This is a genomic window from Plantibacter flavus (assembly GCF_002024505.1).
GTDB classification, from domain to species: Bacteria; Actinomycetota; Actinomycetes; order Actinomycetales; family Microbacteriaceae; genus Plantibacter; species Plantibacter flavus_A.
On the sequence record NZ_CP019402.1, the window covers coordinates 56,500 to 282,628 of the forward strand.

Annotated in this window: 204 protein-coding genes and 12 pseudogenes (2 of these 216 running past the window's edge); 90 read left to right on the plus strand and 126 right to left on the minus strand. The window is 70.0% G+C overall.

Annotated elements, in window-relative coordinates; genetic code table 11:
- The 4 genes in view from BWO91_RS00275 to BWO91_RS00290 are tightly spaced (at most 53 nt apart) and all read left to right on the plus strand, a layout consistent with a single transcriptional unit that may run on beyond the window.
- Window positions 1-638, plus strand: partial view of an FAD-dependent oxidoreductase gene (locus BWO91_RS00275; RefSeq protein WP_079000424.1) — the 3' portion only. Its footprint begins 1,711 nt before the window's first position; only the last 638 of its 2,349 coding nucleotides appear in the window; the start codon falls outside the window, past its left edge; the stop codon is at window positions 636-638.
- Window positions 639-691: 53 nt separating this feature from the next.
- Entirely contained in the window at window positions 692-1,474 is a 783-nt protein-coding gene (locus tag BWO91_RS00280) for an IclR family transcriptional regulator (RefSeq protein WP_064293987.1), read from the plus strand.
- Between the two features lie 41 nt (window positions 1,475-1,515).
- Entirely contained in the window at window positions 1,516-2,484 is a 969-nt protein-coding gene (locus tag BWO91_RS00285) for an acetylxylan esterase (protein ID WP_071261950.1), read from the plus strand.
- Between the two features lie 48 nt (window positions 2,485-2,532).
- Window positions 2,533-3,261, plus strand: a complete 729-nt coding sequence (locus BWO91_RS00290) for a YoaK family protein (RefSeq protein ID WP_167620406.1) — start codon at window positions 2,533-2,535, stop codon at window positions 3,259-3,261.
- 39 nt (window positions 3,262-3,300) lie between these two features.
- On the opposite strand, the gene BWO91_RS00295 is transcribed toward BWO91_RS00290, so the two are convergent.
- Window positions 3,301-4,113 (minus strand): endonuclease/exonuclease/phosphatase family protein, encoded by an 813-nt coding sequence (locus tag BWO91_RS00295; protein WP_079000428.1) that lies wholly within the window; start codon window positions 4,111-4,113, stop codon window positions 3,301-3,303.
- Between the two features lie 77 nt (window positions 4,114-4,190).
- Here BWO91_RS00295 and BWO91_RS00300 point away from each other — a divergent pair, with 77 nt between their 5' ends.
- The 3 genes from BWO91_RS00300 to BWO91_RS00310 all read left to right on the plus strand — a co-directional run bounded on the left by BWO91_RS00300 (window position 4,191) and on the right by BWO91_RS00310 (window position 8,763).
- A complete protein-coding gene (locus BWO91_RS00300; RefSeq protein WP_079000430.1) occupies window positions 4,191-4,670 on the plus strand; it encodes a hypothetical protein in 480 nt (159 codons plus the stop codon).
- Between the two features lie 131 nt (window positions 4,671-4,801).
- Window positions 4,802-6,205 carry a 3' terminal RNA ribose 2'-O-methyltransferase Hen1 gene (locus BWO91_RS00305; protein ID WP_079000432.1) on the plus strand — a complete coding sequence of 468 codons (1,404 nt, stop codon included), beginning with the start codon at window positions 4,802-4,804 and terminating at the stop codon, window positions 6,203-6,205.
- Window positions 6,202-8,763: a polynucleotide kinase-phosphatase gene (locus BWO91_RS00310; RefSeq protein ID WP_079000434.1), complete on the plus strand. Its 2,562-nt coding sequence runs from the start codon at window positions 6,202-6,204 to the stop codon at window positions 8,761-8,763. Before BWO91_RS00305 ends, BWO91_RS00310 begins: the two co-directional genes overlap by 4 nt.
- 19 nt (window positions 8,764-8,782) lie before the next feature.
- Here BWO91_RS00310 and BWO91_RS00315 read toward each other — a convergent pair whose 3' ends face one another.
- Window positions 8,783-9,214, minus strand: a complete 432-nt coding sequence (locus BWO91_RS00315; RefSeq protein WP_064293981.1) for an Lrp/AsnC family transcriptional regulator — start codon at window positions 9,212-9,214, stop codon at window positions 8,783-8,785.
- 162 nt (window positions 9,215-9,376) lie between these two features.
- On the opposite strand from BWO91_RS00315, the gene BWO91_RS00320 reads away from it, so the two are divergent.
- The 3 genes from BWO91_RS00320 (at window position 9,377) to BWO91_RS00330 (ending at window position 13,227) form a co-directional block, all read left to right on the plus strand.
- Entirely contained in the window at window positions 9,377-10,405 is a 1,029-nt protein-coding gene (locus BWO91_RS00320) for an ornithine cyclodeaminase (protein ID WP_064293980.1), read from the plus strand.
- 7 nt (window positions 10,406-10,412) lie between these two features.
- Window positions 10,413-11,390 (plus strand): citrulline utilization hydrolase CtlX, encoded by a 978-nt coding sequence (gene ctlX / locus BWO91_RS00325; protein WP_079000436.1) that lies wholly within the window; start codon window positions 10,413-10,415, stop codon window positions 11,388-11,390.
- A gap of 178 nt (window positions 11,391-11,568) precedes the next feature.
- Window positions 11,569-13,227: a sensor histidine kinase gene (locus BWO91_RS00330; RefSeq protein ID WP_167620407.1), complete on the plus strand. Its 1,659-nt coding sequence runs from the start codon at window positions 11,569-11,571 to the stop codon at window positions 13,225-13,227.
- A 19-nt stretch (window positions 13,228-13,246) separates the two neighbouring features.
- Here BWO91_RS00330 and BWO91_RS00335 read toward each other — a convergent pair whose 3' ends face one another.
- Window positions 13,247-13,909: a GNAT family N-acetyltransferase gene (locus BWO91_RS00335; RefSeq protein WP_079000440.1), complete on the minus strand. Its 663-nt coding sequence runs from the start codon at window positions 13,907-13,909 to the stop codon at window positions 13,247-13,249.
- Between the two features lie 135 nt (window positions 13,910-14,044).
- Here BWO91_RS00335 and BWO91_RS00340 point away from each other — a divergent pair, with 135 nt between their 5' ends.
- Window positions 14,045-15,034: an aldo/keto reductase gene (locus BWO91_RS00340; RefSeq protein ID WP_079003771.1), complete on the plus strand. Its 990-nt coding sequence runs from the start codon at window positions 14,045-14,047 to the stop codon at window positions 15,032-15,034.
- Here the strand turns inward: BWO91_RS00340 and BWO91_RS00345 are convergent.
- The gene (locus BWO91_RS00345; RefSeq protein ID WP_079000442.1) at window positions 15,022-15,750 is read right to left on the minus strand and encodes an NAD(P)H-binding protein; all 729 of its coding nucleotides are present in this window, start codon (window positions 15,748-15,750) and stop codon (window positions 15,022-15,024) included. The two genes, BWO91_RS00340 and BWO91_RS00345, sit on opposite strands and share 13 nt — an antisense overlap.
- 63 nt (window positions 15,751-15,813) lie before the next feature.
- On the opposite strand from BWO91_RS00345, the gene BWO91_RS00350 reads away from it, so the two are divergent.
- Entirely contained in the window at window positions 15,814-16,449 is a 636-nt protein-coding gene (locus BWO91_RS00350; RefSeq protein ID WP_079000444.1) for a TetR/AcrR family transcriptional regulator, read from the plus strand.
- A gap of 437 nt (window positions 16,450-16,886) precedes the next feature.
- Here the strand turns inward: BWO91_RS00350 and BWO91_RS20515 are convergent.
- Window positions 16,887-16,982, minus strand: a pseudogene (locus BWO91_RS20515) (putative immunity protein); the annotation flags it as partial.
- Window positions 16,983-17,093: 111 nt separating this feature from the next.
- Here BWO91_RS20515 and BWO91_RS00355 point away from each other — a divergent pair.
- Window positions 17,094-17,453: a VOC family protein gene (locus BWO91_RS00355; RefSeq protein ID WP_079000446.1), complete on the plus strand. Its 360-nt coding sequence runs from the start codon at window positions 17,094-17,096 to the stop codon at window positions 17,451-17,453.
- A 232-nt stretch (window positions 17,454-17,685) separates the two neighbouring features.
- Here the strand turns inward: BWO91_RS00355 and BWO91_RS00360 are convergent, their stop codons facing one another.
- Genes BWO91_RS00360 through BWO91_RS00380 form a run of 5 tightly spaced genes read right to left on the minus strand, consistent with a single transcriptional unit; the run spans window position 17,686 to window position 21,316 of the window.
- Complete coding sequence (locus BWO91_RS00360; RefSeq protein WP_079000448.1) at window positions 17,686-18,222, minus strand: YbhB/YbcL family Raf kinase inhibitor-like protein; 537 nt, start codon at window positions 18,220-18,222, stop codon at window positions 17,686-17,688.
- A 45-nt stretch (window positions 18,223-18,267) separates the two neighbouring features.
- Window positions 18,268-19,965 carry an endo-1,4-beta-xylanase gene (locus tag BWO91_RS00365; RefSeq protein ID WP_079000450.1) on the minus strand — a complete coding sequence of 566 codons (1,698 nt, stop codon included), beginning with the start codon at window positions 19,963-19,965 and terminating at the stop codon, window positions 18,268-18,270.
- A 36-nt stretch (window positions 19,966-20,001) separates the two neighbouring features.
- The gene (locus tag BWO91_RS00370; RefSeq protein ID WP_079000452.1) at window positions 20,002-20,439 is read right to left on the minus strand and encodes a hypothetical protein; all 438 of its coding nucleotides are present in this window, start codon (window positions 20,437-20,439) and stop codon (window positions 20,002-20,004) included.
- Window positions 20,436-20,696 (minus strand): hypothetical protein, encoded by a 261-nt coding sequence (locus tag BWO91_RS00375; RefSeq protein ID WP_153303329.1) that lies wholly within the window; start codon window positions 20,694-20,696, stop codon window positions 20,436-20,438. The genes BWO91_RS00370 and BWO91_RS00375 overlap by 4 nt, the downstream gene beginning before the upstream one ends.
- Window positions 20,697-20,734: 38 nt before the next feature.
- Window positions 20,735-21,316, minus strand: coding sequence for a uracil-DNA glycosylase family protein (locus BWO91_RS00380; protein WP_079000456.1), 582 nt, complete (start codon window positions 21,314-21,316; stop codon window positions 20,735-20,737).
- A 39-nt stretch (window positions 21,317-21,355) separates the two neighbouring features.
- Between BWO91_RS00380 and BWO91_RS00385 the strand changes: the two genes are divergently transcribed.
- From BWO91_RS00385 to BWO91_RS00400, 4 genes are all read left to right on the plus strand, one after another.
- Window positions 21,356-22,912 (plus strand): deoxyguanosinetriphosphate triphosphohydrolase family protein, encoded by a 1,557-nt coding sequence (locus BWO91_RS00385; RefSeq protein ID WP_079000458.1) that lies wholly within the window; start codon window positions 21,356-21,358, stop codon window positions 22,910-22,912.
- Between the two features lie 138 nt (window positions 22,913-23,050).
- Entirely contained in the window at window positions 23,051-23,383 is a 333-nt protein-coding gene (locus BWO91_RS00390) for a hypothetical protein (protein WP_064293971.1), read from the plus strand.
- Window positions 23,384-23,471: 88 nt separating this feature from the next.
- Window positions 23,472-23,843: a hypothetical protein gene (locus tag BWO91_RS00395; RefSeq protein ID WP_064293970.1), complete on the plus strand. Its 372-nt coding sequence runs from the start codon at window positions 23,472-23,474 to the stop codon at window positions 23,841-23,843.
- Window positions 23,844-23,919: 76 nt separating this feature from the next.
- Entirely contained in the window at window positions 23,920-24,873 is a 954-nt protein-coding gene (locus tag BWO91_RS00400; protein WP_079000460.1) for a helix-turn-helix transcriptional regulator, read from the plus strand.
- An 18-nt stretch (window positions 24,874-24,891) separates the two neighbouring features.
- On the opposite strand, the gene BWO91_RS00405 is transcribed toward BWO91_RS00400, so the two are convergent.
- The 6 genes from BWO91_RS00405 to BWO91_RS00430 all read right to left on the minus strand — a co-directional run bounded on the left by BWO91_RS00405 (window position 24,892) and on the right by BWO91_RS00430 (window position 30,263).
- Window positions 24,892-25,167, minus strand: a complete 276-nt coding sequence (locus tag BWO91_RS00405) for a hypothetical protein (RefSeq protein ID WP_139205466.1) — start codon at window positions 25,165-25,167, stop codon at window positions 24,892-24,894.
- A 102-nt stretch (window positions 25,168-25,269) separates the two neighbouring features.
- Entirely contained in the window at window positions 25,270-25,662 is a 393-nt protein-coding gene (locus BWO91_RS00410) for a type II toxin-antitoxin system death-on-curing family toxin (protein WP_064293967.1), read from the minus strand.
- Window positions 25,659-25,856 carry an antitoxin Phd gene (locus BWO91_RS00415; protein WP_071261931.1) on the minus strand — a complete coding sequence of 66 codons (198 nt, stop codon included), beginning with the start codon at window positions 25,854-25,856 and terminating at the stop codon, window positions 25,659-25,661. The genes BWO91_RS00410 and BWO91_RS00415 overlap by 4 nt, the downstream gene beginning before the upstream one ends.
- A 39-nt stretch (window positions 25,857-25,895) precedes the next feature.
- Complete coding sequence (locus tag BWO91_RS00420; protein WP_079000462.1) at window positions 25,896-27,584, minus strand: ABC-F family ATP-binding cassette domain-containing protein; 1,689 nt, start codon at window positions 27,582-27,584, stop codon at window positions 25,896-25,898.
- 251 nt (window positions 27,585-27,835) lie between these two features.
- Window positions 27,836-28,912 carry a phosphotransferase family protein gene (locus BWO91_RS00425; RefSeq protein WP_079000464.1) on the minus strand — a complete coding sequence of 359 codons (1,077 nt, stop codon included), beginning with the start codon at window positions 28,910-28,912 and terminating at the stop codon, window positions 27,836-27,838.
- 133 nt (window positions 28,913-29,045) lie between these two features.
- Window positions 29,046-30,263 carry an MFS transporter gene (locus BWO91_RS00430; protein ID WP_079000466.1) on the minus strand — a complete coding sequence of 406 codons (1,218 nt, stop codon included), beginning with the start codon at window positions 30,261-30,263 and terminating at the stop codon, window positions 29,046-29,048.
- Between the two features lie 173 nt (window positions 30,264-30,436).
- Between BWO91_RS00430 and BWO91_RS00435 the strand changes: the two genes are divergently transcribed.
- The 4 genes from BWO91_RS00435 to BWO91_RS00450 all read left to right on the plus strand — a co-directional run bounded on the left by BWO91_RS00435 (window position 30,437) and on the right by BWO91_RS00450 (window position 34,185).
- A complete protein-coding gene (locus BWO91_RS00435) occupies window positions 30,437-30,895 on the plus strand; it encodes a MarR family winged helix-turn-helix transcriptional regulator (protein ID WP_079000468.1) in 459 nt (152 codons plus the stop codon).
- 140 nt (window positions 30,896-31,035) lie between these two features.
- A complete protein-coding gene (locus tag BWO91_RS00440; RefSeq protein ID WP_079000470.1) occupies window positions 31,036-32,001 on the plus strand; it encodes a DMT family transporter in 966 nt (321 codons plus the stop codon).
- A gap of 58 nt (window positions 32,002-32,059) precedes the next feature.
- Complete coding sequence (locus tag BWO91_RS00445) at window positions 32,060-32,860, plus strand: carbon-nitrogen hydrolase family protein (RefSeq protein WP_079000472.1); 801 nt, start codon at window positions 32,060-32,062, stop codon at window positions 32,858-32,860.
- Window positions 32,857-34,185 (plus strand): M20/M25/M40 family metallo-hydrolase, encoded by a 1,329-nt coding sequence (locus tag BWO91_RS00450; protein ID WP_079000474.1) that lies wholly within the window; start codon window positions 32,857-32,859, stop codon window positions 34,183-34,185. Before BWO91_RS00445 ends, BWO91_RS00450 begins: the two co-directional genes overlap by 4 nt.
- 107 nt (window positions 34,186-34,292) lie before the next feature.
- Here BWO91_RS00450 and BWO91_RS00455 read toward each other — a convergent pair whose 3' ends face one another.
- The gene (locus BWO91_RS00455; RefSeq protein WP_079000476.1) at window positions 34,293-35,009 is read right to left on the minus strand and encodes an NUDIX domain-containing protein; all 717 of its coding nucleotides are present in this window, start codon (window positions 35,007-35,009) and stop codon (window positions 34,293-34,295) included.
- 190 nt (window positions 35,010-35,199) lie between these two features.
- Here BWO91_RS00455 and BWO91_RS00460 point away from each other — a divergent pair, with 190 nt between their 5' ends.
- Together BWO91_RS00460 and BWO91_RS00465 are read left to right on the plus strand one after the other, a co-directional pair.
- The gene (locus BWO91_RS00460; protein ID WP_079000478.1) at window positions 35,200-36,627 is read left to right on the plus strand and encodes a glycoside hydrolase family 30 protein; all 1,428 of its coding nucleotides are present in this window, start codon (window positions 35,200-35,202) and stop codon (window positions 36,625-36,627) included.
- A gap of 83 nt (window positions 36,628-36,710) precedes the next feature.
- On the plus strand, window positions 36,711-37,280 hold the full coding sequence (locus BWO91_RS00465; protein WP_079000480.1) for a dihydrofolate reductase family protein: 570 nt from the start codon (window positions 36,711-36,713) through the stop codon (window positions 37,278-37,280).
- 197 nt (window positions 37,281-37,477) lie between these two features.
- Here BWO91_RS00465 and BWO91_RS00470 read toward each other — a convergent pair whose 3' ends face one another.
- Genes BWO91_RS00470 through BWO91_RS00480 form a run of 3 tightly spaced genes read right to left on the minus strand, consistent with a single transcriptional unit; the run spans window position 37,478 to window position 40,070 of the window.
- Window positions 37,478-38,650 carry an acetyl-CoA C-acyltransferase gene (locus BWO91_RS00470; RefSeq protein ID WP_079000482.1) on the minus strand — a complete coding sequence of 391 codons (1,173 nt, stop codon included), beginning with the start codon at window positions 38,648-38,650 and terminating at the stop codon, window positions 37,478-37,480.
- The gene (locus tag BWO91_RS00475) at window positions 38,647-39,339 is read right to left on the minus strand and encodes a 3-oxoacid CoA-transferase subunit B (RefSeq protein ID WP_175116649.1); all 693 of its coding nucleotides are present in this window, start codon (window positions 39,337-39,339) and stop codon (window positions 38,647-38,649) included. Before BWO91_RS00475 ends, BWO91_RS00470 begins: the two co-directional genes overlap by 4 nt.
- Before the next feature lie 5 nt (window positions 39,340-39,344).
- Window positions 39,345-40,070, minus strand: a complete 726-nt coding sequence (locus tag BWO91_RS00480; RefSeq protein ID WP_064293955.1) for a CoA transferase subunit A — start codon at window positions 40,068-40,070, stop codon at window positions 39,345-39,347.
- Window positions 40,071-40,266: 196 nt separating this feature from the next.
- On the opposite strand from BWO91_RS00480, the gene BWO91_RS00485 reads away from it, so the two are divergent.
- Window positions 40,267-41,016, plus strand: coding sequence for an IclR family transcriptional regulator (locus tag BWO91_RS00485; RefSeq protein WP_079000484.1), 750 nt, complete (start codon window positions 40,267-40,269; stop codon window positions 41,014-41,016).
- A gap of 92 nt (window positions 41,017-41,108) precedes the next feature.
- Here BWO91_RS00485 and BWO91_RS00490 read toward each other — a convergent pair whose 3' ends face one another.
- Both BWO91_RS00490 and BWO91_RS00495 read right to left on the minus strand, forming a co-directional pair.
- Window positions 41,109-41,978, minus strand: a complete 870-nt coding sequence (locus tag BWO91_RS00490) for an aldo/keto reductase (RefSeq protein ID WP_079000486.1) — start codon at window positions 41,976-41,978, stop codon at window positions 41,109-41,111.
- Between the two features lie 153 nt (window positions 41,979-42,131).
- A complete protein-coding gene (locus tag BWO91_RS00495; RefSeq protein ID WP_079003772.1) occupies window positions 42,132-43,022 on the minus strand; it encodes a LysR family transcriptional regulator in 891 nt (296 codons plus the stop codon).
- 89 nt (window positions 43,023-43,111) lie between these two features.
- Here BWO91_RS00495 and BWO91_RS00500 point away from each other — a divergent pair, with 89 nt between their 5' ends.
- Window positions 43,112-46,585, plus strand: a complete 3,474-nt coding sequence (locus tag BWO91_RS00500; RefSeq protein WP_153303330.1) for a bifunctional proline dehydrogenase/L-glutamate gamma-semialdehyde dehydrogenase — start codon at window positions 43,112-43,114, stop codon at window positions 46,583-46,585.
- 203 nt (window positions 46,586-46,788) lie between these two features.
- On the opposite strand, the gene BWO91_RS00505 is transcribed toward BWO91_RS00500, so the two are convergent.
- Window positions 46,789-47,793, minus strand: a complete 1,005-nt coding sequence (locus BWO91_RS00505) for an aldo/keto reductase (protein WP_079003773.1) — start codon at window positions 47,791-47,793, stop codon at window positions 46,789-46,791.
- A gap of 133 nt (window positions 47,794-47,926) precedes the next feature.
- Between BWO91_RS00505 and BWO91_RS00510 the strand changes: the two genes are divergently transcribed.
- Window positions 47,927-48,358 carry an NUDIX hydrolase gene (locus BWO91_RS00510; protein WP_079000490.1) on the plus strand — a complete coding sequence of 144 codons (432 nt, stop codon included), beginning with the start codon at window positions 47,927-47,929 and terminating at the stop codon, window positions 48,356-48,358.
- 10 nt (window positions 48,359-48,368) lie between these two features.
- Window positions 48,369-49,469, plus strand: coding sequence for a hypothetical protein (locus tag BWO91_RS00515; RefSeq protein WP_079000492.1), 1,101 nt, complete (start codon window positions 48,369-48,371; stop codon window positions 49,467-49,469).
- Here BWO91_RS00515 and BWO91_RS00520 read toward each other — a convergent pair.
- Entirely contained in the window at window positions 49,466-50,623 is a 1,158-nt protein-coding gene (locus tag BWO91_RS00520; protein ID WP_167620408.1) for an acyltransferase family protein, read from the minus strand. The genes BWO91_RS00515 and BWO91_RS00520 overlap by 4 nt on opposite strands.
- An 89-nt stretch (window positions 50,624-50,712) precedes the next feature.
- Here BWO91_RS00520 and BWO91_RS00525 point away from each other — a divergent pair, with 89 nt between their 5' ends.
- Entirely contained in the window at window positions 50,713-52,485 is a 1,773-nt protein-coding gene (locus BWO91_RS00525) for a right-handed parallel beta-helix repeat-containing protein (RefSeq protein WP_153303332.1), read from the plus strand.
- 59 nt (window positions 52,486-52,544) lie between these two features.
- Here the strand turns inward: BWO91_RS00525 and BWO91_RS00530 are convergent, their stop codons facing one another.
- The 3 genes from BWO91_RS00530 to BWO91_RS00540 all read right to left on the minus strand — a co-directional run bounded on the left by BWO91_RS00530 (window position 52,545) and on the right by BWO91_RS00540 (window position 58,198).
- Window positions 52,545-54,629 (minus strand): ABC transporter ATP-binding protein, encoded by a 2,085-nt coding sequence (locus BWO91_RS00530; RefSeq protein WP_369808439.1) that lies wholly within the window; start codon window positions 54,627-54,629, stop codon window positions 52,545-52,547.
- Window positions 54,630-54,631: 2 nt separating this feature from the next.
- Window positions 54,632-56,368, minus strand: a complete 1,737-nt coding sequence (locus BWO91_RS00535; protein WP_064293947.1) for an ABC transporter ATP-binding protein — start codon at window positions 56,366-56,368, stop codon at window positions 54,632-54,634.
- Between the two features lie 264 nt (window positions 56,369-56,632).
- Entirely contained in the window at window positions 56,633-58,198 is a 1,566-nt protein-coding gene (locus BWO91_RS00540; RefSeq protein WP_153303333.1) for a molybdopterin-dependent oxidoreductase, read from the minus strand.
- A 90-nt stretch (window positions 58,199-58,288) separates the two neighbouring features.
- On the opposite strand from BWO91_RS00540, the gene moaA reads away from it, so the two are divergent.
- Together moaA and BWO91_RS00550 are read left to right on the plus strand one after the other, a co-directional pair.
- On the plus strand, window positions 58,289-59,356 hold the full coding sequence (gene moaA / locus BWO91_RS00545; RefSeq protein WP_079000497.1) for a GTP 3',8-cyclase MoaA: 1,068 nt from the start codon (window positions 58,289-58,291) through the stop codon (window positions 59,354-59,356).
- Entirely contained in the window at window positions 59,349-59,606 is a 258-nt protein-coding gene (locus BWO91_RS00550; protein WP_064293945.1) for a MoaD/ThiS family protein, read from the plus strand. The genes moaA and BWO91_RS00550 overlap by 8 nt, the downstream gene beginning before the upstream one ends.
- A gap of 52 nt (window positions 59,607-59,658) precedes the next feature.
- Here the strand turns inward: BWO91_RS00550 and BWO91_RS00555 are convergent, their stop codons facing one another.
- Window positions 59,659-61,110, minus strand: coding sequence for an HNH endonuclease signature motif containing protein (locus BWO91_RS00555; protein ID WP_167620409.1), 1,452 nt, complete (start codon window positions 61,108-61,110; stop codon window positions 59,659-59,661).
- 236 nt (window positions 61,111-61,346) lie between these two features.
- On the opposite strand from BWO91_RS00555, the gene BWO91_RS00560 reads away from it, so the two are divergent.
- The 3 genes from BWO91_RS00560 to BWO91_RS00570 all read left to right on the plus strand — a co-directional run bounded on the left by BWO91_RS00560 (window position 61,347) and on the right by BWO91_RS00570 (window position 67,354).
- Window positions 61,347-62,807: an HsdM family class I SAM-dependent methyltransferase gene (locus BWO91_RS00560; RefSeq protein ID WP_079000499.1), complete on the plus strand. Its 1,461-nt coding sequence runs from the start codon at window positions 61,347-61,349 to the stop codon at window positions 62,805-62,807.
- A gap of 68 nt (window positions 62,808-62,875) precedes the next feature.
- Entirely contained in the window at window positions 62,876-63,943 is a 1,068-nt protein-coding gene (locus BWO91_RS00565; protein ID WP_153303334.1) for a restriction endonuclease subunit S, read from the plus strand.
- A 69-nt stretch (window positions 63,944-64,012) separates the two neighbouring features.
- Window positions 64,013-67,354, plus strand: coding sequence for a DEAD/DEAH box helicase family protein (locus tag BWO91_RS00570; RefSeq protein WP_079000500.1), 3,342 nt, complete (start codon window positions 64,013-64,015; stop codon window positions 67,352-67,354).
- 158 nt (window positions 67,355-67,512) lie between these two features.
- Here BWO91_RS00570 and BWO91_RS19860 read toward each other — a convergent pair whose 3' ends face one another.
- The 5 genes from BWO91_RS19860 to BWO91_RS00590 form a co-directional block, all read right to left on the minus strand.
- Window positions 67,513-67,980 carry a BLUF domain-containing protein gene (locus BWO91_RS19860; protein ID WP_167620410.1) on the minus strand — a complete coding sequence of 156 codons (468 nt, stop codon included), beginning with the start codon at window positions 67,978-67,980 and terminating at the stop codon, window positions 67,513-67,515.
- A gap of 122 nt (window positions 67,981-68,102) precedes the next feature.
- Complete coding sequence (locus BWO91_RS19865; protein WP_167620411.1) at window positions 68,103-68,654, minus strand: hypothetical protein; 552 nt, start codon at window positions 68,652-68,654, stop codon at window positions 68,103-68,105.
- Between the two features lie 36 nt (window positions 68,655-68,690).
- Window positions 68,691-71,303, minus strand: a complete 2,613-nt coding sequence (locus BWO91_RS00580; RefSeq protein WP_079000503.1) for an excinuclease ABC subunit UvrA — start codon at window positions 71,301-71,303, stop codon at window positions 68,691-68,693.
- 83 nt (window positions 71,304-71,386) lie between these two features.
- On the minus strand, window positions 71,387-71,890 hold the full coding sequence (locus tag BWO91_RS00585; protein ID WP_079000504.1) for a GNAT family N-acetyltransferase: 504 nt from the start codon (window positions 71,888-71,890) through the stop codon (window positions 71,387-71,389).
- Window positions 71,883-72,158 carry a DUF1778 domain-containing protein gene (locus BWO91_RS00590; RefSeq protein WP_064293940.1) on the minus strand — a complete coding sequence of 92 codons (276 nt, stop codon included), beginning with the start codon at window positions 72,156-72,158 and terminating at the stop codon, window positions 71,883-71,885. The genes BWO91_RS00585 and BWO91_RS00590 overlap by 8 nt, the downstream gene beginning before the upstream one ends.
- Before the next feature lie 65 nt (window positions 72,159-72,223).
- Between BWO91_RS00590 and BWO91_RS00595 the strand changes: the two genes are divergently transcribed.
- Window positions 72,224-72,790, plus strand: a complete 567-nt coding sequence (locus tag BWO91_RS00595) for a dihydrofolate reductase family protein (RefSeq protein ID WP_079003777.1) — start codon at window positions 72,224-72,226, stop codon at window positions 72,788-72,790.
- Between the two features lie 78 nt (window positions 72,791-72,868).
- Here the strand turns inward: BWO91_RS00595 and BWO91_RS00600 are convergent, their stop codons facing one another.
- Genes BWO91_RS00600 through BWO91_RS00655 form a run of 12 tightly spaced genes read right to left on the minus strand, consistent with a single transcriptional unit; the run spans window position 72,869 to window position 82,497 of the window.
- Window positions 72,869-73,297, minus strand: coding sequence for a molybdenum cofactor biosynthesis protein MoaE (locus BWO91_RS00600; protein ID WP_064293939.1), 429 nt, complete (start codon window positions 73,295-73,297; stop codon window positions 72,869-72,871).
- Window positions 73,290-74,273, minus strand: a complete 984-nt coding sequence (gene moaCB / locus BWO91_RS00605; protein WP_079000505.1) for a bifunctional molybdenum cofactor biosynthesis protein MoaC/MoaB — start codon at window positions 74,271-74,273, stop codon at window positions 73,290-73,292. The genes BWO91_RS00600 and moaCB overlap by 8 nt, the downstream gene beginning before the upstream one ends.
- A complete protein-coding gene (locus BWO91_RS00610; protein WP_079000506.1) occupies window positions 74,270-75,505 on the minus strand; it encodes a molybdopterin molybdotransferase MoeA in 1,236 nt (411 codons plus the stop codon). The genes moaCB and BWO91_RS00610 overlap by 4 nt, the downstream gene beginning before the upstream one ends.
- Before the next feature lie 58 nt (window positions 75,506-75,563).
- The gene (locus BWO91_RS00615; RefSeq protein WP_079000507.1) at window positions 75,564-76,703 is read right to left on the minus strand and encodes a ThiF family adenylyltransferase; all 1,140 of its coding nucleotides are present in this window, start codon (window positions 76,701-76,703) and stop codon (window positions 75,564-75,566) included.
- 37 nt (window positions 76,704-76,740) lie between these two features.
- Window positions 76,741-77,118, minus strand: coding sequence for a VOC family protein (locus tag BWO91_RS00620; RefSeq protein WP_079000508.1), 378 nt, complete (start codon window positions 77,116-77,118; stop codon window positions 76,741-76,743).
- Window positions 77,119-77,165: 47 nt separating this feature from the next.
- Window positions 77,166-77,759 (minus strand): TetR/AcrR family transcriptional regulator, encoded by a 594-nt coding sequence (locus BWO91_RS20370; RefSeq protein ID WP_071261896.1) that lies wholly within the window; start codon window positions 77,757-77,759, stop codon window positions 77,166-77,168.
- Complete coding sequence (locus BWO91_RS00630) at window positions 77,752-78,588, minus strand: alpha/beta fold hydrolase (RefSeq protein ID WP_079000510.1); 837 nt, start codon at window positions 78,586-78,588, stop codon at window positions 77,752-77,754. Before BWO91_RS00630 ends, BWO91_RS20370 begins: the two co-directional genes overlap by 8 nt.
- Before the next feature lie 54 nt (window positions 78,589-78,642).
- Entirely contained in the window at window positions 78,643-78,972 is a 330-nt protein-coding gene (locus BWO91_RS00635) for a DUF6510 family protein (protein WP_079000512.1), read from the minus strand.
- Complete coding sequence (locus tag BWO91_RS00640) at window positions 78,972-79,700, minus strand: ferredoxin reductase (RefSeq protein ID WP_205847556.1); 729 nt, start codon at window positions 79,698-79,700, stop codon at window positions 78,972-78,974. Before BWO91_RS00640 ends, BWO91_RS00635 begins: the two co-directional genes overlap by 1 nt.
- Complete coding sequence (locus tag BWO91_RS00645) at window positions 79,697-80,290, minus strand: sulfite oxidase-like oxidoreductase (protein WP_079000515.1); 594 nt, start codon at window positions 80,288-80,290, stop codon at window positions 79,697-79,699. The genes BWO91_RS00640 and BWO91_RS00645 overlap by 4 nt, the downstream gene beginning before the upstream one ends.
- Window positions 80,291-80,317: 27 nt before the next feature.
- Entirely contained in the window at window positions 80,318-81,727 is a 1,410-nt protein-coding gene (locus BWO91_RS00650; protein ID WP_079000517.1) for an FAD-dependent oxidoreductase, read from the minus strand.
- An 11-nt stretch (window positions 81,728-81,738) separates the two neighbouring features.
- The gene (locus BWO91_RS00655) at window positions 81,739-82,497 is read right to left on the minus strand and encodes an aquaporin (protein WP_079000519.1); all 759 of its coding nucleotides are present in this window, start codon (window positions 82,495-82,497) and stop codon (window positions 81,739-81,741) included.
- 48 nt (window positions 82,498-82,545) lie between these two features.
- Here BWO91_RS00655 and BWO91_RS00660 point away from each other — a divergent pair, with 48 nt between their 5' ends.
- Complete coding sequence (locus tag BWO91_RS00660) at window positions 82,546-83,220, plus strand: helix-turn-helix domain-containing protein (RefSeq protein WP_079000521.1); 675 nt, start codon at window positions 82,546-82,548, stop codon at window positions 83,218-83,220.
- A gap of 20 nt (window positions 83,221-83,240) precedes the next feature.
- Window positions 83,241-83,639 carry a low molecular weight phosphatase family protein gene (locus BWO91_RS00665; RefSeq protein ID WP_079000523.1) on the plus strand — a complete coding sequence of 133 codons (399 nt, stop codon included), beginning with the start codon at window positions 83,241-83,243 and terminating at the stop codon, window positions 83,637-83,639.
- A 14-nt stretch (window positions 83,640-83,653) separates the two neighbouring features.
- Here the strand turns inward: BWO91_RS00665 and BWO91_RS00670 are convergent, their stop codons facing one another.
- Window positions 83,654-84,976: an NAD(P)-binding domain-containing protein gene (locus BWO91_RS00670; protein ID WP_079000525.1), complete on the minus strand. Its 1,323-nt coding sequence runs from the start codon at window positions 84,974-84,976 to the stop codon at window positions 83,654-83,656.
- Between the two features lie 84 nt (window positions 84,977-85,060).
- Between BWO91_RS00670 and BWO91_RS00675 the strand changes: the two genes are divergently transcribed.
- The gene (locus BWO91_RS00675) at window positions 85,061-85,408 is read left to right on the plus strand and encodes an ArsR/SmtB family transcription factor (RefSeq protein WP_205847557.1); all 348 of its coding nucleotides are present in this window, start codon (window positions 85,061-85,063) and stop codon (window positions 85,406-85,408) included.
- 24 nt (window positions 85,409-85,432) lie between these two features.
- On the opposite strand, the gene BWO91_RS00680 is transcribed toward BWO91_RS00675, so the two are convergent.
- On the minus strand, window positions 85,433-86,128 hold the full coding sequence (locus BWO91_RS00680) for an HAD hydrolase-like protein (protein WP_231884265.1): 696 nt from the start codon (window positions 86,126-86,128) through the stop codon (window positions 85,433-85,435).
- 100 nt (window positions 86,129-86,228) lie between these two features.
- Between BWO91_RS00680 and BWO91_RS00685 the strand changes: the two genes are divergently transcribed.
- Entirely contained in the window at window positions 86,229-87,110 is an 882-nt protein-coding gene (locus BWO91_RS00685; protein WP_167620412.1) for a sugar phosphate isomerase/epimerase family protein, read from the plus strand.
- Complete coding sequence (locus BWO91_RS00690) at window positions 87,107-88,159, plus strand: Gfo/Idh/MocA family protein (RefSeq protein WP_079000529.1); 1,053 nt, start codon at window positions 87,107-87,109, stop codon at window positions 88,157-88,159. The genes BWO91_RS00685 and BWO91_RS00690 overlap by 4 nt, the downstream gene beginning before the upstream one ends.
- Window positions 88,160-88,188: 29 nt before the next feature.
- Here the strand turns inward: BWO91_RS00690 and BWO91_RS00695 are convergent, their stop codons facing one another.
- The gene (locus BWO91_RS00695) at window positions 88,189-89,337 is read right to left on the minus strand and encodes an ROK family transcriptional regulator (protein WP_240555617.1); all 1,149 of its coding nucleotides are present in this window, start codon (window positions 89,335-89,337) and stop codon (window positions 88,189-88,191) included.
- A 207-nt stretch (window positions 89,338-89,544) separates the two neighbouring features.
- On the opposite strand from BWO91_RS00695, the gene BWO91_RS00700 reads away from it, so the two are divergent.
- The 4 genes from BWO91_RS00700 (at window position 89,545) to BWO91_RS00715 (ending at window position 93,401) form a co-directional block, all read left to right on the plus strand.
- Window positions 89,545-91,044: a glycoside hydrolase family 36 protein gene (locus BWO91_RS00700; RefSeq protein ID WP_079000531.1), complete on the plus strand. Its 1,500-nt coding sequence runs from the start codon at window positions 89,545-89,547 to the stop codon at window positions 91,042-91,044.
- A 95-nt stretch (window positions 91,045-91,139) separates the two neighbouring features.
- The gene (locus BWO91_RS00705) at window positions 91,140-92,102 is read left to right on the plus strand and encodes a helix-turn-helix domain-containing protein (RefSeq protein ID WP_205847558.1); all 963 of its coding nucleotides are present in this window, start codon (window positions 91,140-91,142) and stop codon (window positions 92,100-92,102) included.
- A 150-nt stretch (window positions 92,103-92,252) separates the two neighbouring features.
- Window positions 92,253-93,014: an alpha/beta fold hydrolase gene (locus BWO91_RS00710; RefSeq protein ID WP_064293923.1), complete on the plus strand. Its 762-nt coding sequence runs from the start codon at window positions 92,253-92,255 to the stop codon at window positions 93,012-93,014.
- A 9-nt stretch (window positions 93,015-93,023) separates the two neighbouring features.
- Window positions 93,024-93,401 (plus strand): RidA family protein, encoded by a 378-nt coding sequence (locus BWO91_RS00715; RefSeq protein WP_064293922.1) that lies wholly within the window; start codon window positions 93,024-93,026, stop codon window positions 93,399-93,401.
- A gap of 104 nt (window positions 93,402-93,505) precedes the next feature.
- Here the strand turns inward: BWO91_RS00715 and BWO91_RS00720 are convergent, their stop codons facing one another.
- From BWO91_RS00720 to BWO91_RS00750, 7 genes are all read right to left on the minus strand, one after another.
- On the minus strand, window positions 93,506-94,573 hold the full coding sequence (locus BWO91_RS00720; protein WP_079000536.1) for a LacI family DNA-binding transcriptional regulator: 1,068 nt from the start codon (window positions 94,571-94,573) through the stop codon (window positions 93,506-93,508).
- A gap of 86 nt (window positions 94,574-94,659) precedes the next feature.
- Window positions 94,660-95,544, minus strand: coding sequence for a sugar phosphate isomerase/epimerase family protein (locus tag BWO91_RS00725; protein WP_064293921.1), 885 nt, complete (start codon window positions 95,542-95,544; stop codon window positions 94,660-94,662).
- A complete protein-coding gene (locus BWO91_RS00730; RefSeq protein WP_079000538.1) occupies window positions 95,541-96,638 on the minus strand; it encodes a Gfo/Idh/MocA family protein in 1,098 nt (365 codons plus the stop codon). The genes BWO91_RS00725 and BWO91_RS00730 overlap by 4 nt, the downstream gene beginning before the upstream one ends.
- A 52-nt stretch (window positions 96,639-96,690) precedes the next feature.
- Window positions 96,691-97,524, minus strand: coding sequence for a sugar phosphate isomerase/epimerase family protein (locus BWO91_RS00735; RefSeq protein ID WP_079000540.1), 834 nt, complete (start codon window positions 97,522-97,524; stop codon window positions 96,691-96,693).
- Between the two features lie 2 nt (window positions 97,525-97,526).
- The gene (locus BWO91_RS00740; RefSeq protein WP_079000542.1) at window positions 97,527-98,471 is read right to left on the minus strand and encodes a carbohydrate ABC transporter permease; all 945 of its coding nucleotides are present in this window, start codon (window positions 98,469-98,471) and stop codon (window positions 97,527-97,529) included.
- The gene (locus BWO91_RS00745; RefSeq protein ID WP_079000544.1) at window positions 98,468-99,442 is read right to left on the minus strand and encodes a carbohydrate ABC transporter permease; all 975 of its coding nucleotides are present in this window, start codon (window positions 99,440-99,442) and stop codon (window positions 98,468-98,470) included. The genes BWO91_RS00740 and BWO91_RS00745 overlap by 4 nt, the downstream gene beginning before the upstream one ends.
- Window positions 99,442-100,704, minus strand: a complete 1,263-nt coding sequence (locus tag BWO91_RS00750; protein ID WP_167620414.1) for an ABC transporter substrate-binding protein — start codon at window positions 100,702-100,704, stop codon at window positions 99,442-99,444. The genes BWO91_RS00745 and BWO91_RS00750 overlap by 1 nt, the downstream gene beginning before the upstream one ends.
- A 184-nt stretch (window positions 100,705-100,888) precedes the next feature.
- On the opposite strand from BWO91_RS00750, the gene uxaC reads away from it, so the two are divergent.
- The 3 genes from uxaC (at window position 100,889) to manD (ending at window position 105,092) form a co-directional block, all read left to right on the plus strand.
- Window positions 100,889-102,307 carry a glucuronate isomerase gene (uxaC, locus tag BWO91_RS00755; RefSeq protein ID WP_079000548.1) on the plus strand — a complete coding sequence of 473 codons (1,419 nt, stop codon included), beginning with the start codon at window positions 100,889-100,891 and terminating at the stop codon, window positions 102,305-102,307.
- Window positions 102,308-102,312: 5 nt separating this feature from the next.
- Entirely contained in the window at window positions 102,313-103,773 is a 1,461-nt protein-coding gene (locus BWO91_RS00760) for a mannitol dehydrogenase family protein (protein ID WP_079003781.1), read from the plus strand.
- An 80-nt stretch (window positions 103,774-103,853) separates the two neighbouring features.
- Window positions 103,854-105,092: a D-mannonate dehydratase ManD gene (gene manD / locus BWO91_RS00765; protein WP_079000550.1), complete on the plus strand. Its 1,239-nt coding sequence runs from the start codon at window positions 103,854-103,856 to the stop codon at window positions 105,090-105,092.
- 115 nt (window positions 105,093-105,207) lie between these two features.
- Here the strand turns inward: manD and BWO91_RS00770 are convergent, their stop codons facing one another.
- The 4 genes from BWO91_RS00770 to BWO91_RS00785 all read right to left on the minus strand — a co-directional run bounded on the left by BWO91_RS00770 (window position 105,208) and on the right by BWO91_RS00785 (window position 108,642).
- On the minus strand, window positions 105,208-106,098 hold the full coding sequence (locus BWO91_RS00770) for an EamA family transporter (protein ID WP_079000552.1): 891 nt from the start codon (window positions 106,096-106,098) through the stop codon (window positions 105,208-105,210).
- Window positions 106,099-106,337: 239 nt separating this feature from the next.
- On the minus strand, window positions 106,338-106,742 hold the full coding sequence (locus BWO91_RS00775; protein ID WP_064293914.1) for a RidA family protein: 405 nt from the start codon (window positions 106,740-106,742) through the stop codon (window positions 106,338-106,340).
- A gap of 80 nt (window positions 106,743-106,822) precedes the next feature.
- Window positions 106,823-107,596 carry an IclR family transcriptional regulator gene (locus tag BWO91_RS00780; RefSeq protein WP_071261505.1) on the minus strand — a complete coding sequence of 258 codons (774 nt, stop codon included), beginning with the start codon at window positions 107,594-107,596 and terminating at the stop codon, window positions 106,823-106,825.
- The gene (locus BWO91_RS00785) at window positions 107,593-108,642 is read right to left on the minus strand and encodes a sugar kinase (protein WP_079000554.1); all 1,050 of its coding nucleotides are present in this window, start codon (window positions 108,640-108,642) and stop codon (window positions 107,593-107,595) included. The genes BWO91_RS00780 and BWO91_RS00785 overlap by 4 nt, the downstream gene beginning before the upstream one ends.
- 158 nt (window positions 108,643-108,800) lie before the next feature.
- Between BWO91_RS00785 and BWO91_RS00790 the strand changes: the two genes are divergently transcribed.
- The 4 genes from BWO91_RS00790 to BWO91_RS00805 are packed head-to-tail and all read left to right on the plus strand — an operon-like array spanning window position 108,801 to window position 113,930.
- Window positions 108,801-110,105: an amino acid deaminase gene (locus tag BWO91_RS00790; RefSeq protein WP_079000556.1), complete on the plus strand. Its 1,305-nt coding sequence runs from the start codon at window positions 108,801-108,803 to the stop codon at window positions 110,103-110,105.
- 23 nt (window positions 110,106-110,128) lie between these two features.
- Window positions 110,129-110,788, plus strand: a complete 660-nt coding sequence (locus BWO91_RS00795) for a bifunctional 4-hydroxy-2-oxoglutarate aldolase/2-dehydro-3-deoxy-phosphogluconate aldolase (protein WP_079000558.1) — start codon at window positions 110,129-110,131, stop codon at window positions 110,786-110,788.
- Window positions 110,785-112,422, plus strand: a complete 1,638-nt coding sequence (locus BWO91_RS00800; RefSeq protein WP_205847559.1) for an N-acyl-D-amino-acid deacylase family protein — start codon at window positions 110,785-110,787, stop codon at window positions 112,420-112,422. The genes BWO91_RS00795 and BWO91_RS00800 overlap by 4 nt, the downstream gene beginning before the upstream one ends.
- 38 nt (window positions 112,423-112,460) lie before the next feature.
- Window positions 112,461-113,930 (plus strand): GntP family permease, encoded by a 1,470-nt coding sequence (locus BWO91_RS00805; RefSeq protein ID WP_079000560.1) that lies wholly within the window; start codon window positions 112,461-112,463, stop codon window positions 113,928-113,930.
- 199 nt (window positions 113,931-114,129) lie between these two features.
- Here the strand turns inward: BWO91_RS00805 and nucS are convergent, their stop codons facing one another.
- The gene (nucS, locus tag BWO91_RS00810; protein WP_079003783.1) at window positions 114,130-114,825 is read right to left on the minus strand and encodes an endonuclease NucS; all 696 of its coding nucleotides are present in this window, start codon (window positions 114,823-114,825) and stop codon (window positions 114,130-114,132) included.
- A 94-nt stretch (window positions 114,826-114,919) separates the two neighbouring features.
- Window positions 114,920-116,164, minus strand: coding sequence for an MFS transporter (locus tag BWO91_RS00815; protein WP_079000562.1), 1,245 nt, complete (start codon window positions 116,162-116,164; stop codon window positions 114,920-114,922).
- A gap of 115 nt (window positions 116,165-116,279) precedes the next feature.
- Between BWO91_RS00815 and BWO91_RS00820 the strand changes: the two genes are divergently transcribed.
- The 3 genes from BWO91_RS00820 to BWO91_RS00830 all read left to right on the plus strand — a co-directional run bounded on the left by BWO91_RS00820 (window position 116,280) and on the right by BWO91_RS00830 (window position 119,111).
- Window positions 116,280-117,347, plus strand: coding sequence for a LacI family DNA-binding transcriptional regulator (locus BWO91_RS00820; protein WP_079000564.1), 1,068 nt, complete (start codon window positions 116,280-116,282; stop codon window positions 117,345-117,347).
- A gap of 79 nt (window positions 117,348-117,426) precedes the next feature.
- Window positions 117,427-118,713, plus strand: a complete 1,287-nt coding sequence (locus BWO91_RS00825; protein ID WP_079000566.1) for an amidohydrolase — start codon at window positions 117,427-117,429, stop codon at window positions 118,711-118,713.
- A 5-nt stretch (window positions 118,714-118,718) separates the two neighbouring features.
- The gene (locus BWO91_RS00830) at window positions 118,719-119,111 is read left to right on the plus strand and encodes a YbjQ family protein (protein WP_314138173.1); all 393 of its coding nucleotides are present in this window, start codon (window positions 118,719-118,721) and stop codon (window positions 119,109-119,111) included.
- A gap of 88 nt (window positions 119,112-119,199) precedes the next feature.
- On the opposite strand, the gene BWO91_RS00835 is transcribed toward BWO91_RS00830, so the two are convergent.
- The 6 genes and pseudogenes from BWO91_RS00835 to BWO91_RS00860 form a co-directional block, all read right to left on the minus strand.
- Window positions 119,200-119,829 (minus strand): response regulator, encoded by a 630-nt coding sequence (locus BWO91_RS00835; RefSeq protein WP_079000570.1) that lies wholly within the window; start codon window positions 119,827-119,829, stop codon window positions 119,200-119,202.
- Window positions 119,826-121,100 carry a sensor histidine kinase gene (locus BWO91_RS00840; RefSeq protein WP_079000572.1) on the minus strand — a complete coding sequence of 425 codons (1,275 nt, stop codon included), beginning with the start codon at window positions 121,098-121,100 and terminating at the stop codon, window positions 119,826-119,828. The genes BWO91_RS00835 and BWO91_RS00840 overlap by 4 nt, the downstream gene beginning before the upstream one ends.
- A gap of 86 nt (window positions 121,101-121,186) precedes the next feature.
- Window positions 121,187-122,047 carry an ABC transporter permease gene (locus tag BWO91_RS00845; RefSeq protein WP_079000574.1) on the minus strand — a complete coding sequence of 287 codons (861 nt, stop codon included), beginning with the start codon at window positions 122,045-122,047 and terminating at the stop codon, window positions 121,187-121,189.
- Window positions 122,044-122,967 (minus strand): ABC transporter ATP-binding protein, encoded by a 924-nt coding sequence (locus BWO91_RS00850; RefSeq protein ID WP_079003784.1) that lies wholly within the window; start codon window positions 122,965-122,967, stop codon window positions 122,044-122,046. Before BWO91_RS00850 ends, BWO91_RS00845 begins: the two co-directional genes overlap by 4 nt.
- Window positions 122,968-123,188: 221 nt before the next feature.
- A complete protein-coding gene (locus BWO91_RS00855; RefSeq protein ID WP_079000577.1) occupies window positions 123,189-123,761 on the minus strand; it encodes a hypothetical protein in 573 nt (190 codons plus the stop codon).
- Between the two features lie 92 nt (window positions 123,762-123,853).
- Window positions 123,854-125,017 (minus strand): annotated as a pseudogene (locus BWO91_RS00860) (MATE family efflux transporter); the annotation flags it as partial.
- Between the two features lie 32 nt (window positions 125,018-125,049).
- Between BWO91_RS00860 and BWO91_RS00865 the strand changes: the two are divergent.
- Together BWO91_RS00865 and BWO91_RS00870 are read left to right on the plus strand one after the other, a co-directional pair.
- A complete protein-coding gene (locus BWO91_RS00865; RefSeq protein WP_079000580.1) occupies window positions 125,050-125,232 on the plus strand; it encodes a DeoR/GlpR family DNA-binding transcription regulator in 183 nt (60 codons plus the stop codon).
- Entirely contained in the window at window positions 125,229-125,927 is a 699-nt protein-coding gene (locus BWO91_RS00870; protein WP_079000581.1) for a triose-phosphate isomerase, read from the plus strand. The genes BWO91_RS00865 and BWO91_RS00870 overlap by 4 nt, the downstream gene beginning before the upstream one ends.
- A gap of 41 nt (window positions 125,928-125,968) precedes the next feature.
- Here BWO91_RS00870 and BWO91_RS00875 read toward each other — a convergent pair whose 3' ends face one another.
- Window positions 125,969-128,866: a VTT domain-containing protein gene (locus BWO91_RS00875; protein WP_079000583.1), complete on the minus strand. Its 2,898-nt coding sequence runs from the start codon at window positions 128,864-128,866 to the stop codon at window positions 125,969-125,971.
- A 150-nt stretch (window positions 128,867-129,016) separates the two neighbouring features.
- Between BWO91_RS00875 and BWO91_RS00880 the strand changes: the two genes are divergently transcribed.
- Window positions 129,017-130,996, plus strand: coding sequence for a M13 family metallopeptidase (locus BWO91_RS00880; protein ID WP_079000585.1), 1,980 nt, complete (start codon window positions 129,017-129,019; stop codon window positions 130,994-130,996).
- A gap of 293 nt (window positions 130,997-131,289) precedes the next feature.
- On the plus strand, window positions 131,290-132,729 hold the full coding sequence (argG, locus tag BWO91_RS00885) for an argininosuccinate synthase (RefSeq protein WP_079000587.1): 1,440 nt from the start codon (window positions 131,290-131,292) through the stop codon (window positions 132,727-132,729).
- A gap of 249 nt (window positions 132,730-132,978) precedes the next feature.
- Here argG and BWO91_RS00890 read toward each other — a convergent pair whose 3' ends face one another.
- From BWO91_RS00890 to BWO91_RS00910, 5 genes are all read right to left on the minus strand, one after another.
- Window positions 132,979-134,016: an NAD(P)/FAD-dependent oxidoreductase gene (locus BWO91_RS00890; RefSeq protein WP_240555619.1), complete on the minus strand. Its 1,038-nt coding sequence runs from the start codon at window positions 134,014-134,016 to the stop codon at window positions 132,979-132,981.
- Window positions 134,017-134,110: 94 nt separating this feature from the next.
- Complete coding sequence (locus tag BWO91_RS00895) at window positions 134,111-135,196, minus strand: Gfo/Idh/MocA family protein (RefSeq protein ID WP_079000589.1); 1,086 nt, start codon at window positions 135,194-135,196, stop codon at window positions 134,111-134,113.
- Complete coding sequence (locus BWO91_RS00900) at window positions 135,196-135,966, minus strand: amino acid ABC transporter ATP-binding protein (RefSeq protein WP_064293895.1); 771 nt, start codon at window positions 135,964-135,966, stop codon at window positions 135,196-135,198. The genes BWO91_RS00895 and BWO91_RS00900 overlap by 1 nt, the downstream gene beginning before the upstream one ends.
- On the minus strand, window positions 135,963-136,751 hold the full coding sequence (locus BWO91_RS00905; RefSeq protein ID WP_064293894.1) for an amino acid ABC transporter permease: 789 nt from the start codon (window positions 136,749-136,751) through the stop codon (window positions 135,963-135,965). Before BWO91_RS00905 ends, BWO91_RS00900 begins: the two co-directional genes overlap by 4 nt.
- A gap of 69 nt (window positions 136,752-136,820) precedes the next feature.
- Window positions 136,821-137,693, minus strand: a complete 873-nt coding sequence (locus BWO91_RS00910; RefSeq protein ID WP_071261542.1) for an ABC transporter substrate-binding protein — start codon at window positions 137,691-137,693, stop codon at window positions 136,821-136,823.
- 208 nt (window positions 137,694-137,901) lie between these two features.
- Between BWO91_RS00910 and BWO91_RS00915 the strand changes: the two genes are divergently transcribed.
- Window positions 137,902-138,972: a LacI family DNA-binding transcriptional regulator gene (locus BWO91_RS00915; protein WP_153303335.1), complete on the plus strand. Its 1,071-nt coding sequence runs from the start codon at window positions 137,902-137,904 to the stop codon at window positions 138,970-138,972.
- Window positions 138,973-139,064: 92 nt separating this feature from the next.
- On the opposite strand, the gene BWO91_RS00920 is transcribed toward BWO91_RS00915, so the two are convergent.
- Entirely contained in the window at window positions 139,065-139,709 is a 645-nt protein-coding gene (locus BWO91_RS00920) for an SAM-dependent methyltransferase (protein WP_079000593.1), read from the minus strand.
- Window positions 139,710-139,949: 240 nt separating this feature from the next.
- Window positions 139,950-141,494 (minus strand): leucyl aminopeptidase, encoded by a 1,545-nt coding sequence (locus BWO91_RS00925; RefSeq protein ID WP_079000595.1) that lies wholly within the window; start codon window positions 141,492-141,494, stop codon window positions 139,950-139,952.
- An 87-nt stretch (window positions 141,495-141,581) separates the two neighbouring features.
- Here BWO91_RS00925 and BWO91_RS00930 point away from each other — a divergent pair, with 87 nt between their 5' ends.
- A complete protein-coding gene (locus tag BWO91_RS00930) occupies window positions 141,582-142,358 on the plus strand; it encodes a hypothetical protein (RefSeq protein WP_153303336.1) in 777 nt (258 codons plus the stop codon).
- 51 nt (window positions 142,359-142,409) lie between these two features.
- On the opposite strand, the gene BWO91_RS00935 is transcribed toward BWO91_RS00930, so the two are convergent.
- The 6 genes from BWO91_RS00935 to BWO91_RS00960 all read right to left on the minus strand — a co-directional run bounded on the left by BWO91_RS00935 (window position 142,410) and on the right by BWO91_RS00960 (window position 148,847).
- Window positions 142,410-143,549 (minus strand): Gfo/Idh/MocA family protein, encoded by a 1,140-nt coding sequence (locus BWO91_RS00935; protein WP_079000598.1) that lies wholly within the window; start codon window positions 143,547-143,549, stop codon window positions 142,410-142,412.
- Window positions 143,546-144,325 (minus strand): ThuA domain-containing protein, encoded by a 780-nt coding sequence (locus tag BWO91_RS00940; protein ID WP_064295429.1) that lies wholly within the window; start codon window positions 144,323-144,325, stop codon window positions 143,546-143,548. Before BWO91_RS00940 ends, BWO91_RS00935 begins: the two co-directional genes overlap by 4 nt.
- 59 nt (window positions 144,326-144,384) lie before the next feature.
- Window positions 144,385-145,266, minus strand: a complete 882-nt coding sequence (locus BWO91_RS00945) for a carbohydrate ABC transporter permease (protein ID WP_079000601.1) — start codon at window positions 145,264-145,266, stop codon at window positions 144,385-144,387.
- Between the two features lie 14 nt (window positions 145,267-145,280).
- Window positions 145,281-146,279, minus strand: a complete 999-nt coding sequence (locus BWO91_RS00950) for a carbohydrate ABC transporter permease (RefSeq protein ID WP_079000603.1) — start codon at window positions 146,277-146,279, stop codon at window positions 145,281-145,283.
- Between the two features lie 5 nt (window positions 146,280-146,284).
- Window positions 146,285-147,544 carry a sugar ABC transporter substrate-binding protein gene (locus BWO91_RS00955; RefSeq protein ID WP_079000605.1) on the minus strand — a complete coding sequence of 420 codons (1,260 nt, stop codon included), beginning with the start codon at window positions 147,542-147,544 and terminating at the stop codon, window positions 146,285-146,287.
- 70 nt (window positions 147,545-147,614) lie between these two features.
- A complete protein-coding gene (locus BWO91_RS00960) occupies window positions 147,615-148,847 on the minus strand; it encodes a Gfo/Idh/MocA family protein (protein WP_079000607.1) in 1,233 nt (410 codons plus the stop codon).
- Window positions 148,848-149,030: 183 nt separating this feature from the next.
- On the opposite strand from BWO91_RS00960, the gene BWO91_RS00965 reads away from it, so the two are divergent.
- On the plus strand, window positions 149,031-150,044 hold the full coding sequence (locus BWO91_RS00965) for a LacI family DNA-binding transcriptional regulator (RefSeq protein ID WP_240555621.1): 1,014 nt from the start codon (window positions 149,031-149,033) through the stop codon (window positions 150,042-150,044).
- A gap of 36 nt (window positions 150,045-150,080) precedes the next feature.
- Here BWO91_RS00965 and BWO91_RS00970 read toward each other — a convergent pair whose 3' ends face one another.
- A complete protein-coding gene (locus BWO91_RS00970; protein ID WP_079000611.1) occupies window positions 150,081-150,515 on the minus strand; it encodes a hypothetical protein in 435 nt (144 codons plus the stop codon).
- A gap of 99 nt (window positions 150,516-150,614) precedes the next feature.
- Window positions 150,615-151,919, minus strand: coding sequence for an alpha/beta hydrolase (locus BWO91_RS00975; protein WP_079000613.1), 1,305 nt, complete (start codon window positions 151,917-151,919; stop codon window positions 150,615-150,617).
- Window positions 151,920-152,103: 184 nt separating this feature from the next.
- Between BWO91_RS00975 and BWO91_RS00980 the strand changes: the two genes are divergently transcribed.
- Entirely contained in the window at window positions 152,104-153,495 is a 1,392-nt protein-coding gene (locus BWO91_RS00980; RefSeq protein ID WP_064295424.1) for a glycine--tRNA ligase, read from the plus strand.
- Between the two features lie 95 nt (window positions 153,496-153,590).
- On the opposite strand, the gene BWO91_RS00985 is transcribed toward BWO91_RS00980, so the two are convergent.
- A complete protein-coding gene (locus tag BWO91_RS00985) occupies window positions 153,591-154,334 on the minus strand; it encodes a dienelactone hydrolase family protein (protein WP_079000615.1) in 744 nt (247 codons plus the stop codon).
- A 251-nt stretch (window positions 154,335-154,585) separates the two neighbouring features.
- Here BWO91_RS00985 and BWO91_RS00990 point away from each other — a divergent pair, with 251 nt between their 5' ends.
- From BWO91_RS00990 to BWO91_RS01000, 4 genes are read left to right on the plus strand one after another with little or no spacing between them, the layout of a single operon-like run.
- Window positions 154,586-159,289, plus strand: a complete 4,704-nt coding sequence (locus BWO91_RS00990; protein WP_167620415.1) for a type I polyketide synthase — start codon at window positions 154,586-154,588, stop codon at window positions 159,287-159,289.
- Complete coding sequence (locus BWO91_RS00995; RefSeq protein WP_079000619.1) at window positions 159,286-161,442, plus strand: MMPL family transporter; 2,157 nt, start codon at window positions 159,286-159,288, stop codon at window positions 161,440-161,442. Before BWO91_RS00990 ends, BWO91_RS00995 begins: the two co-directional genes overlap by 4 nt.
- Complete coding sequence (locus BWO91_RS19870; RefSeq protein WP_167620416.1) at window positions 161,443-162,450, plus strand: hypothetical protein; 1,008 nt, start codon at window positions 161,443-161,445, stop codon at window positions 162,448-162,450.
- Window positions 162,443-163,681, plus strand: a complete 1,239-nt coding sequence (locus BWO91_RS01000) for a DUF2087 domain-containing protein (protein ID WP_167620417.1) — start codon at window positions 162,443-162,445, stop codon at window positions 163,679-163,681. The genes BWO91_RS19870 and BWO91_RS01000 overlap by 8 nt, the downstream gene beginning before the upstream one ends.
- Window positions 163,682-163,762: 81 nt before the next feature.
- Here BWO91_RS01000 and BWO91_RS01005 read toward each other — a convergent pair whose 3' ends face one another.
- The 9 genes from BWO91_RS01005 to BWO91_RS01045 all read right to left on the minus strand — a co-directional run bounded on the left by BWO91_RS01005 (window position 163,763) and on the right by BWO91_RS01045 (window position 178,723).
- Entirely contained in the window at window positions 163,763-165,394 is a 1,632-nt protein-coding gene (locus tag BWO91_RS01005) for a beta-N-acetylhexosaminidase (protein ID WP_079000623.1), read from the minus strand.
- 115 nt (window positions 165,395-165,509) lie between these two features.
- On the minus strand, window positions 165,510-165,860 hold the full coding sequence (locus BWO91_RS01010; RefSeq protein WP_071261463.1) for a hypothetical protein: 351 nt from the start codon (window positions 165,858-165,860) through the stop codon (window positions 165,510-165,512).
- A 204-nt stretch (window positions 165,861-166,064) separates the two neighbouring features.
- Entirely contained in the window at window positions 166,065-167,807 is a 1,743-nt protein-coding gene (locus BWO91_RS01015) for a DUF5605 domain-containing protein (protein ID WP_079000625.1), read from the minus strand.
- Between the two features lie 90 nt (window positions 167,808-167,897).
- A complete protein-coding gene (locus tag BWO91_RS01020; protein WP_079000626.1) occupies window positions 167,898-170,723 on the minus strand; it encodes a family 78 glycoside hydrolase catalytic domain in 2,826 nt (941 codons plus the stop codon).
- A complete protein-coding gene (locus BWO91_RS01025; RefSeq protein ID WP_079000628.1) occupies window positions 170,720-173,197 on the minus strand; it encodes a beta-glucosidase family protein in 2,478 nt (825 codons plus the stop codon). Before BWO91_RS01025 ends, BWO91_RS01020 begins: the two co-directional genes overlap by 4 nt.
- 153 nt (window positions 173,198-173,350) lie before the next feature.
- The gene (locus BWO91_RS01030; protein ID WP_079000630.1) at window positions 173,351-174,202 is read right to left on the minus strand and encodes an ATP-binding cassette domain-containing protein; all 852 of its coding nucleotides are present in this window, start codon (window positions 174,200-174,202) and stop codon (window positions 173,351-173,353) included.
- Window positions 174,199-176,058 (minus strand): dipeptide/oligopeptide/nickel ABC transporter permease/ATP-binding protein, encoded by a 1,860-nt coding sequence (locus tag BWO91_RS01035; protein ID WP_064295412.1) that lies wholly within the window; start codon window positions 176,056-176,058, stop codon window positions 174,199-174,201. The genes BWO91_RS01030 and BWO91_RS01035 overlap by 4 nt, the downstream gene beginning before the upstream one ends.
- Complete coding sequence (locus BWO91_RS01040) at window positions 176,055-176,996, minus strand: ABC transporter permease (RefSeq protein ID WP_064295411.1); 942 nt, start codon at window positions 176,994-176,996, stop codon at window positions 176,055-176,057. Before BWO91_RS01040 ends, BWO91_RS01035 begins: the two co-directional genes overlap by 4 nt.
- A 344-nt stretch (window positions 176,997-177,340) precedes the next feature.
- Complete coding sequence (locus BWO91_RS01045; protein ID WP_240555623.1) at window positions 177,341-178,723, minus strand: ABC transporter substrate-binding protein; 1,383 nt, start codon at window positions 178,721-178,723, stop codon at window positions 177,341-177,343.
- Window positions 178,724-178,970: 247 nt separating this feature from the next.
- On the opposite strand from BWO91_RS01045, the gene BWO91_RS01050 reads away from it, so the two are divergent.
- Window positions 178,971-179,531 (plus strand): TetR/AcrR family transcriptional regulator, encoded by a 561-nt coding sequence (locus BWO91_RS01050; RefSeq protein ID WP_231884345.1) that lies wholly within the window; start codon window positions 178,971-178,973, stop codon window positions 179,529-179,531.
- A 96-nt stretch (window positions 179,532-179,627) separates the two neighbouring features.
- On the opposite strand, the gene BWO91_RS01055 is transcribed toward BWO91_RS01050, so the two are convergent.
- Window positions 179,628-180,758 carry a VanZ family protein gene (locus BWO91_RS01055; protein WP_079000632.1) on the minus strand — a complete coding sequence of 377 codons (1,131 nt, stop codon included), beginning with the start codon at window positions 180,756-180,758 and terminating at the stop codon, window positions 179,628-179,630.
- Between the two features lie 98 nt (window positions 180,759-180,856).
- On the opposite strand from BWO91_RS01055, the gene BWO91_RS01060 reads away from it, so the two are divergent.
- Complete coding sequence (locus tag BWO91_RS01060) at window positions 180,857-181,474, plus strand: NAD(P)H-dependent oxidoreductase (protein WP_153303337.1); 618 nt, start codon at window positions 180,857-180,859, stop codon at window positions 181,472-181,474.
- Window positions 181,475-181,733: 259 nt separating this feature from the next.
- Here BWO91_RS01060 and BWO91_RS20520 read toward each other — a convergent pair.
- From BWO91_RS20520 to BWO91_RS20530, 3 genes and pseudogenes are all read right to left on the minus strand, one after another.
- Window positions 181,734-181,832 (minus strand): annotated as a pseudogene (locus BWO91_RS20520) (FCD domain-containing protein); the annotation flags it as partial.
- Complete coding sequence (locus BWO91_RS20525) at window positions 181,817-181,993, minus strand: FCD domain-containing protein (RefSeq protein ID WP_430929526.1); 177 nt, start codon at window positions 181,991-181,993, stop codon at window positions 181,817-181,819. The pseudogene BWO91_RS20520 and the gene BWO91_RS20525, both read right to left, overlap by 16 nt.
- Window positions 181,994-182,169: 176 nt before the next feature.
- Window positions 182,170-182,439: pseudogene (locus BWO91_RS20530) on the minus strand (hypothetical protein); the annotation flags it as partial.
- Window positions 182,440-182,528: 89 nt separating this feature from the next.
- On the opposite strand from BWO91_RS20530, the gene BWO91_RS01070 reads away from it, so the two are divergent.
- Window positions 182,529-183,818 (plus strand): MFS transporter, encoded by a 1,290-nt coding sequence (locus tag BWO91_RS01070; RefSeq protein WP_079003785.1) that lies wholly within the window; start codon window positions 182,529-182,531, stop codon window positions 183,816-183,818.
- A pseudogene (locus BWO91_RS01075) lies at window positions 183,815-184,068 on the plus strand (dihydroxyacetone kinase subunit DhaK); the annotation flags it as partial. The gene BWO91_RS01070 and the pseudogene BWO91_RS01075, both read left to right, overlap by 4 nt.
- On the opposite strand, the gene BWO91_RS19875 reads toward BWO91_RS01075, so the two are convergent.
- The 5 genes and pseudogenes from BWO91_RS19875 to BWO91_RS20100 all read right to left on the minus strand — a co-directional run bounded on the left by BWO91_RS19875 (window position 183,980) and on the right by BWO91_RS20100 (window position 188,584).
- On the minus strand, window positions 183,980-184,420 hold the full coding sequence (locus BWO91_RS19875; RefSeq protein ID WP_167620399.1) for a hypothetical protein: 441 nt from the start codon (window positions 184,418-184,420) through the stop codon (window positions 183,980-183,982). The pseudogene BWO91_RS01075 and the gene BWO91_RS19875 sit on opposite strands and share 89 nt — an antisense overlap.
- Before the next feature lie 88 nt (window positions 184,421-184,508).
- Window positions 184,509-184,577 (minus strand): annotated as a pseudogene (locus BWO91_RS20065) (hypothetical protein); the annotation flags it as partial.
- 32 nt (window positions 184,578-184,609) lie between these two features.
- Window positions 184,610-185,398, minus strand: a complete 789-nt coding sequence (locus BWO91_RS20070) for an alpha-L-rhamnosidase C-terminal domain-containing protein (RefSeq protein WP_240555850.1) — start codon at window positions 185,396-185,398, stop codon at window positions 184,610-184,612.
- A gap of 173 nt (window positions 185,399-185,571) precedes the next feature.
- Window positions 185,572-187,812: pseudogene (locus BWO91_RS20095) on the minus strand (family 78 glycoside hydrolase catalytic domain); the annotation flags it as partial.
- Window positions 187,763-188,584, minus strand: a pseudogene (locus BWO91_RS20100) (glycoside hydrolase family 3 C-terminal domain-containing protein). The pseudogenes BWO91_RS20095 and BWO91_RS20100, both read right to left, overlap by 50 nt.
- A 227-nt stretch (window positions 188,585-188,811) precedes the next feature.
- Between BWO91_RS20100 and BWO91_RS20105 the strand changes: the two are divergent.
- Window positions 188,812-189,165 carry a hypothetical protein gene (locus BWO91_RS20105; RefSeq protein WP_240555861.1) on the plus strand — a complete coding sequence of 118 codons (354 nt, stop codon included), beginning with the start codon at window positions 188,812-188,814 and terminating at the stop codon, window positions 189,163-189,165.
- A gap of 329 nt (window positions 189,166-189,494) precedes the next feature.
- Window positions 189,495-189,644 (plus strand): hypothetical protein, encoded by a 150-nt coding sequence (locus tag BWO91_RS20110; RefSeq protein WP_240555862.1) that lies wholly within the window; start codon window positions 189,495-189,497, stop codon window positions 189,642-189,644.
- Here the strand turns inward: BWO91_RS20110 and BWO91_RS20115 are convergent.
- The 6 genes and pseudogenes from BWO91_RS20115 to BWO91_RS19505 form a co-directional block, all read right to left on the minus strand.
- Window positions 189,584-189,913: pseudogene (locus tag BWO91_RS20115) on the minus strand (glycoside hydrolase family 3 N-terminal domain-containing protein); the annotation flags it as partial. The gene BWO91_RS20110 and the pseudogene BWO91_RS20115 sit on opposite strands and share 61 nt — an antisense overlap.
- Window positions 189,847-190,257: a hypothetical protein gene (locus BWO91_RS20120; protein ID WP_240555625.1), complete on the minus strand. Its 411-nt coding sequence runs from the start codon at window positions 190,255-190,257 to the stop codon at window positions 189,847-189,849. The gene BWO91_RS20120 and the pseudogene BWO91_RS20115, both read right to left, overlap by 67 nt.
- Window positions 190,258-190,778: 521 nt before the next feature.
- Window positions 190,779-190,874: pseudogene (locus tag BWO91_RS20535) on the minus strand (hypothetical protein); the annotation flags it as partial.
- 29 nt (window positions 190,875-190,903) lie between these two features.
- Window positions 190,904-191,098, minus strand: a pseudogene (locus tag BWO91_RS20540) (peptide ABC transporter ATP-binding protein); the annotation flags it as partial.
- Window positions 191,099-191,261: 163 nt separating this feature from the next.
- Window positions 191,262-191,963, minus strand: coding sequence for an ATP-binding cassette domain-containing protein (locus BWO91_RS01100; RefSeq protein WP_079000634.1), 702 nt, complete (start codon window positions 191,961-191,963; stop codon window positions 191,262-191,264).
- 244 nt (window positions 191,964-192,207) lie between these two features.
- Window positions 192,208-192,372, minus strand: coding sequence for a hypothetical protein (locus BWO91_RS19505; RefSeq protein WP_153303338.1), 165 nt, complete (start codon window positions 192,370-192,372; stop codon window positions 192,208-192,210).
- A 244-nt stretch (window positions 192,373-192,616) separates the two neighbouring features.
- Here BWO91_RS19505 and BWO91_RS20380 point away from each other — a divergent pair, with 244 nt between their 5' ends.
- The gene (locus BWO91_RS20380) at window positions 192,617-192,748 is read left to right on the plus strand and encodes a hypothetical protein (protein WP_276207388.1); all 132 of its coding nucleotides are present in this window, start codon (window positions 192,617-192,619) and stop codon (window positions 192,746-192,748) included.
- Window positions 192,749-193,086: 338 nt separating this feature from the next.
- Here the strand turns inward: BWO91_RS20380 and BWO91_RS01105 are convergent, their stop codons facing one another.
- The 4 genes and pseudogenes from BWO91_RS01105 to BWO91_RS01110 all read right to left on the minus strand — a co-directional run bounded on the left by BWO91_RS01105 (window position 193,087) and on the right by BWO91_RS01110 (window position 195,752).
- Window positions 193,087-193,788, minus strand: a complete 702-nt coding sequence (locus tag BWO91_RS01105; RefSeq protein WP_346425815.1) for an ABC transporter permease — start codon at window positions 193,786-193,788, stop codon at window positions 193,087-193,089.
- Window positions 193,789-193,862: 74 nt separating this feature from the next.
- Window positions 193,863-194,027: pseudogene (locus tag BWO91_RS20485) on the minus strand (ABC transporter permease); the annotation flags it as partial.
- A 206-nt stretch (window positions 194,028-194,233) separates the two neighbouring features.
- The gene (locus BWO91_RS20125) at window positions 194,234-194,533 is read right to left on the minus strand and encodes a hypothetical protein (RefSeq protein ID WP_240555626.1); all 300 of its coding nucleotides are present in this window, start codon (window positions 194,531-194,533) and stop codon (window positions 194,234-194,236) included.
- Window positions 194,534-194,684: 151 nt separating this feature from the next.
- Window positions 194,685-195,752: an ABC transporter substrate-binding protein gene (locus BWO91_RS01110; protein WP_240555627.1), complete on the minus strand. Its 1,068-nt coding sequence runs from the start codon at window positions 195,750-195,752 to the stop codon at window positions 194,685-194,687.
- 336 nt (window positions 195,753-196,088) lie between these two features.
- On the opposite strand from BWO91_RS01110, the gene BWO91_RS01115 reads away from it, so the two are divergent.
- Window positions 196,089-196,559, plus strand: a complete 471-nt coding sequence (locus BWO91_RS01115) for a TetR/AcrR family transcriptional regulator (RefSeq protein WP_240555853.1) — start codon at window positions 196,089-196,091, stop codon at window positions 196,557-196,559.
- Between the two features lie 96 nt (window positions 196,560-196,655).
- On the opposite strand, the gene BWO91_RS01120 is transcribed toward BWO91_RS01115, so the two are convergent.
- A complete protein-coding gene (locus BWO91_RS01120) occupies window positions 196,656-197,786 on the minus strand; it encodes a VanZ family protein (RefSeq protein ID WP_079000632.1) in 1,131 nt (376 codons plus the stop codon).
- Window positions 197,787-197,903: 117 nt separating this feature from the next.
- On the opposite strand from BWO91_RS01120, the gene BWO91_RS01125 reads away from it, so the two are divergent.
- Window positions 197,904-198,503: an NAD(P)H-dependent oxidoreductase gene (locus BWO91_RS01125; RefSeq protein WP_079000636.1), complete on the plus strand. Its 600-nt coding sequence runs from the start codon at window positions 197,904-197,906 to the stop codon at window positions 198,501-198,503.
- A 92-nt stretch (window positions 198,504-198,595) separates the two neighbouring features.
- Here the strand turns inward: BWO91_RS01125 and BWO91_RS01130 are convergent, their stop codons facing one another.
- On the minus strand, window positions 198,596-199,333 hold the full coding sequence (locus BWO91_RS01130; protein ID WP_064295407.1) for a FadR/GntR family transcriptional regulator: 738 nt from the start codon (window positions 199,331-199,333) through the stop codon (window positions 198,596-198,598).
- Between the two features lie 140 nt (window positions 199,334-199,473).
- On the opposite strand from BWO91_RS01130, the gene BWO91_RS01135 reads away from it, so the two are divergent.
- The 8 genes from BWO91_RS01135 to BWO91_RS01170 all read left to right on the plus strand — a co-directional run bounded on the left by BWO91_RS01135 (window position 199,474) and on the right by BWO91_RS01170 (window position 208,520).
- Window positions 199,474-200,853, plus strand: a complete 1,380-nt coding sequence (locus BWO91_RS01135; protein WP_240555628.1) for an MFS transporter — start codon at window positions 199,474-199,476, stop codon at window positions 200,851-200,853.
- Window positions 200,850-202,634 carry a dihydroxyacetone kinase family protein gene (locus tag BWO91_RS01140; RefSeq protein ID WP_079000638.1) on the plus strand — a complete coding sequence of 595 codons (1,785 nt, stop codon included), beginning with the start codon at window positions 200,850-200,852 and terminating at the stop codon, window positions 202,632-202,634. Before BWO91_RS01135 ends, BWO91_RS01140 begins: the two co-directional genes overlap by 4 nt.
- Window positions 202,631-203,101: a ribose-5-phosphate isomerase gene (locus tag BWO91_RS01145; RefSeq protein ID WP_064295405.1), complete on the plus strand. Its 471-nt coding sequence runs from the start codon at window positions 202,631-202,633 to the stop codon at window positions 203,099-203,101. The genes BWO91_RS01140 and BWO91_RS01145 overlap by 4 nt, the downstream gene beginning before the upstream one ends.
- Window positions 203,101-203,928 carry a triose-phosphate isomerase family protein gene (locus BWO91_RS01150; protein WP_079000640.1) on the plus strand — a complete coding sequence of 276 codons (828 nt, stop codon included), beginning with the start codon at window positions 203,101-203,103 and terminating at the stop codon, window positions 203,926-203,928. Before BWO91_RS01145 ends, BWO91_RS01150 begins: the two co-directional genes overlap by 1 nt.
- Window positions 203,925-204,722, plus strand: coding sequence for a sugar phosphate isomerase/epimerase family protein (locus BWO91_RS01155; protein ID WP_079000642.1), 798 nt, complete (start codon window positions 203,925-203,927; stop codon window positions 204,720-204,722). Before BWO91_RS01150 ends, BWO91_RS01155 begins: the two co-directional genes overlap by 4 nt.
- Window positions 204,677-205,591 carry a phosphogluconate dehydrogenase C-terminal domain-containing protein gene (locus tag BWO91_RS01160; RefSeq protein ID WP_240555629.1) on the plus strand — a complete coding sequence of 305 codons (915 nt, stop codon included), beginning with the start codon at window positions 204,677-204,679 and terminating at the stop codon, window positions 205,589-205,591. The genes BWO91_RS01155 and BWO91_RS01160 overlap by 46 nt, the downstream gene beginning before the upstream one ends.
- Before the next feature lie 234 nt (window positions 205,592-205,825).
- Window positions 205,826-206,578: an SDR family NAD(P)-dependent oxidoreductase gene (locus BWO91_RS01165; RefSeq protein ID WP_064295403.1), complete on the plus strand. Its 753-nt coding sequence runs from the start codon at window positions 205,826-205,828 to the stop codon at window positions 206,576-206,578.
- 10 nt (window positions 206,579-206,588) lie between these two features.
- Window positions 206,589-208,520: a hypothetical protein gene (locus tag BWO91_RS01170; RefSeq protein ID WP_079000646.1), complete on the plus strand. Its 1,932-nt coding sequence runs from the start codon at window positions 206,589-206,591 to the stop codon at window positions 208,518-208,520.
- Window positions 208,521-208,527: 7 nt separating this feature from the next.
- Here BWO91_RS01170 and BWO91_RS01175 read toward each other — a convergent pair whose 3' ends face one another.
- Window positions 208,528-209,043: a GNAT family N-acetyltransferase gene (locus BWO91_RS01175; protein WP_079000648.1), complete on the minus strand. Its 516-nt coding sequence runs from the start codon at window positions 209,041-209,043 to the stop codon at window positions 208,528-208,530.
- 176 nt (window positions 209,044-209,219) lie between these two features.
- On the opposite strand from BWO91_RS01175, the gene BWO91_RS01180 reads away from it, so the two are divergent.
- Together BWO91_RS01180 and BWO91_RS01185 are read left to right on the plus strand one after the other, a co-directional pair.
- A complete protein-coding gene (locus BWO91_RS01180; protein WP_153303339.1) occupies window positions 209,220-209,498 on the plus strand; it encodes a hypothetical protein in 279 nt (92 codons plus the stop codon).
- A gap of 10 nt (window positions 209,499-209,508) precedes the next feature.
- Window positions 209,509-210,837: an MFS transporter gene (locus BWO91_RS01185; protein ID WP_079000652.1), complete on the plus strand. Its 1,329-nt coding sequence runs from the start codon at window positions 209,509-209,511 to the stop codon at window positions 210,835-210,837.
- Window positions 210,838-210,848: 11 nt separating this feature from the next.
- Here BWO91_RS01185 and BWO91_RS01190 read toward each other — a convergent pair whose 3' ends face one another.
- Window positions 210,849-211,859: a diacylglycerol/lipid kinase family protein gene (locus BWO91_RS01190; protein ID WP_064295398.1), complete on the minus strand. Its 1,011-nt coding sequence runs from the start codon at window positions 211,857-211,859 to the stop codon at window positions 210,849-210,851.
- A gap of 170 nt (window positions 211,860-212,029) precedes the next feature.
- On the opposite strand from BWO91_RS01190, the gene pdxY reads away from it, so the two are divergent.
- Window positions 212,030-212,878, plus strand: coding sequence for a pyridoxal kinase PdxY (pdxY, locus tag BWO91_RS01195; RefSeq protein ID WP_079000654.1), 849 nt, complete (start codon window positions 212,030-212,032; stop codon window positions 212,876-212,878).
- Window positions 212,879-212,951: 73 nt separating this feature from the next.
- On the opposite strand, the gene BWO91_RS01200 is transcribed toward pdxY, so the two are convergent.
- The 8 genes from BWO91_RS01200 to BWO91_RS01235 all read right to left on the minus strand — a co-directional run bounded on the left by BWO91_RS01200 (window position 212,952) and on the right by BWO91_RS01235 (window position 221,972).
- Window positions 212,952-214,460 (minus strand): PucR family transcriptional regulator, encoded by a 1,509-nt coding sequence (locus BWO91_RS01200; protein ID WP_079000656.1) that lies wholly within the window; start codon window positions 214,458-214,460, stop codon window positions 212,952-212,954.
- Complete coding sequence (locus BWO91_RS01205; protein WP_079000658.1) at window positions 214,457-215,512, minus strand: DUF917 domain-containing protein; 1,056 nt, start codon at window positions 215,510-215,512, stop codon at window positions 214,457-214,459. Before BWO91_RS01205 ends, BWO91_RS01200 begins: the two co-directional genes overlap by 4 nt.
- Window positions 215,513-215,521: 9 nt before the next feature.
- On the minus strand, window positions 215,522-216,670 hold the full coding sequence (locus BWO91_RS01210; RefSeq protein WP_079000660.1) for a DUF917 domain-containing protein: 1,149 nt from the start codon (window positions 216,668-216,670) through the stop codon (window positions 215,522-215,524).
- The gene (locus BWO91_RS01215; RefSeq protein WP_079000662.1) at window positions 216,667-217,770 is read right to left on the minus strand and encodes a DUF917 domain-containing protein; all 1,104 of its coding nucleotides are present in this window, start codon (window positions 217,768-217,770) and stop codon (window positions 216,667-216,669) included. Before BWO91_RS01215 ends, BWO91_RS01210 begins: the two co-directional genes overlap by 4 nt.
- The gene (locus BWO91_RS01220; RefSeq protein WP_064295392.1) at window positions 217,767-219,320 is read right to left on the minus strand and encodes a hydantoinase/oxoprolinase N-terminal domain-containing protein; all 1,554 of its coding nucleotides are present in this window, start codon (window positions 219,318-219,320) and stop codon (window positions 217,767-217,769) included. Before BWO91_RS01220 ends, BWO91_RS01215 begins: the two co-directional genes overlap by 4 nt.
- A gap of 81 nt (window positions 219,321-219,401) precedes the next feature.
- The gene (locus BWO91_RS01225) at window positions 219,402-220,754 is read right to left on the minus strand and encodes a purine-cytosine permease family protein (RefSeq protein ID WP_079000664.1); all 1,353 of its coding nucleotides are present in this window, start codon (window positions 220,752-220,754) and stop codon (window positions 219,402-219,404) included.
- 139 nt (window positions 220,755-220,893) lie between these two features.
- Entirely contained in the window at window positions 220,894-221,622 is a 729-nt protein-coding gene (locus BWO91_RS01230) for an alpha/beta hydrolase (RefSeq protein ID WP_079000666.1), read from the minus strand.
- A 62-nt stretch (window positions 221,623-221,684) separates the two neighbouring features.
- The gene (locus BWO91_RS01235) at window positions 221,685-221,972 is read right to left on the minus strand and encodes a hypothetical protein (protein WP_079000668.1); all 288 of its coding nucleotides are present in this window, start codon (window positions 221,970-221,972) and stop codon (window positions 221,685-221,687) included.
- A gap of 53 nt (window positions 221,973-222,025) precedes the next feature.
- Between BWO91_RS01235 and BWO91_RS01240 the strand changes: the two genes are divergently transcribed.
- The 3 genes from BWO91_RS01240 (at window position 222,026) to BWO91_RS01250 (ending at window position 224,190) form a co-directional block, all read left to right on the plus strand.
- Window positions 222,026-222,583 carry a GNAT family N-acetyltransferase gene (locus tag BWO91_RS01240; RefSeq protein ID WP_079000670.1) on the plus strand — a complete coding sequence of 186 codons (558 nt, stop codon included), beginning with the start codon at window positions 222,026-222,028 and terminating at the stop codon, window positions 222,581-222,583.
- Between the two features lie 169 nt (window positions 222,584-222,752).
- Complete coding sequence (locus BWO91_RS01245) at window positions 222,753-222,956, plus strand: hypothetical protein (RefSeq protein WP_124768057.1); 204 nt, start codon at window positions 222,753-222,755, stop codon at window positions 222,954-222,956.
- 46 nt (window positions 222,957-223,002) lie between these two features.
- Window positions 223,003-224,190, plus strand: coding sequence for a cobalamin-independent methionine synthase II family protein (locus BWO91_RS01250; RefSeq protein ID WP_079000672.1), 1,188 nt, complete (start codon window positions 223,003-223,005; stop codon window positions 224,188-224,190).
- Between the two features lie 21 nt (window positions 224,191-224,211).
- Here BWO91_RS01250 and BWO91_RS01255 read toward each other — a convergent pair whose 3' ends face one another.
- Window positions 224,212-225,120: a cation diffusion facilitator family transporter gene (locus BWO91_RS01255; protein WP_079000673.1), complete on the minus strand. Its 909-nt coding sequence runs from the start codon at window positions 225,118-225,120 to the stop codon at window positions 224,212-224,214.
- A gap of 68 nt (window positions 225,121-225,188) precedes the next feature.
- Entirely contained in the window at window positions 225,189-225,401 is a 213-nt protein-coding gene (locus BWO91_RS01260) for a DUF2945 domain-containing protein (RefSeq protein ID WP_064295385.1), read from the minus strand.
- Window positions 225,402-225,547: 146 nt separating this feature from the next.
- Between BWO91_RS01260 and BWO91_RS01265 the strand changes: the two genes are divergently transcribed.
- Together BWO91_RS01265 and BWO91_RS01270 are read left to right on the plus strand one after the other, a co-directional pair.
- Window positions 225,548-225,754 (plus strand): hypothetical protein, encoded by a 207-nt coding sequence (locus BWO91_RS01265; protein ID WP_079000675.1) that lies wholly within the window; start codon window positions 225,548-225,550, stop codon window positions 225,752-225,754.
- Window positions 225,755-225,804: 50 nt separating this feature from the next.
- Window positions 225,805-226,129 carry the 5' portion of a threonine/serine exporter family protein gene (locus BWO91_RS01270; protein WP_079000677.1) on the plus strand. It continues 950 nt past the right edge of the window, so 325 of the gene's 1,275 nt are visible here — the first part of the coding sequence; the start codon lies at window positions 225,805-225,807; the stop codon falls past the right edge of the window.

A 226,129-nucleotide genomic window follows, 5' to 3' on the forward strand; every position in this document is an offset into this window, starting at 1 on the left:
ACGGGCTCCTCGTGCTGACCGCCAAGCATGCTTCGGACGAGGTGTTCGACGACCACATCCCCGAGGAGCAGGACCAGGCGATCCTGGACTGGAACGCGCGAAAGCTGCGCGGCCGGAGCGTCGCGCTGACCGTCGGTGGAGACACCACGGCGTACCGCCCGGAGCGGATCGTCGACGGCTACCAGCGACCGTACGGGGGACCGCACCTGTGGTCCTCGGAGCGACTCGCTGACAACCGCGATCTGGTCGCCGAGCCCGAGGTCCTCACACTGCACTGGGACGAGCCCGTCGATGTCGCGTCCGTGCGGATCGTGTTCAACGACGACGTCGACGTGGACCTCATCAACCTGCACCACCACCGCACCGACTTCGAGGCGGTCCCCGAGCTCGTCGCCGACTACCGACTCGAGGGGAGACGCGCGGGTGCGGCTGAAGGGACGTGGACGGTGTTGGCCGAGGTCGAGGGGAACCGCCACCGCCACCGGATCCACGACGTCGAACCCGTGCGGGTCGACGCCCTCCGTGTCGTCGTCACGGCCACGAACGGCTCGCCCTACGTGAGTGTCGCGAGTGTGAAGGTCTTCCAGCAGCCGAGCGGGCGCACCACCCGGCCGCGCCGAGCCCGACCGCTACGCTGAACACGGCCTCCGAGGCCGGACATCCGAACCGACACCGACACCGTGGAGGACCCGTGGCAGGTGAGATCCAGCAGGGCATCGGCCGTGCGGCATCCGTGCTCGCCGTGCTCGGCGCATCGACCACCGGACCGTTGCGGGCCTCCGACATCGCCCGTGCCACCGGTCTCGGCACCTCGACGACCGCACGCCTCCTCGGCACGCTCGAGGAGCTCGGCTATGTGACGAAGGCGGCCGACAGTCCGTCCTACGCCATCGGGGCGACCATCCTGGCGCTGGCGAGCGAAGGGCTCAACCAGAACCCGGTGCACCGGGAGTCGCGTGCTCCCGCTCAGGAGCTCGCGCAACGGATCGGGCTCAGCGTCAACGTGGGCGTCCTCGACGGCTCGAGCCTCATCTACCTCTGCCACTTCGAGGGAGCCCTCGCTCCGAAGTCGCACTCGATGATCGGGCTGCGCCAGCCACTGCACGCGTCCGCGCTCGGCAAGTGTCTGCTCCTCGACCTCGACGCGGACGGTCTCCATGCGCTGCTCGGTGACGAGCCGCTCCCGCGCTACACGGCCAACACCATCACGGAGCACGCGGCCCTCGCCGCGGAGCTCGCGGCGGCGCGGGAACGCGGCGTCTGCATGGAGGACCAGGAGCTCGCGTTGGGTCGTCTCGGGATCGCGGCGCCGATCCGCGACGCGAACGCCAGAGTCGTGGCGGCGATCTCGATCTCGGGTCGGCTGAGCCTGATGCGCGAACGCGACCTCGACGTCCTCACCGAGGACCTCATTGAAGTGGCCGACCGCATCAGCGTCGGTCTCGGGCTCATCTCCGCGATCCCGTCCTCCTGATTCGTCCTCCCGCATCCGATCTCACGAACCGAAGGTGACCAGTGGCGCAATTCGACCTCCCCCTCGCCCAGCTCCAGCAGTACCGGCCCGACCGCGAGGAGGCGCCGGATTTCGACGCGTTCTGGGCGGACACCCTCGCCGAAGCCCACGCCCTCGCCCAGCCGACGGTGCGCGAACGATCCGACCCTGAGCTGACCGGTCTCGTCGTCGAGGACGTCACGTTCTCCGGATTCGGCGGCGACCCGATCAAAGGCTGGTTCATCCGGCCGGCGGGCGCGACCGAGCCGCTCCCGTGCATCGTGCACTACATCGGGTACAGCGGCGGTCGCGGGCTCGCCCACCAGTGGACGATGCACCCGTCCGCGGGCTACGCCGTGTTCGTCATGGACACCCGCGGCCAGGGGAGCGCGAACCTGCCGGGCGCGACGGCCGACCCGTTCGGAAGCGGTCCGCAGGTCGCCGGCAAGATGAGCGCCGGGCTCGACAGCCCAGAGACCTACTACTACCGTCGGGTCTTCACGGACGCGGCGCTCGCCGTCGACGCGGTGCGCAGCTTCCCGGAGGTCGACCCCGCCCGGGTCGTCGTCGCCGGTGGGAGCCAGGGCGGCGGCATCGCGCTCGCCGCGGCCGGGCTCTGCGAGGGACTCGCGGCGGCGCTCGTCGACGTCCCGTTCCTGTCGCACTTCCGTCGTGCCCTGCAGATCACCGACGCGAGCCCCTTCGCCGAGCTGAAGACGTACCTCATCAGCCGACGTGGTCACGAGGAGGAGGTGTTCCGGACGCTCTCGTACTTCGACGCGACGAACTTCGCCGCCCGCGCGACCGCCCCCGCACTGTTCTCCGTCGCGCTCTGCGATGCGGTGTGTCCGCCCTCGACGGTGTACGCGGCGTTCAACCACTACGCGGGCACGCAGAAGGACATCGCCGTCTACCCGTACAACGGGCACGAGGGTGGCGGGCCGGTGCAGCAGCAGGCGCAGCTGACCTTCCTCGCGGACCTCCTCGCCTGACGCGCCGTTCGCCCGAAGATGGGCGAGCGGGCGTGGGACGATGTGCACGTGACTGAGACCGGCGGTACCGACCCGACACTGACGACCACCCGGCGTCGGACGCGGGCCGGCATGATCGCGGCGATGGCGCTCGTGCTCTCGTTCGCGGCCGGAGCGACCGACGCCTTCGCGTTCCTCCAGCTCGGCGGCGTCTTCACCGCGAACATGACCGGCAACTTCGTGCTGGCCGGACTCACGAGCCGACCGGACTTCGCCGAGGTCCTGCTCGGGGCGACGGTCGCCGTGCTGCTGTTCTCCGTCGGGACGTTCCTGGCCTTCCGCTTCACGAGGCTCGTCGCCACCTCTGGACGGCCTCCGGAGGCGCCACAGCACCGGCTCGTCCTCGTCCTCGGCGGTGCGGTGGTCGCGCAGGCGTGCGTCCTCATCGGATGGATCGTGTCCTCCGACCTGCGCACGACGCCCGGGATCTGCGCCCTCATCGCGCTCTCCACGCTCGCGATGGCGGGGCAGACGGCCGTCGCGCGACGCATCGAGCGGTCGGGCGTGACGACCACCTTCGTGACCGGCACCCTCACGAGTCTCATGCAGAGCCTCGCCGACGGCGTCCACGACCACCACCTCATCCGCATCGGCGCGATCGTGCTGCTCGTGACGGGCGCCCTCTGCGGCTCGCTCCTCACCGGTGTGGACCCGGTGTTCGGTGCCGCGCTGCCCCTCCTCCCGTCGATCGTCGGGCTGGTCCTCCTCCGGCTCGCGCCGACGGCCTCCGACGGCTGATCCACCGCTCTTCGCGCGCGTGCCCGAGACGCGCCGCCGTCAGTGGGTGAGCTGCGCCCGGATGAGGATGGGGAAGTGGTCGCTCGCCTCCGAGGTGGGTTCCTGCTCGTCGACGAGGGCTTCGATCGGTTCCAGTCGGGTGTGCGGCGCGACGCTGCCTGAACGGCCGAGCACCCAGTCGATGCGTGCGTTCCCGGGACGTTGGGGACCGTAGCCCTGGAACGTGCCGATGCCGTCGCTCTCGACCGGCGAGAGGTCGACGAACCCGGCGTCCGCCAGGGCGTCGTGCGCCGCCGATCCACGCTCGGTGTTGAAGTCGCCGGTGAGGAGGACGGGCACGTCCACGCCGGAGAACTGGTCGGCGATCAGTTTCGCACTGCGCGTCCGGACGTCGTCGCCGTGCGGCGTACCTTCGTGGTCGAGGTGGGTGTTGGCGAAGACGAGCTCATCGCCGGTGCGGCGCTCGCGGAGCCTGACCCAGGTGACGAACCGCGCGTGCAGTGACGGCCAGGTGTTCGAGCCAGGCTCATCGGGGGTGTCCGACAGCCAGAACTCGCCGGCGTCGAGCTGCTCGAACCGCGAGCGGCGGAAGCACACCGGTCCGTACTCGCCGGCCGAACCGCCGTCACGGCCCTGCCCGAACCAGTCGTACTCGGCGAGGCCCGGGAGCAGGTCGTGCAGCTGATGCTCGCGGACCTCCTGCAGCCCGAGGAGGTCCGGAGCGTTGCGGGCGATGACCTGCGAGACGAGCGGTGCACGGTCCACCCACTCGTGACCGGGCTGGGCGACAGCGGTGCGGATGTTGTAGCTCATGACGGTCAGGACGTTCTGGGTCAGGATGGATTCGCTCACCCGGCCAGCGTAGGGGAGCCGGGTGACGGGGAGCTGTCCCCATGTCGCCGAGCGGTCCGCCTGCCTAGACTCGCCCCATGACCTTCGACCTCCGCGACGCCCAGGCCCGGATCCTCGCGCTCAACAGCGAAGAACTCCCCTTCATCTACGACCCGACACCCGACGGGATCGTCGCGCACTGGCGCTACGCCGACCAGCGCTGGCTCGGCTTCATCGGCGCCGGGATGTTCAGTGCCGAGTACGAGCTGCGGGTCGAGCTGCACCCCGAGGACGGCGAGTGGGAGTTCCACGAGCAGTCGTCCTCCTCGAAGACGACGCTCGGCGTCGACGGACTCTCGACGAAGCGCACCTGGCAGTCCGGGCCGCAGAAGTCCTTCTCCTTCGGGCGGAGCGTCGCGCCCATCTCGCAGTCCACCGACCGCGATGGCACGACGACCGGACAGTTCATGGGCTACGAGTTCACGACCGACGAGGTCAAGCAGCCCGTGATCGACGCCCTGACCGCCGCAGGCTGGAAGCCGCGCAAGGGGTTCTTCGGCAAGCTGTTCGGGGGTTGATCAGCCGGCCCCGAGTCGCCCGGATCTGCACGGAGATCGCTGAATTCCATGCAGATCCGGGCGACTCACGCACGCACGACGACCGCCGCTAGGCTTTCAGGAACCTCGCCGCCGAACGGACGGATGGACCAGTGCTCGTCACCATCACCTCGACTGCGCCCTCGGCCGCCGACCTGGGACACCTCGTCCGCAAGCATCCGGCACGCGCGCAGAGCTTCGACCTCAGCGTCGGTCGCGCCCACGTCTTCTACCCGGAGGCGACCGACGAGCGGTGCACCGTCGCGCTCCTGCTGGAGGTCGACGCGATCGCGCTCGTCCGACAGAAACGCTTCGGCGGTGGTGACGGTGCGTCGCTCTCGCAGTACGTCAACGACCGGCCGTACGCGTCGTCGTCCATGGTCGCCGTCGCGCTCGGACAGGTGTTCCGCAGTGCGATGACCGGACGCAGCGAGTCGCACCCCGAGCTCGCCGCTGCGGCGCTCCCCCTGACCATCACGGTCGCAGCGGTGCCGTCGCGAGGCCTCGACCGGTTGGCGACGCGACTTTTCACCCCGCTCGGTTGGGAGGTCGTCGAACGGGTGATCCCGCTCGACCCGACGGTCCCCGCGTGGGGCGACTCGCGATACGTCGACCTCGAGCTGACCGGTGATCTCCGCCTCGCGGACGCGCTCCGCCAGCTCTACGTCTTGCTGCCCGTGCTCGACGACGCCAAGCACTACTGGGTCTCCGACGACGAGGTCGGCAAGCTCCTCCGCGCCGGCGAGGGGTGGCTGGCCGATCACCCCGACCGGGACCTGATCACCAAGCGGTATCTCGCGCACCAGTCGCGGATGGTCACCGATGCGCAGTCGCAGCTGGACCCGGAGGCGCGGACCGACGGTGCCGACGGGGACGACGCGGCCACCGCGTCGCGGACGAAGCGCGCCCCGGCGCTCGCCGGCCTGCGCGCCGAGGCGGTCCTGCAGGCGCTCACCGTCGTGCGGGCTCGGTCGGTCGCCGACGTCGGGTGCGGCGAGGGTGCGCTCCTCACGCGACTGCTGGCGGATCCCCTCGTCACCACGGTGATCGGCACCGACGTCTCCGGACGCGCGCTCGCATCCGCGTCGCAGCGGCTCGGGCTCCGCGACGCGAGCGACCGCACCCGTGAGCGTGTCCAGCTGCTGCAGTCCTCGGCGACCTACGCCGACACCCGGCTGCGCGGACTCGATGCGATCGTGCTGATGGAGGTCGTGGAGCACATCGACGCCGAGCGCCTCGATGCACTCGAGGCTTCGATCTTCGGTGCTGTTGCTCCCGAAGCCGTGATCATCACGACGCCGAACCGCGAATACAACGCGCTGTATCCGTCGTTGCCGGCGGGCTCGTTCCGGCACCCGGACCACCGCTTCGAGTGGGACCGTCAGGAGTTCGCGACCTGGTGCACCACTGCGGCCGAGCGGTACGGCTACGGCGTCGAGCACCGCACGGTCGGCGACGTCGACCCGCAGCTCGGCTCGCCGACGCAGCTCGCCATCTTCCGGAAGGCCATCGCATGAGTGACCTCGAGCACACCCCCGCCGCCCTGCCGATCCCCGAACTGTCGCTCGTGGTCCTCATCGGCGTGAGCGGGTCCGGCAAGTCGACCTTCGCCGCCACGCACTTCGGCCGGTTCGAGACCCTGTCGAGCGACTTCTTCCGCGGGCTCGTCTCCAACGACGAGAACAACCAGGCCGCCAGCGCGGACGCCTTCGCCGCACTTCGCGATGTCGCCGCACGCCGCCTCGACGCCGGGCTCCTGACGGTCATCGACGCGACCAACGTCCAGCCGGCCTCGCGCAAGTCGCTCATCGATCTGGCACGCAACCACGACGTCCTCCCTGTCGCCGTGGTGCTCGACGTCCCGGAGCGCGTCTGCATCGAGCGCAACGAGGCCCGCGAGGACCGCTCGTTCGGCGCGGCCGTCATCACCCGGCAGCAGGACCAACTGCGTCGGTCGATGCGGCACCTCAGCAAAGAGGGCTTCCGGAAGGTCCACGTGCTCTCCGGCGTCGAGGCGATCGCGCAGGCGTCGTTCGTGCGTGAGCCGCTGCTCAACGACCGCCGTCAGGAGCGCGGTCCCTTCGACGCGATCGGCGACGTGCACGGGTGCAGGAGTGAGCTCGAGACGCTGCTCACGAAGCTCGGGTACGTGATCGAGCGCGACCTGGCGGGCCGACCGATCGACGCCGCCCACCCCGAGGGCCGCCGCGCGATCTTCCTCGGCGACCTCGTCGACCGCGGGCCGGACACCCCTGGCGTGCTGCGGCTGGCGATGGGGATGGTCGGCGCGGGGCATGCCTTGGCGGTGCCCGGCAACCACGAGTCGAAGCTCGTCCGCGCGCTGCAGGGCAAACGGGTGCAGACCAGCCATGGGCTCGCCGAGTCGCTCGCCCAACTGGCCGAGGAGCCGGAGGAGTTCCGGGCCGAGGTCGAGCGGTTCTGCCGCGAGCTCGTCGCGCACCTCGTCCTCGACGACGGGAAGCTCGTCGTCGCGCACGCCGGCCTGATCGAGCAGTATCACGGACGCGCCTCCGGGCGGGTCCGGTCGTTCGCGCTGTACGGCGACACCACGGGGGAGACCGACGAGTACGGCCTGCCCGTGCGGTTGCCGTGGGCGGAGGACTACCGGGGTAAGGCGACCGTCCTCTACGGCCACGTGCCGACCCTCGACGCCGAGTGGGTCAACAACACGATGTGTCTCGACACCGGCTGCGTCTTCGGCGGCAAGTTGAGTGCCCTGCGGTGGCCGGAGCGCGAGGTCGTCGACGTCCCGGCCGAGCAGGTCTGGTACGAACCCGTCGTGCCGCTCGGCCGCCCGACCGGTCCCGCCGGCGAGCAGCGGGATCCCGGGCTGCTGCGCATCGACGACGTCCTCGGCAAGCAGGTCGTCGAGACGCGCGTCTCGGGCCGGGTCGGCATCCGCGAGGACGCCGCGGCCGGCGCACTCGAGGTCATGAGCAGGTTCGCGATCGACCCTCGGCGCCTGGTCTACCTGCCGCCGACGATGAGCCCGCCGAGCACCTCGCAGCGGAAGGACCTCCTGGAGCACCCCGCTGAGGCGTTCGAGGCGTATCGCCGGGAGGGGCTCGACCGGGTGGTCTGCGAGGAGAAGCACATGGGCTCGCGTGCCGTCGTACTGCTCACCCGTGATCCTGCACCCTTCGGCGCTCCCGCGGGGTGGCGCGGAACCGTCCACACCCGCACCGGTCGGCCGTTCTTCGACGATGCGACGACGCAGACGCTCCTCACCCGGCTCGACGCCGCCGTGGAGCGAGCCGGTCTCTGGAAGGAGCTCGACGCCTCCTGGATGCTCGTCGACAGCGAGCTGCTGCCGTGGTCGGTGAAGGCGGAGAGTTTGATCCGCGACCAGTACGCCTCGGTGGGAGCTGCCGCGACCGCAGCGCTCCCGGCGGCCGTCCGCGTGCTGGAGCAGGCGTCGTCGACCGGTGTCGACGTCTCGGACCTGCTCGAGCGGACGCGCCGTCGGGCCGAGGCCGCTGACGCCTACGTCGCGGCCTACCGTCCGTACACCGCGCCCTCGAACGGTCTGGAGGGCGTGCAGCTCGCGCCGTTCCAGCTCCTCGCCTCGACCGGTACGAGCCACCTGGGCCGCGACCACGCCTGGCACCTCTCGGTGGCGGACCGCCTCGCGGACGCCGACCCGGAGCTCATCCGCCGGACCCGCTCGATCGAGGTCGACCTCACCTCGTCGGCGTCCGAGGACGCCGCGACCGCGTGGTGGGAGGAGCTGACCGGTGCGGGTGGTGAGGGCATGGTGGTGAAGCCCGTGGCCGGCCTCGTCCGTGGTGAGAAGGCGCTCGCGCAGCCCGGTATCAAGGTGCGGGGCCGTGAGTACCTGCGCATCATCTACGGTCCCGACTACACGGAGCCCCACAACCTCGAGCGCCTGCGCGATCGGGACATCGGCCACAAGCGGTCGATGGCGCTGCGTGAGTACGCGCTCGGTGTCGAGGCGGTCGAGCGGTTCGTCGCCGGTGAACCGACCTGGCGGGTGCACCAGGCCGTCTTCGGCGTGCTCGCCATGGAGTCCGAGCCCATCGACCCGCGCCTCTAGGGTCGACCCTGGCGGGTCGTCAGCGGAGGACGGAACTCAGCAGGAGGCTCGTCTCGCTGTTGACGACGCCCTCGATGCGTCGGATCCCGCCGAGCACGCGGTCGAAGTCGGTCAGCGTCTCGGTGCGGAGTTCCGCGACGAGGTCCCACCCGCCGTTGGTGGTGTGGAGCGCGCTGATCTCCGGGAAGCCGCGGAGCTGGCGGATGACGTGATCGGTGGTGCGACCCTCGACCTCGATGAACGCGATCGCGCGGATGGTGCCGGGATCGAGTTCGTCACGCACCCGGACCGAGAACCCGACCACCGTGCCGGAGGAGATGAGCCGCTCCAGACGGCTGTTCACGGTCGCCCGGGCGACGTCGAGCGACCGGGCCAGGCTCGCGACCGACGCACGGCCGTCGGCTCGGAGCGCAGCCAACAGCCTCCGGTCCAGATCGTCCAGCGCAGCCATGCACATAATGTACAACCGAGTTACTCACATTGTGCATAACCTGTGCACAAATCGTGCATGTCTGGAATGGAAAGTGCAGATCGTCGAAACCTAGGCTCGAAGCAACCGCGAGTGGTCCGCTCCGGTCGGCTCCGAGCCCGAACTCGTCTGGAAGGGAACGTCATGACGCGTTTCGTCGATGTCCGCAACATGGTCCGCTGGACGGCAGACCGAGGTCCCGAGCGCATCATCGCCGGCATGATCGGCTACCTCGAGGCCGACTTCCGCCGCTGGCCGTCGTTCGACAAGAGCCCGCGGGTCGCGAGCCACACGCCGTTCGGCGTCATCGAGCTCATGCCGACGAGCGACCACGAGACGTACGCCTTCAAGTACGTGAACGGCCACCCCTCCAACCCCGCCCGGGGCTACCAGACGGTCACGGCGTTCGGCGTCCTCGCCGACGTGCACAACGGCTACCCCACCTTCCTCGCCGAGATGACGCTCCTCACGGCCCTCCGGACCGCCGCGACGTCGGGCATGGTCGCGAAGCACCTCGCCCGTCCCGACTCGAGCGTCCACGCGCTCATCGGCGCCGGCAGCCAGGCCGAGTTCCAGGCCCTCGGCATGCGTGCCGCCCTCGGGATCAACACGGTGCGGATCTGGGACGTCGACCCGCTCGCGATGGACAAGTTCGCGCGCAACCTGGAGCCGCTCGGATTCGAGGTCGTCATAGGGACGAGTGCCGCCGACGCCGTGGCGGGCGCGGACGTCGTCACGACATGCACGGCCGACAAGGCGCTCGCGACCGTGCTCACGAACGACCTGGTCGAGCCCGGCATGCACTTGAACGCCATCGGTGGCGACTGCCCCGGCAAGACGGAGCTCGAGGCGTCGATCCTCGATCGCGCCGAGGTGTTCGTCGAATTCCCGCCGCAGACCCGCATCGAGGGCGAGATCCAGCAGATGGCTCCCGACTTCCCGGTGATCGAGTTCTGGCAGGTCCTCACGGGTGCCGTCCCCGGCCGCACCTCGCGGGAGCAGATCACGCTCTTCGACTCCGTCGGCTTCGCGATCGAGGACTTCACCGCGCTGCGCTTCCTCCGCGACTCCGTCGACGGCAGCGAGTACTTCGAGGAGATCGACCTCGTCGCCGCCCCCGACGACCCGAAGGACCTCTTCGGGCTCGTCGGCGCGCTCTCTCCCGTCGGCTGAGTCCCACATGTCCGTCCAGGCGCCGTCGGCCGTGGTGCTCATCCGGCCGCACCGGTTCACGCCGAACCCGCTGACCGCGGCCGACAACGTCTTCCAGGTGGCGGAGGGCGTCCCGTCGGCGTCCGTGGCCGGGGTGGCTCACGCGGCGTTCGACGAGGTCACCGCCGTGGCGCGGGCCCTCGATGCCGCGGGCGTCCGCGTCCACCTGTTCGACGATGAGGACCCGGACCGCCCCGACAGCGTCTTCCCCAACAACTGGCTGTCCACCCATGCGGGCGGGCACCTGGCCGTCTACCCGATGTACGCGGTGAACCGCCGACGCGAGCGCCGGTGGGACATCGTCGAGATGCTGAAGCGCGAGTACCGCGTGCAGGACGTCATCGACTACTCGGGGCTGGAGCTCGACGACGTGTTCCTCGAGGGCACCGGTGCGATGGTGCTCGATCACGCAGCGCGAGTGGCGTTCGTCGCGCGATCCCACCGTGCCGACCCGATCGCCCTCGAGCGGTTCTGCACCAACTTCGGCTACGAGCCGCTCGTCTTCGACGCGGTCGACCCCCACGGGGTCCCGATCTACCACACCAACGTCATGATGGGCGTGGCGACCGAGTTCGCGCTCGTCGGTCTCGACCTGATCGCCTCGCCGGCGCGGCGCGATCAGGTGATCGAGCGGCTGACGGCTCACGGACGGACGATCGTCGATCTCGACTACGGACAGGTCTGCGACTTCGCCGGCAACGCGATCGAGTTGCGTTCGGCGACGGGGGAACGCCTCCTCGCGATCTCGAGTCGCGCCGTCCAGAGTCTGCGGTCGGAACAACTCGCGATCATCGAGCGCAGCTGCCGGATCCTGCCGCTGGACGTCCCGACGATCGAACTCGCCGGGGGTTCCGTCCGATGCATGATCGCCGGGATCCACCTGGACCGGCGGCCTGCGGCGACGGCGTCCGATGTGGCACCGACCGCCCAGCTCGCCCGGTCCTGATTCCACCGATCGGTGATCCGATTGACGCAAATCCATCCGTCAGACTCGTTGCCTGGGCCCGACAGGCCTCCGCCGATGGCTGATCGCGTGCGCATGGGCTAGATTGACGATCGATCAGCTGATCGACGCGGAATCCGGCCGACGTCCTCTCTGACCGAGCTGCAGAGAGTGGGCGATCATGCCGCTGTTGGAACATGAAGCCTCTCGACGCGGCCGACTCCGGGTGTTCGCCCGCGCACAGCTCCCGTTCGCGATAGCCTTCGGCATCGTCGCGATCCTCGTCGCGATCGTCCTGCCCGAGCGGTTCTTCACGGTCGCCGTCCTCTCGGGCACCGCTCTCGCGGCGATCAGCACCCTCCTGGCGGGATTCCTGCCCTGGGAACGCTGGCCGACGCACGCGATGGCCGTCATCGCGGTCCTCGACCTCCTCGCCGTCGCGAGCATCCGGCTCGAGCTCATCAGCGTGACTCCGGGCGCGAGCCTGCTCTGCATCTTCCCCGTCCTCTGGTTGGCGTTCGGGTTCACCCCGCGGATGATCATCCTGGCCGTGGCGGGGACCCTGTTCATCAGCAGTGCTCCCTACGTCCTCCGGGCTCGCACGCCGGAGACCGCCGTGGACTGGCTCAATGTCGCCCTGCTGCCCATGCTCACGATCGGTATCGCGGTCGCCGTGAACATCGGGGCCCGCCAACTGCGACGGAGCCGACACGCCATCCAGGAGCAGGCCTCGCAGCTCGAACGCTCGCTCGCCAGGGCGCTCGACGCGGAGGCGCTCGCCGAATCGATCCTCGAGACGGTGGACGCGGGCGTGGCCTTCTACACGGCGGACGGCACCCTGGGCGTGGCGAACGCGCACGCCGCGGACATGGTCGCCGCCGTCGGGTTCCGGCTGGACACCCCGCCGTATGCCGGGGAACACGTCCTCCAAGCCGACCGTCGGACACCCATCCCGTTCGACGAGCAGATCATCCCCAGAGCGCTGCGGGGCGAGCTGCTGTCGAATCATCTCGAATGGGTGGGGGAGGCCGGCCGACAGCGGGCGATCCTCGCCAGCTCCGCGCGCGTCATGCGCAACGGCGACACGCATCTGGGAACGGTCATCGTCGCGCACGACGTCACCGAACTCGCCAACGCGATCAACGTCCGTGAGGCGTTCCTCGCGACGGTGTCGCACGAGCTGCGCACCCCACTCACCTCCATCCACGGCTACCTCGAGCTGATCATGGACGATGCCGAGGTCGACGCCCCCGGTCTGCTCCCGGCGCTGCGGGTGGTCCAGCGCAACGCGGTCGAGCTGGAGCGGCGGGTGCAGGAGCTGTTGACCGCATCCGACTCGACGGTCCAGGTCGCGCCGAGTCGTATCGACCTCACGGACGTCGCCGCGCGAGCGATCGAGACGGCGACCGCGGGAATCTCGGGTCCGGTCATCCGACTGCACGCCGACGCGGCGGCGGTCGTCTCCGCGGACCCCGAGCAGGTCCTCCGTGCGATCACCGAGCTCGTCGCCAACGCCGTGAAGTTCACGCCGGCCGATGGGACGGTCGACGTGGTCGTCGAGCCGGGCGACGGGCACGCCGAGGTGACCGTCAGCGACACGGGCGTCGGGATGAGCGCCGACGAACTCCGTCAGGCCTTCGACAAGTTCTACCGGGCCGAGTACGCGCGGGACCAGGCGGTGCAGGGCGTGGGACTCGGCCTGCCGGCAGCGCGGGCGATCGCCGAGGCCCATGGCGGCTCCGTGACCCTGCGGAGCACACCCGCGGTCGCACACGTCCCCGGTGGGACCGTCGCGAGCCTCGTCCTGCCATCGGAGCCTGTCCGCACACCGTCACGATGACGCGAACGCTCGGCCAGCCCTAGTCTGCTGACGGTTCACCGAGGAGTGACGACCGCGCCGTATCGAGGCCGGTGACCTCGGCCGTCCAGTCGGGCCGAATGAACTCGCCGCGGTGCAGCCGGAGGCCCTGCGACTCGACGAGTTCGCCCGGTCGACCGATGAAGCGTTGCAGACCGTTGTCCCGATAGCCGAGTCGACGCGAGACGCCGAGCGATGCGCCGTTCCAGACGGCAGCATCCGACACGGCGACCTCGGCGTCGAGATGGTCGAAGGCGAACTGGAGCATGCCGGCCCGCATCTCGATGCCGAGCCCCTTGCCCTGCTGTTCCTGCGTCAACCAGGAACCGCTCCCGACCGTCCGCGTGACGGCGAAGTCGCGGGCGCCGACATCCTGCAGACCGATCGGTGTCCCGTCCAGGAGGATCGCGAGGTTGAGCGTCCAGGACGACGGTGTCGCGCCCGCACGCTGGGTCCAGAGGTGCCGTGCGGTCTCGCGGATGAGTTGTTCGCGCGGCTGGTCGGTCCACGGTGTGGAGAACGGCATGACGGCGGGGTCGTGGACGCCGGCGAGGGCGGCCTCGATCAGTCCGGGGAGGTCCTCGTCGCGCACGAGGCGCAGGACGAGTCTCGGCGTGCGGATCTCTAGGCCGAACAGCGGCCAGACGTCGGTGAGGCTGAGCATCGTGCCACGGTATCGCCTCGGGCTGTAGCCGGTCGAGGCCGCGCTGTCGAGCCGGGGGTGTGGAGGGCGGCTTCCGTGGCACACTCGACGCGCCGCGGGATCGCGGCCCGGTTCGACGATGAGAAGGGCTCCACGATGAAGTACACGCACCTCGGCCGCACGGGGACGACGGTCTCCCGGATCGTGCTCGGCACGATGAACTTCGGCGACCGGACCAGCGAGGAGGACTCGTTCGCGATCATGGACCGGGCGTTCGACCTCGGCGTCAACTTCTTCGACACGGCGAACGCGTATGGCGGCAGCGCCGGTCGTGGCGCGACGGAGGAGATCATCGGCCGGTGGTTCGCAGCCCGCCCCGGCGTCCGTGACGACATCGTCCTGGCGACGAAGGTCCACTCGCCCATGGTCGCCCCGAACGACGACGGCTCGGATGTGGTGAACGCGCGTGGTGCGTCGGCCTGGCAGGTGCGTCGCGAGGCGATCGCGTCGCTCGAGCGACTGCAGACGGACCGGGTCGACCTGTACCAGTTCCACCACATCGACCGTCACATCTCCTGGCAGGAGCTGTGGCAGGCCATGGAGGTGCTCGTCGCGCGCGGCGAGGTCGTCTACACGGGCAGCTCGAACTTCGCCGCGTGGAACATCGCGCAGGCGAACGAGGTCGCATCACAGCGACACTTCCTTGGCCTCGTCAGCGAGCAGTCGCTCTACAACCTCGCGCAGCGCTCGATCGAACTCGAGGTCATCCCGGCTGCGCAGCACTACGGCCTCGGCATCCTGCCGTGGTCGCCGCTGTCCGGTGGTCTGCTGAGCGGTGGTTCCTCCGACAAGCGCGCGCGGTCGGGCGAGTCCCGCATCACCGAGGCCCGTGCTAAGCAGCAGGAGCAACTCGACGCCTACGACCGCTTCGCGGCCGAGCGTGGCTGGACCTCGGCGTCGCTCGGTCTCGCGTGGCTTCTGCACCAGCCCGGCGTGACCGGTCCGATCATCGGACCGCGCACGATCGAGCAGCTGGAGTCCGCAGTCGCAGCAGTCGATATCGAGCTGAGCGCCGATGACCTCGCCGCTCTCGACGAGCTCTTCCCCGGTCCCGGTGGCCAGGCCCCGGAAGCCTACGCCTGGTAGGAACGTGCGACGCGGCCGACCGCCTCGCTGATGGCGGTCGGCCCGGTGTTCACTTCGAGGATCCGCCGGTTGATGGTCGGCTCGAGGACGAGTGCCTCGAGGACCGCGGCCACGTCCTCGCGATTGATCTCGTCGTGGAGCTCGGCAGGCCCGAGGGCGACCGTCCCCTGGCCCGGCTCGTCGGTCAGCAGGGACGGGCGGAGGATGACCCAGTCGATCGGCTGACGGGTGAGGGCGACCTCTGCGCGTTTCTTGACGGCGAAGTAGTGCTCCTCGTCGTCGCTCAGCTGCCGCTCGCGCCAGGCCTCCGGCAGGACGGACAGCAAGATGAGGCGTTTCCCCGGTGATGCCATCACTGCATCCGACACGCGCTGGAGCGCCGCGTCGTCGATGTCGTTTGTCACACTTTGAGCTCCGGCGTTCGACCCCGCGGCGAAGACGATGACGTCCCAGTCCGAGATCATCGCCGTGATCTCCCGCGTGGTGGCGAACCCGAGCTCGCCCGTGACGGTCGTCACTCCGTCGGGGCCCAGGGTGGGGTCAGGCAGTGACGACCTCGTAAGGCCTGAGACGATGACGCCGCCCGCGCGGAGTCGGGCGGCCAGGAGGCGACCGACCCTGCCCGTGATCCCGAAGATGAAGACGCGCGTTGAGGATGCGATCGAAGTCTCCTCTATCGAACCTTCGGTGGCGGCGATGGTGTCTCGCGGCGTCATGGGTGATCCTCTCGATCCGTTACCTACCAATAGTAACTTACTAAGAGTAGATAGTATCGGGGGATGGAGACCACCGCGGACGACAGCCTGAGGTCGACGCCGAAACGTCGCCTCTCGTGGGATGCGCGCCACGCGCAGTTGCTCGATGCGTTCCGCGACCTCGTCCGCACGCAGGACCTCGCGGATGTCACTCTGGCGCGTGTGGCCGCGCACGCCGGCGTGACGAAGCCCGTGGCCTACGACCACTTCGGCGATCTGTCGGGGCTGTTCTCCGAGGCCTACCGAGCCTTCGAGTCCCACCAGCGAGACGTCCTGCTCCGGGCCCTCGAGAGCGCCCCGCGGGACCTCGATGCTGTAGCCGACCTGGTCGCCGAGGCCTACATCGCGTGCTGGGTCGCTGAGGGGTTGGAGCTTTCGGCCGTGGTGGACGCCCTCCGCGGGTCGAAGACCCTGAGCACCCTGCGGTCGGAGGCGGAGCAGGCGTATCTCGAGATCTGTCGCGAGGCGCTGGAGCCTTGGACCGGACCCCTCGTGAGTGCATCGTTGGCTGCTGTCGTCGGTGCCGGGGACGCCCTCGCCCGAAGTGTCATGTCCGGGTCGCTCTCAACCGCTCAGGCCTCCTCGACACTCGCCGGGGTGGTTCGTGCCGTCGCGTCGGCGTCTGCCGTCCCCGATGCCACTCGAGACCGCAGGACCTGAGCGGCACCTTCCTCAGCGTGGGGAGTCGGCGGGAGCGAGCGCGATGACGTGTTCGCCGACCCACCCCCCGTTATGGTTGCTCCATGGCTCGCGCACCCTGGAATCGACCCGGCGAATCTCCACAGATACGACGGCTTCGCATCGTGATGTTCTGGACCGCCGTCGTCCTCGTCGTGGCATTCGTCGCCATCTTCGTGTACTTCGTCGTGCGATCGGCTGAAATCGCCGGTCTGTAAGGGCGGCCCGCGGCGAGCCGCTCGGGCTCGATGCGACAACGGCCTCTTTCGCTGTCGCGGCCTTCGGATGCCTTCCCGGGGACGGCGTCGGTCACCGACCCTTGGGGAAGCCGGTCGGGCGCAGCTCGGGTGCCAGTTCCTCCCACTGCCAGGCGGGCTCAGTGTCCTGAGCCGCCTGACCGTCTCCGTTGAAGCCCACGGCTTCGCGGCGTAAGTCGCAGCATGCGGAGCATGGTCGAACATGTGGGCTACCGCGCACGCCTGACCGGCTGCAGGGATCGAGCGGCGAAAGACCAGCCCGACGCAGCCTGTGTCCGGGAGGCGTCCGCGTACGTATTGGAAGTGGCTCGGAAACGATCGCGGTCTGCGTCGGGGTCACGGAGTTCCTCGGGTCGATAAGCTCACCCCATGGGCGTTCTCGGCATCGGCGGGTTGTTCTTCCGCAGTCAAGACCCGTCGGCGCGTGCGGCCTGGTATCGCGAACATCTCGGCATCGAGGCCGGCGCGGAGGGCGAAGGAACGGTCTGGATGCAGGAGGCTGGCATGACCGTCTTCGCGCCTGTCGCGGGGACGAGCGAGTCGTTCGCGCACGACCAGCCGTTCATGCTCAACCTTCGCGTGAGCGACTTGGACGCCCTGACGGAGCATCTCGAGGGAGCCGGGATCGCCGTCGAGCGTCGAACCGAGTGGGAGACGGATTACGGCCGATTCGTCCGCATCCACGACCCTGAGGGCCTCCCGATCGAGCTCTGGGAGATCGTCGAATAGCCGTCTCGTCCACCTCGTCGCCCGCGAAGACGCGCCCATATCCTCGGCGACGAGCGCCTAGCTTCCGCTGACGACGCTCACGGCCTGGAGGCCGACCACCGACCGCGAGGACCGACGGTCTGCACGGGCCAGCCGGGACCGGCTCCGACGACCGTGCACGATCCGGCGAGGCGTGCCTCTCGGAGGCCCGCGTCCGGTCGCTGTCCAGACGCCACGAGGATGCTTCGAAGGCTCAGTCGTCGATCCGGCCGGTGGCGACGATCGTGGCGCGTCCGAGGATGTGCGATGACATGTTGAATCCGAGGAACGCCGGGGTGCTGTCGGCAGGGATGCCGATGTCATCCGTGTCCAGTGCGTGGACGGTGATGAAGTAGCGGTGCTCACCGTGCCCCGCGGGCGGAGCGGCTCCGATGAACTGCGCGGTGCCTGCGTCGTTCGACAGCTGGAACGAGCCTGCCGGCAGCAGGTCGCCCGCCGCGGTGCCGGCGCCCTCGGGCAGCGACGTGACGTCGGCGGGGAGGTTCGCGACCGCCCAATGCCAGAAGCCGGACCCGGTCGGGGCGTCAGGGTCGTACACCGTGACGGCGTAGCCCTTGGTCTCGGACGGCGCGCCCGACCAGCTCAGCTGCGGTGAGACGTCTTCGCCCCCGGGCACGCCGAACGCGCCTGAATACTGCGGCTCGGCGAACGCCTCGCCGTCGGAGACCGTTTCGCTGGTCACCGTGAACTGGGGGACCTCGGGGAGGCGGTCAAAGGGGTCGTTCGGCATGACGGTTCCTCTCGGTTGGCGCAGGAATGCGTTCAGCATAGGCGGTCAATCGGCGAGGACCCGCCGCAGTGCGTCGTAGGCGGGCGTCGGCTCGCCGTCGTCGAACAGGAGGTCGTGGCCCTGTCGCAGGTCGCCGTCGTCGTCGATGAACCAGTCGTAGGCGTCGTCCACGCCCCAGCTCGTGTACGACACGCAGGCGTCCGAGCCGAGGCACGCCGCGAGGACGGTGGCGTACTGCTCCGCCTGCACGTCCTCACCCTCGTCGTCGGGGACGTCGTTCTCGGAGATGCGGACGATCAGACCCGCATCGGCGAAGGTGTCGAACGTGGTCGCGAGATCGTCCGCCGACAGCGCGTCGGTGTCGAGGTCGTAGACGTGGGCCTGGAGGCCGACGCCGTCGATGTGTCCACCCCGCTCGTTCGTGTCCAGCGCGAGCTGGAGCAGGGCGTCCTGGCGGGGACCCGGCACGTCGGCTCCGTTCTCGTTGATGAACTGCCTGACATCCGGGTCTGCATCGTGCACGGCCTGCGAGACGATCACCGGGTAGCTCGGCCCGAAGACGCGGTACCAGACGTTCTCCTGGAGCTGGGTGCCCTGCTCGACGTCGAACGGTTCGTTGACGACGTCGAGCGAATCGAGCCGGCCACGGAAGTGGGTGACGACGGTGTGCACGTAGTCCAGCAGAGTCCCGGCGCTGGTCTGGCGCTCCGGCTCGGTGTCGGCGGGCAGGTCGCGCATCCAGCCGGGCATCGCCTCGCTGAAGGCGATCGTGTGGCCGTGCACGGTGATCCCCTTGCTCGCTGCGAGGTCGAGCAGGGCGTCGGCCTCCTCGAAGTGGTACTCGTCTTGCCTGGGGGAGAGCGCTTGTGGCTTCATGGCGTTCTCCGGGGTGATCAGACCGACGTTCCCCACGAGGTTCGCCGCGTACGCGGCGTCCGAGACGAGCGGGCCGAGCGCCGCCGCCGCACCGATGAGGAAGTCGGGCCGCGCGCTGGAGGCGAGCGCCTGCAGCCCCTCCGGGGAGGGTTCCGCATCGTCCGCGACGGGACCTGCGGCGGCAAGTGAGGCACCGGCCGGTGCCGTGGCGGTCATGGAACCGACCGTGAAGGATCCCTCTTCGCTCGACACCCCCAGCCAGAGTTCGCCCGAGTCGAAGACGTCGCCGAGGGGGAGCGAGGACAGCGTCTCGCCGTCGCTCGCGATCTCGAGTCGGTCGCCGGAACGGTGCACGGAGAGCTCCGCCTCGGGGTCGGTGACCGTCACGTGCTTGTCTTCCACCGGCGCAGGGTCGGTCACGTCCTCCGGTGTGGACCCGTCGAAGACCGCGATCCGGAGACCGTCGCCGTCGAGGGTGAGCGTGAGACCGGCAGGCTGGATCAGGAACTCGTCGGCGATGACGGGTGGGCGGGCGAGGACGGCCAACGTCGCATCCCCGGTCACGTCCGTGAGCGACGTCCTGAGGATGAAGTCGTCCGGGGCCTCGAGGTGCACGCCCGCGAGATCGACCGGCGGGTTCGGCTGGCCTCCACCGCCGTCCTGTTCGACGATGGTCCGTCCCGTCGCCGTCACCCGCAGCTCATCACCGTCTGCGACGACGCCTGGTACGTGCTGCCAATCGTGCTCCAGGAGATCGACGACCGTCTCCCGCCCGGACGGCGAGCCGGTCGGCGTGCACCCGACCAGTCCGAGAACGAGGGCGACCGCCGCTCCGCTCGCGATGATCCGTCTCCTGGCGATCGACATGTGAGGAGCGTACGGGACGGCGGGGGTGCGTGCCGCCTACCGTCCGCTCAAGAGGCTCACGGCTTGGAGGCCGACGACCACCGCGTTCACGGGCACGGCGATGACGAGTACGCAGATCGCCCCGACGGCGGCGATGATCGAGTGACGAGGGGTCCGCTTGTGGACCCTCGCCTGCAGGATGAGCGTGACGATCGGCGGAGCGATCGCGATCACGGCGCCGAGGATGAAGCCACCGAGCATGCCGCCGCCGCTCAGCCGGTCCTCGGGCGGCCCGAACTCGCCCTGCAGGGCGAACGAGAGTTGGACGAACCAGCTCACGATCAGCAGCGCGAACAGGAGGAGCGTGATGCCGATCCCGGCCGCTCGCCCGCTGACCGGACCCTCCAGCTCCGCGGACTCGGCACCCGGATCCGGATGCGCCGGCGGTTGGACCGATTGGCGCAGGCCACCATCCGTGTTCGGTTCGTCGGTCACCGTGTGTCCTTCATCGATCGATCGGATGCCGGCGGAGCGTCGTGATCCTCCGGCGGGTTCGGTATGCGGGCGGCATGGATCACGATCGTGACACCCACCGCGAACTGCACCAGCGCCACGATGACGGAGAACCACTCGCCCGGTGAGCCGGACCAGTCCGACAGTTTGAGGCCGACCTGCATGAGCCCGAGCGCGGCCAAAACCCATCCGCAGACGATCTGGAACGTCCGGTTCCGAGTATTTCGAGCTTCCGCCATGGATGGAGCCTAGACGGGACCGCGGGTTCCGTCCTGATTCACGCCGTGAGCGCCGCCCGCACCTGCGCGGCGAGCAGCGGGACCGTCTCCTCCTGGAACCAGGGGTTCTTGCTGCGCCAGCCGCGCGCGAGCGGCGACGGGTGCACGATCGGGAAGAAGGGCAGGTGGGTCTCCGCGGCACGGACGTTCTCCGTCAGGGTGCGACCGGCCCGCGGTCCGAGGTAGGCGCGCTGGGCGTAGGCGCCGATGAGGATCGTCAAGCGCACCTCCGTCAACCGCTCGAGCAGGGGCGGATGCCAGCGCGGTGCGAAGTCCCGGCGAGGCGGCAGGTCGCCGCTCGTCCCCTTGCCCGGGAAGTAGAAGTCCATCGGGATGATCGCGACGTTCGCCGGGTCGTAGAACTCCTCGGGCGTCACACCCATCCATGAGCGGAGGAGGACGCCGCTCGGGTCGTTCCACGGGATGCCCGACTCCTGCGCCAGGCGACCAGGCGCTTGACTGATGATGAGGACCCGTGCCTCTGGGGAGGCGACGAAGAGCGGTTCCCAGCCGAGTTCGCGGGCCCAGGCGTTCGACTCGTGCGCGGCGACCTCGGCTCGGAGTCGATCGATCGGATGCATCCCTGCAGTCTCCCACCCGCCGCCCAATACAGTGAGGGGATGGACGACGACCAGCGGCGACGGCGCCTCATCCCCGAGCCGGTGGACCGGTTCGCGACCGGCGAGGAGTACCCCGAGTACCGGGTCGACCTCGAGCGCATCCGGTTCTCCCCGTACTTCGCGCGGTTGTCCGCCGTGACGCAGGTCGTCTCGCCCTCCGGTATCGGCCAGGTCGTCCACAACCGGCTCACGCACTCGATCAAAGTGACCGCGGTCGCCCGCGCCATCGCCATGCAGCTCACCACGACCGATCCCGAGCAGAACGCCATCGTCGAGCGGCTCGGCGGTTGCGACCCGGTCGTCGTGCAGGCAGCAGCCTCAGCCCACGACCTCGGCCACCCGCCGTTCGGCCACCTCGGCGAGCAGGTCCTCGACCGCCTGGCCCGAGAGCGACTCGGCCTCGCGGAAGGCTTCGAGGGCAATGCGCAGTCGTTCCGCATCCTCTCCGCGCTCGACGTGTGCGAGACGGTGAAGGAGGGCCTCAACCTCACGGCGGCCTCCCGCGCCGCCGTGCTCAAGTACCCCTGGGGCCGCACCATCCACCGTCCCGACCTCGACCCCACCGACCCGACGAGGATGCCGCGCGGGTCCACCGCAAGCCGCTGGGAGACCGCGCCGCCGAAGTTCTCCGCGTACACCCTCGATCTCGACGACATGCTCGACGCACGCAGTGCGTTCACCGCGATCGCCCCCTGGCAGCAGACCGTCGAGTGCTCCGTGATGGACGTCGCCGACGACATCGCCTACTCCCTGCACGACCTCGACGACTTCTACCGGGCCGGCGTCCTGCAGCAGGCGGCGGTGGCGGTCGAGTTCCGCACCTTCCTCCGCGACCAGCACACCCTCGCCGCGCTCGACGCCGAGGAACTCTGGAACCGCGCACCCGGCCACTCGCTCGAACTGTTGCGCCGGCGGATCGTCTCGCGCGACCCGTGGATCGCCAGCGACGAGCACTTCCGGGCGTCGGTCCAGCGGGTCGCGACCGAGCTCGTCGAAGGACTCCTCGCGGTCCCCTTCGACGGTTCCAGCCGCACCGAGCGCGCCATCGAATCCTTCGTGTCGTCCTGGATCGGCCGCCTCCAGCGTTCCGTCCTCGTCGTGGAGGAGCCGAACGTGCGATCGGGTCATGTGTCACTCCTGCCCGAGGCGTGGCACGACGTCACCGTGTTGAAGTTCGTCCACACCCGGTTCGTCATCGACCGCCCGGACTTCGCCACCTATCAGCGCGGCCAGTCGCGGGTGCTCGACGTGCTCGTCACCGAACTGGACAGCTGGCTCGACGACCCGCGCGACGGCCCGCGCGCGCCGCAGAAACTACTCGACTTCGTCGAACTCGCCACGGACGGCTACTTCCGCCTGCGAGCGGACAACCCCGACTGGCTCCCGGCCGACCCCGAGTCCGACGACGGTCGTCCGCAGAGCGACCCGCGCGCACTGGGCCGCCTCGGTCGGGCGCGCGGCATCCTCGACTACGTCGCCTCGCTGACGGACGAACAGGCGACGGCGCTCGCGGCCAGACTGCGCGGCGATCGCGAAGCCTGGGCCTTCGGGAGCTGATCCACACCGTCGTTGAGGACCTCGACGACGGGTGGCGGCGCATTTCGGATAGTTCTGAGCGCCAGAATGCTAGACCGTCTAGCGTTATTCCTGGCGCCGGGAATCTCCTCGGACCACGACTGAACGGATGGCGCGACCATGGGCAACCTCCTCTACGGAACCCCTCCGACCCCGCACGAGATCGAAGACCGACTGCTCGCTCACCTGCAGACGGTCATCTTCACGAAGTTCCGCCGCAACGAGAGCTTCGCGTTCCACCTCGATGCCGTGCCCGGCCGCGGTACCGGACGCCAGTCGCTCTGGCTGAACCCGATGATCCCCCTCCAGTTCTCCTTCTACGGCAGCCGTGCCCCTGAACTCAACCGGGAATGGCTGGCCGCGCTCCTCGAGCAGGCCAACAGTGCCAAGGGCATGCGGGTCGTTCCGGAGCCCGCTGCCAGCGGCGTGAAGCGCGTCGAGTCGGCGGCCTAGGTCCGAGGGTCCGCTCCGGCGGATCGATCAACGCCACGACGAGCTCCGGCCGTCGGGCATCTGCGAAACACCAGTTGGGGGTGGGACCGTGACGACCTGGTCTTCCAGTGCGCCCGACTTCCTCGCCCTCGATGACGCGCGCACCACGGGCCGACTGCTCGACCGGACCGACATCGTCTTCGAGACCTCGCACGTCAGCGCCGAGGCGGGCGGCGGTCTGTCGCTCAGTCGCTCGGCGATCGCCCTGGACGTCGACGGCGACACCGTCCGTGTCCTCACCCGGCACGTCGTCGCGTGGTCGCTTCGCGCCGAGGGCGGACTCATCGTCGTGACCGTGTGGTCCGAACGTCCGACCGCCGTCCACGAGACGACGGTGCTCCCCCGCTTCGCCCACATGACGTCGTCGGCGATGACCGACGTCCTCGGCGCGGAGCACGGCTTCCTGCAAGGGACCGCCTGACATCGAGTGGACTGCTCCGCGTCCGGACGCCCCGTCAAGGGTGACAGTTCAGGATCGTCGTGAGATTCTATGAACGATGAGCGAACACACGGGACCCGTCGAGCGGTCCGAGGTCGCAGGTCGCGACGTCGATGAGGCCCGCGAGCTGTTCGCCGGTGCCTACAACGCCGGCTCGATGGTCATCGAGCCCACGGCATCCGACTTCACCTTTCGATACACCGCCATCGGCGACGACGAGCTGACCCTGCGCGGCACCCAGTTCGACGGCCACGTCACGGGCACGGTCCTGACGCAGGGCGAGTACATCGTCTCGTGGTTGACCGGCGGCAGTGGCGCCACCGATCTCGCCGGTGATCCGGTACGACTCGTGCACGGGCAGCCGGCGATGTTCGCGAACAACCGGCTCGCCGAGTTCGACTTCACGGACTACCGGCAGAACCTGATGCACTTCGACGGGACGTTCCTCGAGCGGGTGGCCGGCGAGGTGGAGGGCACGAGCGGCCCGATCCTCTTCGACACGACGGCCCGCCCGTCCGGAGAACAGCTCCGTCGTTGGGCCGCCTCGGTGACGTCCGTCGCCCGGGTCATCTACGACGACGCGAGTCCAGCGCTCCTGCGGTCCGAGGCGAACCGCGCGGCAGCGGTCGCGCTCTTGGAGACCTTCCCGCACACGGCGCTCCATGCGCCGGTCGAGATCGGGGTACCGAGCGGCGGGAAGACCCGCGCGGCCGTCGAGTTCATGATCGCCAACGCGCATCTCCCGATTCGAACGGAGGACGTGGCCGAAGCGGTCGGCATGAGCCAGCGCAGTCTCCAGAGCGCCTTCCGTAAGGAGCACGACATCACCGCGATCGACTACCTCAGGCGTGTCCGGCTCGATCGGGTGCAGGAGGAACTTCGTCAGGCCGACCCGGGGCGGGCCACGGTCGCCGAGATCGCCAACCGATGGGGCTTCGCCCATCTCGGGCGCTTCTCCGCCTCGTACACCAACCGCTTCGGTGAGTACCCGAGCACGACGCTCGGCTCATAGCCGTCGAGGACGGTCGGGTCAGAACTCGCCGAACTCATCGTATTCGTCGAGACCGGAGAGACTCTCCGTCTCGAGCGTCGGGACGATCTCCAATGCCCGGTTCGCGAAGGACTCCACGCTGACGTGCAGGCCGGGGCTGACGAGGACGTCGAGGTTCCGGTCGGAGGCGAGCGGGACGCGGACGAAACGACCGCCGACCTGGACGGCGGACTCGATCTCGGACATGAGCGCAGGAATGTCGACACCCGGTTCGATGTCGTAGGTGGCACGCCCGATGGCGATGCTGTACTGCATGACCATCACCTCCGAGCTCGGGTTGTTGATGCCAGCGTAGGGAACGGTCCTGAGGATGACGGTGGGTTGACCAAGGCGGCGACTCATGCAGGGGGTGTCGCCTCAGTCCTCCTCCCGCGCGGCGAAACTGCGCAGCACGGATGCGACGAATGCGAGCTCCGCGTCACCCGTGGCGACGCTGTTCATGAACGCCTCCGCTGCATCCACGTCGAAACCGTGGCTGAGCCGGATGCCGTTCACGCCGAGGAACACCCACGCAGACGCCCAAGCCGTGCGCTTGTTTCCGTCGACGAAAGCAGGATTGCGAGCGATGGAGTGCAGTAGGGCTGCCGCTTTCAGGAAGATGTCCGGGTAGGCGTCGAGTCCGAAAACGGTGCTCTGCGGCCGGGCGACTGCAGCGTCGAGAAGTCCGAAATCGCGGACGGCAGGCTGGTGGCCGAGCGCGGCGGCGCTGGCCGTGAGGACATCCTCGCGGTCAAGGAAGTACGCGGTCACGCGAGGCGCGCATTGAGCTCGGCGGAGGTCGCTGCGACCTCCTGCGCGAGTTGGGCGATCATCCGCTTCCGGTCGTTCGCCGCAGCCAATGCGGCATCGTGGACGAACACTTTCAGGGAGGTCTCCGTGCCTGAGGCGGATGCGCGGAGCTGCTCGAGTTCCGCGTCGGTGAAGGTCACGTTGAGTGCCGGCATGGATCGATGATAGCTCGTCGGTACCTGAACAGGTACCTGCTACCGTGCGCGGTCGACGCGGGTCTCCTCCCAGACGGGCTCGTCGGAGGCCTGCACCCGGCCGTCGGAGCCGAAGACGAGGAAGCGGTCGAAGCCGCGCGCGAACCAGCGGTCGTGGGTGACCGCGATCACGGTGCCCTCGAAACCCGCAAGACCCTGCTCGAGCGCCTCCGCCGAGACGAGGTCGAGGTTGTCGGTGGGCTCGTCGAGGAGCAGCAGCGTGGCACCGGAGAGTTCGAGCAGGAGGATCTGCAGGCGTGCCTGCTGTCCGCCCGAGAGCGACTCGAACGACTGCTCGGCCGCACCCGCCAGCCCGTAGCGGTCGAGCACGCGGCTGGCGGCCTCGCGGGGGAGACCCGATCGGTGCTCGTCGCCGCGGTGCAGGATGTCGAGCAAGGTCCGGCCGACGAGTTCCGGGTGCCGGTGCGACTGTGCGAACCACCCCGGCTGCACGCGCGCGCCGAGCTTGGCGTCGCCGTCGTGCTCGACGGGGACGAGCGCGTCGCCCGCTGCGGCGAGATGCCCAGCGCCCGGATCGGGATCCGTCCCACCACCGGCGAGCAGCCGGAGGAAGTGCGACTTGCCAGAACCGTTCGAACCGAGGACGCCGATGCGCTCCCCGAACCAGATCTCCGCGTCGAACGGCTGCATGAGGCCGGTCAGTTCCAGCCCGGTGCAGACGATCGCGCGACGGCCCGTGCGTGCGCCGCGGAGGCGCATCGTGACCTGCTGGTCCTTCGGCCGCTCCTCAGGCGGACCGGCCTCCTCGAACTTGGCGAGTCGGGTCTGCGCGGCGCGGTAGCGGGAGGCCATGGAGTCGTTGAACTTGGCCTGCTCGCGCAGACGAAGCACGAGTGCGCGCAGCTTCACGCGGTCCTCGTCCCAGCGCCGGCGGAGTTCGTCGAGTCGGTCGAGGCGGGCGTCGCGGGCCTCGTGGTAGCTGCGGAAGCTGGAGCCGTGGGTCCACGTCGTGCTGCCGGCCGCGCCGACCTCGAGGGTGATGATGCGGGTCGCCGCCTGTGCCAGGAGCTCGCGGTCGTGCGACACGAGGAGGACCGTCTTCCGGGTCTCGGCGAGCATCCCCTCGAGCCAGCGCTTCGTCGGGACGTCGAGGGAGTTGTCGGGCTCGTCGAGGAGGAGGACCTGCTCGGGGCCGCGGAACAGGGCCTCCAGGACGAGCCGCTTCTGCTCGCCACCGGACAGGGTTCCGAGCGTCCGCCATTGCGCGCGATCGTAGGGCACCCCGAGCGCCGCCTCGCAGCAGCTGTCCCAGAGCACCTCCTGGTCGTACCCGCCGGCGTCGGCGTACTCGGCGAGCGTCGTCGCGTAGGCCATCTGGGTCGCCTCGACGTCGTCCTCCATGAGGGCCAGCTCGGCGCGGTCGACCGCCTCGGCCGCCGCACGGACCCGCGGAGGTGCGACCTGGACGAGCAGGTCGCGGACCGTCCGATCGTCGTCTCCGCGACCGACGAACTGGTCCATCACGCCGAGGCCGCCGTCGATGGAGACCACCCCGGAGTCGGGCTGGAGCTCGCCGCGGATGATCCGCAGGAGCGTCGTCTTGCCCGCACCGTTCGCTCCGATGAGCGCGGCGATCGCCCCTTCGCCGACGCGGAACGAGACCTCGTCCAGCAGGGTCCGTCCGTCGCTCAGCGTGTAGCTGAGGTCACTGACGTCGATGTAGCCCATGGTGCGCACTCCCCAGGGAGCCGGTCGCTCCCGAACGGGCCCACGCTGGTTCGCGCCGGGCCGCCCACCGCCTGGCGAGCCGACCAGTCTAGCCGCGCCGGTCCGGACGCGCGCAACCGCCGCTGCGCACGACTCCCGGTCACTGAGCTTGTCGAAGTGCCATGACCCCCCTTCGACAAGCTCAGGGACCGATGGAGGTCGGCTCAGGGGCCGGTGGAGGTCGGCTCACGGGTCCGGGGGAGTCGCACGGGTCAGGCGAGCGAGGCCGCGATGTCACCGATCCACGTGCGCACCGACGCGTCGTGCTCGTCGAACCAGTCGCCTTCGTAGCCGCGCGGAACGCCCTCCACCACCATGACGAGGGCGAGGTACAGCGACCACAGGCGTGCGCGGGTCCGGGCGTCCTCGTCGGGGAGGAGTTCGCGGCCGGCTATCTCACGGTAGGCGCGGAGGAGTTCCGTGTCGGCGGCGACCGTCTCCGGCACGTCGGTGAAGAGCGCCAGGGAGACGAGGTCGGCGGTCGGGTCGGCCCAGTGCGCGCGTTCGTGGTCGATGACGCCGGTCAGTTGGGCGGCCTCCGCCCCATGCTCGGGCATGACGAGGAGGTTGCCCTCCCAGAGGTCGAAGTGGACCAGTGTCGGCTCCGTCACGCTGTCGAAGGCCGGAAGTGCGGTGTCGACCAGGCGTCGGATCTCGTCCGCCGCGACCGGGAGGTCGACGTCGAACCGCAGGGCGTCGGCGAGGACGGCCTCCACGACGAGTCGGTAGGCGTCGGCGGCGCTCGCCGCCTGGAGCTCCGGGCGTACGGGGTAGCCGAACCGCCTCCCCTCGGCGAGTCCGGTCGACGGATCCGTGGACGCAGCCTCCGCCGGGATGTCGACGTCGCCTGGTTCCACGTGGAACGGCGTGCGACCCGCCTCGTGCAGGCGGGCGAGCGTGCGGCCGAGGACGTCGCGGGCGAGGGGGACGGTCTCGGTGCTGTTCGCCGGTCGGCCGGTGAGCTCGGTCATCACGAGCGCATTGCGTCCGTCGAGCATCGCCTCGAAGACGATCTCCGGCTGCGGCACCTCCGCACGCCCGAGGATGCGCAGCGCGAGCGCCTCGGTCGCCATGAGGGACCGCTCGTAGGTGAGGCCGGCCGCGTCCGCGGGGGAGAGCTTCACGATGACGCGCTCGCCGCCGTCGAGTTCGACCGCTGCGACCTCGTTCGCCGTGCCCGCTCCGAGCATCGTGATGGTCGGGCTGCCGGGCTGCATCGCCGGTCGCTCGGCCGCCCAGTGCTCGGCGACCGCGATCATGGTGTCACTGGGGCGAGGGGTTCGGCTCATCCGCCCACGGTAGCGCGCCCCGCGCCCTTCGCCCTCCGCTGGCCTGCTCGCCGAGCGCCCCTACCGCGGTCACCGAGCTTGTCGAGGTGCGCAGCCCAGAGCGTCCACAACTCCTGCTGGAGTCGCGCGCGGATCACGCGGGGTGCGGGATCTCCTGGCGGGCGGCGTCGGCGGGCTCATCCTGCAGGAGTCGTGGACGACGGCGGGCGCGTTTCGCGGCGCTCGACGCGCCGATGATGACGATCAGCCCGAGCAGAGTGATGGCCGCACCGGCCCAGATCGGCGAGGTGTAGCCGAGACCCGCGGTGATCGTGACGCCACCGAGCCAGGCGCCGACCGCGTTGCCGAGGTTGAACGCGGCGATGTTCGCGCCCGAGGCGAGCGTGGGAGCAGCCGACGCGTACCGCATCACCCGCATCTGCAGGCCGGGCACGGTCGCGAATCCGAAGCCGCCCATGAGGACGAGGGCGATCACCGTGGCGACGGGCGACTGAGCGGTCGCGGCGAAGGCGACCAGGATCACGGTCAGCACCGCGATGACGACGATGAGCGTCCGGTCGATGTTCCGGTCTGCCGCCTTGCCGCCCACGATGTTGCCGACCAGGAGTCCGACGCCGAAGAGGATGAGCAGCCACGGCACCGTGGTCGAGGCGAAGCCGCTGACCTCCGTGAGTGTGTACGCGATGTAGGTGAAGGCGCCGAACATGCCGCCGTAGCCGAGGACCGTCACAGCGATCGAGAGCCAGACCTGGCTGGAGCGGAATGCGCGCAGCTCGGCGAGCAGTGATGCCGGGGCCCCGTCGTGCTTCGGTTTCGGCACGAGGGTCAGGATGCCGACGAAGGCGATGACCCCGATCACCGTGATGGCCCAGAACGTCGAGCGCCAGCCGAAGTGCTGGCCGAGCAGTGTGCCGAAGGGGACACCGAGCACGTTCGCCGCGGTGAGGCCGGTGAACATGATCGCGATCGCGCCGGCCTGTTTGTGCGCGGGGACCATCGCCGCGGCCAGCACCGAGCCGATACCGAAGAACGCTCCGTGGCTGAGTGCGGCGAGGATGCGGCCCGCGAGCATGACCTGGTAGTCGCCGGCGAGTGCGGAGACGAGGTTGCCAGCGATGAAGAGCACCATCAGGGCCAGCAGGACGGGCTTCTTCGGCAGCCGGGTGACCGCCGCGGTGAGGGCGAGTGCCCCGACGAGGACGGCCAGGGCGTAGCCGGAGATGAGCCAGCCGGCTGCGGCCTCCGAGACGCCGAAGTCGGCCGCCACCTCGGGCAACAGCCCCATGATGACGAACTCCGTGAGGCCGATGCCGAAGCCGCCGAGGGCGAGGGCGATGAGACCGAGTGGCATGACGATTCCTGCGATTCCTGGGGGTCGGGGGAGAGTGCTGGTGGCCGGAGGGCGGGACGCGTACGCTGATAGTTGCAGACGCGTGATAGATATCGTTGCACGCGCTAGGTAATAGCGCAAGCAACTATATGCGTCTGCAATCAATTGACCGATGTTCGAACCGAGGAGTCCCGATGGGCATCGCCGACGACGCTGTTGAGATCCGCGCGCAGGGGTGGCGGACGCTCGCCGCCCTGTACGGATCGATCGAGTCCGATCTGGAACGTGCGCTGCAGGCCGAGGCCCGGCTCTCGGTGGTCGAGTACACCGTGCTCGACGCCCTCGGGCGCCAGGACGGCTGGCACATGCGCATGCAGCAGCTCGCCCGCGCGACGGCCCTGTCGCCGAGCGCCACCACCCGGCTCGTCAACCGCCTCGAGGATCGCGCGCTCCTCACCCGTGTGCTGTGCGCCGACGACCGCCGAGGTGTCTACACCGAGCTCACGGCGGCCGGGAAGGCGCTGCTCGAGGAGGCCCGACCGGTGCACGACCGCGCCCTGGAGGAGTCGCTCACCACCGCGGAGTCGCTCCCGGAACTCGCGCCGCTCGTGGAAGCGATCCACCGGTTGGAGCCCGTCGCCACCACCGCCTGACCCGTTCGCAATTCAGGATTCCCCCGGCGTGTCCGTGCTGCGGGGCGGCGGAGCCGACGAGACACGCGGGTGCGTCCTGAATTGCGAACACTGCGTCGGCGGGTGATGCCAAGCTGAGTCGTCCGACCCGAGGGAGCACGATGAGCACCGCAGCACCGAACACCCGTGTCACCGCGCTCGTCGCACCAGGGTCCCGCAGGGTGCTCGGCGCCTATCTCGGCGCCGCACTCATCTGGGGTGCCAGCTTCCTCTTCATGAAGACGGGCCTCACCGGACTCGCACCGACGCAGGTCGCACTGTCCCGCGTGGTGCTCGGCGCCGTCACGCTCTGCATCATCATGCTCGTCACCCGACGCCGCTGGCCGCGGGAGCGTCGGCTCTGGGCGCACCTCGCCGTCGTCTCCGTCTTCCTCTGCGTCGCCCCGTTCCTCCTGTTCTCCTGGGCCGGACAGTTCCTGCCGTCCGGCCTGTCGAGCATCCTCAACGCGACCACGCCGATCATGACGCTCGCCGTCGGCGCCGTGTTCCTCCCGAAGGAGCGGCTGAACGGCCTGCAGGTGTTCGGTATCTTCGTCGGTGCCCTCGGCGTCGCGATCGTCGTCGGGCCCTGGCGCGTCCTGGCCGACCCGGCGATCCTCGAGTCCATCCCGGCGCAGCTCGCCTGTCTCGGGGCGACCCTCTGCTACGGCATCGCCTTCGTCTACCTCCGGAAGTTCGTCCTCGGCACCCACGGCTACGACGCGGTGGTCATCTCCGCCGTGGAGATCTCGCTCGCCGCCGTCATCATGCTCGTGCTCTCGCCGTTCATCGCGATGCAGCCGGTGTCGCTCGACGTCCCGGTCGTCCTCAGCATGCTCGCGCTGGGAGCGCTCGGTACCGGTGTCGCCTACATCTGGATGACGACGATCGTCGACTCCTGGGGTCCGACGGCGGCGTCCACCGTCACGTACCTCACACCCCTCGTCGGTGTCGTCCTCGGCATCCTCGTGCTCGGTGAGGTCCTGCACTGGAACGAGCCGGTGGGCGGCGTGATCGTCGTGCTCGGCATCCTCGTGAGCCAGGGCCGTCTCCGGCTCCGGCGGCGCACGCCCCCACTCTCGGCATAGGGTGGCTGGACGGCCGCGCGCTGACGGTCACGGCCCTTCCCACGGAACGAGGTTTCACATGCGCATCGCATCCGGGCAGTTCTCCGCCGGAACGGACATCGACGAGAACCTCGCCAGCGTGGTCGCCCTGCTCGGTGAGGCCGCAGCGGGCGGCGCCGAACTGCTCGTGCTGCCGGAGATGAGCAGCTACGCCACCTCGGAGCCGCCGAGCGCGCTCGCCGCGATCGCCCAGCCACTCGACGGCCCCTTCATCATGGGTGTCGCCGCCGCAGCCGCAGCGCGCTCCCTCCCGACGGTCGTCGGCACCATCGAGGAGAACCCCGGTGGGTTGCCTTACAACACGCTCGTGGTGATCGACGCCGAGGGCAACATCACCGCGACGTACCGGAAGGTGCACCTCTACGACGCCTTCGGGTACGCGGAGAGCGACGGCATCTCGGCCGGCGAGCTCACCGAACCGTTCATCCTCGAGCTCGGCGACCTCCGCATCGGGGCCTTCACCTGCTACGACCTCCGCTTCCCGGAGAGCGCGCGGCGCCTCATCGACGCCGGCGCCAACGTCATCCTGCTGCCCGCGATGTGGATCGTCGGCCCGGGCAAGGAGGACGCCTGGACGACCCTCGTCCGCGCCCGGGCCATCGAGAACACCGCCTACGTCGTGAGCGCCAACCAGACCGGCCCGCTCGCCACCGGCAACTCGATCATCGTCGACCCCGCCGGCGTCGTCATCGCCGCCGCCGGCGAGGCACCGGGCGTGGTCTTCGCCGAGCTCGATCCGGCGCGGCTCGACACCGTGCGGGCGCGGGTGCCCTCGCTCGCCAACCGCCGGTTCACCGTGGTCCCGCGGACCGCCGAATGAGCGTGGGCGAACGCGTGGGCGACCCGGTCGGTCTCTCGGAGGTCGTCTCCATCACGCGCGACCTCATCCGGATCGACACCTCGAACTACGGCGGCGGGCGTGCCGTCGGCGAGTCCCGCGCGGCGGACCTCGTCGAACGCCTGCTCGGTGAGGTCGGGATCGTGTGCGAGCGCTTCGAGGCAGAGCCTGGCAGGACGAACCTCGTCGCGCGATGGCCGGGTCGTGACCGCACGCTGCCCGGTCTGCTGCTGCACGGGCACCTCGACGTCGTCCCGGTCGACGCGGCCGCGTGGACGGTCGACCCGTTCGGCGGCGAGATCGCCGACGGCATGCTGTGGGGCCGCGGCGCCGTCGACATGAAGAACATGGTGGCGATGATCGTCGCGTCGGTCCGGCGCATGGTGACGGCGGGGGAGCAGCCCGAGCGCGACGTCGTCCTGGCGTTCTTCGCCGATGAGGAGGCCGGGTGCGTCCTCGGCTCGCAGTGGATGGTGGAGCACCACCCGGAGCAGTTCGCCGGCGTCCGCGACGCGATCAGCGAGGGCGGCGGGTACAGCGTCACCCTCGGCGAACGGGCCGACACCCGCGCGTACCTGCTCAACACCGGTGAGAAGGGCGTGCTCTGGTTGCGCCTGACCGCCCACGGTGCCGCCGGTCACGCCTCGCTCGCGAGCCAGGATTCGGCGATCGTGGAGCTCGCCGCCGCCGTCGGCCGGATCGGCGCGCTCGACTGGCCGGTGTCGTTCACCGAGACCACGACGCACCTGTTCCAGCGACTGCGCGAACTGACCGGAGCGTCCTCCGAGCTGTCGCCGTTCGAACTCGCCGCGCTCGTCGGTCCCAGCGCATCGCGGCTGCGCGCCGGTCTGCAGAACGTGGCGAACGTCACCATGATCACCGGCGGGTACAAGGAGAACGTGATCCCCGAGTCCGCGACCGCGACGGTCGACGCCCGGTTCCTGCCCGGCCAGCGGGACGAGGTCATCGCGCGCATCCGCGAGGCGGCGGGCGAGGGGGTCGACGTCGAGGTCCAGCTGGAGCTCATCGCGATGGAGTCGCCGAACGACGGTGAGCTCGTCTCGGTGATCGAAGCGGTCATCGAGCGGCACGATCCCGGTGCGACCGTGCTCCCGCACCTCATCCCCGGCGGCACCGACGCGAAGGCGCTCAGCCGACTCGGCATCACGGGGTACGGGTTCATCCCGCTGAGGTTGCCGGCGGACTTCGACTTCCCCGGGATGTTCCACGGTGTCGACGAACGTGTGCCGCTCGACGCGCTCGACTTCGGCTGCGCGGTGCTCACGGACGTCATCCGCTCGGTCTGACGGGCAGAGGACCGGGGGCCGACCGGTGTTCGGGTTCGCCGATCGGCCACCCGGGGTCGGGTGGCACGGGGTTCTGGCGAGCTCGGGGTCCGGGAGTCTCGGCGGTACTAGCGTGCGGGTGGTGCAGGCGGCACGGGCGTCGGTGCCGTCGCGAACGGGCCGGAGAGCCTCGCCCACTGCAGCAGCATGATGGTCTTCGCGTCAATGATGTCGTCGCCGATGCGCGCGATCGCGTCGTCGATGTCGAGTTCGAGGAGCTCGATCTCCTCGCCCTCCTCGGCGAGCCCGCCCCAATCGCCACGACGCGCAGCGGGGTCGTACTCGGCAGCATAGAAGTGCAGGCGTTCGGTCACGGAGCCGGGGCTCATGAAGGCGTCGAACACGTGCTGGACGGCCTCGACCGCGAACCCGGTCTCCTCGCGGGCCTCGCGGGCGACCGCTGTCTCGGGATCGTCGTCGTCGAGCAGGCCCGCGGCGGTCTCGATGAGCTCGCCGGTCGGGTGTCCGTTGACGTAGGCCGGGTAGCGGAACTGCCTGGTGAGCAGGACCTTCCGGGACTCGCCGTGGTAGAGCAGGATCGTCGCGCCGTTACCGCGGTCGTAGGTCTCGCGCTGCTGCGTCGACCAGGCGCCCGAGCGGTCCTGGACCCGCAGGGTCGTCCGGCGGAGGACGTGCCAGGCGGCGGCGACCAGTTCCACGTCGGTCACCTGGACGCGCGGGTTGCCGGTGAGGTCGAGGCCGGTCCGGTGCAGACCGGTGCGCCCGCGGGCGTCGGGCAGGTCTGCTCCGGGTTGCGGCTCCCGGACCGTCGTGGGATCGGCCATCCATCGAGTGTACGACCGCCTGCGAACCGCATACGAGCGGGCCGTCCCGGGCGGCGCCGCCCGGGAGAGCCCTGCTGCGCGACGCGCCCGATCGTGAATGGCGACCGGTCTTCGGTTTTCGTGGATTCTGCAACATACTGGTGGGAGCACCGGTCGCGGTCCTCGGAGGACCCCCGTCGAAAGGCACTCGATGACGAGCAGCATTCCCGCCAGCAGCCCCGTCGCCAGCGGAGGCGCCACGCCTTCAGTGCGGTCGGTCAGCTGGGTCGTGACCACCCAGGACGCACCCTGGCAGGAGCAGGAGCCCCTCGGGTTCGGACGACTCGCGGGGATGCCGAACGTCATGGTCGACGTGACGAACCCGCAGCAGACCGTCGACGGCATCGGCGGGTGTTTCAACGAACTCGGCTGGACCGCGCTCGGGCTCCTGTCCGAGGAGGACCGAGAGGGCATCCTGTCCGACCTCTTCACGCCGGGCGCGGGACTGAACCTCTCGCTCTGCCGCATGCCCGTCGGCGCCAACGACTTCTCCACCGACTGGTACTCCTACGACGAGGTCGACGGCGACTTCGACCTCGAGCACTTCAGCATCGACCACGATCGCGCGACGCTCGTCCCCTTCATCCAGGCGGCGCAGCGGTACCAGGGCGACCTGCGCCTCTGGGCGTCGCCGTGGAGCCCGCCCACCTGGATGAAGACGAACGGGCACTACGCGGCTGCGCGACCCTGGGCGGAGTCAGGCGTCGACAACGGCATCCGTGACGACCAGCTGGGCTCCGAGGGGACCGATCTCTTCATCCTCGAGGACCGCTACCTCGAGACCTACGCCCGGTACTTCGCCCGCTTCGTCGAGGCCTACGGCGAGGAGGGCATCCGGGTCGAGATGGTCATGCCGCAGAACGAGTTCAACTCGGCGCAGGTGTTCCCGAGCTGTGTGTGGACGGCCGAGGGGCTCGCTCGGTTCATCGCGGTCCTCGGGCCGGAGATGGACCGTCTCGGAGTGCGGGTCTTCCTCGGCACGCAGGAGCGGCCGCACGACGCGCAGATCGAGACCGTGCTCCGGGATCCGGCGGCCGGTCCCTGGGTCGCCGGAGTCGGATTCCAGTGGGCCGGCAAGGGCGCGATCGCCGCGGTGCATCACGCCCACCCGGACCTCGCGCTGTACCAGACCGAGCAGGAGTGCGGTGACGGCCGGAACGACTGGCGCTTCGTGCGGCACACCTGGGGACTCATGCGCCACTTCTTCACGAACGGCGCACAGGCCTACACGTACTGGAACCTCGCGCTCACCGAGGGAGGGGTCAGCCGCTGGGGCTGGGCGCAGAACTCGCTCGTCGTCGTGGATCCCGAGACCCGGGCCTTCCGCTACACGCACGAGTACTTCCTCATGCGGCACCTGGGGCACTTCCTGCAGCCGGGAGCGCAGCGGCTCGCAACGATGAGCTGGACCGGGCACGAGAACCTGCTCGCCTTCCGCAACCCGGACGGCGGCGTCGTGCTCGTGATGCAGAACGACCTCGGCGAGCCGCTCCCCGTCCAGATCGTGGTGGGCGACGACGTCATCACGCCGACCCTGCCGGCCGACTCCTTCGTGACGCTCGTGATCCCGCCCGCCTGACCGTCGGTGCCGGAGCCACCCCTTGTGGGCGGTCGCCTCTGCGGCCTAGCCTCTCGCGTACCGGCACCGGCGACGGAGGACACATGGGCAGGCTCATCTATTCGGCGATCAGCTCGCTCGACGGCTACCTCGCCGACGAGGAGGGCCGCTTCGACTGGAGCGCCCCGGATGCCGAGGTGCACGCCTTCGTGAACGAGCTCTCCCGGCCGATCGGCACCTACCTGTTCGGCCGACGCATGTACGAGATCATGACGTTCTGGGAGACGGCGGACGAGCTGCCGGACGAGCCTCGCGAGATCGCCGACTTCGCGGCTCTGTGGCTCGCGGCCGACAAGGTCGTGTACTCCACGTCGCTCGATGCGGTCTCGACGGCACGGACCACGCTCGAGCGATCGTTCGACCCGGAGGCCGTTCGCCGGTGGAAGGCGGAATCGGACCGCGACCTCAGCGTCGGCGGCCCACACCTCGCAGCCGAGGCGATGGCAGCGGGGCTCGTCGACGAGGTGCAGCTGTTCCTCTCACCGGTGATCGTCGGTGGCGGCTTGCGTGCGCTGCCGGCCAACCTCCGTCGACGCCTGGAACTCGTCGACGAGCGTCGCTTCGAGGCCGGCGTCGTCCACCTCCGCTACACCGTCACCGGCGAGCCCGTCTGAGTCGGCAGCGCGGCCAGCTCGTCTCGCGCACAACTCCTGCTCCTCTGAGGCGGTGATCCCCGCCCGTGCGCACAACTCCTGCTTGGAGCCGCGCGGCTCACCCGACACGCCGGGGCGTGCCGCGACGCGGCGTGATCAGCAGGAGTTGCGCACGGGCGGGGATCGGCGCCGAGCGTCCAGCAGGAGTTACGGACAGGTCAGACGGCCTCGAGGATGATCGCGGAGCCCTGGCCGCCACCACCGCAGATACCGGCGGCGCCGATCGAACCGGGGCCGGCGGCGGCGAGACGACGGGCGAGGTGGCCGACGACCCGCGTACCGGAAGCGCCGATCGGGTGACCGAGGGCGATCGCGCCGCCGTTCGCGTTCACGATCGCGGGATCCACGCCGAGCTCGTTCGTGGAGTGGACCGACACGGCGGCGAACGCCTCGTTGATCTCGACCGCTGCGAGGTCGCCCGTCGTGCGGGAGGTCTTCGCGAGGGCTGCGACGATCGCGTTCGATGGCTGGGCGTGCAGGCTGACGTCGGGTCCGGCGACGAGCGCGTGCGCGACGACGCGTGCGATCGGGGTGAGTCCCCGGGCCGCAGCGGCTTCCTCGCTCATGAGCACGACCGCGGCCGCTCCGTCGGTGATCTGGGAGGAGTTGCCCGCGGTGATCGTCCCCTCGCCGCCGAACGCGGGACGCAGCCCGGCCAGCGACTCGGCCGTGGTGTCGGCGCGGAGTCCGTCGTCGGCGCTCACGACGGTCGGACCCTTGCGACCAGGCACGGAGAAGGGTTCGATCTCCTCGGCCTGGACGTCCGCAGCTGCTGCGAGCCGCTGGTGCGACCCGGCCGCCCAGGCGTCCTGCTCCGGGCGTGCGATGCCGAGCGGGCCGTTGCGCTCCTCGGTGGACGAACCCATCGACCGGTGCTCGAACGCATCGGTCAGGCCGTCGTGGTCGAGGGTGTCGACGAGCTCGATGGCGCCGTAGCGCTTGCCGGCGCGCGAGCCCGACCAGGCGTGCGGGGCGAGGCTCATCGACTCCTGGCCGAGCGCGACGACGACGTCGACCTCGCCGGCGTCGATGAGACGCGTGCCGGTGACGATCGCCTCCATGCCGGAGAGGCACACGGCGTTGACGGTGATGGCGGGGACGGTGAAGGGGATGTCGGCCCCGACGGCGGACTGCCGGGCGGGGTTCTGGCCGGCGGCGCCCTGCAACACCTGGCCGGCGATGACCTGCTGGACGTCGGCGGCGTCGACCCCCGCCCGGGACAGGGCTGCGCGGATGGCGTGGGCGCCGAGCTCGGTGGCGGGTACGGACGCGAACGCCCCGTTGAACTTCACGAACGGGGTGCGGGCGTACCCGACGATGACGGTGCTCATGCGTGTGCCTCCTGAGGCGTGGCGGGTGCGGTCGGCACCTCGCCGGTGGTGGTGGGGTCGAGTTCGACGGAGAACTCCGCGCCCGTCAGGGTGCGCAGCTCGGCGACGCTCGTGTCGGGCGCGAAGGCCCGCAGGACGAGCGCCCCCTCGACGATATCGAAGACGGCGCGGTCGCTGATGATGCGGTCGACGACACCGACGCCGGTGAGCGGGAGATCGCACCGCTCGACGATCTTCGGGCTGCCGTCCTTCGCGACGTGCTCGGTGACGACCACCACCCGCGGTGTCCCGGCGACGAGGTCCATCGCGCCGCCCATGCCTTTGACGAGCTTGCCCGGGATCGTCCAGTTCGCGAGGTCGCCGGCACCCGAGACCTGGAGCGCACCGAGGATGGCCAGCTGCACGTGGCCGCCGCGGATCATGCCGAACGAGGTCGCCGAGTCGAAGTAGCTCCCGCCCTCGAGGAGCGTGACCGTCTGCTTCCCGGCGTTGATGAGGTCGGCGTCCTCCTCGCCCTCGATCGGGAACGGACCCATGCCGAGCAGGCCGTTCTCGCTCTGGAGCGTGACGTGGACCCCCGGCGGGACGTGGTTCGCGACGAGCGTCGGGATGCCGATGCCGAGGTTCACGTACTCGCCGTCGCGGAGTTCGGTCGCCGCGATCGCGGCCATGTCGTCTCTCGTCCACATGATGATCAGGCTCCTGCCGGTGTCGTGGTGGCGGCCGCCGGGCGGACGGTGCGCTGTTCGATGTCCTTCACCCGCGGCGTCGCCGTGACGAGCCGCTGGACGAAGATGCCGGGGGTGACGACGCTGTTCGGGTCGAGGTAGCCGTCCTCGACGACCTCCTCGGCCTCGGCGATCGTCAGCCGGCCGGCGGTCGCGACGATCGGGTTGAAGTTCCGCGCGGTGTGCCGGAAGACGAGGTTGCCCTCGCGATCGGCGCGGAACGCGTGGACGAGGGCCACGTCGGCGACGATGCCGCGCTCGAGGACGTAGGTCTCCCCGTCGAACACCTCCGTCGGCTTGCCCTCGGCGACCGGGGTGCCGACGCCGGTCTTCGTGTAGAACCCGGCGATACCGGCGCCGCCCGCGCGCAGCCGCTCGGCGAGCGTGCCCTGCGGGGTGAACTCGACCTCGAGCTCGCCGTCGAGGAACTGCTTGGCGAAGAGCTTGTTCTCGCCCACGTACGACGCGACGACCTTCCGCACCTGACGGTTCTCGAGGAGGATGCCGAGGCCTTTGCCGTCGACGCCCATGTTGTTGGAGACGATCGTGAGGTCGGTGGCACCCGTGTCCCGCAAAGCCTCGATGAGGTCGGTCGGGTTGCCGCTCAGGCCGAACCCGCCGACCGCGATGGTCGCTCCGTCCCGGACGACCTCGTGCAGCGCCTCGGCGGCGCTCGACCAGTGTTTCGTCATGTCACTCCCTTGTGGATGGCGGGCCGACTTGACCACATGGTGGTTCCAGCCGATCGTCTCTCCAGTAGTCAGTCACAGCCGTCCTGCGGTGTCAAAGGTGGCATCGGGCCCGATCCCGGATTCGCTCATGACGTGGTCCCGGCTGCGGCGTAGGCTCACCATGTGGACAAGGTGATGGTGCGACGTGGCTGAGGGGATGCGCGGCGCCCAGGTCGTCTCGCGCGTGAGTCGGATCCTCAAGATCGTGTCGGAGCATCCCGGCGGGGCGTCGTCTTCGGCGGTGGCCGCGGCCGCCGGGCTCACACGACCGACGGCGCACCGCCTGCTCGCCTCGCTCGCTGCCGAGGGCTTCCTCGACCACGACGTCCGCGCCGCCCGGTGGCACCTCGGTCCGGAGCTGTTCCTCCTCGGATCGCTCGCGGCGGAGCGGTACGACGTCGCGGAGCTCGCCCGGGAGAGCGTGCGGATCCTCGCGCACGAGAGCGGCGAAAGCGCCTTCCTGTCGGTGCGCCGTGGCTTCGAGACCGTGTGTCTGTTGCGCGAGGAGGGGAGTTTCCCAGTGCGGTCGTTCGTGCTGGCGGAGGGGGTCCGCTTCCCGCTGGGGGTCGCGTCGGCAGGACTGGCGATCCTCGCGTTCTCCAGCGACGGGGAGATCGACGACTACCTGGGTCGCGTCGACCTCGACGAGCGGTGGGGCGAGGCCCACGCCGCCGATCGCGTGCGCGAGCGGATCCGTGAGACGCGCGAGCGCGGGTACGCCGTGAACCCGGCGCTCATCCTCGAAGGCAGCTGGGGCATGGGTGCAGCGGTCTTCGATGCGGCGGGGAAGCCCGCCTGGGCGCTCAGTCTCACCGGGATCGAGTCCCGGTTCCGGCCTGAGCGCCAGGCCTTCCTCGGTGGCCTGCTGCTGGAGCAGGCACACGAGCTGTCGAAGCGCCTCCGCTGAGGCGGGCGGTCGGTCCCTGCACTGCGCTGCACTTCGACAGGCTCAGTGACCGGCGGTCCGGTCCCTGAGCCTGTCGAAGGGTGGTGGGAGCACTACTCCGAGACGGCGGACAGCTCCTCGAACTCGTCGTCGGTGAGCTCGATCGTCGCGCCCTGCAGGTTGTCCTCGAGGTGCTCGATGCTCGACGTCCCCGGGATCGGGAGCATGACGGGCGAGCGCTTGAGCAGCCAGGCCAGCGCGAGCTGCGACGGGGTCGCGTCGTGTCGCTCGGCGAGCTGCGTGAGCGGGCCGTCCTCCTTGCTGAGCGCGCCGGTCGCGAGCGGGAACCACGGGATGAAGGCGACGCCGTGCTCCGTCGACCAGTCGAGGAGGTCCTCCGAGGAGCGGTCGGTGAGGTTGTAGAGGTTCTGCACCGACGCGATCGGAGCGATCTGCTGGGCCGCCTCGACCTCGGCGACGCTGACCTGGCTGAGGCCGATGTGCCGGATCTTGCCCTCGTCCTGCAGCTTGCGCAGTTCGCCGATCTGGTCCTCGAACGGCACGGTCGGGTCGATCCGGTGCAACTGCAGGAGGTCGATGCGGTCGACGGCGAGGCGGCGGAGGCCGAGCTCGACCTGCTGGCGGAGGTAGGCGGGCACGCCGGTGGGCGTCCACTCGCCGGGACCCTGTCGCGTCTGGCCGACCTTCGTCGCGATCACGATGTCGTCGTAGGGGTGCAGGGCCTCGCGGAGGAGGGTGTCGGTGACGTCGGGGCCGTAGGCGTCGGCGCTGTCGAAGAAGTTCACGCCGAGCTCGGCGGCGCGCTTGATCAGGCGGATGGCGCCATCGCGGTCGTCGGGCTCGCCCCAGACACCCTCGCCGGTCAGCTGCATCGTGCCGTAGCCGAGTCGGTTGACGGTGAGGTCGCCGCCGAGCGAGAAGGTGCCGGCGGCGGTTGCGGGGCGTGTGGTGGTGTCGGTCATGCGGGTGCTCCTTCGGAGGAATGCGGAAATTCCAGCCAAGCACCGGCGGCTGGGAGGCGCACCCCCCTTGCGTTCGGTCCCCGAGCCTGTCGAAGGGACCGGCCGGTGTTACTCAGGGACCGCCCTTCGACAGGCTCAGGGACCGGGGATGGGTCAGGCCGCTGCGTCCTCGAGGGCGGCGCGGAAGGCGACGATCGCCGGGCGGGTGACGCCGGCCTCGCGCGCGGAGGTGAAGATGGTGCGTCGCGGGAGGTCGGGCAGGTCGACGAGGCGACAGCTGGCCGGTTCGCCCGCCCACTGGAGGTCGGGGATGAGGGCGACCGCGTTGCCGGACTCGATCAACCGGATCTGCGCCTGGAGGTCGGCGGTCTGGTAGCGGACGTCGGGCTCGAACCCCGCGCGGCGGCACAACTGCTCGGCGAAGTGTCGCGACGCCGCTCCGTGCGGCTCCATCACCCAGGGGAGGTCGGCCGCGTCCTCGATGCGCAGGACCGGGTGGATCTCGTTCGCGACCGGCGGGCACGCGAGTCGGATGGGGTCGGTGGCGAGCTGACGGCGGTCGAGTCCGGGGTGCCGCGGGGCGGCGTGGGCGGGATACTGCTCCGCGACGACGACGTCGAAGTCGCGCGCCCATGTCTCGGCCAGCGCCGTCTCCGGTTCGTGCTGCACCATCTCGACGCGGACGTCCGGGTGGTCGCGGCGCATGGCGCTGAGGGCCGCCGGCATGAGCGCGAGCGCCGCCGACTGGAAGACCGCGACACGGATGGTGCCCGACACGGTCGTGAGGGACGCCCCGAGGTCGGCTTCTGCGCGCTCGAGCGTGTCGAGGAGGGCATCCGTGTGTCCCACGAGGATCTCGGCCTGCGGGGTGAGCTGCACCCGTCGACCGACCTTCCGCAGGAGCTCGACACCGGTCTCCTGCTCGAGGACGGAGAGCTGCTGCGACACGGAGGAGGGGCTGAAGTTGAGGGCTGCGGCGACCTCGGCGATCGTCCCGCGGATCTTGAGTTCGCGCAGCAGGCGAAGCCGTCGGACGTCCAGCACGGTGCCCTCCAAAACCATCGGCTCAACCGATGGATATCGTTCGAAAACCTTCGCTGTATCTTATTGGTCCCGACGCCGATACTGGCACCATGACCGACACTCTTGCATCGACGCAGCAGCTCGACCGCGACGCCCTCGCCACCGAGGCCATCGCCCTCGTCCGCCGCTGGCTCCAGACGGCCTCGACGATCCCCGCCGACGCCTCCGCGCAGCAGCTCGCCGGTGTGTTGAAGGACCCGACCGGCCTCGAGTTCACGGTCGGCTTCGTCGACGGCGTCGTGCGTCCGGAGGACCTCCGCGTCGCGGCCCGCACCCTGCAGACCATCGCCCCGAAGGTGCCCGCGTTCCTCCCTTGGTACTTGAAGGCAGCCGTCCGCTGCGGCGGTGCGTTCGCCCCGATCCTGCCCGGCGTCGTCATCCCGATCTCCCGCAAGGTGCTCCGCAACATGGTCGGCCACCTCGTCGTCGACGCCACCGATAAGAAGCTCGGCCCCGCGATCGCGAAGATCAAGACGCCCGGCACCCGGCTCAACGTCAACCTGCTCGGCGAGGCCGTCCTCGGCACGGGTGAAGCCGCGCGTCGTCTCGAGGGCACGCACAAGCTGCTCGCGCGCCCCGACGTCGACTACGTGTCGATCAAGGTGTCTTCGACCGTCAGCCCCCACTCGGTCTGGGCGTTCGACGAAGCCGTCGAGCACGTGGTCACGAGCCTGACCCCGCTGTTCGAGCGTGCCGCCAAGGCCACACCTGCGAAGTTCATCAACCTCGACATGGAGGAGTACAAGGACCTCGACCTCACCATCGCGGTCTTCACCAAGCTCCTCGACCTCCCGCAGTTCCGCGACCTCGAGGCCGGGATCGTGCTGCAGGCCTACCTGCCCGACGCGCTCTCCGCGATGATCCGTCTCCAGGAGTGGTCGGCCGGTCGTCGTGCCGCGGGCGGCGCCGGCATCAAGGTGCGCATCGTCAAGGGCGCCAACCTCCCCATGGAGCAGGTCGAGTCGTCCCTCCACGACTGGCCGCTCGCCACCTGGTCCACCAAGCAGGACTCCGACACCAACTACAAGCGCGTCGTCGAGTACGCCCTGCACCCCGACCGCATCGACAACGTGCGCATCGGGGTCGCCGGCCACAACCTCTTCGACATCGCCTTCGCCTGGCTGCTCGCCAAGCAGCGGGGCGTCGAGCGCGGCGTCGAGTTCGAGATGCTGCTCGGCATGGCCCAGGGCCAGGCCGAGGCCGTGAAGCGCGACGTCGGCGAGCTCCTGCTCTACACGCCGGTCGTGCACCCGCAGGAGTTCGACGTCGCCATCGCGTACCTCATCCGCCGCCTGGAGGAGGGCGCGAGCCAGGACAACTTCATGTCCGCCGTGTTCGAGCTGAGTGAGAACGAGACCCTCTTCGCCCGTGAGCAGCAGCGGTTCCTCGCGTCGCTCGCGGAGCTTGACACCACCGTCCCTGCGCCGAACCGGCAGCAGGACCGCACGAAGGCCGCCGAGGCCTCGCCGGTGGACGCGTTCGAGAACACCCCCGACACCGACCCGTCGCTCCCCGCGAACCGCGTCTGGGGACGCGACATCCTCACCCGCGTCGCCGAGTCGCGGCTCGGGAACGACACCGTCGCCGCGTCCATCCTCGACAGCGTCGAAGCCCTCGACGCCGTCATCGACGGGGCGACCGCAGCGGGCGCCTCGTGGGGGTCGCTCTCCGGCGCCGAGCGTGCGGTCATCCTGCACCGCGCCGGCGACGTCCTCGAGCAGCGTCGCGCCGACCTCATGGAGGTCATGGCGTCCGAGACCGGCAAGACCCTCGACCAGTCCGACCCCGAGGTGTCGGAGGCGATCGACTTCGCCCACTACTACGCCGAGCGCGCGCGCGAGCTCGACCACGTGGACGGCGCGACCTTCACCCCCGCGAAGCTCACCGTCGTCACCCCGCCGTGGAACTTCCCCGTCGCCATCCCCGCCGGCTCGACCCTCGCGGCGCTCGCCGCCGGATCGCCCGTCATCATCAAGCCCGCCCGTCAGGCTCGCCGCAGCGGTGCCGTCATGATCGAGGCGCTGTGGGAGGCCGGTGTGCCGCGCGAGGTGCTCCGCTTCGCCCAGCTGGCCGACAACTCGCTCGGTGAGCGCCTGATCGCCCACCCGGCGGTGGAGCGCGTCATCCTCACCGGTGGCTACGAGACGGCAGAGCTGTTCCGCTCCTTCCGCCCCGAGCTGCCACTCCTGGCCGAGACGTCGGGGAAGAACGCGATCATCGTCACCCCGAGCGCCGACCTCGACCTCGCGGTGAAGGACGTCGTCGCGTCGGCCTTCGGTCACGCCGGCCAGAAGTGCTCGGCCGCGTCACTCGTGATCCTCGTCGGTTCGGTCGCCTCCTCGCGCCGCTTCCGTCACCAGCTCGTCGACGCCGTCACGTCGCTGAAGGTCGGCTACCCGGTCGACCCGACCACGCAGATGGGCCCGATCATCGAGCCGGCGAAGGGCAAGCTGCTCGGCGGCCTGACGACGCTCGGCACCGGTGAGTCGTGGCTCGTCGAGCCGAAGCAGCTCGACGACAGCGGCAAGCTGTGGAGCCCAGGCGTCCGTGCGGGCGTCGCGCGCGGCTCCGAGTACCACCTCACCGAGTACTTCGGCCCGATCCTCGGGATCATGACGGCCGAGACCCTCGAGGAGGCCATCGCGATCCAGAACGAGATCGACTACGGCCTCACCGCCGGGCTGCACTCCCTGAACCCGGCCGAGCTGCGCCTGTGGCTCGACGGCATCCAGGCGGGCAACCTGTACGTGAACCGCGGGATCACCGGCGCGATCGTGCAGCGTCAGCCGTTCGGTGGTTGGAAGAAGTCCGCGGTCGGCGCGGGCACGAAGGCCGGTGGCCCGAACTACCTCATCGGCCTCGGCTCGTGGTCGAGCGCCGAGAGCACGGCTGAGCGCACCGTCGGTCGGTCGGCGGAGCGCCGTGGCCCGAAGCCCGCCGTCGCCTCGTTGCTGCGCGCCGCTGACGCGGTGCTCACCGCCGACGAGTTCGCGTTCCTGCGTCGGTCTGTCGCGAGCGACGCTGCCGCGTGGGCGGACGAGTTCGGGGTCGCGAAGGATGTCTCGAAGCTGACCGCCGAGCGCAACGTGTTCCGGTACGTGCCTCGTGAGGTCCACGTGCGTCTCGTGGACGGCGGTTCGGTCGCGGAGCTCCTCCGCGTCGTCGCCGCCGGTGCGACCGCAGGCGCGACCGTGCACGTGTCGTCCGCCGTCGCGCTGCCGCCGAAGCTCGTCCCGGCCGTCGAGGCCATCGCCGGTGGGATCACCGTCGAGAGCGAGGACCGCTGGTACGTGACCGCCGCCTCACTCGTCGGGACGAAGGCCGGCGCGCGCGTCCGGATCATCGGCGGGACGACCGAGGGTGTCGCCCACGCGACCTCCGGCAGCCCCGACGTCGCGATCTACGCGGGCGACGTCACCGAGGCCGGCCGCATCGAGCTGCTGCCGTTCCTCCAGGAGCAGGCGGTCTCGATCACGGCGCATCGCTTCGGCACGCCGAACCACCTCTCGGACGACCTCATCTGACCCGACTCCGCGCGGTTCACAACGCAGGAACGCCCCGGCGTGTCATCCCGACACACCGGGGCGTTCTGTATGCCGCGCCGATGTCTTCCTGAGTTGTAAACCTGTCTCAGGAGAACCCCGACGTGTCGGGTGGGTGCGGGGGCGACGCGCCGGAGCTTTCCTGAGTCGGGGACAGAGCGGGGGATCGATCGAAGGAGCGGTGGCTAGCGCAGGGTGCCGTGGACGGCGAACTCGTCGATGCGCGCGAGTTCGGCGTCGTCGAAGTCCAGGCGGTGGATCGCCGCGTAGTTGCCCTCGAGCTGCTCGACCGAGCTGGCACCGATGATCGCGGACGTGACCGTGTCGCGACGCAGTACCCACGAGAGCGCCAGCTGCGCGAGGGTCTGGCCGCGTTCCTCGGCGATCGCCTGCAGGCCGCGGGCGCGCTCGAGGTAGGTGCCCGTGATCGACTCCTCGTTGAGGAAGTGGCTCGTCGCCGCACGCGAGTCCGACGGGACCGTTCCACCGAGGTAGCGATCGGTCAGCATGCCCTGCGCGAGGGGGCTGAACACGACGGCACCGAGACCGAGGTCGTCGAGGGTGTCGAGCAGGCCGTCCTCGACCTCACGGGAGAACATCGAGTAGCGGGGCTGGTGCACGAGCAGCGGGACACCGTGCTCACGCAGCGCGGCCACCGCGGCGATGGTCTGCTCGGGGGAGTAGTTCGAGATGCCGGCGTACAGCGCCTTGCCCTGCTTGACCGCCGTCGCGAGCGCACCCATCGTCTCCTCGATCGGGGTCTCCGGGTCGGGGCGGTGCGAGTAGAAGACGTCGACGTACTCGACACCGATACGGCCGAGGCTCTGGTCGAGCGACGACAGCATGGTCTTGCGCGAGCCCCACTCGCCGTAAGGACCCTGCCACATGTAGTAGCCGGCCTTCGAGGTGATGATGATCTCGTCACGGTGGGCGGCGAGGTCCTCGGCGAAGATGCGGCCGAAGGCGGTCTCGGCGGAACCCGCGGGCGGGCCGTAGTTGTTGGCGAGGTCGAAGTGGGTGATCCCGAGGTCGAAGGCGCGGCGCACGATGGCCCGCTGGACCTCGATGCTGCGGCCTTCGCCGAAGTTGTGCCAGAGACCGAGGGACAGCGCGGGGAGGCGCAGTCCGCTGCGGCCCACGCGGCGGTAGGTCATGTCGTCGTAACGGGTTTCGGCTGCTTCGTAGGGCATGGTCTGCGCTTTCATCATCGAATCGTCATGGTGCCGGGAGCAAGCGTACCGTGATCGTTCACGGCCGGGCCGGTGCGGCGTCGAGTAGCGTGAGCACGTGTCGTCCACCACGCTTCCACCCGCTGGAGAGCCAATGCCGCACCCGCGCTCCGGATGCGGGGTCGCGATCGTCCGCGAGGGTCGGATCCTCCTGCTCGAGCGCCTCCGCGAGCCCGAGGCCGGTTCCTGGGGCATCCCCGGTGGGAAGGTCGACTGGATGGAGCGCCTCGAGGACGCCGTCCGCAGGGAGACCCTGGAAGAGACCGGGCTCGAGCTCGGCTCGATCGAGCTGTTGTGCGTCGTCGACCATTTCGAGCAGGCGCTGCACCAACACTGGATCTCGCCGGTGTACCTCGCGGAGGACACCGTGGGCGAGCCCGAACTCCGAGAGCCGGAGAAGCACGGCGGTCTCCGGTGGTTCCCGCTCGACGCGTTGCCGGAACGGGTGACCGTGTCGACGGTGGCGGCGGTCGAGGCGATCGCGCGGTCTCGGGAATCCAGGCGCCCGGGCGGCGCCCACTCGTAGACTCGGGCGCGTGACCGATCATCCGTCGTCCGACGCCCGCAACGACTTCGTCACCTTCGACGCGCTCCGTGCGGAGGCCGTCGAGCAGCCGGTTCGACGCGGAGCGGGCGCGTGGGGGTTCTTCGGCACGGTCGCGATCGTGATCGGCGCCCTGTTGATCCCGGTCGCCCTCGTGAGCACGTGGGCGGACACGATGCTCCGCGACACCGACGCGTTCGTCGACACCCTCGCCCCACTGGCCACGGACCCCGCCGTCCAGGCCTTCGTGGGGGACCAGGCGCTCGCCGCGCTGGAGAGTCAGGTCGACCTCGACGTGGCGGCTGCGGTGCCGGCCGACCTCGCGGCGACCCTCTCGCTCCCGCCGGCGATCTCGGACGTGCTGGGTGCGATCGGTGGCGACACCGCGGACGCGCTGCGCGAGGTCCTGCGCCGGAACGTCGCCGAGTTCGCGGCCTCGCCCGCGTTCGCGACCGCCTGGACCGAAGCCCTCCGGGTCACGCATGAGCAGCTCGTCGCCGGCGTCTCCGGTTCCCAGGGGGCGGTCATCGACGTCTCGGCCGAGCAGGGCTTGGGTGTGCAGTTGGGGCCGATCGTCTCCGCGACCCGCTCGTGGCTGGTCGACGCGGGATTCGGCTTCGCGGCCGCCATCCCGGACGTCGACCGCGTGGTCGACGTCGTCCCGGCGTCGCAGGTCGCGCCGGTACTCGGTGGGATCCAGGTGATCGAGACGGCGGCTGGTTGGTCGCCCTGGCTCGCGATCGGGCTCCTCGCACTCGGGGTGATCCTGCTCTGGTTGGGCCGCCGCAACCCGAGCCGGACCGTCGCCGGAGCGGCGATCGGTGTCCTCCTCGCAGCAGGCCTGACGCTCATCCTGCTCGGCGCTGCCCGACTCGCCCTCGTCTTCGCGGTGTCGGTCGCGATCCCCGGCGGCGTCGGGGACGCGGCGGCGTCGCTCCTGCTGGGCCCACCCACCGATGCGGCCTGGTCCGTACTGTGGGTGTCGCTCACCGTGGCGGTCCTCGCCTTCGTCAGCGCCGCGTTGCGGCTCCCCGAGCGCATCGCGCGGGGTGTCCGGGCGGCGCGGCGTCCGCTGGCGGGCACGAACGCCTAAGCGCCGGTGGCCGATCCGTCGGCATGGACGGCCCGGCTCGTCCGCGGTGCTGCGAGTCTGCGATGCCACGGCACCTCCACGAGCGTGTGGAGCAGCCAGGACGCGGCGAGGATCGAGCCGAACCAGACCAGGATGATCGGGGCCCGGAGGAGGAACGGCATGCCGTCGACGGCGCTCGGCGGGATCGCCTTCGCCAGCAGGATGAGCACGAAGACGTGCACGAGGTACGTGGAGAACGAGAGCTGCCCCAGGATGCGCGCGGGGCGACTGCGCAGCACCGCGGTGGAGCGCGGGCTCGCGACCGCCAGGCCTCCGACGATGATCGCCGCGAAGGTGATCGCGGCCCAGGCTCGTGGTGCTCCGGGTTCGAGTGCGATCGCCGCCACCACCAGGCCGCTGGCGCCTCCTGCGGCGACCCACGCCGCTCGTCGGGTGACCGGGAGGGCTGCCGTCCACTCCGCCAGACAGATGCCGAGCGCGAAGCAGCACAGCACCCGGACGGCCGGGGTCGCCATGCCGTTCATGGCCGACGGGGCGATGGCGGCGGCGATCGTCGTCGTGGAGACGAGCCCGACCGAGAGGGCGATCATCGGGACCGGGCCGCGCATCCGGTCGCGGAGGGCGAGGGCGAACACCGGGAACAGGATGAACGCGAGGAATTGGGCCGACAGCGACCAGGCGGGTGGGTTCCACCAGAGTGCGTCGCCGAACCATGCGCGGGTGAGGGTGAGTTCGGCGAGGAGGCCGATGGGCGGGAACGCCCCGTCGTCCGTTGAGACACCGACGATCGCCCCGCCGACGCAGAGCAGCACGAAGGCGAGGAGCACGGTCACGTGTGCCGGGTATATCCGCGCGAAGCGGTTCCGGAGGTAGCGACCGTAGATGGGCCAGGTCCAGCGCCGATCCTGGTAGGCCCGGGCGATCGTGTACCCGCTCAAGACGAAGAACACGTCGACGGCGAGTCCGGTGTGGGCCATCGGCGCGAGCCACGAGAGCTCGGGGAGCACGGAGAACAGCCAGTCCGCGGAGTGTGAGAACACCACCCACCAGGCGGCGACGGCGCGGGCACCGGCGAAGGCGGTGTGGTCGACGCGGGGTGCCGATCGGCGGTCGCGTCGGGGGTTTCCGGTCGCGTGGTTCTCCGGTGACGGCATGGTGCTCCTGGATGATCGGACGGCGGTGGTCACGCCGGATCTCCACTCTAGGATGCTTCTGTACCTCATGGTTCTGTACTGTGTGGACTGTGGACAGGACATCACGAAGCGACGGAACAGCTCGGTGGCGGAGGACCGGAGCCGAACCCGGACCGGTCCCGGAACCCGAACCGACGGCCGTCGAGCCCGAACCCGATCCCGATCCCGACCGTGGGGCCCCGTCGCCACCCGAACCCGATCCCGCACCGTCGGCACCGACCGGGAACGCGGACACCCAGGCCGTCCCGCCCGTCGAGCTCGTCCTCGAAGGTCCCGGGATCGACCCGACCGGTGCCTCCGTCAGCACCGCCGCGGTCCTCGCCTGGTTCGCGGCCGTCCCGGCCGGCAGCACCGTGGTCGTCCGCGGCGGCGACGTCATCGCCGTGGACGCGACGATCAGGATCGACCGTCGCCTGCACCTCCGCGGGCGCGGCGAGCTCCGGTTCGTCGGAGGTGTCGAGGCGGCCCCGGCGCTGAAGCTCATCGTGTCGGGCAGCTCGGTGACCGGCGTCCGGGTCAGCTACGCGGGCCCGACCGCTTCGAGCACGGGTGAGCGCAACACCGGGATCAGCATCTGGGCGAGCGACGTCCTGATCGACGGCGTCACCGTCGACGGGTTCCAGAACGGCATCGCCGTGCAACCGTCAGGTGAGTTCGAGGGCGTCGTCATCTCGGGGTGCCATGTCCTGAACATCGTCGGCTCGGGCGGAGGGCGAGGCTCCGCCTCATCCGCGGGCGAGGATCGTGGCGACGGCATCACGGTCTGGGGTGCGCGTTCGGCGGTCGTCGGCAACATCGTCTCGGCCGCCCCCGGCACCGACGCACGGGTCGGCATCCACGCCGAGAACCTGCCCGACTACGCGGTCGACCCCGGTTCCTGGGCCGACTCGATGGTCACGATCGAGGGCAACGTCGTCACCGGGCCGTTCCGCCGGTCCATCGCCGTGGAGGGGATGGCCCACACCGTCGTGACCGGTAACACCGTGTCCGACGCCACCTGGTGGGGACTCGCCGTCATCGACACCCGATCGGTCGCCCTGGTCGCGAACACGGTGCGCTGGACGCGGACGGCCGACGACGACCAGGGGTCCGCCTGGGGGCCGAAGCGCTGCCCGGTGATGATCTACCGCGATGCGCAGGGAACCGTGGTCTCCGGGAACGTCATCGAGATCCGCGGCGTCGCTGCTGCGGGCATCATGGCCCAGGCGGCGGCACCCCCGGGCGGTTCGACCACCGTCATCGGCGCCGTCGACGCGCTCATCACCGACAACGTGGTCCGGATCGGCGGCGGCACCTGTCCGATCGGGATCGCGCTCGATCGGACCGGACAGCCCGTCGTCTCGGGTAACCGCGTCGCCGTCACGCTCGCATCGGGCTCGGTGGGCGGTGTCGTGTCGTACCTCGCCCAGGACGCGGTGGTCTCCGACAACTCCATCACCGGGGCCGCGACCTCCAACGGGTTCGGGGTGCTCCACCAGGGTGCCGGCTCGATCGTGGTCATGGGGAACCGCATCGACCGCGTCAGAGTCGCGGTCGCCGTGAACAACTGCACCGGTGGCGCGACGATCATCGGCAACACCGGACGCGAGTGCGAGTACGGCCTCGACACCTTCGGAACGACCGGGCGATCCGTGGTCCACGGCAACCGTTGGGAGTCGGACGTCACGGCACACGCGAACGCGCAGCCGAACACGAGCTACCTCTCCACCCGGCACATGGGTCTCGCGCGGCCGTACGGTGGCCAGTCCGGCGACATCCTCGTCGGGAACGGAAGGCTGTGGGTGAACGATCAGGGCACCTGGCGGTCGGCCACCCTCGGCTGAACGCGCCTCAGGCAGGCCCCGATGATCGGGAGCCCGCCTGACGCGGGGTGGGAGCCGACTCAGCTGCGCGGGGCGTGTGCCGTGTCGGACCCGCTGGCGACGGCCGCCTCGTCGATCGCCGACTGCTCCTCGCCGCCGCGGAACTGCGTGCGGTAGAGCTCGGCGTACGCGCCGTCGACCTCGAGGAGCTGCGCGTGCGAGCCCTGCTCGACGATCCGTCCGTTCTCCATCACGAGGATCGTGTCCGCGTCGCGGATGGTCGACAAGCGGTGGGCGATGACGAAGGAGGTCCGGTCGGAGCGCAGTGCCGCCATCGCGTGCTGCACGAGCAGCTCCGTCCGCGTGTCGACGGAGGACGTCGCCTCGTCGAGGATGAGCAGCTTCGGCTTCGCGATGAACGCACGGGCGATCGTGATGAGCTGGCGTTCACCGGCCGAGACGCTGCCGCCGTCCGCGTCGAGGACGGTGTCGTAGCCGTCGGGCAGCTGGCGCACGAAGCGGTCGACCATCGTCGCCTCGGCAGCCTCGACGACCTCCGCGTCGCTCGCGTCGAGTCGGCCGTACCGGATGTTCTCGCGGATCGTCCCATCGAACAGCCAGGCGTCCTGCAGCACCATCCCGACCTGCGACCGCAGCTCGGCGCGCGTCAGGGCGGTGATGTCGACGCCGTCGAGCAGGATGCGACCGCCCGTGAGCTCGTAGAACCGCATGACGAGGTTCACGAGGGTCGTCTTCCCGGCCCCGGTCGGCCCGACGATCGCGACGGTCTGACCCGGCTGCGCGGAGAAGGAGAGGTCCTCGATGAGCGGCTTCTCGGGGTCGTAGCTGAAGGAGACGCCGTCGAACTCGACGTGGCCATCGGTGTGCTCGGGCAGGTGTGCGTCCGCGGTCTCCGGGTCCTGTTCCTCGGCGTCGAGCAGCTCGAAGGTGCGCTCGGCGGACGCGACGCCCGACTGCAGCTGGTTCGCCATGCCGGCGATCTGGCTGAGCGGCTGCGAGAACTCACGCGAGTACTGGATGAACGCGGTCGCGTCGCCGAGGGTCATCTGGCCGGAGGCGACCCGGAGGCCGCCCACGACGGCGATGAGCACGTAGGACAGGTAGGAGACGAAGGTCATCGCCGGCATGATCATGCCGGACACGAACTGCGCGCCGAACGCCGCCCGGTAGAGCTTCTCGTTGCGCTCGTCGAACTCGGCGAGCATCTCCTTGTCGCGGCCGAAGACGCGCACGAGCTCGAGCCCCGAGAACGACTCCTCGATGTGCCCGTTGAGCGAGCCGGTGTTCTTCCACTGCGCGGTGAAGAGCTTCTGCGACCGCGAGCCGATGACCCCGGCGATCAGCGCGGACAGCGGCAGTGCGATCAGCGCGATGAGTGCGAGCTGCCACGACACGATGAACATCATCGCCGTGATGCCGAGCACCGTGAGGGCCGACTGCACGAGTTGCGAGAACGCCTGTTGGAGGGCGGTCTGGATGTTGTCGACGTCGTTCGTGACACGCGACATGAGGTCGCCGCGCTGACGGGTGTCGAAGTAGCTCAGTGGAAGGCGGTTGAGCTTGCGCTCGATGTCCCGCCGGAGGTTGTAGACCACGCGCATGACGAGCCCGTTGAGGATGTACCCCTGGGCCCAGTTGAGGATCGACGCGACGATGTACATGCCGAGCACGATGATGATCAGACGGCCCAGCAGGGTGAAGTCGATCCCCTGCCCCGGGGTGATGTCCGACTTCTCGAGCATGTCGGCGTACTGGTCGTTGCCGGATGCGCGTGCCTGGTCGACGACCTGATCGAGCGTCGCGCCGGCCGGGAGCTGCGACCCCATCACGCCGTTGAAGATCGCGTCCATCGCGAGACCGAGGATCTTCGGGGCGATGACCGTGAGCACGACCGAGAGCACGACGAGCCCGACGACGATGCTCATCTTGACCTTCTCGGGGGCGAGGAGACCGACGAGTCGCTTCGCGGAGGGCCAGAACTGCTCGGCCTTCTTCGACGGGGTGCCGCCGAACATGTCGCCGTCGGACTCACCCGGGGTGAACTCCGGTGCGAGCGCCTCCTCCTCGACAGCGTTCAGCTCGGGAGCCTGAGCGGTGTCCTTCGAGGTGCCAGAGGAGCGCTTGTCACGTGGTGAACGGGCCATGGTCACGCCACCCCTTCCACAGCGAGCTGCGATTGGACGATCTCGCGATACGTCTCGTTGGAGTCCAGGAGTTCGTCGTGGGTGCCGCGGCCGACGATGCCGCCGTCGTTCATGACGATGATGTGGTCGGCCTCGCGGATCGTCGCGATGCGCTGCGCGACGATGATGACGGTCGCGTCGGCGGTGCTGTCGCCGAGGGCTGCGCGGAGTCGTGCGTCGGTGGCGACGTCGAGGGCCGAGAACGAGTCGTCGAAGAGGTAGACCAGGGGCTTCGCGACGAGGGCCCTGGCGATGCACAGACGTTGACGCTGGCCGCCGGAGACGTTCGTGCCGCCCTGGGCGACGCCGTCGTTCAGCATCTTCGGCTTCGCGCGGACGAAGTCCTCAGCCTGTGCGACGTCGAGGGCGCTCCACAGCTCGTCGTCGGTGGCGTCGGGACGTCCGAAGCGGAGGTTCGAGGCGATCGTGCCCGAGAACAGGTACGGCTTCTGCGGCACGATGCCGACGACCCCGGCGATCTGCTGCCGGGTGAGCTGCGAGACGGGGACGCCGTCGATGGTGACGTGGCCCTGCTGCGGGTCGTAGAGGCGCGGGATGAGCGAGAGGAGCGTCGTCTTGCCGGAGCCGGTCGAGCCGACGATCGCGGTGGTCTTGCCGGGCTCCGCCGTGAACGTGACGTCCGACAGGACCGGTCGCTCCGCGCCGGGGTAGCCGAAGGTGACGCCGGTGAACTCGACCCGTCCGACCGACGGCACGCGGATGTCGGTGCTCGTCGGCACGGTGAGGCTCGGCTCGGTGTCGAGGACGCTCTGGATGCGCTCGGCGCACACGACCGCGCGAGGGATCATCATGACCATGAAGACGCCCATCATCACCGAGGTGAGGATCTGGAGCAGGTACTGGAGGAACGCGGTGAGGGAACCGACCTGCATCTGGCCGGCGTCGACCCGCTGGCCACCGAACCAGAGCACGGCAGCCGTCGCCAGGTGCAGGACCATCATGATGACCGGGAACATGAGGACGAAGATGTTGCCGACCTTGATCGACACGCGCGTGAGCGCCTCGTTCGCACGGTTGTACCGCTCCGACTCGAACGGCTCGCGGACGAACGCCCGGACGACGCGGATGCCGATGATCTGCTCGCGCAGCACACTGTTGATGCCGTCGATGCGGTCCTGCATCTGGCGGAACAGCGGCATGAGGAGGTAGACCAGGAACCCGACGATGATGAACAGCACCGGCACGGAGACCCACACCAGCCACGACAGCCCCGCGTCCTCGCGGAGCGCCATGATGATGCCGCCGACGCACATGATGGGTGCGGACACCATGAAGTTGAGGGTCATGAGGACGAGCATCTGGACCTGCTGGACGTCGTTCGTGCCGCGGGTGATGAGCGTCGCACTGCCGAAGCCGCCGATCTCGAGTGCGCCGAGCGAGTCGACCTTCCGGTAGAACTCCCGGCGCAGGTCGCGGCCGATGGCCATGGCGGTGCGGGCGCCGAAGTAGACCCCGCCGATGGCTGCGGCCACCTGGACGAGGCAGACGAGCAGCATCGTCATGCCGGTGGACCAGATGAAGTCCGTGTCGCCACGGGAGACGCCCTGGTCGATGATCTGGGCGTTGAGGCTGGGGAGGTAGAGGGCCGCGATCGTCGAGATGAGCTGCAGCACGAACACCGCGACGACCCAGGCCGCGTACGGCTTGGCGTGTCGGAGGGCGAGGGCGAGGAGGGCCACGTGAGGTCCTTTGTGGTTCATGTCCGCGGCGGAGCGGCCGTGCGGACGGAGGGGGCGGAACTGGGCTGGCGCGAGACCAGTGCCTCCGACGGCAGCGCGAACCGACGGAGACCATGAAGGACGTGCCCGAGTGACGATACTCCGAGCCGGTGACACCGTGGTGTCCCGGTTCGGAATCGTGATGATCACGTCGGCGCACGCGTCGCGCGTCGGCCCAGGCTAATATACCTGTCGTCCAGAACCCGAATCGTGCGGGCGACGTGGTCAGCCGACGCCCACGCTGATGGTGTGCCATCCTTCCGCGCCGTCGGGGACGACGTCGACGGGGGTCTCGCTCTGCGTCTTGCCCGCGGCGTCGGTCGCGCGGACGGCGATGGTGTGGTCGCCGGCCGGGGCGTCCCACTGGAGGACCCACTGCACCCAGGTGTCGTCGGAGATGGCGGTCGCGAGCGTCGTGTCGAGCCAGTCGCCGTCGTCGATCCGGACCTGGACGCGGTTGACGCCCGTGTGCTGCGCCCAGGCGACGCCGGCGATCGCGACGTTCCCCGCCGCGACACGTCCACCGTCACGCGGCACGTCGATGCGTGACTCCGTCTTGATGGGCCCGCGCTCCGACCAGCCGCGGTCGGTCCAATAGGCCCGGGCGTCCGCGTAGCGGGTCACCTCCAGCTCGACGACCCACTTGGTGGCGGAGACGTACCCGTACAGGCCCGGGACGACCATGCGCACCGGGAAGCCGTGCTGCAGCGGGAGCGGGTGCCCGTTCATCCCGACGGCGAGGAGGCTGTCGCGATTTTCGTCCTGCAGGACCTCGAGCGGGGTCCCGGCGGTGAACCCGTCGATGCTCCGCGACAAGACCATGTCGGCCCCGGCTTTGGGTTTCGCGCGCGCCAGCAGCTCGCGGATCGGGTACCCGAGCCAGAGCGCGTTGCCGATGAGGTCGCCACCGACGGGGTTCGAGACGCAGGTCAGCGTGATGATCGACTCCTGCAGCGGGAGGGCGAGGAGTTCCTCGAACCCGATCTCGACCTCCTGCTCGACCATGCCGGTGATCCTGAGGCTCCAGGTCGAGGGGTCGATGTTCGGCACCTGGAGGGCGGTGTCGATCCGGTAGAAGGAGTCGTTCGCCGACACGACCGGCGTGAGCCCGTCGATGCCGAGTTCGGCGCCGGCCGGGACCGGCGGCGCGGCGACGGCGGCCGTCGGGAGCTTGAGCGCCTTCCGGATGCTCTCCACGGCGACCGCTCCGGCCGAGGCGACGCGTGCGCCGACCCCGACGACGAGGGCACCGACCGCGGTGCCGCCGAGCAGGACGAGGAACGAGCGTCGGGGGAGTTCGGCTCGGGAGGCCCCGACGACCGGCCGGGCCTCGTCCGCGACCGTCGCGTCGTCCCAGGTGCGGAGGCGGGTCACGAGCAATCGCAGCACCAGGATGCCGACCGCCGTGCCGACGACGCTCGGGAACGCCCAGTCGAGGCCCGCGTCGGCACGGGTGATCGCTGCGACGACCGCGACGACGCCGACGAGCGCGAGCGCGATGCTCCCGACCGCCGGCCGACGCTCCTCGAGGACACCGATCCCGACGGCGAGGGCCGCGACCAGCACGCCGAGCACGATGAGCAGTACGAGCTTGTCATTGGTGCCGAACAGGGCGATGACGAGGTCCTTCACCCAGCCGGGCACGAGGTCGATCACGAGGGAACCCACGGCGAGCAGGGGCGAGCTCGCGGGGGCGACGAACGCCGCGACGGCCTCGGCCGAGCCGAGGGTGGCGACGGCTGCGACGACGCCGGACGCACCGGCGAGCAGGGTGCGGCGGCGGGGCTCCATGTCCGTCATGCTACGCGCGCCCGCTGGGCGTTCCTCCCCGAAGCGGCTCTAGAGGGACAAGTCGGCCGTCCATCCCCGTACCCTGGGGGGATGACCACAGTCGGGCTCGGAATCCCACGCATCGGGTCGCCGCTCAGGCACATCCCGGACGCTGCCGGGCGCCCCGACGTCGACGGCCTCATCGACCGGTTCGGGCGCGTGGCACGCGACCTCCGGGTGTCGATCACGGAGAAGTGCTCGCTGCGCTGCACGTACTGCATGCCCGAGCAGGGGCTCCCGGCGATCGCTCGCGACGACCTGCTGACGCCGACCGAGATCGGTCGACTCGTCGAGATCGCCGTCCGCGACCTCGGCGTGCACGACATCCGGTTCACGGGCGGCGAGCCGCTCATGCGTCCCGACCTCGCGGAGATCATCGCTCGCAGCTCGGCTGTCGCCGGCGATGCGTCGATCTCCATGACCACGAACGGCATCGGACTCGACAAGCGTGTCGACGAGCTCGTGGCAGCCGGGCTCACCCGCGTGAACATTTCCCTCGACACCGTCGACCGCGACCACTTCGCGCGGCTCACGCGTCGCGACCGCCTCCCCGCCGTCCTGGCCGGCATCGATGCCGCCAAGCGCGCCGGGCTGACGCCGCTGAAGATCAACGCCGTCCTCATGCGCGACACACTGGACGGCGCGGTCGCCCTGCTCTCCTGGGCGATCGAGAACGGCTGCCGTCTCCGCTTCATCGAGCAGATGCCGCTCGACGCCGACGAGGCGTGGGTGCGGGAGAACATGGTCGACGCGGCCGAGTTGCTCGACGTCCTCGGCTCCCGGTTCACGCTCACCGCTCCGCACCGCGAGGACCCGTCCGCTCCCGCCGAGGAGTGGCTCGTCGACGGCGGCCCGGCGACGGTCGGCATCATCGCCTCGGTCACGCGCTCCTTCTGCGACGACTGCGACCGGACCCGGCTCACGGCCGAGGGGACGATCCGCTCCTGCCTCTTCGGCGACGACGAGACCGACCTCCGGGGCATGCTGCGTTCGGGTGTCGAGGACGTCGAGATCGCGGACCGCTGGCGCGCGGCGATGTGGCACAAGCAGGCCGGGCACCGGATCGCGTCGCCCGACTTCGTCCGTCCGGAGCGGAGCATGGGAGCGATCGGTGGCTGAGACGACGACGCTGCAGGTGCTCGTGCGCTACTTCGCCGCTGCCGAAGAGGCGGCAGGCGTGCCCGAGGAGTCCCTTCCCGCGGTCGCGACGGTGGGCGAACTGAAGTCCGTGCTGCTCGAGCGCTACGGTGACGCGATGGCCAAGGTGCTCGCTTCAGGCTCGTTCCTCGTCGACGGCGTCGTCAGTCGCGACGACGCCCGTCCGCTCGGCGCCCGGGTCGACGTCCTCCCGCCCTTCGCCGGCGGGTAGCGCCAGCGTTCCGGCGCGCCGGTCACCCGGCCCGGTTACCGCGCCTTCGACATCAAGCCGCGAGGCGAATTCTGCCGCCGCGAATGGGTGTGCGGTTTCTGTCGATGATGCCGGGCGGTATGAACCAGGGGACATTCTCATGGACTTCAACCGTCCAGTGGTCGTCGTGGATGCGATGGTGATGGAACGGGCACAACAGGATGCCGTTCTCGAGGTCGGTCGTTCCGCCGCGGAACCACCACCTGAGGTGGTGCGCTTCGGTGTAGGACGGCGGATGCGTGCAGCCGGGCCACGCGCAGCCGCCGTCGCGTTCGGCGAGGGCGAGCTTCTGCCCGGCGGAGAACAGGCGCTTGCCGGTGCCGAGGTCGAGCACCTGGGAGCTCCCATCGAGCACCATCGGGATAATCTTTGCGTCGGCGGCGAGGCGTCGGGCCGCGCCTGCTCCGATCGGTTCGTCGATCCCGTCGATCGTCGCGGCACCGATGTCGTGCTCGAGTGTCTCGAGGTCCATCCGGACGACCACGGTGACGGGTGCCAGCTCGGTGGCTGCGCTCGAGCAACCGGCGACGTGGCGGAAGACGTCGGCGAGCGCGATCGCTCGGCGGCGCTCAGTTGAGCGGATGGACACGCCGTCGGGGATCGGAAGCCCAAGAGTGCTGTCGGGTTCCGGTTCGGCTGCGGGGTCGATGAATGTCGGTCTGCGGATTGCAGCGTCGACCAGTGCGTCGAGGCCGGCTTTCACGAACGCCGCATTCTCGGGCGCGAGGTCGGCTTGCAACCGGGTCATGCCGCTCGGCAGCTCGCGGATCGTGCAGTGTTCGGACAGGCGCAGGAGTTCGTCGCGGGGCTCGATGCCGTCTTGGTCGAGGCGGGTGCGGACGAGCTTGGCGATGCGCGTGACGTCGTGCAGCGGAGCGCCGATGCTGTGCTCGATGGCGACGGCGGTTGCCGCGTGCATTGCGTCGTTGCTGCAGGTGCGGCGGGTGGAGCGAAGCTCGCGGATGATGATCGCGGCGGCATCGACGGTGAGGGGAGGGCGTTGTTCGAAGCATCCGGATGCGTCGCCCGGGATTTCCGGTGCGGCTTCGAGTGCGGCGGCGATCTCCGGAAACTCGCATGCCTCGACCTCGCCGAGGAACCCCCGCGTGGGAGTGATGGCCGCGCCGACGTCGGCGATCGTCGCACCCCGGCCGCGGTTCACCCGCCACCGCTCGGACACCATGACCCCGGTGTTCGCGTAGCCCGAGCGCCGCGTCAGGCGGTCGTCGGCGCGCTCCGGCACGGAGCGCAGCGCGATCGACCCGGCCAGGCGAGCGCCGAGGACGTCCAATGCCTGTTGTGCCACGCCGAGGGCGTCGAGGACGCGGACGACCGCTTCGTCGTTCATGTTCTCGATCTGCTCCGTGACGCCGAGTCCGGCACGGATCGGGTCAAGCGCACCGGCCCACGCCGCGCCGAACTCTGCCGCGACGGCGGCGAGGGGGTTCGGTGTGGCCTCTGACATGGTTCCATCCAAGCACCAGCCACTGACATTCAAAGCGCGGAGGAATGCGACCTTGATCAGCGTTTTATCCAACATTCGGCGGCCGATGTGATCGTCCTGGATCTCCGTTACACCAGGTCACCACGCCCACGCATGTCAGTACCCCGTGGGAGCCTGCTCGACTGCCTTCCGACCCGGCAGTGGAAGGCACCATCATGAGCGAGAACCCACCTCTCCGACTCCGTAGAGTTGAGCGAGTGATCACCGGAGAACTGAAGAGCAAAGTCGACGCCGTCTGGAACGCATTCTGGTCCGGAGGCATCAGCAACCCGCTGCAGGTGATCGAGCAGGTGACGTACCTGCTGTTCCTGCGGCGCCTCGACGACCTGCAGACGGCTCGCGAGCAGCAAGCGGAGCTCCTCGGCGGCGAGATCAGCGGCGCGGTCTTCGGCCCGGAGCAGCAGGACCTCCGCTGGTCACGCCTGCGGAACGCTGACGCGAACGTGGCGTTCGAGTTGATGAGCGCGCGCGTGTTCCCCTTCATGCGCCAGCTGGGCGGTGCGGGCAGTGACTACGGCCAGCACATGGAGAACGCCACCTTCGGTATCCCCACCGCTGCGCTGCTGTCGAAAGTCATCGACATGCTCGATGCGATTCCGATGAACGATCGCGACACCAACGGCGACCTGTACGAGTACCTGCTGTCGAAGATCGCCTCCGCTGGGGTGAACGGCCAGTTCCGGACCCCTCGACACATCATCAACCTCATCGTCGACCTCATGGACCCGAAGCCGGGGGACCGCATTGTCGACCCGGCCGCCGGCACCGCGGGCTTCCTCGTGAGCGCCGCCGAGTACGTGCGCGAGCACTCACCGGAGGTGCAGACCAATGCCGTGGCTCGCAACCAGTTCCACCGCGAGATGTTCCACGGCTACGACTTCGACTCCACGATGCTCCGCGTCGGTTCGATGAACCTTGCGATGCACGGTATCGAGGGAGCTGTCATCCAGCGCCGCGACTCGCTCGCCGACGGCGTCTCAGACGACAAGGGTCGCTACACGATGGTGCTCGCGAACCCGCCCTTCGCGGGTTCGCTCGATTACGAATCGACGTCGAAGGACCTCACCAGCGTGGTGAAGACGAAGAAGACCGAGCTGTTGTTCATGGCGTTGTTCCTGCAGCTGCTCGCCACCGGTGGACGCGCTGCCGTCATCGTGCCCGACGGGGTGCTCTTCGGTTCGAGTGCCGCGCACAAGGCGCTCCGGAGGATACTCGTCGAGGACCAGAAGCTCGATGCGGTCGTGAAGTTGCCGTCCGGCGTCTTCAAGCCCTACGCCGGGGTCTCGACGGCGATCCTCTTCTTCACCAAGACGGAGTCGGGTGGTACCGAGGACGTGTGGTTCTACGACGTCACCGCCGACGGCTTCTCGCTCGATGACAAGCGCACGCCGACCGAGGCGAACGACCTCGACGACGTCCGGGCGCGTTGGGCGGAGCGCGCCGGGACCGAGCGCGAGCGCGCTCGTACGGACCGCTCGTTCACGGTGCCGAAGGACGAGATCGTCGCGCAGGGCTACGACCTCTCCATCAACCGGTACAAAGAGGTCGTGTACAACGAGGTCGAGCACCGTGCGCCGCTCGACATCATCGCCGACATCGAGCAGCTCGAGGCCGAGATCGCCGAGGGCCTCCAGAAGCTGAAGGGGATGCTGGCGTGAGGACGGTAGACCTGGCCACCGTCATATCCAAATCGGGACGTAGAGCCGGCCCTGCAGACGCCACGAAGGTGTATTCAGTAACTAAGCATGCGGGCTTCGTTCCGAGCCTCGGCTACTTCAAGAAGCAGGTGTTCAGCCGTGACACGTCGGGCTACTTGCGCGTAACCGCCGGCGACTTTGCATACGCGACGATTCACTTGGACGAAGGCTCGATTGGTATCGCGCCGGAGGATGCCCTGATCAGTCCGATGTACACGGTGTTTCGTGCCGATCCAGCGCTCGTGGACTCGAACTACTTGATCCGCTTCTTGAAGAGTCCGCAGGCGCTGAAGGCCTACGAGCGTTTGGGACAAGGAGCGGTGCACCGGAGGAAGTCGATCTCCTTGGCCTCGTTAGGCACCCTTCCCCTTCCCCTGCCGCCGCTCGACGAGCAGCGGCGGATCGCCGCGATCCTCGACCAGGCCGATGAGAACCTCGGCAAGCAGCGAGAGGCCATCGGGCTTCTCGACGGGCTCGTAGATTCGACCTTCCAGTCAGTGATCATGTCTTCGGACGGGCCAGTGGTGACCATCGGCGATTTAGCTCTCTCATCCCAGTACGGTACGGCGCAGAGAGCTGGAGCCGCGGGCGCTTTTCCGATCCTCCGCATGGGCAACATCACGGACGCGGGCCGGATCGATGTCCGGGATCTGAAGTACATCGATCTCGAAACAAATGCTGTCGACCGCTATACCGTTCGCCGCGGCGACCTGCTCTTCAACCGCACCAACAGCCTTGAGAAAGTAGGAAAGGCTGCAGTAGCTCGCTCGGCCGAGCAGTTTGCTTTCGCCGGATATCTCGTCCGCGTCCGTTTCCCGGATGCGGCCACCGCAGAATACGTGTCGGCTTACCTCCGTACGCCAGCCGGACTCGCGCTGCGGCGAGGGAGCGCAAAGGCGGCGGTCAACCAGGCGAATATCAACGCTAAGGAGTTTCTGCGCTTTTCAATCCCTGCTCCGACGAGTTATGGGATGCAACAACTTGAGCGGGTGCTCCAGCATGTGGAACTTGAACGCTCCAAGCACCTGGCGGCACTCGCTGACCTTGAAACCCTCTTCGCCTCCCTCCAGGCACGGGCGTTCCGCGGGGAGCTGTGAGTCGCGTCGGCCTGGCGCATCCGATAGAACTGATACACGCGACCAACTCTTGAATCGGCGGGGAATTCGATGGGGAACTTCGACTTCGTGCAGCACACGCAGCCGCAGCTCTTCGAAGATGCCCGACGGGCCGAGTCGTATGTGACGACGGACCCGCGGTCGGCGGCCATCTACGCCCGACGCACCGCGGAACTCCTCGTCTCACACCTGTTCAAGCTCTGGCAGCTGCCCGAGCCGTACCAACCGGACTTCGCCGCGCGCGTGCACGACCCCGCGTTCGCCCAGCTGGTGCCGCAGAGCATCCGCGCGAAACTCAACCTCATCCGCAAGAACGGCAACAACGCGGTCCACCGGCAGCAGGCGGTCCCGGTGCAAGTCGCCGGCGGGGTGCTGGCCGAACTGTTCCACGTGCTCGTGTGGGCCGGGTTCCACCATTCGCCGCACCCGGAACTCGTGCCGACGACGGCGCAGTTCGACCCGAAGCTCGCCGCGCAGTCCGCTCCGCTCTCGCGGACCGAGGTTGCCGAACTCGCTCGGCGCTTCAAGCAACAGGATGAAGCCTACGTCCAGGCGCTTGCCGCGAAGGACGAACTGCTCGCCCAGGTAGAAGCCGAGAACGCCCGGTTGCGTGGCCAGATCGCGGCGGCTCAACAGCAGACCGCTCTCTCCGACGACCACGACTACACCGAAGCCGATACTCGGGTCCGTCTCATCGACGAACTGCTCCTCGAAGTCGGCTGGCAGCTCTCCGATGACCGGGATCGGGAGTACCACGTCACGGGCATGCCGAACTCGTCCGGAGACGGATACGTCGACTACGTGCTCTGGGGAGCGGACGGCAAACCGCTCGCCATCGTCGAGGCGAAACGCACGACGTCGTCGATCGAGACCGGACGCCAGCAGGCCCTCCTGTATGCCGATCGACTCGAAGCGCAGACCGGCCAACGCCCCGTCATCTTCCTCTCCAACGGCTACGAACACCGCATCTGGGATGACGCGAGCGGCTACGCACCGCGGGCGATCGAGGGCTTCTACTCGCGCGACGAACTGGAACTGATGGTCCAGCGGCGGACCGCTCGCAAGCCGCTGTCGGCCGCAGGGGTCAACGCCGACATCGCCGGACGTCCCTACCAGCAGCGCGCCATCCGTGCCATCGGGTCGGCGTTCGACCACCGCCAACGCAAAGCGCTCCTCGTCATGGCGACCGGTTCGGGCAAGACCCGAACCACCATCGCCTTGGTCGACCAGCTGATGCGCGAAGGATGGGTGAAGCGCGTCCTGTTCCTCGCCGACCGGAGCGCGCTCGTCCGACAGGCGGCCGGGGAGTTCACCAAACACCTGCCGCAGGTTGCAACCGTCAACCTCGTCGCTGATCGTGCGGGCAACGGCCGCGTGTTCGCGTCGACCTACCCGACGATGCTCAACCTCATCAATCAGGTGGACGACGGAGCTCGTCGCTTCGGCCCCGGTTATTTCGACGTGATCGTGATCGACGAGGCACACCGTTCCGTGTACGACAAGTACGGTGCGATCTTCGACTACTTCGACTCCCTACTCGTCGGCCTCACAGCGACACCGAAGGACGAGGTCGACCACAACACCTACGGCCTGTTCGAACTCGAGGACGGCGTGCCGACAGATGCGTACACGCTTGATGAGGCCGTCGCCGAGGGACACCTCGTCCCACCGCGCGGCGTCTCGGTGGGCACCAAGTTCCTCCGCTCGGGTATTCGCTACGACGACCTCACGCCGGAAGAGAAGGATCAATGGGACCTCCTCGACTGGGGTGACGAGGTCCCGGACGAGATCGGTGCCGAGGAACTGAACCGCTTCCTGTTCAACACGGACACGGTCGACAAGGTGCTCGCGACGCTCATGGAGGACGGATACAAGGTCGCCGGCGGTGATCGCCTCGCGAAGACGATCATCTTCGCCAAGAGCCAGGCGCACGCGGAGTTCATCTCCGAGCGCTTCGACGCGTCGTTCCCGGAGTACGCAGGGCGGTTCGCCCGGGTCATCACCCACTCGGTCACCTACGCGCAGCAACTCATCGACGATTTCTCCGACCCCGACAAGCTTCCACAGATCGCGATCAGCGTCGACATGCTCGACACCGGCATCGACGTCCCAGACGTCGCCAACCTGGTGTTCTTCAAGGCCGTCCGCTCGAAGGCGAAGTTCTGGCAGATGATCGGCCGTGGCACACGGTTGCGGCCAGGCCTCTTCGCTCCCGGGCGGGACAAGCAGGACTTCCTCGTCTTCGACTTCTGCGGCAACTTCGAGTACTTCAACCAGGACCTCCCGGAAACCGCTGGCTCGACGCAGAAGTCGCTCACCCAGCGGATCTTCGAGACGCGCGTCGGCCTCATCACCACTCTGGGTTCGGCGCATCCGGAGCTGCGACGCTCGAATGTGAAGCTCCTTCGGGAGTTCGTCGCCGGAATGAACCTCAGCAATGTCGTGGTGCGGAAGCATCGCGCTGTCGTCGAGCAGTTCTCGGAAGAGGTCGCCTGGACGGGCGAAGACGGGCGGCGCTTCGAGGGTGCCCTGGTGCTCGGTGGACTCCCGTCCGCGGTCCGCGATGACGACGAGTTCGCCAAACGGTTCGACCTGCTGATCCTGCGTCGCCAGCTGGCCCAGCTCGAAGGCGACGCCTTCCTCGCGGAACGACAGCGAGAGACGATCCAGGCTCTCGCGCAGACGCTGCTGGGCAAGCTGACGATCCCGTCCGTCGCTCAACACGCCGAGCTCCTCGAAGCGGTCGCCGGAGACGAGTGGTGGCACGACGTCACGCTGCCCATGCTGGAGCTCCTGCGCTTGCGAGTTCGTGGGCTGGCACGGTTCGTCGACCGCCATGCTCGATCGCCCGTGTACACGGACTTCGAGGACGAGATGTCCGAGCAGGTCGAGGTTCACCTGAACCGTGCGATGCCCGGCACCGACCTGGCCCGCTTTCGCGATAAGGCGATGAGCTTCCTTCGGTCGCACCTCGACCACGTCGCATTGCAGCGGCTCCACCGGAACCTGCAGCTCACCGACTCGGATCTCGGAGCGCTGGAGTCGATGCTCGTCGACGCGCAGATCGGGTCGACGTTCGAGATCGAATACGTGTCGCGAGAGGAGGGCCTCGGAGTCTTCATCCGCTCGCTCGTGGGTCTCGATCGGGCGGCAGCGACCGAGGCGTTCGCCCGATACCTCGATCGTTCCCGGTTCACGGTTCAGCAGATCAGGTTCGTCCAGCTCGTCATCGAGGACCTGACCGCCAACGGGATCATGTCGCCGACGAGGTTGTTCGAGTCGCCGTTCACCGATTCGGCGCCCACTGGGCCGGGCGAGCTGTTCACGATGGATCAGATGCGGGACATCGTCGACATTCTCGATGGAGTGCGGTCGACCGCGGTTCCGGCGTGACTCGAGATGACGCGGGCCGTGCGGGTTTGATCCTCTGCTCGTCGCGTTGATGCACCAGGCCTGTTCCTCGTGGACGGGGTCGTCAGCCGCGACGACGAGCGTCCGCTCGGTGCACGCGTGGACGTCCTACCGCCGTTGAAGCCGTCCGCGTACGCGGTCTACGAGGCCGCCGACGGGTTGCGCTCGGAGAGTGCCCGAGCCGCGCGAAGCTGCAACCAGCGGACCAGGTCCAGGACGCCTCGCGTCCGCGACCCCGCGGGATCGTCGCCGCCGCCGATCGCGTGGAATCCCGGAATCTCGTCGACCGGGTAGTCGTCGAGGCGCTCGCAGCGCATCCGCCAGTCCGGGAACTGGCGGAAGGGCACGGTCTCCTCATTGAGGACGCGCATGTCCGTGTGGCGCGCGTCACGGGAGAGGCCGTCCAGGAGCGCGGAGATGGCGTCGTCGGGTCCTTCGACCACCTGGAAGAAGTCGTCGCCGCGCACGGCGAGCATGCCGGTCAGGCCGGAACGCTCGTTGTTGCCGCGACACTCGACGAGCAGCGCTTCGAGGGATGCCTGCGTCAGCGGGCTCGTCGCCCGGCTCACGTAGGTCACGGACCGGACCGCTGTTTCGGAGTGCACCACGGTTCGCACAGTACACGGTCGATGGGCCGACTTCGTCCCCCCGATCAGGTCTGATCGGGGGATTCCCCTTGCCGGGGGTGTCGGGTCCTGAGCTGACGACGTACAGCGACGGTGGGGTGGGCTCAGCCCGATCGGCGGGCAGCCTGCCAAGCGCGTCGCTCGACCGCCGCCGAGCGGAACATGAGGACGAGCGAGACGATCGCCCCCAGCACGGTCACTACGAACGCGACGAGCGCGAACACCTGCAGCAGCTCGCCGGCCGCCGAGGACCGGCCGACGTAGGGCGGCAGTTCGTCGGACACGGTGTGCCCGATGCCGAAACCGGCGAAGAACATGGCTGGGAGTCCGAGCCAGACGAGCAACGATCCGAGCGTCGCCATGTGGACCCAGTGCGACCCGAGCCGGCCGCGCCAGCCGAGGTGGGCGAACGCCGTGATGGCCGCGAGTCCGAGGAGGAACGCGACGGCGACGCTGACCAGTCTCATCGCCAGCGCGTCCGGGGTGAAGACGCCGTAGATCGTCTCGAGGTCGTACGCGCCGTCCGTCATCGCGATGGGTGCCCAGACGAGTTCCTCGATGGGGGCGAACACCAGCATGGCCGCCGCGGCGAGTGCGCAGACGATGACGGCGATGCGACGGGAGCGGAGGTCACGGCGCGGATCGTGGACGGACACGCCCTCCACGATAGGTGCTCGGCCCCGGAGACGGGTTCACCCCGCGGCGTCGGCCGCCGATGCCGCGGGTGCCGCACCGAGCAGTGCCAGTCGCTTCGCCAGGTAGGGCGCGGTGCGGCTGTCGGGGTTTGCGGCGACGGCGTCCGGGGTGCCCGCGGCCACGATGCGTCCACCAGCGTCGCCACCGGACGGTCCGAGGTCGATCACCCAGTCGGCCGCCGCGACGACGTCCATCTCGTGCTCGACCACGACGACGGTGTCGCCGGAGTCGACGAGCGCGTTCAACTGCGCCAGGAGACGACGGACGTCGGCCGGATGGAGGCCGGTCGTCGGCTCGTCGAGGAGGTACAGGGTGTGACCGCGTCGCACCCGCTGGAGTTCCGTCGCGAGCTTGATGCGCTGCGCCTCGCCACCCGACAGTTCGGTGGCCGGCTGGCCGAGCCGCAGGTATCCCAGGCCGACTTCGAGCAGGGTGCGGAGGCTGCGTGCTGCCGCCGGGACGGCCGCGAGGAACTCGGCCGCCTGCTCGACGGTGAGTGCGAGGACGTCTGCGATCGACTTCCCGTCGTAGGTGACCTCGAGGGTCTCGGCGTTGTACCGGGCGCCGTTGCAGGTCGGGCACTTCCCGTAGCTGCCCGGGAGGAACAGCAGTTCGACCGACACGAAGCCCTCACCGAGGCAGGTCTCGCAGCGACCTCCCGCGACGTTGAACGAGAACCGGCCGGCCGTGTACCCGCGCTCGCGGGCGAGGTCCGTGGCGGCGAACGCGGTGCGGACGGCGTCGAACAGCCCGGTGTAGGTCGCGAGGTTCGACCGCGGCGTTCGACCGATGGGCTTCTGGTCGACCCGGACGAGGCGGTCCACGTGCTCGAGGCCTCGCACCCGACGGACGGTGAGCGTGTCGGCGTGTCCGTCCGGCACCGTCGCCTCCGCCAGGCCGGAACCCTCGGTCGCATCGGTCTCGGTGGGCACCTCGTCGTCATCGTCCGCGGTGTCGTCCGTCGTCCGGCCGTCTGCCCGCAGGTGATCGCGCACGACGTCGCGGAGGACGCGGCTCACGAGGGTCGATTTGCCGGAACCCGAGACACCGGTGACGGCGACGAAGGTCCCGAGGGGGATCGAGGCGTCGACGCCGGCGAGGTTGTGGAGCGTGATGCCCTCCACCTCGAGCCAGTCGCGCGCCTCACGGAGTGCTCGTCGCGCGGGAGCCTGACCGTGCTGTTCGTGGAACAGGAACGGGCGGGTCGCCGAGGCCTCGACCTCGGCGAGACCCTCGACGGCCCCGCTGTAGAGCACGTCGCCGCCACCCTCGCCTGCGCCGGGGCCGACGTCGACGATCCAGTCCGCGTTCCGGACGACGTCCATGTTGTGCTCGACGACGTAGACCGAGTTGCCCGAGCGCTTCAGCTGCTCCAGCACCTCGAGGAGGGGCTCCGCATCGGCCGGGTGCAGACCCGCTGACGGTTCGTCGAGGACGTAGACCACGCCGAAGAGCCCGGAGCGCAGCTGGGTCGCGAGCCGGAGCCGTTGCATCTCGCCGGGGGAGAGCGTCGTCGTCACGCGCCCGAGCCCGAGGTAGCCGAGTCCGAGGTCGGTGAGCACGCGGATGCGCGCGAGGAGATCGGTCGTGATGGCGACGGCGACGTCGGTGCGCTCGCCGGAGAGCGTGGTCGGGAGCGCGGGCGCCGCGTCCTTCAGCTCAGTGGTGGGGCGGATGACCTCGGCGAGCTCCGTCATCGGCAGGGCGTTGAGCTCCGCGATCGTGCGGCCGGCGAAGGTGACCGCGAGCGCCTCGCGGCGGAGTCCCGTGCCGTGGCAGAGCGGGCACGGACCCGAGCGCACGAACTGCAGCACCTTGTTCCGCATCATCTGGCTCTTCGAGTCGGAGAGGGTGTGGAAGACGTACTGCTTGGCGCTCCAGAACATCCCGTTGTACGGCTTGGCGACGCGGTCTCGTTGCGGCGTGATCTGCACGACCGGCTGCTCCTCGGTGAAGAGGATCCAGTCACGGTCCTCCTGGTCGAGCTCCCGCCAGGGGCGGTCGACGTCGTATCCGAGGGCGATGGTGATGTCGCGGAGGTTCTTCGCCTGCCAGGCTCCCGGCCAGGCGGCGATCGCTCCCTCACGGATGCTCAGCGACGGGTCGGGCACGAGGGACTCCTCGGTGACCGTGTGCGCGACGCCGATGCCGTGGCACTCCGGGCAAGCGCCGACAGCGGTGTTGGGCGAGAAGGCGTCGGAGTCGAGTCGGGTCGTGAACCCCTCCGGGAACGTGCCGGCGCGCGAGAAGAGCATGCGGAGCGAGTTCGAGAGGGTCGTCACCGTGCCGACGCTGGAGCGCGAGCTGGGGGCGCCGCGTCGCTGCTGCAGGGCGACCGCCGGTGGCAGGCCGGAGATCGAGTCGACGTGCGGGTCGTGACCCTGCTGGATCAGTCGCCTGGCGTATGGGGCGACGGACTCGAGGTACCGCCGCTGCGCCTCGGTGAAGATGGTGCCGAACGCGAGCGACGACTTGCCCGAGCCGGAGACCCCGGTGAAGGCGACGATCGCATCACGCGGCACGTCGACGTCCACGTTGCGGAGGTTGTTCTCGTTGGCTCCCCGGACGCGGACGAACGGGTCGGATGCTTCGGGGGCGTTTTCGGGCATCAGATCACCCTACGTCGCTCGCTGCCGTGATGCGGAGTGGTTGACGCGCCCCCGCAGGTGTGCGGGCGGCGATCGACGTGCACTCAGCCGACCAGGGTCGCGCGTGCGTCGGAGACCAATAGGTACAGGGCGCGACTCGAGCCAGGAAATCGTTCGAAGCCGAATCGCTCGTAGAACGGGATGACGTCGTCGGTCAGGGCGTGGACCAGGATCGCTCGCATCCCGATGATCTCCGCCGCGCTGATCGCTTGAAGGACGGCATGCTGCAGGAGGGCGGTTCCAAGGCCGAGGCCGGTGAACGCCTGATCGATGGCGAGCCGGCCGATCAGGACGACGGGAATCGGATCGGGTGCCCGGTGCGCGAGCCGCTGCGGCGCATCTTCTCGAACGAGCGAACTCGCCGAGAGGCAGTAGTAACCCGCGACGCGACCCTCGGTCGTCACCGAGACCATCGTCTTCGACCCACCGCTGCGGTCGTTGTTCCGTGCGTATCCACGGAGCCAGCTGTCGAGGACGTCGACGCCGCAGCGGAAGTCGGAGAGGACGTCTCCAGTAGCGAGCGGCCGGGGAGTCCGGAAGTCAGTCAACGAAGATCGTGGGTCGGTTCAGGAGGTCGCGGAGTCCGTCGATCGAACGCGCTGGGCGTTCCAGGATCGCTTCGAACTGTTCGAAGGCGGCCGCGTCCACGCGGATGTCGCGCTCACGGCGGATGACATCAGCCGCCCGTTCCGTAGCGGCGGACGTGGTGAAATCGGTGATGGACCGACCTTCGATCGCGGCGGCGGCGGCGATCGCGTCCTTCTGTGCGCTGGTGACGCGGACCTCGATGCGCTTGTCTTTCAGTGGAGATGCCATGCCGTCATTGTACGGCAATCTTCCGTACGGAGTCGATGTCGGAGGTCCGAGGCAGGATCGTCCTCATGACTCGCGAACGTTCCTGGCATGGCTGTGTCTTCATCGGGGTGAGCCTCGACGGGTTCATCGCGGGGCCCGACGGCGACCTCGGCTGGCTCACGGAGCTCGAGCCGCGGGATCATGCCGCGGATGCGCCGGGGAGGCACCCGGCGCTCGACTGGGATTCGTTCTTCCCGACGATCGACACCCTCGTGATGGGACGTACCACCTACGACACTGTGCTCGGCTTCGGCGAGTGGCCGTTCGAGGGCAAGCGGGTCGTCGTGCTGAGCACCACGCTCGAGACCAGGGACGACCGCATCACGGTCGCCGGGTCGCTCGACGAAGCGGCCGCCCTGCTCGACGAGGCCGGGGCCGGCCGCGTCTACGTCGACGGAGGCAGGACCATCCAGGCGTTCCTCGGTGCGGGCCTCGTCGACGAGATCACCGTGTCGGTCGCGCCGGTGCTCATCGGCTCGGGCGCCCGCCTCTTCGGCGACCTCGACGCCGACGTCCGTCTGCGGCTCCGCGGCACCCACGCGACGCCCGAGGACGGGCTCGTGCGCATCACCTACGACGTGCTGCCGCGCTGACAGCTCGCTTCACCTCGAATGGTCGCCCACGCTTCGTGCGTGCGACCACTCGGGGCGAATCGAGGGCGGGCCGATCGTTCACAGACCGACCCACTCCGTCTCGCCGTCGGCCAGGTACTGGCGCTTCCAAATGGGGACGGTGCGCTTGATCTCCTCGACCAGACGCTCGCACGCGGCGAACGCCTCGGCCCGGTGCGCAGCGGCGACGGCGGCCACAAGGGCCAGGTCGCCGACGACGAGCGACCCGACGCGGTGGGCGGCGGCGACCCGGAGGCCGGTCTCCGCGGCGACCGTCCGGCAGCAGTCCTCGAGGAACCGTTGGGCGTCGGGGTGGGCGCGGTAGTCGAGGGCATCGACCGCCTCGCCGTGGTCGTGGTCGCGCACGATCCCTCGGAAGGCCACGAGTGCGCCGTTGGCGGGCGCCGCGACGAAGTCCTCGATCGCGTGCGCGTCGAGGGGCGACTCCGAGATGAGCGCCAGGACCTCGGGGACCGTCGACTCACTCATGCGCGCCACCTCCGGCGATCTGGGCGACGAGGTGATCGAGCAAGCCGTCGAGGACCGCGAGCCCGTCCTTGACGCCGCCGGTCGACCCCGGCAGGTTCACCACGACGGTGCCGCCTGAGACCCCCGCGAGCCCGCGACTGAGCGCCGCGGTCGGGGTCTTGGTCGACCCGAGGGTGCGGATCGCCTCCGAGATGCCGGGCAGTTCGCGGTCGAGGTGGGGCTGCGTCGCCTCCGGGGTGCGATCGCTCGGCGAGAGGCCGGTGCCGCCCGTCGTGATGAGCACCGCGGGCGCGGCGTCCAGGGCTGCCGTGATCGCGAGGTGCACGTCGGCGTCGGACACGACCGTCACCGCATCCACCGCGTAGTCGTGCTCGGACAACCAGGCGGAGATGCGCGGCCCCGTGAGGTCTTCGCGCGTGCCCGCCGCGCCGGCGGTCGACGCGACGATGACGGCCGCGGTTCGCGGGCGGACCGTTCGCACACCAGGTGCTTCGATCGGCTCCGACGCTTCCGGCGTCCAGTTCCCGCGCTTGCCGCCGGACTTCTCGAGCAGCCGGATGTCGCCGAGGACCGAGGCCGGGTCGACGGCCTTGACCATGTCGTGCAGCGTCAGGCCGGCGATCGAAGCGGCCGTCAGGGCCTCCATCTCGACCCCGGTTTGGCCGGTGGTCTTCGCCGTCGCGGTGATGACGATCGAGTCCTCGGTGAAGGCGAAGTCGAGGCTCACCGACGACAGCGCGAGCTGGTGGCACAGCGGGATGAGCTCGCTCGTCCGCTTGGCCGCCGCGATCCCCGCGATGCGCGCGGTCGCGATGACGTCCGCCTTCGGCAGACCGTCCGCCTGGACGAGCGCGATCACGTCCGGGCGGGTGGTGAACGTCGCCGTCGCCGTCGCGACCCGCTTCGTCGTGGCCTTGTCGCCGACATCGACCATGCGTGCGCGGCCGTCGTCGTCGAGGTGTGTGAGCCCGGTCATAGTGCCCATGCTTCCACAGCGTCACCGGCGTCGAGTTCGAGGGTGTCCTCCGGGATCACGATCAGCACGTCGGACGCCGCGAGCCCGGCCACGAGGTGGGAGCCGGGGCCTGCGACCGGTTCGACCCGGCCGTCGTCTCGTCGGCGTCCGCGGAGGAACTGTCGCTTGCCGGGCACCGAGCGCGCGGCCACCGCGAGTTCGGCCGGCACACGCGACGCCTGCGGCAGCCCGGCGACCCGGCGGAGGACCGGAGCGACGAAGACCTCGAACGAGAGCTGGGTGCTCACCGGGTTGCCGGGGAACGCGATGATCGGGACACCCCGGTGGGCACCGAGCGCCTGCGGACCGCCTGGCTGCATCGCGACCGAGCCGATCCAGCCGCCCGATGGCCCGAGGACGTCACGGACGACCTCGTGTTCTCCCATGGAGATCCCGCCTGAGGTGAGGATGAGATCGACCTCGCCGTGGAGGTCGTCGAGCAGCGCGAGCAGGACGTCGGCATCGTCGACGACGCGCGCACGAGCGGCGACCTCGGCCCCGGCTGCGACGACGGCGGCCGCCAGCGCGGTCCCGTTGGAGTCGAAGGTCTGGCCGAGCGTCGGCGTCTCGCCGGGTTCGACGAGTTCGGCACCGGTCGTGACGATCGCGACCCGCACCCGCCGACGCACCTCGACGGTCGTGATCCCGGCCGCAGCCAACACGGCGAGGTGTCGTGAAGCGAGGCGGACGCCGGCCGGCAGCAGCTCCTCACCGGCGCGGACGTCGCTCCCGCGCTCCCGGACGAACAGCCCCACGGGGCGCTCGCCGCCGTTGCGCGGACGACCGAGGACGACGGTCTCGACACCGTGGGAATCCGTCTCGACCTCGCTCTCCTCGACCGGCACGACGACGTCCGCACCCGGCGGAACGACCGCGCCCGTCATGATGCGCACCGAGGTCCCCGGCTCGAGCGGCGCCGGGTCGATCGGGCGCGCGGCGATCTCGCCCATCACCCGCAGTCGCGTCTCATCACCCGAGAGGTCTGCTGCCCGAACCGCGAAACCGTCCATCTGCGAGTTGCGGAACAGTGGCAGGTCGACCGGTGACGGCACCGCCACGGCCGTCACCCGAGCTGCGGCCTCGTCGATCGGCACGTGCTCGGCGCCGGTGTCGGTCACGTCGTCGAGGAGGGCTGCGACGTCGGAGGCGTGTTGCTCGACGGTCTTCCGACTCGTGGGCGCTGGCGTCGTCATGGTGGTTCCCGTCGGAGAGGTCGGTCGGTGGGGCTGCACGGGGTGTTCGGAGCCGCGGTCAGTAGCGGGGGACGGTCGGGTCCACGAGGCGCGACCACGCGTCGATGCCGCCTTCGAGATGGACTGCGGAGTAGCCGCGCTCGAGGAGCAGGCGGAGCGCTGACTCGGACCGGATGCCGTGGTGGCAGTAGACGACCACGGGCGTCTCGGGGTCGAGACCGTGGAGTGTCTCGGGGAGCGAGCCGAGCGGCATCAGCGTCGAACCGGGCAACCGGGCGATCTCCGCCTCCCACGGCTCCCGGACGTCGAGCAGGACGGCCTCGTCGTCGCTCGCCGCCAGCTGTGGCGCGGTGATCGTGCGTCCGGCGTGTCGCGGTTCGTGGGGTGCTGCCGCTGCGGCGCTCGCCGCATCCCCTCCCGGCGTCCGGTGCAGGTGCTCGTCCAGCGACACCTCTCGGGCGCCCGCGGGGTCTCGCTCGTACCGGAGTTCGCGGAACCCGCCGCTCAGTCCGTCGAACATCGTCACACGGCCGAGCGAGAGGGTCCCGACCCCGGTGAGCACCTTGATCGCCTCGGTCGCCATGATGGACCCGATGACCCCGACCGTGGTGGGCAGGACGCCGCCGGCCTCGCAGGAGAGCACCGAACCGTCCGTCGGCGGGTGGGGGAAGAGGTCGCGGTAGCGCGGGCCGCGGGACGACCAGCTGAGCCCGGCCTGCCCGCCGTACTGCGAGACCGCACCCCAGACGAGCGGGACGTCGGCGAGCGTCGCGGCGTCGTCGACCAGATACCGGGTCTCGAAGTTGTCGCTGCCGTCGATGACGAGGTCGATCTCCGCGTCGGCCAGGAGGCCCATGATCTCGCCGGGTCCGAGGCGGAGGCGGTGTCTGAGGATCGTCGCGTCGGTGTTGACGGCGAGGGCGCGGTCGGCGGCGGAGTCGACCTTCGGACGGCCGACGTCCGCGGTGCTGTGGACGGTCTGCCGATGCAGATTGCTGAGCTCGACCGTGTCGTCGTCCACGAGGTGGATCGCGCCTTCGCCGGAACCGACACCGGCAGCGGCCAGCGCCGGGATGACGATGCTGCCGAGGCCACCCGCGCCGACGATCAGTACCCGTGCGTCTGCGAGGCGATGCTGCGCCGCTGGTCCGAACCCGGGGAGGGCGAGCTGCCTGGCGTACCGCGCGGTCGAGGACATGCGCCGATTATCCCACCGGCACCGTGCCCGACGACCCTCAGACCGGCTTGACCGGTGTGCGCAGGAGGCAGAAGGCGTTGCCCTCGGGATCGGCGAGCACGTGCCACGACTCGTCGCCCGTCTGCCCGATGTCCGTCGGGCGTGCACCGAGGGCCAGCAGTCGCTCGAGCTCGGCGTCCTGGTCGCGGTCGGTCGGGCTGACGTCGATGTGGAGCTTCGACTTCGGCTGCGGCGGGTCGTCGCTGCGGCTGAGGATGATCGTCGGCTGCGATCCACCGAAGCCGTCCCGGGCTCCGATCTCCACCCCGTCCTCGTCTCGGTCGAGCACGACGAAGTCGAGGACCTCGCACCAGAAGCGGGCGAGCGCTTCCGGATCGCGGCAGTCCAGGACGAGTTCACTGATGCGACATGACATGACCGCAATGTACCGGCGCGTTCCTCGTGGCGGAAGCCGTTGCGGAGCTATCGACCGTCGGACACGCCACGGTCCGTCTCGGCCCAGTCGGTCAGTGTGATCACGAAGCCACGGACGAGGCGGTCGAAGCTGCGGTCGAGGTCTCGATCGAGGCCGAAGGAGCCGGCCGCCTCGAGCGAGACGAAGCCATGAAGGGTGGACCGGAACGCGCGGATCGCGTCGATGGCGTCGTCGCCGCGAAGTTCATAGGCTGTGAGGACGTCGCTGATGACCTGGATGGCGCCGAGCGATGCCGCCGTGTCCTCCTCGTCCTCCGGCCCGGCGATCCACTGCGCGGCCGTATAGCGTGCCGGGTGCTTCAGGGCCCACTCCCGGTAGGCCCCGGCCATCACCGTGATCGCGTCCGCGCCCGAACGGCCGACGGCCGCGCGCCGTAGGACGTCGCCGAGTTCGCCCTTCGCCTGGAGGGAGATGCTCCGGCGGAGTCCGGCGAGCGAGTCGAGGTGTTTGTAGAGCGAGGGCTGCCGGACGCCGAGCCGTTCGGCGAGGGCGGCGAGGGTCAGCCCCTCGAGCCCCACTTCGTCGGCGAGTTCAGCCGCTTCGTCCACCACGCGCGTGCGGCTGAGTCCCGCCCTAGGCACGGTGCAGCGCCGACTGGAGGAAGCCGAGGACGGCCTGCGAGGTGACCTCGGGCTGTTGGGCCTGCGGGTAGTGGCCGGCGTCCTCGACGAGGACGACCTCCGCCTGCAGGGTGTCGCCGATCCAGCGGGCCTCTGCCGCGGGGTCGGGGAAGTCGGGGTCCTCGGTGCCCATGATCACGAGCGTCGGAGCGCTCACGCCGGGGAGCGCAGCCTCGGCCGGGGCGTGGTCGGTCTGTCTCGTCGTCTGCGAGAAGGCCTTGCCGTAGGCGGGGCGACGCAGGCTCGCGAAGACGGCGGCGAGGTGGTCGTCGAAGTCGACCGGCTTCCGGCCCGCGTTCAACGTGGGGAGGTAGGCCTTCCAGACCCGTGCGACCCACAGCGGAGCCATCATGGCGCGGAACAAGGCGAGCATGAACCCGCTCGCCTTCGGGTTGCGGACGAAGGGCCCGACGAGCACGAGACCGGACACATCGTCGGGGTGCTCGGCGGCGACGATCACGCCCGCGCCGGCAGCGAGGGAGTTGCCGACGATGACGGCCGGGGTGCCCAGTTCGCGGATGAGGGCGTGGACGTCCGAGGCGGTCGCGACATCGCCGTAGGACGAGAACGTCGTGTCGCTGTCGCCGTGACCACGGAGGTCGGTGGAGGCGACGCGGTAGCCGGCCTGGACGAGTGCGGGGGCGAGGAAGCGGTAGGAGGAGCGGAGCTCGCCCATTCCCGGGACGAGGACGACGAGCGGGCCGTCGCCCTGGAGCTCGTAGGCGATCTTGCCCTCGGGACGGTCGAGGTGGCGGGTGGCGGGCCCTGTCGATGCCGGGTTCGTGTTCATGAAGCTAGTGTGCATCGCCTTTTAGCTAATGTCAATAGCTTTGCCGGGCGAGGTTCATTCGCCCATCTTTGGGCGACAGAAGTTCCGTTCGCCCAAGAATGGGCGAACGAGCGTGGGAGAGGCGCGTCGGCCGAGGTCCGTCCACCAGCGGACGCCGTCGAGGGTGACGCGCGTGGTCTCCTCGTGATGGAGGACGACGAGCAGGACGTCGTCGCAGTGTCGACAGCGCACCACCCACGCGTCCGGGGTGCCGAACACCAGCTCCGCGGCGAGGGGCGAGACGTCGCGGCACCCGAGGCACTGTGACATCGTGTCGCTCGGGTCGGTGCCGGTCAGTTCCGACAGGGTGCCGGCGAGGACGTTCCCGTCCAGATGCGAGGTCATCACGAGCCTCCGAACCGCTCGGTCTTGATGCGGGCGGGATCATGGCCGATCGCGACCAGGGTGTCGGCGACCGCCTCGACGAAGCCGGTCGGTCCGCAGACGAACACCGAAGGGGCCTCGCCGCCGGTGACCTCGAGCGCCTGCAGGTCGGTCGCGACCAGACGGCCGGCGGGACGAGCCCAGCCGTCGGGTGCTCGCCGGGTGTAGATCCAGGTGACCTCGACCCCGGTCGCCGCAGCGAGCTCGTCGGCGAAGAAGGCGTCCTGCGGAGAGCGGACCGAGTACACGAGGCGGAACGGCGACGTGCTCCCGGCCGCCTCGTGCGCTCGCACCATTGCCATGAGCGGCACGATGCCGGAACCACCGCCGATCAGGAGGACCGGCTCCGTGTCCTCGGGGCGCCAGACGAACCAGCCGCCCAATGGTCCACGCACCTCGACCTGGTCGCCGACCTCGATCGCGTCGACGAGGAACGGGGAGACCTCTCCGTCGGGGACCCGGTCGACGGCGATCTCGATGCGGTCACCGGCGTCCGCCGAGGCGATCGAATAGGAGCGGACCGCCTGGTAGCCGTCGGGTGCGGTGAGGCGGACGTCGGCGTGCTGCCCGGCGAGGTTCCCGCCCCAGCCGGGGGCGTCGAGGATGAGGCTCCGCCCCGACGGGGTCAGCTGCGTCGCCGCGACCACGGTTGCCGCCTTCCAGACGTCGACATGGCCTGTGCGCCTCACGAGTACCGCTGTTCGAGCCAGGGGTCACCGTAGGCGTGATAGCCGTTCTGCTCCCAGAACCCCGGTTCGTCGTCCTGTTGCATGACGAGGCCGCGGATCCACTTCGCGCTCTTCCAGAAGTAGAGGTGCGGGATGAGGAGCCTCGCCGGCCCGCCGTGCTCCGCGGCGAGCGGCTCGCCGTCGAAGCCGGTGGCGATCCAGGCCTTGCCGTCCAGGAGGTCGTCGAGTGGGACGTTGGTCGTGTAGCCGCCGTAGGCGTGGGCCATCACGAAGTCGTAGCCGCTCTCGACCTCGGCGAAGAGCGTGTCGAGGGAGACGCCCTGCCAGCTCGTGCCGAGCTTCGTCCAGCGCGTCACGCAGTGGATGTCGCGGGTGATGTCGTCCTGCTGGAGTGCCTGCATGGCCGCCCAGTCCCAACGGTGGGTCTCACCCGTCTCCGTCCGGATCTGGAACTCCCACTCATCGGTGTCGATCCGCGGCGTGGGCCCGGCGGACAGGACGGGGAAGTCCTCGGTGAGGAACTGCCCGGGCGGGAGTCGATCGTCCTGCTCCCGTGCCCGTCCTCCGAAACCGCGTGTGAACACCGCCATGTCGACCTCCTCAGGATGGTCATCACCCTAGTGAGCGGGTGTCGGTGAAACCAGACCCTCCTGGGGCCACCCGGGGCGGTCGCGGCTCCAGGCCTGCGTGGCCAGCTGCACGGCATCCCACGGCGAGCCGAGCGGCGGCGTGTAGGAGAGGTCGAGGTCGCTCATCGCGCCGACCGTCATCCCGTGATGGAGTGCGGTGGCATAGGTGTCGACACGTTTCGCGATCTCCGCGCCGCGCGTGCCGACGAGCTGGGCGCCCAGCAGCAGGCCGGAGTCGGTCGCGCCGGTGATCCGGATGCTGATCGGTGTGGCCCCGGGATAGTAGGCCTTGTGGTCATCCGCGATCGCTGTGGAGCTGTACGGTGTGTATCCGGCCGTGGTCGCTTCGTGGTCGCGCAGGCCGGTGCGTGCGGCGACGAGGTCGAACACCTTCACGACCTGGGTGCCGAGGCTTCCCGCGAATCGGGTGTCGCCGCCGATCGCGTTCTCACCCGCGACCCGGCCCTGCTTGTGCGCTGTCGTGCCGAGCGGTAGATACGTGACGCCCAGCATTCGGTGGTGGGTGATGACGCCGTCGCCTGCCGCCCAGACGTGTGGCAGGCCGGTGCGCATCCGCTCGTCGACGACGACCGCACCTGCGGCGCCGGTGGTCGCACCGGCCTCGGTGAGCAGCCCCGTGTTCGGCTGAACACCGGCGACGACGAGTACGAGGTCCGCGCTGCGCTCGAATGCCCGCCCGTCCTGCTGGCCAGTCACCGTGATTCCGCCTCTCGTCGTGCTGATGTGCTCCACGCGGGTGCCGGTCACGACGTCGACGCCGTGCCGCGTGAGTTCGTCGTGGACGAGTGAGCCGAGGTCCGTGTCGAGGGTGGAGAGCACCTCGGGACCGCGCTGCAACTGGGTGACCTCGAGGCCTCGGACGGTGAGCGCTTCGGCCATCTCCAGGCCTACGTAGCCGGCGCCGACGATGATCGCGGTGTCCGGTTGATGTGTATCGAGGTACCGCTCGAGCGCGAAGGTGTCGCCCATCGAGTGCAACAGGTGCACACCGTCCGCCGGTCCGAGTCGGTCGAGGCCGGCGATGCCCGCGGTGGAGGGCGATGCCCCGGTACCGACCATGAGTTCGTCGTAGGGGATCGTCGACTGCGAGCCCCGCTCGTCGCGCACCGTGAGGCGCTGATCGTCGACGTCGATGCCGGTGGCGAGCGTGTTCAGACGCAGCTGCATGCCGGTGGCTTCGAGGTCGGCATGGGTGCGGTGCGCGAGTGACTGCCACGGATCCACTTCGCGCGAGAAGTAGTAGGGGATGCCGCAGATGGAGAAGTTCGGGTAAGCGTCCGCGACGACGACGGTCACGTCGACGGAGGGGTCGAGTTCGCGGGCGCGGAGAGCGGTGGAGATACCGGCGTCACTGCCGCCGACGATTGCGAGATGCATGAGGGTGCCTTTCAGGACTGGGTTGCACGAGGGAGCGGAGCCGGGACGCCGACGGTGCTGCGCGCGGGAGTCGGGTAGAGCACGAGGACCAGGCCGAGCCCGATGGCCGCGCCGAGGACCTGCGCGAGGATGAATGGGCCGACCGAGGCCGGGGCGATGCCGGCGAAGGTGTCGGTGAACATGCGGGCGATCGTCACCGCGGGGTTCGCGAACGACGTCGAGCTGGTGAACCAGTAAGCGGCCCCGATGTACGCACCCACCGCGGCCGCCGTCACCGCACCCTTCCCGGAGCGGGATAGGGCGAAGATCAGCAGAATGAGCCCCGCGGTCGCGACAACCTCACCGAGCAACGTCCCAGCGCTCGCCCGGTCTGTCGTGGAGAACGCTGGTGCGGTGTCGAACATCGCCCCAGCCAGCACCGTGCCAGCGGCCCCGCCGACGATCTGCGCGACCAGGTACGGCAGCAGGTCCAGCGTCGGCAGACCGTGCGCCATGCCGCGATTCACCCACCAGTCCGCGAGCGAGACGACCGGGTTGAAGTGAGCGCCGGAGACCTGGCCGAGGATGAGGATGAGCACGGCGAGCCCGAGCGCGGTCGTCAGGCTGTTCTGCAGCAGCTGCAGCCCGGCGTCATCCGGGGAGAGCCGCTGCGCCATGATCCCGGAGCCGACGACGATCGTCACCAGGAGTCCGGTGCCGATGAACTCGGCCAGCATCCGACGCGACAGATGCGGTCGGATCGGGGTGGGGGCGGGGTTCGGTGGCTTCATGGCGACATCATCTTGACTCACCAAGATACTTCAGTCAATATTGAACCAATGAACATCGAACGAACTGACGTGGTAGAAGCGCGGGCGGCGAAGCATGCCGCGCTGAGCGATCCCACGCGCCTGCAGATGATCGACCTGCTGACCTTGGGCGACCTGTCCCCGACCGAGATCCGGGTCGCGCTCGGAACGCCGGGCAATCTGCTGACCCACCACCTGAACGTGCTGGAACACGTCGGCATGATCACTCGCACGACGTCCGAAGGCGATAAGCGCCGCAGCTACGTCCACCTCGCCCCTGGCTGGTTCGACGGTCTGGTGCCCGGCGCTGCAGGCTCGGCCAGCCGTGTCGTCTTCGTGTGCTCCGCGAACTCCGCACGCTCGCAGCTCGCTGCCGCCCTCTGGGCGCGGCAGAGCAGCATCCCTGTCGCCTCCGGTGGCACTCACCCCGCCGAGCGGATCGCGCCCGGCGCGATCGCCGCCGCCGAACGGCATCAGCTCGCGCTCCCGTCGAGCGCGCCGAGCGCACTCGACGCCGTGCTGGGCGCGGACGATTTCGTCATCACGGTGTGCGACAACGCACACGAGGAGATCGGCGTCGCCGGAGATCTGCACTGGTCGATCCCCGACCCGGTGCGCGTCGGCACCGACGCCGCGTTCGACGCCGCCTACACCGAATTGGAGCGCCGCATCGCGGACTTCGCTCCCCGCCTGCTCGCCGCCTGACCCGAAAGCACCAGCACCCCATGGAAACGACCAAGCCCGTCGTCCTGTTCGTCTGCCAGCACAATGCGGGCCGCTCCCAACTCGGTGCAGCGCTGCTCGAACACGTTGCGAGCGAGCGTTTCACCGCGATCTCAGCCGGCCTCGCTCCGTCACACGCTGTGAACCCCGCCGTCGCCGCAACCGTCGCCGAACTCGGACTCGACATCTCCGACCGTGTGCCGCGCGCCGTCACCCCCACCGACTTGGATCAGGCCGACATCGTGGTGCTCATGAAGCCCGGCCTGGCCCTTCCCGCCAGCCCGCGAGGAGAGGTCTTGGAGTGGTCGTTCCCGAACCCCGATGCCTGGGACGTCGACGCTGTGCGCCCGCTGCGGGAAGCCGTCGCCGAGCGGATTCGCACGAGCCTGCTCACCCGGTAGTGCCCGCAGTGCGGTCAGACGGACGCGGGCGCGCGGCCGATCTGCAGCACCTGCTCCGGTACGGCGCAACAGGAACCACCGGGCGATGCACCGGACGCATCGAACAGGCCGGTCCCGCCACACACACCCGTGTCCGGGAGGACGAGTTCCACCCGTTTGGCCGCAGCGTGGTCCCCTGCCAGGGCGGCGACGACGGAGCGCACCTGCTCGTAGCCGGTCATTGCGAGGAAGGTCGGCGCGCGCCCGTAGGACTTCGCGCCCACGATGTAGAAGTCCGGCTCCGGCTGCGCGAGATCCCGTGCGCCGGTCGCGGCGACCGAGCCACACGAGTGCAGGTTCGGGTCGACCTCGGCCGCGATCCGTGCCGGAGCCTGGAGCGACGGGTCCAGCTCGATCCGCAGTTCTGACAGGAACGACAGATCGGGTCGGAATCCGGTCAGTACGATCACCCGATCAGCGGCGGGCAGCTCGCGGCCGTCCTCCGACACCAGCACGGTCCGGTCTCCGTCGCGAGCCACGCGCTCGACCCGGAACCCCGTGACCAGGTTGACCAGACCGCTGTCGACGAGTTCGCTCGCCGTCACGCCGAGGGCGCCGCGGGCGGGCAGCTCGTCGGCGTCGCCGCCGCCGAAGGTGTTCCCGACCGTGCCCCGGCGCAACACCCAGGTGATCGTGGTGTCCGGATGCCGGCGAGCGACTCGGGCCAATGCGATGACGGCCGTGACGGCTGAGTGTCCGGAGCCGACCACGACGGTGTGCCCGCCCTCGAACCCGGTCTGGTTCCGGAAGTCGGGGATCCGGTAGCTGAGCAGGTCGGACGCCGCCCGCTCTCCCAGCGCCGGCAGGCCGTCGGCGCCGGCAGGGTTCGGTGACGACCAGGTGCCGGAAGCGTCGATGACCGCTCGGGCATCCAAGCGATACTCCGCCCCGTCCGCCGATTCGACATGCACGGTGAACGGTTGTTCCGCGCGCCCAGCGTCCACGAGTCGGTCGCGACCGCGCCGGGACACTCCGACCACACGGGCGTCGAACCGCACGCGCTCGCCCAGGGCCTCGGCGAGTGGAGCGAGATAGGTGTTGATCCACTGGGCTCCGGTCGGGAAGCCCTTCGTCGGGGCCGTCCAACCGGTCGGGGCGAGCAGCCGTGCGGATGCCGCGTCGACCAACTCGGACCAGTCGGAGAACAGCCGCACGTGGCCCCACTCCGATACCGCGGCGGCAGCCGAGGGGCCGGCCTCGAGCACCCGCACCGGAACGTCGCGCTCCACCAGGTGCGCTGCGGCTGCCAAGCCCTGCGGGCCCGCGCCGATCACGATCACGGGCAGCTCGTTCACCATCGCCAACTCCAATCGACAAACATCAATACGCCGAGACTGATCGATACATCGACGAATGTCAATACGACGTGTCAGGATGAGTCCATGCCGATCGAACCGCCGCTCCTGGAAGCCGACGTAGCCGCATGCTGCACTCCCGTCACCGGCGGAGTGCTCGCGCTCGACGAGGCTGAACGGATCGCCCGCACCTTCAAAGCGCTCGGCGACCCGACTCGCGTGCGTCTGCTGTCGCTGATCGCTGCGAGCGAGAGCGGAGAGGCGTGCATCTGCGATCTCACCGAGCCGGTCGGGCTCTCGCAGCCCACGGTCTCGCACCACATGCGGATCCTCGTCGATGCCGGACTCGCCACCCGCGAACAGCGTGGCCGATGGGCGTACTTCCGGGTCATCGCGGACGGGCTCGAACGCGCCTCCCGAGCGATCCGCCCGTGACCGTGTCAGTCGCCGTCCGCCCGCTCAGCCGGTGATGAGGTTCGACAGCGCGTCGATCGAGTGGACGACGGCGAGGGCACCGGTGGCCTCCGCCGGCGAGCCGTAGCCCCACTCGACGAGGATCGTCGGAATTCCGTGCGCCGCTGCGCCCTCGATGTCGTGGAGGCGGTCGCCGACGAGCACGGTGCGGGACGTGTCGACGCCGGCGGCGGTGAGGCGCCGGAGGGCCTCGCCGACGACGTCGGCCTTGCTGCTGCGCACCTCGTCCTCCGAGGCGCCGGTGACGACGGTGAAGTACTGGCTCAGACCGAAGTGGTCGAGGATCGTGTTCGCCTGTGACTCGGGCTTCGAGGTCGCGAGCCCGATCGGGATCCCGGCCTCGGAGATGCGCGCGAGCAACCCGGCGACGCCTGGGAACACCGCGGTGCCGACTTCGGCGCCCTCGATGGCGACCTGGCGGCGGTACTCGGTGAGGGCGAGCTGCGACTGCAGCGGGTCCATGCCCGCGAAGTCGCGGAAGGAGTCGAGCAGCGGCGGCCCGACCCAGCGCAGCAGGGATTCGTCGGACGGGACGGGGGCGCCGACGTTCGCCAGCGTCGCCTTCATGCGGGAGATGATGCCGGGAGCCGAGTCCACGATCGTGCCGTCGAGGTCGAACAGCACGCAGGACCAGCTGCGGTGGAAGGACACGGTCGTACTGGCGAGGTAGAGATCGGTCACACGCCCCATCCTAGGGCGACCCCTCCCGTCAGGCAGGGTTGTCAACCGGTTGCCAGAGTCGTAGGCTGACAGGACCGGCAGCCCGACTGTCTGGTTCCCGATGACGAGAACGAACGCGAAGGCGGAAGCGCACGTGAATGCACAACACCCGGTGAGCTGGACCCTGTCGGGCTTCGGCGACGAGATCGACGCCGACCCGACGACGCAGATCGCCGTGCTCGAAGCGCTCGGTGCATCGCACATCGAGGTCCGGAGCGCGTGGGGCGTCAACATCATCGACCTCGACGCCGACCAGCTCGCGCGACTCGGTGCGCAGCTGGAGCGGTCGGGCATGGGTGTGTCCGCCATCGGCTCACCGATCGGCAAGGTCGACGTGGCCCTCGACGCCGAGCTGGAGGTCGCCCGCCTCTCGCGAGCGATCGCCGCTGCACACGCCCTCGGGACCCCGAACATCCGCATCTTCTCGTTCTTCCGCGGCGAGGGCGTCCCGGTGGAGAGCACCCGCGACGACGTCCTGGTCCGCATGCGCCTGCTCGCCGACCTGGCCGAGCGTGAGGGGGTCGTGCTGCTGCACGAGAACGAGAAGGACATCTACGGCGACGTCCCGGAGCGCATCCTCGACCTCGTCGAGTCGGTCGGATCACCGGCACTCCGTCTCGCCTGGGACAACGCGAACTTCGTCCAGGTGGGCGTCGCTCCGTTCGACGACGGCTACGCGATGCTGCGCCCCTACCTCGACTACCTGCAGGTCAAGGACGCGGTCGCCGCGAGCGGCCAGGTCGTGCCGTCCGGCGATGGTGACGGGCAACTGCGTGAGACGCTCACGGCGTTGCGCGACGACGGCTACACCGGTTTCGCCTCGCTCGAGCCGCACCTCGCCGACACCCACGCGCTCGGCGGCTTCTCCGGTCCCGCCTCGTTCGGCGTCGCCGCCCGGGCCTTCCGGAGGCTCACCGACGAGCTGGGGATCGAGCTGCGATGAGCCGCGGGCCAGCACCCGTCCTCCGCCGCGTCGCCGTGATCGGGTGCGGTGACATCGCAGCCCTCCACCTCGCGGCGATCGGAACGGTTCCCGGCGCGCAGCTCGTGGCGGTGTGCGACGTCGACACCGGCCGGCTCGATGCGGCGATGGCTACGACGGGTGTCCCGGGCTTCACCGACCTCGATCGACTGTTCGACGAGGCGCGACCCGACGTCGTGCACATCTGCACCCCGCACCACTTGCACGCCGACCAGGCGATCCGAGCGCTCGAGCGCGGGATCAGCGTCATCCTCGAGAAGCCCCTCGCCCACACGCGCGAGGAGGCCGAACGGCTCCTGGCCGCTGCGGAGCACAGTCGCGCGAAGATCGCGGTGTGCTTCCAGAACCGCTACAACCAGCCGGCGGAACGCGCCAAGGAACTCCTCGACTCGGGTGAGCTCGGCGCAGTGCTCGGCGCCTCGGCGGTCGTGCCGTGGCATCGGACGGCGGCCTACTACGAGGATCGCCCTTGGCGTGGTCGCTGGGCGACCGGCGGCGGCGGTCTCCTCATGAACCAGGCGATCCACACGATCGACCTCGTGCAGTGGTTGGTCGGCGACCCGGTCGAGGCGACGGGATCGATCGCCACCCGCGCGCTCGCCGAGGTGATCGAGGTCGAGGACACGGCCGAGCTCCGCATCGTGCACGCGGGAGGCGCGACGAGCACGGTCTACGCGACGGTCGCCGGGGTCGCGAACCTGCCCGTGACGATCGACGTCGTCTGCGAGCGGGGCACGCTGAGCCTCGGCGCCGAACTCACTGCCCGCTTCGCCGACGGGCGCGTCGAGACCACGGTCGAGCGCGTGACGGCCAGCGGAGCGCGTGCCTACTGGGGCGTCTCCCATGAACGGCTGATCCAGGACTTCTACGCGGGGCTCGACGAGCCGGGCGCCTTCTGGCTCCACCCCGCAGAAGCGCGGAAGGCGTTCGATGTGATCCAGGACGTCTACGACGCGGCGATCCCCGAGCGACGGTCGCCGGTCCTCGCCGCGCAGCCCGGCGGTCGCTGAGCCACGATCGGTCGTGGGTCAGCGACGGCTCAGGGCGCCGCGTCCCGCTTGACGAGCAGCAGCGCTCCCGCCGGGTCGGGGAACCGCTCCACATCTCGGACGGCCGTCTGCAGGACGGTGTCGAGGTGCTGGGACGCCAGGCTGACGCCACCCATCGCCACCGCCTCCGAACCGAGCGAGGAGACGACCACGTCCGGTGGCAGCGGGCAGATCCCGCCGAGGGTGCGGATGAAGCGCGGCAGGAAGACGTCCGCGCCCGGAGCGCTGCCGCCTCCGACAACGAGGAGTTCCGGATCGAGCGCCAGGATCATGGCCGCCGCGCCGGTGGCCAGGTCGTCCGCGAACTCCTCCATCGCCGTCAGGGCGATCCGATCACCGGCGCGAGCCGCCTCGAAGATCGCTTCGCGGGACGGCCGTGGTGAACCGAGGACCGACTCGCCGTACCGCTCGTTCAAGCGGGACCACCGGAGTTCGGGCATCTCGCCGACGATCCCTGCCGCACCGTGCACGCCGCGATGCACCTTCCCGTCGACGATGGAGGCCGCGCTGGTGCGCACGCCGCAGAGGAGGTAGACGACGTCGCGGTGGCCCTGTGCTGCGCCGACGGTCAGTTCCGCGCGGGCGCCGAGCGCGACGTCGCCCTCCACCAGGACGGCACCGTCGAACTCCTGCTCGAACCGCTCGCGCAGGTTCAGTCCGACCCAGTCCGGCAGCCCCGTTCCGCCGAAGTGCAGCACCTCGCCGTCTCGGCCGATCGCACCCGGGGAGCCCACGGCGACGATCCACACCGACCCGCGGGTGAGGCCGAGGGTGCTGAGCACCGCATCGCCGGTCGCCAGCGCCAGGGTGATGCGCTCGGTCGCGCCCGTGTCCTCGGGCAGGCGAGCCGTGCGCTGGCCCAGGACGGCACCGGCGAGGTCCGTCACGACGGCGTGGATGTGGTTCGCGCCGATGTCGAGTGACAGGAGGTGGCCGAGTCCGGCCCGCACGCTGAAGGCGGTGGCCGGTCGGCCGATCCGGGACGCCGAGGCGCGTTGGACGGATTCGAGCCAGCCCATCTCGACGAGGTCCGTCACGATCGCGTCGATGGCCGTCCGAGACAGCCCGGACGCGTTCGCCAACTCCCGCAGGGTGAGTGGCTCCGGGAGCAGGGCGCGCAGCACACCGAGCGAGTTCATCCTCCGGAGCAACGATCGACTGCCCATCGATCCGCCGGAGGGCTCCACCATCGCCTCTCGAGGCATCCGCCATTCCCCCCTTGCGACTTTTCACGGCACGTTGCAGTATTAACTCCGCCTCCTCGACTCTACCCGCGGCAGCCCCGCGGTGGCAGGCGTGAATCCCGCGTCGATCCCGAGAGTGCCCATCCAGACAGAAAGCCGGCCATGCTGCACACCCTCACCTTCGGTGACCTCCGCGTCCCCGCGAACCTCGCCGGCGAACCGACCGCCACGAGCACCGGCTTCGTCGTGCCCGCCGGTCCGGTCGCGATCCTCCACCCCTTCGGCGACACCGGGTTCTACCGGCACGGCTGGAACTCGTGGAGCCCGAGCGGCTGGACCACCACGGACGGCGAGACCATCGGCATCAAGAACAACCCCGACCGGCTGCTCACCGCCGACGATGCGGTCAACGAGACCCCGCACCTCCACTCCGGCAGCGGTGTCGGAGCCATCGCGGGACCGGACGGCACCGTGCTGCTCATCGGGACCCTCGGGCTCGGCAACCCCAGGGTCGGTGCCGACCGCAACACGATCTGGGCGCGGAGCGAGACCGACGAAGCCGAGTGGTTCGTCACGTTCGGGCCGGAGCAGCAGGCCTTCGCCGACTATGCGGCGATCCTGTCAGAACGACTCGGGCGGCGCTCGCAGCGCGCCGGTCGCGTCTGGAGCAGTTGGTACTCCTACTACGAGGGCATCGACGAGGAGCTGGTCGCCCGCACCGTGGCCGACCTCACCGGGTACCCCTTCGACGTGTTCCAGCTCGACGACGGCTGGGAGCCGATCGTGGGCGACTGGACGGCCGGTCCGGACTTCCCGTCCGGCATGCAGGCGACCGCCGGTCGCATCGCCGAGGCCGGGTTCCGCCCGGGGCTCTGGCTCGCCCCCATGATCGCGCTTCCCGATTCCACGATCGCGCGGGAGCGCCCCGACCTCCTCGTGCAGGACGACGCCGGCCGCCCGCTGGCGACCGGCTACAACTGGAACTCCCACTACTACTCGCTCGACACCACGCAGCGGGAGGTGCATGACCACCTCCGCGAGGTCTTCGAGCGCGTCACCGGGTGGGGTTTCAGCTACCTCAAGCTCGACTTCATGTACGCGGGGGCCGTCGCCGGTCGGCGGCATCAGGACGTCCACCGCGAGACCGCCTACCGGGACGCGATCTCGTTCATCAGGGAGACCGTCGGCGACGACGTGTACCTGCTCGGCTGCGGCGTCCCGATGATCCCGTCCATCGGGGTGTTCGACGGCGCGCGCGTTGGGCCGGATGTCGGTCCGTTCTGGGACAACGCCGAACGGGTCGGCGACCCGTCGGGCGTCGGCGCATGGAACTCGATCGTCGACTCCGTCAACCGCGTCTGGCTGAAGGACGTCTACGAGGTCGACCCCGACGCCGTCTACTTCCGCAGCGCCCGCAACCTCCTCGACCCGGACGAGCGACGCATGCTCCAGGACGTGGCGGCCATCCTCGAGTTCAAATCGACCTCCGATCCGGTGGTGTGGCTGCACGAGAGCGAGCGAGCCGAACTCCGGCAGTACCTCACGGAGACCCCCACGGTCGAGCAGACAGGGCGGTTCACCTTCCGGCTCGACGGCCGCGAGGTCGACCTGACGGCCGTCGTGGCAGGGGAGGCCCGGTCCGACACCTCGTACATCGGGTGATGCTTGGCGCTCGCCGGAGACCCGGCCCTATCCGATAAACGAACGCCGATCCTCCAAAGATGGAGCTACCACGGACTCGTGAGATTCTGGGCAGGATGAGCGTGAATGCTGGGCCCGCGGAGCGGTTCGAAGCCGCGGGCGGCGACGTCGACGACGCGCGCGAGCTGTACCGCGAGGCGTACCAGATCGGCGGGATCACCGTCGAGCCGACGGCCACCGACTTCGGATACCGCTTCACGTCCATCGGCGACGCCGACCTCGCGCTGCGCGCGTCGCAGGTCGAGGGCCGGATCACGGGCGCTTCCTTCACCCAGGACGAGTACGTGGTGACCTGGCTCACGCGTGGCGAGGGCGTGATGGACCTGCTCGGCTCGCCGATGAAGCTCCACCCTGGCGTGCCCTCGATGTTCGCGAATGACCGGCCCGCGCAGTTCGATCTCATCGACTATCGGCTCAACATGATGCACTTCGGCGGTGCGTACTTGGAAGGCGTCGCGGCGGACACCGAGGGGTCGGTGGGTCCGATCCGGTTCGACACGACGTTCCGCCCGTCGGGCGACGCTCTGCGGCGTTGGACCGAGACGGTGGCGACCGTCGCGCGCGTGATCTACGACGACGGGAGTTCCGCGGTGCTGCGCGCCGAGGCGAACCGAGCGGCCGCCGTCACGTTGCTCGAGGTCTTCCCACATGTCGCTCTGCAGCCACGGACCGATCTGGCGGTTCCTCCGAGCAGCAAGGCCCGCGTCGCCGTCGAGTTCATGGTCGCGAACGCCCACCGACCCATCGCGACCGCGGAGATCGCGGAGGCCGCCGGGCTCAGCCTGCGCAGCCTGCAGGCGGCGTTCCGCCGTGAGTACGACGTCACCGCCACGGACTACCTGCGCTCGATCCGCCTGGATCGCGTGCGGCAGGAGTTGCGGGATGCGGAACCGGGCCTGGCCACGGTCGCCGAGGTCGCCAGACGGTGGGGGTTCACTCACCTCGGGCGGTTCGCGGCCTCCTACACGAGCCGCTTCGGCGAGTATCCGAGTGTCACCCTCGCGTCGAGCGCCCGCTGAGCGCCATACCCGGTCCCTGAGCGGCACCCCGGTCCCTGAGCCTGTCGAAGGGCGGCACCCCGAAGCTGAGTGCTCCCACCAACGAGGCCTGTCCGGCGCGGGCACCCGGTACGGTGTCCGGATGACGACTGGACGATACTGCGGTTCCCCATGGCAGTAGGGGCGACGCGACGCGACGCGCAGCTCGTGCTCGACGACCTCTCCTTCCGGATCATCTCCACGACCGCCGATCGCGACCCCGGCGCGGCCCGCTTCGTCCTCGTCCACGGTGTCGGCACCTCGCACCGGTACTTCGCCCGGCTGCACGACGACCTCGCCCGCGACAGTGACACCGTCTCCGTCGACCTCCCCGGGTTCGGTGGTCAGGCGAGGCCCGTCCGCACGGTCGAGGTCGGAGAGATGGCGACGGCACTCGGGCACGCGCTGGACACGCTCGGGACCGCGCCGTTCGTCCTCGTCGGTCATTCCATGGGTGCGCAGTGGGTCGTCGAACTGGCCGCTCAGCGCCCCGATCTGGCGCGTGCCGTCGTCATCATCGGTCCGGTGACGGACCGCGATCATCGGTCGATGGTGGCGCAGGCGCTGGCACTCGCGTGGGACACGGTCGGTGAGACCATGAGCGTGAACCGACGGGTCTTCGTCGACTACCTCCGCGCAGGGCCGTCGTGGTTCCTGCGGCAGGTGCGACGGATGGTCGACTTCCCCATCGAGGACCGCATCGTCGAGGTCACCGCTCCCGTGCTCGTCGTCCGCGGCGGGAACGACCCGATCGCCGGTACGGGATGGAGTCGGTTGCTTCGTGATCGGGCGTCACACGGTTCGATGGCGGTCGTGCCCGGCCACCGGCACGTCGTGCAGCACACGGCACCACGAGCGATCGCCTCGGCGATCCGTGCCTTCGTCGCCACCTAGGCTGAGGCCATGACGCGATCCACGGTGAACGACCCGCACGCTCCGAAGCCCGTCGGGCCGTATTCGCATGCCGCGGTCGCCCCGACCGGAGCGCTGTACCTGTCCGGGCAGACGCCCATCGATCCGGTGACCGGAGCCCTCGTCGACGGTGATGTCGCCGAGCAGACCCGCCGGGTGTTCGCCAACCTCGAGTCGGTGCTGACGGCCGCCGGTCGTGGGTTCGCCGACGTGGTCAAGGTGAACGTCTACCTCGTCGACATGGCCGACTTCGCGTCGATGAACAGCGTCTACGAGTCGGTCTTCTCGGCGCCCTACCCTGCGCGCACCACGGTCGCGGTCGTCGGGCTGCCGCTCGGCGCGCGCGTCGAGATCGAACTCGTCGCCTGAGGCGGTGCGTCCCTGGGCGAGAGCGGCTCCAGAGCTCATCCCGGTCCCTGGGCGACGGGCCATCCTGCCCCTGAGCCTGTCGAAGGGCTGGGCGGCGGCGGGGATCAGTCCGTGGGCGGCGGGGCGGTCGACTCGCGCATGATGAGCGTGGTCGCGAGGTCGGTGATGGTCGGGACGTCGGTGCCCCCGAGGTGCGCGAAGAGGGTCTGCACGGCGTAGGAGCCGGAGGCGATGTGCGGGCTCCGGATCGAGGTGAGCGCCGGTGTCGTGAAGTCCGAACCGAAGATGTCGTCGAAGCCGATGAGGCTCAGCTGGGCGGGCATCTCGACGCCACGTGACCGCAGCTCCAGCATGATGCCGATGGCCAGGAGGTCGTTGTACGCGAGGACCGCGGTGGCACCCGTCTCGAGCACCGCTGTGGCCGCCGCCCTGCCCGCGGCCATGTCCGGCTGCGTCGACGGCACCCGCACCGTCTCGATGCCGCGTTCGGCGCACAGCTCCCTCGTCCGGCTCCACCGATGCCGCGACATCCAGGACCGGCCGGGGCCGGAGACGAACGCGAGCCTCCGGTGACCGAGCTCCGCGAGGTGGTCGATCGCCGCGGTGAGGCCCGGGTCGACGTCGGCGACGATGCTGTCGACGTCGTCGACCTGACGGTTGATCACGACGACCGGCTTCTCCTGGCCCAGCGCGCGCACGTCGTCGGGCAGGAGCCTCGAGGTCGCGAGGATGAGACCATCGACCGACGGCATGAGCCGCCTGGCGGTCAGCAGCTCCATCTCCGCCGACTCCTTGAACTCCGCGAGCACGAGCGTGTAGTTGCGCTCGGCGGCCTCACGCTCCGCACCGCGGACGACGTCGAAGAACATCGGGTTCGTGATGTCGGCGACGATGAGGCCGAGCGTGCCGGTGCGCCCGGTGGGGAGCGCCCGGGCGGCGGGGTTCGCCACGTAGTTGAGCTGTTTGGCGGCGTCGTGGATCTTCTGCGCCGTCTTCTCGTTGATGCGGCCAGGGCGGCTCAGCGCCCGCGACACGGTCGACGGGTTGACGCCGGCGAGCTGCGCGATGTCGTAGATCGTCGCGGCACGTTTCGTCTTCGCGGCCCCCGCCGTGGGTTCGGGCGTTCCGGGCTCGGGAGCGATCGTCTCCGCGGATGCGTCAGAGGTGCTCATGGGGCCCGCTCCTCTCGATCGCCGCCCTCGGCGACCTGAGCCATCGTACTGCCGCGGCCTCGGCGTGCGGGCTCAGGCCTGCCTGGTCAGCGGGTCGCGACATCGAGTGCGTGGCCGGCCCATTCGTACGACAAGCGGTGGGACTCGTAGACGCTCTCGACGCTCGGGAAGTCGACCTCGATCATGTAGTCGCCGTCGTAGTCCGCGGGCATCGCCGCGACGATCGCGTCGAAGTCGAGCACACCGAGCCCGGGTTCCGCCCACAGCCGCTTCGTCTGCGACGTCTCGTGGTAGCTCAGCGCACCGTCCGCCGCGCCGTCGAGGTGATCGGCGTAGACGTCCTTGATGTGGATGCCGCCGAGGCGGTCGCGGTAATCGGTGATCATCGCGACCGGGTCCGCTCCCGCCCAGCGGAGGTGTCCGGTGTCAGGCCCGAACCCGATGAGGTCCGGTCCGAGGGTGTCGAGCAGACTGCGGATCTCGTGCTCGGTCTCGAAGACGCCACCGACGTGCGAGTGGTGCAGGGGGCGGATCCCCTCGGCGAGCAGGACCTCGCAGGTCCGGCCGGCGTTCTCGATGGCCAGGTCGAGCCGCCCCTGGGAGAAGTCGGCGCCGATCGCCGGCGTGGCCATGCGCGCCGGGATCGCCATCGAGGAGATCATCGTCCGGTCGAGTCCGAGGGAGGCCTGGGCCGCCCCGAACGCCTTCGCCGCCTCGAGGACCTCGGCGAGGACGATCGTCTCGTCGAACGCGCTGCTGAACAGGCTGAGCGACGGTGCGAGGCCGTAGCCGCCGATCCACGTGCGGTACTCGTCCGCGGTCATGCCCTCGGGGATGTCGGCCTTCACCGCGGTGAACCCGATGCGCTGGAAGTCGGCGAAGGCCTCCTCGAACACCTCGCGGGTCTTGCCTCGCGCACTCCAGTAGGGGATGGGGTTCGCCGCCACCCGGTTCGTCCGCTGCGCGCTCATCGGGCCACCGCCGCAACGGCGTCGAGGCGGACCGGTTGGCCCGTGCGTGCGGACTCGTAGAGACCGGTGATGATCGAGATCGCCTGGCGGTTCTCGGCCAGCGTCACGCGGAGCGGCTCCTCCCCGCGGATCGCGGCGAGGACGTTCCGGTACTGGTGCAGGTGCGCGTCCGACATCTGTCCGGCGACGCTCGAGCCCGCCTGCGTCTCGTCGGCGAACTGCGCCGCCTGGTTCGTGTCCTTGCCCTGCGAGCCGAAGAAGGCCTCGGCGCGCTCCGTTCCGGCGGGAGTGGAGTGGAAGTAGGTCAGCTGGTCGTTCTCGATGACCGCGGAGCCGCGGTCGCCGTGGACCTGCAGCCGCGCGACGAGGCCCGGGTAGACGGCCGTCGAGCCGTGGATGACGCCGAGCGCACCGGATGCGAAGCGGACGACACCGACCGCGACGTCCTCGGTCTCGATGCGCTCGTGGGCGAGGAGCGCGGTGTAGCCGAAGACCTCGACGGGGCGTCCGAGGAGGGCGACCAGCAGGTCGACCGTGTGCACGCCCTGGTTCATGAGCGCGCCGCCGCCGTCGAGCGCCCAGGTGCCGCGCCAGTCGCCGGAGTCGTAGTAGCTCTGCCCGCGCCACCAGTCGACCGAGGCGATGCCCGAGGTGATGCGCCCGAGGTCTCCGCGTTCGGCGGCGGCGAGGACGATCTCCGTCGAGGGGTCGAAGCGGTGCTGGGAGATGACGGTCACGACGGTACCGGCGCGCTCCTGCGCGGCGATGATGTCGTCCGTCCGCGAGACGGTGACGTCGGCCGGCTTCTCGATGATGACGTGCTTGCCGGCCTCGAGTGCCTCGATGGCGAGGCCGGCGTGCAGGCCGGTGGGGGTGCAGACGACGACGATGTCGGGGTCGGTCTGCGCCAGCGCCTCCGCGAGGGTCGTGAACGCCCGTCCGCCGCGCTCGGCGACGAGGGCCTCCGCCTTCGCGAGCTCCGGGTCGGCGACGGCGACGAGTTCCAATTCGTCGCGAAGCTGGTCGATGACGATGCCGTGCTGCTTCGAGATGATGCCGGCGCCGGCGATGGCGATGCGGTGCGGTCGGGACATGCTGGGGTTCGCTCCAGTTCTGTGCGTGGGGTGGGTCGGTGTCCGTGCCGGCTCAGGCGAGCTGGCGGAGGTGCGCGAGGGCGGCTTCGAGCTCCGGTTCGAAGTCCTCGAAGAGGCACTCGACGGTGACGGGGCCGTCGTAGCCGCCGTCGCGCAGGGCCGTGATGAACTCGGCGAGCGGCCAGTCGCCCTGGCCGGGCGGCCGTCGTCCGGCGTCGGCGATGTGGGCGTGTCCGATGCGGGCACCGAGGGCCTGGACGACGGCGAGCGGCTCCTCCTCCAGCATGATGTGGAAGAGGTCGGCGACGACGGGCACGCGGTCGATCCCGAACTCGTCGAGGAAGGCGACCGTCTCCTCGAGCGAGTTGAGCAGGTTCGTCTCGTCCCGGTTCAATGGTTCGAGGACGATCTGCAGTCCGTTCCGCTCCGCCGTGTCGCGCGTCTCGACGACGACTTCTGCGAACCTCGCGCGGGCGGCCGTGACGTCCACCCCGGCGGGGATGGCGCGCGCCGTCCCGCTCCCGAACACGATCTTCGCGCCGGGCTCCGAGACCGAACCGATGATCGGCATGACGGCGTCGAGGTACGCCGTGACGCGTTCCGCCGGGAAGTCGGGGTCGGCGAGCGACAGGTCGCCGGGGAACAGGATGGCGAACGACCCGCGTCGGACGCTCGCGTCGTAGTCGGGATGGCGCGTCCACCCGTCTCCGTCGGCGACGACGAGGTTGCCGACGATGGTCGGTTCGGCGTAGTCGGCTCCGGACGCGAACGCACCGGGGATGCGTTCGGAGGGGACGATCACGCCGTACCCGGTGAGCGGGTACCGCTGGGCGGTCGGGTTCGAGTCGGACATGTGGTTCCGTTCCGTCGTCGGTGGGATGGTCATCGCTACTTCAGGCTCCCCGAGATGAGGTCGAGGCGCCAGAACCGCTGCAGGACGAGCACGAAGATCACCACGGGGATGACAGCGATGAGCGCCCCGGCGATGGCGACCGAGTAGAGCACCGGTTCGCTACCGCCACGGTTGAGCATGAGGAACATGGCGACCGTGATGGGCGACAGCTCCGACTTCGACTGCATGATGTACGGCAGCAGGAAGTTGTTCCAGGCACCGATGAACTGCAACAGGAACACGGTCACGAGACCGGGGAACAAGAGCGGCAGGCCGATCGAGACGAAGGTGCGCCCCTCGTTCGACCCGTCCACCCGAGCCGCCTCGAGGAGTTCCTGCGGCACCGAGCCCCGCGCGAACACGTAGGAGAGGTAGATCCCGAACGGGGTGATCGAGATCGGGATGAGCACCGCCCAGTAGGTGTTCGTGAGGTTCAGCTGTGCGAAGAGCATGTACTGCGGGATCGCCAGCGTGATCGTCGGGAGCAGCACACCCGCGAGCAGTCCGACCATCACGGCCTTCTTACCCGGGAACCGGTAGAGCGCGAGCGCGTAGCCGGCGGCGGCCGAGACGGCGGTCGACAGGAGTGCGCCGCCGATCGAGTAGATGAAGCTGTTGCCCAACCAGCGCGCGAAGGAGCCGTTCTCGTACGCGAACAGGTCGGTCATGTTGTCGATGAGGCTCGAGCCGAAGGTGAACGCGCTCGTGGAGAACAGCTCGCCGGTGCTCTTCGTGGCGGCGAACACGACCCACACCATCGGGAGCAGGAAGTAGAGGACGGCGATCAGGAGCACGACCGTCGGGAGGATTCCGCCGAGCTTGTGGACGAGGCTGACGGATTCCTTCGGCTTGCGGATGCGGCCGCGATCGGCGCGGACGACGGTCTCGCGAGCGCGACGGTCCTCCTCCGCGCGTTCCGCGGTGCGTGCGGTGGTGGTCATGCGTTCCTCCGAGCTGCGAGGCGTTGCCCGCCGAGCACCAGGAGCGACAGCAGCACCGTGGCGAGGGCGAGGATGATGGATGCCGCCGACGCCGAGTTGAGGTCGTCGTGGGCGAAGGCGTCCCGGTACACCCGCATCAGTGGGAAGTAGGTCGAGCTGATGGCCGGGGTGAGGCTCGAGAGCATCTGCGGCTCGCTGTACACCTGGAGGGCGCCGATGATCGAGAAGAGCCCGGTGAGGATCGTGGCCGGCACGATGTGCGGCAGCTTGATGTACCAGGCGATGCGCGGTTCGTTGCAGCCGTCGATGCGGGCGGCGTCGATCTGCTCCTTCGGCAGCGACTGCAGTGAGGTGTACAGGATGATCGTGTTGAAGCCGATCCCGCCCCACAGCACGACGTTGATGATCGCCGTCATGACGAGGTCGCCGCGCAGCAGCGTCGGGAACTGCAGGCCGAAGGTCTCGGCGAGCTGGTAGATCGGGCTGATCTCGGGCACGTACAGGAAGCCCCACATGAGCGCCGCGATGACGCTCGGCACGCCGTACGGCAGGAAGATCGCCATGCGGCTGAACGCGCGGAGGCGGGCTCTCGGGAGGTCGAGCAGCAGCGCGAACAGCATCGCCGTGAGCATCATGATCGGCACGAGGAAGAGCGCGTACACGGCGAGGTTGCCGAGGCTCGTCCAGAACGTGGGGTCCTGGAGCACCTTCGTGTAGTTGCCGAGGCCGACGAAGACCTCCTCGCGCACGCCGTAGGCGCTCGCACCCGCCGCGGTGCCCATGAGACTGAGGCCGCCGGAGTACACGATCGGGATGACGAACACGAAGACGAACAGGACGACCGCGGGGGCGATGAGCACCCATGCGAACAGGTGGTGCGGGCGGGTCAGCGAGACGCGCCGTCTGGTGGGGACCGCGGTCGGATCGTCCTCCGTCCGACCGCGGCCCCGCTCGATGGTCGGCGCGGTCATCAGCCCGCCAGGTCCTTCTCGACGATGTCCTGCACCTTCGGGAGCACATCGGCCCACGGGCTCGTCCCCTCGATGGCGTTGCCGAGCTCGTCGGTGATGGCGGTGAAGGCCACCTGCGTGTTCGGTCCCCACTGCACGGTGACGAGCTTCGACGCGGCTTCCGTGGCGCTCGGCCAGTAGGTGGTGTCCTCGGGCATGAGCTCCGGCGGCGTGCGGTCGATCTCCTGGCCGTGGAGAGCGCCGGTGAACTTGTTGACCTCGACGAGCCCCTCGGCGCCCTCATCGGACGCGTTCAGCCAGGTGATGAACTCGAGCGCCTGGTCGTAGTGCGGGCTCTCCTTGAGGATGACGTTGGCCGAACCGCCACGGGCGAAGACCCGCGGATCGGCGGTGTCCCACTGCGGGATCTGTGCGGCCGACCAGAGCCCGACGGTGTCGGGGTACTGGTTGAGCAGTGGACCGGGAGCCCAGGCGCCGGCGATCGTGCCGAGCACCCGGCCACTCGCGGTCGCCTCGATCTGCTCGGGGCTGCCGGTCTGGTAGGTGCTCACGAGGTCGTCCTCGACCATGCCCTGCCAGAAGTCCAGGACCTCCCGCGTCTCGGCGCTGTCGATGTCGACACCCCATTGCTCGTCGGCGTAGTCCCACCACTGGGCGCCGTTCTGCAGGGCGAGCCCCATGAACTGGTCGGCGTCGATCGAGCTGAAGTTGAAGAGGTAGCGGTCACCGTCGAGGGTGCGGACCTGCTCGGCGAGGGCGCGGAAGTCCTCCCAGCTCGCGGCCGGGGTGAGGCCGTACTGCGCGAAGAGGTCGTTCCGGTAGACGAAGAGCGCCGGCCCGAGATCCTGCGGGACGCCGTAGACCGTGTCGTCGAAGGACACGCTCTCGAGCACCGTGGGGGAGTAGGCCTCCTCGAGGTCCTGCTTCGCGCTGTCGAGTGGGGCGAGGACGCCGGCCGACACGTAGGTCGGCAGCTGCGTGTACTCCGCCTGCGCGATGTCGGGGCCGTCGCCGGCTCGCACCGCGCTCAGGACGCGGACGGGCATGTCCGCTCCGCTCGCGGGTTGCGAGATGTTGACCTGGATGTCGGGGTTGGCCTGGTTCCACACCTCGACGCGCTTGTCGATGTTCGAGCCCCAGGCCCAGAACTCGAGCGTCACCGGGCCGTCGGCCGAGTCGTCGCCGCCCGGTCCCGAGCACGCGGTCAACGCGAGGGCGAGGATTCCCGCGGTCGCGATTCCGATACGAACGCTGTTTGCCACTGCAATCTCCTTTGATAGCGGGGTCTGCTCCTCGCGTCGCTGAAGCGTTTCAGTGGTGCTGGACCACGACGGTTCCGGGCGGAAGCGGGATCAGTCTCGCAGACGGTCGTCGATCTGGCAAGCGATTGCCAGAAGGACATGGCAATCGGTTGACAGGCGGGGTTCTCCCGGTTTCAATGGAGGCGTGCCAACGACGCTGCAGAACGATCCAGACCGCCTCCTCCCCGCCGACCCGGGGACCCGCGACGTCGCCAGGGCGCTCTACCGCTCGGTCGAGGCCCTGCCGATCGTCTCGCCGCACGGACACGTGGATCCGGTGATCCTCGTCGAGGACACCCCGTTCGCGAACGCCACCGAGCTGTTCCTCCGGCACGACCACTACGTCACCCGCCTGCTGCACGCCGCCGGGTTCTCCCTCTCGGACGTCGGCGTGCCCGACCTCGCGGAGGGTGGTGCCGTCGCCGCGCCGCGGGACGCCTGGCGACGCTTCTGCGAGCACTGGCACCTGTACGCCGGCACCGCCTCCGGGTACTGGCTGAGCTCGATCCTCGGTGAGCAGTTCGGCGTCACCGAGCAGCCGGACGAAGCGAACGCCGACCGGCTCTTCGACACGATCCAGGAGGCGCTCGAAGCGCCGGCGTTCCGTCCGCGTGCGCTGTTCGAACGCTTCCGTATCGAGGTGCTCGCGACCACCGACGACCCGATGGACGACCTCGCCGCACATGCCGCCCTCGCGGCGGACCCCGCCTTCAGCGGGCGCGTCCTGCCGACCTTCCGGCCCGACGCGTACCTCGATCCGACGAAGGCCGGGTGGGTGGAGCGGGTCGCGGCACTCGCCGCCTGGAACGGGACACCGGAGTCCAGCTACCGCGGGTATCTCGAGGCGCTCGTCGGGCGCCGTCGCCACTTCATCGAGCACGGGGCGGTGTCGGCCGACCACGGTGTCCCGCAGCCGCTCACGATCGAACTCGAGGAGGCGGACGCCGCGACGCTGTTCGACCGCGCGCTGTCGGGGACCGCCGACGCCGCGGACCTCGAGCGGTTCGCTGCGCACATGCTGTTCGAGAGCGCCCGGATGAGCGTCGAGGACGGCCTCGTCATGACCGTGCACCCCGGTGTCCACCGCAATCATCACTCGCCGACGCTCGCCCGCTTCGGGCCGGACACCGGGCACGACCTCCCGGTCCGCACCGACTACGTCCGCCCCCTGCGCCCGCTGCTGGAGCGGTTCGGCACGGCTCCGGGGTTCCACCTCGTCCTCTTCAGCGTCGACGAGACGAGCTACTCGCGGGAGATCGCACCGCTCGCCGGGTTCTACCCGAGTGTCTTCATCGGCGCACCGTGGTGGTTCCTCGACGCGCCCGACGCCGTCCTGCGCTTCCGGTCCGCCGTGACGGAGACGGCCGGGTTCTCACGCGGATCGGGGTTCATCGACGACACGCGGGCGTTCCTCTCGATCCCCGCCCGACACGACATGTCCAGGCGCCTCGACGCGTCGTTCCTCGCGCGACTCGTGCGGGAGGGGCGCATCGACGAGGCGACGGCCGAACGCATCATCCTCGACCTCGTCGTCGACCAGCCGCGACGGGTGTTCAAACTGTGAGCACCGTGACGACCGCGGACAGCGCTGCCGGAGCCCAGGGGGAGCAGGCGGTCCCGCCTCTGTCCCGCGCGCGGCTGCCCGAGTTGCCGTCGGCGCCGGTCCGGATCGTCCACCTCGGACTCGGCGCCTTCCACCGTGCTCATCAGGCCTGGTACACCCAGCTCGCCGACCCCGATCACGAGTGGGGCATCGCCGCCTTCACCGGCCGGAGTCCGCAGGCCGCAGTCGATCTGGACACCCAGGACTGCCTCTACACGGTCGTCGAGCGATCGGCGGACGGCGACTCGGCGACGATCGTCGGTTCGATCGTCGAGGCGCGGGACGGTGGCGACGTCGCACGGCTCCACGACCTCCTCGCCGCCGAAACCACCGCCATCGTCACGCTCACGGTCACCGAGTCCGGGTACCGGCTCGATGCCGAGGGGAGGCCGGACACGTCGGATCCGGCGGTCGAGCACGACGTCGCCCTGCTGTCCGAGGCCTTCGTCGAGCCGGCGGACCTCCGCGACGCCCGACCGACGACGACGCTCGGCAGACTGCTCCTCGGCCTCGAAGCCCGTCGTCGTGCCGGGGCCGGTCCGATCGCGATCCTGCCGTGCGACAACATCGCCGACGGCGGTGCGCTCGTCCGTCGCGCGATGCTCGCCCTTGCTGACCGGGTCCACCCGGAGACCGCTCGGTGGATCACCGATGAGGTCTCGTTCGTCTCGTCCTCGGTCGATCGCATCACGCCGCGTCCCACGGCCGCCGACGAAGCGACGGCCGCGACGCTCACCGGATTCGCCGACGCCGCTCCCGTCGTCACCGAGCCCTTCACCGACTGGGTGCTGAGCGGCGACTTCCCCGCCGGGCGGCCGGCGTGGGAGTCCGCGGGCGCCCGGTTCGTCGACGACCTCGAGCCCTACGAGCAACGCAAACTGCGGCTGCTCAACGGCGCCCACAGCCTCCTCGCCTACGCGGGCCCGCTGCGCGGTCATGCGACGGTCGCCGAGGCGGTCGGCGACGAGCAGTGCCGGGCCTGGGTCGACGAGTACTGGGACGAGACGGAGCGCCACCTGCCGGACGACCTCGGGCTGACGGCGTATCGCACCGCGCTCCTGGAGCGCTTCGACAACGCGCGCATCGAGCACCGGCTGCAGCAGATCGCCCTCGAGGGGGTCACCAAGCTGCGGGTGCGGATCGTGTCGACCCTCCTCGCGGAACGGGCCGCCGGTCGGCCGGGAACCGGGTCCCTGCGCGTGATCGCCGCGTGGGTCGCGGCCGTCCAGGGCGACGACCGGCCGGGTGACGCGAGCGGTGCCGCCGTCGCCGAGGCGCTCAGGTTCCAGGGTCGGGAGCGGACCGCGGCGCTCGTGCGCCTGATCGATCCCCGCCTCCTCGACTCGGAGCCGGATGGCGGTTCCAAGCTCGTCACCGAGCTGGAGCACCTGGTCGACGAGCTGACCGGACGCCCACGGAACCCCTGACACCCGCCACTGCAGCCGACCCGCAGTCCGTCGGAACCACCCCGGCCACATCGGCCGCAACGCACGAAGGAGTAGTACCCATGAACATCGACAAGGCTGAGGTCATCGTCACGAGTCCCGATCGGAACTTCGTGACGTTGAAGCTCACGACGGATGACGGTCTGACCGGCCTGGGGGACGCGACGTTGAACGGGCGCGAGTTGGCGGTGGTGGCGTATCTGTCCGAGCACGTGGTGCCGTTGCTGCTGGGGCGTGATGCGTCGCGGATCGAGGACACGTGGCAGTTCCTGTATCGGTCGGCGTATTGGCGTCGGGGTCCGGTGACGATGGCGGCGATCGCGGCGGTCGACATGGCGCTGTGGGACATCACGGGCAAGGCTGCGGGCATGCCGGTGTACCAGTTGCTGGGCGGTGCGTCTCGGACGGGGCTGCTCGCCTACGGGCATGCGTCGGGGAAGAGCAACGAGGAGCTGTTCGACAGTGTGCGCGAGCACCAGGCGCAGGGCTACAAGGCCATCCGGATCCAGACGGCGGTGCCGGGGCTGAAATCGATCTACGGCATCGCCTCCAACGCCACGTTCGAGGGCAACACCGGCGTCCGCTACGACCACGAGCCGGCGCAGCGTGGCGGCCTGCCGAACGAGGAGGACTGGGACACCCGGTCGTACCTGCGTCACCTGCCGACGGTGTTCGAGGCGGTGCGGAACGAGTTCGGTCCGGAGCTGCCGTTGCTGCACGACGGGCACCACCGGATGACGCCGATCCAGGCCGCGAAGCTTGGGAAGTCGCTGGAGCCGTATGACCTGTTCTGGCTGGAGGACTGCACGCCGGCGGAGAATCCGGAAGCGTTGCGCCTCGTGCGGCAGCACACGACGACGCCGTTGGCGATCGGGGAGATCTTCAACACGGTGTGGGACTACCAGCAGATCATCCGCGAACAGCTCATCGACTACGTGCGTGGTGCGGTGACGCACATGGGCGGGATCTCGCATCTGAAGAAGACGTTGGACTACGCGTCCCAGTACCAGATCAAGTCGGGCATGCACGGCCCGACGGACATCTCCCCGGTCGGGATGGCGGCCGCGATGCACCTCGGCTTGTCGATCCACAACTTCGGCATCCAGGAGTACATGAAGCACGGCGAGAAGACCGATGCCGTGTTCCAGCAGTCGTACACCTGGGAGAACGGCATGCTGCACCCGGGAGAAGCACCGGGTCTCGGTGTCGAGCTGAACGTGGACGAGGCGGGCAAGTACCCGTACCAGCGCGCCTACCTGCCCTACAACCGTCTCGCCGACGGCACCGTCCACGACTGGTGACCCCCGCGGCCAGCGCGGTGCGCTGACCCGACCGCGCCCCTGTGGCGTGAGTGCGCCCCTCCGGAGGCCCGCGCTCACGTCGCAGGGGCGCGCTCGCGAAGGCCTCGGAGCCAGGTCAGCCCGCGAGGAGGGCGACGCCGATCACGACGACGGTCGCCGCGGCGATCCGGCGCACGGGTCGGCCCTCGCGGAGCACGAGTGCACCGAACAGGCTGACGAGGATGACGCTCACCTCACGCATCGGCGCGACGAGGGCGACCGGTGCCATGGTGATGGCGACGAGCACGAGGATGTACGACATCGGCGAGAGCACCCCGAAGGCGAGGATGCGTGGCCAGTGGGCGCGCAGGACCGCCGGAAGCTCGCGCGCCCGGCGACCGAGCGAACCGGAGAACAGCACGACCTCGACCGCGGTGCAGCCGACCATGTACGCGACGGGCGAGGCGCCCCACGTGCGGACGGCGTGCGCGTCCCAGATCGTGTAGGCCGCGATCGCGACCCCGGTGAGGAGTCCGAAGGCGACTGCAGGGTCGATGCGTCGTCGCGTGGCGCGTACGTCGACGGCGACCGGTGACGGGTCGCTCCCGCGATCGACGAACCCGATCGCGACGACGCCGACGACGATCGCCGCGACACCGAGAAGCGCGAGCAGTGACGGGCGTTCACCGAGGATGAGGACGGCGATGATCACGCTGATCGTCGGGCCGGTGCCGCGCGCCGTGGCGTAGACGGTGGAGAGGCGTCCGCTGGCGTAGCCGCGCTGCAGCACAAGCATGTAGACGTAGTGCAGCACGGCGGAGATCATGACGCCGATGGCGAAGCCGGTGAGGGCGTCCGTACCGAGCCCGCCGGTGAAGGGGACGACGATCGCCCACAGCACGGTGCTCGACACGGCCCCCCACCAGAGGAAGGGCATGCCGATCCGGCTGACGCCGTGGGCGACGATGTTCCACGCCGCGTGGCAGACCGCGGCGGCGAGGACGATGGTGACGGCGAGCAGAGACACGTGGGACCCTTCCGATCCTCGCGGGCGCGACGATCAGGGTCCTCCGGGCTTTTGTCCTGTCAGATGACGGTCTTCGGCTGGCCGCCGACCGTGGCGCCGCTCGGACCAGTCGAGCTGTCGCTCCGGAACCCTAGGCGCTATCGCTCACCACGCTACCAGCCTCCGGCGAGACGTGTTCGTTCGCCCGAAGATGGGCGAACGAACGCTCATTCGCCCGAACTCGGGCGAATGGACGTGCGTCAGTCGACGATCGCGATGGCGTCGATCTCGACGAGCATCTCCTCGCGGGGGAGGCCCGTGAAGACCGTGGTGCGGGAGGGCAGGACGCCACCCTTGACGCGCGAGCCGACGAACTCGCCGTAGGCGTCGTTCATGATCGCGAAGTCCTCGCGCTTGGTGAGGTAGACGCGCAGCATCATGACGTCGTCGAAGGTCGCGCCGCCGGCCGCGAGGATGGCCTCGACGTTCTGCAGGGTGCGGGTGGTCTGCGCGGCGACGTCGCCCGGGAACAGGTACTCGTTCGTCGCGGGGTCGACGGGGCCCTGGCCGGAGACCTGGACGAAGTTGCCCTTGCGGACGCCCTGGGAGAAGGTGTGCGCGGGAGCCGGGGCGTCGGTGGTGGAGATGGCGGTGCGTTCGGTCATGGGGATGTGTCCTTCGGTTGGTGGCCCTTCGACAAGCTCAGGGACCGGGGTAGGTGATCAGGGACGGGACGGGTGGGAGGTCAGGAGGTGACGGGTGCCTCCGCGGGCGCCGGCGGCGCGTAGCCGAGTTCGGTGGAGATCGCGGTTGTGGTGGCAAGGAGCTGCGGCAGGAGGGCGCGGACGCCGCTGTGGGGGAGCACCATGGTGGGGACCGAGATCGACACCGCCGCGGTGACCCGGCCGTCGGGCCCGAAGACCGGAGCGGCCACGCAGTTCATGAAGCTCTCGTGCTCCTCGTGGTCCTCGGCCCATCCGCGTTCGGTCGAACGCTCGATCTCGGCGAGCAGGGCGTCGGCGTCGGTGATGGTCTTGTCGGTGTACCGCTCGAACACGATGCCCGTGACGACGCGTCGCCGCTCCGCCTCGTCGAGTCCGCCGAGGAGGACCTTCGCGACGCCGGTCGCGTACAGGGAGGCCGGCAGGCCGACGCGCGAATACATGCGGAGGGGCTGACGCGACTCGACCTTGTCGATGTAGAAGACGGAGCCGCCCTCGTAGGCGGCGAGGTGCACCGTCTGGCCCGTGGCCGCCCCCAGCGCCCGGATGTGCGGAGCGGCGACGCCGCGGACGTCCTGCTCGTCGAGCGCGGTCTGGGTCAGCTCGAACATCGCCCGCCCGAGGTGGTACCGGAACGACGCGTCGCGCGTGACGAAGCCGTGCTCCTCGAGCGTGTTGAGCAGGCGCAGCACCGTGGTCTTGTGCACACCGGCCGTCGCCGCGAGCGCGTCGAGGGAATTGGTGCCCGAGACGATCTCGCGGAGGAGGTCGAGCGCGCGGGACAGGGACTGGCTCATGCGTCGATCATCCCGTGTGCGCCGACGGTGGTCCACGGCAGTGGGCGCTCTGCGGTGATGCGCCACGACGCCCATTCCTCATCGGTCGCCTCGACGATGGTGCTGACACCCTGGGCGTCCGGCACGAGCTCGGGGCGGTCGCCGTGGCAGACGAGCGTCGACGCCGCTACCGCGTGGCCGAGCCGCGTGCAGGCGGTGTCGGAGCGACCCGAGGCCAGCCCGGCGAGGTAGCCGGCGGCGAACGCGTCGCCCGCACCGACGGTCTCGACGACGTCGACCGACAACGACCGCACGTCGACGCCCGCCTCGGACCCGCGGTGGAGGGTGGTCGCGGCGTTCTCCTCGTCCTTGAGCACGATGCGCCGCAGGGTCGGCAGCTCGGCGAAGAGGCGGGTGGCGTCCGTGTGGCCGAAGAACAGCTCCGCTTCGTCGACGCCCAGGAACAGGACGGACGCCTGGTCGAGCAGGCGATGCAGCGGGGCGGTCGAGCGACGCTCCCAGAGTCGCGGCCGGAAGTTGAGGTCGACGCTCAGGACGGTGTCTCGGGGGAGCGCGTCGCCCAGCTCGCCCACGAGCAGCGCGGTCGAGTCGGACAGCGCCGGGGTGATGCCGGAGGTGTGCACGATGGCCGAAGCGGTGATGGCCGCCCGGGTCGCTTCGTGTCGCAGGGTGTCGGCGCCGAGCTGCGACGCGGCGGACTCGCTGCGGTAGTAGTGCATCCGCGGTCGACGGTCGCCGCCCGCGCTCACGACCGTCTCCTTGACGTAGAGGCCGGTGGGCCGGTGGTCGTCGCGTTCGACGGCGTCGGTGAGGACGCCGTCGTGCCGGGCCGTCTCGAGGATGTAGTCACCGAACCCGTCGTCGCCGAGGCGCGAGATCCAGTGGGTGGGGACGCCCAGGCGCGCGAGGCTGGAGGCGACGTTGAACTCGGCACCCCCGACGCCCGTCCGGTATTCGCGGGCTTCGGCGACCGGGAGCTGGCCCTCGGGCAGGAGGACGACCATCGCTTCGCCGATCGTGCTCACGGTGGACGGTGACGTCGTCATCACGGTTCCCCTCGCGTCTCGGCCGGGTCCGGTTGACGGCCTGTGGACGCAATGCTAGAACAGACGTAGCGCCGGATGCAATGTATGTTGCAAGATGCGCAACGCCTGACGCTCACGGTGTCGGTGGGTGCAGCGCTCGATCGCGAAACGAGGAGACCATGACGGACGACTTCGATGCCGGTGCGCTGGGCGTGCTCGACGGCAGCCTCAAGGGCTTCCCACCGGCGTCCGTCGGGACCGACGCCGCCACGTTCCTCGCCGGTCGACCGGCGCTGGCCGACTTCACCACGCCGCTCGTCACGCTCGACCGCTCGGCGGTCACCGACAACGTCGAGACCATGCGGCAGTGGTGCGAGCGCGCCGGGGTGGGCCTCGCGCCGCACGGCAAGACCACGATGAACCGGGCCCTCTGGCAGCGTCAGCTCGACGCGGGTGCCTGGGGCATCACCGTCGCGACCCCGTGGCAGCTCTCCGTCGCGCTCGACTGGTCGATCCCCCGCGTGATGCTCGCCAACGCCCTCGTGCAGCCCGAACACCTGCGCGCCGTCGGGCGGGCCCTCGACCGCGGCGACGCCGAGATCGTCGTGTGGGCCGACTCCGTCCGCGCCGTGCAGATCATGTCGCGCGTGCTCGCCGAGCAGCCACTGGGTCGCCCGCTCCACGTGCTCGTGGAACTCGGTGCGCCGGGTGGCCGCACCGGAGCCCGGGACCACGCCACCGCGCTCGAGATCGCCGAGGCCGTCGTCGCCTCGCCCGAGCTCGCGCTCGCCGGCGTCAGCGGCTACGAGGGGGCCCTCGCGCACCACGGCGACGACGGCTCCCTGCAGATCGTGCGTGATTACCTGACCTCGCTCGCCGAGCTGCACACCGGGCTCCTCGCCGCCGGCCGCTACGACGATCGCGTCGAGACCCTCATCGTGACCGCCGGGGGCAGTGCCTACTTCGACGTGGTCGCCGAGGTCCTCGCGGAACTGCGCGACCTCGACGGTGCTCGCGGACGCGCCGTCGACGTGCTGCTGCGCTCCGGCGCCTACGTGACCCACGACGACGGCTTCTACCGGGGGATCACGCCGCTGGGCCGCCACGAGGGTACTGGCGACTTCCGCTCCGCGATCCACGGCTGGGCGACGATCGTCTCCCGCCCCGAGCCCGGCCTGGCGCTCGTCGACGGCGGGAAGCGTGACTTCCCCTTCGACGAAGGGCTCCCCGAAGTGCAGGGCGTCCGCCGCGCCGGATCCGCCACCGTCGAACCGCTCCCGGGCGCGACGACCACGGCCATGAACGACCAGCACACCTTCGTCTCCCTGCCGCCCGGCAGCGACGTCGAGGTCGGTGACGTCATCCGCCTGGGCCTCTCCCACCCGTGCACCACCTTCGACAAGTGGCGTGCCCTCGTGGTCATCGACGACGTCCGTCTCGCCGAACCGAGCGCCGTCGACGCCGTCACCACCACCTTCGGCTGAGCCGAACCGAACAGGAGCCCCGCATGACGCTCGAGACCCCTCCCACCACGCCGCACGCCCTCGACGCCCTGTACGCCGACCGCGCCATCGCCGTCGTCCGCGTGCCCGTCATCCCCGACCCGGTCGAACTCTGCCGGGCGCTCGCCGCGGGCGGGATCCGCAGTGTGGAGTTCACCTTCACGACGCCGGGCGTCGAAGCCCTGATCCGTGCCGCGGCCGACGCGATCGGCGACCACGGGGCCGTGATCGGCGCGGGGACGGTCGTGGACCGCGACACCGCACAGCGCGCCATCGACAGCGGAGCGCAGTTCCTGGTCACGCCCGGGCTGAGCGAGGAGGTGGCCGAGGTCGCCACCGCCGCCGGCATCCCGTTCCTGCTCGGTGCGATGACGCCGAGCGAGGTCATGCGCGCCGCGTCCCTCGGTTCCCACGCGGTCAAGATCTTCCCGGCCGCCGCCATGGGGTCCGGCTTCCTCAAAGACCTCAAGGGTCCGTTCCCGGGTCTCCGGCTCGTGCCGTCGGGCGGACTGCACGCCGGCAACGCCCGCGAGTACATCCAGGCCGGCGCAGCCGCCGTGACCGCGGGTTCGAGTGTGGTCGGTGCGGCCGACGTCGCCGCGGCCGATTGGGCCGGCGTCACCGAGCGTGCGACCGCCTTCACCGCGGCGGCCCTCCTGCCGTGACGTCGCGACCGACGGACGGAGCGCGCGCGGTGGTCATCCGCGGCGCTCGCATCGTCGACGGCACCGGCGGACCGAGCGTGCACGGGTCGCTGTTCATCGACGGGGGCCGCATCGTCGCGATCGGGGCGTCCGCCGAGGCCGACGCACCTGCTGACGCCCTGATCATCGATGCTGACGGTCTCGTCGCGTCGCCCGGCTTCATCGACATGCACGCACACTCCGACCTCGCGGTCCTCCGCGACCACGAGCACCTCGCCAAGGTCTCGCAGGGCGTCACCACGGAGGTCCTCGGACAGGACGGGCTCTCCTACGCCCCGACGGACGACCGCACGATGGCCATCGTCCGGCAGCAGATCGCCGGTTGGAACGGGCAACCCGACGACGTCGACTTCGCCTGGCGGACCGTCGGCGAGTACCTCGACCGGGTCGACCGCGGGACCGCGCTGAACGTCGCCTATCTGGTGCCGCAGGGCTCCGTCCGGATGCTCGTGGTCGGCACCGAGAACCGGGCTGCGACCGCCGACGAGATCGCTCGGATGCAGGAGCTCGTCGCCGCCGGCATGCGGGAGGGCGCGGTCGGGATGTCCTCCGGCCTCACCTACGTGCCCGGCATGTTCGCCGACACCGAGGAACTCGTCGCGCTGTGCCGAACCGTCGCGGAGCACGGCGGCTTCTACGCACCGCACCAGCGCTCGTACGGCAAGGGTGCACTCGAGGCATACGCGGAGATGATCGACATCAGTCGTCGTTCCGGCTGCGCACTGCACCTCACGCACGCGACGATGAACTTCGGCGTCAACGCCGGCCGGGCCGCCGAACTTGTGGCCCTGATCGACGCCGCCATCGCGGACGGCGTCGACATCACGCTCGACACCTATCCGTACCTGCCGGGTTCGACGACCCTGTCGGCGTTGCTGCCGAGCTGGGCGGCGGTCGGCGGGCCGGACGCGACGATCGAGCGTCTGGGCGACGAGGAGGTCCGGGCGCGGATCCGATACGAGCTCGAGGTGCTCGGCACCGACGGCTGTCACGGTGTCGTCACCGACTGGGCCACGATCGAGATCTCCGGCGTCGCGAACCCCGAGCTCGCCGGCTTCGTCGGGCGGACCGTCGCCGACATCGCCGCCGAGGATGCGGGACACGCATGGTCGGGCGACCCGACGGCCCTGTTCTTCGCGCTGCTCGAAGCCGACCGGCTCGCGACCGGCATCCTCCAGCACGTCGGCGACGAGGCCAACGTGCGCACGATGATGGTGCACCCGGCCCACACGGGCGGGAGCGACGGGATCCTGATCGGCGCGAAGCCACACCCGCGTGCCTGGGGCACCTTCCCGCGCTACCTCGGCCACTACGTCCGCGAAGAGGGGGTGCTCGGGCTGGAAGACGCCGTCGCCCACCTCACCTCGCGGCCGGCTGCGCGCCTCGGCCTCAGCGACCGCGGCGTGCTCCGCGTCGGAGCCGTGGCCGACCTCGTCCTGTTCGACCTCACGACCATCGCCGACCGCGCGACGTTCGCCGAGCCCCGGCAGCAGGCCGCCGGCATCCCGTGGGTGTTCGTGAACGGTGCCGCCGTCATCGCCGACGGTCGGCGCACCGACGCCGTCCCCGGCCGCTCGATCCGCCGCCCGGCCTGACCGCTTCCCCAGCCTCCCAACGATCCAGAAGGTCTCCCATGCCCATCAACGCCCTCGCGCGCAGCGTCGCGGCCGCCGCTCCAGCACCGAGCGACCCCATCGGCTGGTTGCAGCAGACCACGCCCGGCCTGCTCATCCTGTGTGCCGTCGCCATCGCGGTGCTGCTGTTCCTCATCATCCGGGTGAAGCTCGAACCGTTCATCTCGCTCTTCATCGTCGGCATCGGCCTTGCTCTCGCGACCGGGACGAGCATCTACCAGATCGTCGGCGTGGCCGTGCCGGATCCCTTCGACGACGAGCAGATCAAGCCGGGGGCGTCGCTCCTCGAGACCGGCTTCGGTGGGATCCTCGGGCACATCACGATCATCATCGGTCTCGGCACCGTGCTCGGCGCGATCCTGGAGCGCTCCGGTGGTGCTGACGTCCTCATCCGGAAGCTGCTCGGTCGCTTCGGGGAACGCGGTGCTCCGATCGCGATGGGGCTCACCGGTCTCATCTTCGGTATCCCCGTGTTCTTCGACGTCGGCATCTTCGTCCTCGCGCCCCTCGTCTACATCACCGCGCGTCGCGGCGGGAAGTCGCTCGTGCTCTACGCGCTCCCGATGCTCGCCGGTCTCTCGATGACGCACGCGTTCCTGCCTCCGCACCCGGGCCCGACGGCGCTCGCCGGCACCTTCGAGGTCGGGCTCGGCTGGCTCATCCTCATGGGCTTCCTCTGCGGCATCCCCGCCTTCATCGCGTCGGGTATCGCCTGGCCGCTCTGGATCGGGAAGCGCGTCATGGTCTCGGTTCCCGAGGAGTACGTCCTGGAGCCCGAGGACGACGCCCCCGAGCGCAAGGACGTCTCGCTCTGGAGCGTCGGTCTCATCATCATCACGCCGATCCTGCTGATCCTCGCCGCCACCTTCGGCGCCCTCGCCCTGCCGAACGGACCAGTCCTCGAAGCGTTGACGCTCATCGGCAACCCGGCGGTCGCGCTCACGATCGCCGTCTGCCTCGCGTACTACGTGCTCGGGGTGCGGCGCGGCATGACGCTCGCCGAACTGGGCGAGCTCTCCGGCCAGTCGCTCCGACCGATCGGCATGATCCTGCTCGTCGTCGGTGCGGGTGCGTTCTTCGGCGCCGTCATCTCGGCGACGGGGGTGGGCGCGGCGTTGGCCGAGGTGCTCGGTTCGCTCGGCCTGCCGATCATCGTGTCCGCGTACCTCATCAGTTCCGGCCTCCGCATCGCGCAGGGCTCGGCGACCGCGGCCATCGTGATCACGGCGGGGATCCTGCAGCCGGTCGTGCTCGCGGGTGACTACTCGCAGCCGCAGCTGGCGCTCATCGGCATCGCGATCGCCGCGGGTTCGATCACGCTCTCGCACGTCAACGACGGCGGGTTCTGGATCATCGCGAAGTACTTCAACATGTCGGTGAAGCAGACGCTCGCGACCTGGACCGTGCTCGAGACGATCCTCTCGGTCGTCGGCTTCGGGATGGTCGCCCTCATCTGGCTGTTCGTCTAGCCCGAGTCGTGACCGTCGGTCCAGTGCCTATCTCAGGAGAGTCCGGGCGTGTCGGTGCCGGGTGAAGCCGGCGCGCCGGAGGACTCCTGAGAAAGGTCGCTGAGCGGTAGGTGGTGCCTTTCTCAGGAGTGTCCGGGCGTGTCGGTGCCTGGTGAAGCCGGCGCGCCGGAGGACTCCTGAGAAAGGGACTCAGTCGACGTCAGAAGAGGCGGGAGTCGCTGTCGTCGAGGCCGCGCATCGCGTCGTAGTCGAGGACGACGCAGCGGATGCCGCGGTCCTGGGCGAGGGTGCGCGCCTGCGGCTTGATCTCCTGTGCGGCGAACACGCCCTGCACGGGAGCGAGGAGCGGGTCGCGGTTCATGAGTTCGAGGTAGCGGGTGAGCTGCTCGACGCCGTCAATGTCGCCGCGGCGCTTCAGTTCGACCGCGACGGACGCCCCGGTCGCGTCGGTGGCGAGGATGTCGACCGGGCCGATCGCGGTCATGTACTCGCGGCGGATGAGTCGGTAGCCGTCGCCGAGGAGCTCGATCTGTTCGGCGAGGAGCTTCTGCAGGTGTGCTTCGACGCCGTCCTTCTGGAGGCCCGGATCAAGGCCGAGTTCGTGCGCGCTGTCGTGGTGGACCTCGTGGATCGACACGATGAGGGCGTCGCCGGTCTTCTTGTGCGTGACCTTCCACAGCTCGGTGATCCCGGCCGCGGCCTGCGTCTCGTCGGGCTCGACCGTCGTGAGCACGCAGGGCGGGCTCATCCAGTTCAGCGGCTTGTAGGAGCCGCCGTCGGAGTGGACGAGCAGGCTGCCGTCGTTCTTCACCATGAGGAGCCGTTTGGCGAGCGGCAAGTGAGCCGACAACCGTCCGGCATAGTCGACCGAGCACTCCGCAATCACCAAACGCACGACGACGAGCCTACCGCGACACCGCAGCACGTCCATTCGCCCATGTTCGGGCGACGGAACCCCGAATCGCCCGAATATGGGCGAACGAACGGGCTCAGCGCTTGCGGCGGCTGCTCTCGCGGGCGGCCGGAGAGGCAAGGCCGGCGAACACGATGAGCACGAGCACGACGAACAGGGCGTTCAGGAGACCGATGGCGTCGCCGAGGATGCCGATGAGCGGCGGACCGACGAGGAACGCGCAGTAGCCGATCATCGCGACGGCACTCACCCGTGCCGCAGCGCGCTTGGAGTCGTCGGCCGCGGCTGACATGCCCACCGGGAACCCGAGCGAGGCGCCGAGTCCCCAGAGCACGGTGCCGAGGATCATCAGTCCGGTCACCGGCGTGAGGATGAAGAGGACGAGCCCGGCGATCGCGGCTCCAGCCGACACCCGGAGCACCGGCACCCGTCCGAAGCGGTCGATGAGGGGCCCGCCGACGATGCGACCGACGGTCATCGCGGTGACGAAGACCCCGTAGACGAGCGCGCCGGTCGTGTTGCTCTGCCCGTGGCCGTCGACGACGGCCAAAGCGAGCCAGTCGTTGGCACTGCCCTCGGCGAACGCCATACCGAGGATGATGACGCCGATGAGGATGAGCCGGCCGTCCGCCCAGACCGAGAGGCTCTCGCGGAGACGCTCCTGCCACGGCGTCTGCGGTGCGTCGTCGGCTTCGGCGGCCACGTTCTGCTGGACCGGGACGAAGCGCACGGCGACGACGGTCGCGACGGTGATGGCGACCGCCATGATGAGCGCGTGCCAGAACACCTCGAGGCCGATCGCCGAGGCCAGAGCGCCGAGCCCCGCTCCGGCGACCGTGCCGAAGCTGAAGCACGCGTGCATCAGCGGCATCACCGTCTTGCCGAGTTCCTGTTCGGCCGCGGCTCCCTCGACGTTCATCATCACGTCGAGGGCTCCGTTTCCGAAGCCGAAGACGATGAGCCCGACCAGCACGATCCCAGCGAGCGGTACGAGGCTCGCGCCGACGCCGATGAGGAGGAGGCCGGTCGCGACGAGCCCGAGCACCAGCTGCATGCCTCGCCGCGGTCCGAGTCGCGCGAGCAGGTGCTGGGAGGCGACGAGGCCGACGACCGATCCGATCGACATCCCGAGGATGAGCAGCCCGACGGTGCCGGTGGTGAGTCCGAGGTTGTCGCGGATGGCGGGGATGCGGGCCACCCACGTCGCGATGCTGAGACCGCTGAGGGCGAAGACCACGAAGATCGCGTTCCGCCAGGCGAGCAGTTCGCGGCGTGGTCGCAGGGCGACGGGGGCGGTGTGCGGGTTGGTCGGCTCTGACACGTGGTCCTCGGGTTCGGTGCTGGTGCGCCTGGGCGCCGTATGGAACGGGGTGGTGACGCCCGTGGATCGGGATGGTATCGAATCGATTCGATTCCGTCGACTAAGCTAGCAGACCGTGGACCAGGAAACACGCCCCTCGCGACCGACGCTCGCCGATGTCGCCGAGCGCGCGGGGGTGTCACCATCGACCGCCTCGCTCGCGTTCAGCGGCGCCGGACCCGTGTCCGAAGCGACCAAGCAGCGCGTGCTGCAGGCTGCCGCCGACCTCGACTACGCCGGACCCGACCCCCGGGCCCGCTCCCTCCGTCAGGGACGCAGCGGCATCGTGGGAGCCGTCGTCGCCGGCCGGATCGGGCACTCCTTCCGCGACCCCGTGATGGTCCAGACCCTCGACGGACTCGCCGACGAGCTCGGTGCGGTCGGCGCGGGACTCCTCCTGCTGAACGACGCGCAGGAGGGCACCCTGCAGTTGAGCAACGCGCCGATGGACGGCGTCGTCCTCATCGGCTGCAGCCCGAACCTCGACAGCTCGGTCGCGATCCTCAGTCGACGGGGGATGCCGATCGTGTCGATCGAGGGCCTCGCAGCCCTCGGCGTGCCCGACATCGCCGTCGACAACCGCGGCGGCGTGCGTGCGGAGGCCCAGCACCTCGCCGACCTCGGCCACGAGCGCGTCGCCGTCGTCACCCTCAACCTCGATCCGACCGAACGCCGCGGCCCGCTCACGCCCGAGTGGGAGCGATCTGCCACGACGGTCCCCGCGATCGAGCGCCTGCAGGGCCTCCGCGACGTCTTCTCCGACGCGCAGGGGTTCGTCACCACGGGGTCATCGCTCGAAGAGGGCCGAGTCGCCGGACACTCGATCCTCGACGTCCCGGCGGATGAACGCCCGACGGCGATCGCCGCGCAGAGCGACCTCCTGGCCGCCGGTGTCATCCGGGCAGCCGAGGAGCTCGGCATCTCCGTCCCCGCGGAGCTCAGCGTGGTCGGGTTCGACGGCATCCGGGTCGAGGGGCTCGACTACGACCTCACGACGGTGTGGCAGCCCTCCCGCGAGAAGGGTTCGGCCGCGGGCCGTGCGATCATCGCCATGCTCGACGGCCGCGATCCGGAGTGCGAGCAGTTCAGCGTCCGGTTCCACCGCGGAGCGACGACGGCACGGGTCCCCGCTCCACAGCGCTGAGGCCTCGCCGGGGTTTCGACAGATCCTGCCGTGCGGCGGACCCGCCCCGTAGGGTGGAGGCGACGCTCGAAGGAGACCCATGACCGACCAGCCCATCGCCACCGCAGCACTCGTCCAGCAGGAGGCGGCGGCGCTCGCCGCGTCTCTCGCCCCGGTCTACCAGGATCTCCACGCCAATCCGGAGCTCTCCTTCGCGGAGCACCGGACCGCCGCCCTCGTCGCGGATCGCATCACCGGCCTCGGGTACGGGGTCGCGACGGGGATCGGCGGCACCGGCGTCGTCGGCGTCCTGGAGAACGGTGAAGGTCCGACGGTCCTGCTGCGGGCCGACATGGACGGCCTGCCCGTCCTGGAGGAGACGGGCCTCGATTACGCGAGCGTCGCACGCGGGGTCGACCCGGAGGGTAACGACGTCGCGGTCATGCACGCCTGCGGCCACGACGTCCACGTCACCTGCCTGCTGGGCGCCGCCGAACTGCTCGCCGCACGGCGCGACACCTGGTCCGGGACGCTCGTCGTCCTGTTCCAGCCGGCCGAGGAGGCCGGTGGCGGTGCGCAGGCGATGGTCGACGACGACCTCTACGCACGCGTCCCGAAGCCCGACATCGTGTTCGGCCAGCACGTCGGTCCGCTGCCGGCCGGTGTCGTCGGCACGCACGGCGGGCCGTCGTTCGCCGCGACCGACGCCTACCGCGTCACCTTCCACGGCCGCGGCGGGCATGGATCCCGCCCGCAGTCGACGATCGACCCGATCGTGATGGCGGCGTCGGCGGTCGTCCGCCTGCAGAGCATCGTGTCCCGCGAGGTCGCCGGGACCGACACCGCGGTGCTCACCGTCGGCACGATGCACGCCGGCACCAAGAACAACATCATCCCCGACACCGCGCAGATCGGCGTCAACATCCGCAGCTACGAGCCGCACGTGCGCGACCGCGTCGTCGGCTCCATGGAGCGCATCATCCGGGCCGAGGCCGCGGCGTCGGGCGCCGAGCGGGAACCGGTGATCGAACACACCGAGGCCTTCCCGGTGCTCGTGAACGATCCCGCGGCGACCGGTGCGGTGACGGCGGTGTTCGCCGACGCGTTCGGTGCCAACCGCGTCGTCGACCCCGGTCTGGTCACGGGCAGCGAGGACGTCGGCATGCTGGCGACGGCCGCAGACGCGCCAATCGTCTACTGGATCCTCGGCGGCGCCGACCCGCAGGCCTTCGCCGCAGCCTACGCGTCGGGGCGCATGGAGCAAGACCTCCCGGGCAATCACTCCTCGAAGTTCGCCCCGCTCATCCACCCGACGCTCGACACCGGCATCGCCGCCCTCTCGCTCGCCGCCCTGTCGCGGCTCTCCGGAACGGTGGCGACCGCGTGATCGTCGTGACGACGGACACCGTCGCCGGTCACCGCATCGACGCCGTCCTCGGCGAGGTCATCGGCCTCACGGTGCGCGCTCGCGACTGGGGCTCCTCCATGTCGATCGGCTTCTCCGCGCTCGGCGGCGGAGAAGTCCCGGGGATGACCGCGCTGCTGTTCGAGTCCCGTCAGGAGGTCATGCGGCGCTTGGTCGCCGACGCCGAACAGCGCGGCGCCAACGCGGTCCTCGCCATGCGCCTCGAGACCACCGACATCGGTGGGGCGTGGACGCAGCTGACGGCGTACGGCACCGCGGCTTATCTCGTCCCGATCCCCGCGGGCGAACCCGGAGCGACCGGCCAGTCCGCCTACGCGGCGGCGCAACCCGACGCCCCGAAGCCCCGGGGTCAGGTCTAGTCCGACGATCGGTCGCGAACGGCGGGAGTGATCCGCAGTGGGCGCCGAGGTCGCCGTCAGTGCGCGGCTCAGCTCGGCGCCGTGGCGGTCAGAGCAGGCGGAGCTCCTGGGCACGGGTGACGGCCCGGGTCCGGTCGGCCACCTCGAGCTTCTCGAAGACGTGCAGCAGGTGCGTCTTCACCGTCGACTCCGAGATGAAGAGCGCTGCCGCGATCGCGCGGTTGCTGTTTCCGGCGGCGACGAGCGCGAGGACCTCGAGCTCGCGAGCGCTGAGCTGCGGGCGGGTGGAGGTCCCACCCTGCATGCGGCCGACGAGCGTCGCCGCGATCGTGGGTGCGAGCACCGTCTGACCGGCGACCACTGAACGGATGCCGGCCAGGATCTCCTGCTCGGGCGCCGCCTTCAACAGGTAGCCGCCGGCTCCGGCCTCGATCGCGCCGAGGATGTCGTCGTCGGTCTCGTAGGTCGTGAGGACGAGCACCCGGACGCCTGGCACGCGCTGCACGATGCGCGCTGTCGCCTCCGCGCCGCCGAGGACCGGCATGCGCAGGTCCATGAGCACGAGGTCCGGCCGGTGCTCCTCGGCCGCCGCGACCGCCGCAGCGCCGTCCGCCACCTCGGCCACGACCTCGAGGTCGTCCGCGCGCCCGAGGAGAGCGACGATGCCCGATCGCACGATGGGGTGGTCGTCCGCGACGACGATCCTGATCCGTGTCATCGTGTGTCCTGTCTGGTCCCTGAGCTTGTCGGAATCCCGGTCGCTGAGCTCGTCGAAGGGCTCGCTTCGATCGTCACCGGCACTCGCACCCGAACCGTCGTCCCCGCTCCGGCGGCACTCGTGAGTTCCACCGTCCCACCGAGCAGCGTCACCCGGTCGTGCATGCCGTGCAGCCCGAAGCCCGCGCCCGGGCTGGTCCCGAGGAGCGCGCCGTCCGGGTCCGCGATCCCGACGCCGTCGTCGGTGATCCGCAGTTCGGCCCAGCCGTCGTCGACGGTGAGCACGAGCTCGACGCGGGCGGCGGAGGCGTGCTTCCGGATGTTCGCGAGCCCTTCCTGGGCGCTCCGGAGCAGCACGACCTCGGGTGCCCGCTCGAACCGTTCGGACGGGGCGTCGATGTCGACGGCCACGCCGGTCTCGCGGGCGAACCGCTCGCCCAAGCGTCGGAGGCTGTCACCGAGCGTCGTGTCGGCGGCCGGCATCGCCGCCGTCGTGGCCACGAGGGATCTCGCCTCGCGGAGGGCGTCGCGCGCCGTGCTCTCGATGAGGTCGATGCTGTCGAGGGCGGCGACCGGGCGACCGTCCAGCGGGGAGGCGTCCGGCGTGCCTGCGACGGTCGCGCCGACCTCGGAGCGGGCCCGTTGAGCGAGCAGCACCACGCTCGTGAGGCTCTGCGCGATCGTGTCGTGGATGTCGCGCGCCATGCGTTCCCGTTCGGCGGCCGCTCCGGCTTCCCGGCTCGCCCGTTCCGTTTCGGCCTGGGCCGCCTGCAGACTGACCAGGAGTCGTGCCTTCTCGTCGCCGAGCTCGGCGATCCGGGTGATCCAGAGACCGAGGGACAGCGCGAAGACGAGCGAGACGCTCTGGATCGCGAGTCCCTGCAGGATCACGTCGGGGGTGGCGCCCAGCCCGACGATGAAGCCGAGGGCGAGGGTCGCGGCGCTCGCGATGTTGAGGATGATCGCGTTCCGGGTGTTCGGTGTCAGCACCCACAGCAGCGGGAACACGAGGCACTGCAGGGTCAGGACGTTCGGGGAGAACGCCGTCCCGACGGCGGTGAGCGCGATGAGGGTGATCGCGAACCAGAGCCCGCCCTGCGGTCGCTCCATGGTGCGTCGCCCGACCGTGTAATAGACGAGGCAGAGCGCCGCCAGCACGATCCAGACGCCGACGACCCGTTCCGGTGCCCCGGCCGCGCTGACGCTCACGAGCGCGCCGACGATCGCGCACCCCGCGCCGAACGCGACATCCCACCACCGTCGTCCGTCCATGTCCCAACCCTCCCATCCCTGCCCGCGAACTGTCACTTCCTGCTGGTTCCGGTGGCGTACACCCACCGGAACTGACAGTTCGCGGGCTAGGAGCGGCGGACCCAGCGGAAGGTGAGTCGGGTGAGGACGAGGCCGACGATCGCCCAGACGACGAGGACGAGCGCGACCGTCGGGAGGTCCCAGCCACCGGACGGCTCCTGCGAGGCGAACCCCTCCGGCAGGAAGACGGAGCGCATGCCCTGCGCGATCCACTTGAGCGGGAAGACACTCGCGACGTTCTGCAGCCACTCGGGGAGCATCGTGAACGAGAGGTAGACGCCAGAGATGAACTGCAGCACGAGCACGATCGGGATGATGACGGCCGTCGCGCTCTTGCCCGTGCGGGGGAGCGCCGACAGGGCGATACCGAGGACCGCCGACGTGGCGATGCCGAGCAGGTAGACCCAGGCGAAGGTGAGCCACCGCTCGGGCTCGGTCGGCAGGGTGACGTCGAACAGGAACCGCGCGACGAGGAGTAGCAGCGCGATCTGGAGCACCGAGGTGACGAGGACCTGCCCCATCTTCCCGAGGAAGTAGGAGATCACCGGGAGCGGGCTGCCGCCGAGACGCTTGAGCGTGCCGTCGCTCTTCTCCGTCGCGATGTCGGTCGCGAGGTTCTGGACGCCCGAGAGGAGGATGCCGGCGGCGATCATGCCGGGCAGGTAGAAGGCGGCCTGGCTGACCCCGCCGGTGCCGTCGGGTGCCTCGCCCACGTTCCCCATCGCGCTGAAGGCGGTCGAGAAGATCGCGAGCATCACGACGGGGAAGAGGAAGGTGAAGAACACCTGGTCGCCGGAGCGGAAGTAGATGCGGGTCTCATAACCGATCCGGCTGGCTCCGAGCCGGAGGGTGCGTCCGCGGGGGAGTGCCGGGACGAGGGGGGTCGTGGTGCGGTCGATGGCGGTCATGCGCCGATTCCTGTCGTGGTGACCTGCGTGGCCGGTGACGGTGCTGCTGATGGGGTGGTCGACGACGCAGCGCCGTCGGCCGCGTGGACGAGCCCGAGGTAGATGTCCTCGAGGCTCGGACGGATGACCTCCAGGTCACGCGGTTCTCCACCTGCGGCAGCGGTGAGGGCGGCGACGCGGGCAGCCGGAGTCTCGGTCCGTTCCTCGCGGAGGCCGTGCTCGTCGCGCCAGCGCACCACCGGGATCCGGGCCTCGGCGCCGCCGATCTCGTCGACCGCGCCGATCTCCACGAGTCGACCCGCCGCGATGACGGCGACGCGGTCGGCGAGCTGGGCGGCTTCGTCGAGGTAGTGGGTGGTGAGGAGGATGGTCGTACCGTCGCGTTTGAGCGAGCGGATGAGGTCCCAGAACTGCCGACGCGCCTCGGGGTCGAACCCGGTCGTCGGCTCGTCGAGGAAGAGGAGGGCCGGGCGGCCGACCACCCCGAGGGCCACGTCGACCCGGCGACGCTGACCGCCCGAGAGCTTGCCGATGCGCGTGCCCGCCTTGCTCGTGAGCCCGACCGCCTCGATGACCTCGTCCACGTCCCGCGGGTCCGCGTAGTACCGGGCGAACTGTGTGAGCTGCTCCCGGACCGTGACGTTGGCGGCCTCGGCGCTCGACTGGAGGACGATGCCGAGGCGGGCCTTCCAGTCGAGACCGCCCTTCGCCGGGTCGACACCGAGGACGCTCGCCTCGCCGCCCGTCCGGTGCCGGTAGCCCTCGAGGATCTCGATCGTGGTGCTCTTCCCGGCACCGTTCGGGCCGAGCAGGGCGAAGGTCTCGCCCGGGTGGATGTCGAAGGAGACCCCGTCGACGGCGGTGAAATCGCCGTACTGCTTGCGCAGCTCGCGGACCTCGATGATCGGTCGTGTGCTCATGGTGACCATGCTCGTCCGCTCCGACGCGCGCCGGTAGCGGTGGAGGGGCTGATCCTCATATCCACCGATCGGTTGATACGGGCATAGACGGGCGCCGGCGTGGCCGCACCGCGGTACCCGGGTCGAGTGCTGTTCTTCCTGGCCCAGTTGAGCCGCGCCGACGGGAACGCCCGCCCACCCTTGCGCGGGTGGGCGGGCGTCGGCCTGGCAGAGCGGAAACGCTATCCGGCCAGCGCGGTCGCAGCGATGACGACCAGATCCTCCACGTTCTCGAAGCCCGCGGTCTCCTTCGTGAGCGTCGTGAACGGGACGCCGACGACGGTCTGCCCGTCGATCGAGGTGGTGAAGGTACCGCCGGCTTCGGTGACCTCGCCGCCCGCGGCGGTCGCGTTGGCAGCGGCCGCGGTGAGTGATGCGGCACCGCCGGAGAGGACGGCGTAGCTGCCGGAAGCCGCGCCGGCTTCGAAGCTCAACATGCACACGACCGGCAGATCGCCCACGACGGTGGCGGGTGTGAAGGAGGCCTTCGCCGCAGCGATACCGGCTGCCGGGACGGACACGCCGCTCGCCGCGCTGAGGGTGTTGACCTGCTCCTCCGTGCACTTCGCGCCGCTCGCAGCGGGCGCCTCCTCGGTGGCCTCCGTCTCCGGCTCACTGCTCGCCGAGGAGGTCGACGCGGGCTTGGAGTCGGACGGTTCCCCACCGCTGCAGGCGGAGAGCCCGAACAGTCCGAGGACGGCGACCGCGGTCGCGGCGGACACGCGGAGGCGGTGGTGAGCGAAGTGGAGTGGCATGGTGGTTCCCCCTGAACGGTGTGGATCGATGTCGCCTCCAGACTGGCGTGCCGGCGTTGCGGCCTCAATGGGGACAACTCCCCAATCGTCGTTCAGGCGCCGGTGCGCATCCAGGTGGTCGTCCGGGCACGGAGGCCGAGCGTCGTCGCCCGCGCACCGAGATAGCCGACGAAGAAGGCGAGCGCCAAGCAGGTGAGTCCCGCCTGCCCGCCGGGTGCCCAGGCGAGGACCGCGAGCGCGAACGGCAGGAAGACGAGCGTGTTGAGCAGCCCGGTGATCGCGAGGTACCTCGCGTCTCCGGCGCCGATGAGGACGCCGTCGAGGACGAAGACGACGCCGCCGAGCGGGGTGGTGACGGCGAGCACGATGATCGCGGGCACGATGAGCGCCGCGAGGTCGGGGTCGCTCGTGAAGAGCAGGCCGATGACCGGGCTCGCGAGGGCGATGACCAAGCCGAGCACGATCCCCGAGCCGACGCCCCACTGCAGACAGCGGATGAGGACGGCGCGCACCCCTGCCACGTCGCCGGCCCCGAGTCCCTTGCCGACGAGCGCCTGCGCGGCGATCGCGAGGGCGTCGAGCGCGAACGCGAGGGTGGCGAAGAGGGTCATGACGAGCTGGAACCCGGCGAGTTCGTCGGTGCCGAGGTCGGTCGCGACGAACACGGCGATGAGCATCGCGGCGCGGAGGCTGACGGTGCGGAGGAACAACCACCCGCCGGAACGGGCCGCTCCACCGAGGCCGGCGCGGTGCGGGCGGAGGCGCGCTCCCGTCCGGCGCACGTGACGCAGGACGACGACGAGATAGGCGACGACCATGCCCCACTGTGCGATGACGGTGCCGATGGCGGATCCCGCGATGCCGAGTCCGAGGCCGTGGATGAAGAGGAAGTTGAGGCCGATGTTCGCGGCGAACCCGGCGCCGGCGACCACGAGGGGCGTGGTGGTGTCCTGCAGGCCGCGGAGGAGCCCGGTCGCTCCGAAGACGAGCAGCATGGCGGGGATGCCGAGCATCGAGATGCCGAGGTAGGTGTCGGCCTGCTGGGCGACGTCGTCCGTCGCGCCGAACAGCCCGACGAGCGTGGGGGAAAGGAACCATCCGGCCGCACCGATCACGACGCCGAGCCCGAGCGACAACCAGAGGCCGTCCACCCCGAGCGACACCGCGCCGCGCTCGTCGCCGTGCCCGAGCCGACGGGCGACCGCCGGTGTCGTCGCATAGGCGAGGAACACCATGAGCCCGATGACCGTCTGCAGACCCCGACGAGAGCGCGGGGAAGCGTCTCGCGTTGGAACGGTCCGACCGTGTCATCCTCGTCGCAGACCACTCCAAACTCGGACGGGTGCTCATGTCCCGCGTGGGAGGGATCGAAGACGTCGACGTCCTGATCACCGACGCCGACGACGGCGACGAGATGGTGGGTGCCATGCCCGCCACGGTCCGGGTGGTGCTCGTGGAGCCGAGGGCGTGACCCCCGCTGTGCTGACCGGCCCGTTCTTCGAGATCGGGCCGAAGAACCTGCTCCGACTCGGTGAGACGATCGACCTCGCGGTGGCGGCCGGGCTGGCCGGTCGACGTCACGGCGTGTCCGTGGTCTTCACCGTCCCCACCGCGTTCATCGCCCCGGTGCGGGACGCGGCGCCGCACGTCCTCGTGTTCGCGCAGGAGATGCACGGCGACCGCCCGGGGCCGAGTGTGGGCCGTACCCTGCCGGAAGCCCTGTCGGACGTCGGAGCCCACGGCGTCATGCTCGACCACGACAGCAACCCCCTCCCGCCGGGTGCCCTCGTACCCGCCGTCGAACGCGCTCAGGAGGTCGGACTCATGACGATGGTCTGCGCCGCCGACGACCGGGCCGTGCGTGCGCTGCTGCCGCTCGCCCCCACGGTGGTGCTCTACGAGCCGCCGTCGCTGATCGGCCGTGCCGGTGGTGGCGACCGTCCGTGGATCGGGGGCATCACCGCCGAAGCGGCGGCCGTGGCGCCGGAGGTGCTCATGATGCACGCGGGCGGGGTCGCCGTTCCGGACGACGCCTTCCGCATCATGCGCGCCGGCGCCCACGGCACCGGAGCCACCTCGGGTGTCGTGCTCAGCGACGCGCCGGCGCAGGCGGCCGAACGGTTCATCGCGGCGACCCGCGATGGCTTCGACGCGGCGAGGGCGTGACGACGTGGCTGGAAGCGACCGGGCTCGTGTGGTCCGGGCGCCTACCGCGCGAGCAGTGACCCGCTCAGGCCGGGGAGGTCGCGGAGGCGGATGCCGGTGAGGAATCCCGCGGCAGCGGCGTAGGCGACCCGCGGTTGATCGGCGTCCTCGCGACAGGCGAGGAGCAGCGGCACGGCGGTGGCGCCCAGGCGCTCGGCGACGTCGGCGATCTCGGTGAAGCCGACGAGTGGGTCGACCCGGTGGGCGATGCCGGCCACCGTGCGCACGGCGACGCCGTCGGGCTCGGTGCCGTCCTGTGCCAGCCCGGAAGCAGCGAACGAGACCATGGACGCACCTTCGGACGAGAATCGTCGGCAGGCGTCGGTCAGGGCCCGCTCGACGGCTCGGCTGGTGCGTTCCCCCGACGCTGGACCCGCACGCGTAGCCGTGTCGACGTCGTCGTCCGGCAGAGCACGACGGACCGCGTCGAGCGCCCACCCGTGCACGATGCCTCCGGCCCCGGGGATCGGCAACCAGGACACCGCCGCGAGCACGGTGCCTGCGGCGTCGGTCACGACGGAGACCCGGACCGCGACAGCCGGCTCCTGGTCGTCGCCATCGGGGGCGTCGATGCTCGAACCCACCGTGAGACCGAGCTCGGGCACGTGCCGGTCGGACACCCACACCGACGACAGCGCGCGGATCTGGCTGCGGAGCTCCCACGGCAGGTCGCGCGCGGGCAGCAGGATCGAGGTCGTCGAATCCGCGCCGATGGCTCCCGTCGCATCGTCCGGACCAGGTTCTGATGCACCCGCCTCGCCGAGGTCGAGCACGAGGTCTCGACCGAGCGGCGACACCCGCCAGCCCTCGGGCACGATGCGCGCGTCGCGAGTGGCGAAGACCGCCGGGGTGAGCCCCTCCTGCTCGGCCGCCGTCGCGAACGCCGACACCGCTGCTGCTGCACCGCCGGGGTCGCCGATCGGCTCGCCGAGGGCCAGCGCGACGCCGGCGTGCTGCTGGTAGGCGACCGCGTGTCCACCGTCGGCCGTGACGAACACCCGGTTCTCGGGGCGGAGCGCCGAGGCCGCCAGCGGTCCGCCGCCGTGTTCGCGCAGCAGCTGCGCCGTCCTGGCGCGTGCTCGCCGCGCACCGGGACCGATCGCCCCGGGCAGGCGTCGCCTGGTCTGGTTCGCCGCGACCCGGAACGCGTGGCGCGACAGTCCGAGGACCACCGCCTGTCCCACCCACAGGACGCTCGCGGAGATCCAGATGGTCGACGCCACGACCGGCACCTGGGCCAGCCAGGCGAGGGCGATGAGGGCGAGGGTGACCAGCAGGTTGCCGACGGTGAGCACCATCGCCGCCCACCAGGCCCAGCGATGACCACGGCGGAGCCAGTTCGCGATCACCAGGATCGCGACGGTGTCGACCCCGACGTCGAGGATGGAGCCCTGCGTCAGGGTGGTCGAGCCGAGCGGCCCGTCGAGCGGCACGAGGGTGACGAGCAGCTGCACCGCACCGATCACGAGCAACCCGGCGACCGCGAAGAGTCGCCAGTCGCGCATGGTCGGTCGTGGAGTCGACCGGTGCTCGCCGAGGAGGAGGCGGGCCACGACGACGAAGACGACGGTCGTGATGAAGTGCTCGAGGTCGTCGATCTTCCCGACGTAGAGGAGCGCGATCGACACCCACGACAGGAGCAGCAGCCGCCAGCGCAGCCGGTAGGGGGAACGCATGAACGCGGTCGCGGTGGCGACGCAGGCCAGGACGCCGCAGCTCGGACCGACGTCGAGCGTCGTCACGAGGGACTGCGCCCACGGCCAGTCGAGCCGAGCCAGCGCCAGGGCCGCGCCGAGGGCCCCGAGGACACCGACGAGATGCCCGGTCACGAAGATCGCCGACGCCCGCAGCGTGCCGAAACGGACCTCGACCCACCCGCCGAACACGGCCGCGCCGACGATCGCGATGAGGTAGGCGAGCGGGTCGGCGGTGATGAACATGCCCGTCAGGACCGTCCACCAGCGCCCGGCGTCGAGGCTCGGCACCCCGTAGGCGAACGCCGGGTACCAGGCGGCCTGGTCGATCGGGCGCCACAGGCCACCGGTCACGACGCCGAGGGCGACGAAGACGGTGACGAAGGCGGTGGTCGCGGGGGTCGTCCGCAGGGCCCAGCGCAGCGGCGTCAGGACGACGGCGATCGCGGCGCGCAGATCGGTGCGGGCGGGGGCCGAGCCGGCGGCCCGGGTGGGCGGCGTGTCCACGCGGTCTCCGGCGTCGGTCGTGGCCGAGTCCGGGCCGGATGGCGACAGCAATTCGTCGAGCTCCGCCTCGGTCATCGACACGGGCGCGCGATCGGCGGCCGGCTGGGCAGCCCGACGACGGATCCGGAACACGACGACCACCGCGATCACGACGGCCGCGGCGCCGGCCAACGCGAGCGCCGCCCAGGAGAAGCGGTGCAGGAACTCGGTCGCAGCGCTCCCCAGGATGGTGACGACGGTCACCACGAGTGAGGCCCAGGCGATGCCACCCGCCGCATTGGCGACGAGGAAGTGCGGGTACGTCATGCGGAACATACCGGCCAGCGGTCCGGAGAAGATGCGGAGGACCGCGATGAACCGTCCGACGAACACCGCCCACGGCCCCCACCGCCGCATGAGGTGCACCGCGGCGCCCAGCCGCTTCGGCCCCACGTGCTTCGGGAACCTGCGGTTCAGCACCGACAGGAGCCGCCGACCGTATCGCTTGCCGATCCAGTACCCGATCGAGTCGCCGAGGATCGCACCACCGGCAGCCGCAGCGGCGACGAACACCGGATTCAGGCCGCTCAACGCGGCGAGGAGGGTCGCCCCGATGAGCACGGTCTCTCCCGGCAACGGCACGCCGAGGCTTTCGACCGCGACGACCAGGAAGACGACGAGGAGCAGGACGCCGGGTGGGAAGTCGGCCAACCAGTCCACGCGGGCTCCTTCCGGCCGGGTGGGTCAACGGTAGTCCCTCGTTCCCCGAAGCGCTCGCGACGCTCCTCCACAGGACTCCGTCCAGAGCGGCACGCCCGCTCTGAGAGAACACCCGAGCCGTGGTCAGGTGCCGTCGCTAGGCTGATCCGCATGACTGACGCGCAGCTCGCCTCCGGCATCGACCGCTCCGAACTCGACCCGGCCGTGCGGCCGCAGGACGACCTCTTCCGCCACGTGAACGGCAAGTGGATGGACCGCACCGAGATCCCCGACGACAAAGCTCGCTGGGGATCGTTCCACCAGCTGGCGGAAGACGCCGAGAACGCCGTCCGCGACATCATCGAGGAGTCGCAGACGAACCCCGACGGCGAGGAGGGCGTGAAGATCGGCGCCCTGTACGCGAGCTTCATGGACGTCGACCGTGCCAACGCCCTCGGAGCGACCCCGCTCGCCGACCAGCTCGCCCGCGTCGCAGCGGTCGACTCCATCGATTCCTTCCTCCGTCTGTCCGGCGAGTTCGAGGCCGAAGGGGTCGGCGGCTTCCTGCAGCTCTTCGTCGACAACGACCCGGGCAACCCCGAGCGCTACCTCGTCTTCGCCGAACAGGGCGGCATCACGCTGCCCGACGAGTCCTACTTCCGTGAAGACACCTTCGCCGAGATCCGCGACGCCTACCGCGCACACCTCCAGACGATGTTCGAGCTCGCCGGCATCGACGACGCCGCCGCACGCGCCGACCGCGTGTTCGCCCTCGAGACGGCGATCGCGTCCAAGCACTGGGACAACGTGGCCACCCGCGACAGCGAGAAGACGTACAACCTGTACTCGTGGGACGAAGCGGCGGCGCTCGCCGCGGGCGCCGACCTCGACGGCCCGGACCTCGCCGTCTGGCGCGACGCGATCGGCGCCGCCGACGCGGTGTTCGCCGAGATCGTCGTGCGCGAGCCGAGCTTCCTCGAGGGCCTCGGCGAGCTCCTCGTCGCGGAGCAGCTCGAGTCCTGGAAGGACTGGCTGGCCTGGAAGGTCGTCCACGGTGCCGCACCGTACCTCTCGGAGGAGTTCGGTCGTGCCAACTTCGACTTCTACGGCAAGACCCTCACCGGCACGCCGCAGCAGCGCGAGCGCTGGAAGCGCGGCGTCTCGCTCGTCGAGGGCATGCTCGGCGAGGCCGTCGGCCGCATCTACGTCGACCGGCACTTCGGCGCCGCGTCGAAGGACGAGATGGACGTCCTCGTCGGCTTCCTCGTCGAGGCGTACCGCGACAGCATCGAGAACCTCGAGTGGATGAGCCCCGAGACCCGCACGCGCGCGCTGGAGAAGCTCGACAAGTTCACGCCCAAGATCGGTTTCCCCGTGAAGTGGCGCGACTACTCGGCGCTGGAGCTCGAAGCCGACGACCTGCTCGGCAACGTCCGTCGCGCCAGCCGGTTCGAGATGGACCGCGAGCTCGGCAAGATCGGTAAGCCACTCGACCGCGACGAGTGGTTCATGACGCCGCAGACGATCAACGCCTATTACAACCCCGGTTTCAACGAGATCGTGTTCCCGGCCGCTATCCTCCAGTACCCGTTCTTCGACGCCGGCCGCGAAGCCGCCGCGAACTACGGGGCCATCGGCGCGGTCATCGGCCACGAGATCGGGCACGGCTTCGACGACCAGGGGTCGAAGTTCGACGGCGACGGCCGACTCACCGACTGGTGGACCGAGGCCGACCGCGCGGCGTTCGAGGAGCGCACCGCGTCGCTCATCGAGCAGTACAACGCGCTGGCTCCCGCCCAGGTGCCCGACCACCACGTCAACGGCGCCCTGACGATCGGCGAGAACATCGGCGACCTCGGCGGGCTCGGCATCGCCTGGAAGGCGTACCTGCTGTCGCTCGAAGGCGCCGAGCCGCCGGTCATCGACGGCCTCACCGGCGCGGAGCGGTTCTTCCTCTCCTGGGCGCAGGCCTGGCAGCAGAAGGGACGCGACGCGGAGGTCATCCGACTGCTGTCGATCGACCCGCACTCGCCGAACGAGTTCCGCTGTAACCAGATCGTCCGGAACATCGACGCCTTCTACGAGGCGTTCGGCGTCACCGAGTCCGACGCCGCGTGGCTCGCCCCCGAGGAGCGCGTCACCATCTGGTAGTGCCGCGTCTCGCGGAGCCTGTCGCCCCCTGCCGATGACCCCAGTAGTGGGACATGTGGGAGGGCGGTCGACGCTGCGAGAATCACTCTGGAGTCGACGAATCGTCATCCCGATGCACTCGAGAAGCTCATGGCGCGAGACCCGAATAGCGCCTGAGTGGACCTGGTCCGATCCGTCCGGTTCACAGCAGCGTCGCCGTCGATATCGCCACAGCCCCCGCCGTCCCCCGGCCCGGGCGAGGCGGTACCGGCGGCGACGTGCTCCGCTCCGCGCGAACCCGTAGAATCGCAGGCGTGTCTAAAGTCTTGAGCAGCCTCCCCGTCGGCGAGCGCGTCGGCATCGCCTTCTCCGGAGGTCTCGACACCTCCGTCGCCGTCGCCTGGATGCGCGAGAAGGGTGCCGTCCCGTGCACCTACACCGCCGACATCGGCCAGGCGGACGAACCGAACATCGGCGCCGTCCCCGACCGCGCCAAGGAGTACGGCGCCGAGATCGCGCGCCTCGTCGACGCGAAGTCGGCGCTCGTCGAGGAGGGCCTCGTCGCCCTCCAGTGCGGTGCGTTCCACATCCGCAACGCCGGCAAGACTTACTTCAACACGACGCCGCTCGGTCGCGCCGTGACGGGCACCATGCTCGTCCGCGCGATGAAGGAGGACGGCGTCGACATCTGGGGCGACGGCTCCACCTACAAGGGCAACGACATCGAGCGGTTCTACCGCTACGGTCTGCTCGCCAACCCGCGCCTGCGCATCTACAAGCCGTGGCTCGACGTCGACTTCGTCAACGAGCTCGGTGGCCGCAAGGAGATGAGCGAGTGGCTCGTCGCCCGCGACTTCCCGTACCGCGACTCGACCGAGAAGGCGTACAGCACCGACGCCAACATCTGGGGCGCCACCCACGAGGCCAAGCGCCTCGAGGAGCTCAGCTCCGGCATGGAACTCGTCGAGCCGATCATGGGCGTGCCGTTCTGGCGTGAAGACGTCGAGATCGCCTCCGAGGTCGTCACCGTCACCTTCGAGGCCGGTCGCCCGGTCGCGCTCAACGGCGTCGAGTACGCCGACGCGGTCGCGCTGGTCCTCGAGGCCAACGCCATCGGTGGTCGTCACGGCCTCGGCATGAGCGACCAGATCGAGAACCGCATCATCGAGGCGAAGAGCCGCGGCATCTACGAGGCCCCCGGTATGGCGCTCCTCCACATCGCGTACGAGCGTCTGCTCAACGCGATCCACAACGAGGACACGGTCGCCAACTACCACAACGAGGGCCGCCGACTCGGCCGCCTCATGTACGAGGGCCGTTGGCTCGACCCGCAGTCGCTCATGCTCCGTGAGTCCATCCAGCGCTGGGTCGGCTCCGCCGTCTCCGGCGAGGTCTCGATCCGTCTGCGCCGCGGCGACGACTACACGATCCTCGACACCTCGGGCCCGGGCCTCAGCTACCACCCCGACAAGCTCTCGATGGAGCGCGTCGGCGACGCGGCGTTCGGTCCCAACGACCGTATCGGTCAGCTCACCATGCGCAACCTCGACATCGCGGACTCGCGCTCGCGGCTCGAGCAGTACGCAGCGGCCGGCATCGTCGGCGGCGCGACCGCCGACCTCGTCGGCAAGCTCGAGCAGGGTGAGGCGCAGGAGATCCTCGGCGGCGAACTCCTCGACCCGACCGCCGACGCCCTCGAGCGCGCGACCGACCTCGCTTCCGAGGGCGCCGCGTTCGACTCCGGCACCGACTAGTCGCACCTCGCAACGCCGGACGCCCGCCGCACTCCAGGAGTGCGGCGGGCGTTCTGTCGTGGTCCCTCCCGTTCCGTTCTCAGGAGTCCTGCGGCGTGTCGACCTGCAACCACGCCGACACACCGGACGACTCCTGAGTTGGGGACGGCAGGGGTTCACAACTCAGGACCGGTGCGGCGCGTCCCGCCGGACACGCCGGGTGGCCGATGCAACGCGCCGGGGCCGTCCTGAGTTGTGAACCGACCAGGCCTACGCGGGGACGGGTGACTCCGCGTACCGCTCGGGCCGGAAGGTCGCGAGCAGCGGCGAGGGTTCGCCGTCGACGATCTCGTCCGCGAGGAGTTCACCGGCAATGAGCCCGAGCGTCGCACCGCTGTGGCTGAAGGCCGTGAAGAGGCCCGGCAGCTGCGGGACCGCACCGAAGACCGGCTCGCCGTCCCCGGGGATCGGCTTGTAGCCGGCCCCGATGTGGTCGAGTTCGAGGGTCGGGTTGCCGGCGAGCACCCGCGATCCCTCGGCCAACAGCCGCTCCACGGTCGAGTCCGAGATGTGCAGCGAGCCGTCGTCGCGGACCTCGATCTCCTCCTCCGACCACGCGGAGTCCAGAGCGAAGCCGCCCTCCCTGGTGCGACGGACGGCCACCTTCGGCGTGTTGAGGACGGCGACGAGCTCGGATGCGGCGGGCTTCGTGAACGCGACGAACGCGGCCGGGCTCTGGTCGCCGATCGTGATGCCGAGTGCGGCGAGCTGGGCCGGGACGTCGGGACCTGTCGCCAGCAGGACCGCGTCGGCTTCGATGCGGTCGCCGTTCGCGAGCACCGCACCCACGGCACGTCCACCGGACGAGGCGATCTCGGCGCCGGCGTCCGTCACGATCCGCCCGCCGCGGGCGACGAACTCGCGGGACAGCACCTCGATCACGGACGGCAGCTCGACCCAGCCCTCGCCCGGGTTGAAGATCGCGCCCTCCGCAGCCACGGCGGCCGGATCGACACCCGGCGTGACCGAGGCGACCTCCTCCGGAGCCAGCCACCGGGCGTCGTATCCGATGCCGCGCTCGTAGGCGAAGGTCTCCGCGTAGGACTCGCCCTCCGGTGCCCACATCAGTCCGCCGTCGAAGCGGAGGAAGTCCGCGCTCGGGATCTGCGCGGCGAAGGTCCGCCAGCGGTCGATCCCGAGGACGCGGAGCGCGTGGTACTCGCTCGACCGCTGGGCTGCGGAGTTCAACCAGGCGAGCGATCGTCCCGAGGCGCCGCTGGCGAGAGAGCGGTCGGTCACGAGGGTCACGTCGGCACCTCGGCGGGCGAGGGCGACGGCGCTGGACGTTCCGAGGATGCCCCGCCGATCACGACGACGCGTCGGCTGGTCTGGGTGCTGCTGCTCATGCTGTCTGCTCTTTCTGTTCTGGAATGGTGCGTTCGTGAGGTGCTGCGGCCGTGTGGACGGCCTCGATGATCTCGAGGACGGCGATCGCGTCGGCCGGATCGACCGGTGGAGGACCGCCGTCGTGGAGGGCGGTCGCCAGGAGGCGGGTGAAGGCGGCGTAGTCGCCGTCGGCCATCGGGACGGGCTCCGTGGCGCCGTCGATGCCGATCGAGCCCCAGCCGGACGGCTCTCGCAGGCCGAATCCCTCGTCACGCGGGTCGGCACCGGCCTTGAGTGCGGGCTCCTGGCCGTCGAGTCCCCACGAGGTGTAAGCGCCGGAGGAGCCGAGGACGCGGAACCGCGGGCCGGCTTGGGCGACGAGCGACCCCATCCACAGGTGCGACCGGACCCCCGAACGGTGACGGAGCGCCACGAAGGCGTCGTCGTCCGCGACCGCTCCGGGCCGGACGACACCGAGTTCCGCCTGGACGTCCTCGACCTCGCCGAACAGTTGGATGGCCTGGTCGATCACGTGCGTGCCGAGGTCGTAGAGGATGCCGCCGCCCTCCGCTGCGGTCGCGGCCGTCTTCCACGATGCGGGCGGATCGGGCTTCCACCACTCGAAGCGTGACTCGAAGCGATGGACGTGCCCGAGCGCGCCCTCGTCGAGCAGCCGCCGCACGGTCAGGAAGTCGCCGTCCCAGCGGCGGTTCTGGAAGACCGTGACGAGGCGGTCGGCAGCTGCAGCACGATCGACGACGGCCCGGCCCTCGGCCGCGGTGACGGCGAACGGCTTGTCGACCACGACGTGCAGGCCGGCGTCCAGGGCGGCTGTCGCGAGAGCGGCGTGCGTGCCGGACGGCGAGCCGATGACCACGAGGTCGAGCTCGTCGGCTCGGGCGAAGAGCTCCTCGGCGGTCGACACGACCTGGACACCCGGGTACCGGCCGAGCGCCTCGGCCCGCCGATCCGGGTCGGAGGTCACGACGAGGTCGAGCGAGTAGTCGGGATCCGCGGCGAGGAACGGCGCGTGGAACACCGCGCCGGAGGTGCCGAAGCCGATGACGCCCGTCCTGATCGTGCCGGAGACGCGTGCCGCCATCAGAGGACCTCGGAGAGGAAGCGCTGCAGGCGGGGACTCTGCGGTGCGTCGAACAGCTGCGACGGGGTGCCCGCCTCGACCACGCGGCCCTCGTCCATGAACACGACCTGGTCGGCGACCTTGCGGGCGAAGCCCATCTCGTGGGTCACGACGAGCATGGTCATGCCGCGCTGCGCCAGGCCGGCCATGAGGTTGAGGACGCCCTTCACGAGTTCGGGGTCGAGCGCGCTCGTGGCTTCGTCGAACAGCATGACCTCGGGTTCCATCGCGAGTGCCCTGGCGATCGCGACGCGCTGTTGCTGGCCGCCCGAGAGGTCGCGGGGTCGGTGGTCCGATCGTTCGCCGAGTCCGACGTCGTCGAGGCGTGCTGCCGCGACCCGGAGCGACTCGCTCTTCGACATGCCCTTCACGTTGCGGAGTGCGAGGGCCACGTTCTCGAGCGCGGTGTGGTCGGGGAAGAGGTTGAAGTGCTGGAAGACCAGGCCGACCCGCGTCCGGAGCCGTTCGGGCTTCATCTTCAGGGCACTCTCGCCGGCGAGGAGGACGTCGCCGGAGGTGGGCTCGTGCAGCCGGTTCACCCCGCGGAGCAGTGTCGACTTGCCCGAGCCCGACGGCCCGATGATGCAGGTGGTGGTGCCGGGCTCGACGTCGATGCTCACCTCGCGGATGACCTCGATGTCGCCGTACGCCATCGAGACATCGCGGAGCTCCAGGCTCGAGCCGCGGTAGAAGTGGCCGTCGGTGACGGGCAGGGGAGAGGTGTAGGTCATGTGTTGCTCCCGGTGGTGACTGGCAGGGGTGGCTGCACTTCGTCGAGTTCGTCGAGGCCGCTCTTCGGCGGGGTGGCCTTCCGGCGTCCCGTGCGGAAGCGGTTGTCGAAGAAGTTGACGAGGTGGGTGAGGGGCACGGTGATGACGAGGTAGAACAGACCCGCCATGACGAGTGGCGAGAGGTTGCCGGTGAGGACGGCCGCGTCCTGACCGACCCGGAACAGCTCGCGTTCGCTCACGAGGAGCCCGAGGAAGTAGACGAGGCTCGAGTCCTTGACGATGGCGATGAACTGGTTGACGAGCGCGGGGAGGACCCTGCGGATGCCCTGCGGCACCACGACGAGTCGCATCGCCTTGCCGTAGCTCATGCCGAGCGCCCGGCACGCCTCGAGCTGGCCGCGGTCGACGCTCTGGATGCCGGCGCGGAAGATCTCGCCGATGTAGGCGGAGGCGATGAGGCTGAGCGCGAGGATGCCCAGCGGATAGGGCGAGGGGCCGAACAGCTGCTGGCTGAAGCGGGCGAAGCCCTGGCCGATGAGGAGGATGGTGAGGATCGCCGGCAGGCCGCGGAACACGTCGGTGTAGATCCGCGCGGGTACTCGGAGCCAGCGTGAGGGCGAGATGCCCATGATGGCGATGATCATGCCGAGGACGACGCCGATCACCGTGGCGGCGATCGAGATGACGAGGGTGTTGACGAGCCCGGTGCCGAGCAGCTGCGGGAACACCTGCCACATCGCGTCGAAGTCGAAGAAGGTCTTGATGATGCTGTCGAGCCAGTCCATGCTGTCTGCTCCTGAGGGGTGGGATGGTGTGGTGCGGGCCGGTGCTCGGCCCGCACCACGAGACGGGGACTACTCGGTCGACGAGGTCGGGCTGGGGCTGGAGGTCTGCTCCGCCTTCGGGAGGTACTGCTCGGGCATCGGAGAGCCCGGGAACCACTTCTGGTAGAGCTTCTTCCAGGTGCCGTCCTCCATCGCCTCGGCGAGGGCCTTGTCGAGGGCCTTCTTGAACTCGGGCTTGTCCTTCGCGATCGCGAACCCGGCCGGTGCGTCGAAGGACGGGATGTCGATGGCGTTGACGAGCCCGTACTGGGCCGCGTACTCCTTCGCCGCCTCGTAGTCGAGGAAGTGGGCGTCGATGCTGCCGCTGTTGACCGCCGAGATCGCCGAGTTGTTGTCGGGGAAGCGCACGAGCTCGGTGTCGGTGAAGTGCTTGACCGCGTAGGCCTCCTGGAGGGTTCCCTGGACGACGCCGAGGCGCTTGCCGGCGAGGCTGTCCGCGTCGGTGATGCCGGAGTCCTTCGCCGCCATGACCGTGAGGTACCCGGCGAGGTAACCGTCGGAGAAGTCGACCGTCTGCTCGCGCTCCTTGGTGATGCCGATGGCCGCGACGCCGACGTCGAACTGTCCGTTCGCGACGGCGGACAGCAGGCCGGAGAAGTCCTGCCCGGTGAAGACGACGTCGTCGATCCCGATCCGCTTGGCGACGTCGGTGAAGAGCTCGACGTCGAAGCCGGTGAACGTCCCGTCGGCGTCGGTGAAGGTGTACGGCTTCGAGTCGCCGAGGCTGGCGACGCGGATCTGTCCGGGGGTGATCAGTCCGTACGGGTTGTCCTCAGTGCTGCTGGCGGTTCCGGCACCACCGGAGCACGCGGAGAGGATGAGGGCGGTCGCCGCAGCGACGGCGAGGAGGGCCGTCCTGCGGAGGGTGAAGCGATTCGTCACGGCGAGTCCAATCGTGGGGAGGAGTTCGTGGTGCGTGGAGGGAACCGTCGGCTCGTGTCTTGTGGACGCCGTCAGCTCCATTGCTGTCGTTCTGCTGGTGAGACCGGTCTCAATGTCGTAGGTTGAGACCGGTCTCAACAGGTTGTCCAGGACAGTACCCTGGTTCTCGGACAACGTCAACGACGCAGCAGACCCCATCGGAGGGCACATGGCAACGGATCCGGGTACCGGCAGACGCGAGGCGACGGTGTCGGACGTCGCGAAGGCGGCTCGGGTCTCGAAGGCCACGGCGGCCCGCGCGCTCGGCGACTACGGGGCCGTGAGCGACGACGTGCGGGACCGTGTGCAGGCCGCCGCGGAACGCCTCGGTTACCGCCCGAACGCCCTCGCGAAGAGCATGAACACGGGGAAGTCGAACACCATCGGGGTGGTCATCGGCGACATCGAGAACCCGTTCTTCGCTCGTGCGACCCGGGGGATCTCCGACGTCGCGCAGGCCGCCGGATTCGACCTCATCCTCGCCAATTCCGATGAGGAGGTCGACGCCGAGACGGCAGCGATCGAGCTCCTCCTCGACAAGCGCGTGGACGGGTTCATCGTCACGCCGGCCTCCTCGATCGAAACGAGAAGTTTACAAACGGCGCTCGCCGAGGGGCGTCCCGTGGTGCTCCTCGACCGTCGCGCGGCCGGTATGGAGGCCGACACGGTCGTCGCCGACAACGCCTCCGGGGCGGCCGCGGCAACCCGGCACCTCCTCGCCGCCGGACACCGTCGGATCGCGTTCATCTCGACGCTCGGGCACGGGGAGCCGTATGCCTCAGGGGACGATGTCGGCTCCACCTCGGTCGGCGATCGCATCGACGGGTTCACGAGTGCCCTCCGTGAGGCCGGCGTCGAGGATCCGGCCGCGTCCGTCCACCTCAACGCGCGTGCGGAGGGGATCGACGTCATCACCCGGAAGGTCCTCGGCGACCCGGACCCCGTGACCGCGATCATCGCCTCCGACAGCCTGGTCGGCTCCGCGGTCTTCCGGACCATCCGCGAACTCGGCCTCGCGATCCCCGACGACGTGTCGCTCATCGCCTTCGACGACGCCGACTGGACGAGCCTCACCACGCCACCCATCACCGTCGTGTCGCAGCCGATCTACGAACTCGGTGCGGAATCCGCACGCCGGTTGATCGCCCGGATCGGTGGGGCGGGGGCAGACGCGGAGGAGTTCGTGCTCGCCCAGACGCTCATCGAGCGCGGCTCCGTGGCTGCGCCCCCGACCCGCTGACCCGCCGACCTCGGTTCGTAACTCAGGACTGCTGTGGCGTGTCGGGCGTGACACGCCGGGCGGGCGTCGCGACGCGCCGAGCCACTCCTGAGTTAGGGACGGCGACGGAGGACGAGGACGCTGTCGTCGAGCTCGGCGGGCTCACCGTCGGGCCCGATCGCGGCGCGCGCGACGAGGCCTGCGGTGACGACCTCCCAGTCGGTCGCCTCAAGCTCCAGCGAGGCGTGGACCTCGTCGGGCGTCGGGAAGTGCGCGTGCGCGATGTGCTCGGTCGCCCAGGGCGGCGGACCGGCGTGGCCGACGACGAGGAGGGTGCCGCCGGGAGCGACCGCCGATGCCGCGCGACGGAGGACCGCCTCGCGCGGGAACTCGACGGGGGAGTGCAGGAACGTCGCGGTAACGAGATCGAACGACGCCGACGGTTCCCACTCGACGAGGTCGGCCTGCACCCAGGTGATGCGGTCGACGACCCCCGCCTCGCTCGCGGTCGACGCTCCGAGGGCGAGCGCGCTCGGAGAGATGTCGACGGCGGTCACGGACCAGCCCTGCCGGGCGAGCCAGACGGCGTCCGCGCCCTCTCCACTGCCGAGATCGAGTGCGGTGCCGGGCGCCAACGCGTCCACCTCGCGCTCGAGCGCGGCGTTCGGTTTGCCGCTCCACACCTGGCCGCGGCTGCTGTAACGGTGCTCCCAGAAGGCGGCGGGATCGGTGATGGCGGGCTCGTGCTCGGAGGTCATGGCATCAGCCTGCCGTGACACCGGCCGCGGGCGCATGATTCTTGCCGGAACGGCAACTGAGGTTGTCGCAGCGCGGCCTTCGACACTTCGACAGGCTCTGTGACCGGGCTGCGGCTCAGTGACCGGGTTGCGGATGGGCTGATCCGGTCACTGAGCCTGTCGAAGTGCTCGCGGGGAAAGACGGTCCGGTCGCCGCCCTTCGACAGGCTCAGGGACCTGGCATCGACGCCGCGTCCGGGGTCAGGCGCGGAAGTTGAGCGCCAGGTCGATCAGGAGGCGCGTGCCGTACCCGGTCGCACCCTTCGACCGCCACGACTCGTCCGACTCCACGAGCATGGTGCCGGCGATGTCGAGGTGCGCCCACGGGATGTCGCCGACGAACTCCGCGAGGAACAGTGCGGCGAGCGTCGAACCGGCGAACCGGCCGCCGATGTTGGCGAGGTCCGCGACGTCCGAGTCGAGCTGCTTGCGGTAGCTGCGTTCGAGCGGCAGCTGCCACAGCTGCTCGTCGGTGGCCTTCGATGAGGCGAGCGTCTGGTCGACGATGCCCTGGTCGGTGCCGTGCACGGCCGCCGTCTTCGTGCCGAGCGCCATGATCGCGGCACCGGTCAGCGTCGCGATGTCGACGATCGCGTCCGGTTCCTCTTCGACGGCGAGGCTCAGGCCGTCGGCGAGGACGAGGCGACCCTCCGCGTCGGTGTTCTTGATCTCCACGGTGGTGCCGTTGCGGAACGTCAGCACGTCGCCGAGCATCGTGGCCGAGCCCGAGGGCATGTTGTCCGTGCACATGAGGAACGCCGTGACGCTGCTCGTGCAGTGCAACTCCTCCAGCGCCGTCACGGCGGACAGGATCGCTCCGGCGCCCGCCATGTCCATCTTCATCGCCGCGTGGGACGGGTCGGACGGCTTGAGCGAGATGCCGCCCGAGTCGTACATGATGCCCTTGCCGACGAGTGCGAGGTGTCCTGCGGCCTCGATCAGCGAGCCGTCGTCGTCCTTCGGCGTGTACCGCAGCTTGATCATGCGCGGTTCCTCGACGCTACCGGCGTTGACGCCGAGCAGGCCCCCGAGACCGAGCTCGATGAGCGCGTCCTTGTCGAAGACCTCGACGTCGAGCCCGTTGGCGGCACCGAGCGTCTCGGCCACCTCGGCGAGGTCGGTCGCCGTGAGGTGTCCGGGAGGCGTGTTCGCGAGATCGCGCGCGAGGTTCGCCGAACGGGCGAGAACCTCGCCACGGTGTGCGCCCGTCGCGGTCTCGGGCAGGTCTTCAGCACCGGCGACGAGGTGGAGCGCGACGAGCGGGGTGCGCTTGGTCTCCCGCTTCAACTCGGTGTAGCGGTACCGGGCGAGGAGCGCGCCCTCGACGACGAGCTGCCCCGCGGAGGCCGGGTCGAGGTCGAACGACCGCGCCACGTCGAGGCCGATGCTCGCGAAGGAGGATGCCGCACGGGCGAAGGCAGCAGCGATGTCGCGGAGGGCTGCCGGGGTGCGCTTCTCGGGTGCACCGACGCCGACCGCGATGTACGTCGGGGCGTCCTGGCTGGGGATGACGAGCGTCTGGCCGATCTCGCCGGTGAAGCCGGCGCGGGACAGTGCCGCGCGGTCGAGTCCGAGCGCGGCGGGGATGTCGTCGCCGGCGCCGTCGGCTGCGGGGGCGACGGCCAGGCCGATCGCCTCGACACCCTCGGGGATTTCGATCGCGACGCTCAGCTCGACCGCCTCGGCGTCGAGTGAGGGGGTGCGGGAGAAGGTCGGCGGGATCAGCTTGGTGGGGCGGGATGGCATGCAGCGTCCTTCGTCTCGGAATCGGGCTGGATCCATCGTATGGGCCTCACCTGGCCGCTGACGCGAGGGGTCTGGCAGGATGCCGGGATGGGTGCATGGGGAACGGCGATCTTCTCGAACGACACGGCCTCGGACATCCGCACCGAGTACCGCGAGTACGTGCAGGACCGGGTGCCGGACGACGAGGCGACGCGACGGACCATCGCGTCGTTCGCCCATCTGGTGGAGCGCGAGGACGGTGAGCTGTGGATCCCGCTCGCGGCCGCGCAGAGTGAGGTCGGCCGGCTCGATCCCGAGGTGCGGACGCGGGCGCTCGCGGCGATCGATCGCGGTGCCGACCTCGAGCTGTGGGCCGAAGCGGGCCCGGGGGAGGTCGCCAGGCGGACCGCGGCCCTCGATTGTCTCCGCGAGCATCTCCTCGGCCCGCAGCCCGCACCGAAGCGCCTCCGACGATCGTGGCGCCATGTGGAGGACGACCTGACGCCGGGCGACGTCCTCGCGTTCACGGCGCCGAACGGACGGACGGCCCTGTTCCGGGTCGCCGGCATCCATCGGTCCCGATACGGTGACTCACCCGAGCTCGACGTGCTCGACTGGGTGGGCGAGCAGGTCCCCGGGCCGGAGACCCTGGCGACGCTGCGAGCGAAGCGCGAGCCGGCCTCGGGCAATCTGCCGGAGCGTCCGGTCGTCTGGCGGCCGGATCGGTTCCGCAAGACGGACCCGGTGTGGCACGAGGTCGGCTTCGTCCGTGTCGCACGCCTCGAGGGGTGGCCGAACCGGCCGGGCCGGACCCCTGGTCACTCCGGCCTCTGGCGGGTGCTCAACCTGGTCGTGACCCGCGACCTCCTCGACGGGACCTGGTGAGCTGAGGCGGATCGTCGCTCGCGGGGTGGGCGGGCGACGATCCGCCTCACCTCAGCGGGAGGCGACGAGCGCGCCCCGGACGTCGTCGCGCGGCTCGGTCTCGATCGCCTGCGCCTGCGCCTGGGCGAGCACGTCCGCGATGACCACGCGCTCGCCGGACTCGGCGGACCGCACGGCGGCCTCCACCATCGCGAGGCTCAGCACGTTGGCGTGCACCTCACCCGAGGGGACACGCCCCGTGCGCAGGGCGTCGACGAACTCGACGAGCGAGCCCGCGATCTCCTCCGGCACGTCCGGCTCGAGCTCGGCGGTCTCGACCGCCGACGGAGCTCCGCCCTGCGGTGCGAGCTGCCGCTGCGGAGCGGAGTCGCCGTCCCAGACGGCCGTGCCGTACTCGCCGTTCACTCGCCAACTGCCGTTCCACGAGGTCTCCACGCCGTCCGCGCACCAGCTGCCGCTGTAGGTGTAGCGGACTCCTCCGGCGAACTCGAAGATCGCGGTCGCGGCGGCGTCGGCGGAGAACCAGCTCCACCCCGGGTTGTACTCCTCGCAGTACACGGCGATCGGGTCGCTGCCGAGGACGTAGCGGGCGGCGTCGAAGGCATGGATCGCCATGTCGACGAGCAGCACGTGCGGCATCTCCTCGCGGAAGCCGCCGAAGTGCGGCGCCTTGAAGAACTCCGTCGTCGCGGACCCGAGCCGACCGAGCGTGGCGACCTGCTCCCGTAAGGCGGCGATCGACGCGTAGTAGCGACGCGACTGGCTGGTCATGAGCAGTTGCCCGCTTGCCTCGGCCGTCGCCGCCAGGGAAAGCGCCTGCGCGACGGTCGGTGCGATCGGCTTCTCGCAGAGCACCGGCAACCCGGCGAAGAGCGCCTCGGTGTTGACCGGGTGGTGCGCGGCGGGCACGGTGACGTTGACGACCGCGTCCGCCCCCGTCGCCTCGGCGACGACGGACACGCTGGTGCCGACGACGACACCCCCGGGGCCCACGACGAGCCCGGCCTCGGTCACCGCCGACTCCGCGAGGGCCGTGTCGAGGTCGACGACGCCGACGAGTTCCGTGTCCGGGTTCGCGAGGATCGTCCGCAACCACGCCCGTCCCATCCCGCCCGCACCGACGAGCACGAGCCGGACCGGCCTGATGGCGTCCGCGAGCGTCGCGAAGCCACCGTCGACAGGAGCACTCATCGCGCGAGCGCCCCTTCGTATCCGCGGCCGTTGTAGAAGTCCTCGGTCTCGTACCGCAGCAGGACCGGCACCGCGCGTTCCGGACGCAGCGTCTGCGCCCACCGGACGCCGTTCGCGAGGACGCGACGGACGTGCTCGTGGTGGTAGACGGGGTAGTCCTGGTCGCCGGGGGAGAAGAAGAAGATCTTGCCGAAGCCGCGCTTGTAGGTCATGCCGGAACGGAAGACCTCGCCACCGGTGAAGGTCGAGAGGAAGACGAGCTCGTCGGGCGCGGGGACGTCGAAGAACTCGCCGTACATCTCCTGCGCCGGGATGATGAACGGGTGCGGGATCCCCTGGGCGATCGGGTGGGTGGGGTCGACGGTCCAGACGATCTCGCGGTCCTCCTCCGACCGCCACCGGAGCGTGCACGAGGTGCCCATGAGCTTGCCGAAGATCTTCGACCAGTGGCCGGAGTGCAGCACGAGCAGACCCATACCGGCGAGTACGTGCTGGTGCACGCGCTCGACGACCTCGTCGGCGACCTCGCCGTGAGCCGCATGGCCCCACCAGACGAGCACGTCGGTCGCGGCGAGCACCTCCTCGGTGAGCCCGTGCTCCGGTTCGTCGAGCGTGGTCGTGGTGACCACGGCGTCGGCGCCGAGGTGCTCTTCGATGCCCTCCTTGATGGTCGTGTGCATGCCGTCCGGGTAGATGGCGCGGACCTTCTCCTCGATCTGCTCGTGGCGGTTCTCGCCCCAGACGAGGACGCGGATGGGGGTGCTGCTGTCGGACATGGTGGTGCTCCTTCGAGGATGCGTTGCGTGGTCGGAGAGGGTGTCGGAGTGGTCGTCGGTCATTTCACGGCACCGCCCGTGGCGCCCGCGGCGATGAACCGCTGGGCGATGACGAGCAGCAGGATCGCGGGCAGGGACGAGAGGACGGCGGTCGCCATCACCGCGCTCCAGTTCGAGACCTGCGAGCCGAGGTACTGGTAGATGCCGAGCGTCACTGGCCGGACGTCCTCCGTCGTCGTCAGCGTCAGGGCGAACAGGAAGTCGCTCCAGGAGAAGAGGAAGGCGAACAGACCGGCGGTGATGAGCACGTTGCGGCTCACCGGGAGGACGATCGAGACGAAGGCCCGCACGTGCCCGGCGCCGTCGACCCGTGCCGCCTCCACGATCGACGGCGGGATGGTCTGCATCGACGCCCGCAGGATGAGGATCGCGAACGGGATGGCGTGCGAGGCGTCGGCGAGGATCAGCCCGGGGATCGAATTGAGCAGGCCGAGGTCGTTGTACGCCGAGTAGAGGGCGTTCGCGATCACGATGCCCGGGATCATCTGGGCGATCAGGATCACGAGGAGGGCGATGCTGATCCACCGGAACCGGAACTGCGCGAGGGCGTAGGCCGCCGGGGCCGCGATCACCAGGCTGAGGACGACGGTTCCGAGCGAGATGACGAGGCTCGTGACGAGGTGCCCGCCCTGGTCGGCGATCGCCTTCTCGTACCCGGCGAAGCTCGGGTTGACCGGGAAGAAGTCCCCGGTGAGCGTGTTGCCGGAGGGTTGCAGGGACGCGTTCACCATCCAGTAGACGGGGAAGAGCATGATCGCGAGGATGAGGATGCCGAGGACGGTGTAACCGAGGTGGCGCCGGTCGCCGCGGTGGCGACGCGGGCCGACCGGGGCGAAGCGGCGCGTCTGCCGGCCGCCGGTCACGATGCTGGTCGTGGTCATGAGGGTCCGTGTCCTTACTCGTCGACCGCGCGTCGGTTCACGCGCAGGTAGACGATGGCGAAGAGGAGCGAGATGACGATGAGGATGTTGCTGAAGGCCGCACCGACACCGAACTCGAAGTTCACGAACGACTCCTGATACGACCGCACCGCGAGGGTCTGGGTGGCGTTCGCCGGCCCGCCGTTCGTGAGGCCGAGGATGATGTCGAGCACCTTGATCGTGTAGACGACGCCGAGCACGAGCACGACGCTGACCACGGGGCGGAGGTTCGGCCAGGTGATGTGGCGGAACGCCTTCCAACCGGTCGCGCCGTCGAGCGCTCCCGCCTCGTAGAGCTCGTCGGGGATGTCCTGGAGGCCGCCGTAGAGGATCGTGACGTTGAACGGGATGCCGATCCAGATGTTGACGAGGACGACCGCGAACAGGGCCACCGACGGGCTCGTCAGCCAGGGGACGCCCGACAGGCCGATGGAGCCGAGGGCGGCGTTTAGCACGCCGCTGTCCTGGTCGAGGATCGACCGCCAGGTGGCGCTCGACACGATCAGGGGGAGGAGCCAGGGGAGCAGCAGCATCGCGCGGAGGAACGAGCTCAGGGGGAAGCGTCGCTTGAAGAAGACGGCGAGCGCGAGCCCGATCACGAACTGCCCGGCGATCGACCCCACCGTGAACAACGCCGTGTTGAGCAGCGCCGGTGTGAACAGTTGGGAACTGAACACGGTCACGTAGTTCGCGAACCCGACCCACGGCGCCTCGCCCGTGAAGAACGTCTTCGTCGTGTACTCCTGGAAGCTCATCGTGACGTTCTTGACGACCGGATAGCCGAAGAAGAGGACGATGTAGAGCGCTGCGGGAAGGACGAAGCCGAGCTTGATCAGGTCTTCCCGGCGGAAGCGTCGGCTCCGGCGGCCGGCCCCGGCGGGGGTGCGCTTGGTCGGCGCGCCCCCGTCGGTGCCGCTGGACCGCTGGTCGGTCTTCCGGTCCTGGAGCGATGCTCCGGCGATGCCACTGCTCATCAGGATCAGCCCGCGGCCGCCTGCTTGAACGCCTCTTCAGGCGTCGCCTGCCCGGTCAGGGCGAGCTGGATGGCGGTGTAGATCTCGGTCGCGGCCTCGGGCCACTCCTCGCCGAGCTCGCCGGTGCGCGAGCGGGCGTTGGCGACCTGCTCGGTGAACGCGGCCATCTCGGGGACCTTCGCGACGTACTGCTCGGCCAGGGCCGTCTTCGTCGGGACGGTGAAGCGGGCCTCCGCGAGGGCGAGCTGGTTCTCGTCGCTCGAGATGCACTCGACGAACTTCGCCGCCTTCGCCTGCTTGTCCTTGTCGCCGGTCACGGGGACGGTCCAGACCTCGCCGCCGAGCGGGGCGACGGGCGTCTGGCCGGCCTTGTTGACCGGAACCTGCACGCTGCCGTACTTGAGGTTCGTGTCGGCGCTGAGGGCCGGGATCTGCCACGGACCGTTGATCATCATCGCGGCCTTACCGGCCATGAACTGGTCGTTCACGTCGGCCTGCGACCAGTTGATGACGCTCTTCGACGCCGAACCCGAGTTCACGAGGTCGACCTGCAGCTGGAGCGCCTCGGCGACGGCGGGCGTCGTGAGGTCGGCCTCGTCGCCGCCGTTGGTCCACATGAACGGCAGGAACTGCCAGCTGCCCTCGTAGGTGGCGATGGAGCTGAAGGCCAGCCCGTAGGTGTCGCCCTCGGTCAGTGCCGCCGCGGCCGTCTTGAGTTCGTCCCACGTGGTCGGCGGGGTGATGCCCTTCGCCGCGAGGAGGTCCTCGTTGTAGAAGAGGCCGAGGGTGTTGACCGTCGGCGCCAGGCCGTAGACCTCCCCCTCGTAGCTCGCGGCGTCGAGGATGCCCTTCGCGAAGCCCGAGGTGTCGACGCCGTAGTCGCTGAGTGGCGAGAGTCCGCCGGTCGCGGCGATCTCCTGGACGTCCGGGTTGTCGAGCATGAGGACGTCGGGCAGCGTCTTGGACGACGACTGCTGGAGCACCTTCTGGATGAGGTCCTTGCCGGGGACGGTTTCGCGCTTGATCTTCACGCCGACGTCGTCCGCGCACCGGTCGAGGGCTTCGCCCACGAGGGTCTTGTCGGGTTCGTTGTTGTAGTAGTCGAGGATCGTGAGGGTGTCGGCGTCGCCTCCAGCCGCCGCGCCACCGCCACCGCTGCACGCGGTGAGGGCGAACGGGGTGATCGCGAGGATCGCGAGCGATCCGAGCACGTGCGGCCGACGGACGATGCGTGGCCGGGTGTCGCGGGTGGTCGTGGATCTCATGTCATGGCTCCTTTGCCTGGTGAGTGGTGATCGTGATGCGGTGGTGATCGTGGTGCGGTGGGTGGTTCGGTCAGTGGTCGAGTGGGATCCAGGTGGCACCTGCGTCGGCGCTCGCCGAGACCGCGGCGAGCACGCGCTGCACCCGGAGGCCGTCGGCGAAGCCCGGTTCGGGCGCCCGGCCGGCGGCGAGGTCGCGGGCGAGGTCGGCGACCTCGTGGACGAAGGTGTGCTCGTAGCCGAGGCCGTGGCCGGCCGGCCACCAGGCGTCCGCATACGGGTGACCGGGTTCGGTGACGAGGATGCGCCGGAAGCCCGCCTCCTCGGCCGGGAGGGTGTGGTCGTGGAACTGCAGCTCGTTCATGCGCTCGAAGTCGAAGACGAGCGATCCGTCGGAGCCGTCGACCTCGATCCGCATCGCGTTCTTGCGGCCGGTGGCGAAGCGGGTGGCCTCGAAGGTCGCCAGGGCGCCGCCGTCGGTGCGGGCGATGAACACGACCGCGTCGTCGACGGTCACCCGCCCGGTGAGGGGTTCCGACACCTCGCCATCCTCAGGATCGCCCTCCGTGGTGGCGCTGAGGCCGCTCGACGAGGTGGGGAGCGGCCGTTCGGTGACGAAGGTCGAGGTCAGGGCGCTCACGCCGGTCAGTTCCTGCCCGGTGACGAACCGTGCGAGATCGATGATGTGGGCGCCGAGGTCACCGAGCGCACCGGAGCCGGCCTGGTCGGCGTCGAGTCGCCAGACGAGCGGGAAGGTGGGATCCGCGATCCAGTCCTGCAGGTACTGGGCCCGGATGTGACGGATCGTCCCGAGGCGACCGTCGGTGACGAGCCGTCGTGCATAGGCGAGCGCGGGGGTGCGTCGGTAGCTGAAGCCGACCATCGCGCGCACGCCGCGCGCAGCCGCCCGTTCGGCCGCGGCGTTCATCCGCTCGGCCTCCTCCAGCGTGTTCGCGAGCGGCTTCTCGCAGAGGACGTGGATACCGGCGTCGAGTGCGGCGATCGCGATCTCAGCGTGGAGGTGGCCCGGGGTGCAGATGTCGATCACGTCGACGTCGCCACGGCTGAGGAGCGCTCGCCAGTCGGTCTCGACGTCGGCGATCCCGAACCGGTCGGCGAACGCGCGGGCGGCGTCGGCATCGCGACCGCTGACGGCGACGAGCTCGACCCCGCGGCCGAGGTCGAAGAAGCGGGGAGCGGTGGTCCAGGCCTGCGCGTGGATGGTGCCCATGAAGCTGTACCCGACGATCGCGACGCGCAGTGGCTGCTCGGACCGGTTGTCGTCCGTGGTCGTCGGTACAGGCATCAGCACGGCTCCTTCGCCGGTCGAGGTCGGATCGCGCAGACCGGGAAGTTAACCGGTTTACTGCGCGCTTCGGGAACCAGCATGCACCGTGCCGCCGGAGTCGTCAAGAAGCAATTTAACCGGTTTACCGAATCGTAATCCGTGAGAGACTGACCGGACAGCACCGCACCTGAACGGGGATCCATGGCAACGATGCGTGACGTCGCGCGACTCGCAGGGGTCTCGGTCGCCACGGTGTCGTTCGTCGTCAACGATTCGAAGCCGGTGTCCCCGGCCACTCGACTGCGGGTGGAGTCGGCGATGGTCGAGTTGGACTTCCGCCGGAACGCGGTCGCCCGCGCTCTCGCGAGCCGTCGGACCCGCATCATCGCACTGCTGTTCCCGGTGTTGCAGCATCGACTGTCCGACAACGCGGCCCGCTTCTTCACCGGTGCTGCGGAGGCTGCTGCCGAGCTCGGGTACACCGTCGTCCTCTGGCCGGAGCCGAGCGAACCCGACGCGCTTCGCGAGTTCACCTCAGATGGCCTCATCGACGGCGTCATCCTCATGGAGGTGCGGCTCGACGACCATCGGGTCGACCGTCTGCTCGCGGCCGGGACGCCACTGACGCTCATCGGTCGGACGCGCGACCCCTCCGGTCTCGACTACGTCGACGTCGACTTCGAGGGGATGGTCGAGTTGTCCATCGATCGTCTGCAGGCCCTCGGTCATCGGGAGTTCGCCCTGCTCGAGGAGGTCGAGCGGGCCGACCTCGACGGCTACGGCCCAGTGGTCCGCGTGCAGGAGACGTTCCATGCCGTGTGCGCGGCCCGTGGACTCCGCGCTCGGACGCTCCAGTGCACTCCCGATCCAGCCGGTGGTCGCGAGATCGCGGCGACCCTCCAGGCGGAGGCGCCCGAGGTCACGGCCGTCCTCGTACTCAACGATCGGGCGGCCCTCGGTTTCGTGAGCGAGCTCGGCAGGCGCGGCGTCTCGGTCCCCGACGACGTGTCCGTCGTCCTCGTCGCCTCCACCCGAGAGGTGTCGGAAGCGGCCGACCCGGCGCTTGCCGTCACATTGCTGCCCGCCGCCCAGCTCGGCCGGATGGGCGTCGAGACCCTCGTCGGCCGGCTCGACGGCACCCTCGGTGAACTGCGTCACGAACTCGTCATGGGCGCCTTCCTCGAGGGCGCGTCCCTCGCGCCGCCGCCCGATTGAGTCGTCTCGTCGCGTGAGCGGCCCTCGAGCGACCGGTCACCGCACCTCAGGGCGCCGGGAGGACTCCGCCGCTCGGTTCGCGATCGCCCGGTGCCGTGCCTGCCCGATCAGCGATTGGGTGTAGCCGACGCGGTTCATGGTGTCGTGTCGGGCGAAGTCGGTCGAGATCGGGACCTGCTCGGTGTAGGTGTACGGGCCGGCCTGGACGTTCACGGAGACGAACCCCGAGACACGCCTCTCCTTCGCGAAGAGGAACAGCAGGCTGAGGAAGAAGAACCAGATCAACACGATGACCAGCACGATGGCCCACGCCGGGGTGTGGGTGGTCGTCGAGGTCTGATCGCTCGACGTCACATTGACGTCCGCGAGTGGCCACGTGCCGGCGGGTGTCATGATCACGTCGTCAGTGACCCTGATGTTGCCGATCTGGACGAGGAGGGGCTGCGGCATCGGCGGGAGCTGGGTGGTCATGGGCATCGACCATAACCAATCGGTTCAGACCGCCGCCGGAGTTCTCCACAGCCCTCGATGGAGCGGAGGCCGGGTCGAGGAGCCCTGTCCCCGTCCCGGTCACGGTCGTTGGAGGCCGATCCGCGGGTAGAGCGCGCGGAGCGTCTGGTCCAGCCCGCCCGTGAGTGAGCTGACCCCGTGGTCGCCGCCCGGTATCGCGAAGGTCTGGACCTTCCAGCCGGCGGCCGTCGCGGTGGCTGCGGCGCGCCCCATCATGTCGGTGTACACCGTGTCCGCGGTCCCGGCGGAGAAGAACGCCTCCGTGTCGGCGTATCTCGTCTTCGCCATGATGGTCGCCGGTTTGATCGCGTCGTACGCGTTCTGGTCGCCGTCGAACATCGTGCGCAGGCTGTCCGCAGGGACGCTGGCGCCCGGATACTCCTCACCCGAGACACTGACGACGTTGCCGAAGGTCTGCGGGTACTTGGCTCCGTAGTAGATCGCACAGCTGCCGCCGGCCGAGTATCCGGCGACCGTCCAGTCCTTCGGCGATTCGAGGATGTGCAGGTTCGCCTTCGCCCAGGGGAGGACGTCCTGCGTGACGTAGGTCTCCACCTTCCCGTACCGCCCGTCGATGCACAGCGGATCCACGGAAGGGTCGCCGAGCTGGTCCACGACGAGCGCGATGGGGGCGAGCCCCTGATGGTCGGCGGCGATCGCGTCGAGCGCCTCGCCGATCCACTTCGCGTCGGGGTCTCCCGGTTGTCCCATCATCATGAGGACGAAGGGGAGCGCCGGGGGATCTTTCACGAGCGCGGCGGGTGGGTAGTAGACCTGCGCCGGGCGGGCGTCGAACCCGGAGTTCGTGTTCGGGATCCGGTCGCCCGTGGGAAGCGGGCCGAACCTGCCTGTCTTCGGCAGGTCGGCCGGCGGCTTCCACGTCTCGTACAGCGGACGGGCCGGATCGCCGGTGGGCGTGCTCGTCGGTGTCACGAGGCTGATCGGCTTGCGGTTCTGGACGTGGAACATCGACCCGAGGGTGGTCTGGACGCCGTACGCGCCGTTGACGCCCAGCGCCGCGGTCGCGCCGAAGACGAGGATGCAGGCGACGGCGATGACGCGCCGCTGCCACGAGACGCGCCAGCAGATGGTGAGGACGGCGAGCGCGATGCCGGCGAAGACGCCGATCAACCAGGGCTCCGCGGCACGGATCAACGGCCCGCCGAAGAGGTTGAGCACGTCGAAGAGCAGCCAGACCGTCCCCAGCGCGAGGAGCGCACCGGCCAGGAGGGCGATGGCGGCGCTCAGGTACCACAGCAGCCCGGACCGACGGATGACGAGGTACAGCAGGCCGGCGATGCTGAGCGCGTCGAGCACCCAGACGAGTGGACCGTCGATGACGTCGAGGTTCCACAGCCAGTCCATCGATGCTCCGTCCTGCGTACCGCGATGGTTGTCAGGCTAAGCGGCCACCCTGAGCGGGACAAGGGCCGTTGGGCGTCCTCACGGGCTCGCCCATAGGATTGAGGGGTTCCGGGAGCGGGCGCCAGCCAGGCGTCAGCACCGGAAGGTACCGCCGCGTGGCAAGCGGCACGGAGGATCCACACCCATGGCAGAGCAGTCCCATCTCGAGTCCGTCATCACCCTGGCCCAGCACCGCGGCTTCGTCTTCCCGTCGGGAGACATCTACGGCGGTACGCGGTCTGCGTGGGATTACGGGCCCCTGGGCGTCGAGCTCAAGGAGAACATCAAGCGCCAGTGGTGGAACGCGTTCGTGCGTGGCCGCGGCGACATGGTCGGTCTCGACTCCGCCGTCATCCTGCCCACCCCGGTCTGGGAGGCGTCCGGTCACGTCAAGGTCTTCAGCGACCCGCTGACCGAATCACTCATCACCCACAAGCGGTACCGGGCCGACCACCTGTTCGAGGCGTACGAGGCCGAGCACGGCCACCCGCCGGAGAACGGCCTCGCCGACATCCCCGACCCCGAGCACCCCTCGAAGGTCGGCCAGTGGACCGAGATCCGCCAGATGTCCGGCCTGCTGAAGACCTTCCTCGGCGTCGTCGACGACGAGTCTGGTCTCCACTACCTGCGTCCCGAGACCGCGCAGGGCATCTTCACGAACTTCGCGAACGTGCTGCAGACGGCCCGCAAGAAGCCGCCGTTCGGCATCGGCCAGATCGGCAAGGCGTTCCGCAACGAGATCACGCCCGGCAACTTCATCTTCCGCACCCGCGAGTTCGAGCAGATGGAGATCGAGTTCTTCGTCGAGCCTGGCACGGACGACGAATGGCAGCAGACCTGGATGGACCTCTGCTGGGCCTGGTTCATCGACCTCGGCATGACGCCCGACAACATCCGTTGGTTCGAGCACCCGCAGGAGAAGCTGGCGCACTACTCGAAGCGCACCGTCGACATCGAGTACAAGTTCGGCTTCGCCGGCAGCGAGTGGGGCGAGCTCATGGGCGTCGCGAACCGCACCGACTACGACCTCAAGGTGCACGCCGAGCAGTCCGGCAAGGACCTCAGCTACTTCGACCAGGCCAAGAACGAGCGGTACATGCCGTACGTCATCGAGCCGTCGTTCGGTCTGACCCGTGCGCTCATGGCCTTCCTCGTCGACGCGTACGAGGAGCAGGAGCTGCCGCCGAACGCCAAGGGCAAGATCGAGAAGCGCACCGTGCTGCACCTCGACCCGCGTCTCGCGCCCGTCAAGGTCGCCGTGCTGCCGCTGTCCCGCAACGAGGCGCTGTCGCCGCTCGCCCGCCAGATCGGCGACGAGCTGCGCGGCTCGTGGAACATCGACTTCGACGACTCGGGTGCGATCGGCCGCCGCTACCGTCGTCAGGACGAGATCGGCACCCCGTACTGCGTGACCGTCGACTTCGACTCGCTTGAGGACAACGCCGTGACGGTCCGCGACCGCGACAGCATGCAGCAGGAGCGTGTCGCCATCGACGAGCTGTACGCCTACCTCGCCACCCGCCTTAAGGGCGCGTAGGCCTCCGCCGCACACCTGAACGCCCGCTCGCCCAGGTATGGGCGAGCGGGCGTTTCTTCGCCCGAGAATGGGCGAACGGATGCGGATCGCTCGGGTTAGGCGTTGCCGAGTGAGGTGTCGAGGAACGCGAGCGTCTTCACCCAGGCGTCGGCGGCCGCGTCCTCACGGTAGGTGATCGTGTTGGTGTCGTTGAAGAAGGCGTGACCGGCCTCGGGGTAGACGGTCGCGGTGAACTCGACCCGCGCGTCCTCCATCGTCGTGGTCAGCTCGGGCAGGCTCTTCATGAGGCCCTCGTCCTGGTCACCGTAGAACGCGAGGACGGGGCAGGCGATGCTCGTCACGGCCTCGGGCTCGGGCGGGTAGCCGTAGAACGGGACGGCGGCGCGGATGCGGCGGTCGGCCGCGGCGAGCGCGAAGCTGTAGCCGCCGCCGAAGCAGAAGCCGACGACGGCGACGCGGCCGTCGATCCCCTCCTCGTCGAACAGGGCGTCGACGGCCTTCCCCAGATACCCGAGCGCCTCCTCGGCGTACTCGGGCGACTTCGAGGCCGAGAGCTTCTCGCGCAGCTTCGGCTGTGCCGCGGTCCTCGTCGCCTCGTCGCTGTTGAAGACGAGGCTCTCCAGCTCCGCACCGATCTCGGGCGTGACGCCGGCACCACTCAGGATGTCGGGCGCGATGACGAGGTACCCCTCCGCGGCGAAGCGGTCGGCGACGTCGGTGATGTGCGGGACGAGGCCCCAGATCTCGTGGATGAGCACGAGCCCGCCGCGGAGTTCGACGCCCTTCGGCGGGTCGGCGCGGTAGGCGGTGAGGCCCTTGGTCAGCGTGATGGTCGTCATATCGCCAGTGTTCCAGCCGACCCTCCGCTCCGGCTGGGGGTTGCGCTGCCTCGCGAGTTATCCACAGATTCTGGACGAGTATCCAAACTGATGTTTCAGATGACTACAGTCGGGCTGTGGCGTGCCCACGGGCCGGCTCTCCTCACCGCGAGGCGGCCCCGGGACCTCGACCCACTCCGTCCGGAGTCGTCGACATGCCGACCTGCCCCCTCGTTCCATCCGCGATCAACACCCTCGGAGGTTCTCTCGTCGTGCCCGTTCGACCACTCGCCATCGTCGGCCTGTCCGCCCGCTTCGGTGGCGCGGCAGACGCCCACCAGTACTGGCACAACATCCTGGCGGCCCGACGCAGCGGCTCCGTCGTCCCCCGCTCGGGATGGGATCACGCCACCTTCTTCGCGCCGCACGACCCCAGAGCGGTGCATCACGCCTACTCCGACCAGGGTTCCTTCATCGACGACGTCGAGCAGTTCGCGGCGCGGCACTTTCGCATCCCGCCCAGCCGGGCGCACGCGATGGACCCGCAACATCGCCTGCTCCTCGAGGCTGCACGAGCCGCCTGGATCGACGCCGGGTTCGAACGTCGTCGTGTCGACCGGTCGTCCGTCGGCGTGTTCGTCGGGATGGCCGCGAACGACTATCGAGAACTCACCTCCCTCCGCATCCGGGCGAAGCTCCTCGGCGACGACTCCATCCATCCCGAGCCCGCCGCAGCGGACCTCGGGGCGGCGCTGGCGGCGCGCGTCGCCGGCGTGCGTCCGTTCCACGCGTTCTCGATGCCCGGGTGCCTGCCGAACATGGGGCCGGCGCTGGTGAGCAGCACGCTCGACCTCGGCGGCCCGAGCTTCGCCGTCGACGCCGCGTGTTCCAGCAGCCTCGTCGCGCTGCACCAGGCGGTCGCCGCCATCCGATCCGGGCAGTGCTCGGCGGCGCTCGTCGGCGGCGTCAACCTGAGCCTCGTCCCGGATGCGATGGTCGCCTTCTCGCGGATCGGTGCACTGTCACGGAACGGGGTGTGCCGACCGTTCGACGGCGATGCCGACGGATTCCTCCTCGGCGAGGGCGTCGGCATGATCGTCGTCAAACCGCTCGAGGCCGCCATCGACGACCACGACGACGTCTACGCGGTCATCCGCGGCTCCGGGGTGTCCAACGACGGCCGGGCCGAAGGGCCGATGACGCCGACGACGGATGGACAGCTGGCGGCGCTCCGCCGGGCCTACGAGGACGCCGCGGCCGACCCCGCCGACCTGGGTGTCGTCGAGGCGCACGGCACGGCCACCCCGGTGGGCGACCGCACCGAGCTGGAATCGCTGGCGGCGCTGCGTCGTCGCGGGGCATCGCCGCACCGGACCGCCACGGTCACGGCCGTGAAGGCGCTCGTGGGGCACACGATGGCGGCGGCCGGGATCGCCGGCATCGTCAAAGCGGCACTCATGGCGAGGCATCGGGTCGTCCCCGGGCAGCCCCGCCTGCGTTCGGAGGCGCACACCGAGGTCCTCCGAGACGGCCGCCTGGCGCTCGCCTCACACGCCATCGACCCGGGCGACGACGGTCTGGGCCTCATCGGCGTCAGCTCGTTCGGGTTCGGCGGCACCAACGCGCACGTGGTGCTCGAATCACCGCCGACGCGAGCAGGTCGAGTCCGTCGGCATGCCGCTGGGGGACCGGCCGACGAAACGCTCCCGCACCTCCTCGTGTTCTCGGCCGCCGACCCCATGCTGCTCGGCGAGCACCTTCGTGCGGTCCTCGCCGTCCTCGAGGCCGCCGACGCACCGTCCATCGCCGGCCTCGCACGGACCCTGAGCTCTCGGGCGCTCGCGAGCACCCGGCTGGCGATCGTGTGCCGCACCGCCGCCGAGCTGATCTCCGGGCTGTCGGCCGCCTTAGAGCAGCTCGCCCACGGAACCACCGGGGTGATCTCCGCGGACGTCTGCACCGGGGTCCATGTCGACGAGGCCGCTCGGCGGATCGCCTTCGTCTTCCCCGGGCAGGGCAGCCAGACCCCGCGGATGCAGTCGGACCTCCTCGATCGATTCCCCGCCTTCCGTGCAGCTGCCGAGACACTGAACGAGCAGGTGCTCGAGGAGACCGGGGTCGATGTGCTCGCGGCGCTCTCCGCGGCCGACGCCGAGACCCCCTCCGGAATCGACCGTCTGACGTCCACCGAGGTCTGCCAACCCGCGCTCGCGGTGACGGCGCTCGCCACCGTGGCGCTGTTGCGCGAGATCGGCGTGGAGCCCGACCTCGTCCTCGGGCACAGCGTCGGCGAGCTTCCCGCCCTGGCGACGGCGGGCGCGCTCGATGCGCCCGACGCCGTGCGGCTCGCCGCGGTCCGCGGACACCACATGCGATCGGCTGCGACGCGACCCGGCGACGGCATGACGGCCCTCGGCTGCGACGCCGAGCAGGCCGCAGCGCTCCTCAGCGGCATCGACGACGCGTGGATCGCGGCCGCCAACGATCCCCGGCAGACGGTGGTGAGTGGAACCGGCGAGGCCCTGCGAGCCGTCGCGGAACGGTGCGTCGAGCACGGGGTGTCGACTCAACCCCTGCGCGTCGCCACCGGGTTCCACTCGCCTCTGCTCGAGCCGATCCGGCCGGCCCTCGTGGCGGACCTGTCGCGGTTCCGGCCTCGCGCGCCGCAGGTGCAGCTCGTGTCGACCGTGACGGGCCGCACGGTCGAGACGGGCGAGGAGCTGGGTCGTCAGCTCGAGGAGAACGTCTTCTCCACGGTGCGGTTCCGCGAGGCGATCGAGTCGGCGTCCGCATCCGACGTCGGCGTCTACGTCCAGATCGGTGGGGGGTCGGCGCTGCTCGGGTCCGTCCGACGCTCCCTGGGTGATGCGCCCGACGTACGCGTCATCTCAAGCAGCGCGTCGGCGCCGGACGACGCGGCGACCTTCCTCCGACTCATCGGTCGGCTGACGGTGCTGGGCGCCGACCTCGACCTGGCATCGCTCGTCCCACCAGACACCGCGGGTGTGGCGCTGCCGATCGCGCCGCTGCCGACCGAGCCGTACTGGGTCGTCGGCCCGGACGCCGCCGCCCCGACGACCACGCCCCGAGAACCCACATCCGAGCCGCACCGACCACCCTCCCCCGTCGAACAGGATCCCCACTCCATGCACCACAACCCTCACGACCTGCCGCCCTCCCCCCTCGCCGGACGACCGTCGGCAGGACCGCCGATCCAGCCGCGAGCCGCCGACGCCCAGGCCGACCACCTGCCCGGACTGCTCGCCCTCATGAACCGCCAGCTGAGCCTCATCGAGGGTTCCGGGCAGGCCGGACGTGCGCCCGCGTCGACGAATCCGTTCCGTTGGTCGACGGAACCCGGCTCGCCGCAGTCGGAGGTGGTCGCCCGGATGGGCCTCGCAGCCTCCCGGTCGCATCGTGCCGAATACGACGCGGTCATCCTCGGCATGGTGTCGCGCATCAGCGGGTTCCCGCTGGACCTGATCCGGCCCGACATGCACCTCGTCGAACAGCTCGGATTCGATTCGCTGATGATGCGTGAGCTGATCACCCAGCTGCACACGGAGTGGCCATCGTTGCCGACCCCGGCGCAGCTCGGCGAGCGCTTCGCCGGACGGCCCACCGTGGAGCAGGTGCTGGACGGCGTCGGCTCCCTGCTGCACCCGTTCGCCGAGGAGCCGCAGCACCGGCTCCCGCGGGTCGAGACGAACCCGGTGGCTGCCGCTTCTCCGGCGCCGGCCGACCGCCCGACCCGATGGACCGAGGCCGACGCCCGCATCGAGTGCTTCCCGGAGGCGGTCGCCATGCGGGAACGCCGGCAGCAGACGGACCGCAACCCCTACTTCCTGCTGCATGAGGGGATCATCGACGCCACGACGACGATCGGCGACGCCCAGCTCGTGAGCTTCTCCAGTTACAACTACCTCGGTGTCACCGGCCACCCCGTGGTCGCCGAGACGATCGCCGACGCCGTGGCCCGATACGGCAGCTCGGTGTCCGCCAGCCGGTTCCTGTCCGGTGAGCGCCCGATCCATGCCGAGCTCGAGCAGGAGCTCGCCGACCTCCTCCAGGTGGAGTCGGCGCTCACCCTGGTGAGCGGCCACGCGACGAACGTGAGCGTCATCGGGCACCTGGTGGAACCGGGCGACCTCATCGTCCACGACAGCCTCGCGCACGACAGCATCATCCAGGGGGCGAAGCTCTCCGGAGCCACCCGGCGGTCCTTTCCCCACAACGACGTGAACGCGCTCGACGAGCTCCTCAGCGCGATCCGCGGCGGGTTCCGCCGAGTCCTCATCGTCGTGGAGGGCGTCTACAGCATGGACGGCGACCTCGTGCCGCTCCCGCAGCTCATCGAGCTGAAGCGGCGGCACGGCGCACTGGTGCTCGTCGATGAGGCGCACAGCATCGGAACGGTGGGCGCCAACGGCGGCGGGGTCGGCGAACACTTCGGTGTCGACCGCTCGGACATCGACCTCTGGTGCGGCACGATGTCGAAGTCGCTCGCCGGATGCGGCGGCTACGTCGGTGGCACCGCCGCCGCGATCGACTACCTCAAGTACTCCGTGCCCGGGTTCGTGTACAGCGTCGGCATCACCCCGGCGAACGCGGCCGCGTCACTCGCCGCCCTCCGGCTCATGCGCGACGAGCCCGAGCGCCTGAGCCGCCTGCGGCAGAACGCCGACCGCTTCCGCGAGACGGCCCGGGCCGCCGGCATCGACATCGGCGACAGCGCCGACTCGCCCGTCGTGCCGTGCATCGTCGGCAGCTCGGAACGGGCACTCGCCCTGGCGACGGCGCTCTTCGACCACGGCTTCAGCGTCAACCCGATCCTGTACCCGGCCGTGCCGGACGACCAGGCGCGGCTCCGCTTCTTCATCACCGCGGAGCACACCACCGAGCAGATCCAGCGGGTCGTGGACATCACGGCATCCGAACTCAACCGCATCACGCACGACATGAAGGTATCCGCATGACGAACCACTCCAGAACGACACCCAGACGACGGGCGGTGATCACGCTCCTGATCGGCCTGGTGTTCGCGATCGTGGCGGGCATCGCGGGGGCCGACGTCCTCGACAACCTCAAGACGGGCGGGTTCGACGACCCGCAGTCCGAATCCGTGGCCGCAGCGGACGTGCTCGCCGACCGGTTCCCGGGCAGCGACCCGAAACTCCTCCTCGTCGTGGACGTCTCCGACGGACTCGACAGCGCCGCCGGCAGGGAGGCGCTCGACGACATCGTCGGTGCTGTGGACGACGTGGACGGCGCCAGCGTCACCGGCTCCTACGCCGACTCGGAGCAGCTGCGGAGCGGCACCGACCGCGGCGTCGTGCTCGTGGCGCTCGCCGGAGACGAGGACACCGTGCAGCGCGCGACCACCGCGCTCCGCGGGACGATCACCGACGAGGTGACGTCGGCCACGGTCCGGTTCGGTGGCATCGCGGGGATCAACGACGACCTCAACGCGCAGGTCAAGACGGACATCATCGTGGCGGAGACGATCGCCATCCCGATCACCCTCGTGCTGCTGTTCTTCGCGTTCCGCGGAGTGGTGGCTGCTCTGCTGCCCGTCGGCGTCGCGGGCGTCACGATCCTCGGATCCCTCGGCCTGCTGAACGTGGTTGCACAGCTCACCTCGGTCTCCCTGTTCGCGGTCAACCTCGTCACCGCATTGGGCCTCGGACTCGCCATCGACTACTGCCTGCTGTTCCTCACCCGCTATCGGGACGAACGCGCGGGTGGAGCCACCGACGAGGAGGCGTTGCGGATCGCTCGGCGGACGACCGGCCGGACCATCGTGTTCAGCGGCGTCGTCGTCGCCGCGGCGCTCGCCACGCTGATGCTGTTCGACCAGTACTTCCTGCGCTCGTTCGCCATCGCGGGACTCGTCATCGTGGCCTGCTCCGTGGTGGGCGCGGTCGTCCTGCTGCCCGCAGCCCTCACCCTCCTGGGTCGCAGGATCGACTGGGGCCGACTGCGCTCCCGCCGCCCGGCCGGGGCCGAGGGCCGGTTCTGGTACCGGGTGGGCGACCACGCGTATCGCCGTCCGTGGTCGGCGGTGCCCGTGATCGCGCTGCTCATCGCCATGGCCGCGCCATTTGCGCACGCCGAGTTCGGGGTGCCCGACGAACGAGTGCTCCCCGCCGGCGCCGAGAGTCGTGTCGTGGCGGACATCATGCGGTCCGACTTCGACGTCGCCGAGGCGGACGCCGTCTCCGTCGTCACCGAGGACTGGGCGGGGACGGACCGCGAGCTCGACGAGTACGCCGCCGAACTCTCCTCGATCACGGGCGTCGAGGCCGTCACGACGTCCCTCGGCAGCTTCGTCGACGGACGCCTCGTGGCTCCGGCCGACGCGCGGACGGAGCAGCACTTCCGCGACGGTTCGGCGCTCTGGCTGCAGGTTGCAACCGACGTCGTCCCGTACTCGCCCGAGGGCTCGGAGCTCGTCCGCGACGTCCGTGCGGTGGACCCTGGAGCCGCCTCGACCGTCCTGGTCGGTGGCCTCGCGGCGCAGATGATCGACATCGGTGACTCCATCTCGGCGCGTCTGCCGTTCGCCGCCGCGGCCATCGCGCTCATGACGCTGATCATCCTCTTCCTGTTCACGGGGAGCGTGCTGCTCCCGATCAAGGCGCTGGTGCTGAACGTGGTCGGTCTGGTCGGCATCCTGGGCGTCATCGTGTTCCTCTTCCAGGACGGCAACCTGTCGGACGTGCTCGGCTTCACCCCGTCACCCATCGCCATCTCGATCCCGATCCTGCTGTTCTGCATCGCCTTCGGGCTCTCGATGGACTACGAGGTGTTCCTCCTCGCTCGGATCCAGGAACGCGTCCGTGCCACGGGCGATCTCGCGGAGGCGGTGCGGAGCGGACTCGGCGCGAGCGGTCCGATCATCACGGCCGCAGCGGCGATCCTCGCGGTGTCGTTCTTCGCCATGGCGACCTCCGGAGTGTCGATCATCAAGATGCTCGGCATCGGAACCGGTATCGCGATCCTCATCGACGCCATCCTGATCCGCGGCGTGCTCGTCCCGGTCTTCATGCGCGTCGCCGGGCGATACAACTGGTGGGCGCCGCGGTGGCTCGCGGCGATCCATCGCCGCATCGGGATCACGGAGGACTGAATGGACTCGCGGTTCAGCGGCCTGTCGGCCGATGACGACCTCTCGGCGCTCGTGTCCGAGGCGGCTCGCGCGGCGAACGCCCACAACACGCAGCCGTGGGTCGTGGACCCTCAGGGCGACGAACTCGTCCTCCGCCGGGATCGCACTCGCACCCTCGGCGCGAGCGATCCGCGAGGACGCGACACGATGTTGTCGTTCGGGGCGTTCGTCGAGTCACTCCTCATCTGTGCGGCCTCCGCCGGTGTCGGACTGCGCTTCGAGGCTGCAACCGGCGGTGACGCGGAGACCGATGAGGTCGGCCGGTTCTCGCGCCACCCGGAGGGCTACCAGACGAGGTTCTCCTCGGCGGACGTCCGTGGACGACGCGTCTGGCGAGGGCGATGGCGGGACGGCGCTCCCGGACCGGATCTCCTCCAGGAGGCCGCGGTGGAGGCGGAGCGCAGGGGTTTCCGGCTCGTCTCCATGCCGACCCGGGACGCGCGCCCGATCCTCGTGCGCGCCAACCGGTGGTTCTTCGGCGAGCAGGCGATCGTCGCCGAGCTCGATCAGTGGACCAGGCTCTCACCAGGACATCCGCGGTACGACGAGGACGGCCTCAACGACGCGATGCTCGTGCTGTCGAAGGTCGAACGAGCCGGCCTGCGGACGCTGATCAGCCCGCGGGTGTTCCGCGCGCTTCGCGGCGTCGGGCTGCCCGGGTTGTTGGCGAGGATGTCGGCCTCCGCGACCCAGGGCTCCGGCACCGTCCTCGGTGTCGTCGGCCCCGCCGGGGCTCGGCATGAACTCGCCGCGGGGCGACTGCTCACCCGGCTCTGGCTCGGCTTCCAGCGCAACGGCCTGTACGTGCACCCGCAGAGCGCGCCGCTCGACTGTCCTGAGAGCCGGGTCATGCTCGACGAACGCTGGAACGTCGCCCGGGACGAGCAGCTCGTCGCCTGGTTCCGGGTCGGCGTCCCCGCCTCCGACCCCGCGGCGCGCGTGGCGTCCCCGCGTCGGTCGGGTGGCTGAATCCGCAGCCGCGGTGGTCGACGCTCTCCGGATGCAGGTGCCGCCGGGCGTCGTCGTCTCGGCGTCCGTCGGCACCGCATCCGGGCCGTTCCGGGCCCGTCCGACCTCGGCTGGTCGCAGCGCCGAATCCGACTCGGCGCGCGACTGCGCCAGGGCGGCACTCGCGATGCTCGGCCAGCGCTCCACGGACATCCCGACGGGGGAGGGCGGGCAACCGGTCTGGCCGGCCGGCTTCGTCGGGAGTCTCTCGCACTGCCCCGGTTTCACGATCGCAGCCGTCGGTCGCGTCGGCGTCGCGAGCGCCATCGGGATCGACGTCGAGGTGCACCGGCCCATCCGTCCCGCCGTCGCGGCGACGATCGTCTGCGGGAGTGAGGCGTCCATGCTCGCGCGACTCGCCTCGAGCCATCCGGCCGTCGCGTGGGGCGCCGTGCTGTGGAGCGTCAAGGAGAGCGTCTTCAAGGCGTGGTACCCGCTCACCGGGCGATGGGTCGACTACACCTCATGTGAGGTGGTGATCCACCCGGATCGGGGCTCGTTCGACGCACGGGTCGTCGCGCCGGCCGGCCCGACCACGCCGCGCACCTTTGCCGGCCGATGGTCGGTGGTGGGCACCCACCTCTGCAGCGTCGTCATCGTTCCGGTCTCGCGGCGACAGGACGGGGACCGGCTGATCCGGTCCACGCGGGTACCGTTGAGGACGATGTCGGAGACCGCAGGAGGAGGGGCCATGCCGGACGAGGAACAGACGACGACCGACTGGCGCGCAGTGGCCGCCGCCCTCGCGAACGACGACACCCGGACGGTGTACGCACAACTCGCCCTCGGGCAGGAGCCCGATCTGGGCGCCACCCAGCGTGCTGTGCGACGGGCCGAGCAGAGCGTCCAGACGTTGTCTCGGGCGGGCCTGCTGGACGACGGCGGGCGTGTCTCGGGCGAGGTGTTCCGAGACCTTCTCGCAGCCGCCGCACCGCCGAAGCGCGAAGGAATCGACCGCTTCCTGGTCGACGGTCGGATCGTGCAGTACCCGTCGAATCCCGACGAGCGGCAGGCGCTGTTACAGCGGGTCGCGGCATCAGCGCTCCAGCCGGACGAGGTGGTCGACGAAGCTGAGATCAACGAGCGGTTGTCCGCGTTCCACGACGACGTCGCGGTACTTCGGCGGTACCTCGTGGACGCACAGCTCGTCGAGCGCACGCGCTCGGGGACCGAGTACGCGCTCGTCACCTGAGTCAGCCGCCCTTCGACAGGCTCAGGGACCGGGGTGAGGCTCAGGGAGCGGGGTGAGGCTCAGTGCCCGGGACCGACTGCGTCAGGCGCGGATGTCCTTCGTGAGCTCCTCCACGAGGGCTGCCCGCTGCTCACGGGTGGACGGCCGACCCTCGGCGTCGGGACGCTCCTGCCACGGGAACGGTCCAGTGGCGCGGCGGTACTCGACCCCGAGGGCGTCGAGGCGGGCGAGGTGCTGCTGCAGCCGTGCCTCGAAGCCCGCGAGGTCGCGCTCGCGGCCGACCCAGGCGACCTCGGCGAGGGCGCACAGTCGCGGATACGCCTGGTAGTCGATGACGCGGGCGGAGTCCATGTGCTCGGTCCAGATGTTCGCCTGCACCCCGATGATGTGCTCGGCCTGCGCCTCCGTCAGCTCCGCCGGCACGGGCTCGAAGGTGTACACCTCCGAGACCGTCAGTGGCGGCCCGACCGGGATCGGTTCACCCGGGAGCTCCGACTCGCGGTAGTCGAGGTAGACGCGGTCGTCCGGGCAGGCGATGACGTCGTAGCCCTGTCGTGCGGCGGCGACCGCACCGAACTCGCCGCGCCAGGAGGCGACGGTCGCGTCCTTCGGCAATCCGCCGCCCTCGAGGATCTCGTCCCAGCCGTACAGGCGCCGGCCCGCGGCTGACAGGTGCGCCTCGAGCTGGCGGATGAACCACGCCTGCAGCGCTTCGACGGTGTCCAGCCCACGCTCGGCCATGAGGGCCTGCGTTCGAGCGCTCGCCGCCCAGCGGGTCTTCTTCGCCTCGTCGCCGCCGACGCCGATGAAGGTCGACGGGAACAGCTCCATGACCTCGTCGAACACGGTCCGGAAGAACGCGACCGTCTCCTCGCCCATGTCGAGGATCGCCTCGTTGATGCCCCACCGTGTCCACACCGACGGCTCGTCCGCGTCCTGCGCGACGTCCGGCACACCCAGCTCGGGGTAGGCGGCGATGATCGCTCGCGCATGGCCGGGCAGGTCGATCTCGGGGACGACCGTGATGGACCGCTCAGCGGCGTAGGCGACGATCTCGCGCAGGTCGGCCTTCGTGTAGAAGCCGCCGTGCGGGCGGCCGTCGCCCGGAGCGTGCCGCGCTGCACCGTGCTGGCTCTCGGTCCGCCACCCGCCGACCTCGGTCAGCTTCGGGAAGGCGTCGATCTGGATGCGCCAGCCTTGGTCGTCGGTGAGGTGGAAGTGGAGGACGTTGAGCTTGTGGCGTGCGGCGAGGTCGATGAACCGCAGCACGTCGGACGTGGGGAGGAAGTGCCGTGCCACGTCGAGCATGACGCCGCGCCAGCCGAAGCGCGGGGCGTCGTCGATGGTCGTCGCCGGGACGGTCCAGTCGACGCCGGGGACGAGCGCACGGCGGTTGACCACCGGTGGGAGGAGCTGGGTCAGGGTCACCGCACCGGAGAACGCGCCGGAGGCGTCGGCGGCGACGATGCGCACACCGTCCGCGTCGACCACGAGTCGGTAGCCGCCGGCCGCGACGGTGTCGTCGTGGATGAACGCGATGCTGTCGGTCCGCATGTCGATCCGTGCGTCGAGGTCGAACCCGGTCGACGTCTGCAGCACCCCGCGCAACCAGCGGGTCGCGGCCGTGAAGCGGCGGTCACCGCCGAGCCCGGTCGTCTCGCTCAGCGTGAAGGCGCCGTCGTGCTGCTGGATGGACACGGGCAGTGGAAGCATCGGTGGTTCTCTCCTCGAGTGCTGATGGGCCGTTCTCAGGACATCCGCGGCGCGGCTGGCCGGGAACCCGGTGACACGCCGGAGGACTCCTGAGAACGGTTCCGGATGGTGGAGGTCAGGACGGGCGGTCGACGAGGGTGGTGAGGCGGTCGGCGATCAGCGTATCCGAGACGACGGTGAGCGGCGACTGACCGGCCTCGGCGGCGAGCTCGGCGATGCTGCGGCCGACGAGCTCGCGGAGGTCGGGGTGCGACACCTGCGCGATGCGCACAGCGGACCAGTCGACGCGCTCGTCGAACGGCGGCTCGGCGAAGGCCCGTTCGAGTTCGTCGACGACGGCGTCGTCACGGAGGCGGTCGATGACGGCGTCGCCGCCACCGCCGGTCACCCAGGTGGGCAGCAGGGCGGTGAGGGCGGTGCCGCGGAGGACGCCGTCGAGCAGGATGGTGCCGGTGCCGTGATCCATGGGCCGCTCTCCAGTCGTCGGGCGATTGCGCATGTTGCAACGGGGGTTGCGTCAATGCCCGACAACTGTAAAGGGTCCGAACAAACGTGTCAACGGTGCGGAGACGGGGTCGCTGGGAGCGTGGCTCGGCACTTCGACAAGCTCAGTGACCGGGGGAAGTAACTTGGTGACCGGGGGAGGGCCTCGGCTCCGCGGTCGGGGCGCCTACTCCACGAGGCGGAGGCGGACCGCCATGAACTGCCGACCGGGCAGCTCGACGCGCACCGTGCCGGAGTGCGTCCCTGGCAGGGTCTCGACCGTCATGTTCCAGGTGTCGAGCACGTCGACGTGGAACTCGCCCTCGGGGAGGAAGACGTTGCGGAACCGCGGCCGGTTGAAGCCGAAGTAGCCGATGACGTAGCGGCCGGCCACCCCGCCCCACGGCACGTCCCAGTCGCCGGGCAGCGGGTCGAGGACGCCCGTCGGGGACTCCGCCGAGATGCGTTCCAGGAACGCGACGCGGTCGGGACTCGAACCGATGAGCGGACCGCCCTTCGACCAGAACAGCTCCTCCCGGTCGTTGAGGTAGGTCTCGCCGTGGCCGACGTAGCCGCCGCGGATCGCACCCTCCCAGAACCGTCGCACCATCTCCTCACCGGTGATGTTGCCCCAGCCCTGGTCGATGTCGCCCTCGTAGGCGCACTCGTCGATGACGATCGGCTTGCCCCATTGCTCACGCCAGGCGTCGGTGTTCTCCGCGGTCCGGTAGACGTCGACGCGCTGCACGCTGCAGTGCGTGATCCACGGCTTGGTGTAGTCGTAGAACCCCTGGCAGTTGTGGATGGAGTTGAGGTGGTCGTGCGGGTCCTCCGCGCCGACGACCGCCGCGAGCCGCTCCCAGTCGTCGTTCGTCTTCGCCCAGAGCAGGTCGTACTCGTTCGCCATCGACCACCACACGTTCGCGAACGCGGCGAGCCGGCGGACGGCGTAGCGGAGGTACCGTTCGTCGACGGCCGGACCGAGGTCCGCGAAGCCCCAGCGGTCGTAGGCGTGGAAGAGGATGAGGTCCGCTTCGATGCCGAGCGCGCCGAGCTGGGTGATGCGCCGCTCGAGGTTCGCCCAGTACGCCGGGTCGAACCGCTCGTGGTCGAACCCGTCGGCGAGCGAGCCGACGAAGGGGAACGTCTCCGGCTCGTTCGCGTTGTAGAGGTACGACTTCGGGAACACGCACATGCGGATCTTCGTGAACGGTGCGGCCTCCAGGGCGCGCAGCGTCTGCTCCTGCAGTTCCTCGGGCTGGTGCGTCCAGGCGTAGGCGGTCGTGCCGAGCGGGCGGTGGCGGGTGCCGTCCGCATGGGCGAAGTGGAAGCCGTCGACGCGCACCGGTCCGTGGCTGTCCGTCGCCGCGGCCGACACGGTGAACGTGCCGGCGACGCCGTCGAGCGAGCGGGCGGTCGAGCTCGTGGTGAACGACCACTCGCCCTGCTCCTCGGCGAGCAGCCGTACCAGGTACCGTCCGTCGCCGTCGTAGAACCCGCCGACGGTGAGCTCGCGTGCACCGTTCGTGAACGTCGCGCCGAGTTCCACGTCGACGAACGGGTTGCTGTGCGACGGCCCGTCCAGCCGGATCTCCACGACGCCGTACTGCGGGACGTCGCCGGGGGCCGTCAGGGTCGCCGAGCCGCGCGGGACGTCCTGGCTCTCGTAGTCGGGAGCGGGCTCGATCGCGGCGCCGTAGGGTGCGCGGGCCTCGGGACCGTCGTCGACCTGTGCGAGCGCCGCCCAGAGACGATCCTTCGCCGCGTCGTCCTGGAGCTCGGGCACGATCGCCGACAGCTGCCCGAGCCGGATGCTCCGGAACTGCTTGGCCATCGGCGATGCGGCGATGCCGGGCAGGAACTGCTCGAGGACGGTGCGACCCGCCGGGCTCTCGATGACGTCTCCGAAGGCGGAACTGCGGTCGAACATGGATCTCCTGTGATCGGCCGAGCGGGTCGGCGGCGGGGTGCTACTGGTGCAGGCGGTGCGAGTGTTGCACGTGGAACGGTCGAGTGGGGGTTATCGCGCAACTCCTGGTGCCGGAGTGGCTGCAGCCAGCGCCGCGTCCACGTCGTCGAGCATCGACGGCGGCGTGAACATGAGGAGCTGACGGACGGTCCGACCACGACTCCACTGGGTGCCGCGGCGGATGTCGTCGGCCTTGGCCTGATCGTGGGCACCCACCGAGCGCAGGAGGGCGTCGTACGAGGCCGGTCGGTCGATGATCTCGGAGAGCGGCGAGTCGAGGCCGAGCGTGATGTCGTCGGGAGTCGAGCCGGCGTCCGTGACCTCGACCGTCCAGTCGTGACGACCGGACCCGACCGTCTCCTCGGGGGCACCCGGCAACGCGACCGTCGCCGTCGTGTTCGGCGGCACGACCGCCGACACGCGGAGTGAGGACCCATCGCGTCGCCACGCCACCGACGCCTCGCCGTAGGGCGTGACATGTCGGGCTTCGGCGTGGTCGAGCCCGTCGATCGGCCGCGGCGCGATCCGGAGTTCGCGGTAGCCGGGAGCCGCGGGCGCGAGGCCGGCCACGGTGCGGTGCAGCCAGTCGGCGACGGCGCCGAGCGCGTAGTGGTTGAACGAGGTCATCTCGCCCGGGTTGACCGAGCCGTCCTCGAGCAGGCTGTCCCAGCGCTCCCAGATCGTGGTCGCGCCCTTGGTGACGGGCGAGAGCCAGGACGGGTTCTCGGTCTGGAGCATGAGGCGGCCGGCCGCGCGGAGGTGTCCGCCGTCGGCGAGTGCGTCGGTGATGAGTGGCGTCCCCACGAAACCGGTGCCGATGCGGTAGCCGTCTGCGCGGACGAGGTCGGCCAGGCGGTCCGCGAGGCGTTGTCGGACGGTGGGATCGTCGACGAGGTCGAACCGCAGGGCGAGGGCGTACGCGGTCGGCGCGTCGGACATCATCCGGCCGGCGGGCGTCACGTACTCGGCGGTGAAGGCCGCCCGACTCCGCTCGGCCAGTTCGCCGTATCGCTCGGCGTCCGCCGTCTCCCCGAGGAGCCCGGCGGTGTCGGCGAGGATCCGGAGGGAACGCGCGTGATAGGCGCTCGCGACGATGTCCGAGTCGACCCTGGCCTTCGCCGGCTGGTCCGGCGGCGCGCTCGGGTCGAGCCAGTCGCCGAGCTGGAAGGTGTTCGACCAGAGACCGTCGGTGCTCACCCGGAGGACGGCCTCCACCCAGGAGCGCATCGACGGGTACTGCTCGCGCAGGATCCCGAGGTCGCCGTAGCGCTCGTGGAGCACCCACGGCACGACGGTCGCCGCGTCGCCCCAGGCCGCGGTCGGACCGCCACCGGCGAAGCCGGACAGCGCGGCCGGGACCACCATCGGGACGACACCGTCCTGGTGTCCCTGCTCGAGCGCGAGGTCGCGCAGCCAGGAGTCGAGGAAGGCGGAGCTGTCGTAGAGGAAGCTCGCGGTCGGGGCGAAGACCTGCAGGTCACCCGTCCAGCCGAGTCGTTCGTCGCGCTGCGGGCAGTCGGTCGGGATGCTCAGGAAATTGCCGCGCATGCCCCAGACGACGTTCTCGTGGAGACGGTCGAGTAGCTCGTGCGAGGAGGAGAACCAACCCGTGCGCGTGAGGTCGCTGTGGAGGACGACGGCGGTGACCGACGCCGGGTCGAACGCGCCCGGCCAGCCGTCGATCTGCGCGTAGCGGAAGCCGTGGAAGGTGAAGCGCGGCTCGATCGTCTGCTCGCCGTCGCCCGAGAGCGTGACGTGGTCGGTGGCCGCGGCGTTGCGGAGGGGACGCAGGGCGAGTTCGCCCTCGTCGAGGACCTCCGCGTGCCGGAGCGTGAGCGTCGTGCCCCGCGGGCCGGCGACGGTGAGCCGGAGGCGGCCGACGAGGTTCTGGCCGAAGTCGAGGATGGTCGCGCCCGTCGGCGAGGTGAGCACCTCCGCCACCGCGCGCTCCTCGATGCGACGGACGGGCGCGGCGATGCGGGCCTCCGGCACCGGGTGCGCGGCGTCGTCGACGAGGGCCGGGGCCCAGGTGGACGCGTCGGACGCCGTCGTCGACCAGCCGGGTTCGGCCAGGGTGGTGTCGATCGCCTCGCCGGCGTAGATGCCGCTGTCGACGAGCTCGGCACCGTCGGCCGCCGACCAGCTCGCATCGGTGACGAGCGTCTCCGTCGTCCCGTCGAGGTAGTCGAGCTGCAGCTGGGCGGCGAAGCGTGGCTGGTCGCCGTAGATCCGCTCGGCGAACTGGAAGAACCCGTAGCGCTCGGTGTACCAGGCACCGGCGACGGTCGCGGCGAGGACGTTCTCGCCCGGCTCGACGAGTGCGGTGACGTCGACGGTCTCGTGCACGAGGCGGTCGCCGTAGGCGGTCCAGCCGGGGGAGAGCACGTCCTCCGAGGCGGGAACCCCGTTGAGCTGTGGTTCGGCGGCACCGAGCGCGGTCCAGAACAGCCGGGCGCGACGGACGGGCTGCTCGACGGTGAACGTGCGGCGCACCCGGATCGGTTGCGCCGGACGCCCGGGCGCCGCGAGACCGATGAAGCGGGCGGCCCAGGCTCCGTCGGCGAGGAACGCGGCTTCGACGTCGATCGGCTCGCTCCAGGGTGTCTCCTCACCGGCGGTCGACGCGGCACGGACCTCGACGGCGCGCACCTCGTCCGGCGCGAGCGGCGGGAACGGCCAGGAGACGAGGACGGAGTCGCGGCCCTCGACGCGCGCCGTGGCACCACTGCCGTCCCGGAGCTCGGCCCAGGCTTGCACCCAGTCGGCGCCCGATGTCTCGACGGTCCAGCTCAATCGAGGCGTCGGTGTCGCGACCGCGGGACTGTCGTCACGGGTCTCCGCCCGCAGACGGCCGATCTGCGCGACGTGCGCGGTCATCGGGAGGTCCCTGCCGCAATGGTGACGACGTGCTCGTCCACGAGGTCGACGACGGACGATCCGATCCGGAGGGTGACGTCACCTGGCTCGACCTGCCAGCCGTCCGCCCATTGGGCGAAGATCCGCGCAGGCAGGGCGACCTCCCAGGCGACCGATTCGCCGGCGCCCGCGCGGACGACGGCCGATCCGACGAGCCAGCGTACGGGGCGGTCGACCGAGGAGTCCGGTCGCTCCGCGTACACCTGCACGACGTGCTTGCCGGCGCGGTCACCGGTGTTCGTCGCGGTCCCGGAGACGCGGGCGTCACCGGAGGCGACGTCACCCGAGACCTCGCCACCGTCGATGGACCAGCTCGTGTACCCGAGCCCGTGCCCGAACCAGTAGGCGGGCGTGGCACCCGAGCGGAGCCATGCGCGGTAGCCGATGTGGATGCCCTCCTCGTAGCGGAGCACGCCGTCCACCGGGGTGACGTCGAGCACCGGGACGTCGTCGAGCGTCGCAGCCCAGGTGGTGCTCAGGCGACCGCCGGGTTCGGCGACACCGAGGAGCACGTCGGCCAGGGCGTTGCCCATCTCCTGCCCGCCGAACCAGCCGAGGAGCACGGCGGCGACCTCGTCGCTCCAGGGGAGCAGGACCGGGGCGCCGGAGTTGACGATCACGACGGTGCGTGGGTTCACGGCGGCGACGGCCCGGACGAGCTCGTCCTGACGGCCGGGGAGTGTGAGGCCACTGCGGTCCCAGCCCTCCGATTCGACCTTCGAGTTCGTGCCGACGACCACGACGGCGACATCGGCCGCGCGGGCCGCCTCGACCGCCTGGGCGATGAGGGCGTCGGGGTCGGAGTCGTCGGGAGCGCGACCGACGGTGACGCTGATCGCGCCAAGACCGTTCTCGCTCGGGGAGAGGTCGAACTCCGCGCGGAGTTCGACGGCGACGTCGGCCTGGGCGGCGAACGCCCCCGTCGCCGACGGCGGGGCGAGCAGCGCCGCGCCGAGGTCGTTCCCGACGACCACGGGTTGCTCGTCGACGAGGAGGACGCCGTCGACGAAGAGCCGGCCGTGGAGCCCCGTGGCGAAGCCGAGCCGCAGCTGCTCGGTGGCCTCCGGTGTGTACGTGGTGGTGAGCACGAGCTGCGACGCCGTGGTGACCGGGGCGTCGCCGCCGAACCAGACGAGCGCGGTGGAACGGCGGTCCTCGGTGAAGAGTTCCGCACCGTCGGCGTCGAGGAAGGTGGCGACGAGACCGGGGTCACCCGTGCGAGGGTTGGTGAGGCGCTCGAGCGGCAGTTCTGCGACGCCCTCCTGCACGATCGCGCCGACGGCGTAGTCGATCGTCGCCTCGGGGAGCGCGAGTCGGAGCCCCTCGAGCGGGCTGACGGTGTGTTCGGGGAGGACCGTCGCACTGCCACCGCCCTGGGTGCGGGAGTCGCGGGCATTGTGCCCGATGACGGCGACGCGGGTGAGCGTGGCCGCGTCGAGGGGCAGGGTGCCGTCGTTGTCGAGGAGCACGACGCCCTCGGTCTCGGCCTCGCGGGAGAAGGCGACCCCGTCGACCGGGGCCGGTGCCAGCGCCTCGTCACCGAGTGCGCCGACGCGGACCGCGAGGGCGAGGAGTCGGGCGACCTTGCGGTCGACGTCGGATTCGGCGACGCGTCCGTCGCGGACGGCCTCGACGAGTGCCGCGCTCCATGCGGGAGCGGGACCGGGCATGGCGAGGTCCTGCGACGCCGGCGCCGAGCCGAGGCTGCGGACACCGGTCCAGTCGCTGACGACGACGCCGTCGAAGCCCCACTCCGAGTTGAGCGGCGTCTCCAGCAGGTCGTTCTCGCTCATCGTGACGCCGTCGACGGAGTTGTAGGCGCTCATGATCGCCCAAGTGCCGGCCTCGGTCACCGTGCGCTCGAACGGCGCGAGGTAGAGCTCGCGGAGGGCGCGCTCGCTCGCGCGCACGTCGACCGTGAAGCGGTCGGTCTCGGAGTCGTTGGCGACGTAGTGCTTCGGGGTCGCGGCGACGCCGTTGTCCTGCAGGCCGCTGACGTAGGCGGCCGCGAGCGAGCCGGTCAGTTCCGGGTCCTCGCTGAACGCCTCGAAGTGCCGCCCGCCGAGCGGTGAGCGGTGGAGGTTGATGGTCGGGCCGAGGACGACGTCGACGCCCTTGCGGCGGGCCTCGGCCGCCGCGACGGCGCCGTATCGGTAGGCGAGCGACGGGTCCCAGGAGGACGCCAGCGCGGTCGCCGACGGGAGGTTGATCGACGGCGAGCGCTCGTCCCACAGCGGACCGCGGACGCCGGCCGGGCCGTCGGACAGCACCATGGCGCGCAGGCCGATCTTCTCGAGCGGGACCGTGGTCCAGAAGTCGGCGCCGGAGACGAGTGCGACCTTCTCCTCGAGGTCGAGCCGGGCGACGAGGGCGTCGATCGCCGCGGTGTCGACGGGCTTCGTGGCGGCGGCGTGCCGGGGAGTGGTGATGGTCATGCGATGTGGGTCCGTTCTGGGGTGGCCCTTCGACAAGCTCGGGGACCGGTTGTGGGGTCTCGGGGACCGATGGTGGGTGGGTCTCGGGAACCGGATGGTGCGCCCGGCCGGCCAGGTTCCTGGCCCCGGCCGACCGGGCGGTCGAAGCGACGGTCAGGCGGCGGACTCCGCCGCACGCTGCTCGTCGATGAGGCGGCGGCGCTCCACCCGGCGGTCCTCCTGGCGGTCCGGGTCGGGGATCGGTGCCGCCATGAACAGGCGCTGCGTGTAGGGGTGGGCCGGGTGCGCCGTCACCTGGTCGCCGTCGCCGGACTCGACGATCTCGCCGTGGTACATGACCGCCACGCGGTGGCTGATGTGCCGGACGACCGCGAGGTCGTGCGAGATGAACAGGTAGGCGACGCCCGTCTGCTCCTGAATGTCGATGAAGAGGTCCAGGACCCGCGCCTGCGTCGACAGGTCGAGGGCCGACACGGGCTCGTCGCACACGATGAGCTTCGGATCGAGGGCGAGCGCCCTGGCTATCGCGATGCGCTGCCGCTGCCCGCCCGAGAACTCGCGGGGGAGCCGTGAGGCCGCGCCGGTCGGCAGCTGCACCTGGTCGAGCAGGGATCCGACGCGCTTGCGGGCGTCAGCAGCGGAGACGCCGCGGACGGTGAGCGGCTCGGTGAGGATCTGCTCGATCGTGAGCGAGGGGTTGAGCGAGGAGTACGGGTCCTGGAACACGACCTGGATCTCCGAGCTCAGCGCCCGGCGCTCCTTGCGCTTCAGGTGCCCGATCTCCTGGTCGCGGTAGCGGATGCTGCCGCCGGTGACCGGGGCGAGGCCCAGCACGGCGCGACCGAGCGTGGTCTTGCCGGAGCCGGACTCGCCGACGAGGCCGACGGTCTCACCGGGCTTGATGTCGATCGACACGCCCTTGAGCGCCTTGAACGACTGGGCACGGAACCCCTTGCCCGGGTACTCGACTTCGAGGTCCTTCACCTCGAGCAGTGACGACGTCATCGGGTCTCTCCTGTCAGGTTCGTCGCGAGTGCCGGTCGGGCGGGACCCTCGTCGAGGATCGCGCCGAGCAGCGACTGCGTGTACGGGTGCTGCGCGTGGTTGAAGATCGAGCGCACCGGCCCGGTCTCCACGATGAGGCCGTTCTGCATGACCGAGACGCGGTCGCAGAGGTCGGCGACCACACCGAAGTTGTGCGTCACGAGGAGCATCGCCATGTGGCGTTCCGCCTGGAGGTCGCGCAGCAGGTCCAGGACCTCGGCTTGCACGGTCACATCGAGCGCGGTGGTGGGCTCGTCGGCGATGATGATGTCCGGGTCCGTCGAGACGGCGCCGGCGATGAGCACACGCTGCGCCATACCGCCCGAGACCTCGTGCGGGAATGCGGCGAAGGTGCGCTTGGGGTTCGGGATGCCGACCCGCTCGAGCAGGGCGAGTGCCTTGTCCGTCGCCTCCTTCTTGCTGAGGCCGAGGGTGACGCGCAGGGGTTCGACGAGCTGGCTGCCGATCGTGAACGCCGGGTCGAGGTTCGACATCGGCTCCTGCGGGATGTAGCCGATGCGCTTGCCGCGGATGGCCGTGTACTCGCGCTCCCCGAGGGTGTCGAGCCGGGTGCCCTCGTAGCGGATCGTCCCGTCGGTGACCCGACCGCCGCGCGGCAGGAGCCCGAGGACACCCCACGCGGTCTGGGTCTTGCCCGAGCCGGACTCGCCGATGAGGCCGTGGACCTCGCCCTTGCGGATGTCGAGGTCGACGCCGTGGACGACCTCGGTCACGCGCCCGCCCTCCTGGTCGTAGCCGACGCGGAGGTCGCGGACGCTGAGGACGAGCTCCTCGGCGCGGACGGCGGCGCGGGCGTCGTCGTCGTGGCGGATGGGCGGGACACCGACGATCTCGTCCTCACTGATCCCGGAGGTGCTGATCGACTGCGTGACGATCGTGTTCGAGCCCGTCTTCGACGTCGTCACGATCTTGCGACGGCGCCGACGGACGGACACGGTGCGCTCGAGCTCGTCGCGCATCGCGTTGGCGAGCAGGGTGAGCGCGATGCAGGTGAGCGCGATCGCGAGCGACGGCCAGACCATGAGGATCGGTGCCTTGTAGATGTTCGTGAAGCCGTCGTTGAGCATCGAGCCCCAGGTCGGCACCGACAGGTCGCCGAGACCGAGGAACTCGAGGCCGGACTGGATCGCGATGGCGATGCCCGCGATGATCGCCGACTGGATGATGATCGGTGCGCGGACGACGGAGAGGATGTGCCTGCCGATGATGCGCGGGTCGCTGAGTCCCGAGACCCGGGCGGCGTCGACGTAGAGCTCCGAGCGGACGGCCGTGACCGCCGCGTAGACGAGGCGGAAGTAGGAGGGCGAGAGCAGGATGCCGAAGATCGCCATCGAGATCCAGACCGACGGGCCGAGGACGGCGCGGGCGGCCAGCAGGACGACGATGCCGGGCAGCGCCATGATGAGGCCCGTGAACCACGAGGACACGGAGTCGAACCACCCCTGGTAGTACCCGGCGATCAGTCCGGCGACAACCCCGATGACGATCGCGACGACGAGGGCGAGGAGTGCTGCGGCGACGCTGATCTGGGTGGCGGCGAGCAGGCGGGAGAACACGTCGCGCCCGGCGCTGTCCGCTCCGAGGAGGTGGTCGGCACTCGGTGGCGCAAGGACCTGCTGCAGGGACGCGAGGTTCGGGTCCTGCGGGGCGATGAGCGGTCCGAAGATCGCGACGACCCCGATGAGCACGAGGAACACGAGGGACGCGGCGCCGATCGGGCGCTTGAGGAGCCGGCGCAGGAGGTTGACGCGGACCTGCGGGGTCGGGACGGTGAGCGGGGTTTCGATGGCGGTCATGACAGTCGCACCTTCGGGTTGAGCGCAGCCTGCGCGAGGTCGATGAGCAGGTTGACGACGACGACGATGATGGCCGTCGCAATGACGACCCCCATGACGATGGGGATGTCGCCCTGGGTCGTGGCCTGCACGGCGAGTTGACCGATGCCCGGGAGGGCGAAGATCTGCTCGATGATGACGGCGCCGCCGAGGAGGCCGATGAACTGCACGGCGAGGACGGCGAGGGCGGGGCCGCCGGCGTTCCGCAGCACGTGCTTGTAGATGACGCGGCCCGTACCGAGCCCGCGGCTGCGGAGCGTCCGGACGTAGTCCTTCGACATCGCGTCGACGACGGAACCGCGCACCTGCTGCGAGACCGTCGCGATGGCGCCGATCGCGAGGGCGATGATCGGCAATGTCACCGAGGCGACCCAGCCGGAGAAGGACGTGGTGATCGGGATGTACCCGGTGGCTTTGAACAGGCGGAGGTTGATCGCGAAGGTGATGACGAGCACGAGCGCGATGAGGAAGCTGGGGATCGCGAAGCCGATGACGGAGATGAACTGGACGACGTTGTCGATCCATCCACCGCGACGGGCGGCGAGGACACCGAGGATGACGGACACGATCGCGGCGATGATGGTCGCGCCGAGCACGATCGAGAGGGTGACGGCGAGGCGGCCGGTGACGCCCGAGGACACGAGCTGGCCGGTGAACCACGAGCGGCCGAGGTCGCCCTGGAAGGCGGAGGCGATCCAGTCGAGGTACTGCACCGGCAACGGGCGGTCGAGGCCGAGTTCGGCGGCCTTCTTCGCGACGGTCTCGGTGGTGGCGCTCTGGCCGAGGATCCGGCGGGCGATGTCGCCGCCGCCGAGGTAGAGGAGGGAGTACGCGATCACGGAGATCACGAAGATGAGGACGACGCCGGACACCAGGCGTCTGAGGATGAATCCGAGCATGGGTCACTCCAGGAAGTGGGTGAGTGAGGGGTGTTGGGGCCGGCCCGCCCGAGCGCTGGACACTCTGGCGGGCCGGGGTCGATACGACACGTGCGACCGGTCGGTCCCGGTCCCGGAGCCTGTCGACGGCCGGGCCTGCGACGGGTTCCGGTTCCGGTCCCTGAGCCTGTCGAAGGGCGGACCCGCGACAGGCTCAGGACCAGCGGACTACTTCGGCTGGATGTCGTAGATGGACGGGTACGCGTTCGTCGGGATCATCTTGACGGTCGTGTTGGCGTCCGTCGCGAAGCTGCCCTGCACCCGGTAGAACGGGGCGAACCACGCCTGCTCGACGATGTACTGGTTCAGTTCCTTCGCGACCTTGCCCTGCGTCGCCTCATCGCCGTACTGGATCTGCTTGATGTACTCGTCGACCTTCGGGTCGTCGTACTTGAAGGGGTTGAAGACGGCGTTCGGGCGATCATGAACTGGATGAGCTGCCAGTCCGGGTTCTGCTCCAGCGCCATGAAGGAGACCGGGAACTTCGGGGCCAGGAGGTCGGCGATGAAGTTGTTGCCCGGGTCCGTGTACTCGGCGGTGATCCCGACGTCGGCCAGCTGCTGCGAGATCAGCGTGTAGGTGGTGGCGCCGAGCACCGTGGAGGACGGCATCGAGAGCGTCAGACCGTCGGCGTAACCCGCCTCGGCGAGCAGCTCCTTGGCCTTCTCGGGGTCGTAGCCGTAGCGGTCGTCGAGCGACTTGTCGAAGGCGGGGGAGTTCTCCGGGAAGACCTGACCCGTGACCGTGCCGTTGTCGTTCTGCAGCGCCTTGAGCAGAGCCGGGCGGTCGAACGCGTAGTTGATGGCCTGACGGACGCGGACGTCGGCGATCGCCGGGTTCATCGTGCCGGCGCGGTCGAGGAGCAGCATGCCCTGGAAGTCGAGCTCGTTGGCGTTGACGGTCCAGCCGGCGCCCTCGACCTCGGCGAGGTTGTCGTTGTTCGCGAGCTTGATGCCGTTGACCTCGCCCGACTTGACGGCGTTCAGGCCGGCGGTCGCGTCTTGGAGGACGTTGATGGTCAGCTTGTCGTAGTGCTGCCAGTCCTTGTTCCAGTAGTCGGGGTTCGCGGTGTAGCTGTAGCTCGTGCCGGTGACGGTCGCGGCCGTGTCGAGCACGTACGGTCCGGAGCCGACCGGGTTGGTGGCGAGGTCGGGGCTGTCGAACGACTCCGCGCTGGCGATCAGGCCGGGGTCGCGGGTGAGGTAGTTGAGCATGGCCGGGTCCGGCGCGCTCAGGGTGATGACCACGGTGGTGTCGTCGGGCGCCTCGACGGAGGCGACACCCGCGAAGTAGCCGGCGTCGGGGGAGGTGCCGGTCTTGAAGCGCTCGAGGTTCTGCTTGACGACGTCGGCGGTGAGCTTCGACTTGTCGGTGAAGGTGACGTCGTCGCGGATCTTGAGGGTCAGGACGGTGTTGTCGTCGTTGTACTCGTAGGAGGTCGCGAGCGACGGCACGATCTCGCCGTCGGCTGTGGCGACGAGCAGGGTGTCGAAGACGGCCTGGTAGAAGGGCGAGCGGTTGCCCCATTCGGAGCCGGCCGGGTCGAACGTGGTGGGGGGAGTGATCGCACCCAGGATCAGGGTGCCACCGGAGCCGCTGTCAGAGCCGGAGGTGCTACCGGAGCATCCGGTGAGCACGAGTGCAGCAGCGGTGACCGCGACGGCTGCGGTCGTCTTCCATCGGAACATCTTTGTCCATTCGCTGTGAGCAATCCCTCATCGGATCGCTGGTGATTGAGGACGCTAGCACGAAAGCCGAGTGGTCACTAGCTTTTTGTTTTCGACCATGTCACAGTTGGATCACGACCAGGCCGCGGCGTTCGACGGGGAACGCGCTATCGTGAAGCCGTCCGAAGGGGGAGGTCGTCCGATGACATCGGTCAAGACCGGGAACAAGCCGCAGGGGAAGCCCCGCGGTGCATATGCGAAAACCGGTATGAAGCGCGTCGCGATCCTCGACGCCGCGCTCGCCGTCTTCGCCAACGGGGGATATCGCGCGGGTTCGCTTCGGGAGGTGGCCGCGCAGGTGGGGATGAGCGAGGCAGGACTCCTGCACCACTTCCCGAACAAGAGCGCGCTGCTCGCCGCCGTGCTGTCCCACCGCGACGACCTCTCGGCGACGCTCGTCCCGATGGACGGCGACGACCCGATCGAGACGCTCCGGGGGCTGGTCGCACTCGCCCGGTACAACGCTTCCGTGCCCGGCGTGGTCGCGCTCTACTGCACGCTCTCGGCGGAGGCGACCTCGCCCGACCACCCGGCGCACGACTACTTCGTCGAGCGCTACGAGGGCACGCGCGCGCGGCTCGAGCGCACCTTCGGGTTGCTCGTCTCCGCAGGACGCGTGCGGGCCGGCTTCCCCACCACCAGCGCGGCCTTCATGACCCTCGCGCTCATGGACGGCCTGCAGGTGCAGTGGCTGCTCGCGCCGGAGTCGGTCGACATGGCGGACGAGCTCCACGCCTTCCTGTCGGGGCTCCTCGGTACCGAGCTCTAGGCGCCGAGCGGCCGGCGCGGCACCAGGAGGTCCGCCCCTGGGCAGGAGCCTTCGAGCGAGTGGGTCCTGCTGCGGCGCTGATCTCCTGCTGTCGCGCTACGGCGTCGTCGCCCGTGCGTCGCGCAGGTCCGCGCCGACGGAGACGTACGAGACGCCGCGGCGGTGCCGGGTGAACGGTACGGAGACGACGGCCGTGGCGACGATGACGAAACTGAGGATCCCGATGATCCCGACGATCGTCTGCGTGAGGCCGCTCGTGGCGTCGGGTATCTGCGCGGCGGTCGTCGTGGCGATGTACGGCAGGGCCACGACGGACCCGCGGTAGAGGCGCCGCGCCGCCGATCCGCGTCCGTCCGGCCACTGCGGAGCGAGCCAGACGAGGCGCTGCCCGAGCGACGCACCGCTCCCGATGAGCGCCGGCAGCACGATCACGAGGACGACCGTGCCCGCACCGATGCTGAGCACCTCGGGCAGCGTCGGGTCGTTGGCGGTCCCGGTCGCACCCGTGAGCAGGACGCGTGGGACGACGAACACGAGCGACAGCACCGTGATCGACAGGTTCACGGCGAACGCGTCGAGGACCATGCCGAACCAGCGTCGCCAGACGGTGATGGGTCGCGCCCGGTCGCGGGTGGCGCGCAGGGCTCGCGCGCTCGGCATCCACCCGAGGACGATCGGGGCGATGAGTGCTCCGATCGCGGCCCCGGCCGTGTTCGTGATCACGTCGTCGACGTCGGCCACCCGGTAGGCGCATTCGTACAAACCCCAGATGCCCGTGTACTGCGTCGACTCGATCAGCAGGGAGACGAGCGCCCCGAGCAGGATGGAGACACCGAGCCCACGGTTCCAGTACCGCCGCGCGATGGCGCCGAACGGGATGAAGAGGATCACGTTCAGGACGACCTGCAGGAACGCGTGGCTCGTCAGGGTGCTCAGGACCGAGAGCCCGGCGGTCTCCCGTGCGATGTCCGCGATCGAGTGACCGGGGATCAGCTCGAGCGCCCCGTGGGCCGTGCTGCAGTTCGCGCGCTCATCGGGCAGTGGCAGCAGCGTGTAGGCGACGAGGGCCACCGCGTAGACACTGACCGCCGCAGCACCGATCACCCGGGGAAGCGACATCTGGCCGTAGCGACGGACTTGAACGAGCAGGATCGGACCGAGGACGGCGAAGAAGATCACCGTGCCGCCGACGAGTCCGACCCACGCCTGCCATGTCCACCCGCTCATTCCGACAACTGTAGGGCGCTCGCCGCGCCGGCGGCATCAGTCGGCGGACGGACCCCGGTCATCCTGCAGAGGGTGCCGAACGGCGGATCCCGCGCTCGATGCAGGCGATGATGGAGTGTGCCGACGCTCATCGTGACCACCCATCCCGACCCGACTCCCTCACCCATCACCTCGCCCAGCGGCTCGCGCAGGAGCTGCGCTCGACCTCGGACCCGGCCGGCGTCGAGGTCGCGGACCTGGCTGCGGAGGGCTTCGACCCGCGGTACACGCTCGCGGACCGCCACACCTACCGCGTCGGCGGGGACTTCACCCCGGACGTGGCCGCCGAGCAGGAGCGGCTCGACCGGGCCACCGACCTCGTGCTCGTGTTCCCGGTGTACTGGTGGTCGACGCCCGCGCTCCTCAAGGGCTGGTTCGACCGCGTCTTCGTCAACGGCTGGGCGTTCGGCCTCGACGCGGACGGCGGGATCGTCCGGAAGCTCGACCGCCTGCGCGTGCACCTCGTGCCGATCGCGGGCGACGACGCCGGGGTCTACGACCGCCACGGCTACGAGCAGGCGATGCGGACGCAGCTCGAGCACGGCATCGTCGACTTCTGTGGCGCTCGCCGCGGCGTGACGACCTTCCTCCATGACTCGGAGGGCGAGGACGCCGACGCGCGAACGCGCGCGGTCGAGGCCGCGGTGGACGCGGTCGTCGAGGCGATCCGCGCCTGACCGCCCTTCGACGGGCTCAGGGACCGGGACTCGGTCACTGACCCGAACCCCGGTCACTGAACCGAACTCCGGTCACTGAGCCTGTCGAAGTGCTACGCCGTGAGGGTGCGGTTGAGGCGCTCGGTCGCGGTGTCCATGTGGTGCTGCATCGCAGCCGTGGCCGCCGCGGGGTCGCCCGACATGATCGCCTCGTAGACGGCTCGTGCTCCTCGAAGGCGCGCTGGGCGTCGACGTCCTCGTGGATGCCGCGCTCCACCCAGATGCGGAGGAGCGAGCGGATGCTCTGCAGGAGGTCGGAGAGCACGCGGTTCCCGGTGGCCGAGGCGAGCTCCAGGTGGAACTTCAGGTCGGCCTCGATGAACTTGGTGCGATTGGCGCCGCCTCGCTCATGGCGGTGAGGTGGTTGCGCAGCCGGTTGCGTGCCATGTCGTCCATGCGCGTCGCGGCGAGGCCGGCAGCGAAGACCTCCAGCTGACCGCGCACCTCGATGAGTTCGCGGGTCCGCGGCTCGCCGAGCATGAGGCCCCAGCTGAGCGTCTCGGGGAGGAGTTCGGAGACGCTGCCGCGGAGGTAGGTGCCGCTGCCCGGGCGGACGTCGACGACGCCGAGGATCTCGAGCGCCGCCAGGGCCTCGCGGACGGCGGACCGCCGATGCCGAGGGACGCGGCGAGCTGACGCTCCGGTGGGAGGCGGGTCCCCGGGGCGATCTCACCGCTCGTGAAGTGGTCGAGCAGGCGCTTCGCGACGGCGGAGACGGCGGATCCCACGGCGACCGGTCCGAGGCTGGACGAGATGTCGTCGGTCGGCCGATCCGGGAACGCAGGCATGGGTTCACTGTATCGCGGCGGGTCGGCATGCCGGAGCCCACTGCTTGAATTGGTCAACCGGTTGATGTATCGTTCATTCCGGTCCGGCCCGGACCACGCCCTGCCCGCGGCATCGATGCCGCCCACCCGAGGAGTCATAGTGGACACCACCGCCCCGCGGCCAACCGGCTGTCGAGCGATCAGCCATCCGGAAGGTCTCGATCCGTCTCGTGCCGTTCGTGGCGCTGATGTTCTTCATCAACTACCTGGACCGCACCGCGATCGGCTTCGCCGCCCCCAACGGCATGAACGAGGACCTCGCGCTCTCCGCCGCCCAGTTCGGCTTCGCGTCCGGCGTCTTCTTCATCGGCTACATCCTGCTCGAGGTGCCCAGCAACCTCGCGCTCAACAAGTTCGGTGCCCGCCGCTGGCTCGCCCGCATCATGGTCACCTGGGGTATCGTCGCGGTCCTGTTCACCTGGGTCGCCAACTTCGAGCAGCTCGCGATCCTCCGCTTCGTGCTCGGTGTCGCCGAAGCCGGTTTCTTCCCCGGAGCGATCCTCTTCCTGAGCCTCTGGGTCCCGGCCAAGCACCGCAGCAAGATCCTCGCCCTCTTCTACCTGGCGCAGCCGCTCACCACCGTCATCGGCGCACCCCTCGCCGGGTGGCTCATCGGTCAGCACGGCGTGTTCTTCGGTCTCGAGGGCTGGCGCTTCATGTTCCTCGGCGTCGGACTCCCGGCCATCCTCATCGGTGTCATCGCCTGGTTCTACCTGAAGGACCGTCCGTCCGAGGCCAAGTGGCTCACCCCCGAGGAGCAGACCTGGCTCACCGCGGCTCTCGCACACGAGAAGGCCACCACGGAGCAGAAGCAGGGCCACGTCAGCCTCAAGCACGCGTTCACGAGCGGTCGCGTCTGGATGCTCGCGTTCATCTACTTCGGCTTCATCTACGGCCTCTACGCGCTCGGCTTCTTCCTCCCCACGATCATCGAGGGCTTCCAGGAGACGTTCGGAACCGAGTTCAACGTCATGCAGAAGGGCCTCATCACGGCGATCCCGTACGTGCCGGCCGCCATCGCCCTGTACTTCTGGTCTCGTGATGCGACGCGCCGTGGCCTGAAGACCTGGCACATCGTGATCCCCGCGATCGTCGGTGCCGTGAGCATCCCGCTCGCGCTCTTCGCCAACTCGCCCGCCCTCACCATCGCGGTCATCGCGGTCACCGCCATGGCGATCTTCGCCGCGCTGCCGAACTTCTGGACGCTGCCCACGCAGTTCCTCACCGGTGCGGCAGCGGCCGCTGGTATCGCGCTCATCAACACGGTCGGCAACCTCGCCGGGTTCTCGGCGCCGTACATCACCGGTGCCGTCGCGGACCTCACCAAGGTCGGCGACACCCCGCAGTACGTCGTCCCGATGTTCATCGTCGGTGGCTTCATGATGATCTCCGCCACGCTCATGGTGATCCTCTCGAAGCAGCGGAGCTCTCGCGAGCTGCGCGTCTCGCACGACGACCTCACGGGTAAGACCCGATGACGCGCCTCTTCAACGACCCGGCGGACTTCGCCGACGAGATGATCGACGGCTTCGTCGCCGCGAACCGTGACCAGGTCCGGCGCGTGACCGGTGGTGTCGTCCGGAGCACCCCGGACGCCCGAGGGCACGGTCGCGCTCGTTATCGGCGGTGGCTCCGGCCACTACCCGGCGTTCGGCGGCATCGTCGGCCAGGGCCTCGCGCACGGTGCGGCGATGGGCAACCTGTTCGCGTCGCCGTCGTTCGCCCAGTACGCCGGGTCGAACCGCTCGTGGTCGAACCCGTCGGCGAGCGAGCCGACGAAGGGGAACGTCTCCGGCTCGTTCGCGTTGTAGAGGTACGACTTCGGGAACACGCACATGCGGATCTTCGTGAACGGTGCGGCCTCCAGGGCGCGCAGCGTCTGCTCCTGCAGTTCCTCGGGCTGGTGCGTCCAGGCGTAGGCGGTCGTGCCGAGCGGGCGGTGGCGGGTGCCGTCCGCATGGGCGAAGTGGAAGCCGTCGACGCGCACCGGTCCGTGGCTGTCCGTCGCGCGGCCGACACGGTGAACGTGCCGGCGACGCCGTCGAGCGAGCGGGCGGTCGAGCTCGTGGTGAACGACCACTCGCCCTGCTCCTCGGCGAGCAGCCGTACCAGGTACGTCCGTCGCCGTCGTAGAACCCGCCGACGGTGAGCTCGCGTGCACCGTTCGTGAACGTCGCGCCGAGTTCCACGTCGACGAACGGGTTGCTGTGCGACGGCCCGTCCAGCCGGATCTCCACGACGCCGTACTGCGGGACGTCGCCGGGGGCCGTCAGGGTCGCCGAGCCGCGCGGACGTCCTGGCTCTCGTAGTCGGGAGCGGGCTCGATCGCGCGCCGTAGGGTGCGCGGGCCTCGGGACCGTCGTCGACCTGTGCGAGCGCCGCCCAGAGACGATCCTTCGCCGCGTCGTCCTGGAGCTCGGGCACGATCGCCGACAGCTGCCCGAGCCGGATGCTCCGGAACTGCTTGGCCATCGGCGATGCGGCGATGCCGGGCAGGAACTGCTCGAGGACGGTGCGACCCGCCGGGCTCTCGATGACGTCTCCGAAGGCGGAACTGCGGTCGAACATGGATCTCCTGTGATCGGCCGAGCGGGGTCGGCGCGGGTGCTACTGGTGCAGGCGGTGCGAGTGTTGCACGTGGAACGGTCGAGTGGGGGTTATCGCGCAACTCCTGGTGCCGGAGTGGCTGCAGCCAGCGCCGCGTCCACGTCGTCGAGCGATCGACGGCGGCGTGAACATGAGGAGCTGACGGACGGTCCGACCACGACTCCACTGGGTGCCGCGGCGGATGTCGTCGGCCTTGGCCTGATCGTGGGCACCCACCGAGCGCAGGAGGCGTCGTACGAGGCCGGTCGGTCGATGATCTCGGAGAGCGGCGAGTCGAGGCCGAGCGTGATGTCGTCGGGAGTCGAGCCGGCGTCCGTGACCTCGACCGTCCAGTCGTGACGACCGGACCCGACCGTCTCCTCGGGGCACCCGGCAACGCGACCGTCGCCGTCGTGTTCGGCGGCACGACCGCCGACACGCGGAGTGAGGACCCATCGCGTCGCCACGCCACCGACGCCTCGCCGTAGGGCGTGACATGTCGGGCTTCGCGTGGTCGAGCCCGTCGATCGGCCGCGGCGCGATCCGGAGTTCGCGGTAGCCGGGAGCCGCGGGCGCGAGGCCGGCCACGGTGCGGTGCAGCCAGTCGGCGACGGCGCCGAGCGCGTAGTGGTTGAACGAGGTCATCTCGCCCGGGTTGACCGAGCCGTCCTCGAGCAGGCTGTCCCAGCGCTCCCAGATCGTGGTCGCGCCCTTGGTGACGGGCGAGAGCCAGGACGGGTTCTCGGTCTGGAGCATGAGGCGGCCGGCCGCGGAGGTGTCCGCCGTCGGCGAGTGCGTCGGTGATGAGTGGCGTCCCCACGAAACCGGTGCCGATGCGGTAGCCGTCTGCGCGGACGAGGTCGGCCAGGCGGTCCGCGAGGCGTTGTCGGACGGTGGGATCGTCGACGAGGTCGAACCGCAGGGCGAGGGCGTACGCGGTCGGCGCGTCGGACATCATCCGGCCGGCGGCGTCACGTACTCGGCGGTGAAGGCCGCCCGACTCCGCTCGGCCAGTTCGCCGTATCGCTCGGCGTCCGCCGTCTCCCCGAGGAGCCCGGCGGTGTCGGCGAGGATCCGGAGGGAACGCGCGTGATAGGCGCTCGCGACGATGTCCGAGTCGACCCTGGCCTTCGCCGGCTGGTCCGGCGGCGCGCTCGGGTCGAGCCAGTCGCCGAGCTGGAAGGTGTTCGACCAGAGACCGTCGGTGCTCACCCGGGACGGCCTCCACCCAGGAGCGCATCGACGGGTACTGCTCGCGCAGGATCCCGAGGTCGCCGTAGCGCTCGTGGAGCACCCACGGCACGACGGTCGCCGCGTCGCCCCAGGCCGCGGTCGGACCGCCACCGGCGAAGCCGGACAGCGCGGCCGGACCACCATCGGGACGACACCGTCCTGGTGTCCCTGCTCGAGCGCGAGGTCGCGCAGCCAGGAGTCGAGGAAGGCGGAGCTGTCGTAGAGGAAGCTCGCGGTCGGGGCGAAGACCTGCAGGTCACCCGTCCAGCCGAGTCGTTCGTCGCGCTGCGGGCAGTCGGTCGGGATGCTCAGGAAATTGCCGCGCATGCCCCAGACGACGTTCTCGTGGAGACGGTCGAGTAGCTCGTGCGAGGAGGAGAACCAACCCGTGCGCGTGAGGTCGCTGTGGAGGACGACGGCGGTGACCGACGCCGGGTCGAACGCGCCCGGCCAGCCGTCGATCTGCGCGTAGCGGAAGCCGTGGAAGGTGAAGCGCGGCTCGATCGTCTGCTCGCCGTCGCCCGAGAGCGTGACGTGGTCGGTGGCCGCGGCGTTGCGGAGGGGACGCAGGGCGAGTTCGCCCTCGTCGAGGACCTCCGCGTGCCGGAGCGTGAGCGTCGTGCCCCGCGGGCCGGCGACGGTGAGCCGGAGGCGGCCGACGAGGTTCTGGCCGAAGTCGAGGATGGTCGCGCCCCGCGGCGAGGTGAGCACCTCCGCCACCGCGCGCTCCTCGATGCGACGGACGGGCGCGGCGATGCGGGCCTCCGGCACCGGGTGCGCGGCGTCGTCGACGAGGGCCGGGGCCCAGGTGGACGCGTCGGACGCCGTCGTCGACCAGCCGGGTTCGGCCAGGGTGGTGTCGATCGCCTCGCCGGCGTAGATGCCGCTGTCGACGAGCTCGGCACCGTCGGCCGCCGACCAGCTCGCATCGGTGACGAGCGTCTCCGTCGTCCCGTCGAGGTAGTCGAGCTGCAGCTGGGCGGCGAAGCGTGGCTGGTCGCCGTAGATCCGCTCGGCGAACTGGAAGAACCCGTAGCGCTCGGTGTACCAGGCACCGGCGACGGTCGCGGCGAGGACGTTCTCGCCCGGCTCGACGAGTGCGGTGACGTCGACGGTCTCGTGCACGAGGCGGTCGCCGTAGGCGGTCCAGCCGGGGGAGAGCACGTCCTCCGAGGCGGGAACCCCGTTGAGCTGTGGTTCGGCGGCACCGAGCGCGGTCCAGAACAGCCGGGCGCGACGGACGGGCTGCTCGACGGTGAACGTGCGGCGCACCCGGATCGGTTGCGCCGGACGCCCGGGCGCCGCGAGACCGATGAAGCGGGCGGCCCAGGCTCCGTCGGCGAGGAACGCGGCTTCGACGTCGATCGGCTCGCTCCAGGGTGTCTCCTCACCGGCGGTCGACGCGGCACGGACCTCGACGGCGCGCACCTCGTCCGGCGCGAGCGGCGGGAACGGCCAGGAGACGAGGACGGAGTCGCGGCCCTCGACGCGCGCCGTGGCACCACTGCCGTCCCGGAGCTCGGCCCAGGCTTGCACCCAGTCGGCGCCCGATGTCTCGACGGTCCAGCTCAATCGAGGCGTCGTGTCGCGACGCGGACTGTCGTCACGGGTCTCCGCCCGCAGACGGCCGATCTGCGCGACGTGCGCGGTCATCGGAGGTCCCTGCCGCAATGGTGACGACGTGCTCGTCCACGAGGTCGACGACGGACGATCCGATCCGGAGGGTGACGTCACCTGGCTCGACCTGCCAGCCGTCCGCCCATTGGGCGAAGATCCGCGCAGGCAGGGCGACCTCCCAGGCGACCGATTCGCCGGCGCCCGCGGACGACGGCCGATCCGACGAGCCAGCGTACGGGCGGTCGACCGAGGAGTCCGGTCGCTCCGCGTACACCTGCACGACGTGCTTGCCGGCGCGGTCACCGGTGTTCGTCGCGGTCCCGGAGACGCGGGCGTCACCGGAGGCGACGTCACCCGAGACCTCGCCACCGTCGATGGACCAGCTCGTGTACCCGAGCCCGTGCCCGAACCAGTAGGCGGGCGTGGCACCCGAGCGGAGCCATGCGCGGTAGCCGATGTGGATGCCCTCCTCGTAGCGGAGCACGCCGTCCACCGGGGTGACGTCGAGCACCGGGACGTCGTCGAGCGTCGCAGCCCAGGTGGTGCTCAGGCGACCGCCGGGTTCGGCGACACCGAGGAGCACGTCGGCCAGGGCGTTGCCCATCTCCTGCCCGCCGAACCAGCCGAGGAGCACGGCGGCGACCTCGTCGCTCCAGGGGAGCAGGACCGGGCGCCGGAGTTGACGATCACGACGGTGCGTGGTTCACGCGGCGACGGCCCGGACGAGCTCGTCCTGACGGCCGGGGAGTGTGAGGCCACTGCGGTCCCAGCCCTCCGATTCGACCTTCGAGTTCGTGCCGACGACCACGACGGCGACATCGGCCGCGCGGCCGCCTCGACCGCCTGGGCGATGAGGGGTCGGGGTCGAGTCGTCGGGAGCGCGACCGACGGTGACGCTGATCGCGCCAAGACCGTTCTCGCTCGGGAGAGGTCGCGCGCGGAGTTCGACGGCGACGTCGGCCTGGGCGGCGAACGCCCCCGTCGCCGACGGGGGGCGAGCAGCGCCGCGCCGAGGTCGTTCCCGACGACCACGGGTTGCTCGTCGACGAGGAGGACGCCGTCGACGAAGAGCCGCCGTGGAGCCCCGTGGCGAAGCCGAGCCGCAGCTGCTCGGTGGCCTCCGGTGTACGTGGTGGTGAGCACGAGCTGCGACGCCGTGGTGACCGGGGCGTCGCCGCCGAACCAGACGAGCGCGGTGGAACGGCGGTCCTCGGTGAAGAGTTCCGCACCGTCGGCGTCGAGGAAGGTGGCGACGAGACCGGGGTCACCCGTGCGAGGGTTGGTGAGGCGCTCGAGCGGCAGTTCTGCGACGCCCTCCTGCACGATCGCGCCGACGGCGTAGTCGATCGTCGCCTCGGGAGCGCGAGTCGGAGCCCCTCGAGCGGCTGACGGTGTGTTCGGGAGGACCGTCGCACTGCCACCGCCCTGGGTGCGGGAGTCGCGGGCATTGTGCCCGATGACGGCGACGCGGGTGAGCGTGGCCGCGTCGAGGGCAGGGTGCCGTCGTTGTCGAGGAGCACGACGCCCTCGGTCTCGGCCTCGCGGGAGAAGGCGACCCCGTCGACCGGGGCCGGTGCCAGCGCCTCGTCACCGAGTGCGCCGACGCGGACCGCGAGGGCGAGGAGTCGGGCGACCTTGCGGTCGACGTCGGATTCGGCGACGCGTCCGTCGCGGACGGCCTCGACGAGTGCCGCGCTCCATGCGGGAGCGGGACCGGCATGGCGAGGTCCTGCGACGCCGGCGCCGAGCCGAGGCTGCGGACACCGGTCCAGTCGCTGACGACGACGCCGTCGAAGCCCCACTCCGAGTTGAGCGGCGTCTCCAGCAGGTCGTTCTCGCTCATCGTGACGCCGTCGACGGAGTTGTAGGCGCTCATGATCGCCCAAGTGCCGGCCTCGGTCACCGTGCGCTCGAACGGCGCGAGGTAGAGCTCGCGGAGGGCGCGCTCGCTCGCGCGCACGTCGACCGTGAAGCGGTCGGTCTCGGAGTCGTTGGCGACGTAGTGCTTCGGGGTCGCGGCGACGCCGTTGTCCTGCAGGCCGCTGACGTAGGCGGCCGCGAGCGAGCCGGTCAGTTCCGGGTCCTCGCTGAACGCCTCGAAGTGCCGCCCGCCGAGCGGTGAGCGGTGGAGGTTGATGGTCGGGCCGAGGACGACGTCGACGCCCTTGCGGCGGCCTCGGCCGCCGCGACGGCGCCGTATCGGTAGGCGAGCGACGGGTCCCAGGAGGACGCCAGCGCGGTCGCCGACGGGAGGTTGATCGACGGCGAGCGCTCGTCCCACAGCGGACCGCGGACGCCGGCCGGGCCGTCGGACAGCACCATGGCGCGCAGGCCGATCTTCTCGAGCGGGACCGTGGTCCAGAAGTCGGCGCCGGAGACGAGTGCGACCTTCTCCTCGAGGTCGAGCCGGGCGACGAGGGCGTCGATCGCCGCGGTGTCGACGGGCTTCGTGGCGGCGTGCCGGGGAGTGGTGATGGTCATGCGATGTGGGTCCGTTCTGGGGTGGCCCTTCGACAAGCTCGGGGACCGGTTGTGGGGTCTCGGGGACCGATGGTGGGTGGGTCTCGGGAACCGGATGGTGCGCCCGGCCGCCAGGTTCCTGGCCCCGGCCGACCGGGCGGTCGAAGCGACGGTCAGGCGGCGGACTCCGCCGCACGCTGCTCGTCGATGAGGCGGCGGCGCTCCACCCGGCGGTCCTCCTGGCGGTCCGGGTCGGGGATCGGTGCCGCCATGAACAGGCGCTGCGTGTAGGGGTGGGGTGTGCAGCCGGGGCGCCGTCCCCGGTCTCGCTCCCGGACTCCGACGTCTCGCCGTTGGTACAGGGAGCCGCACCGTGAGCTGTGTGCCGGCGACGACCTCGAGGCGGCGAGTATGGAACAGGTAGCTGACGCCGCTGCTCTCTGATGTCGGATTGAAGAGTCCAGGACCCCGGCCGGTCGACCAGCGTCGAGGGCCGACACGGGCTCGTCGCACACGATGAGCTTCGGATCGAGGGCGAGCGCCCTGGCTATCGCGATGCGCTGCCGCTGCCCGCCCGAGAACTCGCGGGGGAGCGTGAGGCCGCGCCGGTCGGCAGCTGCACCTGGTCGAGCAGGGATCCGACGCGCTTGCGGGCGTCAGCAGCGGAGACGCCGCGGACGGTGAGCGGCTCGGTGAGGATCTGCTCGATCGTGAGCGAGGGGTTGAGCGAGGAGTACGGGTCCTGGAACACGACCTGGATCTCCGAGCTCAGCGCCCGGCGCTCCTTGCGCTTCAGGTGCCCGAATCTCCTGGTCGCGGTAGCGGATGCTGCCGCCGGTGACCGGGCGAGGCCCAGCACGGCGCGACCGAGCGTGGTCTTGCCGGAGCCGGACTCGCCGACGAGGCCGACGGTCTCACGGGCTTGATGTCGATCGACACGCCCTTGAGCGCCTTGAACGACTGGGCACGGAACCCCTTGCCCGGGTACTCGACTTCGAGGTCCTTCACCTCGAGCAGTGACGACGTCATCGGGTCTCTCCTGTCAGGTTCGTCGCGAGTGCCGGTCGGCGGGACCCTCGTCGAGGATCGCGCCGAGCAGCGACTGCGTGTACGGTGCTGCGCGTGGTTGAAGATCGAGCGCACCGGCCCGGTCTCACGATGAGGCCGTTCTGCATGACCGAGACGCGGTCGCAGAGGTCGGCGACCACACGAAGTTGTGCGTCACGAGGAGCATCGCGTTCCGCCTGGAGGTCGCGCAGCAGGTCCAGGACCTCGGCTTGCACGGTCACATCGAGCGCGGTGGTGGGCTCGTCGGCGATGATGATGTCCGGGTCCGTCGAGACGGCGCCGGCGATGAGCACACGCTGCGCCATACCGCCCGAGACCTCGTGCGGGAATGCGGCGAAGGTGCGCTTGGGGTTCGGGATGCCGACCCGCTCGAGCAGGGCGAGTGCCTTGTCCGTCGCCTCCTTCTTGCTGAGGCCGAGGGTGACGCGCAGGGGTTCGACGAGCTGGCTGCCGATCGTGAACGCCGGTCGAGGTTCGACATCGGCTCCTGCGGGATGTAGCCGATGCGCTTGCCGCGGATGGCCGTGTACTCGCGCTCCCCGAGGGTGTCGAGCCGGGTGCCCTCGTAGCGGATCGTCCCGTCGGTGACCCGACCGCCGCGCGGCAGGAGCCGAGGACACCCCACGCGTCTGGGTCTTGCCCGAGCCGGACTCGCCGATGAGGCGTGACCTCGCCCTTGCGGATGTCGAGGTCGACGCCGTGGACGACCTCGGTCACGCGCCCGCCCTCCTGGTCGTAGCGACGCGGAGGTCGCGACGCTGAGGACGAGCTCCTCGGCGCGGACGGCGGCGCGGCGTCGTCGTCGTGGCGGATGGGCGGGACACCGACGATCTCGTCCTCACTGATCCCGGAGGTGCTGATCGACTGCGTGACGATCGTGTTCGAGCCCGTCTTCGAACGTCGTCACGATCTTGCGACGGCGCGACGGACGGACACGGTGCGCTCGAGCTCGTCGCGCATCGCGTTGGCGAGCAGGGTGAGCGCGATGCAGGTGAGCGCGATCGCGAGCGACGGCCAGACCATGAGGATCGGTGCCTTGTAGATGTTCGTGAAGCCGTCGTTGAGCATCGAGCCCAGGTCGGCACCGACAGGTCGCCGAGACCGAGGAACTCGAGGCCGGACTGGATCGCGATGGCGATGCCCGCGATGATCGCCGACTGGATGATGATCGGTGCGCGGACGACGGAGAGGATGTGCCTGCCGATGATGCGCGGGTCGCTGAGTCCCGAGACCCGGCGGCGTCGACGTAGAGCTCCGAGCGGACGGCCGTGACCGCCGCGTAGACGAGCGGAAGTAGGAGGGCGAGAGCAGGATGCCGAAGATCGCCATCGAGATCCAGACGACGGGCCGAGGACGGCGCGGCGGCCAGCAGGACGACGATGCCGGGCAGCGCCATGATGAGGCCGTGAACCACGAGGACACGGAGTCGAACCACCCCTGGTAGTACCCGGCGATCAGTCCGGCGACAACCCCGATGACGATCGCGACGACGAGGGCGAGAGTGCTGCGGCGACGCTGATCTGGGTGGCGGCGAGCAGGCGGGAGAACACGTCGCGCCCGGCGCTGTCCGCTCCGAGGAGGTGTCGGCACTCGGTGGCGCAAGGACCTGCTGCAGGGACGCGAGGTTCGGTCCTGCGGGGCGATGAGCGGTCCGAAGATCGCGACGACCCCGATGAGCACGAGGAACACGAGGGACGCGCGCCGATCGGGCGCTTGAGGAGCCGGCGCAGGAGGTTGACGCGGACCTGCGGGGTCGGACGGTGAGCGGGGTTTCGATGGCGGTCATGACAGTCGCACCTTCGGGTTGAGCGCAGCCTGCGCGAGGTCGATGAGCAGGTTGACGACGACGACGATGATGGCCGTCGCAATGACGACCCCCATGACGATGGGGATGTCGCCCTGGGTCGTGGCCTGCACGGCGAGTTGACCGATGCCCGGGAGGGCGAAGATCTGCTCGATGATGACGGCGCCGCCGAGGAGGCCGATGAACTGCACGGCGAGGACGGCGAGGGCGGGGCCGCCGGCGTTCCGCAGCACGTGCTTGTAGATGACGCGGCCCGTACCGAGCCCGCGGCTGCGGAGCGTCCGGACGTAGTCCTTCGACATCGCGTCGACGACGGAACCGCGCACCTGCTGCGAGACCGTCGCGATGGCGCCGATCGCGAGGGCGATGATCGGCAATGTCACCGAGGCGACCCAGCCGGAGAAGGACGTGGTGATCGGGATGTACCCGGTGGCTTTGAACAGGCGGAGGTTGATCGCGAAGGTGATGACGAGCACGAGCGCGATGAGGAAGCTGGGGATCGCGAAGCCGATGACGGAGATGAACTGGACGACGTTGTCGATCCATCCACCGCGACGGGCGGCGAGGACACCGAGGATGACGGACACGATCGCGGCGATGATGGTCGCGCCGAGCACGATCGAGAGGGTGACGGCGAGGCGGCCGGTGACGCCGAGGACACGAGCTGGCCGGTGAACCACGAGCGGCCGAGGTCGCCCTGGAAGGCGGAGGCGATCCAGTCGAGGTACTGCACCGGCAACGGGCGGTCGAGGCCGAGTTCGGCGGCCTTCTTCGCGACGGTCTCGGTGGTGGCGCTCTGGCCGAGGATCCGGCGGGCGATGTCGCCGCCGCCGAGGTAGAGGAGGGAGTACGCGATCACGGAGATCACGAAGATGAGGACGACGCCGGACACCAGGCGTCTGAGGATGAATCCGAGCATGGGTCACTCCAGGAAGTGGGTGAGTGAGGGGTGTTGGGGCCGGCCCGCCCGAGCGCTGGACACTCTGGCGGGCCGGGGTCGATACGACACGTGCGACCGGTCGGTCCCGGTCCCGGAGCCTGTCGACGGCCGGCCTGCGACGGGTTCCGGTTCCGGTCCCTGAGCCTGTCGAAGGGCGGACCCGCGACAGGCTCAGGACCAGCGGACTACTTCGGCTGGATGTCGTAGATGGACGGGTACGCGTTCGTCGGGATCATCTTGACGGTCGTGTTGGCGTCCGTCGCGAAGCTGCCCTGCACCCGGTAGAACGGGGCGAACCACGCCTGCTCGACGATGTACTGGTTCAGTTCCTTCGCGACCTTGCCCTGCGTCGCCTCATCGCCGTACTGGATCTGCTTGATGTACTCGTCGACCTTCGGGTCGTCGTACTTGAAGGGGTTGAAGACGGCGTTCGGGGCGATCATGAACTGGATGAGCTGCCAGTCCGGGTTCTGCTCCAGCGCCATGAAGGAGACCGGGAACTTCGGGGCCAGGAGGTCGGCGATGAAGTTGTTGCCCGGGTCCGTGTACTCGGCGGTGATCCCGACGTCGGCCAGCTGCTGCGAGATCAGCGTGTAGGTGGTGCGCCGAGCACCGTGGAGGACGGCATCGAGAGCGTCAGACCGTCGGCGTAACCCGCCTCGGCGAGCAGCTCCTTGGCCTTCTCGGGGTCGTAGCCGTAGCGGTCGTCGAGCGACTTGTCGAAGGCGGGGAGTTCTCCGGGAAGACCTGACCCGTGACCGTGCCGTTGTCGTTCTGCAGCGCCTTGAGCAGAGCCGGGCGGTCGAACGCGTAGTTGATGGCCTGACGGACGCGGACGTCGGCGATCGCCGGGTTCATCGTGCCGGCGCGGTCGAGGAGCAGCATGCCCTGGAAGTCGAGCTCGTTGGCGTTGACGGTCCAGCCGGCGCCCTCGACCTCGGCGAGGTTGTCGTTGTTCGCGAGCTTGATGCCGTTGACCTCGCCCGACTTGACGGCGTTCAGGCCGGCGGTCGCGTCTTGGAGGACGTTGATGGTCAGCTTGTCGTAGTGCTGCCAGTCCTTGTTCCAGTAGTCGGGGTTCGCGGTGTAGCTGTAGCTCGTGCCGGTGACGGTCGCGGCCGTGTCGAGCACGTACGGTCCGGAGCCGACCGGGTTGGTGGCGAGGTCGGGGCTGTCGAACGACTCCGCGCTGGCGATCAGGCCGGGGTCGCGGGTGAGGTAGTTGAGCATGGCCGGGTCCGGCGCGCTCAGGGTGATGACCACGGTGGTGTCGTCGGGCGCCTCGACGGAGGCGACACCCGCGAAGTAGCCGGCGTCGGGGGAGGTGCCGGTCTTGAAGCGCTCGAGGTTCTGCTTGACGACGTCGGCGGTGAGCTTCGACTTGTCGGTGAAGGTGACGTCGTCGCGGATCTTGAGGGTCAGGACGGTGTTGTCGTCGTTGTACTCGTAGGAGGTCGCGAGCGACGGCACGATCTCGCCGTCGGCTGTGGCGACGAGCAGGGTGTCGAAGACGGCCTGGTAGAAGGGCGAGCGGTTGCCCCATTCGGAGCCGGCCGGGTCGAACGTGGTGGGGGGAGTGATCGCACCCAGGATCAGGGTGCCACCGGAGCCGCTGTCAGAGCCGGAGGTGCTACCGGAGCATCCGGTGAGCACGAGTGCAGCAGCGGTGACCGCGACGGCTGCGGTCGTCTTCCATCGGAACATCTTTGTCCATTCGCTGTGAGCAATCCCTCATCGGATCGCTGGTGATTGAGGACGCTAGCACGAAAGCCGAGTGGTCACTAGCTTTTTGTTTTCGACCATGTCACAGTTGGATCACGACCAGGCCGCGGCGTTCGACGGGGAACGCGCTATCGTGAAGCCGTCCGAAGGGGGAGGTCGTCCGATGACATCGGTCAAGACCGGGAACAAGCCGCAGGGGAAGCCCCGCGGTGCATATGCGAAAACCGGTATGAAGCGCGTCGCGATCCTCGACGCCGCGCTCGCCGTCTTCGCCAACGGGGATATCGCGCGGGTTCGCTTCGGGAGGTGGCCGCGCAGGTGGGGATGAGCGAGGCAGGACTCCTGCACCACTTCCCGAACAAGAGCGCGCTGCTCGCCGCCGTGCTGTCCCACCGCGACGACCTCTCGGCGACGCTCGTCCCGATGGACGGCGACGACCCGATCGAGACGCTCCGGGGGCTGGTCGCACTCGCCCGGTACAACGCTTCCGTGCCCGGCGTGGTCGCGCTCTACTGCACGCTCTCGGCGGAGGCGACCTCGCCCGACCACCCGGCGCACGACTACTTCGTCGAGCGCTACGAGGGCACGCGCGCGCGGCTCGAGCGCACCTTCGGGTTGCTCGTCTCCGCAGGACGCGTGCGGGCCGGCTTCCCCACCACCAGCGCGGCCTTCATGACCCTCGCGCTCATGGACGGCCTGCAGGTGCAGTGGCTGCTCGCGCCGGAGTCGGTCGACATGGCGGACGAGCTCCACGCCTTCCTGTCGGGGCTCCTCGGTACCGAGCTCTAGGCGCCGAGCGGCCGGCGCGGCACCAGGAGGTCCGCCCCTGGGCAGGAGCCTTCGAGCGAGTGGGTCCTGCTGCGGCGCTGATCTCCTGCTGTCGCGCTACGGCGTCGTCGCCCGTGCGTCGCGCAGGTCCGCGCCGACGGAGACGTACGAGACGCCGCGGCGGTGCCGGGTGAACGGTACGGAGACGACGGCCGTGGCGACGATGACGAAACTGAGGATCCCGATGATCCCGACGATCGTCTGCGTGAGGCCGCTCGTGGCGTCGGGTATCTGCGCGGCGGTCGTCGTGGCGATGTACGGCAGGGCCACGACGGACCCGCGGTAGAGGCGCCGCGCCGCCGATCCGCGTCCGTCCGGCCACTGCGGAGCGAGCCAGACGAGGCGCTGCCCGAGCGACGCACCGCTCCCGATGAGCGCCGGCAGCACGATCACGAGGACGACCGTGCCCGCACCGATGCTGAGCACCTCGGGCAGCGTCGGGTCGTTGGCGGTCCCGGTCGCACCCGTGAGCAGGACGCGTGGGACGACGAACACGAGCGACAGCACCGTGATCGACAGGTTCACGGCGAACGCGTCGAGGACCATGCCGAACCAGCGTCGCCAGACGGTGATGGGTCGCGCCCGGTCGCGGGTGGCGCGCAGGGCTCGCGCGCTCGGCATCCACCCGAGGACGATCGGGGCGATGAGTGCTCCGATCGCGGCCCCGGCCGTGTTCGTGATCACGTCGTCGACGTCGGCCACCCGGTAGGCGCATTCGTACAAACCCCAGATGCCCGTGTACTGCGTCGACTCGATCAGCAGGGAGACGAGCGCCCCGAGCAGGATGGAGACACCGAGCCCACGGTTCCAGTACCGCCGCGCGATGGCGCCGAACGGGATGAAGAGGATCACGTTCAGGACGACCTGCAGGAACGCGTGGCTCGTCAGGGTGCTCAGGACCGAGAGCCCGGCGGTCTCCCGTGCGATGTCCGCGATCGAGTGACCGGGGATCAGCTCGAGCGCCCCGTGGGCCGTGCTGCAGTTCGCGCGCTCATCGGGCAGTGGCAGCAGCGTGTAGGCGACGAGGGCCACCGCGTAGACACTGACCGCCGCAGCACCGATCACCCGGGGAAGCGACATCTGGCCGTAGCGACGGACTTGAACGAGCAGGATCGGACCGAGGACGGCGAAGAAGATCACCGTGCCGCCGACGAGTCCGACCCACGCCTGCCATGTCCACCCGCTCATTCCGACAACTGTAGGGCGCTCGCCGCGCCGGCGGCATCAGTCGGCGGACGGACCCCGGTCATCCTGCAGAGGGTGCCGAACGGCGGATCCCGCGCTCGATGCAGGCGATGATGGAGTGTGCCGACGCTCATCGTGACCACCCATCCCGACCCCGACTCCCTCACCCATCACCTCGCCCAGCGGCTCGCGCAGGAGCTGCGCTCGACCTCGGACCCGGCCGGCGTCGAGGTCGCGGACCTGGCTGCGGAGGGCTTCGACCCGCGGTACACGCTCGCGGACCGCCACACCTACCGCGTCGGCGGGGACTTCACCCCGGACGTGGCCGCCGAGCAGGAGCGGCTCGACCGGGCCACCGACCTCGTGCTCGTGTTCCCGGTGTACTGGTGGTCGACGCCCGCGCTCCTCAAGGGCTGGTTCGACCGCGTCTTCGTCAACGGCTGGGCGTTCGGCCTCGACGCGGACGGCGGGATCGTCCGGAAGCTCGACCGCCTGCGCGTGCACCTCGTGCCGATCGCGGGCGACGACGCCGGGGTCTACGACCGCCACGGCTACGAGCAGGCGATGCGGACGCAGCTCGAGCACGGCATCGTCGACTTCTGTGGCGCTCGCCGCGGCGTGACGACCTTCCTCCATGACTCGGAGGGCGAGGACGCCGACGCGCGAACGCGCGCGGTCGAGGCCGCGGTGGACGCGGTCGTCGAGGCGATCCGCGCCTGACCGCCCTTCGACGGGCTCAGGGACCGGGACTCGGTCACTGACCCGAACCCCGGTCACTGAACCGAACTCCGGTCACTGAGCCTGTCGAAGTGCTACGCCGTGAGGGTGCGGTTGAGGCGCTCGGTCGCGGTGTCCATGTGGTGCTGCATCGCAGCCGTGGCCGCCGCGGGGTCGCCCGACATGATCGCCTCGTAGACGGCCTCGTGCTCCTCGAAGGCGCGCTGGGCGTCGACGTCCTCGTGGATGCCGCGCTCCACCCAGATGCGGAGGAGCGAGCGGATGCTCTGCAGGAGGTCGGAGAGCACGCGGTTCCCGGTGGCCGAGGCGAGCTCCAGGTGGAACTTCAGGTCGGCCTCGATGAACTTGGTGCGATTGGCGCCCGCCTCGCTCATGGCGGTGAGGTGGTTGCGCAGCCGGTTGCGTGCCATGTCGTCCATGCGCGTCGCGGCGAGGCCGGCAGCGAAGACCTCCAGCTGACCGCGCACCTCGATGAGTTCGCGGGTCCGCGGCTCGCCGAGCATGAGGCCCCAGCTGAGCGTCTCGGGGAGGAGTTCGGAGACGCTGCCGCGGAGGTAGGTGCCGCTGCCCGGGCGGACGTCGACGACGCCGAGGATCTCGAGCGCCGCCAGGGCCTCGCGGACGGCGGACCGCCCGATGCCGAGGGACGCGGCGAGCTGACGCTCCGGTGGGAGGCGGGTCCCCGGGGCGATCTCACCGCTCGTGAAGTGGTCGAGCAGGCGCTTCGCGACGGCGGAGACGGCGGATCCCACGGCGACCGGTCCGAGGCTGGACGAGATGTCGTCGGTCGGCCGATCCGGGAACGCAGGCATGGGTTCACTGTATCGCGGCGGGTCGGCATGCCCGGAGCCCACTGCTTGAATTGGTCAACCGGTTGATGTATCGTTCATTCCGGTCCGGCCCGGACCACGCCCTGCCCGCGGCATCGATGCCGCCCACCCGAGGAGTCATAGTGGACACCACCGCCCCCGCGGCCAACCCGGCTGTCGAGCGATCAGCCATCCGGAAGGTCTCGATCCGTCTCGTGCCGTTCGTGGCGCTGATGTTCTTCATCAACTACCTGGACCGCACCGCGATCGGCTTCGCCGCCCCCAACGGCATGAACGAGGACCTCGCGCTCTCCGCCGCCCAGTTCGGCTTCGCGTCCGGCGTCTTCTTCATCGGCTACATCCTGCTCGAGGTGCCCAGCAACCTCGCGCTCAACAAGTTCGGTGCCCGCCGCTGGCTCGCCCGCATCATGGTCACCTGGGGTATCGTCGCGGTCCTGTTCACCTGGGTCGCCAACTTCGAGCAGCTCGCGATCCTCCGCTTCGTGCTCGGTGTCGCCGAAGCCGGTTTCTTCCCCGGAGCGATCCTCTTCCTGAGCCTCTGGGTCCCGGCCAAGCACCGCAGCAAGATCCTCGCCCTCTTCTACCTGGCGCAGCCGCTCACCACCGTCATCGGCGCACCCCTCGCCGGGTGGCTCATCGGTCAGCACGGCGTGTTCTTCGGTCTCGAGGGCTGGCGCTTCATGTTCCTCGGCGTCGGACTCCCGGCCATCCTCATCGGTGTCATCGCCTGGTTCTACCTGAAGGACCGTCCGTCCGAGGCCAAGTGGCTCACCCCCGAGGAGCAGACCTGGCTCACCGCGGCTCTCGCACACGAGAAGGCCACCACGGAGCAGAAGCAGGGCCACGTCAGCCTCAAGCACGCGTTCACGAGCGGTCGCGTCTGGATGCTCGCGTTCATCTACTTCGGCTTCATCTACGGCCTCTACGCGCTCGGCTTCTTCCTCCCCACGATCATCGAGGGCTTCCAGGAGACGTTCGGAACCGAGTTCAACGTCATGCAGAAGGGCCTCATCACGGCGATCCCGTACGTGCCGGCCGCCATCGCCCTGTACTTCTGGTCTCGTGATGCGACGCGCCGTGGCCTGAAGACCTGGCACATCGTGATCCCCGCGATCGTCGGTGCCGTGAGCATCCCGCTCGCGCTCTTCGCCAACTCGCCCGCCCTCACCATCGCGGTCATCGCGGTCACCGCCATGGCGATCTTCGCCGCGCTGCCGAACTTCTGGACGCTGCCCACGCAGTTCCTCACCGGTGCGGCAGCGGCCGCTGGTATCGCGCTCATCAACACGGTCGGCAACCTCGCCGGGTTCTCGGCGCCGTACATCACCGGTGCCGTCGCGGACCTCACCAAGGTCGGCGACACCCCGCAGTACGTCGTCCCGATGTTCATCGTCGGTGGCTTCATGATGATCTCCGCCACGCTCATGGTGATCCTCTCGAAGCAGCGGAGCTCTCGCGAGCTGCGCGTCTCGCACGACGACCTCACGGGTAAGACCCGATGACGCGCCTCTTCAACGACCCGGCGGACTTCGCCGACGAGATGATCGACGGCTTCGTCGCCGCGAACCGTGACCAGGTCCGGCGCGTGACCGGTGGTGTCGTCCGGAGCACCCGGACGCCCGAGGGCACGGTCGCGCTCGTTATCGGCGGTGGCTCCGGCCACTACCCGGCGTTCGGCGGCATCGTCGGCCAGGGCCTCGCGCACGGTGCGGCGATGGGCAACCTGTTCGCGTCGCCGTCCGCCCATCAGGTCGAGTCGGTCGCGAAGGCGGCGCAGCGCGGGGGCGGCGTCCTCCTCAGCTACGGCAACTACGCGGGCGACGTGCTCCACTTCACCCAGGCGCAGGACGCGCTGAATGCAGCGGGCATCCCCACCCGGAGCGTCGCCGTCACCGACGACATCTCGAGCGCGCCCGTCGCTGAGAAGCACAAGCGTCGCGGTATCGCGGGCGACCTCACCGTCTTCAAGTCGGCCGCCGCCGCGGCCGAGGCGGGCTACGACCTCGACGAGGTCGTCCGCGTCGCCACCCACGCGAACGAGCGCACCCGGTCCTTCGGCGTCGCGTTCAGCGGCTGCACCCTGCCGGGCGCGACCGAGCCGCTGTTCACCGTGCCCGAGGGGCGCATGGCGGTCGGCATGGGCATCCACGGCGAGCCCGGCATCGACGAGACCGACGTGCCGACGGCCGATGAACTCGCCACCCTGCTCGTCTCCTCGCTGCTCGCGGAACTGCCCGAGGGCGTCTCCGAGGCCACCGGCGCTCGCGTCGGCGTCATCCTCAACGGCCTCGGCTCGGTGAAGTACGAGGAACTGTTCGTCGTCTACCGTGCGGTCGCCGCGCAGCTCGAGGCCGCAGGGGTGGAGATCGTCGACCCCGAGGTCGGCGAGCTCGTCACGAGCTTCGACATGGCCGGCGTCTCGCTCACGCTCTTCTGGTTGGACGAGGAGCTCGAGGGCTTCTGGGCTGCCGGTGCCGACACCCCCGCCTACCGCAAGGGCGTCGTCGCAGCGGCCGAGCAGCTCGACCCCTCGGAGCTCGTCGCCGAGACGGCTGCCGAGATCCCCGCCGCCTCCGACGCGTCCCGGGCCGCCGCCGCGGTCGTGGTCGAGGCCCTCGACGCGCTCGTCCAGGTCATCGACACGAACGTCGAGGAGCTCGGCCGGATCGACGCCGTCGCGGGTGACGGCGACCACGGCATCGGCATGCAGCGCGGTGCTCGTGCCGCCGTCACCGCCGCACACGCCGCCGCCGATGCCGGGGCCGGTGCCCACACCGTCCTGCACCTGGCCGGCGACGCCTGGGCGGACCGCGCCGGCGGCACGTCCGGTGCCCTGTGGGGACTCGCGCTCCGCTCGGTCGGAACCGCCCTCGGTGACGAGGTCGCACCCGACCGCACCGACGTCGCGACCGGCGTGCAGGCCGCGGTCGACGGCATCATGTCGTTCGGCAAGGCCGAGGTCGGACAGAAGACGATGGTCGACGCGCTCGTGCCGTTCACCACCACGTTGCGTGCAGCCGTCGCCGACGGTTCCGACCTCGTCTCCGCTTGGACGACCGCCGCTGCGGCTGCCTCGACCGCTGCCGCTGAGACGGCGGACCTCCTGCCGAAGATGGGCCGCGCCCGTCCGCACGCCGAGAAGAGCCTCGGTACCGTCGACGCCGGTGCCTACTCGTTCGGCCTGATCGTCACGGCGATCGTCCCCGTCCTCGAGCGCGCCACCGGCACCACTGCACCGGACGGCTCCACCAGCACCACCACCAACGAAGGAGTACACGCATGACCGATCAGCTGCGCATCGTCATCGGCTCGGATGACGCCGGGTTCGACTACAAGGAGATCGTCAAGCGCGACCTCGAGCAGCACGACGGCGTCGCCTCGCTCGTCGACGTGGGCGTGGACGCCGACGGCCACACCGCCTACCCGCGGGTCGCCATCGCCGCTGCCGAGCTCGTCGCGTCCGGCCAGGCCGACCGCGCGCTCCTCTTCTGCGGCACCGGCCTGGGCGTCGCGATCGCCGCCAACAAGGTCGCCGGCATCCGCGCCGTCACGGCACACGACAGCTTCTCCGTCGAGCGCGGTGTCCTCAGCAACAACGCGCAGGTCCTGACGATGGGCCAGCGCGTCATCGGCATCGAGCTCGCCCGCCGCCTCGTCCGCGAGTGGCTCACCTACCGCTTCGACGAGACCAGCGCGAGCGCCGAGAAGGTCGCCGTCATCGGTGAGTACGAGGCGACGGGCTCCTGCTGATGACCGCCTCCCCGTCGACCGCGAGCACGTCGACCGCGCCCCGCGTGGTCGGTGTGAGTCTGAAGATGTACTTCGGCCATGCGCAGACCCTCGAGTGGATCGAGCAGGTGGGCGCCTTGGCCCGTCGGCACGAGGCCGTGGTCGATGGTCGCGTGCGACTGTTCGTCATCCCCGGCTACCTCGCGGTCGCGCCGTCGGTGGCGGCCCTCGCCGGGACGGGCGTGCTGGTCGGAGCACAGGACCTCGCGAGCGCGGACCGTGGCGCGTTCACCGGTGAGGTCGGCGGCCCCGAGCTCGCCGAGGTCGGCGTCGCCGTGGTCGAGGTCGGCCACGCGGAGCGTCGTTCGCTCTTCGGCGAGACCGACGAGGTCGTCGCCGAGAAGACCGCCGCGGCCCTCCGCAACGGACTCTCACCGGTCCTCTGCATCGGCGAGGTCGAGCGCACGACGCCCGAGGCGGCTGCGACGGAGTGCGTGCGCCAGCTGGACTCCGCGCTCGCCGATGCCGTGGCTGGGCCGGTGATCGTCGCGTACGAGCCCGTGTGGGCGATCGGTGCGGCTGAACCCGCGTCTGCCGAGTACGTGCGAGCTGTCGGCGCGATCCTGAAGCGATCGATCGCCGAGCGCGCCGACCGGGTCGGTAGCTCCGTCATCTACGGCGGCAGTGCGGGCCCCGGTCTGCTGACCGCGCTCGGTGACGACGTCGACGGTGTGTTCCTCGGACGCTTCGCCCACGACGTCGCGGCGCTCGAGGCCGTGCTCGACGAGGCCCTTCGACAGGCTCAGGATGGCACCCTTCGGCAGGCTCAGGGACCGAGGACAGCATGATCGGCTTCGGCACCTACACCTTCTTCTGGGAGGGCTCCGAGCTCGCTCCCGAGCGCTTGAGCGTCATCGGCATGATCGAGCGCACGGCCGACGCCGGCGTCGAGCTCTTCCAGATCTGCGACGACGCCCGCATCGAGGCGATGTCCGACGATGAACTGCGCCGGATCGCCGAGGTCGCCCGCGAGCGCGGGGTCGCCCTCGAACTCGGGACGAAGGGGATCGCGGTCGCGCACCTCGAACGCTTCCTCCACATCGCCACCGTGCTGGGTGCGAAGCTCCTGCGCAGCATGGTCACCTCCGGCGACGACCGGCCGTCACACACGGACGCCGTCGATCGTCTCCGCGCGGTGCTCCCGGCGTTCGAGGCGGCCGGCGTGACGATCGCACTCGAGACCTACGAGCAGCTGTCGTCGCAGGAGCTCGTCGACCTCGTGACCGCCGTCGACCACCCGAACCTCGGCATCTGCCTCGACCCCGCCAACACCGTCGCCCGGCTCGAGCACCCGAGTGACGTCATCGAGCGCACCGCTCCGTACGTCCGCAACATCCACGTCAAGGACTTCGCGTTCACCCGCCGGGGCGGCTGGGTCGGCTTCACCCTCGAGGGTGCCCCGCTCGGCACCGGCCTGCTCGACTACCCAGCCCTCACCGCCGTCGTCCGACCGGACGAGCGCGGTGTCAACCAGATCATCGAACACTGGCTCCCGCTCGGCGACTCCATCACGGAGACGATCGAACTCGAGCGCACGTGGACCGCACACAACCTGCAGTACCTGAGAGAAGGAAGATCATGACCGACACCACCACCGTCGCGGACCAGCTCACCATCGCCGTCATCGGCGCGGGCGGCAAGATGGGCATGCGCGTCTCCAACAACCTCGTGAAGACCAACCACACCGTCTTCTACAGCGAGGTGTCGCCCGCCGGCCAGGAGCGTGTGACCGAGACCGGCCGCGAGCTCACCGAGACCGACGCGGCCGTCACCGACGCCGACGTCGTCATCCTCGCCGTCCCGGACCTCGCCCTGAAGGCCGTGTCCGCCGGCGTCGTCCCGCTCATGAAGTCGGGCGCCGTGCTCCTCACGCTCGACCCGGCCGCCGCGTACGCGGGTCTGCTGACGCGTCGCGACGACGTCATCCAGGCCGTCACGCACCCCTGCCACCCGTCGGTCTTCGTCGAGCGCCACACGCCCGAGGAGTACGCGGACACCTTCGGTGGCATCGCCGCCCTCCAGGACGCCATCGCGGCGATCGAGTCCGACGACGCTGAGAAGCAGGCGCAGGTCGAGGCCGTCGTCCGGGCGATCTTCGCCCCCGTCGGTGAGGTCCACTGGGTCACGGTCAAGCAGCTCGCGCAGCTCGAGCCGACCCTCGTGGAGACGATCGCCTGCATGATCGGCGCGCTCCTCAAGGAGTCGCTCGACGAGGCCGTCAACACCATGGGTGTGCCGGAGCCGGCCGCCCGCGCGATCCTCCTCGGCCACACGCAGGTCGCCCTCGCGAACTCGCTCAAGGGCGACAACCCGTTCTCCGACGCGTGCCTCATCGCGATGGACTACGGCCGCAGCGCGATCATCAAGGACGACTGGAAGAAGGTCTTCCAGGACGACGAGCTCGACAAGAACCTCGCCGCCATGCTCCACCTCGACAAGATCGAGCGGTAGCCCGCTTCCCCAACTGTTCGCAATTCAGGACGTGCCCGGCGCGTCGGCCCGCTCCCTCCCCCGATCCGGGTCGGCGCGCCGCGGCCGTCCTGAATTGCGAACGTCACATGCGGTCAACCGGTTGTGCCGGATAGGCTGCAGACGACCCGATGTCGCACCCGCGACAGCCATTGCGACACCCGAGACGACACCCGCGACACCACCCCCGCAACACCGCACGAGAGACAGGCGACGATGACTGGACGACTTGCAGGAAAGACCGCGCTCGTGACGGGTGCCGGATCGGGGATCGGACGTTCGGTCGCCGAGCGGTTCGCTCGTGAGGATGCCGCCGTCGTCTTCTCCGACCGCGACATCCAGGCCGCCCGTGATGCGGCGGCACCCTTCCCGACCGCTATCGCCGTGCGACTCGACATCGCCGACGAAGCGAGCGTCGAGGCCGCCTTCGCGGTCATGGACGCCGCCGGCAAGACCCCGGACGTCGTCGTCGCGAACGCCGGCGTACAGCTCTTCGGCCAGGACGCGAAGATCGCCGACCTCGACCTCGAGGTCTGGCAGCGCACGGTCGACATCAACCTCACCGGCACCTTCCTCACGACCAAGCACGCCGTCCGCGCCATGCTCGGCCGCGGCGGCTCGATCATCCTCACGGGCAGCCCGACCGGGCTCAACGGCGAGGGCGCCGACTTCACGGCATACAGCTCCACGAAGGCCGGGATCCACGGCCTCGGCCGGACCGTCGCCGCGGCCTACGCCGATCAGGGCATCCGCGTGAACACCGTCGTCCCCGGCTACACGGAGACCCCGCTCGTCACCGCGATCTCCGGCGACCCGGAGTCGCGTGCCGCCATCGTCGGGCGCATCCCGCTCGGTCGTCCCGGCCAGGCCTCGGACGTCGAGGGCATCATGGTGTACCTCGCCAGCGACGAGTCGAGCTTCGCCACCGGAGCGACCTTCCGGGTCGACGGCGGCATGACGAGCCTCTGAGCCGACGATCATGACCTCGCGTTCGGGAACCGCCTTCCGCGTCGCATCCGACCTCCTGCTCGACCGCGAGCGTGACGCCCTCGCCGTCGGCCGGGGGCCCTGGTCGGCCTCGCTCCGCGGCTCGGAGCTCGACGACATCGCCTTCGACGGCGAGCCCGTGCTGCGCAGCATCCGCTTCGTCGTCCGCGACCAGGACTGGAAGACACTGCCCGTCATCGTCGACGCGGTCGACCGCACGACGAGCGGCCTGGCCCTGCGCGGCCGGGTCGGCGACGATGGCGAGACCGTCGCCTGGTCCCTGTCGGTCGACCTCGGAGCGTCGACACTGCGGGTCGCCGTCCGGGCCGAGGTGACCGCCGCGTTCCGGCGCGCGCGCATCGGTCTCATCGTGCTGCAGTCACCGGCGCTCGCCGGCACCGAGCTCGTCGTCGGCCACCCGGAGGGGTCCACGACGACCGTGCGCCTCCCGGAGCACGTCGCTCCGCATCAGCCGGCGATCCGCATCGGGTCCCTCGCCTGGACCGGCGACCGCGTCGCGACCACGGTCCGCTTCAGCGGTGACGTCTTCGAGATGGAGGACCAGCGCAACTGGACCGACGCCTCGTTCAAGACCTATTCGACGCCCCTCTCGCTGCCGTTCCCCGTCGCACTGGCGGTCGGTGACGTCGTGGAGCAGTCCGTCGAGGTCAGCTGTGCACGGGTCGGCGCTGCCGAGCCAGCCGACGCCCCACTGGCGACGCCGCTCGCCGTCACCGTCGTGTCCGAGACAGAGCTCGCGGGGCAACGAGAGGACCCGGTCCCTGAGCCTGTCGAAGGGCGGATCGGCGCACCACTCGACGGCACCATCCCCACGATCTGGACCTCGGTGTCGAGTGACGCCGACGGCGGCCGCGCGGGCGCCGAGATCCCGGACACGATCACCGGGATCCTCGTGGAGATCGACCCGACGAACCAGGACTGGCCGGCCATCCTCGATCGCGCCGTGCGCCAGGCCGGCGGCGGGCCCCTCGACCTCCGACTCGTGCTCGGGACGGGCGAGGAGGCCGAGCCGGTGCTGCGGCGGCTGCGTGACGCGGCCGTGCCCGTCGTGCGCGTCGGGGCGTTCCATCGCCGGACCCACCTCTCGGAGGTCACGCTGTTGACCGCGCTCGGCGAGGTCCTGCGAACCCTGTGGGCCGAGGTCCCGACGCCGCAGCCCGAGCTCGTCGGCGGCACGCGCGCGCACTTCACGGAGCTCAACCGCAACCACGCGCGTCTCGAGCGCTGGGTGGGCCCGGTGGCCTTCAGCATCACGCCGTTCATGCACGACCGTGGCGGGCACCAGCTCGTCGAATCGCTCGGCATGCAGGCGGTCGTCGTGGCGGACGCCGTGAGGATCGCCGATGGCCGCCCGCTGCACGTCGGGCCGGTCACGCTCGGCGCCCGCTACAACGCGGTCGCGACCACGCGGGCCAGCGCCGGTGACTCCCGCGACTCGGAACTCCGCGCGGGCTTCGGTGCCGAGCACGTACCCGGCGCGACGGATTGTCGGCAGTCGGCGGAGGCGCTCGGTGCCTGGGTCGTCGGCAGTGTCGCGGCGCTGGCCGTCTCCGGGGTCGAATCGTTGTCGTACTTCGAGGCGACCGGACCGCGTGGGCTCGTCGCGGCCGACGGGACGCTCACGGCTGCCGGCCGGGTGCTCGGGTGGATCGCCGAGCTCAGCGGACGGCAGCGCGTCGCGGTCGAGATCGGCGGGGTGTCGCTCGGTGCCGGGTCGTCCGTCTCGCCGGCAGGTGTGACCGCGATCGCCGCCGTCGACGCCGCAGGCGAGACCGTCGTGATCCTCGGCAACCTCGGCGAGACACCGGTCCGGGTCGTCTTGACCGGTGCATCCGAGCCGCACACCGCGGAACTCGCCGCGGGTGCGGTCGCCCGGGTCGTGATCGCCCGTTCGGGTTCGTAGATCCTTTTCAGGCGAGCGTGCGGCGCAGGATGGCGAGGTCGAGCCAGCGGCCGAACTTCGTCCCGACCTCCGGCAGCAGGCCGACCTGCTCGAACCCGAGCTTCGTGTGCAGGGCGATCGATGCGGTGTTCTCGGCCTCGATGAGGGCGAGCATGACGTGGTGGCCGTCGGCCGTGGCGCGTTCCAACAACTCGACCATGAGCGCCTTGCCGAGGCCGCGCCCCTGTGCGTCCGGGTGCACGTACACGGAGTTCTCGACGGTGTGGCGGTACCCGTCCTTCGCGGCGTACGGACCGTAACTGCCGTAGGCGAGGACGTCACCCTCGGGGAGCGCGTCGTCGGGGCCGTCGGCGATGGCGACGAGCGCGACCCGGCCCGGCTCCTGGTGGCGGGCGAGCCATGCCTCGCGCTCGGCGAGGTCGGGTGTGACCTCGGTCCAGATCGCCACACCGTTCGCGACGGCGTCGGTGTGGATGGCGAGGACGCCAGGCAGGTCGGCGGGTTCGGCGATACGGATGCGCATACATCGATCGTAGAGCGCCCTTCGACAAGCTCAGGGACCGGTGGTGTTGGGCTCAGGGACCGGTGATGCCGGGTTCAGGGGGTCGGCCGTGGGGCGCCAGGGTGCCCTTCGACGAGCTCAGGGACCGGCGGTGTCGGGCTCGGGGGCCTGGCGCCCGCGACGGGTAGATTCGAGGCATGTCCTCCTCCACTCCGCTCCCGATGGAGCAGCTCACCGCCGTCCTGAACGCCGAAGTCGCCCGCTACGCCGCGCGCGGTTGGACGGTGTCGTCGGTGCAGGGCCAGCAGGCCGTGCTGCAGCGACAGAAGCGCATCGGTTGGTTCTGGAACCTGATCCTGACGCTCCTCCTCGGCGGGCTCTGGCTCATCGTCGTGATCATCCGCGTCGTGAACCGCAAGGTCGAGTCGCTCATCGTGACGGTCGACGCCTACGGTCGCATCTCCACGCGACGCTGACGGTCGGAGCATGGGCGAGCGCGGAGAGAGCGATTCCCGGGATTCCGACGCCAGAGCTGCCATCGCCGCCGAGCGAGCCCGCGTCCAGCGGCGGACACTCACGGTCGTCGTCATCAGCCAGGTCCTCGGCGGCGCCGGTCTCGCCGCCGGGGTGACGGTCGGGGCGCTCCTCGTGCAGGACGTCCTCGGCAGCATGAGCCTCGCGGGCGTCGCAGCCGCGCTCCTCACCCTCGGCTCCGCGCTCACCGCCTTCCTCGTCGGGCGCGTCACCCAGCGGCTCGGCCGGCGCATCGGGCTCGGACTCGGATTCGCGGCGGGCGGCGTCGGTGCGATCGGAGTGGTCGTGGCCGCCACCACCGCACTGGTGCCGCTGCTCTTCCTGTCGCTCTTCGTCTACGGCGCTGGCACGGCCACCAACCTCCAGGCGCGCTACGCCGGCACCGACCTCGCGACCCCGGCCCGACGTGGTTCGGCGATCAGCGTCGCGATGGTGTCGACGACACTCGGCGCCGTCGCCGGACCCAACCTCGTCGAGCCGTTGGGGGCGTTCGCGACCGGCCTCGGACTGCCGTCGCTCGCCGGGCCGTTCCTGCTCGCCGCGGTCGCCTACGTCGCGGCCGGGACGGCGTTGCTCGTGCTGCTCAGACCCGACCCGTTCCTCCTCGCCCGCCGTCTCGACGCCGAGCTCGCGCAGCTGGAGGTGGAGCAGACCGCCGCGGAGCAGGCGGGGTCGAAGCAGGCATCTCCGACGACCGCCGCACGCCCGCGTCCCGGCGTCGGTGCCTACGTCGGCGCCGCGGTCATGGTGGTCACGCAGATCGCCATGGTGGCGGTGATGACCATGACCCCGGTGCACATGCGCGCCCACCACCACGGCCTCGGCGAGGTCGGACTCGTGATCGGGATCCACATCGCCGCGATGTACCTCCCCTCGCTCGTGACCGGTGTCCTCGTCGACCGGATCGGCCGCACCCCGATGGCGATCGCCGCCGGCGTGACCCTCCTGCTCGCCGGTGTCACGGGAGCACTCGCGCCGGCGGACTCGCTCGGCCTCCTCATCCTGGCGCTCGCCCTCCTCGGACTCGGCTGGAACTTCGGGCTCATCGCGGGCACCGCGCTCGTCGTCGACCACACGGTGCCCGCCAACCGGGCACGCACCCAGGGCACGCTCGACGTCCTCATCGCGCTCGCCGGTGCCGGAGCCGGCGTCATGTCCGGCGTCGTGATGGCGGGTGTCGGCTACGGCGCGCTGTCGATCGCGGGAGGCGTGCTGGCCCTCCTGCTCATCCCCGTGCTGCTCTGGGCCCGGCGGGTCACCCCACGCACAGCGGTGAGCTGAGGGCGCGCGAGCTACTCCGCTGCGGCCGGAACGCGGACGGTGAGGGCACCCGGCTCGATCCAGGTGTTGATCGCGATGGCCTTACCGAAGCCGTCGCCGTCGAGTTCGATCTCCTCCGGCTTCGACATCCGGGCGACGAACCGCTTCGCCGTGCCGTACTGGAGGTCGTCGTCGTCCTTCTTCTTGCCGGCCAACGCCCGGCCGGTCTTCGTCCGTCGCAGGACACCGTTCACCCACGCGACCTTCGCCCAGATGCGGATCCAGCCGAGGATCCCACCGGGGCGCATGAACATGAGGTCGAACAGTCCGTCGTCGACGACCGCGTCCGGCAGCAGCAGGATGTTGGCGGGCAGCGAGCCGCAGTTGCCGATGATGACGGTGTGCACGGTGGCGCGCACCTGCGGCTCGTCGTCGATCCGGAACCGGAGGTGCAGCTCGTCCGGATCGCGCAGCGACTTCACGATCGCGTCGACGTAGGCGGCCCAGCCGGCCTTCGCCTTGAGGTCGTCGTCGGTGTTCTTGATCATCTTCGCGTCGATGCCCATGCCGGCCATGACGACGAACACGTGGCGGTCGCGTGAGTGGTCGGCGCGCTCGATGTCGATGACACCGAGGTCGATCGCCTTGTCCTCGCCGGTGAACGCCGCGATGACGGAGCCGGGCAGGTCGTTGAGGGTGAGGTCGAGGTTGCGCGCGAGCAGGTTGCCGGTGCCGGACGGCAGCAACGCGAGAGGGATGTCGCTCCCGCGCAGGGCCTCCGAGACCGCGCGGACCGTGCCGTCGCCGCCGGCCGCGATGACGAGGTCGACCTTCGCGGCGATCGCCTCGGCGGTGACGCCCTGGCCCACATCCTCCACCGACGTCTCGAACCAGAGCGACTCGCCCCAGCCCGCATCGGCGGCGGACCGTTCGACCGATTCGCGGAGCACGTCGAGGTCGACCTTCACGGGGTTGTAGATGACGGCGGCGATCTTGGTCGCCGTCGTGTCGCTCGGCGCGGTCGTGCTCTCAGGTGTCGTCATCCGATCAGCATAGGAGCGGAGGCAGGCGCGAGGGGGATCCGGTCCGTGGGTTGACGTGGCACGTGGGTTCTGCAGGCGGCGGAAGAGTATCGTTGAGTCCTTGCAGGCACCGTCCATGCCCGCCACGAACGCAGTGTCCGCGGCGGCCTCCCCATCGTGATTGCGACATCGTGAAGATCCTCTCCATCCAGTCAGCCGTGGCCTACGGGCACGTCGGCAACTCCGCGGCCGTGTTCCCCCTCCAGCGCATCGGCGTCGAGGTGATCCCGGTCAACACGGTGAACTTCTCGAACCACACCGGGTACGGCGCGTGGCGCGGCCCGCTCATCTCGCCCGAGCAGGTCGGCGAGGTCATCACGGGTGTCGAGGAGCGCGGAGCGTTCCCGCAGATCGACGTCGTGCTCTCGGGCTACCAGGGCGGCGTCGGCATCGGCGACGTCATCGTGGATGCGGTGCAGCGCGTCAAGGCGGCGAACCCCGAGGCGCTGTACGCGTGCGACCCGGTCATGGGCAACGCGAAGTCCGGCTGCTTCGTCGCCCCGGAGATCCCCGACCTGCTGCGCGACCGCGTCGTGCCGAACGCCGACATCATCACGCCGAACCAGTTCGAGCTGGGTTTCCTCACGGGCACCGAGCCCGCTTCGCTCGAGTCCACGTTGGCGTCGGTCGAGTTGGCCCGCGCGATGGGCCCGTCGGTCGTCCTCGTGACGAGCGTCGAGCGTCCCGACCGCGACCCCGAGACGATCGAGATGCTCGTCGTGGACGACGCCGGTCGGTGGATCGTCCAGACGCCGCTGCTGCCGTTCAAGGCGAACGGTTCCGGTGACGTCACGGCGGCGCTGTTCGCCGCGCACTACGGCGAGACCCGCGACGCGAAGCTCGCCCTGGAGCGCACGGCGTCGAGTGTGTTCGACCTCGTCGAGCTCACGTACCGCTCGGGCCAGCGCGAGTTGCAGCTCGTCGAGGCACAGGAGTTCTACGCGAACCCGCGGATGCAGTTCACCGCGACGGCGGTCTGAGCCGCTGAGTCGCCCGGATCTGTTCGGATCCGGGCGATCTCCGTGCAGTTCTGGGCGACTCAGCGACCCACGCTCACCGCACGGCGCGGCAGGCGAGGTGGAGCGCGAGGCGCACCTCCGGGTCCGCCATGTCGACGCCGAGGAGCTCCTGCGCGCGAGTGATCCGCGTCGCGACGGTGTTGCGGTGCAGCCCGAGTGCGGCCGCCGTCGGCGCGACCGCGGACTCGTGGTCGAGGTAGGCCGACAGCGTCGTCAGCAGCTCGCCGTTGCCGGTCTGCAACGGGGCGAGGAGCGAGCGTGCCGCCGGGACGAAGGTGTCGTTGCCGGTCCACGCGAGCAGCAGCTGTTCCAGGCCGAGGCCATCCACCCGCACGAACCAGCCCGTCGTCGACCGGTTCGCGGCGATGCGCACCGCGTCGGACGCCTCCCCGAGTGACGACGTCAAGCCCGCCGATCCGCTCGCCAGCGACCCGACGGCCGTCGCGACGTTGAACGAGCGCCGCGCCTCAACGTGCAGGTCGCGGAGCGCGGCGATGTACCGCTCGATCTGCGGCGGCTCCGGCGGTTCGGCGAAGGTCAGCCAACCGCTCACCCCGCGCCCGCTCGTCGTCGCGTGGGAGTCCACGGCGATCCGACCGAGCGCGCCGGTGACGAAGCGGAGGAGTTGCAGGGCGTCCACCCGGCTCCGGCCGACGATGCGGAACGCGAGGTGGTAGCCGGTCGTCCGCCAGCCCCGCTCGAGCATGCGACGTTCGACGTCGGGGTCGGGGCGGCCTCGGAGGTCCACGAAGTCCCGCAGGACGCCGGACGACACGGACGCGTCACTGACCTCGGCCACCTCGTCGATGAGGATCCGCGCCGCGACGGCGGGCATGGCGACCTCGGCGGCGACCGCGAGCGCACTCAGCTGTCGGTCGTCGAGTCCGTCCCCGAAGAACGCGACCCGGAGGCCCTCCCGACTCGGGCTGTCCACCCGGACCGATGCCGCCGCGCTACGCCCGGCCTTCGTCAGGTCGACCCAGGGGCCGAAGTCGATCGCCGCGTGCACCTCGGACGGCAGCCGCCCGCCGGCCTCGAGCAGGACCCCCTCACCGTCGATGAGGGCGATCCCGTGGCCGATACTCGTCGAGAGGTGGCGGAGCAGGTCGGCGAGGCCCTCGGCGTGGTACTCGATGGACTGCGCGACCTTGCGGACGTACCCGAGGGTCAGGGAGTCGCGGGCCTCGACGAGCTGCCAACACGCCTTCGCGAGCAGCATCGGTCGGTCGACGTGCAGGAGCGAGAAGCCGAGTCGGTCGGCGAGCGCGCGCGTCCCCGCGCCGAAGCCGTCGGCCTCCGGGATCGCCAGGGCGAGGAAGCCACGATCCCGGGTGCGACGGACGAGCGCATCCTGCTGCCACGGCCTCGTGGGTGGGACGCCGGTCACCACGGCGAGTCGACCGGCGCCGTCCTCGGGGAGGGCCGCCTCGTTCGTCTCGACCACCACGCCGGCCCAATTGGCGTCGGCCGGGCCGGCGACGAGCCGCACGCCACCATTGTCGGGGTGGGCGAGGAGCGCGCCCAGCTGCAGGCGATCGCTCATGCCGGGACCTCGTCGGTTCGGACCTCGTCGAGCTCGTCCAGGCCGTAGGCGGACGGGAGCACATGGCGGAGTCGCTCCGGGGAGCCGGACCACCAGTCCGGACCGTCGACCCGGATGACGGCGACGTGCCTCGCCATCGAGAACGCCGTGACCTCGAGGATGTCCCGGGAGACCGCGTCGACCACGACGATGAGGTCCGGCGCGGCGGCTTCGAGTCGTCCGTCCGTCATGAACGCGAGCGTCTCGGAGCGGGCGACGAGGCGGTGCAGCGCGCCACTGCTCCCGTCAATCCCGAAGGTGAGGACGTGCGGGTCCCGTGAGTCCGGCTCGATGCTGCTGACCCGACCCTCCGCGAGGAGCCGTCCACCCAGCGACTCGGCCAGTGCGGTCAGCGGGCCGTCGATCCGCGCGAGGAACGCTCCGCCCAGCTCGAGTGCCCGGGCGGCGTTCCCGACGATGGCGTGCGCTCGGAGGTCGCCGACCGTGAAGCCCGCGAACACCATGCCGCCGCTCCCACCGGCCTGCACGATCGCCGCGCGGACGACGCGTTCGATGTCGAGGGCCCGCTCGGTCTCGACGAGGGCGACCCCGCCGGCACCGGTGTCGCAGGTGACGACGATGCCCGGGACCTCGTCCACGAGGATCGACATCTGGTCGAGCGAGGGGACGGCACGTCCGGTCAGGTCAGCGTCGACGATGGTCCGCCCCGCGGCGAACGCGAAGGGGGTGAGTCCGTTGACGCCGCCACCCTCCAGCGAGCAGATGGCCGGGATACGGTGTCCGAGCCAGCGTTCCGCAGCTCCGATCAGCCGCCCGAACGGATCCGTGCCGGGGAGGCGCTCGCTGAGCAGCATCGTGGAACCGACGAAGCCGACGGCGAGACACGGGGTCTCCGGGTCGAGGTCGTCGACGCTGTGGAGGTCGAACGGCCAGGCGCGCTCGTCGCGGAGCGCCAGCTCGAGCATCGTCGTCGCGCCGCCACCTCCCGAGCCCAGGATCGCGAACCCCGTCGCCAGGGCGGGGAGGCGATCGCGCTCGAGGAGGGTCGGCATGCCCTCAGCCTAGGCTCGGACCGCCTGACCCGCGGCGAACGTATCCGCGGCTTCCGCAGCCGCCGCCTCGCCCTCGACCGGGACGAACGGCTCCGTGAGCCCGAACGCGCTCGGCCCGAACGCGCGCAGTGCGTCCGGCGTGCGCATGAGTGCCGGCGTCGAGATCCCGAGGACCCGCACGCGTTGGCCGTAGCGGAGGCCCTCCGTGGTGATCGGCTCGGCGGTCTCGTGGTCGACGATGCAGATGAGGTCCGGCACGATCGCGACGACCTCGCCGTTCCATCGGGCGATGAGGTTCTCGTTCTGGAACGAGATCTCGAGGCGTTCGGAGCTCGACGGGTCGGCCGACCAGATGACGGCCGTGCCCTTGGCGAAGCCCTCGGTGGTGCGGCGCTCGACGTCGGCCACCTTCCCGACGAACAGCTCCCGGACGTGGGAGTAGAGCGTCGTGGACAGGGTGTCGGCGATGGCGGCGAACGGCGAACGGTGTTCCTCGCGGGCGATCCGGATCGCCCGGCCGAGGGCCAGCGCCATCGAGATCGTCCGCGGTACCGCGGTGCGGCGCACGTCCGCCCCGCTCATCGCGTACTCGGCGATGTGGGCGACGCCGCCGAGGCGGATCGCGATGCCGCGCGCCAACCACTCCATCTGCCGGTCGTCGTCGCCGGTGTCGATGATCACGCGCTCGCCGCGTTCCCCGGCGATGGCGAGCGGCGAACCGTGCACGCCGTAGACCGCGAAGGTCTCCATGGAGAGCTCCGGGAAGGCCCGGCCCATGCCGTCGGCGTCGACGACCGGCAGCCCGGTCTCGGCGGCCACGATGAGCGGGATCATCGAGTTGATGCCACCGCACTCGATCGGCATGGTCGCGTCGGCGGTGCGCCCGAGGTGCTCCTCGAGCGTCCGTAGGGCGAGGGTCGGTTCGAAGCCGGCCGGGATCTTCTCGACCATGACCGTCGGAGCGCCCATCTGCGCGGTGGGGATGACGAAGAGGTCGTCGGCGAGCTCGTCGGGGTCGAGGATCGTGATGGAGCGGTCGCCGAGCACCTGTTTCACGAGCATCATGCCGATGTACGGGTCGCCTCCGCCGCCGGTCCCGAGGAGGGTGGCGCCTCGGGCGAGGTCGGGCAGGTCGTCCGCGGTCAGCGTCCAGCTCATGCGGCGACCTCCGGCGAGTCAGGCGCAGGCGTCTCGGCTGTGCCGTCGAAGCGGTGCGACGGCACCTCGTACCCGAAGTACCCCGGCCCGACCATCGCGAGCGCCTCGGGGCTGTGCCAGCGGTCGTCACTCGGTGCCGAGATCACGCGGACGCGCTGCCCGTAGCGGAGCCCCTCGGTGGTGATGGGCTCGCCGGAATCGTGCTCGAGCACCATGATGAGGTCGGGCGTCGTCACGAGGGTGACGCCGTCGAGTGCCGCCATGAGGTGCTCGTTCTGGAACGACAGTTCCAGGCTCGCGTCGACGCCGTCGATGCGGGCTCGACCGCGGGCGAACCCGGTGGTGGTCGCGCGCTCGACGTCGACGACCTTGCCGGAGAACAGCTCGCGACCGCCGAGCAGCCGCACGGTCCGATCCACAGGGTCGGCCTTCTCGGCTCGGGCCGCTTCGATGCCGTCGCCGATCTCGCGGCACAGCGACAGCGAATCGGCTACGAGCGCCTCGCGCGCCTGCGCACCGGACATCGGGAAGCCGGAGATCATGACCGAGCAGCCCATCTCGACACAGGCGACGCGGGCGATGCGTTCCGTCCAGCTGTTGTCGACGGTCGTGAGGACGCCCGTGTTCCCCTTCTCGTCGCTGAACGCGAGCGGGGAGGCGTCGATCCCGTACAGGGTCGGGAGCACCATCTGCAGCTCGGGGAAGGCCCGCCCCATCCCGTCGGCGTCGATGAGGGGGAGTCCGAGCGCTGCGGCCGCGGCGATCGGGATGGTCGAGTTCACGCCGCCGACCTCGGCGCACGCGATGTGCGTGACCGGGCGACCGAGGGACGCGCTGAGGGCGTGGACCGGTGCGACGACCTCGGTGAGGCTCGGCAGCTTCTCGACCATGACGGTCGGGGCGCCCATCATCGCGACGGTGAGGACGAGCGCGTCGTCGGGGACCTCGTCGAGGGTGACGACGGTGACGTCGCCGTGCTCGCGGAGCGCCTGCGCGGCGAGGAGCGCGCCGATGTACGGGTCGCCGCCGCCGCCGGTCCCGAGGACGGCCGCGCCACGGGCGAGGCCGGGGATGAGCTCGGCCGAGATGGTCCAACTCATCGGAGGCCTCCCATGTCGAGGTCGCCGACGGCCTTCACCCGGATGCGCGTGGCGTTCCCCGGGAGATAGGGGATCGGGACCTCGTCGAAGTCGACGATCGCGACCGACGCGGGGGAGGCGCCGGCCGCGATCGCCTTGTCGATCGCCTCGGCACGGACCTCGGCGATCGCCTCCTCACGCCGGCCGGGTTCGATGGCGTAGACCTTGTCGATCTCGCCCCCGACCTGCGCGATGGAAGCACCGATGGCATTGGCCACGGCGTAGTTGTCGGGCCGGTGGACGGCGCCGAAGATGGGGAGTTCGTCGGAGAGCAGGATCGACCCGCCGCCGACCGCCACCACGGGGATCGGCTCTGGGGAGGTCCGCATGCGGTCGACGGCCTCGGCGATGCGTTCGCCGATCCGCTCGAGGACGCGCTCCACGAAGGCCGGGTCGAGGTGCGCGACCTTCGACGCGTCACCGATCGACGCGCGACCGGCGGCCACGGCGATGTCCGTCGCCGTGAGGGTGCTGCCGCCGAAGACGAGGGCCTCGGTCATGAGCTTGTACCCGACGGACGCCGGCCCGACCTCGGCGGTCTCCTCGTCGACGATGCTGCCGCCGCCGATCCCGATGGACAGGACGTCGGGCATGCGGAAGTTGGTGCGGATGCCGGCGACCTTGACCTCGTTCGCCGTCTCGCGAGGGAAGCCGTTGATGAGCAGCCCGATGTCCGCCGTGGTGCCGCCGATGTCGACGACCGCGCAGGTCGCGAGTCCGCTCGTCAGTGCCGCCCCGCGCATCGAGTTGGTGGGGCCTGAGGCGAAGGTCGCGACCGGGTAGAGGCGCACGTAGTCCTCGTCCATGAGCGTGCCGTCGTTCTGGCTGAGGAAGATGGGCGCCTCGATGCCCTGCTTCCGGACGGCGGCGGTGAGCCCATCGACGATCTCCGAGGCGAGCTCGCGCAGGGCTGCGTTGATGATCGTCGCGTTCTCGCGTTCCAGGAGGCCGATGCGCCCGATCTCGTGCGAGAGCGAGATGGCGACGTCCGGGCCGAGGACCTCGCCGACGATCCGCGCCGCCTCGACCTCGAGGTCGTGGTTGACGGGGCTGAAGACGGAGGAGATCGCGACGGAGCGGATGCCGTTCGCACGCATGTCCTCGGCGTGTGCCCGCAGCTCGTCGGGGTCGATCGGCGAGATGGGGCGTCCGTCGAACTCGTAGCCGCCGTGCGCGAGGTAGCTGCGTGCACTGATCGCCTCGACGAGCTCGGCCGGCCAGTCCACGAGGGGCGGCAACGCGCGGGTCGCCGGGAGCCCGAGCCGCAGTGCCGCGGTGGGTGCGAGCCGCTTGGCCTGCACGAGGGCGTTGATGAAGTGCGTCGTGCCGATCATCACCGCGGTGATCTGATCACCGTCGAAGTGGTGGCCGCTCCGCAGTTCGCCGATCGCCTGGACGATCCCGTCGGTCACGTCCGGGGTGGTCGCGTGCTTGACGGCCGCCAGGGTGGTGGTGCCGTCCATGAGCACGGCGTCGGTGTTGGTGCCGCCGACATCGATACCGATGTGCATATGAGGGGTTCGCTTTCTGTTGGTGCGGTGGAGCGGTGTGCGGTGGAACGGTCTGACGGGGTGGAACGGGCGTCCCCCGGGTCAGCTCGAGGCGGTGGCGGGGCTGTCCGTCGTCACATCCGCCTCGATCTGCGAGGTGTGGGCGACGCCGACACCTCGGACCAGGCCGAGCTTGCCGGCGGCGATGTACAGCACCATCGAGAGGATGAGCGACAGGACGGCGGGGATGCCCCAGGTGACGAAGTAGCCGGTGATCGCGGACACGGCCCAGATGATGATGGTCGCCGGGACGATGCGCGGGGCGGTCGTGGGGAGGCGGCCCGAGGCGCGCGTCTCGTCGAGCTCGCCGCGCCAGCGCTTCACGATGAAGTACTCGGCGACCATGATGCCGGCGATGGGCGGGAAGGCGACGCCGAGGATGATGAGGAAGCCGGAGAACTGCCCGAGGATGCCGACCGCCGCGAGGATGGAGCCGACCACACCGAGCACGATGGTGGTGGTCACGCGGTTGAGGTTCTTGCCGAACGCGGTCGAGATGAAGTTGACCAGGCCGAGCGTCGACGAGTACAGGTTCCAGTCGTTGATCTTGAGCGTCCCGGTGATGACGATGATGAGGCCGATGAGGCCGACCGAGGACGTCACGATCGCGACGACGTTGCCAGAGGCGGCGGCGTGGGCGAGCAGGACGCCCGAGAGGCCGATGACGAACTCACCGAGCGAGACGCCGACGACGGTCTGCTTGATGACGTCGGCGCGGGACCGGTTGAAGCGGGTCATGTCGGCGGTGATGATGGCGCCGACGATGAGGCCGCCCGCGACGATGCCGGTGCCGGCCCAGACGCTCATGGTGGGGCCGGGTGCCGGGCCGGTGACGAGTTCCATGAAGTCGTGCTGGGTGAGTTCGCTGATGATCGACCAGCCGACGAGGATGAGGAACAGCGGGACGGTGATGTTCGCGAGCCACTGCATGCCCTTGAACCCGTAGGCGACGATGGCGGTGACGGCGAGGCCGAAGATGAGGCTCCAGGCCCAGACCGGCATGAAGCCGGGGAGAAGGGCGTCGAGCGATTCGGCGGAGATCGCGCTCTGGATGCCGAACCAGCCGATGAGGCTGATGCCGATCGCGAGTCCGACGAGGGAGGCCCCGACCTCTCCGAAGCCGGTCCAGCGGGCGAGGAGGGCGGTGTTGAGGCCCTCCTTCTGGCCGATGATGCCGACGATGCACATGATCACCTCGAGGATGATCGAGCCGAGGAGCAGGGCGAGGAACGCCTCACCGAAGGTCATGCTGTAGCCGAGGGTGGCGCCGAGGAGGAACTGGGACAGGGCCGACACCTGTCCGAAGCGCTGGACGGCGATGCCGAACCAGGGCTTCTGTGCGTCGGGACGGACGCGGGACAGGGCGAAGTCGTCTGCGTGTGCCATGCGAGCCATGCTGGTCTCCAGAAGTGGGGGAGGGAGCGGTGCGGGTGGCGGCAACGTTACTGACGGGCCGCCCGCAGCAGAATGTGCATGATGCAGGAATTCGATCCTCGAACCGGCACTCTGCACAAGTGCTCCTGTCCGCTGGCGCTCAGAGCGAGGCCTGGATCACCTCGAAGGTCCGTGCCCCGTCGAGCGCCGCCATGTCGTGGCGGATCCCCGGGAACCGCGTGACGGTCCAGCCCAGCTGTTCGTAGCGAGGGACGTGGCTGCTCGGAAGGACGAGCTTCGCGTCGTCCGACAACACCAGCGTCGAGGGGACGGTCGGCGCCGCCGGGGTCACCGGACTCGCTGCGACGTCCTGCAGCACCTCCGCGACCATCGAGCGGTCCCACGCGGCATGGGCGGCCTCGGCGAGCGCGACGTTCGCGGGACCCGTCGCGGGATCCGTGCGGTCGTACAGCCAGGCCAAGAGCCGCGGCAGCCCGGGGATGCTCCAGAACAGTCGTGCGCCGAGGCCTCGGCCCGGCAGTTTCAGGCCGAACCCGGGATCGAGATAGATCGCGTGCGCCGGGCGGAGGGGGCCGACGATGTCGATGACGAGCCGCCCGCCGAGGGAATGGCCGACGATCGCGTCGAGGCCGGTCGGCAACGTCTCGACGAGGTCGGCCGCCAGCGAGGCGATGTCGTACCGCTCACCCCGGGTGCGATCGGCGCGTGGGCTGGAGCCGTGACCGCGCAGGTCGACGAGCAGGAACGTGTACCGCTCCGGGTCGGACGCTGCGACGACGTCGGTCCAGGCGGCCCCGTCGGCCAGGAACCCGTGGATGAGGGCGATCCGGACCGGTCCGTGACCGTGTTCCTCGACGTGCAGTCGCATAGCCCTCCTCCGTCGGCGCTGGGGACGACTCTACGCGGCGACGCCGCGCTGCGTCGCTGCACTCAGGAGTGCACGAGCAACCAGGCGAACGCGGCGAACGACACGAGTCCGAGTGCTCCGCCGACGATCGACCCGATGAGGCTGAAGGTGGGCCAGGGCGCTCCGGGTTGGCGACTCATCCTGATGCCCTGGGCGGCGAACAGCAGCGGCACGAAGCAGGCGAGCACCGAGAACGTCCATGAACCGCCGTCTCTCGCCGTCGCGGCGACGAGGTAGATGGAGAACGCGGCGATGGCGATACTGAGGATCGCGCACGCGCGCGCCGAGATCGGTTCGTTCTTCGCAGCCATGGGCTCAGGGTATCGAGTGGGGCAGCCGTCGACCAGACCGCAGAATGGAAGGCATGACCGACGCGACGCCGCCGACCCTGACGGAACGACTGACGCTCGCCCGCCCCACCGAGCGCGACCTGCCGGAGCTCCACGAGCTCCATGCCGACCCCGCGGTCTGGACGCACCTGCCGTCCGCCCGACACACGGCGCTCGCCGAGACCCGCGACCTGATCGAGCGGTACCAGGCCGGCTGGGAGGCGAACGGCCTCGACGTGTGGGTGGCGCGCGACACCACGACGGGTGCCCTGGTCGGCATCGGTGGCCCGAGCCTGCGGGGAGGGCTCGCCTGGAACCTCTACTACCGTCTGGCGCCCGCGGCCTGGGGGCGCGGGTACGCACAGGAGCTCATCGCGGCCGCGCGAGCCGCGGCATCGGCGTCGGCACCGGATCTGCCCGTGGTGGCGTTCCTCCTGGAGCACAACGAGGGATCACGACGGGCTGCCGAACGCGCGGGGTTGGAGGTCGTCTGGCGTGGCCCCGACGCGGGCAACCCGGATCCCGATGCCGTGCGCCTCGTGTTCGCCGACCGGGCGCTCAGCGACGAGGCGCTCCGCGTGTTCGTGGGCTGAACGATCGTTGCGCTCGCTCTCCGAGCATCTCGAAGGACGCCACTTCCGGGCGCGACCGGGTATTTTCGGGCAAGTGGCCGTGAAACGCAAGGAGCGTGCGCAGTCTGTTCACCGACTGCATTCCTCGATACGGTTGGAAGATATGTCAGCCACCGTCGAGATGGAACACATGAGTCAGGTAGAACGCGAACGCCCGCTCCTGCGCAAGGGGAGTGAGGCGAGTTTCGTCCGGTGGGCCTTCGACGGTCGGTCCTGGTGCGCCGACCTCGTGAGCGGACAGTACCGAGGCGCGACGAAGACCGGTTGGCTCTTGCAGACCGAGAACGAGCAGCGGGAACTCTCCAACCAGGAGTGGGCTCCCTGCATGGCGTGAGCGTGCCGTCCACATCGACCTGCGCCACGCACCGAGGAGCTCACGCATGACCGACCGCATCCTGACCACGCACGCCGGGAGCCTGCCGCGCACGCCCGAGTTGACCCGGTTGCTCGTGGCGCGCGACCAGCGGCGGCCGTTCGACGTGGCCGAGCTGGAGGAGGTCACGGCAGATGCGGTGGCCTCGACGGTCGCCGCGCAGCTCGCCACCGGTCTCGATCTCATCAACGACGGCGAGGTCCCTCGCGTCGGGTTCTCGACCTACGTCCTCGAACGCATCGAGGGGTTCGGCGGTGCAGGACACCGCAAGCCGACGCTCGACTCCGTGCGATTCCCGGACTATGCGGCGTTCCAGGCGAAGCAGATCGTCGAGGGTGCGGACGTCGCGCGGGTGTGGGATCCGCCGATGGCTCAGGGGCAGCTCGTGTACGACCCCACGCTCGCCGGCATCACCGCCGATCTGGACGGCTTCGAGCGGGAGCTCGCCGTGCAGGCGGACCAGGGACGCACACCTGCCGGCACCTTCTTCTCGGCGGCGACGCCCGGAATCGTGTCGACCACGCTGCTGCTCGATGCCGCGAACCCCTTCTACGGCGACGACCGCGCCTACGTGTTCGCGCTCGCCGAGCAACTGCGGATCGAGTACGAGGCGATCGTCGCCCGAGGTCACGTCCTGCAGCTCGACGCCCCGGACCTCGCCATGGAGCGGGTCATCCAGTTCGGTGACGCGACGCTCGAGGAGTTCCTCGCGGCCGTGGACCTGCACGTCGACGCGCTCAACCACGCCATCCGGAACATCCCCCGCGAGCAGGTCCGGCTCCACGTCTGCTGGGGCAACTGGCAGGGCCCACACCAGGACGACGTCCCGGTCGACGTGCTCCTCCCGCACCTATACCGGGCACGGGTCGGTGCGTTCAGCATCCCGCTCGGCAACCCGCGGCACCAGCATGAGGCGCCGGCGTTCCGCGAGCATCCGCTCCCCGAGGGCGCGCTCCTCATCCCGGGGGTCGTCGACGTGACCACCAACTACCTGGAGCACCCGCAGGTCATCGCGAACCGCATCGTGGAGGTCGCCGAAGCGGTCGGTGATCCGACGCGCGTCATCGCGGGCACCGACTGCGGGCTCTCCACCTTCGCGAGTTACGAGTTCGTCGCGACCGACGTCGCGTGGGCGAAGCTCGGTGCGCTCGTCGAGGGCGCTGCGGTCGCGTCGAAGCGGCTGTTCGGCGCCTGAGTCCTCGGTTCGGCGTCGCGCTCAGACGGTGATCGACGGCTCGTCGCTCACCGAGAGCGTGAGCACGGCCTTGCCGATGAGGTCGTCCTGCTCGAGGTCACCCTCGAGACGGCGGAGCTGGCGCGCGACGTCGTTCTCACGGTCGTCACCGACGAGGTCGACCGACGCGACGAGGAAGAGGCGTTCCGGCCCGCTGAACTCGAGGTACAGCGCCGTGACCCGTTCGATCTCCGGGTGTGACAGGAGCGCGGTGACGGTCTGTGCGCGGTACGCGGGGCTCGGTGAGGCTCCGAGGAGATAGCGCCGGTTGCGGTTGATGAGCAGCAGCGCGACCCCGCCGAGCAGGACACCGATCGCGATCGAGCCGATCGCATCCCACACCGGGTCGCCGGTCACCTGGTGGAGGCCGATGCCGGTACCCGCGATGATGAGGCCGAGCAGTGCTGCCGAGTCCTCGAAGAACACCGAGCGGAGCGTCGTGTTGGAGCCGTTCACGATGTAGTCGAAGAAGCCGCGGCCGTACTTCCTCGCCGTGCGCCGGCCCTCGAGGATCGACTGGGTGAAGGAGAAGCCCTCCAGGAGGAAGGCGACGCCCAGCACGAGGTAGCTGAGGGCGTAGTCCTCCATCGCCTCCGGTGCGGTGAGGCTCTGGATACCGTGCTGGATCGAGACGACCGCGCCGACGGTGAAGATCCCGAAGGCGGCGAACAGCGAGAAGATGTACGCGTCACGGCCGTAGCCGAGCGGATGTGCGGCGTCGCGTCGCTTGTCGGCCCGTTTGTCGGCGATGAGGAGGAAGATCTCGTTCCCCGCGTCGGCCCACGAGTGCGCGGCCTCGGCCAGCATCGACGCCGACCCGGTGAGCGCGGCGACGATGGACTTGGCGATGGCGACGATGACGTTGGCCAGGAAGGCGATCACGACGGTCATGCGCCAACGCTACGCCCAGCCGGGGTGCGCCGCGTACGCCCCGACATCCGACGACCGCGGTCAGGGCCTCAGGATTTCAGGACGCGCAGCGCGGAGCCCTTGTGGGCGGCCTTCGCGCCGGTCTTCTCGGACTCCACGATGAACGCGGGCTCGTCCTTCGACGCCGTGAAGTGCTGGCCGTCGAACTGGAAGTCCGCGGTCTTCCGCTCGACGACCTTCCCCTGCGTCCGCCCCTGCGAGGTGCCCCACGACACGCGGTCGCCCACTCGTACGTCTGCCATGCTGCCTCCTCGGCGCTCCACGCCGCGCGCGAGCGGCGTGTGAGCGACGATGCCAGCGTGACGGCGGCCGCACAAGCGCTTGCGTCGCGCGAGGGAAAGGGGATATCCCCCGGGCTCCGCGAGCCCCGCAGGTCTAGCGTGTCCCCATGGCCTCGTTCACCCCGGGAAGACCCCGACTCGCGCTCGGCATCGGCATCGTCGGAGTCGTACTCGGGGTGGCACTCATCCCGGTCGCCGTCGCGAACGCCCACGGCGAGTACGGCTTCCATTTCTGGTGGATCGTCATCGTCCCGATCCTCGCCGGCCTGTACTTCGGTGTGGCCGGAGCCGTCGCGCTCCGCAACCGCCGCTGAGGTCCGCGGCGGCCCCAGGCGTCCCTGGAATCTCGCGTACCGTTGGCGGGATGAGTGACGACGCCGCGACCGATGAGCACCGCAGGACGGCTGCGCACGCCTACAGCGCGCTCGGCTGCCTCCTCCTCGACGCCGGTACCTCCGTCACCGACGTCCGGGACTCCCTGGAGCGCGCCACGGTCGCATCGGGCGACGAGGGTCTGGCCTTCTCGGTGCTGCCGCAGCTCATCATCGTGAACGACGTGCGCACCGGTGCGGTGCTCGCGGCTGGCAACACCCACGGCGAGCTGTCGTTCCGCGGCGCGGCGCGGGCGAACCGGCTCATGCGCGAGCTCGAGCTCGGACACTGGCCGGTCGGTGACCTGCCGGCCCGCA

Coding starts and splice junctions, on each gene's coding strand:
- BWO91_RS00300 (WP_079000430.1), top strand. CDS start 4,191: ATGACCTTCGACCTCCGCGACGCCCAGGCCCGGATCCTCGCGCTCAAC.
- BWO91_RS00310 (WP_079000434.1), top strand. CDS start 6,202: ATGAGTGACCTCGAGCACACCCCCGCCGCCCTGCCGATCCCCGAACTG.
- BWO91_RS00315 (WP_064293981.1), bottom strand. CDS start 9,214: ATGGCTGCGCTGGACGATCTGGACCGGAGGCTGTTGGCTGCGCTCCGA.
- BWO91_RS00320 (WP_064293980.1), top strand. CDS start 9,377: ATGACGCGTTTCGTCGATGTCCGCAACATGGTCCGCTGGACGGCAGAC.
- ctlX (WP_079000436.1), top strand. CDS start 10,413: ATGTCCGTCCAGGCGCCGTCGGCCGTGGTGCTCATCCGGCCGCACCGG.
- BWO91_RS00330 (WP_167620407.1), top strand. CDS start 11,569: ATGCCGCTGTTGGAACATGAAGCCTCTCGACGCGGCCGACTCCGGGTG.
- BWO91_RS00335 (WP_079000440.1), bottom strand. CDS start 13,909: ATGCTCAGCCTCACCGACGTCTGGCCGCTGTTCGGCCTAGAGATCCGC.
- BWO91_RS00340 (WP_079003771.1), top strand. CDS start 14,045: ATGAAGTACACGCACCTCGGCCGCACGGGGACGACGGTCTCCCGGATC.
- BWO91_RS00345 (WP_079000442.1), bottom strand. CDS start 15,750: ATGACGCCGCGAGACACCATCGCCGCCACCGAAGGTTCGATAGAGGAG.
- BWO91_RS00350 (WP_079000444.1), top strand. CDS start 15,814: ATGGAGACCACCGCGGACGACAGCCTGAGGTCGACGCCGAAACGTCGC.
- BWO91_RS00355 (WP_079000446.1), top strand. CDS start 17,094: ATGGGCGTTCTCGGCATCGGCGGGTTGTTCTTCCGCAGTCAAGACCCG.
- BWO91_RS00360 (WP_079000448.1), bottom strand. CDS start 18,222: ATGCCGAACGACCCCTTTGACCGCCTCCCCGAGGTCCCCCAGTTCACG.
- BWO91_RS00365 (WP_079000450.1), bottom strand. CDS start 19,965: ATGTCGATCGCCAGGAGACGGATCATCGCGAGCGGAGCGGCGGTCGCC.
- BWO91_RS00375 (WP_153303329.1), bottom strand. CDS start 20,696: ATGGCGGAAGCTCGAAATACTCGGAACCGGACGTTCCAGATCGTCTGC.
- BWO91_RS00380 (WP_079000456.1), bottom strand. CDS start 21,316: ATGCATCCGATCGATCGACTCCGAGCCGAGGTCGCCGCGCACGAGTCG.
- BWO91_RS00385 (WP_079000458.1), top strand. CDS start 21,356: ATGGACGACGACCAGCGGCGACGGCGCCTCATCCCCGAGCCGGTGGAC.
- BWO91_RS00390 (WP_064293971.1), top strand. CDS start 23,051: ATGGGCAACCTCCTCTACGGAACCCCTCCGACCCCGCACGAGATCGAA.
- BWO91_RS00400 (WP_079000460.1), top strand. CDS start 23,920: ATGAGCGAACACACGGGACCCGTCGAGCGGTCCGAGGTCGCAGGTCGC.
- BWO91_RS00405 (WP_139205466.1), bottom strand. CDS start 25,167: ATGCAGTACAGCATCGCCATCGGGCGTGCCACCTACGACATCGAACCG.
- BWO91_RS00415 (WP_071261931.1), bottom strand. CDS start 25,856: ATGCCGGCACTCAACGTGACCTTCACCGACGCGGAACTCGAGCAGCTC.
- BWO91_RS00420 (WP_079000462.1), bottom strand. CDS start 27,584: ATGGGCTACATCGACGTCAGTGACCTCAGCTACACGCTGAGCGACGGA.
- BWO91_RS00425 (WP_079000464.1), bottom strand. CDS start 28,912: ATGAGCCGAACCCCTCGCCCCAGTGACACCATGATCGCGGTCGCCGAG.
- BWO91_RS00430 (WP_079000466.1), bottom strand. CDS start 30,263: ATGCCACTCGGTCTCATCGCCCTCGCCCTCGGCGGCTTCGGCATCGGC.
- BWO91_RS00435 (WP_079000468.1), top strand. CDS start 30,437: ATGGGCATCGCCGACGACGCTGTTGAGATCCGCGCGCAGGGGTGGCGG.
- BWO91_RS00440 (WP_079000470.1), top strand. CDS start 31,036: ATGAGCACCGCAGCACCGAACACCCGTGTCACCGCGCTCGTCGCACCA.
- BWO91_RS00445 (WP_079000472.1), top strand. CDS start 32,060: ATGCGCATCGCATCCGGGCAGTTCTCCGCCGGAACGGACATCGACGAG.
- BWO91_RS00450 (WP_079000474.1), top strand. CDS start 32,857: ATGAGCGTGGGCGAACGCGTGGGCGACCCGGTCGGTCTCTCGGAGGTC.
- BWO91_RS00455 (WP_079000476.1), bottom strand. CDS start 35,009: ATGGCCGATCCCACGACGGTCCGGGAGCCGCAACCCGGAGCAGACCTG.
- BWO91_RS00460 (WP_079000478.1), top strand. CDS start 35,200: ATGACGAGCAGCATTCCCGCCAGCAGCCCCGTCGCCAGCGGAGGCGCC.
- BWO91_RS00465 (WP_079000480.1), top strand. CDS start 36,711: ATGGGCAGGCTCATCTATTCGGCGATCAGCTCGCTCGACGGCTACCTC.
- BWO91_RS00470 (WP_079000482.1), bottom strand. CDS start 38,650: ATGAGCACCGTCATCGTCGGGTACGCCCGCACCCCGTTCGTGAAGTTC.
- BWO91_RS00475 (WP_175116649.1), bottom strand. CDS start 39,339: ATGTGGACGAGAGACGACATGGCCGCGATCGCGGCGACCGAACTCCGC.
- BWO91_RS00480 (WP_064293955.1), bottom strand. CDS start 40,070: ATGACGAAACACTGGTCGAGCGCCGCCGAGGCGCTGCACGAGGTCGTC.
- BWO91_RS00485 (WP_079000484.1), top strand. CDS start 40,267: ATGCGCGGCGCCCAGGTCGTCTCGCGCGTGAGTCGGATCCTCAAGATC.
- BWO91_RS00490 (WP_079000486.1), bottom strand. CDS start 41,978: ATGACCGACACCACCACACGCCCCGCAACCGCCGCCGGCACCTTCTCG.
- BWO91_RS00500 (WP_153303330.1), top strand. CDS start 43,112: ATGACCGACACTCTTGCATCGACGCAGCAGCTCGACCGCGACGCCCTC.
- BWO91_RS00505 (WP_079003773.1), bottom strand. CDS start 47,793: ATGCCCTACGAAGCAGCCGAAACCCGTTACGACGACATGACCTACCGC.
- BWO91_RS00510 (WP_079000490.1), top strand. CDS start 47,927: ATGCCGCACCCGCGCTCCGGATGCGGGGTCGCGATCGTCCGCGAGGGT.
- BWO91_RS00520 (WP_167620408.1), bottom strand. CDS start 50,623: ATGCCGTCACCGGAGAACCACGCGACCGGAAACCCCCGACGCGACCGC.
- BWO91_RS00530 (WP_369808439.1), bottom strand. CDS start 54,629: ATGGCCCGTTCACCACGTGACAAGCGCTCCTCTGGCACCTCGAAGGAC.
- BWO91_RS00540 (WP_153303333.1), bottom strand. CDS start 58,198: ATGGAGCCCCGCCGCCGCACCCTGCTCGCCGGTGCGTCCGGCGTCGTC.
- moaA (WP_079000497.1), top strand. CDS start 58,289: ATGACCACAGTCGGGCTCGGAATCCCACGCATCGGGTCGCCGCTCAGG.
- BWO91_RS00555 (WP_167620409.1), bottom strand. CDS start 61,110: ATGTCAGAGGCCACACCGAACCCCCTCGCCGCCGTCGCGGCAGAGTTC.
- BWO91_RS00570 (WP_079000500.1), top strand. CDS start 64,013: ATGGGGAACTTCGACTTCGTGCAGCACACGCAGCCGCAGCTCTTCGAA.
- BWO91_RS00580 (WP_079000503.1), bottom strand. CDS start 71,303: ATGCCCGAAAACGCCCCCGAAGCATCCGACCCGTTCGTCCGCGTCCGG.
- BWO91_RS00590 (WP_064293940.1), bottom strand. CDS start 72,158: ATGGCATCTCCACTGAAAGACAAGCGCATCGAGGTCCGCGTCACCAGC.
- BWO91_RS00595 (WP_079003777.1), top strand. CDS start 72,224: ATGACTCGCGAACGTTCCTGGCATGGCTGTGTCTTCATCGGGGTGAGC.
- BWO91_RS00600 (WP_064293939.1), bottom strand. CDS start 73,297: ATGAGTGAGTCGACGGTCCCCGAGGTCCTGGCGCTCATCTCGGAGTCG.
- moaCB (WP_079000505.1), bottom strand. CDS start 74,273: ATGACCGGGCTCACACACCTCGACGACGACGGCCGCGCACGCATGGTC.
- BWO91_RS00610 (WP_079000506.1), bottom strand. CDS start 75,505: ATGACGACGCCAGCGCCCACGAGTCGGAAGACCGTCGAGCAACACGCC.
- BWO91_RS00615 (WP_079000507.1), bottom strand. CDS start 76,703: ATGTCCTCGACCGCGCGGTACGCCAGGCAGCTCGCCCTCCCCGGGTTC.
- BWO91_RS00620 (WP_079000508.1), bottom strand. CDS start 77,118: ATGTCATGTCGCATCAGTGAACTCGTCCTGGACTGCCGCGATCCGGAA.
- BWO91_RS00630 (WP_079000510.1), bottom strand. CDS start 78,588: ATGAACACGAACCCGGCATCGACAGGGCCCGCCACCCGCCACCTCGAC.
- BWO91_RS00635 (WP_079000512.1), bottom strand. CDS start 78,972: ATGACCTCGCATCTGGACGGGAACGTCCTCGCCGGCACCCTGTCGGAA.
- BWO91_RS00645 (WP_079000515.1), bottom strand. CDS start 80,290: ATGGCGGTGTTCACACGCGGTTTCGGAGGACGGGCACGGGAGCAGGAC.
- BWO91_RS00650 (WP_079000517.1), bottom strand. CDS start 81,727: ATGCATCTCGCAATCGTCGGCGGCAGTGACGCCGGTATCTCCACCGCT.
- BWO91_RS00655 (WP_079000519.1), bottom strand. CDS start 82,497: ATGAAGCCACCGAACCCCGCCCCCACCCCGATCCGACCGCATCTGTCG.
- BWO91_RS00660 (WP_079000521.1), top strand. CDS start 82,546: ATGAACATCGAACGAACTGACGTGGTAGAAGCGCGGGCGGCGAAGCAT.
- BWO91_RS00665 (WP_079000523.1), top strand. CDS start 83,241: ATGGAAACGACCAAGCCCGTCGTCCTGTTCGTCTGCCAGCACAATGCG.
- BWO91_RS00670 (WP_079000525.1), bottom strand. CDS start 84,976: ATGGTGAACGAGCTGCCCGTGATCGTGATCGGCGCGGGCCCGCAGGGC.
- BWO91_RS00675 (WP_205847557.1), top strand. CDS start 85,061: ATGCCGATCGAACCGCCGCTCCTGGAAGCCGACGTAGCCGCATGCTGC.
- BWO91_RS00685 (WP_167620412.1), top strand. CDS start 86,229: ATGACGAGAACGAACGCGAAGGCGGAAGCGCACGTGAATGCACAACAC.
- BWO91_RS00690 (WP_079000529.1), top strand. CDS start 87,107: ATGAGCCGCGGGCCAGCACCCGTCCTCCGCCGCGTCGCCGTGATCGGG.
- BWO91_RS00695 (WP_240555617.1), bottom strand. CDS start 89,337: ATGAACTCGCTCGGTGTGCTGCGCGCCCTGCTCCCGGAGCCACTCACC.
- BWO91_RS00700 (WP_079000531.1), top strand. CDS start 89,545: ATGCTGCACACCCTCACCTTCGGTGACCTCCGCGTCCCCGCGAACCTC.
- BWO91_RS00705 (WP_205847558.1), top strand. CDS start 91,140: ATGAGCGTGAATGCTGGGCCCGCGGAGCGGTTCGAAGCCGCGGGCGGC.
- BWO91_RS00710 (WP_064293923.1), top strand. CDS start 92,253: ATGGCAGTAGGGGCGACGCGACGCGACGCGCAGCTCGTGCTCGACGAC.
- BWO91_RS00715 (WP_064293922.1), top strand. CDS start 93,024: ATGACGCGATCCACGGTGAACGACCCGCACGCTCCGAAGCCCGTCGGG.
- BWO91_RS00720 (WP_079000536.1), bottom strand. CDS start 94,573: ATGAGCACCTCTGACGCATCCGCGGAGACGATCGCTCCCGAGCCCGGA.
- BWO91_RS00725 (WP_064293921.1), bottom strand. CDS start 95,544: ATGAGCGCGCAGCGGACGAACCGGGTGGCGGCGAACCCCATCCCCTAC.
- BWO91_RS00730 (WP_079000538.1), bottom strand. CDS start 96,638: ATGTCCCGACCGCACCGCATCGCCATCGCCGGCGCCGGCATCATCTCG.
- BWO91_RS00735 (WP_079000540.1), bottom strand. CDS start 97,524: ATGACCATCCCACCGACGACGGAACGGAACCACATGTCCGACTCGAAC.
- BWO91_RS00740 (WP_079000542.1), bottom strand. CDS start 98,471: ATGACCACCACCGCACGCACCGCGGAACGCGCGGAGGAGGACCGTCGC.
- BWO91_RS00745 (WP_079000544.1), bottom strand. CDS start 99,442: ATGACCGCGCCGACCATCGAGCGGGGCCGCGGTCGGACGGAGGACGAT.
- manD (WP_079000550.1), top strand. CDS start 103,854: ATGAACATCGACAAGGCTGAGGTCATCGTCACGAGTCCCGATCGGAAC.
- BWO91_RS00775 (WP_064293914.1), bottom strand. CDS start 106,742: ATGACCGAACGCACCGCCATCTCCACCACCGACGCCCCGGCTCCCGCG.
- BWO91_RS00780 (WP_071261505.1), bottom strand. CDS start 107,596: ATGAGCCAGTCCCTGTCCCGCGCGCTCGACCTCCTCCGCGAGATCGTC.
- BWO91_RS00785 (WP_079000554.1), bottom strand. CDS start 108,642: ATGACGACGTCACCGTCCACCGTGAGCACGATCGGCGAAGCGATGGTC.
- BWO91_RS00790 (WP_079000556.1), top strand. CDS start 108,801: ATGACGGACGACTTCGATGCCGGTGCGCTGGGCGTGCTCGACGGCAGC.
- BWO91_RS00795 (WP_079000558.1), top strand. CDS start 110,129: ATGACGCTCGAGACCCCTCCCACCACGCCGCACGCCCTCGACGCCCTG.
- BWO91_RS00805 (WP_079000560.1), top strand. CDS start 112,461: ATGCCCATCAACGCCCTCGCGCGCAGCGTCGCGGCCGCCGCTCCAGCA.
- BWO91_RS00825 (WP_079000566.1), top strand. CDS start 117,427: ATGACCGACCAGCCCATCGCCACCGCAGCACTCGTCCAGCAGGAGGCG.
- BWO91_RS00835 (WP_079000570.1), bottom strand. CDS start 119,829: ATGACACGGATCAGGATCGTCGTCGCGGACGACCACCCCATCGTGCGA.
- BWO91_RS00840 (WP_079000572.1), bottom strand. CDS start 121,100: ATGGACGGACGACGGTGGTGGGATGTCGCGTTCGGCGCGGGGTGCGCG.
- BWO91_RS00845 (WP_079000574.1), bottom strand. CDS start 122,047: ATGACCGCCATCGACCGCACCACGACCCCCCTCGTCCCGGCACTCCCC.
- BWO91_RS00850 (WP_079003784.1), bottom strand. CDS start 122,967: ATGAGCACACGACCGATCATCGAGGTCCGCGAGCTGCGCAAGCAGTAC.
- BWO91_RS00855 (WP_079000577.1), bottom strand. CDS start 123,761: ATGCCACTCCACTTCGCTCACCACCGCCTCCGCGTGTCCGCCGCGACC.
- BWO91_RS00880 (WP_079000585.1), top strand. CDS start 129,017: ATGACTGACGCGCAGCTCGCCTCCGGCATCGACCGCTCCGAACTCGAC.
- BWO91_RS00895 (WP_079000589.1), bottom strand. CDS start 135,196: ATGGCGGCACGCGTCTCCGGCACGATCAGGACGGGCGTCATCGGCTTC.
- BWO91_RS00900 (WP_064293895.1), bottom strand. CDS start 135,966: ATGACCTACACCTCTCCCCTGCCCGTCACCGACGGCCACTTCTACCGC.
- BWO91_RS00905 (WP_064293894.1), bottom strand. CDS start 136,751: ATGGACTGGCTCGACAGCATCATCAAGACCTTCTTCGACTTCGACGCG.
- BWO91_RS00915 (WP_153303335.1), top strand. CDS start 137,902: ATGGCAACGGATCCGGGTACCGGCAGACGCGAGGCGACGGTGTCGGAC.
- BWO91_RS00920 (WP_079000593.1), bottom strand. CDS start 139,709: ATGACCTCCGAGCACGAGCCCGCCATCACCGATCCCGCCGCCTTCTGG.
- BWO91_RS00925 (WP_079000595.1), bottom strand. CDS start 141,494: ATGCCATCCCGCCCCACCAAGCTGATCCCGCCGACCTTCTCCCGCACC.
- BWO91_RS00930 (WP_153303336.1), top strand. CDS start 141,582: ATGGGTGCATGGGGAACGGCGATCTTCTCGAACGACACGGCCTCGGAC.
- BWO91_RS00935 (WP_079000598.1), bottom strand. CDS start 143,549: ATGAGTGCTCCTGTCGACGGTGGCTTCGCGACGCTCGCGGACGCCATC.
- BWO91_RS00940 (WP_064295429.1), bottom strand. CDS start 144,325: ATGTCCGACAGCAGCACCCCCATCCGCGTCCTCGTCTGGGGCGAGAAC.
- BWO91_RS00945 (WP_079000601.1), bottom strand. CDS start 145,266: ATGACCACGACCAGCATCGTGACCGGCGGCCGGCAGACGCGCCGCTTC.
- BWO91_RS00950 (WP_079000603.1), bottom strand. CDS start 146,279: ATGAGCAGTGGCATCGCCGGAGCATCGCTCCAGGACCGGAAGACCGAC.
- BWO91_RS00955 (WP_079000605.1), bottom strand. CDS start 147,544: ATGAGATCCACGACCACCCGCGACACCCGGCCACGCATCGTCCGTCGG.
- BWO91_RS00960 (WP_079000607.1), bottom strand. CDS start 148,847: ATGCCTGTACCGACGACCACGGACGACAACCGGTCCGAGCAGCCACTG.
- BWO91_RS00965 (WP_240555621.1), top strand. CDS start 149,031: ATGGCAACGATGCGTGACGTCGCGCGACTCGCAGGGGTCTCGGTCGCC.
- BWO91_RS00970 (WP_079000611.1), bottom strand. CDS start 150,515: ATGACCACCCAGCTCCCGCCGATGCCGCAGCCCCTCCTCGTCCAGATC.
- BWO91_RS00975 (WP_079000613.1), bottom strand. CDS start 151,919: ATGGACTGGCTGTGGAACCTCGACGTCATCGACGGTCCACTCGTCTGG.
- BWO91_RS00980 (WP_064295424.1), top strand. CDS start 152,104: ATGGCAGAGCAGTCCCATCTCGAGTCCGTCATCACCCTGGCCCAGCAC.
- BWO91_RS00985 (WP_079000615.1), bottom strand. CDS start 154,334: ATGACGACCATCACGCTGACCAAGGGCCTCACCGCCTACCGCGCCGAC.
- BWO91_RS00995 (WP_079000619.1), top strand. CDS start 159,286: ATGACGAACCACTCCAGAACGACACCCAGACGACGGGCGGTGATCACG.
- BWO91_RS19870 (WP_167620416.1), top strand. CDS start 161,443: ATGGACTCGCGGTTCAGCGGCCTGTCGGCCGATGACGACCTCTCGGCG.
- BWO91_RS01005 (WP_079000623.1), bottom strand. CDS start 165,394: ATGCTTCCACTGCCCGTGTCCATCCAGCAGCACGACGGCGCCTTCACG.
- BWO91_RS01010 (WP_071261463.1), bottom strand. CDS start 165,860: ATGGATCACGGCACCGGCACCATCCTGCTCGACGGCGTCCTCCGCGGC.
- BWO91_RS01015 (WP_079000625.1), bottom strand. CDS start 167,807: ATGTTCGACCGCAGTTCCGCCTTCGGAGACGTCATCGAGAGCCCGGCG.
- BWO91_RS01020 (WP_079000626.1), bottom strand. CDS start 170,723: ATGACCGCGCACGTCGCGCAGATCGGCCGTCTGCGGGCGGAGACCCGT.
- BWO91_RS01025 (WP_079000628.1), bottom strand. CDS start 173,197: ATGACCATCACCACTCCCCGGCACGCCGCCGCCACGAAGCCCGTCGAC.
- BWO91_RS01030 (WP_079000630.1), bottom strand. CDS start 174,202: ATGACGTCGTCACTGCTCGAGGTGAAGGACCTCGAAGTCGAGTACCCG.
- BWO91_RS01035 (WP_064295412.1), bottom strand. CDS start 176,058: ATGACCGCCATCGAAACCCCGCTCACCGTCCCGACCCCGCAGGTCCGC.
- BWO91_RS01040 (WP_064295411.1), bottom strand. CDS start 176,996: ATGCTCGGATTCATCCTCAGACGCCTGGTGTCCGGCGTCGTCCTCATC.
- BWO91_RS01045 (WP_240555623.1), bottom strand. CDS start 178,723: ATGTTCCGATGGAAGACGACCGCAGCCGTCGCGGTCACCGCTGCTGCA.
- BWO91_RS01050 (WP_231884345.1), top strand. CDS start 178,971: ATGAAGCGCGTCGCGATCCTCGACGCCGCGCTCGCCGTCTTCGCCAAC.
- BWO91_RS01055 (WP_079000632.1), bottom strand. CDS start 180,758: ATGAGCGGGTGGACATGGCAGGCGTGGGTCGGACTCGTCGGCGGCACG.
- BWO91_RS01060 (WP_153303337.1), top strand. CDS start 180,857: ATGCAGGCGATGATGGAGTGTGCCGACGCTCATCGTGACCACCCATCC.
- BWO91_RS20525 (WP_430929526.1), bottom strand. CDS start 181,993: ATGCTCGGCGAGCCGCGGACCCGCGAACTCATCGAGGTGCGCGGTCAG.
- BWO91_RS01070 (WP_079003785.1), top strand. CDS start 182,529: ATGTTCTTCATCAACTACCTGGACCGCACCGCGATCGGCTTCGCCGCC.
- BWO91_RS20110 (WP_240555862.1), top strand. CDS start 189,495: ATGGCGAGGTCCTGCGACGCCGGCGCCGAGCCGAGGCTGCGGACACCG.
- BWO91_RS20120 (WP_240555625.1), bottom strand. CDS start 190,257: ATGACCATCACCACTCCCCGGCACGCCGCCACGAAGCCCGTCGACACC.
- BWO91_RS19505 (WP_153303338.1), bottom strand. CDS start 192,372: ATGCTCAACGACGGCTTCACGAACATCTACAAGGCACCGATCCTCATG.
- BWO91_RS20380 (WP_276207388.1), top strand. CDS start 192,617: ATGCCGAAGATCGCCATCGAGATCCAGACGACGGGCCGAGGACGGCGC.
- BWO91_RS20125 (WP_240555626.1), bottom strand. CDS start 194,533: ATGGCGCTGGAGCAGAACCCGGACTGGCAGCTCATCCAGTTCATGATC.
- BWO91_RS01110 (WP_240555627.1), bottom strand. CDS start 195,752: ATGTTCCGATGGAAGACGACCGCAGCCGTCGCGGTCACCGCTGCTGCA.
- BWO91_RS01120 (WP_079000632.1), bottom strand. CDS start 197,786: ATGAGCGGGTGGACATGGCAGGCGTGGGTCGGACTCGTCGGCGGCACG.
- BWO91_RS01130 (WP_064295407.1), bottom strand. CDS start 199,333: ATGCCTGCGTTCCCGGATCGGCCGACCGACGACATCTCGTCCAGCCTC.
- BWO91_RS01140 (WP_079000638.1), top strand. CDS start 200,850: ATGACGCGCCTCTTCAACGACCCGGCGGACTTCGCCGACGAGATGATC.
- BWO91_RS01145 (WP_064295405.1), top strand. CDS start 202,631: ATGACCGATCAGCTGCGCATCGTCATCGGCTCGGATGACGCCGGGTTC.
- BWO91_RS01150 (WP_079000640.1), top strand. CDS start 203,101: ATGACCGCCTCCCCGTCGACCGCGAGCACGTCGACCGCGCCCCGCGTG.
- BWO91_RS01155 (WP_079000642.1), top strand. CDS start 203,925: ATGATCGGCTTCGGCACCTACACCTTCTTCTGGGAGGGCTCCGAGCTC.
- BWO91_RS01165 (WP_064295403.1), top strand. CDS start 205,826: ATGACTGGACGACTTGCAGGAAAGACCGCGCTCGTGACGGGTGCCGGA.
- BWO91_RS01170 (WP_079000646.1), top strand. CDS start 206,589: ATGACCTCGCGTTCGGGAACCGCCTTCCGCGTCGCATCCGACCTCCTG.
- BWO91_RS01175 (WP_079000648.1), bottom strand. CDS start 209,043: ATGCGCATCCGTATCGCCGAACCCGCCGACCTGCCTGGCGTCCTCGCC.
- BWO91_RS01180 (WP_153303339.1), top strand. CDS start 209,220: ATGTCCTCCTCCACTCCGCTCCCGATGGAGCAGCTCACCGCCGTCCTG.
- BWO91_RS01185 (WP_079000652.1), top strand. CDS start 209,509: ATGGGCGAGCGCGGAGAGAGCGATTCCCGGGATTCCGACGCCAGAGCT.
- BWO91_RS01190 (WP_064295398.1), bottom strand. CDS start 211,859: ATGACGACACCTGAGAGCACGACCGCGCCGAGCGACACGACGGCGACC.
- BWO91_RS01200 (WP_079000656.1), bottom strand. CDS start 214,460: ATGAGCGATCGCCTGCAGCTGGGCGCGCTCCTCGCCCACCCCGACAAT.
- BWO91_RS01205 (WP_079000658.1), bottom strand. CDS start 215,512: ATGCCGACCCTCCTCGAGCGCGATCGCCTCCCCGCCCTGGCGACGGGG.
- BWO91_RS01210 (WP_079000660.1), bottom strand. CDS start 216,670: ATGAGCTGGACGCTGACCGCGGACGACCTGCCCGACCTCGCCCGAGGC.
- BWO91_RS01215 (WP_079000662.1), bottom strand. CDS start 217,770: ATGAGTTGGACCATCTCGGCCGAGCTCATCCCCGGCCTCGCCCGTGGC.
- BWO91_RS01220 (WP_064295392.1), bottom strand. CDS start 219,320: ATGCACATCGGTATCGATGTCGGCGGCACCAACACCGACGCCGTGCTC.
- BWO91_RS01225 (WP_079000664.1), bottom strand. CDS start 220,754: ATGGCTCGCATGGCACACGCAGACGACTTCGCCCTGTCCCGCGTCCGT.
- BWO91_RS01230 (WP_079000666.1), bottom strand. CDS start 221,622: ATGCGACTGCACGTCGAGGAACACGGTCACGGACCGGTCCGGATCGCC.
- BWO91_RS01235 (WP_079000668.1), bottom strand. CDS start 221,972: ATGGCTGCGAAGAACGAACCGATCTCGGCGCGCGCGTGCGCGATCCTC.
- BWO91_RS01240 (WP_079000670.1), top strand. CDS start 222,026: ATGACCGACGCGACGCCGCCGACCCTGACGGAACGACTGACGCTCGCC.
- BWO91_RS01245 (WP_124768057.1), top strand. CDS start 222,753: ATGAGTCAGGTAGAACGCGAACGCCCGCTCCTGCGCAAGGGGAGTGAG.
- BWO91_RS01250 (WP_079000672.1), top strand. CDS start 223,003: ATGACCGACCGCATCCTGACCACGCACGCCGGGAGCCTGCCGCGCACG.
- BWO91_RS01255 (WP_079000673.1), bottom strand. CDS start 225,120: ATGACCGTCGTGATCGCCTTCCTGGCCAACGTCATCGTCGCCATCGCC.
- BWO91_RS01260 (WP_064295385.1), bottom strand. CDS start 225,401: ATGGCAGACGTACGAGTGGGCGACCGCGTGTCGTGGGGCACCTCGCAG.
- BWO91_RS01265 (WP_079000675.1), top strand. CDS start 225,548: ATGGCCTCGTTCACCCCGGGAAGACCCCGACTCGCGCTCGGCATCGGC.